Below are 225,394 nucleotides of genomic sequence, written 5' to 3'. Positions count from 1 at the left end.
CGACCATGGCCGGGGGCAACCTCAGCTCGCTGGCCGTCAAGACGGACGGCACCACCTGGGCCTGGGGCGCGAACAGCACCGGTCAGCTCGGTCTGGGCGATACGGCGGGACGGACCACGCCGACCCAGGTGACGGCGCTGAAGGATGCCGGGATCCGCCAGGTGTCCAGTGGCTTCGGCTCCTCCTACGCCATCGGGCGTGACGGCACCGTGTGGGCCTTCGGCGGCAACGCGTCCGGAGAGCTCGGTGACGGCACCACCACGCAGCGCACCAGCCCGGTCAAGGTCACGACACTCGGTCCTGGCACGGCCGCCGGCCCGGTCCGCCAGGTCGTCGGCGCCAACAAGAGCGCGATCGCTCTGCTGCGCGACGGCACGGTCCGCGTGTGGGGCATCAACAACGCCGGGCAGTCGGGCGGCGGATCGGCCGCGGCTACCGTATCGACACCCACACAGGTGCCGAACCTCACCGGCCAGGTCGCGGTGGCGGGCGGCTGGTCGACGATCGCGACCGCCGACCAGGCCGGCCGGATCCGGGTCTGGGGATCGACCGCGAACAACCAGCGTGCCGACGACACCAACCCGGCCACCACCGCGACCCCCGCACCGGCCGGGATCGACATCTCGCCGTACCGCTCCGCGCTCTGGGGCGTCCAGGGAAGCCGCGACGCCACGGGGAATCTGGTCACGACCACGATGGACCGCCTCGGCCAGCCGCGCCGGGTCCGCTCCGGTCGCGGCAACGACGTGCTGACCTCCGCCTACGACCGGATGACCGGCTACGACGCCGCCGGCCGGCCGGTCTCGTCCAGCGGAGCCCAGCACCGCTCTCCGGGGACGGTCGCGCGGACGACGTACGACCCGTTCGGCAACCCGGTCAAGACGATCGACGCGCGCGGTGTCGCCGCGCGGGCGACCTTCGATGCGCTGAATCGGCAGCTCACCAGCCAGGTGACCCGGACCCCGGATGCCGTCGCTCCGGGATCCTGCCCGGGCACCGCCGCGGCCGCGGAGTGGACCAGCGCGCAGAACGACCACCGGGTCTGCGTGACATCGACGACCTACGACGGCGTCGGCCGGGTGCTCACCACGACGGATGCGAACAGCCAGGTCACCACGACCCACTCCGACGCCGCGGGTCGCCAGCGCCGGGTCGACACGCCGCGCACCGAGGGCGGCACCGAGATGCTCACGTCGCGCTGGAACTACGACCGCGAGGGACGGGTGCTCGACGCCTGCTCACCGCGACAGTTCGTGGAGGCAGAGGACGGCGATACGCCGAACACGGCGGCCGGCTGCGCCAGCACCGGGGTCCACGCCACCCACTTCGCCTACGACGCGGCCGGCAACACCACGAAGGAGATCCGGTACCGCTTCGGTGCGACCAACCCCGAGCTGACGGCGGACTACGGCTACGACGCCGACGGCAACACGACCGCGGTCACCGACCCCAACGGCAACCGCACCACGACGACGTACGACTGGCAGGGCCGGCGTACCTCGATGGAGGTGCCGCGACGCGGGACGAAGACGAACACGACCAGATGGCGCTACGACCCCAACGGCAACGTCACGGCCGTGCTGGCGCCCGGGTCGATCAACACCGGGTCGGGGGCCGACGGACCTCTCGTCGTCGACGGCACCACCCCCTCGGAGTCGACGGACGGCATCGCGCACGGCGCGGGCAACCCGTTCCAGATCCCCGACGGTGCGCAGTACCGCGACGTGACCCTTCAGAACGGCGCCCACGTGACGTCGGCCGCGGCCAACGGGCTCCTCTTCTACGCCAGCGGCACCGTGACGGTCTGCGCCACCTGCTCGATCACCGTCGCCGGCAAGGGCTACCAAGGCGGCGCCGCCGGCAGCGGCGGCAACGGTCACGCCGGCGACGCCGCCAACCCCAACCCCGGCAACGGAGGCAAGGGCGGCCGGGGCGGCCTGCTCGGCCTGTCGCCGTCCGGCGGTGGCGGTGGCGGTCACAAGACCGACGGTGGCGCTGCCGGTACCGGTGGCAGCGGTCCCGGCCTACCCGGCCTGGCCTCGGGCACCCCGGACTTCGCCACGGTGGGGATCGACTACCTCCTGGGCTCCGGCGGCGGTGGCGGTGGTGGCGGCAAGGCCCTCACCGGCGCCGGGGGCACCGGCGGCAACGGCGGTGGCTATCTCCGTCTGACGGCCGGACGGATCGTGGTCAACGGCACCATCGACGCGTCCGGGGCCGACGGCGGCTCCGGAACGGGCCAGTCCGCCGGTGCCGGTGGCGGCGCGGGCGGCGGGATCTGGCTGGCCGCGCCCACCATCGAGCTCGCCTCCCCGTCGGTCCTCGATGTGACGGGTGGGGCCGGCGGCGCGGGTGTCAGCAACCGGAACGGTGGCAACGGCGCGGTCGGCTATATCCGGATCGATGGCGAGGACGTGACGAACGCGCCGGCGGGCGTGGAGGTGACGCGTGGCGACATGATCACCGCGGTGTCGTACGACGCCGCGAACCGGCCGGTCGACACGATCGAGGGTGCGCAGACGGTGCAGGCCGATCCGGCTCTCGATGCCAGTGCGCATGCGGCGCCGGACGCGAACGGGTTCGAGAACACCCGGTCGCGCACGGCGTACGACGCTGATGGTCGGGTGGTGGCGTTGTTGCCGCCGCAGGCGTTCAGTGATGTCGCGTCGTTGACGGCGCCGAATCTGAACACGGCTCGGCGTCTGGACTATGACCTGGATGGTCGGCCGGTGGCGGCGTACAGCCCGCGCTATGACAACGCGTCGGGGAGTCCGACTGCGTCGGTCGGTTCGGGCAACGACGGTGGCGGGAGCGTCGACCAGCAGGTCACGCAGTGCGCGACGGGGCGGGTGCTGGACCTGGCGTTGACGGGCCTGACCGGGGCGGGTGCCGCGTTGCCGTCGGCGTACGGCGCGCAGGTGGGTGTGTGTAGGACGCGGACGGTCTACGACCCGGTGGGCAATGTCGCGCGGGCGTGGCTGCCCAGCTCGAGCGGTGGGGCGAGTGCGGGGGACGAGGGCTATCTCGACTACACGTACACCGACGACGGTCTGGTGCAGCAGGTCGATGGGCCTGACCCGGCGTCCGGGGCCCGGGTCATCGCGGCGACGAATGTGTATGACGGTGTGGGTCGGTTGGTGTCGGTGACGGATGCGAAGGGGAGTGTGACGCGGACGTCGTACTTCGCTGATGGTCTGGTGGAGGAGACCGAGGGGCAGGCTTATGACCCGGATGGTGCTGTGGGTCCGTTGCCGTCGCAGGACGAGAAGACGCAGTACGTCTACGACGGGGCGGGGAATCTGGTCTCGACGGTCAACCCGGAGGGGAAGACCACGTCGCAGGTGTGGACGAGTGACAACCTGTTGGCTCAGATCGAGGCTCCGGGCCCGGGTGGGGGTCAGGGCACGGCGAAGACGAGGTACGGCTACGACGCGGTCGGGAACGCGACCGAGGTGTGGCAGCCCGAGGCGGTGCGTCATGACCGGCCGCCGATCTTCAACGAGTTCACGAAGGACAATCTGCTTGCGGCGACGCATACGCCGGTGGGGTTGACCGAGCCGACGCCGCCTGCGGCTCCGGTGAGGGTCTATCGATCGGTGCGTTATGACTATGCGCCGGCGGGGATGAAGACGGTCACCCAGACCGCCCGGTGTGAGTCGGACGTGCCGACGGCGTGCGTGCCGAGCAACGACGATGATTACAAAGGTGCCGGTTTCGTCAAGCTGAACTATGGCGCGAACGGGCGTCTGAGTTCGCAGATGGGCAGGGACCGGAAGTTTGACGAGACGCCGACGAAGTCGATCACGACGACGTATGCGCAGCATGGTGGTCCGGCTCAGATCAAGGACGAGTCGAGTGGGATCACGGTCAATGTGGGCTACTACCTCGACGGGACCCAGCGTCGGGTTGCGGAGTCGGGTGTGGGTGGTGGTGTGGGGAACACCAACACGTATGCGTACAACGGTTCTGGTGCGGTGTCGGTGCGTACGGACACGACGGAGTCGTCGGGTGTGACCGGGGGGAGCACGAAGGTCACGTCGTATCGGTACAACGCTGCGGGTCTTGCGGCGGGGATGGATTCCGATGTGCTGGGTGCGTCCACGTCCTTTGGGTGGGACAAGGCGGGTCGGTTGAGGTCGGCGACGACGGGTGGTCATGTCTCGGAGTGGTCGTGGCAGCCCAATGGTGTGTTGGCGGGGGCTGAGACCAAGGCTGGTGGCACGGTTATGGGTTCGTACACGTACTTGTACGACAAGAACCGGAACCTGATCAAGCAGACCGTGAGCAGCGACAGTGGCGGTGTCGGTGGGTATGTCAACGAGTTCGAGTACGCGCCGAGCGAGCAGGTGTTGAAGTGGAGTCACCAGCCTGCGAGTGGTGGTGGGAGTGGTGGGGGGACGGCTCGGGTTGTCGACTATGAGTGGGACAAGAACAGCAACCGGACCAGAGTGGACGACAGTGTCGACGGGGTGACCTCGACGAGCTATCGGTGGGACAACTCGGTCAAGGTCGTTGATGGTCCGGGTGACAACGGTGTGCCGGCGACGAACGACCGGTTTGTGTACGAGTACAACGCGGTGGGTCTGCTCACCGAGGACGGGTGCAACACCTATCGATATGACGCGTTCGACCGGGTGGAGCGGCAGACCAGGGCCGGCACGGATGTGTGTGACAACGATCCGCGGGTCACGGACTTCTCGTACGACGGGTTGGACCGGCAGCGGGTCAGCGAGGTGTCGGGGTCGGCGAAGCCGGGGGCGAACCGGATCACTCGAAGTGTGTTCGACGGTTTGTCGGTCGATGTGGTGGGTCAGACCGGGGCGGTCAACGGTGATGCGAACGGCCCGACGGTGCTCTACCAGCTCGATCCCGGCGGTAAGGCGATGGGCTACAAGCAGGCGGGGTCGTCCGGTGCCGGGACGGCGTTCTTGGATGACGACGGGCACGGCAACGTCACGTCGGTGACGACGTCGGGTCATGTGGTGGCGTGCGCGGTGCGTTATGACGCGTTCGGTGGGCCGGTGGATGCGGAGCCGAGTGGTTCGCCGGGCAGTGATGATCCTGGTGATGGCAACGGTATGTGTCGCACGGACTCGGCCGAGGCTGAGGCGACGGGCAACACGTATTGGTATCGGGGTCAGGTCCGTGATGGTGGGACGGGGAACTACCAGCTCGGGGTCCGGACCTATGACCCGGGCAAGGCGGCGTTCACTACGCCGGACTCGTATCGGGTGTCGTCCTCGGCCACGGATCTGAGTGTTGGTGTCGACCCGTTGACGTCGAACACGTACACCTACGTCAACGGCAACCCGGTGAACCTGATCGATGAGGACGGGCACCGCCCGGCCTGTGTTGATCTTGGCGGATGTACGGATCTCGTGAGACCGGAAGCCGAGCACAAGGGAGCGTGGATCTCCCATGTGGGTGAGCCGTCGCCTGGGTACGACCCGTGGGGTGAAGTGAAATCTGTTGTCCCAAATCCAGTCGCGATGGTGCGTGGAGCGGTCGGCTTCATTGGAGGTTCCGTCGTCGGAATTGGTGAGCCTGTCAATCGCATGACCGGGCAGGCGATCGCGCCGGTCGTTGATCACGAGGAGATCGAAGCTGCTCGTGCGGCCTTCATGGGTGAGATCACCAAGACAGTGTTCCTCGCGGCCACGTTCGTGCCTGGTGGGCAGGTCGCAGCACCGATCAGAGCAACTGTCGCGGCAGTCAGCAAGTCCCGAGTCATCGCACCAGTCATCGAGCGCGTCGCGGCAGCGACCGCGAAGGTCGTTCATCCGCGTGTCGCCCCGAACACATCGATGGACTCGCTCTTGGCGAGCGGTGCGACAGTGCGGCACTCAAGAACGGCGACCGCGATCGGTGACGACGGCGCAACACGGGCCAACTTCGACCGTTCCGTCGGAGCGAACGGTCGTCACGATGTGATCGTTCACGGAAACGCTGCCGGCGAACCGATCGTCAACGGTTTGGTCACTCATCCCCAGCAGATCGCCGACGCGATACTCGAGAACCCCGCCTACGGCGGCTGTGCTATTACGCTCGTCATGTGCCATGGGGGTCGAGGCACCGCGCAGGAGTTGTCGAGGATTCTGGGAGTGGATGTGCACAGCACCACCCGGAAGGCGCAGCTCGATCCAGTCACCGGTGGTCTCGTACAAGGAGGATTCAGATGAACCGTCCGCCGATGCCTCGCCCTCTCGGAGGGCTTGCGCCGCTTCCAGGCAAGGCATGGCCCTCTCCGGACCTTGCACGATCTGTAGGCGCCCTTCCTCATTGCCTGCGATCGCCAGTTGCCGGCTATCTCTCAACATCACCGATCATCCTGGCCTGGATGGAGCACACCAGAGATGTTCTCGGAGACCGCTTCGGGGTGGACGGCGGGAGCGGCATCGCGACTGACGGTCAGTTTTATTGGCGTGTTGATGCGTCTGCATACGTCCTTGAATACGGAATTGCGATCCCGTCTGACGCATTGGATCATATGCGATCGCGGAGCTGGGAACCACCCGAGTTGAGTCGAGATCAGTATCTGGATCTCTATCACATGCTCATGGACGAGCTCGAATCAAATGCATGAAGGTCTTTCAGTGCGGCAGGGCCTGACCCGGCTGGTCGGGTCGAGCATGCGTATCTGGCAAAGGAGGAGCGTGCCGCTCGAGCGGGGCTCGGGCTCCGGGGCAATCCGAGATCGTTCGTCGGGTGCTTTGCGGAGTGTCAATTCGCAAGGCATTGGCGGCGCCTTCTACCTGAAGTAGAGCGGGAGAGTCCCAGATTCTCTCGCGCGGCCGCCATGAACTGCGCGCCCCCCCGACACCGCCTGCGTCGTACCGCCGGTTCGGGTTGCTGAGGGCTGCTGCTGAGTATTGGTGCTGCTGTCACACCCCTACGGACCGGACCGGTGCTGCTGGTGTCGCGGGTGACGAGACGTTGACGACGTCGTATGGGGCTGCTGCACCGATCTGTGACAGTCGGTTAGGCGGCCTGTTCGGCCAGCGTGGTCATGATGGCTTCGTACTCGATGGGGGTCAATCGGCCGAGTCGAGCTTGGCGTCGTCGGCGGTGGTAGGTCCGCTCGATCCAGGTCACGATCGCGATGCGGAGCTCCTCGCGGTTGGTCCACTTCTGCCGGTCGAGGACGTTGCGTTGGAGCAGGCTGAAGAAGCTCTCCATGGCTGCGTTGTCGCCCGCCGAGCCGACCTGGCCCATGGAGCCGAGCATCTGATGGCGCCACAACGACTGCTGCAGCTTCCGACTCCGAAACTGGCCGCCCCTGTCTGAGTGCAGCTTGCAGCCGGCCACCGATCCACCCCGAGCAGCGCGCCTGGCGACGGCGGACTCGAGTGCGTCGACCGCGAGCTGGGAGGTCATCCGGGAGTCGATGGAGTAGCCCACGATCCGGTTGGACCACACGTCCTTGACCGCGTAGAGGTAGAGCTTCCCGACCGTCGGTGGGGTGCTCGGAGATGTCGGTGAGCCAGAGCTGGTTCGGACCGGGTGCGGTGAACTCGCGGCGGACCAGGTCGTCGTGAGCGGGCGCACCCGGGCATGCCCTTCTTCCCGCGGCCCTTCTTCCCGCGGCGCTTCTTGCCGAAGACGCACCACCACTCGTTGCTTGAGCAGATCTTCGACACCGTCCGCTCGGACACCTGGTAGCCGGCGTCGGTGACCTCGTCGAACAACAGCCGGTAGCCGAACTCGGGGTCCTCGCGGTGGGCGTCGAAGATCGCGTTCGCGAGGTAGGCCTCCTCGAGCTCGCTGTCGGTGACCGGGCAGGCAAGCCAGGCGTAGTAGTGCTGGCGGTGCAGAAAAGTGGAGCTTGAGCACCCGGCACGCCACCGCGACCGGCACCCGGAGCGGGGCTCCGGCGGCGGCGAGCTCTCTCACGAGCGGGTAGAGCCTTTTCCCGGTAGCTGGGCCTGCGACAGGTAAGCCGCAGCCCGACGCAGCACCTCGTTCTCCTGCTCCAGGAGCCGGTTGCGGCGCTTCAACTCACGCAGTTCGCGGGACTCGTCGGTGGTGACGCCGGGCTTCGCGCCGTCCTCGACATCAGCCTGACGAAGCCACTTCGAGAGGACCACGATTACGGGCGACCCGGACGACGTCCTCACCGAACTCGCGGGGGTAGGGCTTGGGCACAGCAACATCCTTCCAGCCTGACAACTCATCAAGCGATCTCAGATGTCGCAGATCCGTTCATCAGCCCCGTAGTGCCGAATCCGGTGAAGTTGGCCAAGGGGCTGACTACTTGGCTGGGAGGGTAGTTCCTCGGCATCGATGAGCCGATCAACCACGTGACGGGGCAGCCGATCGCGCCGGTGGTTGATCACGAGGAGATCGAAGCTGCTCGTGCGGCCTTCATGGGGGAGGTCACCAAGACAGCGCTCCTCGCAGCCACGTTCGTGCCCGGTGGGCAGGTCGCAGCACCGATCAGAGCGACTGTCGCGGCAGTCAGCAAGCCCCGAGTCATCGCACCGGTCGTCGAGCGTGTCGCGGCGACGGCCGCGAAGATCGTCCGCCCCGGTGCGCCCGCAAGCAATGTAACCGTGTATAGAGTGGAAGGTGCGGCGAATGCGCGGCTGACGATCGCCGACTCTGGTGATGTCACTATTCACGGAGATGCCATGCTTTATCTAAATTTCGGGGACGAGGCGCGGGCGCTTGAGTATCTGGCGCAGAAGCAGGCTCAGCCTGGCATGACTGACGTTGGCCTGAAGTCATTTGAGGTTTCCCAGTCGTATGCGGATTCCCTTTTCGATCGTGCTGTCCCTCAGCGTGGCGGTGCCGAAGCTCCGATCCAACAAGTGGACATCACGAGAACGGACAGATCGCTCGGCCTGGCGTCGTCTGAGTTCGCGGAGTTGGCTTGCGCGATCCTCCCTCGGAGCGGTCGATGCTGATGGGAAGTGACGAGTTGGAGCAGCTACGCTCAGGAATTAGTATCCCAAGTCCGGTGGCTTCAGGGCTACTTCAGGGCTTGACTGTGGAGGCCGACAGTCCGGACGAGGTGGTGCGACGGGCGCGCGCAGTGCTGGGGGCCGTGATCGAAGGTGGCGAGGACGGCCTTGCGCCCGACAACCGGGCGTGGCTACAGAGGCTGCCTGGCTGGTTCACGGCTGCATGCTCGCCTATGCAGACTGTGGAGGAGCGAGAGAGATGGCTTGCTCGTTGGCGAACGCTCGACCGCGAGGGGAAAGCAGCTGCCGAGGCCGAGCTGGGATGGACGCTCGTGGATTGGCTGGGTGCCGTCGATTCGCAGACGCGGTCGTGGCGGTGGTGGGCCTACGACGGAAAGACAGTGTGGGTTCTTGTCGACGGTTGGCCTGCCCCGTTGGAGCCCCTGGTCTGGCTGCTGACAGTCGCTGGAGCTCGGTCTGTCGAGGATGTTGTCGACGCATGACCAGGCAGTTCATGCTGACGCGCCGATGATCCGAGCGAGATGGGGTGGCAGCGGGTACGGACGCTCCGAGGGAAGCAAGGCTTGACACGTGTCGATTTGCCCGGCGGCGATCTGCGTTTGGATACCGCGGACCTGTGGAGTGATGTCGTCGATCGGGACTGCTGCACGGACGGGTGACACCTGCGCTGCACTGATGCGTGTCGACACGAGATCGACGTGCACCCTGGCGGATGCGTTGGCGGTCTGCGTGGACAGGCCGGGCCGATCCCGCCCCTTCGGCGTGAGCGAGCCCATCCAGTCCGCAGAGCCCCGACCTATCGGGGCAGCGCCCGTCGACTGCCGACCACCCCGACCGCCACGAGCACGGCCAGCCCGAGGATCACCCAGCGCGCGGCGTCGACCGCCTCCGAGCCGAGGGCGAGCAGGTTGCCGGCGACCGCCGAGGTGAGCGTGTAGGCGATGAGCTGGGTGGTGCTGACGGCGGCAGCCGCCCGGGCGCCCTCGCCGGAGTCGGGGGTGCTGCTCATGGCAGCGACGGTCAGGTGGGGGAAGGCGATGCCGACGCCGATCCCGGCGAGGAGGAGGAAGCCGGCCCACAGCGCGATGGAGCCGGCGCCCGCGCCCGCGGTCTGCAGCAGTCCATAGCCGGCGAGGCCGGCGGCGACCAGCCAGGGGGAGAACAGGACCAGGCGGCGGGCGGTGGCGGGGCCGGCGCCGGCGCTGAAGACCTGGGCGGCGGACCAGCCGATCGACATCACGGCGCCGAGGAAGCCCGCCCAGACGGGGGTCATGCCGGCCAGCTGCTGGCCGAAGAGCGGGACGAAGTTCTCGACCATGACGCCGGCGCTCAGCGCGGCGACGGTGAGGTAGACCCACTTGAGCCGTCCGCCGGCCAGGTAGGTGATCCGCGGCAGGACGCTGTGGGTGGCGCGTGCGTCGATGACGAGGAAGGCGACGAGCGTGGCCAGGCCCGCCACGACCAGGACGACGGCCCGCACGCCTTCGGTGGTCGAGCTGATGCTCAGCAGGGCGGCGGCGAGGGTGAGCGCGACGAACGAGCGGAGGGGGAGCGGGTCGCCGCGTCGCGGGCTCGCCGTGTGGGCCGGCAGGGCCCGGGTGGCGATCAGGGCGAGGAGCGCGGAGACCACCGCGAGCACGACGTACGACGCCCGCCACAGATCGAGCTCGGCGAAGATGCCGCCGAGCGCCGGGCCGACGAGGGCACCGAGGGCGAACATCGCCGAGACCAGGCTCGAGGCCTGGGTCCACGTGTGCGCAGGCAGGGTGGTCCGGATGACGGCGTACCCGAGGCCGATCAGCAGACCCGCACCGGCGCCCTGGAGCCCGCGGCCGGCGACGAAGACGACCATGCTCGGGCTCGCGGCGCTGGCGACCGTGCCGAGCCCGAAGAGGACGAAGCCGGCGAGGTAGGAGCGGCGGGCGCCGAACCGGTCGAGGGTACGACCGACCAGCATGGTGGCGACGACGGCGACGACGAGATAGCCGGTCGCTGCCCACGCGAAGTACTCCGCGCCGCCGATGCTGGCGACGACCGACGGCATCAGGGCAGCCGTGAAGTAGAGGTTCATGGCGTAGAGGGCCACGCCGCCGGAGAGCACGAGGACGGCGGGCAGCAGGTCGCGATGGAGCAGCGCGGCCCACCCGGTGGCGGCCGGAGCGGTCTGCCCGGAGTCGAGGTCGAGGCGTTCGTCGGTCATGCCGAGGACGCTAAAAGTTGAAGTAGACTTCAAGTCAAATGAGCCGCGAGCACCTCACGCCGACCCAGCTCCTCACCATCGGGGAGGTGGCGCAGCGCGCCGGGATCGCGACCAGCGCGGTCCGGTTCTACGAGAAGCAGGGCCTGATCTCCTCGGTGCGTACGGCCGGCAACCAGCGGCGCTACCCGCGCTACGTGCTGCGTCGGATCGGCATCATCCTCGCCGCGCGTCGCTTCGGGATCCCGCTCGAGGAGGTCGCCGAGATCTTCGGTGGCCTGCCGGAGGACCGGATGCCCAACAAGCGCGACTGGACGGCCATCTCACGCCGCTGGCACGCGCGCCTCGCGGCGCGTCGTCATGAGATCGAGCGCTTGGAGGCCGAGCTGAACGGCTGCATCGGATGCGGCTGCCTGTCCCTCAACACCTGCCGCCTCTTCAACCCCGAGGACCAGCTCGCCGCCGAGGGGCCGGGGCCGCGGCGGCTCCCGTGGGACGGACCCTAGTGGTCCTCGCGACGCCGTCAGGCGCTGAACAGCAGGAACAGCCCGCCGGCCGTGAACCCGACCATCACGACCAGCAGCGGGAGCTGCCCGGTGATCTGGTCGCGCGGCGGAAGCAGGCTCAGCGCCCGGTCGTGCGCAGCGACGGCCGCCACGACGTGCCCGACCACGACGGCGAGCACCTTGATCGTCGCGAGGACCTCCGGGTGATACGAGAACCAGTACGACGGCTCGAGTGCCGCCGTGCCGAGGATGTCCCACCCCTTGCCCAGCGGGTCGCTGGCCCGCGCGAGGGTCTGTGTCCCGACGTCGATGAACAGGGTCAGGTAGTGGGCCACGATGTAGCCGAGGATGATCGGCACGATCGAGTGGGCGTAGCGGCGCGGTAGGTCGCGTCGCGACAGTCCCTCGCGCGACGGGGTGAGCGCGCTGCCGATGCTGAACAGCAGGCCGGCCACCACGCAGAACACCACGAGCGCCACGTTGTCGAGCAGGAACTTGCTCACCGACGCGTTCTGGTAGGTCTTGACCCAGAAGGACGACTCCGCGAACGAGTCGAAGGCGGTGCTGCCGAAGAGGACGCCGACGACGCCGATCAGGCCGGGCGTCGACGGGATCGTCGCCAGGTTGGCCAGCGGGCTGCGGAGGACCAGGCGCCCGTCCACCCGCGCCCACGGCGACAGCTTCGCGATGAGCGACGAGTAGACCTCGAACGGATCGGCGCTCTCGTAGAAGCGGTTGCCGAAGACCGCGCCGCCGATGAGCATCGCGCCGACGTAGATCGCGCACCACAGGCGCACCGAGCCCAGCTCGGTCGGGGTCCTGGATGCCAGCTCCAGCCAGACGAACGCGAAGAGTCCGAGCGCCGCCGGCCAGTACCCGAGCCAAGAGGGGTAGTCGACCAGGCCCTCGTCGGGGTCGCTGCCCGAGAGCCGCGCGATGCCCGCGTTGATCGTCCGGACCGGGCTGATCGCCCGCCACACCGGGCCGAACACGGCCGAGGCGAAGATCAGGCCGACCCACCACCAGACGTAGACGATCCCGAAGAACGGGTTCGTCAGGCTGTCCTGGCCGAAGACCGCGGTGAACACGGCGAACAGGGCGATCACCATGCCGATCACGCGCAGCGCGATCCGGAAGGCGGGAGAGGCGGTGACGACGTCGAGGAGACGCGGCGCCGGACGGCCGGGGAACGCACCGCCGTCGTACCGCGGCCGTCGCCAGGCCACGGCCAGGACGGTGAACGAGACGACGAGGGCGGCGACCGCGCCGGACACGGCGAGCTCGAGGGAGATCGGCAGGTCGGCCTGACCGCCGATGCCGTGCGCCTCGACGGTGCCGGAGGCGGGGGTCATCGGACTTCGAGCTGCACGATGATCTGCGCCGGATCGTGCGACTCCACCTCGATCACGCCGGGCCGGTCGATCGAGATCGGGAACGTCTTCGTCCCCACGTCGTAGGCGAACTCCTGCTCCGGATCGGAGTGCATGTGCAGCGAGCCGGCGGCGTCGGCGGTCACCACGAGGTCGATCGGCTGCCCGGCGGAGACCTTGACCCGGTCGCCCTTCGGCGTGATCTCGCCGTCCTTGACGGTGATGTCGACGACGACCTTCTCGTCGGTGCTCGCCTCGTCCCCGGAGCCGCACGCGGTGGCGGTCCCGAGGAGCATGAACCCGGCGAGCGCCGCGCCGACGATGCGCAGCCGCTGCATGCTTCCTCCTCATCGCAGAACACCCGCGGACGAATCCGCGGATGATCGGTGTCGTCTGCCAGAATCTCATGTGATCCCAAGGCGACCCGATGGGGCCGGTCGCCGATCGTCCGGGGATCGGTCCAGAGGCGGGAGTACGACGTGGTCGATCGGGTGCGTCCACGCGATCTGACGTTCCTCGAGCAGGAGTCGCCGCAGACGCCGCAGCACAACGCGACGATCGAGATCTTCGACCCCGGCGAGGGGCCCGACGCGTTCGACCACGCCCGCCTGGTCGCACTGATCCGCGACCGGATCGCGTTCGTGCCGCGCTACCGGCAGCGGCTGCAGGCGATCCCCGGCCACCTGGCCAACCCGGTCTGGGTCGATGACGAGAAGTTCGACCTCGGCTTCCACGTACGCCGCTCCGCGCTCCCGCGCCCCGGCACGTCCGCCCAGCTCCTCGAGCTGGTCGCACGGATCGTGTCCCGCCCGCTCGACCGCAGCCGCCCGCTGTGGGAGATCTACTTCGTCGAGGGCCTGGAGGGCGGCCGGGTCGCGCTGCTCTCCAAGGCGCACCAGGCGCTCGTCGACGGCATCCACACCGTCGACCTCGGTCAGCTGCTGCTCGATCTCCAGCCCGACGCTCGTGCCCTCGATCCCGACGACTGGGCGCCGCGGCGCCCGCTCAACCCGGCCCACCTGCTCGCGGACGCGGTGCGCGACAACCTGACCGATGCCGGCGAGCTGATCGACACCGTGCGCACCGGCTCCCGGGCCCTGGCCCGCACCGCCGACCGACGCAGCGAGCGGGCCCGCTCCTTCCTCGCCGCGGCGACCGGCCGCCGGCCCAAGACCGGCGGTGTCATCAACGGACCGCTCTCCCAGCAGCGCCGGATCGTGACCGTCGAGACCCGCCTCGCCGACTACCGCCGGATCCGCGAGGCCCACGGCGGCACTGTCAACGACGTCATCCTGGCCACCGTCACCGGCGCCCTGCGGGCCTGGCTGATGACCCGCGCGGAGTCGCTCGGCGGCCTGCGTCAGGTGCGCGCCGTGGTGCCGGTGTCCGTCATCGACGAGGAGCTCGAGGCCACCTCCCTCGGCAGTCAGATCGCCGCGCACTTCGTCGACCTGCCGGTGGGGGAGCCGAGTCCGGTGGTGCGCCTGCACCAGGTCTCCTACTCCTTCCAGGCCCACAAGGACACCGGCCGCAGCGTCGCCGCCAACCGGCTCGCCGGGATCGCGGGCTTCGCGCCGACCACCTTCCACGCGATCGGGTCGCGGGTCGCGGCGAGTGAGCTGCGCCGCGGCTACCAGCTCTCGGTCACCAACGTCCCCGGCCCGCAGGCCCCGCTGTACGCCGCCGGCGCGCGGATGCTCGCCAGCTACCCGGTCCCGCCGCTGACCCCCGGCCACCCGCTGGCGATCGGCGTGACGTCGTACGACGGCGGGGTGTTCTACGGCATCACGGCCGACCGCGACTGGATCCCCGACGCCGAGCTCCTGGGCGCCTGCGTGCGCGAGGCGCTGGACGAGCTGATCGACCTCTCCTCGGCCACCCGGCAGCGCGCACCGCGCGGGCGCCGCACGGCCAGGAAGGGCCCGGCGAAGGACGAGTCATGATCGCCCTGCATCTCGGTGCCCTGCATCCCGTCGAGCAGATCGCGACGATCGTGCTCGCCTTCGGTCCGTTCGTGGTCCTGGGGATCGTGATCTTCTTCCGCCGCCGCGCCGAGGGACGGGACGGCGAGCACCACGACGGACGCTAGCGGCTGAGCCACTCCTTGCCGGTGCGCTCCTCGGCGCGCAGTGCGCTGCCGAGCAGCTTGGCCAGCAGCTCCTCGATCTTGCCCGCGACGAGCGGGATCTTCACCTTGATCTCCAGCTCGACGGTCTCCGTGGTGACGCCGGCGGACTCGTCGAGCCGCACGGTGCCGTTGATCTCGCCGGGCTTGCCGGGGATGCCCACGGTGATCGTCGCCGCGTGGGGGCTCGACCAGGTCTCGGTCTGCACGATCGTCGTGGTCGCGCCGATGAACTTCTTCGCGAACGCCGGCACCTTGTCGGTGGGCTGCTCCATCTCGATCCGCACGGCCTTCGCGTCGACGTTGCCCTCGATCTCGACGGCGTACGACGTCGCGCGCTGGTTGCGGCACACCGTCTCCCGGAAGACCGGGTCGGTGAGCATCGCCGCGACCTCGATCACGGGGGCGTCGTAGGTCATCTCGTGCACCAGTCGGGTCGCCATCTCAGCGCTCTCCCTTCAGCCAGGCCACGCCCACCGCGTGCTCCACGGTGAGACCGGCGTCGATGTTGTCGGCCATCAGCTTCTCGAGCTTGCCGGCCACCAGCGGGACCTTGACGGTGACCTCGAGCTCCTGGACGTAGGTCGTACCCGCTCCGGTCGGCGTGAGTCGGATGGTGCCGACGGCCCGGGTCGGCTTGCCGGGAGCGGTGATCTCGATCGTGCCGGAGCAGGCGTCGGCCCACTCCTCGCGGACCACCGCGCGGGTCGTGTCGCCGGCGATCTTCTTCGCGATGGCGGGCAGTCCGGCCGTGTTCTGCACCTGGTCGCTGACCAGGGTGAAGCCGGAGCCGGCCGGGGTCACGGTCACGTCGATCGAGACGACCTCCTGGGCGGCTCCGACCTTCTCCCGGAAGGCTGGGTCCGCGAGCATCGCGAACACCTCCTCCGGCGCGGCGTCGTAGGGGAGCTCTCGACTGTGTCGCATGCGAGACATCATGGCGCATGACCCGGTTGTGAGCGGTGATGACCAGGTCCTAGGGTCGAGGTGTGTCAATGACGACGCCGCCGCCCTCGGCACAGGGGGCAGACCGTGACCGCATCTTCGAGCAGGCCGCCGCCGCGGCCGGACCGGCCAAGGGGCCCGGGGCGCCGCCCCGTGATGCGCTCCCCGCGCTGCTGCCGGCCTACTACCGGCATGTCGCGACCGAGGAGCTCGCCAGCCGCAGCGATCTCGACGTCTACGGCGCCTTCGCCTCCCATTTCCATCTCGCGCTCGAGCGGGCCGCGGGCCAGGTCAAGGTCCGGGTGCACACCCCCACGGTGGCCGAGAACGGCTGGTCGGCCGGGGGCCACTCCGTGGTGGAGGTGGTCGTCGAGGACATGCCCTTCCTCGTCGACTCGCTGACCATGGAGCTCTCGCGGGGGCTCCACGAGGTGCGCACCGTGGTCCACCCGACCTTCGACGTACGCCGCGACGACGCGGGTCGCCTGCTGGCGGCCGAGCCGGTCGCCTCCGGGTCGACCGCGCCTGCCGAGGGCCTGGTCCGTGAGTCCTGGATGCACGTCGAGATCGGCCGACTCAGCGGCGAGGGCGACGACACCCCCGAGCAGGTCGCGGCCGACTGCCGCCGGGTGCTCGGCGACGTGCGCGCGTCGGTCGATGACTGGCCGGCCATGCAGGAGCGGGTCGCCGAGGTCGTCGCCGGCCTGGCCTCCGACCCGCCGCCGCTCGATGCCGACGAGGTCCGGCAGGCCGCCGAGCTGCTCGGCTGGCTCGCCGACGAGCACTTCACCTTCCTGGGCTACCGCGAGTACCTCCTCGACCGGGTCCCTGTGGAGGGCGGAGCCGAGGGGCAGCCCGAGGGCCTCGTCGACGATGTCCTGCGCCCCGTCCCCGGCACCGGCCTCGGCATCCTGCGCGAGAGCCCTGCGGAGGGCGACACCTCGATCGCGTTCAGCCGGCTCCCCGAGGCGGTGAAGGCCAAGGCGCGCGAGAAGCGGCTGCTCGTCCTGGCCAAGGCCAACTCCCGCTCGACCGTGCACCGCCCGGCGTACCTCGACTACGTCGGCGTGAAGACCTTCGGTCCCGACGGCGAGGTCGTGGGGGAGCGCCGGTTCCTCGGCCTGCTCTCCAGCGCCGCCTACACCGAGTCGCTGCTGCGCATCCCGCTGCTGCGCGAGAAGGTCGACGAGGTCCTCGCCCGCGGCGGGTACGACGCCCGCAGCCACGACGGCGCCGCGCTCCTCGACACCCTCGAGACCTATCCCCGCGACGAGCTCTTCCACACGCCGGTCGACGAGCTGGCCCCGATCGTCGAGGCGGCGATGCGGGCCCGCGAGCGCCGTGCCGTGCGCCTGTTCATCCGCCGCGACACCTACGCGCGCTATCTCTCGGTCCTCGTCTACCTGCCGCGCGACCGCTACAACACCGGCGTGCGGCATCGGTTCGTGCAGATCCTCACCGAGCAGATCGGCAAGGGCCGGATCGGCCCCGACGCGGTCGAGTTCAACGTCAGCATCAACGAGTCGACGACCGCGCGGGTGCACTTCGTCGTGCACCTGCCCAAGGGCGAGCTGATCCCCGACGACATCGACACCGCCGACCTCGAGCGCCGCCTGATCGAGGCGTCGCGCTCGTGGCAGGAGGACTTCCTGCAGGCCGTCATCGCCGAGTACGGCGAGGAGGCCGGTGCGCTGCTCGGCCGCCGCTACCTCGACGCCTTCCCCGAGGCCTACAAGGAGGACTTCACCCCGCGCACCGCCGCGGTCGACCTCGGCCGGATCGAGGGCATCCAGGGCGACGAGGGCCGCGACCAGTCGCTGTACGCCGAGGTCGACGCCGCCGACGGCGAGGCCCGACTCAAGATGTTCCGGATCGGCGATCCGCTCTCCCTCAGCGCGGTGCTGCCGATGCTGTCCTCGATGGGCGTCGAGGTGGTCGACGAGCGGCCGTACGCCCTGGCCGGCCTGGAGCGGCGTACCCACATCTACGACTTCGGCCTGCGCTACGACGAGGCGCTGCCCGACCACGCCCGCGAGCTGTTCTCCGCCGCCATGCGCGCCATGTGGGACGGCCACACGGAGACCGACGGCTTCAACCGGCTGGTGCTGCGCGCCCAGCTGACCTGGCGGCAGGCGATGCTGCTGCGCGCCTACGCGAAGTACATGAAGCAGGGCAGCAGCCCGTTCGCCCTCGACTCGATCGAGCAGGCACTGGTCGACAACGTCGACCTCGCCCAGCTGCTGGTGGCGCTCTTCGAGGTGCGCTTCGATCCCGCCGCCGAGGACGAGCGCACCGCACGCGAGGAGGCCCTCGTCGAGAAGATCCGCGGCGCCCTCGACGACGTGGTCAGCCTCGACCACGACCGGATCCTGCGCTCCTACCTGACCCACATCCGCAGCACCCTGCGGACCAACTACTTCCAGACCGACGACGGCGCCCCGAAGCCCTATCTCTCGCTCAAGCTGGAGCCGTCGGCGATCCCGGACCTGCCCGAGCCGCGGCCGAGGTTCGAGATCTTCGTCTACAGCCCTCGGGTCGAGGGCGTGCACCTGCGCTTCGGCGCGGTGGCGCGCGGCGGCCTGCGCTGGTCGGATCGGCGGGACGACTTCCGCACCGAGATCCTCGGCCTGGTCAAGGCGCAGATGGTCAAGAACACGGTGATCGTGCCGGTGGGGGCCAAGGGCGGGTTCTACGCCAAGCAGCTGCCCGACAGCTCCAACCGGGAGGCATGGCTGGCCGAGGGAGTGGCCTGCTACACGACCTTCATCCGCGGCCTGCTCGACGTGACCGACAACCTCGTCGGCGGTGAGACGATGCCGCCGCCCGACGTCGTGCGCCACGACGCCGACGACTCCTACCTCGTCGTCGCCGCCGACAAGGGCACCGCCACCTTCTCCGACATCGCCAACGGCGTCTCGGCCGACTATCGCTTCTGGCTGGGCGACGCCTTCGCCAGCGGCGGGTCGGTCGGCTACGACCACAAGGCGATGGGCATCACCGCCAAGGGCGCCTGGGTGTCCGTGCGCCGCCACTTCCGCGAGATGGGCATCGACTGCCAGAACGAGGACATCACCGTCGTCGGCATCGGCGACATGTCCGGCGACGTGTTCGGCAACGGCATGCTCTGCTCCGAGCACATCCGCCTGGTCGCCGCCTTCGACCACCGCGACATCTTCCTCGACCCCCGGCCCGACGCCGCCGCGTCGTACGCCGAGCGACGGCGGCTCTTCGAGCTGCCCCGGTCGAGCTGGCAGGACTACGACAAGGCGCTCATCTCCGCCGGCGGCGGGGTCTACCCGCGCAGCGCCAAGTCGATCCCGATCAGCCCCGAGGTCCGCACCGCGCTCGGTCTCGCCGACGGGGTGCGGCAGCTGACGCCGGCCGAGCTGATGCGGGCCATCCTGCTGGCACCGGTCGACCTGCTCTGGAACGGCGGCATCGGCACCTACGTGAAGGCGGCGGGGGAGACCGACGCCGACGCCGGCGACAAGTCCAACGACGCCATCCGCGTCGACGGCGGCGAGCTGCGGGTGCGGTGCGTCGGCGAGGGCGGCAACCTCGGCTTCACCCAGCGCGGCCGGATCGAGTACGCCGTGGCCGGCGGCCGGATCAACACCGACTTCATCGACAACTCGGCGGGTGTCGACACCTCCGACCACGAGGTCAACCTGAAGATCCTGCTCGACCGGGTGGTCGCCGACGGCGACCTGACCGGCAAGCAGCGCAACGAGCTGCTGGCATCGATGACCGACGAGGTCGCCACCCTCGTGCTGCGCGACAACTACGACCAGAACCTCGCGCTCGCCAATGCCGCCAAGAACGCCGTCTCCCTGCTGCACGTCCACGAGCAGTGGATGCGCGACCTGGAGGCGCAGGGTCTCCTCGACCGGGAGCTCGAGGCGCTGCCGGCCAAGCGCGAGGTGCAGCGCCGGATCGAGGCCGGGGGCGTGCTCAGCCAGCCCGAGCTCGCGGTGCTGATGGCCTACACGAAGATCGTCCTGGCCGAGGAGCTGCTCGCCTCCGACCTCCCGGAGGACCCCTATCTCGCCCTCGATCTCCGCTCCTACTTCCCGGAGCCGGTCCAGGCGGGCTTCCTCGACCAGATCGGCCAGCACCCGCTGCGCCGCGAGATCATCGTGACCCAGGTCGTCAACGACCTGGTCAACGGCGCCGGCATGACCTACTGGCCACGCCTGGCGGGCGAGACCGGCGCCAGCGCCGCCGAGCTGACCCGCGCCAACTTCGTGGCCCGTGAGATCTTCGGCTCGCTCGCCCTGCGCCGTGAGCTCGAGCAGTACGACAACGTGCTCGACGCGGCGGTGCAGACCCGGATGCGGGTCGAGATGCGCACCCTCGTCGAGCGGGCCTCCCGCTGGCTGGTCACCAACCGGCGGCCCCCGCTCGACAGTCAGAGCAATGTCGAGTTCTTCGCCGGTCCCGTGCAGGAGACCATGCTGGAGCTGCCCCGGCTGCTGACCGGCGCCGAGCTCGCGTCGTACGAGGCCCGGCGGACGCTGCTCGTCGAGCAGGACGTGCCGGAGGATCTCGCGGCCCGGGTCGCCTCCTTCGACGTCGCCTACACGCTGCTCAACGTCGTCGAGATCGCCGACAGCCACGACCTCACCCCGGCCGAGGTGGCGCGGGTCCATTTCGCGTTGGGCGAGCGGCTCGGGCTGACCGTGCTGCAGCGCCGGATCGTCGACCTGCCGCGGGCCGACCAGTGGCAGACGATGGCCCGGGCGGCGCTCCGCGATGACCTGTACACCGTGCACGCCCAGCTCACCGCGCAGGTCCTCGCGGCCACCCGCGACGTCGGTGGCGCGGACGACCCGCTGGAGGCGGCCGCCCGCCGGGTGTCCACCTGGGAGACCGAGGCCGGCGGCGTCGTCGACAAGGCGATCGGCGCGTTGGCGGCGGTGTGCTCCGACGAGCCGACCGACATCGCCAAGGTCTCGGTCGGCCTGCGCGTGGTGCGGGGTTTGCTGGCCTGAGCCGCGGATAGGGTCGGTCACGATGACTACCGCCATCCATGTGACCGGACTGACCAAGAGGTACGGCGACCTGGTCGCCGTCGACGACGTGAGCCTCGACGTGGCCGAGGGCGAGTTCGTGGGCGTCCTCGGGCCCAACGGCGCGGGCAAGACCACGCTGCTGGAGATGGTCGAGGGCCTGCGCCGGCCCGACGCCGGCGGCGTGGAGGTGCTGGGCGAGGCGGTGTGGCCGCGCAACCCGCGGCTCCAGCCCCGGATCGGCGTCCAGCTCCAGGCCTCGTCCTTCTTCGAGCGACTGACGGCGCGCGAGCAGATCCGCACCTTCGCCAGCCTGTACGGCGTCGGGCAGGCCACCGCTGACGACTGGGTCGAGCGGGTCGGGCTCACCGACAAGGCCGACACCCGCGTCGAGGACCTCTCCGGCGGCCAGGCCCAGCGCCTGTCCATCGCGTGCGCCCTGGTCCACGACCCGGAGCTGGTGTTCCTCGACGAGCCGACCGCGGCGCTGGACCCCCAGGCGCGACGCAACCTGTGGGACCTGCTCTCCTCCATCAACGACAGCGGCCGCACCGTCGTGCTCACCACGCACTACATGGACGAGGCCGAGGTGCTCTGCGACCGGGTCGCGGTCATGGACCACGGCCGGATCCTCCAGTTCGACAGCCCGGCCGCGCTGGTCCGCGGTCTTGACGCACCGGCCCGGATCCGGGTCGCCCCCGGCTCGCTGACCGTCGAGCAGGCGGGAGCCATCGCGGGCGTGATCGAGACCCGCGACGACGCCGACGGGGTCGTGCTCGTGACCCGCGACCCGGCCGGCGTCATCGGCGTCCTCGCCGCGGGCAATCACCTGGACGGGGTGACGGTCCAGACGGGCACCCTGGAGGACGTCTTCCTCTCCCTCACCGGACGGGAGTACCGCGCATGAACCGCCAGTCGCCGTTCTGGGCCCTCTCGGTCGCCATCCTGCGCGGCTTCCTGCGCGACCGGGCGTCGGTCTTCTTCGCGGTGATCTTCCCGCTGATGTTCCTCGTCCTCTTCGGGGGGCTGTTCTCCAGCCAGGACCAGTCGAAGGTCGACATGATCCAGGTCGGCAGCGTGCCGCTGATCGAGCAGCTGCCGAAGGGCGCCGACGAGGCGTTCGCGGACACCTTCGAGGTCACGCACAGCGATGACCTGGACGACGCCCTCGAGCAGGTGCGCAAGGGCGACGCCGACGTGGCGCTGGAGCAGCGCGGCGACGAGATCATCGCCCACTACACCCAGACCGAGCAGGTCAAGGCGGCCGTCACCCAGGGCACGCTCCGTGCCTTCGTCGACGGCACGAACGTCGCGCTCAGCGGCGCTCCGCCGAAGTTCAGTCTGGTCACCGAGCAGGTCGAGGACGACTCCCTGACGACCATCCAGTTCGTCACGCCGGGGCTGTTGGGTTGGGCGATCGCGATGAGCGCCGCCTTCGGCGCCGCCGCGACGCTGCAGGGCTGGCGGCAGTCCAAGCTGCTGCGTCGCCTCCAGCTCGCCCCGGTCGGCACCGGCACGGTGGTCGCCGCCCGGATCACCGTCACCCTGGCGGTCGCGCTCATGCAGTTCGCGCTCTTCATCGGCCTGGGCGCGGCCGCGTTCGGGCTCCAGCTGTCCGGCTCGTGGTGGATGGCGCTGCCGCTGATCATCGTCGGGACGCTGTGCTTCATGGCGCTGGGCCTGTTCGCGGGCGCGGTGGCGAAGACTGTGGAGGGCGCGGTCAATCTGGCCAACTTCCTGGTCCTGCCGATGGCCTTCCTCAGCGGGTCGTTCTTCCCGCTCGACGCCTCGCCGACCTGGTTGCAGCGGTTCTCGGACATCCTGCCGCTCAAGCACCTCAACGAGGGCATGCTCGACGTGATGGTGCGGGGGCAGGGGCCGGGCGCGGCGGTGATGCCGTTGCTCATCCTGGCCGCCTTCGCCACCGTGATCACCCTGCTCGCCGCCAAGCTGTTCCGCTGGGAGACCACGTGAGCACTGCCGGGCCCGGGCCGGGTGAGCTGCACGACGCCCTGCGTGCGCTCGTCGACGAGCACGGGCCCGGCATCCTCGACGACGCGGGCGGGTTCCGGGGGATCCTCGACGACGTCCTCACCGAGGAGCAGGCGAGCACAGGCGACATCAACCTCCTCGTCGACGCCGTGCGCTTCGGCGTCCTGCAGCCGCTCGGCGAGCTGATCGACGGGGGCGCCGACCCGGCCCGGGCCGTCGAGGAGGCGGGCGCCCGGCTGGCCCGCGACCGCGGGGGCGACGACCTGACCGCCTCGAGTTGGGCGGCCGCCGTGCTCGGGTACGCCGTCGGCCGGGTGCCCGTCGGCGTGGTCGTGCGGCACCGGTCCAGCCGTCCCGCGACGGGTCCACTGCCGCCGCCCACCGCCTGGCCGCCCCCGCCCGCCGCGCCGTCCGCCGCGGCTCCCGGCCCGGCGCCGTACCCGACCCCCGCGCCCTACCCGCCCGGCGGTTACGCGTCACCGCCGCCCGGTGCCGGCGCCCCGCCACCCCCTCGGCGTGGCGCGGTGCCGTGGGTCGCGGCGGCCGTCGCCGGCGTCGTCCTGGTCGGCGGGGGCGTCGCCGCGATCGTCGCCCTCTCCGGTGGCGACGACGACCCCGACCCGCGGACGCGGACGTCCGGTGGCCACCGGACGCCCGCGGTCGACGTCGACCTCGGGGCCCTCGACGACCGCTACGGTGCGCTGTCGAGCCGGATCACGGCGGGAGCCACCGACTGCGTGGCCGGTGATCCCGGTGGGGGCGAGGTCGAGGTCGTGCGATGCACGGTCAGCACCGGCACCCTGCGCCTGGTCACCTACGCCGACGAGGGCGCGCTCGTCGCCGCCCGCACCGCCCGCCTCGACTACCGTGCCGGCACCATGACCGCTGACAACGACGCGACGGCCCTCTACGAGTTCGATCCCGAACGGGGCGGCACCACGGATCCGGCCGTCGTCTACTGGGACAGCCGCAGCGCCCTGCAGTCTGCTCAGTTGGAGGGCGAGGGCACGGCCACCATCGACGCGGTCGTCGGCGACTTCACGGCCACCGCGCCCCGGGTGGCGGAGCCGACCGCGCCGGCCCATCCCGTGCTGCGCGAGTTCATCGACATCAACCTGGACGTCGCGACCTGCACGCGCCAGCGCACCTACTTCACCGGAGAGACCGAGGAGAGCACCTGCGAGGCCGACGTCGACGACATCGTCGTCACCGTCGGCCGCTACTCCACCCGCAAGCAGCTGAAGGCCGACCGCCGCTACTACAAGGAGCAGTACGACGACGCGACGACCCAGGGCAACGGCGGCACCTGGCGCTTCGGCAAGGGCGAGCCCGAGGGCGGCTACTACGCCTACCTCGACAGCTCCGGCGAGACCGCCACGCTCTACTGGGACTGGAACTCCCAGGACTGTCATTGCTACGGCGTCGCCTGGAGCTTCGAAGGCGACCTCGGCAAGCTCGAGTCGTGGTGGCCCTCGGACGACTGAGACCGTCGCCGGCCGGGCCGGGCCGGGCCGGGTCAGGGTGTCGGCACCGTGTCGATCAGGTCGGGACGTACGCCGCTCGCCACGCCCGCACCGCGCACCAGCAGCGCCATGGTCGTGTCGTCGCCGCCGACGAGGGCGGGCTCGGCCAGCCACTCGGGCAGCTGCTCGCGCACCCAGTCCAGGCCCCGGGTCCGGGAGAACTCCAGCAGCTGCTCGCCGGTCCGGCGCCACCAGCCGTCGGCGTCGACGCGGGAGCGGCCGAAGCCGTCGGTGCACAGGAACACCAGCGCGACCCGGTCGGCGTGGGTGTCCACGACCGCGGTGCGCAGTGCGTCCACCGGCCGGGGCTGGCACAGCGAGCTGGTGTGCAGGCCGTCGAGGTCCGGGTCCTCCGGGAGCGGGCGGGAGGCCACGCCGTCGGCGGTCACGAGGACGGTGTCGCCGTCGCCGATCTGCAGGTGTACCAGCACGTCACCGGTGACGGCCGTCGCCAGGATCGTGGTTCCGTACGCGCGCAGCGGGTCGGCCGACGCGCCGAGCTCGTCCTCGGCGGGGGAGTAGGGGTTGGCCGCGAGGTGGTGCCGGACCTTCGCGGCCCAGGTGGCGACGATCGCGGCGCCCGCGTGCTCGAGGCGGTTGCGGGCATCGGCGTCGGCGGCCCGCAGGTCGGGAAGGATGCGGCGCAGCTCCTCGACCGCGCTGACGACGGCGAGCGCGGCGCCGGTGTCGCTGCGGAAGTGGAGGCGGTGTCCGTGGCCGTCGGCGACCGCCAGCACGGCCTGGCCCTGGGCGGCGTCGCTCCAGGTGAGCACCGCGTCCTGGATCGGCAGCCGGTCCCGGACGTGGACCGAGCCGATCGTCGTACCGGACAGGGTCGTCCACGCCGGATCGGACTCCGGCCGGTCCGTCATCCCAGCGTGCTCCAGATCGGGTCGCCGATCGGGCTCGGCGGTACGGCGGTCACGCCCGAGCCGGGGCCGACGACGGGTCGCGAGGCGACCTTGCTGGCGGCCTTCGACGCCCAGACGATGTACTCGACGAGCTGCTCGGGGTTGTCGGCCCGCAGCAGCGGGACGTCCTCGTCGCCGATGAAGCGGCGCAGCGAGTGCATGTCGGCGTCGCGGCCCACGCCCAGCGCGAGCCGGACGGCGGTGGCGCCCCAGCGGTTGTTGAGCAGTGCCTGCAGGCCCTCGGCGAAGGTCACGCCGCTGCTCTGCGTGGGCCGGCCGTCGGAGACCAGGATGATCGCCGGCGGGAAGGCGCTGTGACTCTCGTCGAGGTGGTCGAGAGCCCCGGCCAGGTTCTGGAGGGCGCTGCCGAGCTCGGTGAAGCCGCGCGGGACCGCCTCGAGCCGCTTCCAGTGGATCGCCTCGACCGGGGTCGGCTCCTCGATGATCCACTGCGGCTCGTTGGCGAAGGCGAGCACCCGCACCAGCAGCTCGGCGTGCGGGTTGGCGCGCGCCTCGTCCCTCAGGTGGGGGAGGACCTCGGTGATGGCGTTGTTGAGGGCCTGGATGCGGCCACCGCGCAGCATCGATCCCGACACGTCCAGCACGAAGATGAAATGCAGCGGCTTGCGCGCCAGCGCGCCTCCGAGCCGGTCGCTCATCGCGGCCTCCTTCCAACGGTCAGCCGGGCCCCCGGGTTTCAACTCTGCCCGAACCGCTCAGGTTATAGCCTGTCACGGGTCATCGAACACGAGGAAGACGAGTACGGAGGTCGGGCACAGCCATGGTGCTGGCAGAGGGCGTCGAGGTCGACCTCGGGCCGTTGGGGCGGGCCTGGGTGACCTCGTTGCTCGGTCAGGGCGGTCAGGGCTACGTCTTCGAGGTGCGCCGCGACGCCGGCGAGCCGCTCGCCCTGAAGTGGTACAAGCCGGAGAGCGCCACCGCCCGCCAGTACGACGAGATGCAGCAACTCGTCGAGATCGGCTCCCCACACCAGCGGTTCCTGTGGCCCCTGAGCATGGCGCGGGTCGGCACCGAGCCCAGCTTCGGGTACGTCATGCACCTGCGCCACCCGCGCTTCCTCGAGCTCAGCTACCTGCTCCTCAACGCCGATCGCGACGGCAAGGCGCTGGACGTCTCCTTCGCCTCGATCATCGAGCTGTGCCGCCAGCTCAGCTACAGCTTCCTCCGGTTGCACGCGCGGGGCCTGTGCTACCGCGACATCTCCTTCGGCAACGTCTTCTTCGACCCGGGCAACGGCGACGTGCTGATCTGCGACAACGACAACGTCGGGATCGACAACGGGACCGGCCGGGTGCTGGGCACGCCGTACTTCATGGCGCCCGAGGTGGTCCGCGACACGACCTACCGCACGCTGCCCAACACCGACACCGACCGGCACTCGCTGGCCGTCCTGCTCTTCTACGCGCTCTTCCTGGGACATCCGCTCGAGGGCGAGCGCACCGACGCGGGCATGCGCGATGCCGACTGGCTGATGACCCACTTCGGCAGCGATCCGCTGTTCTGCATGCACCCGACCCGCGCCGAGAACCGGCCAGCGCGGATCGTGCAGCAGTACTGGAGCATCTACCCGCAGTTCCTGCGCGATCTGTTCGTCCAGGCGTTCGTCGACGGCATGGACAACCCGGGCGCCCGGGTCACCGAGGGCCAGTGGATCAAGGCGCTCGACCGGCTGCGCGACGGGATGCTGTCGTGCCCGACCTGCGGCACCACCAACTTCTGGAGCGCGGCCGACGACGGCGTGACCTGCTGGAAGGACGGCACCCGGGTGCGCCCGCCGTACCTGCTCCACCTGGGCCGGCGCACCGTCGCGGTCGGCCCGCAGACCACACTGCGCTCCGACCACCTGACCTCCGGCGTCGACCACCCGCAGGTGCTCGCGCAGGTCCGTCGCCACCCCGACGCACCCGACCGGTGGGGTCTGCACAACGCCTCCGACTTCTCCTGGCCGGTCGCCTATCCCGGTGGCCAGAACTTCCTGCTGGAGCCCGATCGCACCATCGAGCTCGTGGACGGTGCCCGGATCCAGATCCGCAACGCCGCCGTGCAGGTACGCCGCCCCGAGCCGGGCGGACCGGAGTGAGTCGCGCGGACGGCCTCGTCGTCGAGGTCGAGGGCCGGGTGGTGCGCCTCGGCGGCAAGCAGGTCTACCGGATCGGACGTGCGGTCGAGGCCGACGTCGTGCTGACCGCGGGCTCGGTCTCGCGTCAGCACGCCGAGCTCCAGGCCACGACGTACGGCTGGGTGCTGGTCGACGAGGGCAGCCAGTTCGGCACCTACGTCGAGGACGAGCGGGTCACCGAGTACCCCATCGAGCGGCGGACCCTGGTCCGCTGCGGACCGCCCTCCTCCGGCGCGACCCTGGTCGTCGTTCCCGCCGAGGAGTACGACGTCGTGGCGGCCACGCCGTCCCCGCGGCCGGTCCCCGAGGCCCGGCCGGTCCCCGAGGCCGGGCCGGCGCCGCAGGACGGGGCGGCGATCCCGGGCGACGACGCCACCCAGGTCCTCGCGCTGCCGGGCGTGCCGTCCGCGCCGCGGACGGGTCCGGACCTGATGCTGGTCGCCGAGGGGCGCGAGCACCGGTTCCGGCACCCGGTCGAGATCACCGTGGGCCGGCGCAGCGACTGCACGGTGGTGCTCGCCGATCCGGCCTGCTCCCGGCTGCACGGCCGGATCGATCCGGTCCCGGGCGGCTGGACCTACACCAACCTCTCCGACGCGGCCACCTTCCACGACGGGCGCCGGATCGCGAGCCGGACCTTCGACGAGCGGATCGTGCTGCGCCTCGGGCATCCCGTCGCGGGTCCCGAGCTCACCCTCGTCCCCCTCCTGTCAGCGGCCGAGGAGGAGCGGCGGATCGCCCGACGACGCCTCGGCCGGCGGCTCGCGGTGGCCGGCGGCATCGCCGTGGCCCTGGCTCTGGTCGCCGGCGTCGTCGGTCTGGCACTCGTCGCCGGCCGCGACGACCCGGTCCGGCCCTCGGGCGGCGGCACCGACGTCCTGGAGCGGGCGAAGGCGGCCACGGTCAAGATCACCGCCGAGAGCCACCGGCTCGGTGCGCCCGCGAGCACCGGGACCTACCACGGCTCGGGCTCGATCATCCGCTCCGACGGCCTGATCCTCACCAATGCCCACGTCGCGGCTCCCGAGGCGCCCGGTCTGGCGGAGAAGTACGGCGACGACCTCCGCCTCGCAGACCCCGACTACCTGCTCGTCTCCTTGACCGACGGGCGGACCGACACGAACGCCCCTGCCGGGTACCGTGCACGCGTGGTCGAGGCGGACGGCGAGCTCGACATCGCCGTGGTCCAGATCTACGCCACCGCCGACGGCGAGAAGCTCGAGGGCGAGCTGAACTTCCCGACGGTCCCGGTCGGCAGCTCCGGTGACCTGCGCGCGGGGGACCGGATCACCGTGCTCGGCTTCCCGGCGGTCGCGGGCGACGGCGAGTCGATCACCGTCACCACCGGCGTCGTCTCGACGGTCCTCAACGACCCCGACCTCGGCCCCCGCTCCGAGCTCGACACGGACGCCCGGATCGCACCCGGCAACTCCGGCGGCATGGCGATCGACGAGGACGGCGAGCTGATCGGCATTCCGACCTCGCTCTTCGCGGCGGAGGGCTCCGCGGTCACCAGCGGCCGGATCCGAGCCATCGACGTGGTCAAGGACCTGATCGCGAAGGCTGAGGACGCCATCGACTGAGCATGCCGATGCCCCCGCAGAATGCTGTCTCTGCGGGGTGTGGGGCGGGGTGGCTAGTTGTCGGGTGGGTCGGAGTCGCTCGCCCGCTCTGTGGTGGTGCGGATGGGGTGGGTGCCGCGGTGGTCGACCCGGAACCGATGCCCGTTCGGGCTGGTCCACACATACGTGCCGGGCGTGACGGTGTCGTAGCGCCAGGTGGAGTGGGTCTTCGCGCGGTGGTGCCGCCGGCACAACGCGACCTCGTTGCACGGACAGGTGGGACCACCCTCGCCATATGGGCGGGTGTGGTCGAGGTCGCAGGCTTGGGCGGGTCGGGTGCAGTGCGGGAACCGGCAGGTGTGGTCCCGCAGGACCACCCGGGTGCGGTGGCGGTCGGGGATCTCATAGGAACCGACGGGGAGATGGTCGGCCAGGTCGATCACGGGTCGCACGATCACCGTGGTGTGCCGGGCGCGGAGCCATTCCCGGATCTGGGCGGAGGTGATCGGGCAGCGGCCCTCGTCCCACCGGCCGACCGGGTTCGCGAACGGGTTCTGGCCGGTCAGGGTGGTGTCGGTGACGTGGACGTTGAGGACGACCTTGCGTCCCGGAACGGTGTCCACGACTTCTCCGGTGTCGGGGTCGGGGATGAGCAGGTCGAGGGCGAGGTCCTGCCTCGCGAGCTCGGCGGCGGCCTTCGACCGCCGCACGTCCAGCGACGACTCGTCGCCCAGCCGCCCGAGGACCTCGGCCCGTCGAGACACCGCCAGGTTCAGGTCGTGCCCGTCGGCGGCGTCGAGGAGGCCGTCTAGGTGGACCAGCCCGTGCTCGTCGGTCTCGCTGATGTCGAACCGACGAGCGTCGGCGGCCTTGCGTCGTTCGGTCTCTGCACGTTCGGGGTCGAACCGCAGCACGGCCTCGGCGACCAACCTCTCGAGTTGGGCCCACCCGACGCCGGAGGCATCCCAGAGCTGCCGGTCGACGTACGCGGCTGCCTCAGCCGAGAGGGGGTGGGTGAGGTCGGCGATCCGTTCGGCCCGCCACGGCGCCAACCGGCCCGAGGTGACGGCGTCATAGACGTTCGGGAGTCGCCACGCGCACTCGATCACCCGCCCGACATACGCCCGACCACCGTCGGGGGACCTGCCGAGGACCGCGACGAGTTCCATCAACCCGAACTCCGACACCAACGGGGCACCGTCACCGGCGATCGGGACCCCGGTGTCGAGGTAGCCCTCGGTGATGGTCGCGACCCCCTCAGGGCCGGCGATCACATGCTCACTGGCCCAGGCGGTGATGTCCTCCCACTCCTCGACGATCAACGTCTGTCGGGACCGGATCCGCTCACCGACGCGCGACAGCAGCGAGGCTGTCGAACGAGTGCGGGTGGCGAGATCCATGACTGGATTCTCCCACTCACCCACGACACTTCAAAGTGTCGCAAACCCGCCTGTGGACAGGCGACACCCGATCCCGGGGGTGTGGAGAATCAACGTCACGGTCTGTGACAGAAGTGCCCGACCAGCCGACCCGCGAACCGCAGCCCGACCGCCGAACCCAACCCCGCGCCCGCGTTCTCGTCGCTGCGCTCTTGAAAACGCAAACGACTACGCGGCCGAAGCCCGCCGGCACGTTTCGGCAGTACCACCGGGGTGCTGCGCGACCCGACGACAGAGGTCAGCTGGCCTTCTTGGCTGCCGCCTTCTTCGCGGTCTTCTTGGCCGCTGTCTTCTTGGCGGTGGCCTTCTTCGCCGGCGTCTTGGCCGTCTTCTTCGCCGCCGTCTTCTTGGCGGCGCTCTTCTTGCCGGCGGTCTTCGCGGCCGGCCTCTCGTCCGTCTCGCCGCGCGAGGTCTTGGCCGCCTCGACCGAGCGCTGCAGCGCGGCGAGCAGGTCGACCACCTCGCCGCCGGTCTTCGCCGACGTCTCGGTGCGCTGCACCTCGCCGCCCTCGATCTTGGCCTTCACGACGGCCTGCACCGCGTCGGCGTAGTCGTCCTCGAACTCGGCGGGGTCGAAGTCGCCGGACAGTGTCTCGACGAGCATGTGGGCCATCTTGACCTCGGCGTCCTTGACCTCGCCGGTCTCGACGCTGAAGTCGGGCGTGCGGATCTCGTCGGGCCACATCATCGTCTGCAGCACGATCACGTCGTCGCGCACCCGGAGCACCGCGGTGGTCACCCGCTGCCGCAGCGCGACCGTCACCACGGCCATCCGGTCGGCGTCGAGGAGTGCCTGGCGCAGCAGCGCGTACGGCTTGGCGCCGGTGCCCTCCGGCTCGAGGTAGTAGGACTTCTCGAACAGCAGCGGGTCGATCTGATCGCTCGGCACGAACTTCTCGACCGCGATCTCCCGCGACGAGGTCGTCGGCAGGTTGGCCATGTCCTCCTCGGTGAGGATCACCATCTCGCCGTCCTCGGTCTCGTACCCCTTCGCGATGTCGGAGTACGGCACCTCCTCGCCGTCGATCGCGCAGATCCGCTGGTACTTGATCCGCCCGCCGTCCTTGGCGTGCACCTGCCGGAACGAGACGTCGTGGCTCTCGGTCGCGCTGTAGAGCTTGACCGGCACGCTGACGAGGCCGAACGAGACGGCACCCTTCCAGATCGCACGCATGGGACGAGCCTACGCGCTGGCGGTGCGGTCCGGGCGGCATGATGGGGCCGTGCTCGACCTCCGATCGGTGCGCCCGATGCTCGCCACGCCCGGCACCCACGTGCCGCGGGGCGAGGAATGGTGCCACGAGGTCAAGTGGGACGGCGTGCGTGCGATCGGCGCCCTCACGGCGGGCGCCGTCATCCTGACCAGCCGCAATGGCAACCGGATCAGCGAGGCCTGGCCCGAGCTGGTCACCCCGCCCGCGGGCGTCCGCGACCTGGTGGTCGACGGTGAGATCATCGCGCTCAACGACCGCGGCGTGCCCGACTTCCGGGTCGTCGCCGAGCGGATGCACGTCCGCAATGCCGCGACCGTCGCCCGCCTGGCCGCGCGGATCCCGGTGACCTACATGGTCTTCGACCTGCTCCATCTCGACGGCGAGGACCTGTGCGGTCTGCCGCTTCACGAGCGTCGCCGCAGGCTCACCGCCCTGGACCTGTCCCGTGCGGGCTGGCAGGTCCCGGTCGAGTACGACGACGGCGAGATGCTCCACGAGGCCACCCGGGTCCAGGGGCTGGAGGGCATCGTCAGCAAGCGACGCGACTCGACGTACCGGCCGGGTGAGCGCAGCCCGCACTGGCTGAAGCTCCCGCACCGCTACCGCGGCTCGTTCGTGGTGGGCGGCTGGCGGCCGCAGGTCGGCACCAGCGACCGGCTCGCCGCGCTGCTGGTGGGGGAGCCGACGGCCGCCGGACTGGCGTTCCGCGGGCGGGTCGGCAGCGGCATCGGCCCGAAGCAGTCCCGGGTCCTGGCCGAGCTGCTCGCACCGCTGGCGCGCGCTGCCAGCCCGTTCGGCGACGAGGTGCCGCGGGTCGACGCGGACGGCACGCGGTGGGTGGAGCCGGTCGTGGTGGTCGACGTCGACACCCACGGGGTCGGCTACGAACGGCTGCGGCAGCCGTCGTACCGCGGCGTGCGCACCGACCTGACCCCGGACGACCTCGTCCCGGAGGAGGGCTGATGCCGAAGCAGGGCGAGCACCCGCAGACCGAGGTCCACGTCGACGTCGAGGGCCGCACGCTGCGGCTCACCAACCTGGAGAAGGTGCTCTACCCGAGCACCGGCACCACCAAGGGCGAGGTGCTCGACTACTACGTCCGGGTCGCGCCGGCCCTCCTGCCGCATCTCGCCGGGCGGCCGGTGACCCGGATCCGCTGGCCGCACGGTGTCGGCGACCTCAGCTTCTTCGAGAAGAACGCCCCCCGGGGCACGCCCAGCTGGGTGCGGACCGCGGAGGTCCCCACGACCGGCAGCCGGGGGCCGAGCCGGCACGGTGACACCCTGGTCTTCCCGATCATCGAGGACCTCCCGACCCTGGTCTGGGCGGTCAACCTCGCCGCCCTCGAGCTCCACGTCCACCAGTGGACCGTCGATGCGGACGACGAGCCGGTCGGCGCCGACCGGCTGGTCATCGACCTCGACCCGGGTGAGCCCGCGGGCCTGCACGAGTGCTGCCAGGTCGCGCTGCACGTGCAGGAGGCGCTCGCCGCGCACGACCTCGACGCGGTCGCGGTCACCAGCGGGAGCAAGGGGCTCCATCTGTACGCGCCGCTGCCCGAGCCGCTGCCCTCCACCGAGACCAGCGAGCTCGCCAAGCAGATCGCCGAGGAGCTCCAGGCCGCTCATCCGCAGCTCGTGACTGCCACCATGACCAAGGCGCGGCGGCGCGGGAAGGTCTTCCTGGACTGGTCGCAGAACGCCGGATCCAAGACCACCGTCGCGCCGTACTCCCTGCGCGGCACGCCGCGACCGCAGGTCGCCACCCCCGTCGGTTGGGACGAGGTGGCCGAGGGTGCCGAGGACCCGCTCGGCCTCGACCAGTTCACGCCGGCTCAGGTCCTCGAGCGCGTCGAGGAGTACGGAGACCTGTTCGCGGTCTGATGGCGCGAGCGCGTCGCAGTTTTGATGGCGCGAGCGCGTCGCAGTTTGATGGCGCGAGCGCGTCGCAGGTCGTGCTCGCCGCCCGGGCGCTCGCTCCGCTCGGCCCGCGGGCTTCGCACGACGCGCTGCGCGCGTGCGCCGCGCTGCCGCGCCCGCGGTTGGCTTCGGTGGGTCCAGCCTCGGCCTGGCGGCAAGACTGCTGGAGGGGCGTTGCGCGCGTGCGCCGCGCTGCCGCGCCCGCGGTTGGCTTCCGTGGGTCCAGCCTCGGCCTGGCGGCAAGACTGCTGGAGGGGCGTTGCGCGCGTGCGCCGCGCTGCCGCGCCCGCGCGTGGCTTCGGTGGGTCCAGCCTCGGCCTGGCGGCAAGACTGCTGGAGGCGCGCTGCGCGCGTGTGCCGCGCCCCGACCGTCAGTCCAGGCGTCGCCGCATGGGGTAGACGTCGAACTGGGTCACGGCGCCCGCCGGGTCGCCGCCGGAGCCGACCGCATGCGCCACCTCGTCGGGCGAGACCGCATGGTCGGCCTCGTCGAGCGTGGCATCGATGAGCATCTGGAACTCCGGTGCGGGGTGGTCCACCCGCTGTGCGGTCATGTCGATGCGCCAGCCCGCCCGGCCCAGCTCGTTGAACAGGCCCATGAGGGTCGTGTTCTTCTCGGCAGCGATGCCCTCGAAGCCGTCGGCGGCCTCGATGAGGTAGACCGGCCGGGTCACCGTGAGCGCGGCGGCGTCGTACAACGGCACCCACAGGCGCGCGTACTCGTACGACCGCTTCGCGCTCACCCGTCCAGTGTAGGACCGGAACGGGGGTCAGGCCGAGCGCAACGGGCGGACGGCCGCCGGGTCGACCACGTTGACCAGGGCCGCCGCGGCGCCCAGGACCCTCCCGTTGGCGGCGATCGCCGGTGCGTCGACCACGTCGGCGACGATCGCCGTGACGTTGTCGCGGCTGCCGCCGTCGAGCGCGGCCAGGACCAGCCGGTCGACCGCCATCGAGCGGCTGTCGAGGCCGAGCCCGCGCGCGATCGTCGCGGCGGAGAGGACGTCGCTGAGGCCGTCGCTGCACAGCAGCAGCCGGTCGCCGGGGCGCAGGTCAAGCAGCAGCAGGTCCGGGTCGGGCAGGTGCTCGCCGTCGACGGCCTGCAGCACGACGTTGCGGTACGGCGACGCGGCGGCCTGCTCCGCGCTCAGCTGCCCGCTGTCGACCATCGACTGCACCAGGGTCTGGTCGTGGGAGAGCTGGCTCAGCTCGCCGGCGCGCAGGAGATAGGCCCGGGAGTCGCCCACCTGGGCCAGCGCGGTGTGGATGCCGTCGGTGAGGACCGCGGTGAGCGTGGTCGCCATCCCGGCGCGCCGGGGGTCCGCCGCGATCCCGGCCGCGAGCTGGCCGTGCGCCTCCCGGGTCGCCGCGCCGAGCAGGCGCGACGGCTCGTGACCGGGATGCGCGAGCGCACGGGCACTGACGACGTACGCCGTCGTGGCGGCGGCCACCTCACCGGCCTCGGCACCGCCGACCCCGTCGGCGACGCAGAGGAGGTAGGGCCCGGCGAACCCGGCGTCCTCGTTGTTCGTGCGCACCCGGCCGGTCTCGCTGCGCGCGGCGAAGCGGAACTGCAGCATGGGCGCTCACCTCCCGGGTCGTACCTGGTCAACGTCCGGGACGGGTGCCGGAGTTCCCGGCGGGGCTCAGCCTGCTCAGCTCCGGAAGCCGACCTGGCCGCTGGTGCTGCGGCCGATCTCGACGTAGGCGAGCTTGGCGGTCGGGACGACGGTGACCTTGCCCTTGGTGTCGGTCAGGGTGATCACGCCGTCGGCGGCGGCGATCGCGTCGGCGACCTGCTTCGCGACGGCGTCGTGGGACTCGTCGGTCTCGATCACGAGCTCACGGGCGGTGTTCTGCACACCGATCTTGACCTCGACGGTCATGGGCACACTCCTCGTTCGTGGGGATGACGCAAGCCTAGTCAGGCCCGCCTCAGGCCTCGGGGTGGTCCTCCGTGAGCGGGTACCCGCGGATGCCGCGCCAGGCCAGGCCCGCCACCAGGGCGGTGGCGTCGTCGCGACTCAGGCCCGCCATGGCGCCGTCGGTCTCGGTCAGCCAGAACCGGGCGCTGACCTGTGCCATTCCCACGAGCGAGACGGCGAGCAGCTGCGAGGCCGCGGCCGGCAGGGCGGTGTCGTCCTCGATGACGGCGGCGATCATCGCCGCGCACTCGGTCGTCACGCGGTCGACGTGGCCGCGCACGGCCGGCTCGTTGGTGAGATCGGACTCGAAGACGAGCCGGAAGGCGCCGGTGTCGTGGCCGACGTACGCGTAGAAGGCGTCGATCGCCGCCGCCACCCGCTGCTTGTTGTCCTGCGTCGACTCCAGGGCGCGGCGGCAGTTGGCGATGATGGAGTCGCAGGCGACGTCGAGGATCGCGAGGTAGAGCTCGAGCTTGCCCGGGAAGTGCTGGTAGAGCACGGGCTTGGACACCCCGGCCCGCTCGGCGATGTCGTCCATCGCGGCGGCGTGATAGCCCTGCGCGACGAAGACCTCGAGGGCAGCGGCGAGCAGTTGTGCGCGCCGTTCGCGCCGCGGGAGTCGTACGCCGCGCGGTCGGGGCTCGTCGAGGTTGAACTGCTCGGTCACCACAGCACGAAGCCTACTCGTTGGTAGCCGGGGTCCGGATGCCGGGACGTGGCGTGGCTCCCTTGGCGTCGGCAGGGACCATGGAAGGGCCGAGGGAACAGCCGGGGTCACCACTGCGTTGGCCCTGGACAGCCCCCATCCGATCTGCAGTACCCGAGGAGTTACGCCGTGAGCTTTCCCGCGCTGGTCGAGCCGGCCGCCGAGCTGACCATCGACGAGGTCCGCCGCTACAGCCGCCACCTGATCATCCCCGACGTCGCGATGGACGGCCAGAAGCGCCTCAAGAACGCCAAGGTGCTGGTCATCGGCGCCGGCGGTCTCGGCAGCCCGGCGCTGCTCTACCTCGCCGCCGCCGGCGTCGGCACCCTCGGCATCGCCGAGTTCGACGAGGTCGACGAGTCGAACCTGCAGCGCCAGGTCATCCACGGCATGTCCGACCTCGGGAAGTCGAAGGGCCTGTCGGCCAAGGAGTCGATCCACGAGATCAACCCGCTGGTCGACGTGATCCTCCACGAGACCCGCCTCGACAACGACAACGTCATGGACGTCTTCCGGGGCTACGACCTGATCGTCGACGGCACCGACAACTTCGCCACGCGCTACATGGTCAACGACGCGGCGTACTTCCTCGGCATCCCCTACGTGTGGGGCTCGATCTACCGCTTCGACGGCCAGGCCTCGGTCTTCGCCCCCACGATGGCCGACGACGCCCCGTGCTACCGCTGCCTCTACCCCGAGCCCCCGCCGCCGGGCATGGTCCCCTCGTGCGCCGAGGGCGGCGTGCTGGGCGTCCTGTGCGCCAGCATCGGCTCGATCCAGGTCAACGAGGCCATCAAGCTGCTGATCGGCGCCGGTGAGCCGGCCGTCGGCAAGCTCGTCATCTACGACGCCCTCGAGCTCGAGTGGCGCAAGCTCAAGGTGCGCAAGGACCCCAACTGCGCGCTGTGCGGCGAGAACCCGACCGTCACCGGGCTGATCGACTACGAGGCATTCTGCGGTGCGATCTCCGAGGAGGCCGCCGACGCCGCCGTCGACGCGACCATCTCGGTCACCCAGCTGGCCTCGATGATCAAGGAGAAGGAGGAGGGCAGCCGCGACTTCGTCCTGATCGACGTGCGCGAGCCCGCCGAGGCCGAGATCAACCACATCCCCGGCGCCGTCCTCATCCCCAAGGGCGACTTCCTCAACGGCACCGCCCTCGGCCAGCTGCCGCCCGTCGACTCCGGCAAGCAGGTCGTCCTGCACTGCAAGAGCGGCGTCCGCTCGGCCGAGTGCCTGGCGATCGTCAAGGGCGCCGGCTACGACGACGCGGTCCACGTCGGCGGCGGCGTCGTGGCCTGGGTCAACCAGATCGACCCGAGCCAGCCCAGCTACTGAGTTCGATGGCGCGAGCGCGTTCGTAACCGCGACGCGGCGTCGTCGTTGGTCCGGGCACGCGGTCACGCAGCCGCGTCGCACCAATCGGAGGGCGCTCGGTCACGTCGGTCGAGTCGCACCGAGGGAGCATCGGGAGCCCCGTCCGGCCGGACGGGGCTCTCGGCTCGTCCGGGCCGCACGGCATGATCGCCTCGTGGACGAGGGGTACGTCGAGCGGGTGCTCGACCTGGTCGAGCAGGTGCCGCCGGGGCGCGTCACGACCTATGGCGCGGTGGCGGCCGTCGTCGGCGGGGGACCCCGCCAGGTGGGCTCGGTGATGGCACGCTACGGCGGCCCGGTGCCGTGGTGGCGGGTCGTGCGCGCCGACGGCACGCTCCCGCCGAGCCACGACGAGCGGGCCCGCACGGCCTACCTCGCCGAGGAGACCCCGCTGCGCGACAGCAGCGGGGCCCTCGACATGCGCCGGGCCTTCTGGGACCCGGCGACGGGGGACTAGCGGTCGATCAGCCGGTCGATCAGCCGGTCGATCAGCCGAGCGCCGCGATGGCGGCGTCGTAGTCGGGCTCGGTCGCGATCTCGGGGACCAGCTGGGAGTGCAGCACGGTCCTGTCGGCGTCGAGCACGACGATCGAGCGCGCGAACAGGCCCTCGAGCTTGCCGTCGGACATCTTCACGCCGTAGTCCTCGCCGAACGACGACCGGAACGCCGAGCCGACCTGGACCTTGTCGATGCCCTCGGCGCCGCAGAAGCGACCCAGCGCGGGCGGGAGGTCCTGGGAGACGTTGATGACCGTGGTGTTGTCGAGGCCGGCGGCGAGCTCGTTGAACTTCCGCACGCTCGCGGCGCACACGCCGGTGTCGATGCTGGGGAAGATGTTGAGGACCGTGCGCTGGCCCTCCGGGAGGGTGACGGAGCCGAAGTCGGCGCCGACCAGCGAGACCGACGGGGCGGCGGCGCCGACAGCGGGGAGCTCGCCGACGGTCTGGACGGGGTTCCCCCCGAGTGCAGTGGTAGCCATGTGCTCTGTCTAGCAGGTCACCGCGAGCGCCCGGTCACCGGAGGCGGCCGAGGAGACCGACGGCCCGCCGCACGTCGAGCAGCCGCCGCTCCCAGGTGATCCCGACGACCGTCAGCAGCGCACCGGCCAGGCCGATCCAGACCCACTTGGGGAACTCGCCCGCGTAGGGGCCGAGCTCGCGCAGCACCACGGTGGCGCCGATGCCCGCGCCCACGATCAGCGGAGCGCTCCAGCGCAGGGCCGCGCCGGCGACCGTCAGGGCCAGGCAGGCGCCGCCGAGCACCAGTGCCCGCAGCGACACGGGGTCGCCGAGCACCCAGATCAGGGACGGGACGGTCGCGAGCAGCAGGCCCGGCAGCAGCGCCTCCAGGGTGCCGACCGCCGCCGAGCGCCGGAGCCGCCACAGGCCGAAGGCGAGGAGCGCGGCCGCGAGCGGCAGGGTGTACGGCTCCGGCTCGGTGACGTCGAGGTCCGCCAGCCGCACCCAACTGGCCAGCAGCAGGAGGGCACCGCCCACGAACGCGCAGCCGCGGCGCGAGTCGTGCAGCAGCGCCGTGCCGGACGCCAGGAAGCCCGCGACGGTCAACCACAGTGCCGCGTAGCCACCGACGTCGCCGGTCGCCGACAGCGAGGCGGGCAGGGCGACGAGCGCGACCACGACGGCCGCGCTCTCGACGTCGATGCGCGGCACGGCGAGGGCGAGCACTCCGACGACGAGCAGGACGGGGATCGACACCCAGGCGGCGTCGTCGCCGATCACCAGGACGGCCGCAGCCGTCGCCAGTCCGAGCGCGGCCGGCGCGGCGAGGCCCGCCACGACCCGGGTCGCCTGCTGCCGGCCGAGGACGGCGACGGCGACCAGCGCGACCGCGATCGGGGCGAGCTCGGCCAGGAGCAGGCCGTCACTGGGCAGGGCGCCGATCGCGACCGCGGTCCCGGCGGTCACGGCGACCAGCGCCCAGATCGCGGCCTCCGCACCCGTGGTCCCCAGCGCGAGGGCCGTCGCCCCGAGCGCCACGAGCACCAGGACGGTGAGCGGCACGGCCAGCGGCACGTCGTACGACGCGAGGGTGATGGCGAGCCCGACGCCGATCACCAGGCCGGCGATGCGGCCCCAGGCGGGCAGCGTGCGCCGGGTGCGATCGCGGTCGAGGAGGGCGATGCAGGCGAGCACGGTCAGCAGCGACGGGACCAGCACGGCGGGCTCGGCGACCGGGTCGGGCGTGGTCAGCCGGACGCCGAACGAGCGGTCGAAGACGTCGGCGATCCGCGACCAGCGGTCGAGCACGTCGGCCGTGGCCTGCAGAGCGAGGCCGACGAGCACGAGACTGCCGGTGGCGGCCGGGGCCATGGCGATGATCCGGGACCCCCGCGGGAGCACGCCGAGGGCGAGCACCCAGGCCGCCGTCGTACCGAGGGCGACGAGCCCGACGGTGCGGGCGTCGGTGTCGACGGACGGCAGCGTGAGCACGACGGTCGCGAGCATCGCGGCGCCGCTCGCGCCGGCGAGCAGCAGGTCGCGGTGCCGGACGACGGCGCCCGGCACCAGCAGCACGGCCGCGCTGACGAGCAGCGACCAGCCGGTGCCGTCGACCCAGAGCTGGCGCAGGTCGGGGGTCACGAGGGACTCGACGAACGCGGCGCCGGCGGTGCAGACCCAGGTGAGGCCGGCCGCGGCGGCGGCGCTCCACAGGAGGGCCGAGGCACCGGTACGCCGGCCGAGCAGCACGGTGCCGAGCGCGAGCGCGGTGACGACGTGACCGGCGATCAGCCAGTGGCCGGTGGCGCCGGCCGCGCCGACGTACCCGATGAACAGGCCGATGCCGGCGATCACCTGCGGCGCCACCAGCCGCGGCTGGCCGCCCACCCGGAGTAGACCGAGCCCGGCACCGGCGAGGGCGACGACCAGGCCGGCGGCGCAGGCGATCGCACCGTCGGGTCCGTCGCCGAACCAGCCGGCCGCACCGGCACCCACGACGTCGAGCGCGAGCAGTCCGAGCGCCACGACGACGAGCGACTCGCCGGCGATGCGGAGCCCGACGCGGTGCAGCAGCAGGGCGGAGGCGCCGGCCGTCAGGGTGAGAGCGGCGAGCACCGCGGTGCGGCCGCCGACGCCCAGCGTCGACCACGACACGGCCAGGAAGATCACCGCGGCCACGAGCAGGCAGAACGCCCCGAGCCCGAGCAGGATCTTCGGGACCGAGGCGAACGAGACCCCGCCGGGGGACGGGGGGACGGGAGCGGCCGGGCGCAGGGACGGCGCGGGTGGTGCGGGCGGCGGCGGGATCGGGCCGGGGTACGACGGCAGGCCGGTCGTCGTCGCGCGCTTCGGCGGCATCGGCGCGGCCGGGGGCACGAGCGGACCGCCGAGGCCGCCGGGTGCGGCCACCGCGGCGGGCCGGTCGTGGAAGGCGTCGCTGGCGGAGCGCAGCCGGGTGAGCAGTCCGTCGGCGCGCTGGAGAGCGCCGAAGAGGTCGACGGCGACCGGGTGACGGACGAGCAGGTCGCAGGTCGGGCAGACCGAGGCTCCGGCCGGGAGGGCGGAGCGACAGTCGGGGCAGAGCGACGGGTCGGCGTAGCGCATGAGTACATTCCCCCATCTGTGCTCGCCGACCGCCAGCGGGGGACCACTCAGACCCGACTGAGCACGGGTACTCAGCCCGTACTCCGCCCGCGATTCCTCCACAGGGGCGGCCGCTTCCTGGGGATGGGCTGGGGATGGTGGGCGTCGCTCTGTGGACAAGATCGGGCGTTCCTGTGGACGACACGCCGAGGTCCGGTGGATGACGGAAAACCCTTGAAAAACCTGGCAGGAACCCCTTGCCACCTGCGGGTGGACGGGCGTAGAACTTCTCCCACGCACTCCTCCGGGAGAGCGGGATCAGCCGGAAGGCGACGATCCGACCGGCCGGCCGAGACCTTCGGGTCGAGGCGAGGCGGCCCCTCACGGGGACGCCGGCCGCGTGAGCCGGGTGACGAGGCTCGCGGGATCGCAGCAGCCGGATGGTCGACCGGGAGCGTCACCAGTACCGGTCACCAGAAGGGCCCCTTGCGACTCATACTCGCGAGGGGCCCTTCGTCCATTTCTGTCGGGCGGGGGTGGTTAGGTGGCGCCCGTGGACTCCTCGACCGCCGCGACCGGCTACCGCTTCGCCCCGCCCCCCGCGGTCGCGACGGTGCCCGTGCTCGACGAGCACCAGCGCCGGGTGGTCGATCACCCGGGCGGTCCGCTGCTGGTGTTGGCGGGCCCGGGCACGGGGAAGACGACCACCCTGGTCGAGGCCATCGTCGAGCGGATCGAGCAGCGTGGCGCGCGACCCGACCAGGTGCTCGCGCTGACCTTCTCCCGCAAGGCCGCCGACCAGCTCCGCGACCGGGTGACCGCCCGTCTGGGCCGCACCACCGGCACCCAGCTGAGCTCGACCTTCCACTCCTTCGCCTACGCCCTGGTCCGCCGCTACGCGCCGGCCGGTCTCTACGAGGCGCCGCTGCGCCTGCTGTCCGCGCCCGAGCAGGACGTCGTCCTGCGCGAGCTCCTCGCCGACCATCCCGAGTCGGTGCGCTGGCCCGAGCGGTTCCGGCAGGCGATGGCCACCCGCGGCTTCGCGCGCGAGGTCCATGCCGTGCTCGGTCGGGCCCGTGAGAAGGGCCTCGACGGCGAGGCGCTGCGCCGGCTCGGCGAGAGCGAGGGCATCGAGGAGTACGTCGCCGCCGGCCTCTTCCTCGAGCAGTACCTCGACTCCCTCGACTCGCTCGGCGCGACCGACTACGCCGACCTGATCCGGCGGGCGCGGATCGAGGCGGAGGTCCACCGCGCCGAGCTGCGCGAGCAGTTCCGCCACGTCTTCGTCGACGAGTACCAGGACACCGATCCCGGGCAGGTGGCGCTGCTGCAGGCGCTCGCCGGCGACGGCCGCGACCTGGTGGCCGTCGGCGACCCGCACCAGTCGATCTACGGCTTCCGGGGTGCCGAGGTGCGCGGCATCCTGGAGTTCCCGACCCAGTTCCCGCGCGCCGACGGAGGATCCGCCGACGTCGTGGCGCTGCGCACGGTGCGGCGGTTCGGGCCCGGCATCCTCGCGCCGGCCCAGCGGGTCGCCGGTCGGATCGGGCTACGGGGGACCATCCCCGCCGAGGCGCGCGAGCGGTTCCTCGCGCCGCGGGCCGACGGGGCGGCGTACGGGCCGGGGCGGGTCCAGGTCCGCACCTTCGACACCGAGCGGGCCGAGGCCGAGCACCTCGCCGACCTGCTCCGTCGTGCCCATCTCGAGGACGGCGTGCCGTGGGACGAGATGGCCGTGCTCGTGCGGTCCGGTCGCGCGAGCATCGGCCCGCTGCGCCGGGCGTTGGGTGCCGCCGGAGTGCCGGTCGAGGTGGCGCGAGACGAGGTGCCGCTGGTCCGCGACCCTGCGGTGCTCCCGCTGCTCGAGGGCCTGCGCGCCGTCGTCAACCTCCACAACGACGATCCCGAGCACGTCGAGCACGTCGACGCCGCGCGGGCCGAGGCGCTGCTGACCGGACCGCTCGGCGGGCTCGACGCCGGCGACGTCCGGCGGCTGGCCCGGCTGCTGCGCCGGCGCGAGAAGGACCGGTGCCAGGAGACCGGCGGGACGCCCCGCAGCTCGCGCGAGCTGGTGCGTCTCGCCGTCCTCGACGCGTCCCAGCTCGCCGCGATCGACGCGGCGGAGGCGGAGCGGGCCCGCGGACTGGCGGAGCTCCTGGGCCGGGCGCGCGCCGATCTCGAGGCCGGCGCGAGTGCGGAGGAGCTGCTGTGGACCCTGTGGTCCGGCACCTCGTGGCCGCAGCGGCTGCGACGCTCGGTCGAGACCGGGGGTGCCGCGGCGCGCTGGGCGCACCGCGACCTCGACTCGATCTGCGCCCTCTTCGACGTCGCCGTCCGCGCCGGGGAGCGCCGCGAGCACCTGGCGGTCGCGCCCTTCCTGGAGGGCCTGGTCCAGCAGGAGATCCCGGCCGACACCCTCGCGGACCGAGGGGCGCGTGGGGCCGCCGTACGCCTGCTGACCGCGCACCGCAGCAAGGGCCTCGAATGGCGCCTGGTCGTCCTCGCCCACGTGCAGGCGGAGGGATGGCCCGATCTCCGGCGCCGCTCCACGCTGCTCCAGGCCGACCGGATCGGTCCCACGACCGAGGGCGGCCTGGTCGGCTCGGTGGTCCCGCCGCTCACCGCCCGCGAGCTGCTGATGGAGGAGCGCCGGCTCTTCTACGTCGGGTGCACCCGGGCCCGCGAGCGGCTGGTCGTGACCGCCGTCCGGTCGGCGGAGGACGAGGGCGAGCAGCCCTCACGTTTCCTCGACGAGCTGGGCTCCACCGTCGAGCACGTCGTCGGCCGGCCGCCGCGGCCGCTGTCGCTCGACGGGCTCGTGGCCGAGCTGCGGCGCACCCTCGCCGATCCCGACGCCGACCCCGCGCTCCAGGACGCTGCGGCCCGGCGCCTGGCCCGGCTCGCCGGCGAGCGGGTCGGTCGGCGCCCAGCCGTGCCGGCCGCCGATCCGGCCACCTGGTGGGGCACCCGCGCGCCCAGCCGGTCCGCGGAGCCGATCCGCGACGAGGACCGGCCGGTCCCGGTGTCGGCGAGCATGCTCGACTCGCTGGCCGTCTGCCCGACCCAGTGGTTCCTGACCCGGGAGGCGGGCGGCGTCGGACGGGCCCACCAGTCGGCCAACCTCGGCGAGCTGGTGCATGCCCTGGCCGAGCGGGTGGCCGCCGGCGACGCGCCACCCGATCCCGACGCTCTGATGGCCTATGTCGACGAGGTGTGGGACCGCCTCGACTTCCGCACCCCGTGGTCCAAGCAGCGCGAGCACGACCGGGTCCGCGCGGCGCTGGAGCGCTTCGTCGACTGGCACGAGGCCAACCCGCGCGCGCTGATCGGTCGCGAGGAGCGGTTCTCGACCGTGGTCGAGGTCGGCGGCGAGCAGGTCCAGGTGACGGGATATGCCGACCGCGTCGAGCTCGACACCGACGGGCGGGTCGTCGTGGTCGACCTGAAGACCGGCCGCTCGAAGCCCAGCGACGTGTCCGTCAAGACCCACGTCCAGCTCGCGCTCTACCAGTACGCCGTCGACCACGGTGCGCTCGACCCGCCGCCGGGGGAGCCCGACGCCGCACCGCGCCGGGCCGGTGGCGCCGAGCTGGTCCAGCTCGGACTGACCGACGGCGGACCCGACGCGACCGTCCAGCGCCAGCCGCTCCACGCCGACGACGGACCGGAGCGCGACGAGCTGCGCGCCCGGCTGACCCACGCCGCGTCGCTGATCCGCACGGAGCGGTTCCCGGCGGTCGCCGGCCAGCAGTGCCGCACCTGCACGTTCGTGTCGCTGTGCCCGGCCAAGAGCGCGGGAGCGGTGGTGACCCAGTGACCGCCGCGACCGCCGCCCGGATCCCGATGGCGATCGAGACCCCCGCCGACCTGCAGCGGGCGATGAAGGCGCCCTTCCCGCCGAGCGAGGAGCAGTGGGCCGCGATCAGTGCGCCGCTGCGCCCCGCCGTCGTCATCGCCGGGGCGGGGTCGGGCAAGACCACGCTGATGGCCGCCCGGGTCGTCTACCTCGTGCTCACCGGCCAGGTCCGGCCCGAGGAGGTGCTCGGCCTGACCTTCACGACCAAGGCCGCCGCCGAGCTGCGGCAGCGGATCCGGACGGCGCTGCGCGACGCCGGCGCGCTCGACGAGGTCGGTGCTCCCGGCGGTCCTGGCGGGCCCGGCGCCGGCGACGAGACCGACGAGGTGCTCGAGCCGACCGTCGCGACCTACAACGCCTACGCCTCCGGTCTGCTCACCGACCACGGCCTGCGGATCGGGCACGAGCCCGACACCCGGGTGATCACCGACGCCGCGCGCTACCAGCTCGGCGCGCGGGCCGTCGACCGGTTCACCGGTCAGATCGACCTGCTGACCGACCACCCGGAGACCGCGATCCAGAACCTGCTCGCCCTCGACGCGGCGATGAGCGAGCACCTGGTCACCCCCGAGCGGGTGCTCGAGCACGACGCCGCGGCACGGCGCGGCTTCGAGCGGGCGCGTGAGGAGGAGTTGGCCGGCAAGGCGCGCAAGACCTACGTCGATGCCGGCGACAAGGCGATCAACGCGATCGATCGGCGTGCCGAGCTGCTGCAGCTCGTGGCGGCGTACCGACGGCTCAAGCGCGACCTGGGCCTGATGGACTTCTCCGACCAGATCGAGCTCGGCGCCCGGCTCGCCGCCGAGCGGCCCGAGGTCGGCGCCGTCGAGCGCGGGAGGTTCAAGGTGGTGCTGCTCGACGAATACCAGGACACCTCCGTCGCCCAGGCGATCATGCTCTCCCGGCTGTTCTCCGGCCCCGATCCCGACACCGGGCTCGGCCACGCGGTGACGGCGGTCGGCGACCCCAACCAGGCGATCTACGGCTGGCGCGGCGCGTCGGTCGCCAACATCCTCAACTTCGCCACCACCTTCCCGGCGGTCGACGGCACCTCCACGACCTACGCGCTGACCGTCAACCGGCGCTCCGACCGCCGGATCCTCGCGGTCGCCAGCCGGCTCGCCGAGCCGCTCTACGACGCCCTGGAGCTGCGTGGCGCGGGTGTGGCGCGGCTGCGGGCGCCCGACGGCGCGACCGCCGGCGTGGTCGAGGCACTCACCTTCGAGACACAGCGCGACGAGCTCGCCTGGTTGGCCGAGGCGGTGCGCGGGGCCTACGGCGGCGACCCGGGCGACTGGGCCGGCATCGGCGTGCTCACCCGCGACAACGCGCACGCCGAGCTGGTCTTCGACGCGCTGACCACGGCAGGCATCCCCGTCGAGATCGTCGGCCTCTCCGGGCTGCTGCGGCTGCCCGAGATCGCCGAGATCGTGGCAGTGCTGCGGCTGTTGCACGACGTCACCGACAACGCCGCCCTGCTGACCCTGCTCGCCGGGCCACGCTGGGCGATCGGGCCGCGCGACCTGCGTCTGCTCGGTCAACGTGCCGGCGAGCTGGCGGGCCGCCGCGGCCGGGCGGTCGAGCAGGTGTCCGTGGCCGAGCAGCTCGTCGCGATCGCCGACGGCATCGACCCTGCCGAGATCCCGTGCCTCGACGACGCGCTGGCCGATCCGGGGGAGGCGGCCTACTCCGACGAGGCCCGGTCGCGGTTCGGGCTGCTGCGCGACGAGCTGCGCCTGCTGCGCTCGGCCGTGGGGGAGCCGCTGCTCGACCTGGTCCGCCGGATCGTCGACGTCACCGGTGCCGACGTGGAGCTCGCCTCGGCGGTGAGCCCGGCCGCCGCTGCCCGCCGCGACAACCTCGACCTGTTCGTCAAGGCGGTCGCCGACTTCCAGGCCGTCGACGGCGACGTCTCCCTGCCGGCCCTGCTCGCCTATCTCACCGCCGAGGACGACCAGGGCAACGGCCTCGACGTCGCGACGCCGACCGAGGCCGACTCCGTCAAGCTGCTCACCGTGCACCGCTCCAAGGGGCTGGAGTGGGACACCGTGTTCTGTGTCGGAGTCTGCGAGTCCCGCTTCCCCTCCGCGCAGGGACGGACGCTGTGGATGTCGTCCCCGGCGGTGCTGCCGGCGCCGCTGCGCGGCGACGCGGGCGACCTCCCCCAGCTCGAGGGCTTCGACAAGGCCGCGCTCGACGACTACCGGCGGCGTTCGAAGGCGCACGAGGCCGACGAGGAACTGCGGCTCGGCTACGTCGCCTTCACCCGCGCGGCCCACCGGCTCACGGTGTCGTCCTACCAGTGGGGACCGAGGAAGACGCCCTACGGTCCCTCGTCCTTCCAGGAGTCGGTGCGCGAGACGCTCACCTCCTGGGACCTGGCCCCCGAGCCGTGGCTCACCCGGCCTGAGAAGGGAGCGGCCAACCCCTATGACGCCGAGGACCCGTCGCGGCCCTGGCCGGTCGATGGCATGGGAGAGGAGGCGCGGCGCCGCCTCGACGCGGCGGCCCGGGTGGCTGCGGCCGACCCGTCCGCGCCCGATCCCGGACTCGACATCGTCACGGCGGCCCGGGTCGCGGAGTGGGATGCCGAGATCGAGCAGCTCCTCGCCGAGGCCCGTCTCGCGTCGACGGCCGGCAGTGAGGTCGTCGTCCCGCTTCCGTCGTCGCTCTCGGCCACCGCGCTGAGCCGGTTGCGCGATGACCCGGAGGCCTTCGCCCGTGAGCTGGCGCGGCCGATGCCGCGCCCGCCCGCTCCGGCCGCGCGGTTCGGGACCCGCTTCCACGCGTGGGTCGAGGCCCGGTTCGGCCAGCAGGGCCTCTTCGACCCCGACGAGCTCGCCGGCCGCGCCGACGCCGGCATCGACGACGAGGCGGACCTCAAGGAGCTGGTGGCCCGCTTCGAGGAGGGGCCCTTCGGCAGCCGCGAGCCGCACGCGGTCGAGGCCCCGTTCGCCCTCGTCCTCGGCACGGACGGCGGCGCACGTCAGGTCGTTCGAGGGCGGATCGACGCTGTCTACGCCGAGCCCGACGGCTCCTTCCTCGTGGTCGACTGGAAGACCGGGGCCCGGCACGGCGCCGATCCGCTGCAGCTCGCGCTCTACCGGCTGGCGTGGGCGGAGCTCGAGGGCATCGATCCCGATCGGGTTCGGGCGGGCTTCTTCTACGTCCGCACCGGCGAGCTCGTGGAGCCCGACGGACTGCCGGGCCGCGAGGAGGTGGAGGCCCTGCTGCGCTGAGGGACGATGCCGCCGTCGTGGCCCGGGTCAGATGCGCACGACCCGGATCTCCGGTGGCTGGGCCAGGCTGCGCCCGACCACGCAGTAGCGCTCGGTGGCGGTCGCGAGGCGGTCCAGCGCGGCGTCGTCCGCGTCGGTGTCGACAGCGAGGGTGACCACGATGTCCTGGACACCGACGGGTGCGGCGCGGTCGATCCCGAGCGTGCCACGGGCGTCCCACCAGCCGTCGGCGCGGAGCCGTGCGGTGCGGATCTCGACGCCCATGGCGATGGCGACGGCCCGCAGGGTCACGCCGGCGCAGGCGAGGACGGCCTGGAGCAGGAGGTCGGCCGAGCAGGCGTCGCTGCCGTCGCCCCCGGTGGCGGTGTGGAGTCCGGCGCGGACCGGGCCGGCGAAGCCGCCGATCGTGGCGGTGACGTCCGGTGCCCGGTAGTCGCCGGTGGCGGCGGTGGTCGTGCGTGCCGTCGCGGGGTCGGCGCGGTAGCGCTCCTTCAACGGTGCCTGCGCGGCTCGGAGGGTGCTGGCGTCCATGACCCAGATTAGCCCCGACTAGTCTCGTGGCGTGACGTTTCCGCACCTGTCCCTGGTCGCCGATCCGCACGACCGACTCGGACTGCTCCGGACCGACGAGGCGTGGCTGGCGGAGCGGTGGGCCGATCCGACCGGGCAGGTGCTGGTGATCGCCGGCACCCGGGTCCGCCCCGGCCCCGACGGGCTGGAGTGGGTCTCGACGGCGGACGCGCCGGACGGCGTACGGGTGCTGTTGGGCGCGCGCGGCGACGTGACCTGGTGGGCAGTGATCGTGCCGGGCGAGGTCGCGAAGGCCGAGCCGGAGCGCTGGCTGCCGCTGCGCGGGCTGCTCCCGTTCCTCGGGGGCGGCGCGGCGGACGGGCCGGGGGTCGCGCCCCTGGTGTTCCACGCGATCGGGCTGGCCGAGTGGCACTGGGCGCACCGGTTCTGCCCCCGCTGCGGCGGGGCGCTCGTCGCGCGGGCGGCCGGGCACGAGCTGGTGTGCACCGGCTGCGGGAAGCCGCAGTTCCCGCGCTCGGACCCGGCGGTGATCATGCTGATCGCGGCGGGCGAGCCGGGAGCGCCGGACGAGCGATGCCTGCTCGGACGCAACCGGACCTGGCCGGAGGGACGGTTCTCGACGCTGGCCGGGTTCTGCGAGCCGGGGGAGTCGTTGGAGGACGCCGTACGCCGCGAGGTGCTGGAGGAGACCGGGGTCGCGGTCGGCGAGGTGAGCTACTTCGGCAACCAGCCCTGGCCGCTGCCGTCGAGCCTGATGCTGGGCTTCCACGGCCGGGCGGTGTCCGAGCAGATCCGGTTGGACGACGACGAGGTCGAGGACGCGCGATGGTTCACCCGCGAGGAGATGCGGGAGCAGGCCCACGCGGGAACGCTGGTGCTGCCCGGTGGGGTCTCGATCAGCCGCTCGCTCGTCGAGGACTGGTACGGCGCTCCGCTCCCGGGCAGCTGGTGAGCCGCCCTCGGCTCAGGCTCCGATCTGCTCCAGCTCGTCGAGCTTGGCCTTGACCTGGGCGACGCTGGGGTTGGTCTGCGCGGTGCCGTCGGTGTAGACCAGGGTCGGCACGGTCTGGTTGCCGTTGTTGGCCGACTCGACGATCGCGGCGGCCTCGGGCTGCTGCTCGATGTCGACGATGTCGTAGGCGATGCCCTCCCGGTCGAGCTGGCTCTTGAGCCGCTTGCAGTAGCCGCACCAGGGAGTGGTGTACATCGTGAACGAGCTCATCGTTGTGTCGCCTCCGCCGTCTAGGGTCTGTGCGTCCACCCAACCATGCCCGTGAAGGAGATGTTCCCCCGCCATGTCCGAGTCCATCGAACGACTCCTCTCCGCGCTCGACCCGGAGCAGCGACAGGTGGCCGAGACGCTGCGGGGGCCGGTGCGGGTCCTGGCGGGCGCGGGGACGGGCAAGACGCGGGCGATCACCCACCGGATCGCCCACGGGGTGATGACGGGGGTCTATGCGCCGACCGAGGTGTTGGCGGTCACCTTCACCACGCGGGCCGCCGGTGAGCTGCGGCAGCGGCTGCGCCAGCTCGGCGCCCCGGGGGTGCAGGCACGGACCTTCCACAGCGCGGCGCTGCGCCAGCTGCGCTACTTCTGGCCGCACGTGCACGGCACCGAGCTGCCGACCCTCACCGAGTCCAAGATCCCGATGCTGGCCGCGGCGTGCCGCACGCTGGGCCTGCGCGCCGAGCAGGCGCTGCTGCGCGACCTGGCCTCCGAGATCGAGTGGGCCAAGGTCAGCAATGTCGGCGCCGACGACTACCCGCGGATCGCGCCGGCCAAGGGACGCTCGGTCGCCGACCAGACGCCGGAGACGATCGGGCGGGTGATCGCGGCCTACGAGCAGGTCAAGCGCGACCAGGGCCGGATGGACATGGAGGACGTCCTGCTGCTGACCGCGGGCGTGCTGGCCTCCGACGAACGGGTCGCGGCGCAGGTGCGGCGGCAGTACAAATGGTTCGTCGTCGACGAGTTCCAGGACGTCTCGCCCCTGCAGTCCGCGCTGCTCGACCTGTGGCTGGGCGGGCGCGACGAGTTGTGCGTGGTCGGCGACCCGGCCCAGACGATCTACAGCTTCGCGGGCGCCGACGCGAACTACCTCCGCGACTTCCCGAAGCGCTACCCGGGCACGACCTCGATCGAGCTGGTGCGCAACTACCGCTCGACGCCGGAGGTGGTCGCGACCGCCAACACCCTGCTGGCGGGGACGTCGAGTGCGGGCGTGGACCTGCGCTCGCAGCAGGGGTCCGGCTCGGCGGTCCGGTTCGTGGGCGAGCCCGACGAGGTCGCCGAGGCCCGCGGTGTGGCCGACCGGATCCTGCGGCTGCAGCGCGCCGGGACGACGTACGGCGAGATGGCGGTGCTGTTTCGCATCAACGCCCAGTCCGAGACCTTCGAGGACGCCCTGGCCGACCGCGGGATCCCCTATGTCGTCCGCGGCGCGGCCCGGTTCTTCGAGCGGCGCGAGGTGCTGGAGGCCGTCACCCGGCTGCGGGGGGCCGCACGCTCGGGCGAGGGCGACGACAGCCCGTGGCTCGAGGTCGTCAAGGGGGTGCTCGGCGGCATGGGGTGGACGGCCGAGCCGCCGACCTCCCGGGGACAGGTCCGCGATCGGTGGGAGTCCTTCCAGGCACTGGCCGACCAGGCCGAGGAGTTCGCCACCGAGCACGGCATCGAGGCCTCGGTCGCGAGCTTCGTGCAGGAGCTCGACCGGCGTGCGACCGAGCAGCACGCGCCGAGCGCCGACGGCGTCACCCTGGCGACCTTCCACGCCGCCAAGGGCCTGGAGTGGGACGCCGTGTTCTGCTGCGGCGTCCAGGACGGCACGGTGCCGATCGTCTACGCCGAGCAGGGCGGCGCCCGGCCCGACGCGGTCGAGGAGGAGCGGCGCCTGCTCTACGTCGGCGTCACCCGGGCTCGGCGCGAGCTGAGTGTGTCGTGGTCGGCCGCCCGCAACCCCGGGCAGGCGCCGCGGCGGCAGCCCTCGCGGTTCATCGTCCCGATGCTCCCGGCCGGCCAGCAGCCTCAGCAGACCCGCGGCCGGACCAAGGTCGCCCGCTGCCGTGATTGCCTCCAGCCGCTGTCGAGCGCGGCGGAGAAGAAGCGCGGCCGCTGCGCCCACCACCCGGTGCGCTACGACGAGGCGCTGTTCGAGCGGCTCAAGGCCTGGCGCCTGGAGATCGCGCGAGAGGGCGGCGAGGACGGCAAGCCGCTGCCGGCGTACGTCGTGTTCACCGACGCGACCCTCGAGCTGATCGCCGAGCACAAGCCGGCCTCGATCGCCGCGTTGGCGAAGGTCAACGGGGTGGGTCCCCACAAGATCGAGCGGTACGGCGAGGCGGTGCTCGCGCTCGTCGCCGAGGGCGGCTGAGGAGGCTCCCGACGCCGGGTTTGAAAAAACCTCGAAAAATCCCGATAAATGATTTGCGCGTCCTGATGACGGGCCATTACGGTCGTCAGGCAAGTTCCACTGCGCATCACAGCCCTGGCACGGCTGGCGCCCGTACGCACCGAAGGAGGTGGCCCTGATGGAGAACATGACGATGAACCCGGTCTTCCCGGTGATGACGTCCGCCTGGCAGCCCACGCTGTCCGCGACCCTCGGTTGTGCCACCGCTGCCCTTGCGACCCTCGAGGTCCAGGGCATCGCCGCGCGTCCGGCCACGGTTCCGACCACCGTTGCGCCGTTTGCGGGTGCGCCGTTCGCCGTCGTGGCCATCGATGCCAAGCGGGAGCGCGCCATCGCCGGCACGGACCACCGTGGCAGCAATGCCGCCACCGTCCCGGGTCTCCTCGCCTGGAGCCCACCGATCTGACGACTGATCAGCTCGGCAGCCTCCAGGCCGCGGAACCCGAATAGACCGGGATCCGCGGCCTTCGTACTTCTCAGACCGAGAACCGCGAAGTCCTCCCGGATCCCACGGAAATGACAACGCGATCAGGTGCATTGAGTTGAGGAGGTGAAGAAGCAGATGACGACCAGTGTTCTCGAGCCGACGCTGGACGAGCTGCTGCCGTGCCGGCTGAACGACGCGGAGCTGTGGTTCGCCGAGTCCCCGTCGGACGTCGAGGCCGCGAAGGCGCTGTGCCTGGACTGCCCGGTCCAGAGCATGTGTCTCTCGGGCGCCCTCGAACGGCGTGAGCCGTGGGGTGTCTGGGGCGGCGAGCTGTTCCTGGCCGGCGTGGTGATCCCGCGCAAGCGGCCCCGGGGCCGCCCGCGCAAGGACGCCGCGGCGTAGTCCACCCGAATCCCGAACGAACCTTCCCGAACGACCATTGGAGCTTGAGATGTCCCACCTGATGAACGAAGAGCTGGCGCGTGCGCAGATGGCCATGCGCCTGGGAGAGGCGCAGCAGCTGCGCGCGGCCAGCAGGATGGCCCGCGCTCGCCGCTTGAGCCGCAAGGCCGAGCGTGCTGCGCAGCAGGCTCGTCTCGCCCTCGCTCGCGCACTCTGAGTCCGCACCACGGACCAGCGAGACCGGATTTCTTCGAGGCCTCCTCGGAGGGCACCTGATCGCGGGTGAGTAGGAAGGGCCGGACCGACCGATCGTCGGGCCGGCCCTTCCGGCATTTTTCCGCAGGACCTCGACCTACCCTGGGTGCGTGGCGGTGACCTGCGACTTCTGCGGCCGGGCGGCCGACGGCGACACCCTTCCTCTGACCTGGAGCACGTCGGTCGAACGCGGCCAGACCCGCTGCTACTGCGACACCTGCTCGCGCGCCCACCTGCGGGCCATGGAGGCCAAGCTCGACAGCGACTGGTGGTGAGCCTCCGGCCCGGGATCAGGGCAGGTCGAGGAAGCCGTCCCAGGCGCAGCCGCAGTAGGGGTGGCGCCCCCACCGGATGACCTCGGGCGCACCGGCCGGACCGAGGTCGACCGTCGTGGACCAGGTGCTGGGCTCCTCGCCCTCGAGGTAGCGCGCGAGATCGCGGGTCGCCCAGGCGAGGGCGAGGTGGTCGAGGACGGGATCGCGCGGCGGTGGTCGCTCGGCACACTGCGCGGCCGCCTGGGCCATCAACAGCGGGAGCCGCTGGTCGTGCAGCGACTCGTGGGCATCGACGCAGCGCAGGCAGGCGGTCCGGCCCGGCTGCACGAACGGCCCGACCCGGACGGCGGTCGCGTCGCCGGTGACGAGCAGGTGGGGCAGCGAGGAGCGGACCAGCGGGTCGAGGCGGTCGCGGACCACCGGCCCGTCGGTGACGACGAGGCGGACTCGGACCTCGTCGGACCGGGCGGCCGGGCGCAGGCCCGCGGCGGCGAGGAGGGGATCGAGGGTGGTCCGCAGCCGGTCGGGTATCTCGACGGCCAGGCCGGGGACGGCGCGGGCCGCATGCCGGCGCACGCCGTCGGCACCGGCCTGCGCGAGCAGCGTGGTCAGCTCGGGGTCGTGCGGCGGGTCCGCGGCGGGGACGACGAGCCCGGCGCCGTGCAACCGGTCCAGTGCGTCGGCCGCGGCCGGGGAGAGATCGGCCGGACCGGGAGTGCCCCGGCCGCCCGGGGCACGATCGCCGGGGCCGCCGAGGTCGGTCAGCAGGCGCCGGATCTCGGGGAGGTCGGGCAGCCGCAGGCTCGGCCCCGACAACCCGACCTGGAGCACGCCCGGGGACCGGGCCAGGACGGGCGTGCCGGGCCGCAGCAGGGGGAGCCGGGTCCGGGACGCCATGGCGGCAGCGTCGCACGGACGCCGCGCATCATGCCGCCGTTCTCCACAGGGGGAGCTCGATACGCGCGTCCTCCCGGGCCGGCGAAAACGCGCCACGGGCGGCTCCGCCGCAGCGGGGCCGCCCGTGACAGTCGGCTCAATGCCGGCTGAGCGTGGGGGTGCTCAGGCCTTGCCGAGAATGCGGTTGAGGTTCGTGCCGCAGACCGGGCAGACGGCCTTGGCCATCCGGGTGCCCTTCTCGTTGACCTTGACCTCGCCCTCGGCCTCGCGCTTCTCCTTGCACTTGACGCAGTAGAACTCGCCGCTCCAGGTCTCCGCCATGACGGCCTCCTTGCTCATCTTGTTCGTTCGGTCGTCGCGACGGGGACATGGGGGGAAGCCCGCCGGGGTCCGGAGGAGCACTCCGAACCTCCCCGACCCTACGGCACACGGCCACGGAGTCGCAGTAGCGTGCCCCGCATGTCTGAAACCGCTGTGAACGCCCCTGAACCGCCGTCCCTGACGCATCTGCGCCTCGAGCGGCCCTCCGCGGGGGTCGCGCTGCTGGTCCTGGACCAGCCGGACCTGCGCAACGCGATGAGCGACGAGATGACCGAGTCGTGGGTCCGGGCGGTCGACCACCTCGCCGGTGACGCCTCCGTGCGGGTGGTGGTGGTGACCGGCGAGGGCAGCGCGTTCTGCTCCGGCGGCAACCTGTCCTGGCTGGCCTCCGAGCCGGACGCGAGCGTGGACGACCTGCGTGCCCGGATGCTGCCGTTCTACCGCGCCTGGCTGTCGATCCGGCGCCTGGAGGTGCCCACGATCGCCGCGATCAACGGTGCGGCGATCGGTGCGGGGCTCTGCATGGCGCTGGCCTGCGACCTCCGCTACGCCGCCCGCGGGGCCCGGATGGGCGTGCCGTTCACCCGGCTGGGGATCCACCCGGGCATGGCCGGCACCCACCTCCTCCCCGGGGTGGTCGGGGCCGCCGCGGCCCGCGACCTGTTCCTGACCGGTCGCCTGGTCGACGCCGACGAGGCGCTCGGGCTCGGCCTGGTCTCCCGCGTCTGGGAGCCCGCCGACTTCCGTGCGGGCGTGCTGGAGGCGGCCGCCGACGTCGCGGCGGCGGCGCCGATCGCCACGCGCCTCACCAAGCGCGCGCTGCAGCACGGGCACGCGAGCATCGAGAGCGCACTGGAGTGGGAGGGCCTGGCCCAGCCGGTCACGCTCGCGACCGCGGATCTGCTCGAGGGGATCCGGGCGGCCCAGGAGAAGCGCCCGCCGGTGTTCACCGGCCGCTGAGCCCCACGCCGGGACCGCGGGAGGGCCACCGGACGAGAAGAGACCCCCGGTGCCGCGGCGCCTCGCTTGCCTTCCCCTTGCGAGCGAGGAGCTGCGGCCCCAGGGGCCTCGTCGGGGACGACGCTAGGCACCCCGGCGGGCGTGGTCAATCCGAGCGCGCCGCCGGCTGTGGACAGAGCTGTGGAGAAAGCTGTGGAAGACGAGCAGGACCCGTGGATGGCCGGGGGAGAACCGGGACTCGCCTGTGGAGGAGTCGTGGCGCAGCCCCACCCCGCGGACGCCGTACCGACGGGTGACCAGCGAGGATGGTCTCCCCAAGGTCATCCACGGGCTGTGGACAGACAATTCCAGAGGACGGTGAGGACGTGACCGAGCACGGGTACGACGGCACGCCGGTCGCGGCGCTGCGCCGGATCGCGTTCCTGCTGGAGCGCGGCCGTGCCGACAGCTACAAGGTCAAGGCCTACCGCGGCGCGGCGTCGGCGGTGCTGCCGCTGCCGCCCGACGAGGTCGCCGCCCGGGCCGCCGCCGGCACGCTGACCGAGCTGCCCGGCGTCGGCGCCAGCACCGCCCGGGTGATCGCCGCGGCGGTGGCGGGCCGGATGCCGGAGAAGCTGGCCGAGGTCGAGGAGCAGTACGGCGCGCCGCTCACCGCCGACGGGGTCGGCACCGCGCTGCGGGCGCGCCTGCGGGGCGACCTGCACTCCCACTCCGACTGGTCCGACGGCGGATCGCCCATCGAGGAGATGGCGATGACGGCCATGGAGCTGGGCCACGAGTACCTCGTGCTCACCGACCACTCACCGCGGCTCAAGGTCGCCCGGGGACTGTCGGCGGAGCGGCTCACCCGACAGCTGGGCGTCGTGGAGGCCGTCAACGACCATCTCGCTGATGGTGGCTTCCGGCTGCTCAAGGGGATCGAGGTCGACATCCTCGACGACGGCGCACTCGACCAGACCGAGGAGATGCTCGGCCGGCTGGAGGTCCGGGTCGCCAGCGTGCACTCCAAGCTCGCGATGGACCCCGAGCCGCTGACCCGGCGGATGGTGGCGGCGGTGCGCAACCCCTTCACCAACGTGCTCGGCCACTGCACCGGGCGACTGGTCACCGGCAACCGCGGGACCCGGGCCGAGTCCCGGTTCGACGCGCGCGCGGTGTTCGAGGCCTGCGCCGAGGAGGGAGTCGCGGTCGAGATCAACTCCCGGCCCGAGCGCCGCGATCCGCCCACCCGGCTGCTGGAGCTGGCGCGGGACGTCGGTTGCCTCTTCTCGATCGACAGCGACGCCCACGCGCCCGGGCAGCTCGACTACCCGCTGCTCGGCTGCGAGCGTGCGGAGGCGGCCGGCATCGACGCGGACCGGATCGTCAACACCTGGCCCGTGGAGCGGCTGCTGGAGTGGGCCGCCCCCTGACCGGCGACGTCCCACCACACGGGCCGGGGGAGCCGTAGGGTCGGGACATGCCCACGCCCCGTGTGGAGGTACGACGGTCGCAGCGCCGCCGGCGTACGGTCACGGCCTACCGCGAGGGCGAGACCATCGTCGTCCTGATGCCGGACAACCTCACGGTGACCGAGGAGCGGGCCTGGGTCTCGAAGATGGTCGCCCGGGTCGAGCGCAAGGAGCGGCGGGCGGCGACCCCGCGGCGCTGGGACGACGAGGACCTGATGCAGCGCGCGCAGGAGCTGAGCGACGAGTACCTCGGCGGCCTCGCGGTGCCGGAGTCGGTCCGCTGGGTCGGCAACCAGCGGGCGCGGTGGGGGTCGTGCACGCCCCGGGACCGCACGATCCGGCTCTCCGAGCGGCTGCAGCGGATGCCGGAGTGGGTGATCGACTATGTGATCGTGCACGAGCTGGCCCACCTGATCGAGCCGCACCACGACGAGCGCTTCTGGGGTTGGGTCGCCCACTACCCGGCCGCCGAGAAGGCCAAGGGCTATCTCGCCGGCTGGTCCGATGCCGCCCGGATCGACCGGCCGCCGTCGGAGCAGGTGGTGCCGGGCGAGGACGTCGACTGACGGGTCCCCGGGCGTAGCGTCATACGTTCTGTGGGCTCAAGCCCACAGAACGTATGACGCTACGACGCGACAAGCACCGCGCGGGCGCGAGCGATGAGGGTGTGCATGGCCGGTTCGAGCTCGGGCAGGTCGTCGAGGGGCCACCAGCGCAGGGCGAGGGACTCGTCGCTGACCGCCTCCCGGGCGCCGGGGCGGGCGCGGGCGGCGTAGCGGACGTCGAGGTGGCTCACCCCGCCGCGCGGGTCGCAGAACGGCACGACATGGACGTCGAGCTGGAGCGGCTCGGGGTGGAAGTCCAGCTCGGCCAGTCCGCTCTCCTCGTGCGCCTCGCGCAGCGCGACGGAGGCGAGGGTCGGGTCGCCCTCCTCGGCATGACCGCCGAAGTGGAACCACCGGCCGGCCTTGCGGTGCAGGTTGAGCAGCACCCGCTCGCCGGTGGCGTCGAGGACGAGGGTGCCGGCGGTCAGGTGGTCGGGGTACGCCGACCGCCACATGCCGTCCGGACGCGCCCGTAGGTGTGCGACATACCGCACCCGGAGGGCCTCCTCGGCGGCGTCGGGCGCGCGCCAGTGCGTCAGGACGCCGAGGGCGTCCGCATGGAGCGTCACTCGGCCTCGGGGGAGGGCGAGTCGGAGGAGTCGGGGCCGTCGAGCAGCTTGCGCAGCTCGGCGTCGAACTCGTCCTCGCTCAGCGCCGCGGGCCGGGTGGCCTCGTCGCGGAAGGACAGCGGGTCGTCGAGGTCGGCGGCGGTGGGGAGCAGGTCGGGGTGCATCCACACGCCGTCGCGCGCCTCCTGGCCGGACCGGGTGCGCAGGCCGCCCCACAGGGTCGAGGCGTCGCGCAGGCGGCGCGGGCGCAGCTCGAGGCCCACGAGGGCCGCGAAGGTCTGCTCCGCCGGGCCCCCGGCCGCACGGCGGCGGCGGACCGCCTCGCGCAGCTTGGCCGCCGCGGGCATCCGCTCGGCGGTGGCCTGGCCGACGACCTCGTCGACCCAGCCCTCGACCAGCGCCAGCGCGATCTCGAGCCGGGACAGGGCGGCGGTCTGGGCCTCGGTCTGCGGCGGGTCGAACATGCCGCCCTCGAGCAGGCCCTGCATCGCCTCCAGGTTGGTGGGGTCGATGCCGCGCAACTGCTCCTGGACCCGATCCTGGATCTGCTGGGCGTTGACCTCCAGGCCGCGGGCGTAGTCGGTCACCGCGCCGATGAGGTGCTCGCGCAGCCACGGCACGTGGGCGAACAGCCGCTGGTGGGCGGCCTCGCGCAGCGAGAGGTAGAGCACCACATCGTCCTCGGTGACGTCGAGGCCCTCGGCGAACGCGCGCACATTGCTCATCACCAGCGCCGCCTTGCCGGGGGCGCCGAGGGGGAGGCCGATGTCGGAGGCGGTGAGGACCTCGCCGGCCAGCGCGCCGAGGCCCTGGCCGATCTGCATCGCCATCATCCCGCCGACCGCCTGGCCGATGATGCCGACCAGCGGTCCGGCGGCCGCCTTCATCTCCTCGGGCAGGCCGCTGGACAGGCCGGTCACGGAGCGCGCCGCGACGGGCTCGACGAGCACCTGCCACACCGGCTGGGTCTCGACCAGCCACTCGGCGCGGCTCCAGGCGGCCGTCGTACCGACGCCGGAGGGGAAGCCGGTGGCCGTGTCGAGCCAGTGGTCGGCCAGGCGCACGGCGTCGGCGACCCGGTCCTGGTCGCGCCCGGTGGGGGACGGGTCCGGCTCCTGGGCGATCGCCTGTCGGGCCATGTCGGTGGCGGCGGTCCAGTTGAGCGGGCCGTCGTGCGGCTGCATGAGCGACTGCAGCTGCTGGAAGAACGCCATGCCGCCGCCGGGACCGCCGGCCGGGCCTCCACCGCCCAGCGCGCCGCCGAGGGCACCGAAGATCTGCTCGAACGGCGTGCCCTTGAACGGGTTCGGCTGGTCGTCGCCCGGGGTTCCCGGATCGTTGGTCATGACCCAAAACTACGCCCGATCGCCAACCGGCGGTGTCGGGGACAGCCCTGACCGGACCCCGGGGTGCCTCCTAGAGTGAGCCGCATGACGAACCCCGCTGTGCGCCTCGTCGCGATCTCCGACCAGCCGCTCTCCGTCAGCGCGGTGCTCGACGTTCTCGACGACGCCGCGTCCGGTGGCCTGGTGCTCTTCGTCGGCCGGGTCCGCGACCACGACCACGGCCAGGGTGTCACCGGGCTGTCCTACTCCGCCCACCCCTCCGCCCTCGACCGGCTGCGGGAGGTCTGCGACCGGATCGCCGAGGAGTACGACGTCACGGCGCTCGCCGCCGTGCATCGGGTGGGCGACCTCGAGATCGGCGACCTCGCTGTGGTGGTGGCGACCACCGCCGGTCACCGCGGCTCCTCCTTCGAGGCCAGCCGGGCGCTCATCGACACCCTCAAGGCGGAGGTGCCGATCTGGAAGCACCAGCGGTTCACCGACGGCTCCGACGAGTGGGTCGGCTCACCCTGAGTGCCCACGCCTCGCGTGTCCTGACCGGACCGTGACCGGGCCCGACCTACGCTCGGGGAGTGGAGATCCTGTTCTGGCTGCTGCCGGCCGCCGTGCTCACCCTCGCCTCGATGGCGTGGGTCGCGTGGTGGGGCCGTGAGGGCCGGGGCGAGGTCGACCGCGAGACGGCCGCCCGGCGCCTCGGCGAGGCGCTGACCCGGGAGCAGCGCTCGCGACCCGGGTATGCCGCGCCCGAGCGGGAGCCGGACCGGCACACCGGCGTCGCCCTGCGGGCCCCGCGCAGCCGGCCGGTGGTGCTCCCCGATCGGGAGGAGGAGGGCGCGGTCGTGCAGGAGGAGCCTGTGACGGACGACCGGCGCGCATCCTGATTGGACGCATCTGACAAGGTAGGCGCCATGAGCCAGCGCCTGATCGCCGCGTGCGTCGCGGCGCCGTTGGTGCTGATCCTGGGCGGCATCGCGCTCGTGGTGCCGCTGCCGTACGCGTCGTACAGCCCCGGGCCGACGTACGACATCCTGGGCAAGGACGCCGACGAGGCCGAGGTCATCCAGGTCGACGGGCACGACGCCTACTACGACGACGGCCAGATCCGGTTCACCACGGTGGTGGCGTCGTCGTACGGCCAGAAGCTGTCGTTGGGCGAGGCGCTGTCGCGCTGGCTCGACCCGGACAAGGCGATCCTGCCCTACGACGTGGTGCACCCGCCGGACACGACGCAGGCCGACGAGAAGGCCGAGGGCGCCGTCCAGATGACGACCTCGCAGGACGTCGCCAAGGCGGTCGCCCTGACCGAGCTCGGCTACCAGGTGCCGACCGCCGTGCAGGTCGCCAGGGTCGACGAGGAGGGCCCGGCCCAGGACAAGCTGCTCGTGCGCGACGTCTTCAAGGAGGTCGACGGGGAGCCGGTCACCGACGCCGACCAGGTCGTCAAGGCGGTCCGCAAGCACGACGACGGCTCGCTGGTCGAGTTCCGGATCCTGCGCGACACGAAGGAGCTCACCGTCCGGATCAAGCCCGAGCAGGTCGAGGGCAAGCCCCGCGTCGGCGTCTCGCTGGGTCTGGGCTACGAGTTCCCGTTCACGATCAACCTGCGCGTCGACCCGACGGTGGGCGGCCCCAGCGCGGGCCTGATGTTCTCCCTGGCCATCTACGACACCCTCACCCCCGGCTCGCTGACCGGCGGCGCGACGGTCGCCGGCACGGGCGAGCTGGCCACCGACGGCAAGGTCGGCCCCATCGGCGGCATCGAGCAGAAGATCGCGGGCGCCCAGGCCGCCGGCGCGAAGCTGTTCTTCGTCCCGAAGGACAACTGCACCGACGTCAAGGGCCTCGACCCCGACCTGCGCCTGGTGAAGGCGACCACGATGCACGAGGCGCGGGTCGCGTTGGAGACGTGGGTCGACGACCCCGACGCCGCCCTGCCCAGCTGCTGACGAAGCAAGGACCACCGATGGACTACGAACTGGACGTCGACCCGGCCCTGGCCGCCGCCGTACTCGAGCTCGAGGGCCACCACGCCAGCGCGGGCTGGGATCGTCCGGCGCGCCTGTACGCCCTCGTCGACACCGCGCGCCTGGTCGCCCAGGAGCCGGCACTGGCCGCGCAGCTCGGCCTGGACGCCCCCGCCGAGCGCGGGTCGCTGACGCCGGTCGAGCAGGAGGACCTACCGCCCGGCCGAGAGCTGGAGGAGGTGCTTCCCGGCATCCAGTGGCCCGACGTCGTCGCGGGCTGCGCCGCCGTGGTCGAGCGCCTGGTGCTGCCGCCGGCCGCCGACGGTCAGGTCCCCGAGGACCCGGTCGCCGCGGCGGAGTTCGCGCGCGAGCACCCCGACGCCGAGGAGGTCCGCATCGTCGCCGGGGTCACCCGGTACGGCGCGAGCTACTGCGCCTTGCGGATGCGCAGCCACGACGAGGACAGTGCCGTCATGGGCGGCAACGACCTGGTGCCGGGGCTCATCGAGCTGCTCCGGGCCACCCTGCTGGAGGACGAGACCGATGAGTGAGCTGTTCGACGAGGAGCCGGAGCGCCCCGCACCTGAGCGGCCGGGACGCCGTACCCGCGCCCTGGTCATCACCGGGGTGGTGCTGATCATCGGCTTCTTCCTGCTCAGCGCCTTCGCGGGCATCTACACCGACCGCCTCTGGTACGCCGAGGTCGGCTTCGGCGACGTGTTCAGCACGATGCTGTGGACCCGGGTCGGGCTGTTCCTCGCGTTCGGTGCGCTGATGGGCGGCATCGTCGCGCTGAACATGTACCTCGCGTTCCGGTTCCGGCCGATGTTCGTCATGGCCGGTCCCGACGGGGTCGACCGCTACCGCGACGCCGTCACCCCGATCCGCGGCTGGCTGCTGGCGGGCGTCGGCGTCGTGGTCGGCATCTTCGCCGGCACCTCGGCGATCGGGCAGTGGCGCACCTTCCTGCTGTGGCGCAACGGCGAGGGCTGGGGGAGCGAGGACGCGTACTTCAAGAAGGACATCGGCTTCTACGTCTTCGACCTGCCCTGGTGGAACTTCGTCGTCGACTTCGTGATGGCCGTCGCCATCGTGTCGCTGATCGCCACGGCCGTCGTCCACTACCTCTACGGCGGTATCCGGCTCCAGGTCTCCCACGACCGGTTCTCCGCGGCCGCCCAGGTCCAGATCTCGGTGTTGCTCGGCGTGTTCGTGCTGGCGAAGTCGGTCGACTACTTCCTCGACCGCTACGACCTCGTCACCGACGACCACCGCCTCTTCACGGGCATGAACTACACCGCCGAGAACGCCATGCTTCCGGCGCGCAACATCCTCGTCGGTGTCGCGCTGATCTGCGCCGTGCTGTTCTTCCTCAACGTGTGGCGCAAGACCTGGCAGCTGCCGTCGGTCGGCCTCGCGCTGCTCGCGCTCTCCGCGGTGCTGCTCGGCATGATCTGGCCGGCGATCGTGCAGAACTTCCAGGTGAAGCCGTCGGAGGCGGACAAGGAGAACACCTACATCAAGGCCAATATCGACGCCACCCGGGAGGCCTACGGGCTCAGCGGCGTCGAGAGCGAGCGCTACGAGGGCACGCCGGTCAACGACACCACCGCCCCCGAGGCGAACACCGTGCTGGGGCAGCTGTCGACCACGCCGGTGGTCGACCCGCAGCAGGTGCGCGACACCTTCCAGCAGCGCCAGCAGGTCCGGGCCTACTACTCGGTGGCCTCGGTCCTCGACGTCGACCGCTACACCATCGACGGCCAGGAGGTGCCGCTGGTCCTCGGCGTGCGCGAGCTCGACCAGTCGGGCATCAACTCCTCGGACCAGAACTGGTCCAACCTGCACACCGTCTACACCCACGGCGAGGGCCTGATCGCCGCCTACGCCAACCGGATCTCCGACAGCGAGGTCAACGGCCGGATCGTGTGGGCCGAGGGCATCAGCGGCGCGGGCACCAGCGGTGCCAGTGACCTGACCAAGAGCGAGGAGTTCGAGCAGCGGATCTACTTCGGCGAGCAGAGCCCGTCGTACTCCGTGGTCGGCAAGGCCAGCAAGGACGCCTCGAGTGTGGAGCTCGGCCTCGCCAACACCGACGCCGACGAGGGCGACCAGCGCACGACGTACGACGGCAAGGGCGGTGTGTCGGTCGGCAGCACCTTCAACCAGCTGATGTACGCCATCAAGTTCGGCGAGCCGAACTTCCTGCTCTCCGGGCGGGTCAACGGCAACTCGAAGGTGCTCTACAACCGCACGCCCACCGAGCGGGTCGAGAAGGTCGCGCCCTGGCTGACCGTCGACGGCGACCCGTACCCGGCGGTGGTCGACGGCAAGATCGTGTGGATCCTCGACGGCTACACGACCACGGACCGCTACCCCAACGCGCAGCGCGAGTCCTTCGACGCGATGATCGACGACTCGCAGCAGCAGGACACCGGGCTGCAGACCATCCCCACCGACGAGATCAACTACATGCGCTCGGCCGTGAAGGCGACCGTCGACGCGTACGACGGCACGGTCACCCTCTACGAGTGGGACACCAGCGACCCGATCCTCAAGACGTGGATGAAGGTGTTCCCGGAGTCGGTCACCCCCAACACGGAGATCCCGGCCGAGCTGAAGAGCCACCTGCGCTATCCGGAGGACCTGTTCAAGGTCCAGCGCTACCAGCTCGCGAGGTACCACGTCACCGATGCCGGCGAGTTCTACTCGGCCAACAACCGCTGGGAGGTCCCCGAGGACCCGAACGCGCAGCGCCAGGTGTTCCAGCCGCCGTACCGGCTGTTCTCGACCGGGGTCGACGGCACCAACGACTGGTCGCTCACCTCGGTGTTCGTGCCGCGCGGCAAGGGCACCCTGGCGTCGTACGTCCAGGTGAACTCGGATGCGAACTCGCCGAACTTCGGCAAGCTGCGGCTGCTCGAGATGACCGACGCCAACACGCCCGGTCCCGGGCAGGTCGCCAACCAGATGCAGCAGGAGAAGGACGTCGTCGACGCGCTGACGCCGTACCGCGTCCAGGGTGCGACGCCACCGCGCTTCGGCAACCTGCTGACCCTGCCGGTGCAGGGCGGCCTGATCTACATCCAGCCGGTGTACGCCGTACGGACGACCGGGGCGTCGGCGTTCCCGATCCTCCAGTTCGTCATCGTGAAGTACGGCGAGCAGGTCGGGATCGGCCAGAACCTGGCCGAGGCGCTGGGCGATGCGCTCGATGTCGATCTCGGGACGGGGGAGCCGACTCCGCCGCCGGTCGAGCCGGGTACGCCCGGCGAGCCTGGGGAGCCTGGCGGGGAGACGCCGCCGGAGCCGAGCGGCACCCTGGACGAGCAGATCGCGGCGGCGCTGCGCGAGGCCGACGAGGCGTTCAAGGCGGCGACCGACGCACAGGCCAAGAACGACACGGCCGAGTGGGCCAAGCAGCTCGACCTCGCGCAGAAGGCGGTCGAGGAGGCCGTCAAGCTGGCGAACGAGCGCGACAACCAGTAGCGGCTCGGTTCCCCCCGGAACAGCAGCATGCGGCATCATCGCCGCATGCTGCTGACCCTCGATCTGCTGGGGATCTTCGTCTTCGCGATCTCCGGCGGACTGGTGGCCGTGCGCAACCAGCTCGACATCGTCGGGGTCATCGTGCTGGCGATGGCGACCGGGCTCGGTGGTGGTGTGATCCGCGACGTCGTGATCGGCGCCGTCCCGCCGCCCGCCGTCGCCGACTGGCGCTACCTGCTCGTCCCGGTCGTCGGCGGCCTGGTCACCTTCTGGCTCCATCCCGCTGTCGGCCGCCTCGAGCGGGTGATCACGGTCTTCGACGCCTTCGGCCTCGGGCTGTTCTGCGTCGCGGGCGCGCTGAAGGCCCAGGAGTACGGCCTCGGTCCCGCGCCCTCCGCCGCGCTCGGGATGGTCACCGGTGTGGGCGGCGGCATCATCCGCGACCTCCTCGCCGGCCGGGTCCCCGTGATCTTCCGGTTCGGCGAGCTCTACGCCATCCCGGCTCTCGCCGGCGCCGCCATCGCGGCCACCGGCGCGGAGCTCGGCGTCGACCACGGCCTGATGGCCGCGCCCGCCGCGGGGGTCACGATCGGTTGGCGGCTGCTCGCCGTCCACCGCGGCTGGCAGGCGCCCGTACCCCGCCTGGGACCGCCCCCGCCCCCGTCCTGAACGCCCCGATTTGGTGCGGTTTGGGTCCATGCCCTAACGTTGGGTTCACCGACGCGGGGTGGAGCAGCTCGGTAGCTCGCTGGGCTCATAACCCAGAGGTCGCAGGTTCAAATCCTGCCCCCGCTACCAATGTGATGTCGCAGGACATCGCGAACACCCGGACCTACAGAAACGTAGGTCCGGGTGTTCTTCATTTCGGGTTTCGTGGCTGGTAGTCCTTGTTGGGATCGATGGTGAGATCGCGGCACGCAGAAATCCAAGTTCCAGCAAACGACGGAACGCTGCCCTCCGCCGCATCTATGATCCCGCCCATGCGTATCCCCCTGCTTGCTGCCGCGGCGGCCGCAACGTTGCTCTTGAACGCGTGCGGTGCAAGCGACACCGACTCTCACGAAGCCGGCTCCGACAGTGGGGACAAGATCTCGTCCACGAAGAAGGAGTCCGAGGAGCCGGAAGAGACAGGGCCCGACGCGGAGATCGTCGACCACGCGTTCGTCCAGGACGGCGAGTACGGCAAGGGCATCGTTCTGGTTCGCGCGAACAACGCTGACGCGGTCGGGAAGTTCGTGACTGTTTCCTACAACGTTCTCGACGCCGGGGGGAAGATCCTCACGAGCGAAGAACAGATCGAGACGTTCAGTTGGGTCGGGCAGGAGATCGGTTACCCGATCTTCGCGCCGCTCGACGCCACTCCCGGTGCAAACGCAACGAGCATCGATCCGGTCGTGACTATTGGCGACGAGTCCTTTGGTGAGGAGTACTCCGCGCCTCTTCCTGTACTTGAGGCCCAATCAGTCGCAAAGGATCAGTACGGCAACGGGTACACCGTCTCATTCGGCTTCACGAACGAAACCGACGCCGAGCTTGAAGGATTGCGCGTCGCTGCCGTCTGCTTTGACGCAGCCGGCAAGGTCATCGGGGGAGACTCCACCTACCCAGACGCGCTCCCTGGCCGCGCCATCCGGATCGATGTCGAGTACCTACGCACCGTCGACGACCAGCAGCCCGCATCCTGCAAGGGGTATGTGAACTACCCCGCCTGACGCCGGCGTGTCGAGACATCCGGGTGATGGAGCCAGAATGCGAACTCCTGTGCTCATGACTTCGGTTGCTGATATCTGGTTCCACAAGTGACGGTCGGCGGAACTCCGCGTCCATGATCTTCCACGCGACCGACGATGTCGATCTGGCTGAGCTGAGTCGTACCGCGAGAGCCGCGGCAGCCCGAAGCAGAGGCTGGACGCAACGCTGCGTACCTCGCCGCCGGACCTCGTCCAAGAGGCCGGGGCTCGCGCATGATGAAGCGGGGCGAGGCGGCCCACCGGTTGCCCGACGAACCGCAACTTCATCATCCACCAGTCCGACGAGATCAACCGCGCTTCCGGTCGGAGGCAGCGGCTTGGACGAAGACGTGAGTCGCTGACCCGCCACGCCCCCTCGGCGCCGCGGGGTCGGACCAGCCCTATGCGGCGAGCAATGCCTGGGTCAGGCGTGCGACGAGGTCAGCGATCTTCCTCGCGGAGTCGGCTTCGCTCGCCGCCAACGCCTGTGTGATCTGGCTGTCCGTCCGACCCTCGATGAGGAGATCGAGAATTCGGCGTTCGGTGTCGGTCGCCGACGGTGTCAGGCTCTCGGTGATCGACTCGAGCAGTCGCGAGGCGCGCTCGATGCTGTCGGGATCCATCAGGGTGTTGCCCGGTTGCAGTCGTCGGACTGTGTTCATGATGTTGCTGCTGCGGCTCACCTTGATGACGTATCCCGCGGCTCCGGCGAGGACAGCGGCCGCCAGGGCCTCGTCGTCTCCGGCCGCTGTGAGGAGAAGCCCCGCGATCGCGGGATTCTCCGATCGTACGGCGCGACATATCTCGATGCCCGTGCCATCTTGCAGATGGAGGTCGAGGAGCATGACGTCCGGCCCGAGCCGAAGGATCTCCGGCACAGCCTCCCGTGCCGAGCCAGAGTCACCGACGACCTGAAGATCCCGGGCAGGGACGAGCAGGTCGCGGACTCCACGTCGGACGATGTCGTGGTCGTCGACCAGATACACCCGTCGGAGATGAGAGAGATAGCCCTCCATTCACCCGTTGTACTCCCGCCGTGGTCGTTGTGCCAGCCCTGCGCAGCGCCGCGCGGCCGGTCATCGAGGACTCGGCCGTCGGTCCGGGCGCCCTGCGGCAGTCGGCATCTGTCCCCGGCCACTGGTCCTGCGTCGACCAGCCGAACCACGGCGGGGCCCGGTGCCAGCTGGGCATCGATCGAGTCGAGCTCCTGTCCACGATGCCCGGAGGGCGACTCCCGCTCAGGATCTGTGGTGCTGATCGGCGAGGAAGGCCGCGCCGATCGTCTGGCCCCAGTGCTCGGCGCGCTCCTCCTCGCCCGCGGACAGCGGACCTCGCACGCCGTCGACGAGGAACGCCTCCGGCTTGCGCAGGAGATGGAAGCCGCGGCGGCGCAGGAGCCGGCCCGCGGTCCTGCCCGCTGCCAACGGCCAGCGGCGTACCTTCGCCACCCGGGTATCGAAGACGACGACCACGCTGGTCCCGAACCGGTCGGGGCTGACACTGCGGATCCACTCCCGGGCGCCGGACTCCGCCCGGTCCGGCGGTGCGCCCTGACGGACGGCGTCGGACCGGCTTCGGGGGCGGCTGAGTGAGAAGGCGTGCGTCGGGGCGCCGAGCATCAGCAGGTCGATGTCGCCTGACCCTGTCGACTCCAGAGAACTCACCGGCGCCCGGTGGGCGTCGAGGCCCGCTGCGCGCAGACCCCGCACGATCGCCCGCGCGACCAGCGCTGTGTTGCCGAACAGCGACTCGTAGACGACGAGGGCGCTGGGCGTCTGCTGACTCATGACGGCAGGACGACGGTCGGCTCGGGTATGACGGCCACGGTCGTACGTGCTCGCTCGACGACGGCGGTCGCGATCGAACCGGTGACTATGCGGCCGACGGTGTCGGGCGGATGACGGCCGACGACCACGAGGTCCCAGGCGGCCGTGTGGCTGCCGAGTACCTCGTCGACCAGCCCGTGGGTCACACGGAGGGTGACGGGGACATCGGGGTATTTCTCGGCGTAGCCGGCGACAGTCTCGGCGAGCAGCAGGTGTGCCTCGTCCTCGGGGCCGAGGTCGACGTCCTTCACGCGCACATCGCGGAGACCCGCGACGGCCGCGATGACGTCCCACACGCAGTGCACCACCGTGAGCGGCTGGTGGCGCAGAGATGCGTGGGCGAACGCGAAGTCGAGAACGGCGATCGAGGACTCGGTGCCGTCGACGCCGACGAGTACGCCCTTGCCCTGGTGAACCTCGGCACGGGGGCGGCACACGACGACGGGGCAGGAGGAGAGTCGGCTGACGGTCGCGCTCACCGAGCCCAGCAGCATGCTGCGCACGGCGCCGCGTCCGCGCGAGCCGACGACGAGCAGGTGCGCATCGTGGGAGAGCTCGACGAGGAGGCCCCGCGGGTCGTCGCTGGCAGCCAGGCCGATCACGTCGATGTCCGGGGCGATCTCTCGGGCCAATTGCACGGCCTCGGTGTTGTGGCGGCGGGCGGCACCCTCGTCGACGGTGAGGACGACGAGCTGCCGTCGCTCGAGGGCGGCCTGTTGCGCAGCCCAGGCGATCGCACGGGCCGCGTGTTTCGACCCGTCGGCACCGACGACGATGCTGGCCGGCCGAATTGTGGTGGTCTTCATGGTCGCCACCTCAGCTCTCGACGCGTGGGTCGGCCTGCGGTACGACGGCAACGGTGGTGTGCGATCGCTCCACCACGGTGGTGGCGACGGCCCCGGTGACCAGCCGCAGCAGGGAGTCGACCGGGTGCCGCCCGACGACGATCAGGTTCCACAGCGCGCCGGTGTCGCTCAGGCAGTCCTCGGCCATCCCGCGGGCGAGACGGAGGTCGACGCGGACCTCGGGGTACTTCGACGTGATTCCGGCGACGCTCTCGCCGAGGAGGACGCGGTACTGGTCGAGGCCGGTCTCGCGCGGCGAGACCATCACGGGACCGTGCACGGCTCCGACCTCGTCCCACACGGCGTGCACGACCGTCAGCGGCAGGTTCAGCAGCGACGCCTGCTGGAAGGCGAACTCGACGACGGGGAGCGACTCGGGTGTGCCGTCGGCACCGACGAGGACGCCCTGCCGAGCCCGTTCGTCCTGATGCTGGGGGCGGCACACGACGACCGGGCAGCCGGCGTCCCGGCTCACCGCGGCGCTGACCGACCCGAGCAGCTTGCTACGCAGTGGACCCCGACCGCGGGATCCGAGGACGAGGAGCGGCACGTCGCGGGAGATCTCGACCAGGACGTGGCGCGGGTCCCCGATCCGGGCCACGACCGTCACATCCAGCCCAGGGTGCACGTGGAGTGCCACGTCGGCGGCCTCCTGGGCCATCGCGCGGGCGTCGAGCAGCGCCTGTCCGGGATCCCAGGAGTACATGGCGCTCGTGGCGCTCCAGGCGGCGGTCGGCACCTCGGGGCCGTGCGCCGCCGTGACGACGGTCAGCGGCCGGCGTTCCAGAAAGGCCTGTTCGGCGGCCCAACCGACAGCGCGGTCGGCGTCGTCGGAGCCGTCGGTGGCGACGACGATGCTGTTCGGGGGGACGGGATCGATGGAGTCAACGGGCATGCATCCAGCGTCGTCCGGCGCCGTTCGCGCCGGTACGGGCCGATGCCCCGGACCTGGTGGGACCTTCGACCCGCGGCACCATCGAGATGATGCGGTCGAGAGCTCGGACCCCGCGGAGCGGTGGGGGCTTCAGAGGCCGATCGTTTCCGCCACCGGGCGGGCGCCCACCTCGGTCGGGCCTCATCGCAGGAGGACGTCCTGCAGCGGGCGACGGGGCGTGCGGGGGAGGTCTCGTCGCCCGATCGCCTGCCAGCCGACGCGGAGGAGGAGGTGTGGCTCGAACCCGGACCCGAGCACCGTCCTGGCGATCTCCTGCCGCGTGCTCTCCACCTCGACGGGCTGGGTCATCGGGATGACAGACATGCCGGCGCGCGTGGCCTCGAGCCAGACATCGCTCATCGCCTCACCGCTACGCAGCCAGCTCCCCACGTCGTCGTCGTCGCCACCGAGGGCGATCACACGCTCTCCGCCGTGGATGACGAGCCGGGTGTCCTCCAGGACCCCCGGCTGGAAGCGGGAGCGGGCTTGGAGCGGGTCCGGGTCCTCCGGCAGCAGCTCCAGCGGGATGCCGTCGGGACCGTCGCGGTCGATCCACAGGTCCTGCTCGAGCAGGCGGCGTCCCTCGACCTCGACGAGACTGATGGCCCGGTTCGCCAGGAGCTCGAGTCGGAACCGTGCGGCATCGCTCGTGACCGCCTCCGCGCGTGCGCCCCACAGACCGGCACGACGACATAGTTCGTCCAGCCGGTCGGGCGGAACAGGCCACACCGTGAACCGGCGCCGGTCCGTGCAGCGGACGCGCAGCAGGTCGATGTCGCCGCCGGTCACGGTGCGGTGGACGGTGCGGGACACCACGGTCCGAGCCAGAACGGTGTCGGGAGCACCCGTGGGCAGCCGATCGACGGCTGTCTCCCAACCCAGGGCGCGCGCCGCGAACTGCAGGTGATGCAACGCAGCGCCGCAACTGAGGGTGAGGTTGCGACCGCGAGGGTCCTCGGCCGGCAACCTGCGCCGGAGGTCGGCACGCAGTTCCAGCACGCCGCCGTCGTAGCGCCACAGCCAGGGCTGGGTGTTGTGGACGCTGGGCGCCAGGCACGCCAGCGACACCAGGCGCTCGATGACAGCGCCGGGCGCCACCTCCGTGCGCTTCCCGAGCCGGTTCGTCATGCGGGGTCCCCCTCGTCCTCCGTGAACCTCCACGCTGCCGGACCCGGGACGGTCGCAGCAGGGCACAAGGTCCTCACGTCGTGGGAGCGGAGTCCCGTCTGTGAGCGGTCGAGCGCAGCCTCCGTGAGCCGGACGGACGAGTCGGCGGGTCAGGAACGCCGGGGCTGACGAGCGGGCCCCGCGCCCGTCCTGGCCGCACCGTCCTCGCTCGACAAGAGGCTGGGGTCGCTGACGGAGCGGAACACGGGCCGATGTCGACGCGGTCGACATCGGCGGACAGGCGCACGGGTCCGGCCGATCCGGGGCCCTTCGGCTGCGTTGCGGAGTAGCGTCTGACTCGTGGAGGCAGCGCAGCCTGAGCAGCAGGTCGACCTGAGCCAGGTGGAGTTCGAGGAACTGGTCCGGGAGGTCCGGGACCGGATGCACGGCGCCCTCGACCAGCAGGCGAGGCTGCAGCTCCTGCTGGACGCGGTCGTCACCATCTCGGCCGACCTGAGCCTCGACGGCGTGCTGTCCCGGATCGTCGCCATCGCGAGCCGTCTGGTCGATGCGCAGTACGCCGCCCTCGGGGTGCTGAGTGCGGGTCGCCAGCGCCGGTTGCGGACCTTCATCCACCACGGCATCTCGGGTGAGCTCGCCGCGGAGATCGGTGACCTGCCCACCGGACACGGCCTTCTCGGCCTGATCATCGACCGTCCCGAGCCGCTTCGACTGCACGACATCGCCGAGCACTCCGCGTCGTACGGATTCCCCGAGCATCACCCGCCGATGAGCTCCTTCCTCGGTGTCCCGGTCCGCATCCGCGACCGTGTCTTCGGCAACCTCTACCTGACTGAGAAGGTGGGTGGCGGCGACTTCACGATCCAGGACGAGGAGGTCGTCGTCGCCCTGGCGGCTGCTGCGGGTGTCGCGATCGAGAACGCCCGGCTCTACGAGGAGACCACGACCCGCGAGACGTGGGCACTGGCGACCGCAGCCCTCGGACCCGCGCTGGCGGACCCGGACCCGGCGGAGGACCCGGTGGCCGACCTCGTGGCGCAGGCGCGCGATCTCGCCGGGGCCGATGCGGCCTGGGTCGAGGCCAGCTCCGAGGACGGGCAGCAACTGCGGCTCGCCCACAGTGGGGCCGAAGGTGCCGGCGGCGAGGGGCCGGTGCTCACCGTCCCGTTCACCCCGTCGGCCGAGACGAGCGGCACGTTGTCGCTGGCGTGGTCACCGCAGCATGAGGACCGCTACTACGCCCTCGACGAGAAGCTCGTCGCGGCCTTCGCCGAGCAGGCCGCACTGTCTCTGCAGCTTGCCGAGGCTCGGGAGGACCAGCGGCGACTAGCGGTGTTCGAGGACCGCGACCGGATCGGCCGTGACCTGCACGACCTGGTCATCCAGCGCCTCTTCGCCGTCGGGCTGGGGCTCGAGGGTGCGACTCGCCTGGTTCAGCGTCCGGAGGTCGCGGCACGGATCGAGCAGGCGGTCGACGACCTCGACTCCACCATCAAGGACATCCGCCGCGCGATCTTCGGCCTCAGCTCGCTCGAGTCGGCCGGCGACGTCCAGGCCGAGGTCACGCGGCTGGTGGACCGCGCCGCGGCCACCTTGAAGTTCCGGCCGTCGCTCAGTTTCGAGGGCCCGGTGCGCACACTCGTCCCGGATGAGGTGGTCCCGGACCTGCTCGCGGTCCTGGCTGAGGGGCTCTCCAACGCGAGTCGGCATGCCGAGGCGACGGCGGTGCAGGTGGTGCTCGAGGCCGGCGACCAGGTCGTGCTCACGGTGCGTGACAACGGCCGGGGCATGTCCGGTGCAGTGGCCGAGAGCGGGCTGGCCAACATCCGGACCCGTGCGGTGCAGCGGGGCGGGGCTCTGACCGTGGATTCCGGTGTGGCGGGCGGCACGGCACTGATCTGGTCCGTTCCGACGCGCGGGAACGTCGGTCGGCCCTGACAGTGCGTGCCCCGCTCCCGGAGTCCGCACGCTCGGTCGGGCCACGCCAGCGCGGCCCGGGACACATGATGGTGAGCGGCCCAGGACGGTCTCCCTCCCTTCAGGACAGCACGGCACCCAGCGCGAGTGCGGCGGTACCCAACACGAGCAGGATCCCGACCAGGGGGAGGACGAACCGCAGGTACTGGTCGTAGCGAACCTTCGCTAGTGCGAGGCCGCCCATCACGACCGCAGAGGTCGGAGTGATCAGGTTGACCAGGCCCGAGGCGGACTGGAACGCGGTCACGACGATCGATCGCTGCACCCCGGCGAAGTCCGCGAGCGGAGCGAGGATCGGCATCGCCAGGGCGGCGTGACCGGACGTGGACGGCACCAGGAAGGCGAGCGGCACGTTGATCAGGAACATGACAGCGCCGAAGACACCCGACGAGGTCCCGCTGACGGTGTTCTCCATCGCATGCAGCACCGTGCCGGTGATCTCGGTGTTGTTCATGATCACGGTGACGCCGCGAGCCAGGACGATGATCAGGCCGACCCCGACGAAGTCGCCGGCGCCGCGGGTGAGGGCCTCGCTGACGCCGTGCTCACCGAGGCCGCCGACGATCCCGACCACGAGGGACATGACGAGGAACAGGGCGGCGAGTTCGGGGAAGTACCAGTCGAGCTGCCAGGCGAAACTGGATGCGTCCGGGCCGTGGATCACCTGTGCCCACGGCACGATCGCGAAGATCATGAAGGCGAACGTCGCCGCGACGATGAGGAGCACCAGCTTCTGGCGTGCGGTCAGGCGCGGGACGTCCCGTAGGCCGTGTCCGCGGAGCTCGTCGTCGCCGGCCACCGGACCGACGAGCGAGCGTGAGGCGTCCGCCTTGACCCGCCGCGCGTAGCGGGTCACCCACCAGATCGCGATCGGGACCAGGACCAGGTACATCAGGAACCGGAATCCGATCCCGTCGCCGATCGAGATGTCCGCCGCGTCGGAAGCGACACCGGTGGCGAACGGGTTGACGGTCGAGGCGAGCACGCCGATGCCGGCGCCGACGAGGATGGTCGCTGCGGCGACCATCCGGTCGTAGCCGAGGGCCAGCATCAAGGGAATCAGGAGCGCGTAGAAGCCGAGGGTCTCCTCGGCCATGCCCTCGGTGGTGCCGCCGATCGAGAACAGGATCATGAGCACTGCGATGAGCGCGGTTCCTCGCCCGCTCATGCGCTGAGCGACCCGGGCGACACCGTCGTCGATCGCGCCGGTGCGCATGGCCATGGTGATGAACACGCCGATCGCCAGCACGAAGAGGAAGACGCCAGCGGCGCCGTACAGCTCACCGGACTCGTAGGGCCCGATCTTCCCGTCGGAGTTGAGGATGCCGTACAGCCCGTTGACCGGGGCCATGAAGAGGTCCATGAGCCGATCGCCGAAGGACAGGCCGCTGTCGGAGGTGGCGTAGCTGCCGGGGATCGGTCGCCCGCTGCCGGAGTCCGTCTGATACGTGCCGGACGGGATCACGAAGGCGAGCAGCCACACCGCGATCGTGACGCCGAAGAGAACGGCGAAGGCGCTGGGGAAGTGGAAGCTGCGACGTGTCGGCGCGGCGTCGCCGTCGGGTGGTGGAGCGGTCGGTCGCTCCGCACGATGGGTAGTGCTCATGGCGGGTACCTCCTGTGAGATCCGTGTCCGCACCACGGAAGCACCGCAGCAACATCACCGTGATCGGTCGATGTGCCCGCGACATCGGGACCTAGGACCCCTCCGCCCCGGGGGCCGAACCACGAAGGATCGGGCCAGGAGACGAGAGAGGAATCCCCCCATGAACCTGCACGTCGATTCCGAGGTGGGCACGCTGCGCCAGGCGATCTTGCACCGGCCGGGGCTGGAGTTGATGCGCCTGACTCCCACCAACAAGGACGCCTACCTGTTCGACGACGTGCTGTGGGTCAAGCACGCCAAGCAGGAGCACGACGCGTTCGCCGAGGTGCTGCGCGACCAGGGCGTCGCGGTGCACCTGCTCGACCGGCTGCTCGCCGAGACCATGGAGATCCCGGAGGCGCGGCGACACGTGCTCGACCAGACGTTCGACGAGCGATCCTACGGACCTGTTGCGGCCGACGCGCTGCACCATCTCGGTTCCGCGCTTCCGGCCACGGAACTGGCCACGCTGCTCATCGGCGGTCTCACCAAGCGGGAACTGCTCGAGCACATCGAGGAGCCGCGATCGGTCGCGGTGCAGACGATGGCCGCGGATGACTTCGTCATCGCGCCTCTGCCCAACCACTTGTTCACCCGCGACACCTCGGCGTGGGTGTACGACGGCGTCTCGGTCAATGCGATGCGCAAGCGTGCCCGCGCTCGCGAGACGGTCCACTACGAGGCGATCTACCGTTGGCACCCGGAGTTCGCCGAGACCGGCTTTCGGTGGTGGGCCGACGGCTCGGCCGGAGCTCCGGCCACGACCGAGGGCGGCGACGTCCTGGTGCTGGGCCGCGGCTCGGTCCTGGTCGGGATGAGCGAGCGGACGACACCGCAGGGCGTCGAGCGGATGGCCCGCCGGATCTTCGACGCCGGCCGGGCGGAGCGCATCGTGGCACTCGTGATGCCGCAGAAGCGGGCATTCATGCACCTGGACACGGTGATGACGATGGTCGACGAGGAGACCTTCACCCAGTACGCGGGGCTCGGCTCGCTGCCGGCGTACACGATCGAGCCGGGTGACACCGAGAAGGAGCTCACGGTGACCGCGCACGCTCCCGAGGAGATGCACTCCGCCATCGCCGCGGCGCTCGGGCTCGACCGGATCCGTGTGCTCACACCGAGCCAGGACGTGCGCTCGGCGGAGCGGGAGCAGTGGGACGACGGGTGCAACGTGCTCGCGGTCCGGCCCGGTGTGGTGGTCGCCTATGAGCGCAACGTCACCACGAACACCCACCTGCGCAAGAACGGTATCGAGGTGATCACGATCGAGGGCAACGAGCTGGGCCGCGGTCGCGGCGGACCGCGGTGCATGACCTGTCCGATCGAGCGCGAGGGGATCTGAGCGTGATGGCGTCGCCGTTGCGCAATCGGTCGTTCGTCAAGGAGCTCGACCACACCCCCGAGGAGTGGCGCTACCTCCTCGACCTGGCCGCGACCTTGAAGGCGGCCAAACGGGCAGGGACGGAGCGGCCGCGCCTGGGGGGCAAGAACATCGCGTTGATCTTCGAGAAGACCTCGACCCGAACCCGGTGCGCGTTCGAGGTGGCCGCCCGCGACCAGGGCGCCGGCGTGACCTACCTGGATCCGACCGGCTCACAGATCGGCCACAAGGAGTCGATGGCCGACACCGCGCGCGTCCTGGGCCGGATGTACGACGGCATCGAGTACCGCGGGTCACGCCAGGCCGACATCGAGGTCCTTGCCGACCGGTCCGGCGTCCCGGTCTGGAACGGGCTCACCGACGAGTGGCACCCGACCCAGGCGCTGTGCGACATGCTGACGATGCGTGAGCACGGTCGGAAGCCGGACCAGGAGATGGCCTTCGCCTACCTCGGCGATGCCCGCAACAACGTGGGGAACTCTCTGCTCGTCGCGGGGGCGATGATGGGGATGGACGTCCGCATCATCGCGCCACGCGCCCTGTGGCCCTCTGACGACGTCGTGGCGCAGGCGCGCAGCCTCGCCGGGGGGACAGGCGCGCGGCTGCGTCTGACTGAGGACGTCGGCGAGGGCGTCGTCGGCGTCGACTTCCTCTACACCGACGTCTGGCTCTCCATGGGAGAGTCGAAGGAGCGCTGGCCCGAGCGGATAGCGCTGCTGCGCGACTACCGGGTCGACGCCGAGGTCGTGGCGGCAACGGGCAACCCGACCGTGCGGTTCATGCACTGCCTGCCTGCGTTCCATGACCGGCACACGCGTGTCGGTGAGGAGATCTACCAGCAGACCGGACTGACCGCGCTCGAGGTCACCGACGATGTCTTCGAGTCACGCCACTCCATCGTGTTCGACCAGGCAGAGAACCGGATGCACACCATCAAGGCCGTCCTGGTCGCGACGCTGGGGGACTGAGATGCGCATCGTCGTCGCCCTCGGTGGCAATGCCCTGCTGAAGCGGGGCGAGCGGCCCGACGCCGACATCCAGGAGGCCAACGTACGTCGGGCGGTGGCTGCCCTGGCCCCCCTCGCGGCCCAGCACGAACTGGTGATCACCCACGGCAACGGTCCACAGGTCGGGGTGCTCGCCCTGCAGAGCGCCTCGGACCCGAGGCTGACCACGCCGTACCCGTTCGACGTGCTGGGTGCACAGACCCAGGGGATGATCGGCTACTGGCTGCTCCAGGCGCTGCAGAACCGGCTGCCGGGCCGTCCCGTGGCCGCCATCGTGAACCAGACCCTCGTCTCCGCTGTCGACCCGGCCTTCGGGAACCCGACGAAGTTCGTCGGCGAGGTCTACGACGAGGCCGAGGCGCGGCGCCTGGCGACCGAGCGCGGCTGGACCGTCCGCCCGGATGTCGGCGGGTGGCGGCGGGTGGTCGGCTCACCGCGCCCGGAGCGAGTCGTGGAGACGCCGGTCATCCGGTCGCTGCTGCAGCTCGGCGTCGTGGTCGTCTGCGCGGGCGGTGGCGGGGTTCCCGTCGTCCGAGACGAGGTCGGCCAGCTCCAGGGGGTCGAGGCCGTCGTCGACAAGGACCTCACCAGTGCCGTACTCGCCGAGGCCCTGGACGCCGACGCCTTGCTGGTCCTCACCGACGTGCCTGCTGTCATGCGCGGGTTCGGATCGCCGGACCAGACTGCCATCCACCGGGAGACCCCGGCCGGGCTTCGTGCGCTCGCCCTTCCTGCGGGGTCGATGGGGCCCAAAGTCGAGGCCGTGTGCCGCTTCGTCGAGCTCACCGGGGGTGTGGCCGCGATCGGTGCGCTCGAGAACGTGGCGGCGATCCTTGCCGGAACGTCGGGCACGGTCGTCACGCCGTCGGGCCGCTATGACGGGACCGCGGCGCCGGGAGTGACACCGTGACCGGCACGGTGCGCGCGCCGACGACGGGCGACCTCGCGACCGGCCTCGACGATCGACAGGTCGAGGAGAGCCGCCGCGTCCACGGCGCGAACGTCGTGCCCCCTCCCCGACGCAGCCCTGCGTGGCGGCTGCTGGCCGACCAGATGACTCATCTCCTCGCGGTCCTCCTCTGGGTCGCGGCCGGCCTCGCGGTGATCGCGGGAATGCCCGAACTGGGCGTGGCGATCTCCCTGATCGTCGTGCTGAACGCGCTGTTCGCGTTCTGGCAGGAGTTCCACGCCGACCGCTCCACCGAGCGTCTGCGCGCGCTGCTGCCCGCCCGCGCGCTGGTCGTCCGCTCGGGCCGCCAGACCTCGGTCGACGTCGCCGACCTCGTGGTCGACGACATCGTCCTGGTGGAGGCCGGCGACCGGGTCGGAGCCGACCTGCAGGTGCTCTCCGCGGAAGGACTCACCCTCGACGAGTCCCTGATGACGGGAGAGAGCGCCGCGGTCCCGCACGATCTCGGGGACAGGCTCATGTCCGGCACCTTCGTCACGCAGGGACGCGCCCGGGCCCGGGTGGTGGCCGTCGGTCCCGCCACCACGCTCGCCGGGATCTCGCGGCTCTCGGAGACCGCCCGTCGTCCTCCCAGTCCGCTCACGGTGCAGCTGCGGAAGGTCGTTCGGGTGGTGGCGGTCATCGCGTTCGCCGTCGGCCTCAGCCTCGGTCTCGGCTCGCTCGCTCTCGGACTGGACGCGACCCAGGCATTCCTCTTCGGTGTGGGCGTCTCCGTGGCGCTGGTGCCGGAGGGGCTGCTGCCGACGGTCACCCTCTCGCTCGCGCGCGGTGCCCAGCGGATGGCCGGCGAGCAAGCCCTGGTGCGACGCCTCGACGCCGTGGAGACGCTGGGAGCCACCACCTTCATCTGCACCGACAAGACCGGCACCATCACCCAGAATCGCATGAACGTCGTTACGGTCGTCACGCCGTCCGGACGACATGACATCGCGGGCGACGGCTACGCGCCCACCGCGGCGGTGACCGGTACCGGCGATCCGACCGCCTTGCGCCGGGCAGCCCTGACCGCCCTGCGCTGCGTCACGGGGCGCGTCAGGGAGCGAGGCGGTGTCTGGTCGCCCGTCGGTGACCCGATGGAAGCCGCGCTGCACGCTCTGGCCCTGCGCGTCGGCGCGCCTGTCGAGAGCGTGGTTGCCCGGCGGCCCTACACGGCCGAGCGGATGGTGAGCTCGGCGTGGTACGACGGTCAGGTCGCCGTCCTGGGGGCGCCCGAGGCGGTGCTCACCCGCTGCCAGGGCGTCCCCGACGGCATCCGCGCCGCGCTGGCCGAGCTCACCGACATCGGCCTGCGTGTCGTCGCCGTCGCCGGCCGTCCCGGGAGCGAGGACGCGGGAGAAGCGAATGAGCATGAGCTGACCTTCGTCGGGTTGCTCGGCCTCCAGGACCCACCGCGTCTCGACGTCGCAGAGGCTCTGGGGCAGTGCCGCCGGGCCGGGATCCGGGTCGCCATGCTCACGGGCGACCATCCACGTACGGCCCAGGCCATCGCGCGCCAGGTCGGTCTGCTGCGGGACGGGGGCGTGGTCGTCGAGGGCAGGGACCTGCCTCAGGACGACCGGGAGCTCGCGGTCCTGCTCGATGTGGAGCCGGGTGCCGTCGTCGCCCGGGTGGCGCCTGCCGACAAGCTCAGGATCGCCCGGGTGTTGCGGGAGCAGGGACACGTGGTCGCGATGACCGGAGACGGCGTGAACGACGCGCCGGCGCTGCGCACCGCGGACGTCGGCGTCGCGATGGGAGCCAGCGGCAGCGACGTGGCGCGGGAGGCATCCGACCTGGTCCTCCTCGACGACCACTTCGCGACCATCGTCACCGCCGTCGAGCTGGGCCGGGCGACGACGCAGAACGTCCGCCGCTTCCTCACTTTCCACCTCACCGACAACGTCGCCGAGTTGGCTCCGTTCGCCGCTTGGGCGCTCAGCGGCGGCACCTTCCCGCTTGCGATCGGCGTGCTCCAGGTACTGGCTCTCGACATCGGTACCGACATGCTTCCGGCCCTGGCCCTCGGCGCCGAACCGGGGCGGGCCGATGTGATGCGTGGACGGCGCAGGCGCACCCTGATCGACCGCGCCCTCGCCGTCCGGGCGTTCCTCGTGCTCGGTCTGACGGAGGCGGCCCTGACGCTCGCCGCCTTCACCACCGTGCTGCTGACGCACGGCTGGCGGTGGGGAGACGCCCCCGAAGCGCCGACGCTCGCCCTCGCGTCCGGCACCGCCTTCGCCGTGATCGCCGGCACCCAGGTGGCCAACGCCTTCGCCTGCCGCAGCACCCGCCTCCCCGTCTGGAGCATCGACCTACGGGGGAACCGGCTGGTGCTCGCGGCTGTCGGCGCCGAGGTGCTCCTTCTGCTGGCCTTCCTCGGGGTGCCGCCGGTCGCCGACCTGCTCGGCGGCAGCTTCCCCGATGTCGGAGGCTGGGGCCTCGTCCTCGCGTCGGCGGGTGTGCTGCTCCTGGTCGACGGTCTGGCCAAGACGCCGCGCAGGACCAAGGTCCCCGCGGCCACAGGCGTGAGGACCCTGCTCGTGACGGGTCCCGACGGTGAGGCTCGAAGTGACCCTGAGGAGGAACCATGACCACCAGCTCGCCACGCCCGGTCGTCGTCGGGCACGACGGCACCTACGGCAGCAGCGGGGCCCTGCGCTTCGCAGTCGCGGAGGCGCGCAGCAGCGCGGCCTCCCTGCGCATCGTGCATGCCATGCCGCTGCAGACCTCGGCGTTCCTGGACCTCCCCGTCCTCCCCGAGGAGCTGGAGGCCGAGCGTGAGCAGGTCGAAGCGACGCTGCGTGCCGAGGTCTCGCGGCTGGTCGACGACATCGAGGTGCAGGTCGTGTCCTGCCATGGCGCTCCGGCCTCGGTGCTGCTGGACGCGGCCCAGGACGCGCGGCTCCTCGTCATCGGCCGAGAGCACCGGACCGGACTGCGCCGATTCCTCGGCGGCGCCACCACGGAAGACGTCGCGGCGCACGCCGCGGCGCCCGTGGCGGTCGTACCCGAGGGCTGGCGAGGCGATCACGCGACTCGGCAGCGGGTCGTGGTCGCGCTGAAGGCGCCTGCCCACAGCACCGAGCTCCTCGGCGCGGCCTTCCGGCGTGCCGAGCAGTCGGCGGCCTCCCTACGCGTCGTGCACGCCTGGGAGCCGGACGACCGGATCGCCGGCAGTCGCCCCGACGGCTGGACTCCCCGCTCCCTGCTGGTGGAACGGGCCGTGGCGTCGATCGAGGAGCTGCTCCGGCCTTGGCGGCGGGCCTATCCCAACGTGGCCGTGAACGTCGAGGTGCACGTGGGCGACCCGCGCACCGACCTCCTCGAGGAGTCCGCTGCTGCCGATCTGATGGTCCTGCTCCGAGGCGAGGCGCCGGTCTTCGGGCCCCACCTGGGCGGTGTACTGCGTCCCGTGCTCCACGCCGCGGACTGTCCGGTCCTCCTGGTGCCCGCCACGGACGGGGAGTTGCCACCTCTCGACCTCGAGCTGGAGCGCGCCGGCACCCTGCTGCGATGACCGAGCCGGTCGATCGGTTCTTCGAAGGGGACCGGACGGCGCGCCGTATCCACGACCGCCTGTACCCTGAGCTCACCGCGGTCGATGGCGTCGAGGTACGGGTCAGCCGTTCCCAGGTCGCCTACCGGCTCGGACGGACGTTCGCGATCGAGTGGCGCCCCAGCCGCTCTCTGCGTTCCGACGTGCCACTGGTGCTCTCGCTGCCGCTTCGGGAGCGGCTGGCGTCGCCACGCTTCAAGCAGGTCGTTCAGGTCGCTCCCGGCTCCTGGATGCACCACCTCGAGCTTCGTTCACCGGCCGAGGCCGACGACGAGGTCGAGCGTTGGATCGGTCTCGCCAGGGACCAGGCTCAGGACCGGCGGCGCTGACGGCGCCCGAGATCCCGTCGGGCTAGGGGCACGAGCACCGCGAGCGCGGGGACGACCCAGAACAGGAAGCCCCAACCGAACAGCACCAGGAGCAGCTGGAAGGCGATCACGCCCGCCCAACCCACGCGGGCAGCGCGACCTCCGACGAGCAGGCACACGCCGAGGACGATCTCGCCTGCCATGAGAAGCAGCCCGTAGAGCTCGGGGTGAACCATCACGACGTCGGCCCAACCGTCGCGGACGAACGGCAGGAACGCACCGTCGGCGAACGGACGGTAGAACTCCGGATCGGCGACGACGATGCCGAGGTGGACGCCGCCCGTCACCAGGAAGAAGGCACCGACGGCGGATCGTCCCAGCGACCCCGTCCGTCGGTCACGGAGCGCCTGCCTCATGACCCTGCCTGGCCCTCGCGAAGGATGCGCCGGCTGGCGCGCACGGCGGGCACGGCGAACGCGACGCTCGCGATGCTGGTGATCGCCAGCGTCGCCACCGAGGCGTTCGGGTCGCGACGGACGATCATCACCGCGGCCATCGCGGCGACTGCGATGGAGACCAGGGTGAACCAGGACACGACACTGATCCAGGCGGGCCCAGCCGACGGCCGGCCCAGGCCCACGGCGACGGCTGCTGCCACGGTGGCCGGAACGACGACGCCCAGGTCCAGGAGCACGATCGTCCAGTAGAACGCGGGCGCCTCGGCGTATTCGGCCGGGATCGACCTCCCGCTGACCGCGCCAGCGAGAACCGGCAGGTAGCGGGTGACGACGAAGGCCGCCAGGACGAGCAGCCAGGCAATCCGCGCGGGCTGGATGCGGCCGGCGCTCCACGGAGGCGTGACCGCGACCGCGCGACGCCAGGACCACACGCACGTGGCGCCGGCGAGGGTCGCGATCGTCAGGTGCAGCAGGATCGTCGGCGAGTAAGTGAGTCGCGCCGGCCCGACCACGTACTGCACGAACATGTAGGCGGTGCAGCCGGTCGGCCCGACGGCGAGGGCCGGCGCCCCGGGTCGGGCGTGGAGGGAAAGCACAGCGGCCGTGACGATCGCCGGCACGACGAGCAGCAGGGTCACCAACTCAAGACCGAGCAGTTGGTTGAGCAGCGAGTCCGACAGCGGATATGCGAGCACGTCGATCCCCAGCGGGCCGAGCGCGCTATTGGTGACGAGGGCGGCGGCGAGCACCAGGAGAGAGAGGCCGAGGGCCCGGCCGGAGCGGCGATCCGCCGGGTGCGGTGGCGACGCGGGCACAGCGAGGCGCCGGACGCTGTTCATGCCTCCGCTCCTTCGCTCGTCCTCACCTCAGGGTCGAGCAGCCGGCGGTGCAGCTCCTGCGTCAGCACGTGGATCTCTCGGGTGAGCTCGGTGTTGGTCTTCAGCTCGAGTTCCTGCTCGACGAAGTCGTGGTCCGCCTTCGCCTGCTGGACCTCGGCCTGACGGTTCTGACCGATCATCACGAAGGTCGACAAGAAGATGGCCTCGAGCGAGACCACCAGTGTGAGAGTCGGCCAGGGGCTGTGCTCGACGGCCAACATCCAGACGGCGAACACCACCGTGTGGATCCACACGAACGGCATCGACCCGGCGAGCGCGGTGATCGCGTCCGCCAGCCGTGCCTGCCAGTCCTCTGCCCGGCGCTGGAAGTAGCGCTCGACACCGGGATGGCGCGCGATGCCGGGGCCGCGGTGGACCGGGGCGGAAGGTCGGTGCATGCCTCCGACGCTAGGAGGCTGTCGTCGTGACGGGCAGGGACCGAGTATTCCCTGCCGGCGGGCATTTGGTCCTGGCGGACGGGGCGGTTCGCCCCTCACCTGGACCGGTTGTCGGGGGGATGGTCGGAACGTCAGGACCGCCACGACGAGAAGGAGCACGGCGATGATGTGGGACGACGGGCACTACTACTTCGGCTGGCCCGGGATGCTGCTGGTGATGGTGGTGTCCTGGGGCCTGGTGGGCGCCGCGGTCTACCTCGGCGCCCGGTGGCTCGGGCGGGACCGGGCGTCCTCCGATCCGCTAGCGATCCTCGACGAGCGCCTCGCTCGTGGTGAGATCGACGTCGAGGAGTACACCCGGCTCTGGGAGGCGATCACGGACCGCCGTCCGGTGGTGCGGCCCCGATGACCTGCTGGTCTGGGGACCTTCGGCCCTGCACCGCGCCTGGTCGGTCCGGCGACGATCCTCGCGTGAACAGTTACGTGTACTCGTTCGACGCACCCGGCAACCCCGATCGTGACCTGCTGGGCGGCAAGGGGGCCGAGTTGGCCCGCTTGGTGCAGCTCGGTCTGCCGGTCCCGCCGGGCTTCACCGTCACCACTGCCGCCTGCCGGCAGGTGCTCGAGCAGGGATGCCGACCGGCCGGGATGGCGGGCGACCTCGCGCACCACCTCGCCCTCCTCGAGGAGCGGACCGGACTCGCCCTCGGAGGCGTGGAACGCCCCCTGCTGCTCGCGGTCCGCTCGGGGCCAGCCAGCTCGATGCCGGGCCTGATGGACACGGTCCTCGACATCGGCCTCAACGACGAGACCGTCGTGGCGCTGGCGCGCGTCTCCGGGGACGAGCGGTTCGCGTGGGACTGCTACCGGCGGCTCGTGCAGATGTTCGGGGAGACCGTGCTCGGCGTTCCGGCCGCGAGCTTCGCCGAGCTCACCGAGACCTTGCTGGCCGACCGCGGCGCCACGGGTATCCCCGCACTGGGCGCCGAGGGGCTCCGCGAGCTCGTCGAGCGCGGCAAGACGCTGTGCGAGGTGGTTGCTGGCCGTAGCCTTCCCCAGGACCCGCGCAAGCAGCTGGACCTCGCCATCGACGCCGTGTTCGCCTCCTGGCAGGGCGAACGCGCCCGCCTCTACCGCCGCAGGTTCGGCATCCCGGAGCACCTCGGGACCGCCGTCAACGTCCAGGCCATGGTGTTCGGCAATCGGGGCGCCACCTCGGGCAGCGGTGTGGCCTTCACCCGGGACCCTGTCACGGGCGAGCTCGGTGACTACGGCGAGTACCTCACGGACGCCCAGGGCGAGGATGTCGTCTCCGGCGCTCGGACCGCGGTGCCGCTCGCGCGGCTCAGGGACATCGACCTGCCGTCGTACCGGCAGCTCCGGTCGATCATGTGCGCCCTCGAACATCACTACCGCGACCTGTGTGACATCGAGTTCACCATCGAGGACGGCCGACTCTGGATCCTGCAGACCAGGGTCGGCAAGCGCAGCCCTGCCGCGGCCTTCCGGATCGCGGCCGATCTGGTCGAGGAGGGGATGATCACCGAGGACGAGGCACTCGTGCGCGTCACCGGTGACCAGCTCACGCAGCTGATGTTCCCCCAGCTCGACGAGAGATCGGCCGGACGGGCGGTCGCGGTCGGGCTCGCGGCCTCGCCGGGAGCGGCAGTCGGCAGAGTCGTCCTCGACGGCGCCACCGCGGTCGCCCTCGCCACACGTGGCGAGGACGTGGTCCTGGTCCGCCCCGAGACGCGCGCTGACGACGTGCCGGGCATGGTCGCCGCCCGGGCGGTGATCACGGCCCGCGGCGGTCGGACCTCCCACGCCGCCATCGTCGCGCGCGGCATGGGTCTTCCCGCCGTATGTGGTGTGGAGGGCCTCGGGATCGACATGGACACCCGCCGGGTGAGCCTGAACGGCCAGCGGTTGTTCGCCGAGGGTGATGTGATCACGGTGGACGGCGGGAGTGGAAAGGTCCACCACGGACACCACCGCACCGTGCCGTCGGACGTGACCCGGTGGCTCGACGGGGAGGCCGTCGAGTCTCCGCTCGTGGCGTCCGTGTCCCGGCTCCTGGCGCATGCCGATCGGACCCGTCGGGTCGGAGTCCGCGCCAACGCTGACTCGGGACGCGACATCGCCCGGGCCCTGCGCTACGGCGCCGAGGGCGTGGGCCTGGTCCGCACCGAGCGGATGTTCCTCGGCGATCGCAGGACCTACGTCGAGCGCGTCCTGATCGACAGTGACAGTGAGCGGGAGGCGGCGCTTCGCGAGCTGACCGCGCTCCAGCGCGAGAGTTTCGCCGTGCTCCTCGCCGCGGCCGACGGTCGCCCCGTGACGATCCGCCTGCTGGATGCTCCGGCGCACGAGTTCCTGCCGGACCTCACCGACCTCGCGGTGCGGGCCGAGAGTGCTGCCGCCCGCGGCTGCCCGGACGAGTCACTGCAGGCCAGACTGGCCGCCGTACGACGCCACCACGAAGCGAACCCGATGACCGGGTTGCGCGGCGTCCGGTTGGCGATCGTGCGGCCCGAGCTGGTCGTCGCCCAGGCGACGGCAGCATTCGAGGCTGCGGCGGAACTGCGTGAGCGCGGCCGGCCGTTCGACCTCGAGCTGATGGTGCCGATGGTGAGCTCCGCGGCGGAGCTCTCCGTGGTCGCCGCCTCGGTCGCGCGGGCCGCAGAGGACGTCGCGGCTCGCCGCGACCGCGTCCCCTATCGCCTCGGTGCCATGGTCGAGACCCCGCGGGCCGCGGTCACGGCCGCCCGGATCGCCGAGGTGTCCGACTTCCTGTCGCTGGGCACGAACGACCTGACCCAGCTGACCTGGGGACTGTCGCGCGATGACGCCGAGCGCTCGATCCTCCCGCGCTACCTCGACGAGGGACTGTTGCGGGTCTCGCCGTTCGCCACCATCGACCAGGAGGGTGTCGGCGATCTGGCCGCATGCGCGGTCGACGGTGCCAGGAGCACTCGCCCGAGCATCCCGGTCGGCGTCTGCGGGGAGCACGCCGGAGACCCGGCCTCGATCGGGTTCCTCGCCGGTATCGGCGCGACCTACCTGTCGTGCTCGCCGTTCCGCGTGCCCGTCGCCCGCTTGGAGGCCGGCCGCGCGGCGGTCCTGGCGGAGGGGTGTCCACCGGACCGGTTCGACGAGCTGGACCTCCCGTTCCTGGCGGCGGTCGGGTGATCGCGGTGCTGGTGAAGGACATCATGAACGCGCAACCGGTCACGGTGCGCGCCGATCAGCCGATCAGCGCCGCGGCACGCGTCCTTGCGCGCCACGCCGTCACCGCACTGCCCGTGGTCGATGGCGACGCGCGGATCGTCGGGGTGATCAGCGAGGCCGATGTGATCGCCCGGACCTGCCTGACGGACCCGGTCGGCGATGCGATGAGCCGGGTCGTCGCGCTTGTGCACCCGGAGACGGACGTCACCGAGCTGCGGGCCGTCCTGACCCGCACCGCGGTGAAGAGCCTGCCGGTCGTGGACGCCGCCGATCAGGTCGTCGGCGTCGTGAGCCGCAGCGACCTGGTCCGCGCCTTCGCGCACGACGACGAGAGGCTCGAGGAGGACGTCGCCGACGCCCTCGCGCACGCCCGGGTGCCGGGGTGCCGCGTGAGCGTCCGCAACGGCATCGTGTACCTCACCGGCCCCGTCGCCGCCGACGCACCCCTCCTGGCAGCCGCACTCGACGCGGTCGCGGCCACCCCGGGCGTGGTCGCCGTGCGGAGGGGGTGAGGACGATGACCCGTCTCGAGGAGCTGGACGTCGCGGTGTGCGAGCGGCTACTGCGCCGCGGCGTGTTCGGCCGGATCGTGCTCGTGGCGAACGGTCGACCCGAGATCATTCCGGTCAACTACACCACCCATGACGACGCGGCCTGGATCCGCACCTCGCCAGGTTCGCTCCTGGATCGGTACGCCGACGGGAAGCCGCTGCTTCTGGAGGTGGACCATGTCGACCACGAGCGCAGTCACGGCTGGTCGGTGATCGCACGCGGTCGCGGCGAGCGCGTGCCCGAGCTCGAGCGCACGGACGCGGAACGACGGATCCCGGGCCCACCGCGCTGGGTGCGACGCGAGGACGAGTTGTGGATCCAGCTGCGCTGGGAGGAGCTCACCGGGCGTCGTACCGGACCGGGCTGGGACCTGACCGCAGGACTCCCCGTGGACAGGATCGGGCGATGACCTCGGCCGAGGTCCTGCTCAGCGACGGCGGCCTGGCACAGATCCGGCCGCTGGAGAGCCGGGACGGACCGGGTGTGCACGCGCTCCATGAGCGTGCGTCCGACGACGCACTGCGGCTGCGGTTCTTCAGCGGCGGCTCGCGGACAGCCCGGATCTACGTCGACAGGGTTCTCGACTCACCGGACACGATGGCTCTCGTCGCACTCATGGGCGAGCGAGTGGTCGCTCTCGCGACCGCCGAACCCGTCGACACCGAGACCTGCGAGGTAGCCTTCCTGGTCGCCGACGATCTCGCCGGGCACGGCCTCGGCACCCTCCTCCTCGAGCACCTGGCGGCACGCGCTCGGGATCAAGGGATCCGGCGATTCACCGCCCTCGTGCTCTCGGACAACCACCGGATGCTCGATGTCTTCGCCCGTGCCGGGTTCCTGGTCTCGCGCACCAGCAGGCGGGGAGAGTGCGAGCTCAGCATGGATACTGCTGTCACTCCGGAGGTTCAGGAGGCCGTCGACCTGCGTGAGTTCCTCTCGGAGGCCCGCTCGCTGCACCCCTTGCTGGCGCCACGCTCGGTCGCCGTCTACGGTGTTCGGCGCGACGGCACCGGCATCGGCGCGGCCGTCCTGGCCGCGGTCCGCCGGGACGGATTCACCGGTGACGTCGTGGCGATCCACCCTCGCGCCGAGGCGATCGGCGAGGTGCCGGCCCGCCGCCGCCTGGGCGAGGGCGCGCCGGTGGATCTCGCGGTCATCGCAGTGCCGGTCGCGGACGTCCTCGATGCGCTCGAGGACGCGATCGCCGGTGGAGCACGCGGCGCCGTGGTCATCTCGGCGGGGTTCGGCGAGATGGGCACCGAGGGGGCGCGCCTCCAGCGGGAACTGGGACGCACCGCCCGCCGCCACGGCGTCCGGCTCGTCGGCCCCAACTGTCTCGGCGTGCTCGACAACGCGACCGACGTGCGGCTCAACGCGACCTTCGGCCTGCGGGCGCCACAGCCGGGCAGCCTGGCGGTCGCCAGCCAGTCCGGTGGCGTCGGCATCGCCCTCATGGACCTGCTCGCCCGCGAAGGTGTCGGTGTCCGCGCCTTCATCTCGCTCGGCAACAAGGTCGACGTGTCGGGCAACGACCTTCTCGCGGCCTGGTACGACGACCCCGAGGTCACCTGTGCGGCGCTCTACCTCGAGTCCTTCGGGAACGCACGCAAGTTCGCGCGCTTCGCGCGACGCTTCTCGCAACGCAAGCCGCTGGTCGCCGTAGTCGGCGGCCGGTCCGCCGGTGGTCGTCGGGCAGGCTCCTCACACACCGCGGCAGCCGCGACTCCTGTGGTCGGCGTGGCGGCGCTCCTCGCGCAGAGCGGGGTGATCGCGTGCCGCGACGCCGAGGAGTTGGCCGACACCGTGACGGTGCTGACCCGCGAGCCGCTCCCGGGCGGCAACCGGCTCGGGGTGCTGAGCAACGCCGGCGGACTGGGTGTCCTGGCGGCCGACGCGGCGCAGGACGCCGGGCTCGAGGTCGCTGCGTTCTCTCCGTCCCTGCGAGCGGAGGTCGGCGCGTTGGTCTCGCAGACCGCCGGGTCGACGAACCCCGTCGACGCCGGAGCCGGCGCGGATGCCGGCCGGCTGGCTGCGATCGCCGACGTCGTCTTGGCCTCGGACGAGGTCGATGCGCTGCTCGTGGTCCTGGTCGCGACCGACACGAACGACGTGACGGGAGCCCTCGACGCACTCGCCGACGTACGACGCCGGTACCCGGAGCGATCGGTGGTCGCGGTCGGGCTCGGGGCGGGCGAGGACGGACCGCGCTCCGGGATCACAACGCTGCGGTCGAGCGCCGCAGCCGTCGCCGCCCTCGGCCGGGCTTCGTCCTACGCGGCGTGGCGACGTGCCGTCGTCCCACCGCCGCCCGTCCCGGACCCGGTTCGTGCGCGGCAGGCGCGGGACGAGGCGATCTACCTGCTCGCGCGGACCGGTCCCGAGGGTTGGGTCGTCCCGGGCGATGCGGCGGCGCTGCTGCACCGCTACGGCCTCGAGTCCGTGGGTCTCGTCGCGGCGGTCGCGGACGCACCGCGGGCCGCCGAGCGGATCGGCTTCCCGGTCGCGGTCAAGGTCGCGAGCGCCGACGTGGTCCACCGCACCGAACGGAGGCTGGTGGCCACGGGACTGACGTCCGCGCCGGACGTGGCCCTCGCCGCCAGCGACCTGGAACGTCGCGTGGGCCGACCTTGTGCGGTGTTGGTGCAGCCGATGGTGTCCGGGGTCGAGATGGCGCTCGGCATGGTTCGCGACCCCGTCCTCGGGCCTCTCGTGATGGTGGCACCGGGAGGTGTCGCCACAGACCTGGCCGACGATCGCGCGTTCCTGCTCCCGCCGTTCGGCTCCGGCGAGTTCCAGCGGGTCCTCCACACCCTGCGCACGTGGCCTCTCCTCGACGGCTTCCGGGGCGCGGCGCGGGTGGATGTCGAGGCGTTCGCAGATGCCGCGTCGGCAGTCGGGCAGCTCGCTGTCGACGTGCCCGAGATCGCGGAGCTGGACCTCAACCCGGTGGTGGTCGCCGAGGACGGGATCCACCTCGTCGACGTCAAGATGCGCCTGGCGGCGGGAGAGTCGCTGGACGAGCCGCGCCAGCTGCGCCGGACGTGACGGCACGATGACCTCCGCCTCGGGGACCAAGGTCCCTGTCGAGGCGTCGGCGGTGCTCCTAGCGTCGGGGGGAAGATCATCGCCTCGCAGAGCAGGAGGGTCGTCGCGATGCCGACCACACGGACGCTGACATCCACCCGCCATGCGGTCGAGCCGCGTGGCGAGGAGCGCCACCTCGAGCACCAGCTGGCCGCGTGGACCGCGGCAGGGCTGATCACACCTGACCAGGCACGACGGCTGAGGGACGCCGAGAGGGACGCCCGCGACGCCCGGGACCGGTCCCGCGCGTCGCTGGTTCCGGAGGCACTCGGCTATCTCGGCGGCGTCGTCGTCCTGGTCGGTGCGGCACTGCTGGCCGACCAGTTCTGGAGCGACCTCGCCACTGCCTGGCGAATGGTCGTGGTCGGCCTGGCCGCGGCGGCGCTGGTCACGGCGGGCGCCGTTGTGCCTCCTGCCGCCGGACCCGCGGGGGTTCGCCTCCGCGCTGTGCTCTGGGCCGCCGCGGTCGCGCTGGCCGCCGTGTTCCTGGCCGTGCTCACCGGCCAGGCGTTGGACCTCACGGAGCGACCGGCCGCTGTCGCCACCGGCGCTGGAACGACCGCCGTCGCCGTGGCCCTGTGGCGCGCGCGTCCCACGATCCTCCAGCAGGCGGCCGCCCTGGCGGCCTTGGCCGCGACGGCTGCGTCGCTGGTCATCCTGGCCGATGAGGACAGCAGGGTCGCCGGTCTGGGGCCGTGGACGGTCGGCGTGGTCTGGTTGCTGCTGGCCCGCGGCGGGGTGCTTCGATCGGCGCGCACCGCCTTCTCGCTGGGTGGGGTGACAGCGGTCGTGGGTGGCATCGTAGCCGCAGGGACGGACGCCGGCACGGCGACGGCCCTGGCCACAGCCGGTGCGCTGGTGCTGCTTGCCCTCCGCCTCCGGGACGTGCTGCTGCTCGGGATCGGCGCTGCCGGAGTGCTGCTCGTGCTGCCGATGGCGGTCCAGGACTGGTTCGGTGGATCGCTCGCCGCGCCACTCGTGCTCCTCGTCTCCGGCGGCGGGCTCATCGGTGCGGGTGTGTGGATCGCGCGCACGGGACGTGACGAGCGAGCTCGACACCGCAGGTACGACGAAGGGGATCCGCACCTCGCGGTCCTGATGTCCGCGGTGGTCGTCGTCGCCGTCGCTCTCGTCGTCGGGACGACCCGATGAGCGCGCCCGTGGCCGACGGGCCCGCGGCCCCTCCGGACGCCGGTCCGGCCGCTGGTCCGGCCGCTGGTCCGGCCGCTGGTCCGGCCAGCCCGATCCTGACCTTCCTGGGCGCCGCCGGGACGGTCACGGGCAGCTGCTTCCTGCTGGAACACGACCGGAGCCGGGTCCTCGTCGACGCCGGCCTCTACCAGGGGCCTTCGGAGCTGCGGCGCAGGAACTGGGAACCGCTCCCGATCGATCCGGTGACGCTGGACGCCGTCCTGCTCACGCACGCGCACCTGGACCACTGCGGCCAGCTTCCGCGCCTGGTGAAGGAAGGCTTCAGGGGGCCGATCCACTGCAGCAAGGAGACGGCCGCGCTGGTCGCGATCGTGCTGCGGGACAGCGCCCATCTGCTCGAGGAGGAGGCGCGCTATGCGAACGAGTCCGGCTGGTCGCGGCACCGTCCGGCGCTTCCGCTGTACACCGCCGAGGACGTCGAGCGGACGCTGCGTCAGCTCGCGCCCCTGCCGTACGACGAGCACCACACAGTGGCCGCATCCGTGGGCGTCCGTCTGCACCCGGCCGGTCACATCCTCGGCTCGGCGACACTCGAGGTCGACGTCGCCGGCGATGTCGTTGTGTTCAGCGGCGACCTCGGACGCGACGGGCACCCGCTCCTCGAGCCACCGCCTCCGCCTGCAGCCGCGACCGCGCTGGTGCTCGAGTCCACCTACGGTGACCGAGTGCACCCCGAGCCCGCGCCCGGTGTGCTCGCCGGCGCCATCCGGCGCACCATCGGTCGCGGCGGCACGGTGCTGATCCCGGCGTTCGCGGTGGACCGCACCGAGCTGGTGCTGCTCGAGCTCGAGCGCCTCGAGCGTGCCGGGCTGATCCCGAGGGTGCCGGTCCACGTGGACAGCCCGATGGCGCTCGAGGCGCTGGGGGTCTACTCCGGGCCCTGCACGAGGGATCAGCGCAGCTCAGGGCGGACCGGGCGGAGGCGCTGGAGAGGCTGCGCGCCCTCGATCTCCATGCGGTGCGCGATGCGTCCGGGTCGCGCCGCCTCAACGACCCCGACCGGGCGTGCATCATCGTCTCGGCGTCGGGGATGGCGACCGGCGGTCGGGTCGTGCACCACCTCGCCCACCAGCTGCCCGACCCGCGCAACTGTGTGGTCCTCACGGGCTACCAGGCGCCCGGCACCCGCGGGCGCCAGCTGCAGGACGGTGCGCGACACCTGAAGATCCACGGGCGCTACGTCCCGGTGCGAGCCGAGGTCGTCGACGTGCCGGACTTCTCGGTACACGCCGACGCCGACGACCTGGTGGCCTGGGTGGCGTCGGCCGCCGCGCCACCGACGACCGTGTACGTCGTGCATGGCGAGCCGCACTCCTCAGCGGCGCTTGCCGGGAGGATCGAGGACGAGCTCGGTATCTGCGCCGTCGCCCCCGTGCTCGGTGAGCGCGTGCGCGTCGACTGAGGGGCCTCGGCGAGATGCCCGGCCGGGTCAGGACGCGACGACGAGGCGGGAGCTGCGACGCCCCGCCGTGGTCTCGACCAGGCGGTGCCGCACGAGCTCCTCGCACAGCGTCATGCGCCTGGCCTCATCCGGGTGGTACGCCTGCAACAGCTGCTCGGCACGCAGCACGGCGGCCAGCACCTGACCGGCGGGGACCGCGCCCGCGTACTCGAGGATCAACCGGTCAGCGAGGTGCTGGCGGGCCTGGCGGCGCGCTCGTGGGTCCGACATGGGCATCTCCTTGCACTCACCGACCACCCTGCACCGGACCTCGCCTCGGGGGCAGGGCCGAAGGTCCCGAGTCCTGTGGGCGGCCGGCCGAGCACGGGTCATCCTCCGGAGGCTGTCGGCTGCTCGCGACGGGAGTGGGGGACCACGGCCACGGGGCACGCCCCGCGCACGAGGAGGCGGCGCGCGACCGAGCCGATCGTACGCTCGGTGAGCAGTCCGTGCCTCGTCCCGCCGACCACGACCAGCACCGCGTCGTTGCCCAGGTCGCCGAGGACGTCCTCAGGCAGACCGCGCTCGATCCTGACCCCGACGGCGACCTCGGGGTACCCCGTGCGAAGGCCGGCCAGCGTCTCGGCGACCAGCAACCGCTCGCCGGCGAGGTCCGAGTGGGGCGGCGAGACGAGCGCGTGCCCGGACATCTGCTCGGCCTCCTGATAGCAGTGGACGACGGTCAGGCTCTCGCCCAGCCACGAAGCCGTGCGGAAGGCGAAATCGAGGGTGGCGACCGAACCGGGGTCCCCTCCGACGCCGACCACCACCCCGCGCCCGGGAGCGGGCCGGTCGGGAACGACGACCACTGGGCACCTGCTCCGTCGCACGACGACGGCGCGCGTTCCGTGCCGTCCGGCGTCGATGACCAGGAGGTGGGCGCGTGCGGACAGGCTGTCCAGCGCCCGCGCCGGGAGCCGGGACCGCGTCACCACGAGGGGGCGACGCTCCTTCGTCGCCGCCGCGGTCGCCCATGCCCGAGCGGCGGCCGCCGGGCGGCCGCCGTCGACCGCCACCACCACGGCGCCGTGGGGGACCTCCGCCGGGCTCACGACGGGGGACGCGCACCGACCGGCAGCGCAGGGGGCGGGGAGTCGGGGCGGACCAGGTGACACGCCTGGTCGGTGGAAGCGGCCAGGTCGGTGCCGGTGTCGACCCGGTCGCTGGTCGGCCAGGGGTCTGCATCGGCGCGCATCCGTGCTGCGACGTGCTCGTCGGCGTCGGAGATGGAGTCGCGGGTGACGAGGCGTCGCCGGGCGGTCGCCTCGTCGATCTCGCACCGCAGCTCGACGAGGTCGGCCGCGCTTCGTGCGGCCAGTTCGGCGGCTCCTGCGCGCTGCGCGGCGCGGGCCCAGGTGCCGTCGAGGACCACCGACTCACCGCGCGCGAGGAGTCGTTCGGCCCGGTCGAGCATTGCGTCGTACGTCGCTCGCGTGTGCTCCGCTGTGTAGATCCCCGAGCCGAACGAGGCGGGGGCGTGGGTCGCGGGGTCGAGTCCGGCGATCTCCTTGCGGATGCGGTCGGTCGACAACACCGCCATGCCGAGCCGGTCGGCGACGGACCCGGCCAGCGTGGACTTGCCGGACGCAGGGGGGCCGCCCAGGAGGACGAGCTTCACCGCACCGGCCCGTAGGTGGGTGAGCGCGGTGGCGAGGTAGGACTCGACGTCGGCCCCGTGCTGTGCTCCGCGCAGGGCACCGACCTCGGCGCGGACGAAGGCGCGGTAGGCGATGAAGTGGTGGAGGAGAGAAGGAGGCGCGGGATCGTCGAGGGCCGCCGCCCAGGTGTCGACGAGCAGCCGGGCGGCGTCGGGGGCGCCGAGCTCGTCCAGCCCCATGGCGAGGAACGCGATGTCGTCGAGCCGGTCGACGTAGCGGAGTCGGTCGTCGAACTCGAGGCAGTCGAGGAGCCGCGGGCCGTCGTCGAGGCAGAAGACGTCGTCGGCGGTGAGGTCGCCGTGCCCGTCGACCACGGCACCTCGCCGCAGGCGGTCGGCGAACAGGTCCGCGCGGCCCGCGAGGAAGCGGCTGACCAGGACCGAGAGCTCCGCCAGCGATGTCGCCGACAGCGCCGGGTGTCCGGTGGCGCCGGCGCGGGCGATGTTGGCTTCCCAACGGCCGCTGAGAGCCTCCCGGGTCCCTTCGCGCGCGATCTCGGGCCCGGTCCGGGCGCGGGCATGGAAGGCGGCGACCTGATGGGCGATCGCCCGCACCTCGTCGCCCACGTCCTGGCCACTTCTCACCAGATGCCCGAGGCGGCGCTCCTCGGGCAGCCGGCGCATCACCACGGCCGGCTCGGCACCCTCGCCGGGGGCGGACAGCGAGCCCACACCGAGATACACGTCGGGCGACAGACGGCGGTTCAACTCGACCTCACGCTCGCAGATCCGCTGCCGGCTCTCCCGGTCGCCGAAGTCGAGGAAGTCGAGCCGCACCGGTTTTTTGACCTTGAACGCGAGGTCGCCGAGGAGGACCACAGCACCGGAATGGGTCTCCTTCGCGGCACACCATGGCTCCCACACCCTGGGGGATCCGGCAGTCGGTACCGCCGCGGCGGCCATCGCCTCCTCCGCGTCGTGGACGCCCCGGAGCATCGGCAGCAGGCTGTCGGGGCTGAGGCTGATCGAGTCGATCCCGGCACGGACCAGGCGGGCCGCCAGGTCGGGGTGGTCGGACGGAGCCTGGCCGCAGATCCCGGAGTGGATGCCGTTGCGGCGGCACCCGTCGACGGCCAGCTCGATCATCCGCAGCACGCCGGGGTCCCGCTCGTCGTAGTCGAAGGCGACCACGTCGCTGTCCCGGTCCACGCCGAGGGTGAGCTGGGTCAGGTCGTTGGAGCCGATCGACAGACCGTCGAAGCGGCGGGCGAAGTCGTCGACGAGCACCACGTTGTTGGGGATCTCGCACATCGCGTAGACCTCGAGCCCGTTGCGTCCCCGCGCCAGCCCGAGTTCGGCCATCCGCGAGAGGACGAGGTCCGCCTCGGCCAGCCGCCGCACGAACGGGAGCATCAGGACGACGTTCGTCAGGCCCATCTCGTCGCGGACCCGCCGCATCGCCTCGCACTCGAGCGCGAAGCCCTCGGCGTAGGCCGGGTGGGCGTAGCGGGACGCGCCGCGGAACCCGAGCATGGGGTTCTCCTCACTGGGCTCGAAGTCCGCGCCGCCGAGCAGGTCTGCGTACTCGTTGGTCTTGAAGTCCGAGAGACGTACGACGACCGGTCGCGGGTGGAAGGCGGCGGCGATCATGCCCACCCCCTCCGCGAGGCGTTGAACGACGTACGACCCACCGTCAGGCCCCACCAGCTCCTCGACCCGCGCCCGTTCGTCGTGGTCGGTCACCCGCTCCGGGTGCAGCGCGGCGAGCGGGTGCACCCGTACCGATGTGCTGAAGATGAACTCGGTCCGGGCGAGGCCGACGCCGTCGCACGGCAGCAGCGAGGTCGCGAGGGCGAGTGACGGGTTGCCCAGGTTCACCATCATCCGGGTGCGGGGGTGTGGCAGCTCGTCGAGGCGCACGTGCTCGATCCGGACGTCGGCGGCGCCCTCGAGGACCTGGCCGGTCTCACCACCGGCACAGGACACGGTGACCTCGTCGCCGTCGCGGAGGAGAGCGCTCGCCTCACCGCACCCGACCACGGCAGGGAGGCCGAGCTCACGCGCGATGATGGCCGCGTGGCAGGTCCGTCCGCCGCGGTCGGTGACCACGGCGGCGGCGGTCTTCATCACCGGTTCCCAGTCGGGTGTGGTCGTGCCGGCGACCAGGACCTCGCCCGGACGGAAGGCGGCCAGGTCGTCGGTGGAGCGGACGATTCGGACCCGGCCCGTCGCGACCCGGCTCCCGACCGCTCGCCCGGAGACGAGGACGGGCCCGGGGGAGAGCACCTCGAAGCGCTCGAGGACCGCCTGGTCGCGAGAGGCCGTGCCCGTGGCAGGTCGGGCCTGGACGACGTACATCTGCCGGTGGGCCTCGTCCCTGGCCCACTCGACGTCCATCGGGCGACCGACGTGCCGCTCGATGGCGAGAGCGGCACCAGCGAGGTCGAGGACGTCCTCGTCGGCCAGACTGAACCGTCGACGGTCCGGCTCGGGGGTGTGCTCGTCGTGCAGCCCGTTCGGACCGACGACCGTGCGTATCTCCTTGCCACCGAGCCTGCGGTGCAGCACGGACCGGAAGCCGGCCTCGTAGCTCGCCTTGTGGACGTGGAACTCGTCGGGGTCCACCCTGCCCTGGACGACGTTCTCGCCGATGCCCCACGACGAGGAGACCAGGACGACTCCTCGGTGCCCGGAGTCGGGATCGAGGGTGAAGGCGACGCCCGAGGACTCGGAGTCGATCATCGTCATGACGCCGACGGAGAGTGCGACGTCGAGCTGGCCGTAGCCGTGTCGAGCGCGGTAGTGGACCCCGCGTGCGGTGAACGCGCTGGCGAAGCAGCGTCGTACTGCGGCGATGACCTCGGCCGAGCCGGTCACCTGGAGGTACGAGTCATGCTGACCTGCGAAGCTCGCCTCGGGGAGGTCCTCCGCCGTGGCGCTGCTGCGGACCGCGACAGCGACACCGGGGCCGTGGAGCTCCTCCAGCTCCCGGTAGGCGGTCCGGATCTGCTGGAGGAGGTCGTCGGGCAGGTCGGCCCCGCCGACGAGGCCCCGCGCACGCTCCGCACGGCGTGCGAGGTCGTCGGGGGTGTCGAGGTCGAGGTCCGCGAAGATGTCCGAGAGGGGCTGCCACAGCCCGGCGCGCGTCAGTGTGTGGCGGTAGGCATCGGCAGTCACGGCGAAGCCGTCCGGGACCCGCACCGTGGTGTCGACCAGGATCCGGTGCAGTTCGCCGATGCCGGCGTTCTTGCCACCGACCTCGGCGATGTCGGACAGGCAGATGTCGGTGAACGGGCGGACGAAACTGGTCGCCTTGGTGGCCGTGGTCCTTGTGCTCATCGTCCTCTCCACCGTCGTGCGGTGTCGCCCCGGGCCCACTCGGACTCCCCGGCGCGGTAGCGAGCGCGGTCGAGTGCCCAGCGCAGCGCGCGGAGCAGCGCCAGGCTCAGGGCGGCCGGTACCAGGACGGTGGTCTCCACCCGCTGGCCCGGTCCGCTCGTCCGGACGACCCGCGTCGCCGTCTGGTGTGCTGCGACCGCGGTCGTGTGCTCCGGTGCCAGTGTGCCGGTGCTGACGGAGACGGGCACGGCGAAGGCGCGCAGAGGCGCGGCCGCTACTGGGGCGCCGGCCCCGGGGAGGTCGCGGTGTCGTCGCAGTGGGTCGCGCTCGAGCCCGAGCCTGCGGGCCAGTCTCTCCGCCGTCGTTCGGTGGCGCATCGCCCTGAACCTCTCCTTCGCGTCGCTGTGCGGCTGCCTGTCTCGATCCCACTCCCGAGGGCCTCGCGCCGGCAGAGGCGAGGGGACGGGATCCGCCGGGACCAAGGTCACGAAGGGTGTCGTGCGGCCATGGGCTCGTCGTCGTCGGCATAACTCGGGTCGTTCGTCCGCACGGGCGGGGACCAAAGGCCGCTCTGCGTCGCCGTGCGGCGCTCCACGATGGAGGCACGCCCCGCCTCCCGAGCGGGGGATCCAGAGAAAGGACATGGAGACGATGACCCAACTCGCTCGCAGGGGAACCTTCACCCCTCTCACGGACGTGTTCGACTGGCTGGAGACGACAGGCCCGTTCCGTGCGGTCTGGAACGACAGCTACATCCCGGTGGAGGAGTACGTCGCCGACGGGCGCTACGTCGTGCGCGCTGACCTGCCCGGCATCGACCCCGACAAGGACGTCGAGGTGAGCATCGCGGACGACTCGCTGACGATCCACGGTGAGCGGCACGGCGAGGAGCACGACAAGTACCGCTCGGAGATGCACTACGGCTCGTTCACCCGCCGTCTGCGACTGCCCCACGGATGCCGCGCCGAGGACGTCACGGCGTCCTACGACGCCGGTGTGCTGACCGTGTCGATGCCGATGGCCGAGCCGGAGACCGCACCCGTCCACATCGCGATCACCCGCGGAACGCAGGACGCGCCGTTCGCATCCTGAAGGTCGCGGCTGCGGCTCCCTCCTGCCCGAGCAGGAGGGAGCCGCAGCCGCGTGATGCTGCCGGCTTCAACGACGGAGGCGGGTGGCGAGGACCGCGGCCTGGGTGCGTCGTTCGAGCCCCAGCTTGCCCAGCAGGGTCGAGACGTAGTTCTTGACGGTCTTCTCGGCGAGGCACAGCCTCTCGCCGATCTGCCGGTTGGTCAGGCCGTCCGCGATGAGCTCGAGGATGTCCTGCTCCCGGTCGGTGATGCCGGCCAGCGTGTCGCGCTCGTGGCCGGGTCTGCGCACGCGGTCGAGCACGCGCGCGGTCAGCGCCGGGTCGATCAGGCACCGGCCGCCGGCGACGAGCCGTACCGCGTCGACCAGAGCGTCGCTGGACGCCTGTTTGAGGACGTAGCCGGCTGCGCCCGCGAGGATCGCGGTGAAAAGGGCGTCATCGTCGTCGTAGGAGGTGAGGATCAGCGCCTGGATGGTGGGGTCGACGGACCTCACGTCGCGGCAGACCTCCATCCCGGTGCCGTCGGGAAGACGCCCGTCGAGCACGGCGACGTCGGGACGCAACGCCGGGATGATCGAGGTCGCCCGGGCGGCCGTGCCGCTCTCGCCGACGATCTCGAACTCTCCGGTGGCCTCGAGCAGGTCGCGCAGCCCGCGACGTACCACCTCGTGGTCGTCGACGAGGAAGACGCGGATCGGTGATGGTTCCTCATTCTCCTCGCCGGGCCCGACGTCGGGAACCGTCGACTGCGTGAAGCGGTCGGAGCCCGTCTCTGGTGCCATGCCCCGAGGGTCCGTCATCAGTGCGGGTACGGACAGGGCCGAAGGTCCCGGTGGCACGGGCTACGCGTCCTGATCCGGCTCGCCGACCTCTTCAGCGATGCGCGCCGATGTCCCGCCGTGCCCAGAGGGGGAGGGCAAGTACGACCAGGCCGACCGACGCCAGCACGAGCGACAGGAAGGACGCGGGGAAGGCGCTGGCGAGTGGACCTGCGTGCAGCGCCTGGTGGAAGGGGGAGATGACACGGACATCGGACAGCCCGTCGACGAAGAGTCCGCCCACGTACAAGACGTACGCCGCCAGCGCGGCCGTCGTCGCCACGCCGATGGCGGCCCCCCTCCGGCCCAGCATCGCGCCGGCCGTCAGGGCCAGGAGACCGTGCACCAGCCCCAGCAACGTGCACGCGCTCGCGCCCGCGACGGCCGAGCGCGCCGGGATTCCCAGGTCGAACAGAGCGCTGCCGGCCAGGGTGCCGCCGACCGTGGCGACGCCGAGCGCCACCACCGCCACGGTGAGGGCGAGGGCCTCGCCGAGAAGCAGCCGCGTGGTGGACAGGGGTGTCACCAGCAGCAGGTCGAGCGTGCCGGCCTCCTCCTCGCCGGCGATGCCGCGCGCACCGCGCAGGATCCCGAAGATCACGAACAACAGGGGCAGCATCAAGGAGAACAGCTCGGCGTTGAGGAAGCCGGTGCCGGTCGACATCTGGTCGATCGCGAACATGTCCTTGAGCGCGTCGGGGAACTCGGTCAGGTAGGCGTCGAGGGAGGACATCGACGAGATCGACGGCCACATCGCCGCTTCGAGGACGATCGAGAGGACGAGGCCACTAGCCCAGGCGGGCAGCGTGCGTCGCTGGTCCCACAGCGCCTTGCGGCAGATCGTGAGCACGAGGGGCCTCCTTCGTGTAGTAGCCGAGGAAGACATCGGCAAGGTCCGTGTCGTGGATGTGCACGTCGCGCAGATCGTGGGGCAGGACGGCCCGGAGCAGTCCGGCCGCCTCTCCGGCGAGGTCGAGCCGTGCGGTCGGACCACGTACGTCCAGGTTGCGGACGCCGGCGACCTGCCGGATCGTGGTCGCAGGAACGTCGTCAGCGAACCGGAGATCGACCCGTCGGGTCAGACCGGAGCGCAGCTCCGCCATCGAGCGCAGGTCGAGCAGTGTGCCCTCGCGGAGGATGGCGACGTCGTCGGCGACCTCGGCGACCTCGGAGAGCACGTGCGAACTCAACAGCGCCGTCTGGCCGCGGTCCCTCGCCTCGCGGAGCAGCAGGTGGAACTCCCGCTGCATCAGCGGGTCCAGGCCGCTCGTCGGCTCGTCGAGCAGGAGCAGGGGGGCCTGATGCATGAAGGCCTGGATGATGCCGATCTTCTGGCGATTGCCCCGGGAGAGCGTGCCGATCCGACGGTCGAGGTCGACCTCGAGCCGCGCGGCGAGCTCGGCGACGAACGACGGGTCGACCCCGCCGCGCAGGTCCGTGACGAGGCGCAGGAAGCGGCGACCGGACTGGTCGGCGTACCCGGTGAAGTCGCCGGGCAGGTAGCCGATCGAGGCCTGCACCCGGTCGCGGGCCCGGGACACGTCCTGCCCGAGGACCTCGACGGTACCGGCCGTGGGCCGGTAGAGCCCGGCGAGCAGCTTGATGGCGGTGGTCTTGCCGGCACCGTTGGGTCCGAGGAAGCCGCAGATCGTGCCCGCCGCGACGGTGAGGTCGAGACGGGCCAGGGCGACGTTCCTCCCGAACCGCTTGCTCAGGCCGCACGTCCGGACGGCGACACGTCCCGATCCCATGGCGGGTCTCCCTTCGTCCTGCTCTCGGTGCTCCATCGTCGCGGTCCCCGGCAGGCCCGGATCAGGGGCGAACTGCCGCCCGGAGCGGGACCTTGGACCCCTGCCATCGGGCCCTGACCACGACACGATGGCTCCCGAACCACTGTGGGTGGAGGAAGCATGAGCGTCGAGAGCCACGTCCTGGAGATCGAGTCGAAGTTCGACGTCGCAGTCGACACGCCGCTGCCGGATCTGGCCGGCCTGCCCCACGTGAGCGCGGTCGGAGTCTCGCGGGAGATAAACCTCGAGGCCTCCTACTACGACTCGCCCGGTCTCGACCTGGTGGCGCTGGGGATCACCCTGCGTCGTCGCCGTGGGGGCGACGACGCAGGGTGGCACCTGAAGCTGCCGGGAGACTCCGGGCGTCACGAGCTGCGGGTACCGCTGGGTGACGACGAGCGGGTTCCTCGGTGCTTCGAGGATCTGCTGAGCGGCACGACCCGGCGCGCTGCCCTGGAACGAGTCGGCACGATCCGCACGCGACGCACGGTGATTCCCCTCGTCGATGCGGCGGGCCGCGTGGTGGCCGAGGTCTGCGACGACCGTGTCGTCGGGGAGCGGTGGCACGATGGGCGGGGGACGCGGCTGGTGTGGCGAGAGTGGGAGATCGAGCTCGTCCGGCAGGACCGCGAGCTGGCCCACGCTGCCGCGGCACGTCTCCGGAGCGCGGGTGCAACACCGGCGACGTACGCCTCCAAGCTTGCCCACGTGCTGGACGTCCTGCCTGACAGGTCGGCGCTCGGGCAGGGACGGAGCCGCCCGAGCGTTCGTGATGTGCTCGCCCCTTACCTCGGCGCGCAGGTGCGTCGGTTGCGCCAGCTCGACCCCCAGGTGCGCGCCGACCTGCCCGATGCGGTGCACCAGATGCGCGTCACCTGCCGGCGGATCCGGGCCGCCCTGGCCTGTTACCGCCGTGACTTCGACCGCCGGGCTGCCCGGGAGATCCGCAAGGAGCTGGGTTGGTTGGTCGACGTCCTGGGGCGGGAGCGGGACCTGGAGGTGCTGCGCGACCATCTCGGGGCACTGGTCGCCCGCCATGAGGCTCCCGATGCGGCGCAGGAGGGGTGGATCGACGAGTCCCTGTCCGAAGACCTGGACGCTGCGCGTGGCGCGGCGCGCGTCGCGCTGGACAGTGAGCGGTACGACGCGCTGGTGCTGGCTCTCGCCGCGGCCGGGTGGCCACCGTGGTCGTCCAGGGCAGAGCGACACGCACGCGGTGAGCTTCGTCGGGGCCTGCGCGCGGAGTGGGAACGCCTCCAGGCCGCGGCGACCGCAGCCGAGCACGCCCCGGCGGGCCGCCGCGATGAGGCGCTGCACGAGGTGCGGAAGGTGGCCAAGCGGTTGCGCTACGCGGCGGAGGCCGCCGAGCCGTGTCTCGGTGATCGTGCGAGAGACCTCGCTGACGCGATGTCCGCGCTGCAGGACTCACTCGGGCTGCACCACGACGAGGCCGTCGCCAGAGCAGCCGTCGCCCGACTCGGACAGGAGTGGCCCCGGGCTGCCGGCGTGTCCAGGATCATCGGCGAGTTGGAGGACCAGCAGGCCGTGGAGAGCGCGATCTACCGCGAGGGATGGTGGCAGGTCCGGCACTCGACCAGCGCGCGCTGGCTCGTGTGAGGGCGATCGTCGAGGCCGGTCAGGCCTGTCGAGACCGGCTGGTCAAGGGAGCGAGGAAGCCGCCGCCGCCGACGACGACGCCGCCGCGGGGGACTACCAACGTGTATCCGGGCCCGGTGTCCTCGAGCTCCCGTCCGAACAGGTCCGCGTAGAAGGCTCGCATGCGCGCGGCATCCCGGGTGCCGATCTCCCAGTGGATGACTCCGCGGCCCGGAATGGGCTCGCCGCAGCCGCTCATCGACACACCAGCCTGACCAGGTCGGCGAGCCGACTGACGTAGCCCCACTCGTTGTCGTACCAGCCGAAGACCTTCACCAGCTGCCCGGAGGCCTGGGTGAGGGTGCTGTCGAACACGCACGACGACGGGTCCCGGACGACGTCGGAGGAGACCAGCGGCTCGTCCTCGTAGGAGAGCAGACCGGCCAGCGGTCCCTTCCTCGCCGCCACTGAGAAGGCCGCATTGACCTCGGACGCCGTGGCGTTGCGGTCGAGGACGACGCTGAGGTCGACGATCGAACCGTCGACGACCGGGACCCGCAGCGCCCGTCCGTCGAGGAGACCCGCCACTGCAGGGATCACCTCACCCACCGCCCTGGCTGCTCCCGTCGAGGTCGGGATGATGTTGACCGCTCCGGCGCGGGCCCGCCGGGGATCCTGGTGAGGGGCATCGAGCAGGTTCTGGTCGTTCGTGTAGGCGTGGACCGTCGTCATCAGTCCGTGCTGGATCCCGAACACATCGTGGAGCACCTTGACCATCGGTGCGGCGCAGTTGGTCGTGCAGGAGGCGTTCGAGACGACGTGGTGTCGATCCCGGTCGTACGTGTCGTCGTTGACGCCCATCACGATCGTGGCGTCGACGCCTTGACCGGGCGAGGAGATAACCACCTTTCGCGCTCCTGCAGCGAGGTGGACCTGCGCGAGCTGTCTGCTGCGGAATCGGCCGGTGCTCTCGAGCACCACGTCGACGTCGTATGCCGACCAGTCGATGCCTCCGGGGTCGGCGTTCCGGGTCACCGCGACCTTGCGGTCGCCCACCACCAGGAGGTCGTCGCCGCCGACCTCGAGAGGGGCGGGGAACGGGCCGAAGGTGCTGTCCCTGCGTAACAGGTGGCGCAGGGTGGTGACCTCGATGAGGTCGTTGACCGCCACGACCTCGAGATCGGACTCTGTGGCGGCCAGCCTCAGGAACGCCCTGCCGATGCGTCCTGTCCCGTTGATACCGATCCGGACCATCGTCGTCTCCTCGCTCAGATGGGTGGGTGCGTGCCGGTGCGCCAGGTACCGGCACGCCAGGTGCCAGCCTTGCCGGGTGCGGGCGGCGGGGCCGGAGGCGTCCGGCACGAGGTCGCGGGACCAAAGGCCCCTGGCGGCCGGGCGGCGGACCCTGCAACGCGGGCCCTCGGGTCGACACGATCAACAGTGACCCACTCGCGATCCCAGGAGGCTGAGCCATGATGGACGACCAGCACGCCCCGGTCGTCGTTGCGACCGACGGCACCCAGCGCAGTGCCGGCGCCCTGCGCTACGGCATCAACGAGGCCCGACGTCGCTCGGTGCTCCTCAGGCTCGTCCACGTCGCGCCGGCGGGGGCGCTCACTGAGCCGATGCTCAGCGTCGCGCCGGAGACCGAGCCGGAGATCGCGCAGGGTCTGCAGGCCCAGGGACGCACGATCTTGGCTGAGGCCGAGTCCACTGCACGCGCGCTCGAGCCGGGCCTTCGCGTCGAGACCGTCCTCGTCGCCGGGTCACGGGTCGACGAGATCGTGGAGGCCGCGTGCGCAGGGCAGATGATCGTCCTGGGCCGAGAGGCGAGAACCGGCCTGCAGCGACTGCTGACCGGTGCGACGACGGCTGCGGTGGCGGGGCGCGCGCCGGTCCCGACGGTCGTCGCACCCGGCGACTGGGACCTGGTCGAGCAGGGGCGAATGGTGGTCGGCATCGAGTCCGAGGGGTGCGCTCGCCCCCTGCTCAGCCGCGCCTTCGAGCGCGCGGCCCAGCGCGGCGCCCGGCTCACAGTGATCCACGCGGGGGACCTGCCGGTGCCGAACAGCGACGTGATCGACCCCCACCGGTACATCATGGAGTGGCGCGCGGCCGCAGTACACCTGCTGTCCACCCTCCTGGACGAGTGGCGGCGTGCCTACCCCGGTGTGGGTGTCGAGACCGTGGTCGTGCACGGTCAGGCGGCCCACGCGCTGGTGGCAGCAGCGGAGGCCAGTGATCTCCTCATCATCGGCCGGCGGCCGCACGGTCCGCTGCACTGGGCGCATCTCGGTGCGACGGCCCGGGCGGTGCTGCGGTCGTCGCACGTGCCCGTGGAAGTCGTTCCGCTCGCCACGAGTGTCGACGGATGACGGCGATCGGCCCATCGGTCCACGACGACCGCGGCCTGACCTCGGGCGAGGCCGCCCGGCGGCTCGAGCGGGACGGCGAGAACGTGGTTCCCCGCGCCGCCCCCCGTAGCCTGCTCGGCAGGGCGGCACGCCAACTGGCCGATCCGATGATCGTCCTGCTGTGTGCGGCGCTGGCCGTCGTGCTGGCCCTGGGGGATCGGGTCGACGCGACCATCATCGGCGCGGTCGTGGTCCTCAACACGATCATCGGTGTCGTCCAGGAGGTGCGTGCCGAGCACGCGGTCGCGGTGCTGGACGAGCTCGCCTCTCCGGAGGTCCGGGTACTCCGAGACGGCCAGATCGTCGTGTTGCCCGCGGCCAGGCTGGTGGTCGGTGACGAGGTACGGCTGGAGGCCGGGGACGTGGTTCCTGCCGACCTCGCGTTGACGGAGGCCGTCGCGCTGGAGATCGACGAAGCGGCGATGACGGGCGAGTCGGTGCCCGTGCGTCGTCGTAGCGGTGAGGAGGTGCTCTCGGGGACGGTCGTCACCCGTGGTCGAGCCGTGGCCGAGGTGGTGCGTACCGGCGCGGCCAGCGGCCTGGGCCGGATCGCCGGCCTGATCGCGGCCACCGGACTGCGTCCCACGCCCCTGCAGCGTCGTCTCTCCCGCCTGTCCCGGCAACTGGTGTGGCTGACGGCAGGACTCGCCGTCCTGGTGCTCGTGCTGGCGGTGCTCCGGGGGGCGGCCCTGGCGGACTCCCTCATCCTCGCCGTGAGCCTCGCTGTCGCGGCGATCCCCGAGTCCCTCCCGGCCGTGGTCTCGGTGGCACTCGCGCTCGGTGCGCTCCGGATGGCACGGCGATCGGCGATCGTCCGCTGGCTGCCGGCCGTGGAGACCCTGGGGTCGGTCTCGGTCCTCGCCTCCGACAAGACGGGCACCCTGACTGAGGGCCGGATGACGGTGCGTCGTACCTGGACGGTCGAGGGCGCCTGCGACGTGGACGGGTCGGCGTACGGACGCGGCGGTGCGGTGCGGGGGACCAGCGCGCAAGGGTCGGCGCTGGAGCGGCTGCTGCGCGACGTGGTCCTGTGCAACGACGCCCGGTTGACGCCCGTGGACGACCTGTGGTCCGGGATCGGCGACCCGCTGGAGGTCGCGTTGCTGATCGCCGCGGCCCGGCTGGACGAGACCCTCCTGGACGCTCCGCTCGAGTGGCGCCGGGTCGACGAGACCCCGTTCGACAGCGAGAGCCGGTCGATGACGACGGTGCACGAGAACGGCGCGGGAGTACGCCTGACGGTGGTCAAGGGCGCTCCCGAGGTGGTCCTGAACCGGCTCGGTGACGCGGGCGGAGCGGATCTGGCGCGTGCCGAGGCGAACGCTCTGGCCCGGGCGGGATTCCGAGTGCTGGCGGTCATCGAGGTGCCCGATCGCGGTGCGGCCGAGCTCGTGGGTCTCGTCGGCATGATCGACCCGCCCCGAGACGACGCGGCGGCCGTGATCAGTGCCTGCCGTGCTGCCGGGATCCGGCCGCTCCTGATCACGGGCGACCACGCCGAGACCGCGCTGGCCGTCGCCCGGGCGGTGGGAATCGCGGGACCAGGCGGCGAGGTCGTCGAGGGCGACGCCGTCGCGCGGGGGGAGCACGTCGCCCGGGTGGAGCACATCGACGTGTACGCACGCACGCATCCCGAGCAGAAGGTCGACATCGTCGACGCCTGGCAGGCGCAGGGGCACGTCGTCGCGATGACCGGTGACGGGGTGAACGACGCACCCGCACTCCGGCGCGCTGACATCGGGGTCGCGATGGGACGGCACGGGACCGAGGTGGCCCGCCAGGCGGCAGACCTCGTGCTGGCCGACGACGACCTGCGCACCGTCGTCACGGCCGTGGCCGAGGGACGTCGGATCTACGCCAACATCCGGACGTTCCTCCGCTACGGACTCTCCGGAGGTCTGGCGGAGGTGCTGGTCATCCTGCTCGCGCCGTTCGTCGGGATCGCAACGCCGCTGCTGCCGGGGCAGATCCTGTGGATCAACATGCTGACGCACGGCATCCCCGGAGTGGCGTTCGGCGGCGAACCGCTGGATCCCGGCCTCATGCAGCGGCCGTCGCCGTCGCCGGAGCGATCGGTACTCGGGGATGGCCTGGTCCGGCGGATCCTCGCCGGAGGAGTCCTGATCGCGATCGTCAGCATCACCGCCGGCCTGCTGGCGTCCGCCTACTCGTGGCACACCACCACCGTCGTGTTCCTGACACTGGGGCTCGCGCAGCTCGCCCTCGCCATCGCCCTTCGCGCACCGCGAACGACCCGCGGGCTGGCCGAGCGGGCGCTCGAGCTGTCGGTGGCCGCGGCCGTCGGCCTACAGGTACTCGCCGCCTCGTGGGCGCCGTTGCAGGACCTGCTCGGGACCCGGACGGTCGAACCGGCGGCCTGGGGCACCGTGCTCGTCCTCGCGGCGCTCCCGGCGGCGGTCGTCAAGGTGAGCGCCGCTCGGCACCGAGTGGCTCAGCCCGCGTCGTCGCCGGAATCGGGCGCCAGGCCGGGCGCGAAGTGGTGGACCTCGGCATCGGGGCCGGGGAAGAAGACCGACTCGTGACCGTTGTCCGACCAGCGCACGACGTACGGCGGACTGCCGTCGGCGTGCCGGACCTGGAGGATCTCGCCGTCGCGGACCGGGCCGCCGACGCGGTTGCTGCGGACGATCAGGCGATCGCCGACGGATGCGTACATGCCGTGCTCCTCTGCTCGGGACGCGGACGCGTCCGTCATCTCGACTCTCGGACGTGGCGGGACCGGCCGACAGTGCCAGAGGTCCTCGCGCGCAGGTGACGTGTGTCCCTGCCGCTCTCTGAGTGGCCCGCGCACGATGGGAGGGTGCGCGCATGGGAGGTGTCGGGGATGCCTGGCCGGATCGGGCGGCTGCGGCCGGTGGACCGGCCGGTGCCGCTCCCCGGGGACGACGAGCTGCTGGTGCGGGTGACGTCCTGCGGCGTGTGTCGAACCGATCTGCACCTCGCCGATCTCGAGCTCCCGCCGCGGCGCCCGGGCGTCGTACCGGGCCACGAGGTGGTCGGAGTCGTGGTCGGAGCGGGTGCGGCTGCCACGCGGCTCGGTGCCGGTGCGCGGGTCGGCGTGGCCTAGTTGCGTTCGACCTGCGGGCTCTGCGCGTCGTGTCGCCGCGGTGCCGAGAACCTGTGTGTCCGCGCGGCCTTCACCGGCTGGGACGCCGACGGCGGGTTCGCCGAGTACGCCGTGGTGCCGGAAGCGTTCGCCTACGAGCTGCCGGCGGCCTTCTCCGACGAGGAGGCGGCGCCGCTGCTGTGCTCGGGAATCATCGGCTACCGCGCGTTGCGTCGCGCCCAGCTGCCTGCGGGAGGCCGGCTCGGGATCTACGGGTTCGGCGCCAGCGCCCACCTGACCGCGCAGATCGCGATTCGGCAGGGAGCCGAGGTCCACGTGCTGACCCGCGACGCCGGCACGGGAGCTTGCACTCGCTCTGGGTGCGACGTCCGTGGGTCCCGCTGACGGGCGCCCGCCTTGCCCACTCGACAGCGCGATCCTGTTCGCGCCGGCGGGCGAGCTGGTCCCGGTCGCTCTCGAAGCGCTCGACCAGGGCGGCACCCTCGCCGTTGCGGGGATCCACCTCAGCGACATTCCAGCACTGGACTACCAGCGGCACCTCTTCCGCGAACGCACGCTGACCTCGGTCACCGCCAACACCCGAGCGGACGGCGAGGAACTGCTGCGGCTCGCCGCCGAGCTCGAGGTGCGGCCCTCGGTCACGACCTACCCGTTCTCCGCGGTCGATCGCGCGCTGGAGGACCTGGCGCGGGGCAGGTTCGCGGGTGCCGCGGTGGTCACCGCACCGGCAGGACCTTAGGTCCCGCCAGCCATGACCTTCGGTCCTGCCGTGACCTGCCGGGGAAGAGCATGATCGGAGATGCGGCAGACCCCGGTCCTTCGACCGGTCGAACCCGCAAGTGCCGGCCCGCCGGCAGCCGCGAAGTGATGGTGGTCACCGACCACAGATCCGCCGTCGTCATGACGGATGCAGCGACCGCGTCGACGGGCCGGCCACCCTGTGCAGGAACGGTCACCGAGGAGGGGAGCGCCATGGCGGCGCTGGCGGAACAGTTCGTCGCAGGATCGGGCTCGCGCCGGCGGCCTCGGATCGCCTCGGCGGAGGAGTTCCCCTGGCCGGAGGACGGCGTGCACGTCGTGCCCGATGACGAGATCGACGCGGCCGTCCCCCTCGCTCTCGCCCTCATCCCTGCCAAGGGCGTCGAATGATGCAGGACGCGCGGGGGCCTCGGTCACATCGTGAAGCTCGGCCTCGACGTGCCGGGGCTTCGCGTGCCTCCCGCTCTCTTCGGTCGTCATGGTGACGAGATGATGGGCGGCTCACCGGACGATGGCCACCGGGCACTGGGCGTGGGTCAGGACGTGCTGGCTGACCGAGCCGAGCAGCATCTCCGAGAACGCGTCGCGGCCGCGTGACCCGACGACGACCAGCGACGCGGCCCGACTCGCGTCGACGAGCACCGGCCCGGCCCGCACGGGGATCGCCTCCGAGACGATCTCGACGTCGGGGAACTGGGCGGTGCACTCGCGGCACAGGTCCTTGACCAGCTCCTCCGCGGCGGCCAGCCGGCGGTCGGCGACCTCCGACTCGGCGCCGTCGAAGGTCAGCACGTGGGCGAGCACCGAGAAGTAGCCGTGGATAGCGGTGAGGCCCTCGCCGGTACGCCGGGCTCGCTCGCAGGCGAACCGCAACGCGCGTGCGGACGCCGCAGAATCATCGACGCCGACCACGATCCGGTCCACGACCTTCGAGTGCCGGGGACGCACGACGACGACGGGACACGGTGCGTGTCGTGCGACGTGCTGGCTGACCGATCCGGTCAATGTGCCCGCTGTCAGCCCGTGTCCGGTGCTCCCGACGACCACCAGGTCGGCCCTCTCGGCGGCACGGAGCAGCTCGGGGACGACTGGTCCCGGGCGGACCTCCACGATGGCTTCGAGGAGTCCGAGCACCTGCAGCTGCTCCTCGGCCGCTTCGCGCCAGCCCTGGACCGCCCTGTCCATCTCGTCGCGGTAGTGGCCGACGACCGGGTCCATCGCGGTGCCGACGAGCACCACGTGGACGTCGGACTGTGGGGCGGCGTTCTCGGCAGCCCAGGTGAGGGCGGCGGCCGCGCCGGAGGATCCGTCGAACCCGACGACGATGCGGGGAGGGCTGTCCGTCATGGCGTCAGCCTGCGCCGTCACGAACGCGACCAGTAGGGCCAAAGGGCACTACCGGTGAGTGCCGGAAGGCCGTGGAGCGGGTCGCGCGGCGGCTCTGGACTGGATGGAGGTCAACCGACGGAAAGGACGGACGATGGTCACGTTGAGCACCATCAAGGCCGACACCGGGGGCTGGGTGGGACACAGCGCCGTGCATGGCGAGCAGATGGAGGAGGCGCGAAGGCGTGTGGTCCGGGCCCGCGAGACGGGTCTGCTGATCGACGGCTACGTCAGCGCCTGCGGCGACGACCTGGCCCTGATCATGACCGTGCGTCGCTGCGACACCGGGGCCGGCCCCGGGCCGAGGGACGGTGCTGGCCCCGCAGTGTGCCCGGGCGGGTGGTGCTGGTCCGGACCGATCCCCTTGGTCGTCAGGGGAGTTGCACGTAACCGTGCTCCATCTTCCAGAGGAAGTACTTCTCGAAAGCCAGCTTCATCAGGTGGGCCTGGGGGCCGGGGACGAGCACGCCGTGCTTGCGGGGCGGCAGCATCTTGTCCGCCAGGATCACGACACCGTTGTTCCCGGCGTCCATCACACAGACCGCCTTGATGTCGCCGAACGGGCGTTCCTCCGTGGGTGCCTCGCCGCGCACCTGGTGCGCGATGTTGCGGGCCGCGACGTGCGCCTGCTGCTCGGTCGGGAACCCGGTCTTGGGCACCCCGACGGGCACCGACGTCGTCCACGGCACTTCGACAGCAGCGGCCACACCTACGGCGTAGACCTCGTCGTGCTTCTCGCTCTGGTACGTCGGCCGCACCGGCACGAAGCCCTTGACGTCGGCCAGCCGCGACGCGCGCAGGAAGTCCTGCCCGAGGAAGGGAGGCACGACCATGCTGAACGAGAAGGGGAGTCGTTCCCCGTTCGCGAGGACGATCGCATCCTCCTCTGCTCGCTCGAGCGCGATCCCGACGCGGGACTCGATGCCCTGCTTCTTCAAGAACATGCCGAGGAGCTGCTCGCCGTGGGGCAGGCCACCGATGCCGAAGTGGCCCAGGAAGGGCTCGGCGGTGACGTAGGTCAGCCGGGTCTGCTCGCGCAGGCCGGCCTTCTTGAGCTGGTGGGCGGTGTTGAAGAGGAACTCGTAGGCGGCCCCGAAGCACCCCGCCCCCTGCGTTGCCGCGATGATCACGTCTCCCGGCTGCGCCAGGAACCGCCGCCACGCTGCGCCCGTCTCGATCGCCCGGTCCAACGTGGTGATGGTGGAGGTGTTCTCCAGGCCGGGGACGACGTCTTCGTCGTTGCGGTAGCCGGTGGCGACCACGAGGTAGTCGTAGACGCGGACCGCGCCGTCGTCGGTCGTGACGGTGCGGGCGGTCGGGTCGACGGCGGTGGCTGCCGCGTGCACGAACTCGATGCCCGCATGCTCCAGCGTCGGAGCAACCGGGAAGGTGATGTCTGACGGCATCCGCTTGCCGAAGGGCAGCCAGATCAGGCTCGGGGTGAACAGGAACCGGTCGCTGGGGGAGACGACCATGACGTCGACGTCCCCCGCGAGTTCGTGCTGCACCGCCAGTGCGGCCGTCAGGCCGCCGAAGTTCGATCCCAGGACGACGACCCGTGGACGCATCTCGTTCTCCTTCGCGCTGGCTGGATGGTTGGAATGCCTCCATTCAGCCGCGTCCGGGCCCCCGTGGGTGGAGGCCTACGGCCCGCCGGAGCGGGCCGTAGGTCCTCCCGGGCGTCAAGAGGCGTCGGCGACGTCGTCGAGGGCGAGGTTCCGTACGGCGCCGATCAGCTGCTCGAGGCCCGCCGCCGGCAGGGCGCCGGCCTGGCGGAAGACCAGCCGACCGTCCTTGAAGGCCATCAGGGTCGGGATGGACGTGATCTGGGCCGCCGCGGCGAGGTCGCGCTCGGCCTCCGTGTCGACCTTCGCGAAGACGACGTCGGAGTGGACGACGGCCGCGCGCTCGAAGACGGGGGCGAACATCCGGCACGGGCCGCACCAGGAGGCCCAGAAGTCCACGAGGACGATCGGGCTGTCCTGCACGGTGGTTTCGAAGGTGGCGGCGGTGAGGTCGACGGTGGTCATGGGCTGTCCTTCCCTGCGAGTGTGCGTACGAACCAAATAACCCCCTGGGGGGATGCAATGTTCCTCCGCCGCCAGAAGTCCTCGGCTGTCGGGACCTTGCGCCCTGCGGCGGGCGGGCATGCAGTGCGAGCGTGGGTCCCATCCCGAGCCAGGAGGTCTCATGTCCCCGTCCGAGGTGCTCGCGTCCGAGTTGATGTCGTGGCCGGTCGCGACCGTCGACCACTCCTGCACACTGCAGGAGGCGATCGAGGTCCTCGGTGCCGAGGAGGTCGGTGCCGTGGTGGTGACCCGGCACGGCCACCCGGTTGGAGTGCTGTCCGAACGCGATGTCGTCTCGCACCTCGCGCAGGCCGCCGATCCGGAGCACGTCACGGCGGGCGAGGCGATGACCGATGACGTCGTGACCGCGCCGGAGACGATCACCGTCCGCGACGCCACACGGCTCCTGGCCGCTGCGGACGTCCGCCACCTGCCCCTGACCCGGGGCGAAGCGATCGTCGGCATGCTCTCGTGCCGTGATGTCGTCGAAGCACTGGCCGGCGACTGACGCTCGGCAGGGGAGGAGGTCATCGGCACACCCAGGACCGGTGACGTCGTGCGCCGGGTCGATGGGACGTCCGCCTGGGATCGCACTCATTGCCGTGTGCCGGCGACGGGTGTCCTCGCGGCATGCTGACCCGGGCCGTTACAGGCACTCCGAGCGCGCATCTCGCGCGGGGCGGCCTGGTGCAGGCCCTCATGGGCGCCCATGGCACAGCCTCTCCGCTCAGGCCAGCAGACGCCCACCGTCGACGACGATCTGCGCTCCGGTGATGTACGAGGCGAGGTCGCTGGCGAGGAACAGGGCGGCGCGGGCGATGTCGTCCGGTGCGCCCATCCGTCGCATCGGAACCTGGGCGAGGAAGGCAGCGAGGACCGCCTTCGGGTCGACGCCGGACCCTCCCGCCGTCTGCAGGGCGGCGACGCCGGGAGTCGCGATCGCACCGGGCGCGATGGCGTTGACCCAGATGCCGTGCGGGGCGAGCTCGAGCGCGAGATTCTTGGTGAATCCCCAGACGCCGTGCTTGGAGGCGTCGTAGTGCGCCAGACCCACGCTGGAGGGGTGCAGTGCGTCGATCGAGGTCACGTTGATGATCCGGCCGCCGGTCTCCTGGTGGCGCATCCGCAGCGCGGCCTCGCGCGAGCACAGGAAGACGCCGCGGAGATTGGTGCGGATGACGCGGTCGAAGTCGTCGGGCGTCATGTCGAGCACTGGGACGCTGGGGAAGATCCCTGCGTCGTTGACCAGGACATCGACCCGGCCGCGCCAGCCGATGGTGTCGGCCACCAGGCGGTGCACGTCGTCGCTGTCACCGACGTCGGCGTACATCGCCATCGCCGATCTCCCGTGTGCGACGAGATCCTCGGCGGTCGCCTCCGCGGCCTCGAGATCGGCATCGGCGACGACGACGGACGCACCGGCTTCGGCGAGCCGCTCGACGATGCCGCGGCCGATGCCCATGGCGCCGCCGGTGACGATCGCCGTACGTCCGCTCAGATCGATGAGATCGGCGATGCTGGGTGGGCTGATGCTCATGACTGGTCCTCTCGTGGTCCGTTCGACACGAACAGCGTGCGCGCGTGTTGCCGGCGCGGACAGGGTCCAAAGACCCGCTGCGGCCCGGCACCTTGGCGCCCCGGTGATCCGAGATCGGTCCAGCCAGGTCACTCGGCGCTGACGGCGGACGTCACCTGGTCGCCCCACGCGGCACGGGCACCGGAGTCGCCGACCCGGTAGACCTGGACACCGGCGGCCAGCGCGGCGACGACAGTGCCGGTGGCCAGGATCCGAACGGCGCCGCGGGCGCGGGGAGGCCGGTGGTCGGCCCAGATGAGTCCGGCCACCAGGAGCAGCAGAGGGAGAGCGAACCAGATCAGCTGGTCGCCCAGCTGTGCATGGCTGCCCGGGTCCCCTACGCGCTTCTCCAGCGCCTCACCACTCGACGTGGCCACCGGCACGAGGGCCGTGCCCACGAGCAGGATCCCTAGGACCAGAAGGCCGTAGCGATGGCGCCACGTCGGACGGGCCACGATCGCCACGCTGCCGAGGATCGCCATCGGCAGCAGGACGACGACCGCGTGGACGACGAGGGGGTGAAGAGGCAGGCCGTTGACCAGGTCGAACATGTGAGCCCTCCGTCGGGTTGGGTAACGAGGCGCTGCGAGCCTCCCGCACGGCCTGTCATGGTCAGTGCAAGGCAACCTCAAATCCACGTCAAAGAACGGCGGTCGCGAGGCGCACGCGCATACGGTTCACCTCATGGCACGGGTCTTGCTGGTCGAGGACGACGACGCCATCCGCGCCGGACTCGTCCGCGGATTGGGCGGCCGCGGGCATGCTGTCACCAGCGTGGCGACCGGTGGCGCCGCGATGACCGAGCTCAGCTCGGATCCACCCCGATGTCGTGGTCCTGGAGCTCGGGCTGCCCGACGTGGATGGTGTCGGGGTGCTCGAGGTGAGTGTTGCCCTGAAGGCGGCCCCGGTGATCGTCGCACCAGCACGCGACGACGAGTCCAGCTGCTCGCGGATGTCTGGCAGCAGCCGTGGGTGGTGCGGACCAGACCGTCGATCTGCACCTGTCGTGGCTGCGGCGCAAGCTCGGCGAGTCGGCGGCGCAACCTCGCTACGTGGTGAGCTACGCGGCGTCGGCGTCGAGCTCATGGAGCCGCCGCCGATCCGCGTCGTCGCAGATCGACCCTGGTGCGGTACCCGGCTACCCCGGACCCTGGCCGGTCTCCGGGTGGACGAGGTCCCCGACCCGCACCGGGCCCGGGGTGACGACGGTGGCGTACACCCCCGCGCACGTGTCGCGCTCGGCGGCGAGGGTGCGCAGGAGTCCCGGGGTCCGGCGTCCTGACCCGGGGTCGACGTCGATGACCACGCAGCGCGAGATGGGCCGGTCCATGCGCAGCCGGGCGGCTCCGATCCGGACCGTGCGTCCGACCCAGCCCTCCTCGACGAACGGGACTCGCGTCTCCACCAGCAGGTTGGCACGCAATCTGGCGGGAGTCGGGTCCACGCCGGCGCGGGAACAGATCTCGGCCACCGTCGCCGTGCCGATCAACGACACCGGCATCGAGTCGAACGTGCCCCGATGCAGGCGCATCAGGCGGAGGCCTGCGCCGAGTCGGTCGGGCAGCGCGGGATCCGTCAGGGCGAGTTCCTCGCCCTCGGGAGTGCGTACGTCGACGGCGGACGCGTCGGGTCGCTCCGGGTCCCGCAGCCGCGGGGCGAAGAGCACCATCCGCGGCTCCTGCCGCGGTGTGTGCCACGGGAACCCGTGCGCCTCGTGGTCGGGACGGACGAACGCCCAGCGCCGGTCGCCGGCGAGCCCGTGCCAGCCGAGTTCGGCGTCGGCGAGCGATTCGCCAGCCATCGACTTCACGGGATAGCGGAACAGGGCACGCACACGTTCGGCGGCGTGGGTCATGGCGATGTCTCCTTGTCGGACACGGACGCGCTGGAGGGAACCCAGCCTGGCGGAGCCGTGCTCAGATCCCGTCGATGATCCGGATCTCGCGCGTGGCGGCGTCGCCGAGGACGGCGAGCGCCTCGCGGTACTGCGGCGACTCGTAGGCGTCGCGGGCCGCCTCCACGCTGGGGAACTCGATGAGTGTGGTGCGCAGCGGGGTGGCGTCCTCGAACACGAAGGCCGGGTTGCCGCGGGCGAGGAACCGGCCTCCGGCGGCGACCATGGCGGGCGCGGCGATCGCTGCGTAGCGCTCGAGGCGCTCGTGGTCGCGGATCTCGGTGAAGGTGTTGATCCAGTACGCGGACATGGGTCCGTCCTCTCCGGGGTTCGACAGGGGGGTCATGCACCGGGCCGGGCGGCGGCTCCGGGGCCGGGCCGCGCGCACATCGCCCACACGAGGCAGGCGGCCAGGATCACGATCGTCCCTCCCACCATGCCCGATCGGGCGTAGCCCGCGATGGCGGCGGCCAGGGGCTCGGCGCCGCGGGTGAGCTCGGCGTGGGTGGTGGTGGTCATGACCGAGGTGAGGAGCGCGGTGCCGAGTCCGGCGCCGACCTGCTGGGCGGAGTTGACCATCGACCCCGCCACCCCGCTGTCTTCTCCGGCATCGGCGGTGGCCAGGTCCGCCGCGGTGACCATCACGATGGTGCCGCCCACACCGAGCAGGACCATCGCGGGCAGGACGCCGGTCACGTAGGTCGACCGGGCCGAGAGCAGCGCGAGCGTCAGGACGGCGCCGCCGGCTGCCGTCAGTCCCAGTGCGAGGACGGAGCCCGGGGTGAAGGTGGCGCGCAGCGCGGGCAGCGTCCAGGTGATACCGACCGCGCCGAGCATGAAGGGGGCGAACGCGATGCCGATCTCGGTGGGCGAGCGAGCCAGGGCCACCTGGAGGAAGACCGTCAGCACGAACATCCCGGCGAACATCGCCACGCCCACGAAGAACGCGGCCACATAGCCCAGGCTCCGGGTCCGGCGCCGCAGCAGGTACGGCGGGACCAGCGGGTGGGTCGCCCGGCGCAGAGCGAGTGCGAAGGCGGTCAGCCCGGCAGCGCCGCCGAGCAGGAGGCCCAGGGTGCGTGCGTCCGACCAGCCCCACGCGGTCGCCCGGTCGAGACCACCCGCCACCGCGGCCAGGCCGAGGACGGCCAGGACAGCCCCGGCGACGTCGACGCGCGACCCCGGCCGCCGATCGCCCGGCGGCGCGAAGAGTCGTACGCCGACCGCGGCGAGCAGCGCGAGCGGGACGTTGACCAGCAGGCACCAGCGCCACGACAGCAGGTCGACGAGAAGGCCCCCGAGGAGCAGGGAGCCGGGGGTGCCCACGCCCATGACGATGCCGAGGACCGCGAACGCCAGGGCGCGCTCGCGGCCGGTCGGGAAGGCGACCGACATCAGGCTCACGGCGGTGGCCGCGACCAGGGCGCCCGCGCCGCCCTGGAGCCCCCGGGCGAGCAGCAGGAGCTCGGCGTTCGTGGCGAGCCCGCCGAGCACGGAGGCCGCGCTGAAGCCCACCAGGCCGGCGACCAGGCAGGAGCGCAGGCCGAGGACGTCGCCGAGCCGCCCGCCCAGCAGGATGAGCATGCCGAAGACGAGCGAGTAGAGCGTGACCACCCATCGGGCGGCGCCGGCGGAGAGTGACAGGTCCGTACGGAGGTCAGGCAGGGCGACGTTCATGATCGTCACGGACGCGAAGACCAGCACGTTGGCGCCCGTCAGGGCGGCCAGCGCCCACCACCGGCCGGTGCCCGACCCGGTCATGCCGCCCGGTCCGCCCGCGCGCCGACCAGGGTGTCGGCCAGGGCCGCGAGCCGCCGGCCCTGGTGCCGGGCCCAGGCCAGGACGTGCTCGTCCGGAGGCCCGTCCCCACCGATGCTGCTGACGCCGTAGGGGTTGCCGCCGGCGGCGTGGGCCGCGTCGTAGTCGACATAGCCCGTCGGTACGACGATCGACCCCCAGTGACAGAAGGTGTGGTAGAGCGCGAGCAGGGTCGACTCGTGACCGCCGTGGCGCTCGAAGGCGCTGGTGAAGCCGGTCGCGGGCTTGTCGGCCAGGTGTCCGGCCTGCCAGGCCGCGCTCGTCGAGTCCAGCAGCTGCTTGAGCTGGGCGGCGGGCTGTCCGAAGCGGGTGGGGGTGCCGAGGGCGAAGCCGTCGGCCCAGACCAGGTCCTCGACCGTCGCCTCCGGGATGTGGGCGGTGGCGGCGAGGTGGTCGCGCCAGGCGCTGTTCCTCTCGATCACGGTGGCGGGGACGAGCTCGGCGGCGCGACGCAGGCGGACGTCGGCACCGGCCTCTCGGGCACCGCCCGCGTACGCCTCGGCCAGGGCGTGCACCGAGCCGGTGGAGGAGTAGTAGATGACGGCGATACGGGGCATCGAATTATCCTAACGAGATTCCAGAATGACATTCTGAAATGTATCTGGAAGACTGCCTGCGGGCAAGCGAGAGGGGCGGCCGGTGGCGGCGCGACGGGGTAGGCCGCGGGACGACGCGGCGCGACAGCGGATCGTGCGAGCCGCGTCCGCGCTGTTCGAGCAACGCGGCTACGTGGGGACGACGATCGTCGACATCGCCGCGGAGGCGGGGGTGGCCGTGCAGACGATCTACCAGGCCTACGGATCCAAGGTCGGACTGCTCGGCGCGGCTCACGACGTGGCGCTGGCCGGTGACGACGACCCGGCCGCCCTTGCCGAGCGCGCCTGGTTCCTCGCGCTTCGTGACGCGCCCTCGCCGGCCGCGGCCTGGCGGGAGGCGCTGGCCGCCCTGTATCTCGGCACCGCGCGGGTGGCCCCGCTCTATGCGGCGATGCTGGCCGCGGAGGCCGATCCGGATGTCTCCGGGCTGTTGACCACGATGCGTGCCCAGCGCGCGGAGTTCAGCCGGCTGCTGGCCGAGCAGTTCGCGGCCTGTCCGGGAGGCGAGGGGCTCGACCGGGCCCGCCTGGCCGACGTCATCTACGCGGTCGAGTCGGTGGAGAGCCACGCCCTGCTGGTGACCCAGTGCGGTTGGAGTGTCGACGACTGGCGCGCCTGGGTGGACGACGTGGTGCAGCGGGAGATCTCGGCGCGCGACGCGACGGACTGACCGCGCCGCGCGCCGGGACGCGACCGTCAGTCGCGTACGGCGACCGCGTCGACCTCGAACAGCATGCCGGGCAGGGCGAGGGCGGCGACGCCGATCATCGTCTGCGCCGGTGGCTGGTCGCCCCAGATCCGGGCCAGGGCCGCGCCGATGACGTGGAGCCGCTCCTCGGAGTGCCCGACGACATAGGTGCCGAGCCGGGCGACCTGGGTGGCGTCGAGGCCGGCGGCCTGCAGGGCCGTGACGAGATGGGCGAAGGCGAGCTCGACCTGGGTCTCGAAGTCGTCGGAGGTGACCTGGCCGTCGGGGCCCGATCCGTACTGGCCCGCGATGAAGACGGTCCCTCCGCCCGTGTCCGCGATGTGGCTGTAGCCGAACCGCACGGGGTCGTGGAGTCCCTCGGGGTTGGTCCTGGTGACGGTCATGGGGAGTTCCTTCCGGTCGCGATGGCACCCGGGTGGGGCCTCTGGGTCGGTGTCCGCGTCCGCGGGGCTGCGTAGACCGTCCGTATAACAGGACAATACATATCCAGGATTGATCGGGGCGAGCCGGGTGCCGGCTCCCACGCAAAGCCCCCGGCGACTCAGCCGTCGTACGCCGCCACGAGCGGCGTGTCGACGCCGATCGCGCCGTAGCGTCCCGCGCCGCCCGGGGTGCCGACCGGTTCGGCGCGGCCGGGCAGCACCTCGGTGAAGAAGACTCGCGCGTCGTCGAGGTGCACGGCCTGCTCCGGGACGGTGCGGGCGAGCCGGTCGACGACGATCGCGGAGACCGGGCACTCCACCTCGCAGGCGCCGCAGTCGATGCACTCGCCGGGATGGATGTAGCTCTTGCGGTCGCCCTCGTAGATGCAGTCGACGGGGCACACGTCGATGCACGAGCGGTCCAGCTCGTCGATGCAGTCGGCGCCGATCACGTAGGTCATGGGATCTCCTCGAGGGTCAGGGTCCGTCGGTCGAGTGACCGGGGAAGAGGGTGAGGGTGGGGTCGAGGTCGACCGCGACGTGGTTGACCGCCGTCGCGACCTCGCCGAAGCCGACTGACATCAACCGCACCTTGCCGACATGGCCGGTGAGGTCGCCGGCGGCGAGGACGCGGGGGAGGCTGGTGCGCTGCGCGCGGTCGACGACGACCGAGCGGGCGTCCAGCTCCAGGCCCCAGTCGCGCAGCGGCCCGAGGTCGCTGACGAAGCCGAGCGCGGCGATCACGTGGTCCGCGGGGATGACCGTCTCGGTGCCGTCCTTCGCCCGCAGGGTCGCCTTCTCCAGCCGGCCCGCGGCCAGGTCGCCGTCGAGCGCGACGACCTCGGTGTCGGTGTGCAGCGCGGCCGGACCGGCCAGCACCCGCTGCAGCGTCGCCGCGTGGCCCCGGAACGCCGCCCTCCGGTGCACCAGCGTCACCGACCGCGCGATCGGCTCCAGGGCCACGGCCCAGTCGAGCGCGCTGTCGCCGCCGCCGACGATCACGACGTCCTGGTCGGCATGGGTCGCGGGGTCGAGGACGAAGTACGACAGACCGCGTCCCCGCCAGGGCGCGCCGCACGGCAGCGGCCGCGGCGTCGGGGTGCCGATGCCCGCGGTCAGGATCACTGCCCGGGCCGCCACGACGCTCCCGTCGTCGAGGGTGACCAGCGCGCGCTCGGCGTCGTACCCGAGGGAGACGGCCTGGCGCCCCAGGAGGTACGACGGCCCGTAGGCGTCGGCCTGCGCGACCAGCGCGGCAACGAAGTCTCGTCCCCGGATCGCCGGGATCCCGGCGACATCGCGGATCTCCTTCTCCGGGTAGAGCGCACTCACCTGGCCGCCGGGCTGCGCCAGCACGTCGACGACGACGGTCGACAGGCCGCGGAAGCCGGCGCAGTAGGCGCCGTACAGGCCGGTCGGCCCGGCGCCGACGATGAGCACGTCGGTGGTGATCCGGTGCGGTGCATCCATGGGGGAGGTCTCCTCGGTCGGGGTGGACGCCGACGAGGATGCCGCCCGGACCGGCCGGTGTCGCGGCTCGTGGATCGCTGAGCGGACCACTTCCCTTGTCGGGCCCCACGCGGCGATGGTCGGCTGCCGCCATGACCGAGAACGTCACACTCACCGCGCCTCCGGGCGCAGCGGCGAAGGCCCGTCGCCCCCGCCCGCCCCGGCACCGCGAGGGCCGGCTGCCCGGGCGGCAGGACTGGTCGACCTGGCCGCACTACCAGGCCGCGGCCGCCGGCTTCCGGGGTTACTGGTACCCCGTCTGCTTCGCCGACCAGGTCGGCGCTCGGCCGCACCGGGTCACCCTGCTCGGCGAGGACCTCTTCGTGATCCGTGACAAGGGCAGGCTCTACGGGATGAGGAACCGGTGCCCGCATCGCGGGGTACCGCTGAGCAACGGCAACCAGCAGTTCCCCGGCTCGATCTCCTGCGTCTACCACGGCTGGACCTTCGACCTGGAGACCGGCGACCTGGTCGCCGCGATCACCGACGGCCCGCAGTCGCCCATCTGCGGCAAGGTCACCCAGCCGACGTACGACGTCGAGGAGCGCCTCGGCATGGTGTGGGTCTACGTCGGCGACGGCGAGAAGCCGCACCCGATCGACGAGCAGCTGCCCGAGGAGCTGGTGTCGAACCCGGCCGTGCTGGGGCAGCGGATTCAGGCGCGCGAGGGCAACTGGCGCTTCGCGGTCGAGAACGGCTACGACGAGGGTCACGCGAAGTACCTGCACCGGACGGCCCTGTGGCGGATGTTCAAGCCGATGCCGGTCTGGAACACCACGCGGATCGTCAAGCGGGACCGCTGGATCTACCGGGTCCAGGAGGAGCAGCACTGGACCGCCGACTTCCCCGGCCTGGGCCGCTGGACCGGCCTCGCCTGGTACAAGGCCAAGCCTCCGCAGCAGGCCAGCAATATCGGCAACACCAGCAGTCACCGCGAGATCGATCCGGTCATCGCCGCTCAGGAGTTCCCGGGCTTCGCCTCGGTGAGCATGCCCGGTGTGCTGCGGATCGCCTATCCCACGTTCATCCACTACGAGTTCTACGTGCCGATCGACGCCGACCGCCACCTGTACGTCGGCGTGCTGGCCGACTTCCGCGCGGGCCTGCGCACGCTGCCCTTCTACGCCAAGTACCTCGGCGCCGTGCGCTGGCTCTTCCACGGCCAGTTCTCCGGACAGGACAAGTGGATGGTCGAGATCACCGACGCCCCGCCGGAGAAGCTCTACCGCCCCGACGACTCGCTGCTGCAGTGGCGCCGGCTCGCCGAGGACGTCACCGAGGAGCGCCTCGCCGCGCTGCGGGAGCAGGGCCTCGCCGACACCCGGGAGGAGGGCTGATGTCCTCGATCGTCCTCGGTGTCGGCGCCTCCCACTCGACGCTGATGAACACGCACGCGGACCAGGTCGTGCACACCGACCGGGCCGAGGCGTTCCGCGCCGGCCTCGCCGCCGCCCGCGACCGGCTGGCCGCGGCCCGGCCGGACGTGGTCGTGCTGGCCGGCTCCAACCACTTCCGCGGGTTCTGGCTCGACCTCATCCCGTCGTTCACGCTCGGTGTGGGGGAGGTGATCGCGGCGGGTGAGGCGGGCACTCCGAAGGGGCCGCAGCACGTGGACCCGGCCTTCGCGCAGGAGCTCGCAGCCGAGCTCGTCGGCGCCGGGATCGACGTCGCGATCTCGGCCCGGCTGCAGATCGACCACGGTCAGTCGCACGCGATCCAGTACCTGCTGGACGGGATCGAGGTGCCCGTCGTACCCCTCGTGGTCAACGTCTTCGCGACCCCGCTGCCCACCCCGGCCCGCTGCGCCGGGGTGGGGGAGGCGATCGCCGCAGCCGTGGCGCGGATCGGCGGCGACCGTCGGGTCGCCGTGGTCGCGTCGGGCGGGCTGTCGCACCAGCTGCCGTGGCCCTCCGACTGGACGGACCCCGAGGGCGCGGACGAGGAGTTCCTCGTCGACGCCTGGCTCAACGGCCGCGGGGAGTGGGAGCGTTACGACCAGCGCCGCCGCGAGATCATCGTGGCCGCGCAGCCGTGCATCTTCCGCGACTTCGACGAGCACTTCCTCGCCGACCTGGAGCGCGGCGAGCTGCGCAGGTACGCCGAGCTGAGCAGCGAGCAGATCGCCGAACGGGCAGGCAACGGCGGCCAGGAGCTCCGCACCTGGCTGGTGATGGCCGCCGCGCTCGGCTTCCGCGCCGGTCGGGCGCTCGCCTACGCCGAGATGCCCGAGTGGCTCACCGGCATGGGCGTCGCCGTCATCGACGGGATGGGGGCGGCAGCATGAGCCCGACCTCGCCCGCCGCCGGCCCCCGCCCCGAGAGCCGGTACGCCGACGCGGACGGCGTGCGGTTCCACTACGTCGAGGCCGGCACCGGCCCGGACACGCTCTTCCTGCACGGCGGCGGCCCCGGCTGCACCGGCTGGAGCGACTTCGGTCCCGTCGTCCCGCTGTTCGCCGCCGACCGCCGCTGCGTCGTCCCGGACCTGCTCCAGTACGGCCGGTCCGAGAAGTGCCGGATCACCGGGCCGATGTGGGACTTCCACGCCGCGAAGACGGTCGCGCTGCTGGACGAGCTGGAGATGCCCCGTGCCGACATCGTCTGCAACTCGTGGGGCGGCACGATCGCGCTCTGCCTCGCGGCGACGTACCCGGAGCGGGTCCGTTCGCTCGTGATCACCGGCAGCATGCCGGTCTTCTACGGCCCCCTCGCGCCCCTGCCGGAGAACGGGCACCGCGGCCGCAACGCCCGCGACGTCTACTACGGCGGCGAGGGGCCCACCCGCGAGAAGATGCGCGCGCTGATCACCCGCCTGGAGTGGTACGACGGCGCCCGGCTGCCGGACGAGACGGTCGAGCTGCGCTGGCGGCAGAGCCTCGACCCCGGCGAGCGCGCGCTCGCCGCGAGATCGGACTCGCCGCGCGGCGACTGGCAGGACCTCACTGCCGAGCTCGGCCGGGTCGAGGCGCCCACCCTCTTCCTGTGGGGCCGCGAGGACGCCTTCCTCACCCCCGACTACCCGATGATGCTCGCCCGGATGGTGCCGCGCGGCAGCCTGCACGTGATGGACCACGTCTCGCACCACCTGCAGGAGGAGCGCCCGGGCGCCTATCACGCCGTCGTCGACGGCTTCCTGCGCGCGATCGACCATCCCTGAGCCGAAAGGACCCCCGATGAAGCCGTTCCTCGCACTCGGCGCGCTCGTCGCCGGACTCGCCTGCCTACGGGTGGCCAGCCGCAGGCTCGCGTCGCATCAGACGGTGCTACCCGCGATCAGCACCAGGATCAACACCCGGGTCACCCGGATCAACCAGCCCTGACCTCGCCGAGACCCGGCACCCGACAGAGAGACCACCATGACCACCACCATCTGGACCGAGCTCGCCGGCACCGACTTCACGATGACGACCGTCGACGCCGGCGGCGTACCGACCCGTGCCCTGCAGGCCGGTAGCGGGGACGAGCACGTGATCTTCCTGCACGGCACCTCCGGTCACCTCGAGGCGTTCGCGCGCACCATCCCGGCGCACGCCGAGAGCTACCGCTGCCACGCGATCGACATGCTGGGGCACGGCTTCACCGGCAGGCCGGACGTCCCCTACGAGATCCCGCGCTACCGCGACCACCTGCTCGCCTACCTGGACGCGCAGGGCATCGAGAGGGCCCACCTGGTGGGGGAGTCGTTGGGCGGGTGGGTGTCCGGACGGCTCGCGATCGACGACCCGGGCCGGGTCGCCTCGATCCAACTGTTGTGCGCCGGCGGCACCGTCGCCAACCCCGAGGTGATGGAGCGGATCCGCACCAGCACCCGGCTCGCCGTCGAGACCGACGACATCGAGCTCACCCGGAGGCGGATGCGGCTGCTCATGGCCGACCCGGCCGACGCGACCGAGGAGCTGGTCGCGATCCGGCACCTGATCTACCACCGGCCCGAGTTCGCCGCGAACCTCGACAACCTGTTGTGCCTGCAGGACCTCGACACGCGGTTGCGCAACATCCTGCGTCCTGAGGACCTGGCGGAGATCACCGTGCCGACGCTCATCGTCTGGGGGCGGGACAACCCCTTCGGCGAGGTTCCGGAGGCGGCGGCGATGCACGCCCACATCCCCGGCTCCGAGCTGGTCCTCCTCGACGACTGCGGGCACTGGCCGCAGCACGAGCAGGCCGAGCGCTACAACCCGATCAGCCTGGCGTTCCTGGCCAAGCACCCGGTGGGATGAGCATCGAGCGCGAGGTGGCCGCGGTCCTGGGACACGTGTCCCGGGACCGGCTGCTCGGCGCGGTGGCGGGCGTCGTCGACATCGCCAGCCCGACGGGGGGTGAGGGCGTCCTGGCCCGCTGGCTGGTCGACCGGATGGGCACCGCCGGCCTCCGCGCCGTCGAGCAGCGCATCGACGGGCGGCAGTCGAACGCCGTCGGCGTGCTGGCGGGCGGCAAGGGCCCGTCGGTGCTGCTCTACGCGCCGATCGACACCTTCACGACCGGGGACTCGGCGTACGACGTGCCGGGGGCGGCGGCCCTGCTCACCCCGGACATGCTGCCGCGGGCCACCGTGCACGGCGATCTGGTCGAGGGGTTGGGGGCCGGCAATCCCAAGGGCCATGCGGCCTGCGTGCTGGTCGCGGTCGAGGCCCTCGCGGCCGCGGGCGTCGAGCTGGCCGGCGACGTGGTGGCCGGCTTCGGTGCGGGCGGCATGCCCGCCTTCGCCCACGACGACCGCGCTGGTCGGTCGAACACCGGCCACGGCGTGGGCGCGACCTTCCTCGTGGAGCGCGGCTTCACCACCGACCACGCGGTGATCGCCAAGCCCGGCTGGCAGGTCTCGCACGAGGAGGTCGGCCTGGTCTGGCTCGACGTCGTGGTGCCGGGCATCCACACCTACGTCGGCAGCCGGCATCGGCTGCCGTACCGCAACGCCGTGGCGCTCGCCGGCGAGGTGGCGATCCGGTTGGAGCGCTGGTTCGAGGAGTACGCGGAGCGCCACGAGACCGGCACCCTGCGCCCCCAGGGCATCGTCTCCTCGGTGCGCGGCGGACTCGACCACCTCGCCGCCGCGACCCCGGCCGAGGTGCGGCTGCGGCTCGACGTACGGCTCACGCCCGAGCAGACCCCGGCCACGGTCACGCGCGCGGTCCGAACCTTCCTCGACGGGGTCGGTCGCGAGCTCGACACGAGCCTGACCGTCACCCAGGTGGCCGCCGTCCCCGCGAGCCGCACCGCCCCGGGCGCGGACGTCGTGCGGGCGACGATCGCGGCATGGGAGGCGGTGGCCGGGGAGACGCACCGGCCGGCCACCGGCAACAGCGGCGCGACGGACGCCAACATCCTGCGCCTGCGCGGCCTGCCGACCGCCCGGGTGGGGATGCCCAAGGTCGCCGTCGGACCGGACGGCAGGCCACCCGACTTCACCCGGGGCATGAACCTCGTCGACCTGCGCGAGGCACGACGCCTCGTGGAGGTCCTGGTGCGCACCGTGCTCCTCCTGCAGCGGTCGGCTCCGGGTGGTGGTGCCGGGGCCCCCGACGGTCCCGCCCGCGCACCGGCTGCCCGGCAGTGACACCCTGGGTCGGGTGACCGCACCGACCGTCGCGTCCCTGTGCTCCGGCCTCGGGCACCACCTGGTGCCCGCAGCGGGCTTCGACGTGCCCCGCACCGAGGTCACCGCGGTCCACATCAGCGAGCTGACGGAGCCCGAGGCGTACCTGAGCGGGGGAGAGCTGCTGCTGACCACCGGCCTGGCGCTCCCGGTGGACGAGGCGGGCTGCGCGGCGTACGTCGACCGGGTGCGGGGGGCCGGCGTCAGCGCGCTCGCGCTGGGGCTCGGTCCGGTCCACCAGGAGCCGCCGGAGGCACTGGTCACGGCCTGCCGGGCGGCCGGCCTGCCCCTGCTCCTGGTGCCGCCCGCGACCCCCTTCCTGACCGTGACGCGGGCCTACTGGACCGCGCAGTCCCGCTCGACCGAGCAGCGGCTCAACGACGTCGTCGCCGCGCACCGGGCGTTGGTGGAGGCGGCGGTCGCGCCGGATCCCGCGGGATCGGTGCTCGGCTGCCTGGCCCGGTGGCTGCCGGGCTGGGCCGTGCTGCTCCACCCCGACGGCTCGGTCGATCTGACCCACCCGCCGGCGCTCGACGCCGAGCTCCGGGGTCTCCAGGAGGAGGTCGCGCGCCTCGGCGTGGCCGGGATCCACTCCTCGGCGGCGTTCCCGGTGGGCGACGACGTCGCCGTCGTCTTCCCGTTGGCGGTCGGCGACCAGGTCGTCGGCTACCTGGCCGCGGGCTCGGCGCGCCAGCTCGACGCGGCCCGGCGGCGGGTGGTGCTGACGGCCGCGACCCTGCTCAGCCTCGACGCGGTACGACGGCGGCAGGTCGAGTCGGCGCGGGGAGCGACCCGGCGGTGCGTCGCCGTCCTGGTCGATCTCGGCATGGTCGACGCCGCGCGCCGGCTCGCGGCGGCGAGCGGGTGCCCGTCACCGACGGGGGAGGCGGCGGTGCTGGTCGTGCGGGGACGCGACAGCGAGCTCTTCGTCCAGGCTGTCGAACGGTGGTGTCCCGCCGCCCTGGCGGTGGCCGTCGACCGGACGACGGCGTGGTTCCTGCTGCCCGACGATCACGGGACGCTCGACGACCTGCGCCGGCGTCTGGTCGACCCGACCGCTTCGGTCGTCCTCTCCGACCTCGTCTCCCTCGCCGCCGTCGGGAGGGTCCGGGCCCGGCTCCAGCGGGAGTCGGCGGCAGGGGAGCCCGGAGCGACGATCGCGCCCCGGCGCGGCACCCGGCAGGAGGTGATCCGCGCCGTGGACGGGTTCGTCGCGACCGCGGGCGTCGACCTGCGGGCGGCGCTCGTGGCCTATCTGCGCCACCGCGGCCAGTGGGAGGCGGCGTCGACGGCGCTCGGCCTGCACCGCAACACGCTGCGCTACCGGGTGGGGCGGGCGATGGAGGAGCTCGGGCTCGACCTCGACGACCCGGACGTCGCGGCCGAGGCATGGCTGGCGCTGCGGGATCGCGGCATCGGCTGACGGCCCGGCGGCTGAGCGATCTGACGATTCGGGCGGAGAAATTGTCCGGATCGTCCAAAGACGCCACGCCGCGTCCTCCCTACGGTCGTGCCATCAGGCAGGAGCACCCCCCCGACGGAGGACACCCCCATGACCCCCACGACGTTGCCGGAGCAGCGCCGGATCCTGGCCACAGCCCTTCCCGGGCCGCGGTCGGTGGAGCGGCAGGCGCGGCGCGCCGCCGAGCTCGCCCACGGTCTCGGCACCACGATGCCGGTCTTCATCGACCGGGCCGGCGGCGGCATCCTCGTCGACATCGACGGCAACCACATCATCGACCTGGCCTCCGGGATCGCCGTGACGAGCGTCGGCGCGGCCCACCCCGCGGTCACCCGCCGGATCGCGGAGCAGGCGGAGCGGTTCACGCACACCTGCTTCCTGGTCACCGAGTACGACGGCTTCGTCGAGGTCGCCGCCGCCCTGAACCGGCTGACGCCCGGCGACCACCCGAAGAAGACCGCGCTGTTCAGCACCGGCTCGGAGGCGGTCGAGAACGCGATCAAGATCGCGCGCACCGCCACCGGCCGCTCCGCCGTCGTGGTGCTCGGTCACGCCTACCACGGGCGGACCCTGCTCACGATGTCGATGACGGCGAAGAACGTCCCCTACAAGCAGGGCTTCGGCCCGTTCGCCCCGGAGGTCTACCGGGTGCCCTCGCCGTACCCCTACCGCTGGCCGACAGGCCCGGAGAACGCCGCGGCGGAGGCCTTCGCCGCGCTCGAGGAGATCGTCACCACCCAGATCGGAGCGGCCAATGTCGCCGCCATCGTCGCCGAGCCCATCCAGGGCGAGGGCGGCTTCATCGTCCCGCCGCCGGGCTACCTGCGGGCGGTCCAGGAGTTCGCCGCCGAGCACGGCATCGTGTTCGTCGCCGACGAGATCCAGACCGGACTGGCCCGCACCGGAGCCCTGTTCGCGTGCGAGCACGAGGGCGTCGTACCGGACCTGATCACGACGGCCAAGGCGCTCGCCGGCGGCATGCCGCTGGCCGCGGTCACCGGCCGGGCCGAGATCATGGACGCAGTCCCGGCCGGGGGCCTCGGCGGCACGTACGCCGGCAACCCGGTCGCCTGCGCCGCCGCGCTCGGCGCGCTGGAGGCGATCGAGTCGGAGGGCCTGGTCGCACGGGCCCGGGAGATCGAGCAGCGGGTGCGTCCGCGCCTCGAGGAGCTGGTCACCCCCGGCTCGGTCGTCGGCGAGGTGCGTGGCCGGGGCGCGATGCTGGCGCTGGAGTTCGTCCGGCCCGGGACGTCCGAGCCGGCGCCGGAGATCGCCCGGGCGGTGGTCGAGCACTGCCACCAGGAGGGTGTGCTGACCCTGCTGTGCGGGACCTTCGGCAACGTCATCCGCCTGCTGCCCCCGCTGGTCATCCCGATGGACCTGCTGGACGAGGCCATCGACGTGCTCGTCGCCGCCGTGGGAAGCGCCCGATGAGCACGGCGTCCTACGACCCCCGCACCGGCGGCGTCGTCGCCACCGTCGCCGACACCACGCCCGACGAGCTGCGCCGGGTCGTCGGCGCCGCCGCGGCCGCGGCGCCGGTCCTGGCCGCGACCAGCCCCGCCGAGCGCCGTCGCTGGCTGGTTGCGGTGGCCGACGCGCTCGAGTCGCACCGCGACGAGCTCGCCCGCCTGGCCGACCGGGAGACCGCGTTGGGCCTGGAGCGGCTCGCCGGTGAGGTGACCCGCGCGGCCGGGCAGCTCCGGTTCTACGGCGAGGTGGCCGCCGAGGGCTCCTACCTCGGCGTCACCGTCGACGAGGCGACGGCCACGACCCCCGGGCTGGTCCGGGTCCACCGGCCGCTCGGACCGGTCGCGGTGTTCGGCGCCAGCAACTTCCCGTTCGCGTTCAGCATCCTGGGCAACGACACCGGCGCCGCGCTCGCGGCCGGGTGCCCGGTGGTCGCGAAGGCGCATCCGGCCCATGCCGGGCTGTCGCTGCGCCAGGCGGAGATCGCCCGGCAGGCGTTGGCAGACGCCGGGGCGCCGACCGGGACCTTCGCCGTCGTCTCGGGACATCAGGTCGGCGTCGACCTGGTCCAGGCCCCCGAGATCACCGCCGTCGCCTTCACCGGCTCCCAGGCCGGGGGCCTCGCCCTGTGGCGGATCGCCAACGAGCGCGACGTGGTCATCCCGGTCTATGCCGAGATGGGGACGGTCAACCCGGTCGTGGTGACCGCTGCAGGCGCCCGCGACATGGACACGGTCGCCCGGGGGCTGGTCGGGTCGTTCACGCTCGGCAGCGGACAGTTCTGCACCAAGCCCGGCCTGCTCCTCGCACCGGCGGGCAGCGGTGCCGCCGCCGCGGTCGCGCGCGCCCTGCACGAGGCGGGGCCGGCCCCGGTCATGCTGACCGAGGCCATCGCGGCCGGCGTCACCGCCGGGATCGACGCGATGGTCGCCGCCGGCGCCGAGGTCGTGGGCGAGGTGCCCGCGAGCGAGCCCGGCTGGGCCGCACCGGCGGCGGTGCTGACCGCGTCCGCTGAGGCACTGGTCCCCGGCAGCCGCCTGCTGGAGGAGACCTTCGGTGCCGTCGCCCTCGTCGTCGAGTACGACGACGCGGAGCAGCTCGCCGAGCTCGTCGGCCGCCTCCAGTCCTCGCTCGCCGCCAGCGTCTTCACCGGCGCAGCCGACGACCCGCAGGCAGCGGACACGATCGCCCTGCTCAGCGGCAAGGTCGGCCGGGTGGCCGTCGACGAGTGGCCGACGGGTGTCGCGTTCACCTGGGCCCAGCAGCACGGCGGCCCGTGGCCCGCGACCTCCGCCCCCGCCGCGACGTCGGTCGGCGCCCACGGGTTGAATCGGTTCGTGCGTCCCGTGGCCTACCAGTCCGCCCACGACTCCTGGCTGCCGCCCGAGGCGCGGGCGGCGAACCCGTGGAGGCTGCCGCGGCGGCTGAACGGCGTGCTGTCGTGACCCTTCCCCTCGACGGCGTCCTGGTCGCCGACTTCAGCCGGGTCCTCGCCGGTCCGCTCGCGGCCGCGACGCTGGCCGACCTCGGGGCCGAGGTGATCAAGGTCGAGCGCCCGGGCGTCGGGGACGACACCCGGCACTGGGGTCCGCCCTGGGCGCCCGGGGCCGAGGATGCCTCCAGCTCCTACTTCGAGTCCGCCAACCGCTCGAAGAAGTCGATCGAGCTCGACCTCGCGGACCCCGCCGACCGGGCGGTGGCCCAGGAGCTCGCCGCGCGGTGCGACGTCCTCGTCGAGAACTTCAGGACCGGCGCACTCGACCGCCATGGGCTCGGGTACGACGCGGTCGCGGCACGCAACCCCGGCGTCGTCTACGCCTCGGTCACCGGCTTCGGCAGCGGCGAGGGGGCCGCGCTGGCGGGCTACGACTTCCTCGTCCAGGCCGTCGGTGGCCTGATGAGCATCACCGGCCGGCCGGAGGAGCCGATGAAGGTGGGCGTCGCGCTGGTCGACGTCCTCACCTCGAAGGACGCCGTCGTCGGCATCCTCGCGGCGCTGCGGGCCCGCGAGCAGCGGGGCGGTCGCGGCCAACGGGTGGAGGTCAACCTGCTCTCCAGCCTGCTCGGCTCGCTCGCCAACCAGGCGTCGTCCTATCTCGCCACGGGGCAGGCCCCAGCCGCGATGGGCAACCGGCACCCGTCGATCGCGCCCTACGAGGCGCTGCGCGCGAAGGACGGCCAGGTCGCGCTCTGCTGCGGCAACGACGGGCAGTTCGCCCGGCTGGCCGCCGAGGTCGGCCGGCCGGGACTCGCGGTCGACGCCCGCTTCGCCACCAACGCCGACCGGGTCGCCCACCGCGACGCCCTCGTCGCCCAGCTCGAGGAGGCCCTCGCCGCCGACACCGTCGACAGCTGGGTCGCGCGGCTCTCCGCGGTGGGGCTGCCGGTGGGCAGGGTCGGCACCGTCGCCGACGGATTCGAGCTCGCCGCGCGGCTCGGACTCGACCCGACCGTCGACCTCGGGGACGGCGCGTCGCCGCAGGTCCGCAGCCCGATCAGGCTCTCGGCCACGCCGGTGAGCAGCTACGGCGCCCCGCCCCGCCTGGGGGAGCACAACGACGACATACGACAGATGCTGAGCACCTCTCAGAACGATCAGGAGACCCCGCGATGAGCACCCCGACCACCCCGCAGAGCCTGCCCCCCTTCGCCCCGCTCGACCCGGCGGGCATCGACGACCTGCTCACCGACGACGAGAAGGCGGTCCGCACCTCGGTCCGCCAGCTGTGCGCCGAGCGGATCGACCCGTACGTCGCCGAGTGGTTCGAGCAGGGCGCCCTGGCCGACGTCCGGGGGCTCGCCAAGGAGCTCGGCTCCCTCGGCCTGCTCGGCATGCACCTGGAGGGCTACGGCTGCGCGGGCATGTCCGCGACCGACTACGGCCTCGCGTGCCTGGAGCTCGAGGCCACCGACTCCGGCATCCGCTCGCTGGTCTCCGTGCAGGGCTCGCTCGCGATGTTCGCGATCTGGCGCTGGGGCTCGGAGGAGCAGAAGAGCGAGTGGCTGCCGCGGATGGCCGCCGGCGACGCCATCGGCTGCTTCGGGCTCACCGAGCCGGACGTCGGCTCCGACCCGGGCGACCTGCGCACCCGCGCCCGCCGGGTCGCCGGGGCCGGCTCCGACTGGGTCCTCGACGGCCGCAAGATGTGGATCACCAACGGCACCGTGGCTGACGTCGCCGTCGTCTGGGCCCAGACGGACGAGGGGATCCGCGGCTTCGTCGTACCCACCGACACGCCGGGCTTCTCGGCACCCGAGATCAAGCACAAGCAGTCGCTGCGCGCCTCCGTCACCAGCGAGCTGGTGCTCGACGGTGTCCGCCTCCCCGACGCGGCCGCCTTCCCGGAGGTCCGCGGCCTGAAGGGCCCACTGTCCTGCCTCAACGAGGCCCGCTACGGCATCGTCTGGGGCGCGATGGGGGCCGCCCGCTCGTCGCTGGAGACCGCGCTCGACTACGCCACCAGCCGGATCCAGTTCGGCAGGCCGATCGCGGCGTTCCAGCTGACCCAGCAGAAGCTCGTCGACATGAACCTGGAGTACACCAAGGGCCTGCTGCTCGCGCTCCACCTCGGCCGCCGCAAGGACGCCGGCCGGCTGCGTCCCGAGCAGGTCAGCCTCGGCAAGCTCAACAACGTCCGCGAGGCACTGGAGATCTGCCGCACGGCGCGCACGGTGCTCGGCGCCAACGGGATCTCCCTGGAGTACCCGGTGATCCGGCACATGAACAACCTGGAGTCCGTGCTCACCTACGAGGGGACCGTCGAGATGCACACGCTGGTCCTGGGGCAGGCGATGACGGGACAGGCCGCGTTCCGCTGAGCCGGGGGGACGCCGGCCGGGGCGCGCGGGGCCGCAGCGCCAGGTAGACCGCGGAGCCCGCGAGCACGCCCCAGAACGCGCTGCCGACGTTGAGCAGGACCACGCCGCTCATCGTGACGGCCAGGGTGGTGAGTGCGGCGACCGCGCTGTGCGGTGCGCCGCTCGTCGCGCCGCTCATGGCGCCGCTCAGCGCGGTGAGGGTCGAGGCGAGCAGGGCGACCGCGGCCAGCGCGGTGATGGTCTCGGCCGGGATCGAGCGGAAGCCCGCGACCAGGAATCCGCCGAAGACCCCGACCAGCAGGTAGACCGTGCCGGCGGAGAGCCCGGCGATCCAGCGCCGGTCCCGGTCCGGGTGCGACTCGGGGCCGGTGGCGATGGCCGCGGTGATCGCGGCGATGTTGATGCCGTGGTTGCCGAAGGGGGTCAGCACCGCCGAGGCCGTGGAGATCGAGCCGACCAGCAGTCGGTCGTCGGGGCGGTAGCCCTCCGAGCGGAGGAGGGCGAGGCCGGGAGCGTTCTGCGAGGCCATCGTGACGATGAAGAGCGGCAGCCCGATGCTGACCAGCGCGGCCGGGTCGAAGGTCGGCACGGTGAGCACCGGGACCGTGACCGAGAAGCCGCCCGTCACCGGCTCGAAGGCGCCGGCGAGGGCCGCCACGACGATGCCGACGACCAGGGCGACGGGGACGGCGTACCGGTCGACGAGGCGCTTGCCCACGAAGAAGGCGACGATCACGCTGCCGGCCAGCAGCGGGGCCGAGGCGAAGGCGTCGGTCGCGGTCACGACGAAGGGCAGCAGGACCCCGGCCAGCAGGGCCTGGAGCACGGGCGCGGGCACGTGGTCCAGCAGCCAGCCGAACCACCCGGTCCAGCCGGCGATCGCCGCGGCGACCGAGGCGACCAGGAAGGCGCCCACCGCGTCGGAGAAGGCGAACCCGCCGAGCGAGGCGATGAGCAGGGCCGCGCCGGGTGTCGACCACGCGACGATGACCGGGATCCGGGTGAACGCACTGAGCGCGATGCTGCACACCCCGTTGCCGATCGACACCGCCCACACCCAGGACGCGGTGTGCGCCTCGTCCAGCCCGGCGGCACGGGTCGCGGCGAGCACGATCAGGAAGGGTCCGGAGTAGTTCACCAGAGCCGAGATGATGCCGGCGACGACGGCGGAGAGGGATGCGTCCCGCGCCACGACCTGTAACGCCTTGCGGAGAGCGTAAGTAACGTTATCTACTGCTTTCATGAATGACGATAACAGAGCGGCCGCTATCGCAGAGATCCTGCGTCATCGCACCGAGACGATGGCGGTCGGTGACCGACTGCCCGGGGTCCGGCAGCTCTCGCGGGAGTTCGCAGCGAGCGCCGCGACCGTCTCCGCCGCCCTCGCCCGGCTCGCCGCGCTCGGTCTGCTCCGTGCCGAGCCGGGCCGGGGCACCTTCGTCGCGGGCCGCCGGGCCCGGCCCGATCCGGACTACAGCTGGCAGTCCCCGGCCCTCGGGCGCACCCGGGTCGACCCCCGGCGCGCGGCCCGGCTGGGTGCCCACGGTGATGCGGAGGACATCCAGCTCTCCTGGGGCTACACCGCGGCCGAGCTGCAGCCGACGGAGGCGCTGCGGGCCCAGGCGGCGCGGGCCGCCCGGGGGACCCGCGCCTGGTCGATGGTGCCCGTCGTCGGCCTGCCCGACCTGCGCCGCGTGCTCGCCGCGGAGTACGGCGCCGAGCCCGGCGACGTCCTCGTCGTGCCAGGAGGTCAGCAGGCGCTGGTGTTCGTGCTGCGGACCCTGGCCGAGCCGGGCGACACGGTGATCACGGAGAGCCCGACCTACCCGGGCATGGTCCTCGCCGCCCAGGCCGCCGGACTCGAGCTCACCGCGGTGCCGGCCGACCTCGACGGGATCCGTCCGGACCTGCTCGCCGACGCGCTGGAGCGGACCCGGGCCCGGGTCGTCTACCTCCAGCCCGGCTGCGCGAACCCCACGGGCGCGGTGCTCGGTGCGGAGCGGCGGGCGCAGGTGCTGGCCCTCGCCGCCGAGCACGGCGCCTTCGTCGTCGAGGACGACTGGGCCCGGCATCTCGGGCTCGACGGCCCGCCCCCGCCGCCGCTGCTCACCGAGGACGCGCACGGGCACGTCGTCGCGATCGCCACGCTGACCAAGGTCGTCGCCCCCGGCCTGCGGATCGCCGCCGTCGTGGCCCGCGGCCCGGCGGGGGAGCGGTTGCGGACCGCCCGGATCGCGGAGGACATGTGCGTGCCGGCGCTCCTCCAGGAGACCGCGCTCGGCCTGCTCACCTCGCCCGCCTGGCCGCGCCACCTCAAGCTGCTGCGCTCCCGGCTGGCCGAGCGCCGCGACGCCATGGTCGCCCACCTGCACGCCCACGGCGCGCACCTGGGTCCGACCCGGCCGCCGCGCAGCGGCATCCACCTGTGGGTGCGGCTCCCCGAGGGTGTCGACACCGGCGGGCTCGCGGCCGCCGCCCAGGCGGCCGGGGTGCTCGTCGGCGACGGCGCGCACTACTTCGTCGACGAGCCGCCGGCGCCGTACGTCCGGCTGTCCTACAGCGCGGCGTCCGAGCCCCAGATCGCCGAAGGGGTACGCCGGCTGGCGGGCCTGGTCGCGGACCGCTCGACGTCGTCCCCATAGGCCGCCCAGGTCGCGGCGAGCCGAGCGAGCCCCTCGGTCAGCGCGGGCGCCGGCTGCACGAAGCCGATCCGCAGGTGGTCGCGGTGCGACCCGTTGCCGGTGAAGGTCTCGCCGGTCGCCACCGCGACGCCGCCGCCGACCGCCTGGGCGGCGAAGCGCGCGGCATCGCTGCCGGCGGGCAGCTCCACCCACAGCGACCGCCCGCCGTGCGGCTGCTGCCAGCTCCACTCCGGCATCCGCTCGCGGAGCAGCGAGGTGGTGAGCTCGAGCTTCGTGCGCGCCTCGTCCACCCGGCGTGCGGCGATCTCGTCGGCCCGCTGCAGCAGCTCGAGGGCGACCAGCTGGGAGATGACCGAGGTGCCGAGGTCGTAGGCGCTCTTCATCCGCACCAGGCTCTGGATCAGGGACTGCGGCGCGCGCAGCCAGCCGACCCGCAGCCCGTCCCAGAGCAGCTTGCTCGTGCCGCCGACGGTGATCACCCGCCGCTCGTCGAGGAAGGCGGCCAGCGGCGGCGCGGTCGCGGGCTCGAAGAGCTGGTCGGCCAGGATGTCGTCGTCGACCACGAGGCCGCCGCTGTCGTGCACCAGCCGGGCCAGCAGCTCGCGGTCGCCGGCGGGCATCGAGTGCCCGGTCACGGTGTGGCAGGTCGTCATCACGTAGAACAGCGGCTGGGTCTGGCCGGCGACGTGCTCGGCGGCGGCCGCGATGCGCGGGGGATCGGTCAGGGCGGGCACGCTGAGCAGCCGCGCGCGGCGCATCCGGGCCAGGTCGAGCAGGCCGAGGTAGGTCGGCGCCTCGACCACGAACGGCGCGGTCCGGCGACGCAGCAGCTGGGTGCTCATCGCCAGCCCCTGCTGGGCCCCGGCGGTGATCAGGACCTGCGAGGGGTCGGTCGGCAGGCCGCGCCGGGTGTACCAGGCGGCGACCCAGGCGCGCAGCTCCGGCTCGCCCTCGGTGTGCTGGGTCGCGAGCATGGCGCGGGCGAAGACCTCGTCGGCGGTCGCGCGGATCGCCTCGCGCATCTCGCCCAGCACGGCCGGCGTGCTGATCGAGAGGTTGATCAGGCCCCGGCTGTGCGCCGGCTCGCGGTCGGTGGTGCCCTCGGTGAGGTCCATCATCCGCGGCAGCGAGGCGGTGCCCGGCGTCGAGGTCACGTAGCTGCCGCTGCCGACCCGGCGGTCGAGGACGGCGATCGCCTCCAGGCTCGCGTAGGCGCGGACCACGGTCGTGCGCGAGACGCCCAGCGCGGTGGCGAGCCGACGCTCGGCGGGGAGCCGCTGCCCGGCCGCGATCCGGCCGTCGCGGATCAGCTCGAGCAGGGTGTCGCTGACGATCCGGTGCCGCTCCCCGTCCTGGCGCAGGCGGCTGCTCAGCTCGGCGGTCAGTGCCGCGGACAGATCCATCATGTGACGTCCATTACCTCGAATTGGCCTCTTGCATGACCCCCGTCACATCGCAACGATACCGACACCTCGGGCCAATCGGACAGGTGATGGAGGTGCCAAAATGGACTGGTCTGGCCGGATCCTCGTGATCCACCACGACCCGGCGGTGCCGGCGGGTGCGTACGGCGACGTGCTGGCCACGTGCGGTGCGCCGGTCGAGCACGTCGAGCTGCACGCGGGCGTCCCGCTGCCGGCCCTCGCCGGCTGCCGGGCGATCGTGGCGCTGGGCGGGCCGATGGGCGCGCTCGACGACCACGTGCTGCCGGCGCTGGCGCAGGAGCGCCGGCTGCTCGCCGCGGCGGTCGCGGCCGGCGTACCCGTGTGGGGGGTGTGCCTGGGCGCCCAGCTGCTCGCGGCCGCGCTCGGCGGTGACGTCCGGCGCGGCGACCGGCCCGAGCTCGGCATGCACGACCTCGTCCGGGCCGCGGGTGCCGAGGACGACCCGGTCGGCGCGATGCTGCCCGTGCGGATGCCCGTCCTGCAGTGGCACCGGGACACGTTCACGCTCCCGGAGGGGGCGCGTCGGCTGGCCGGCTCCGACCTCTACGAGAACCAGGCGTTCGCCGTCGGCTCGGCCTACGGCGTCCAGTTCCACGCCGAGGTCGGGCTCGATGCGGTGCGCACCTGGGCCGGGCATCCCTCGTTCGCCACCGAGTTGCGGGCCCGGCACGGGGCCGGCTTCGTCGACGCGATCCTCGCCCCGACCGCCGCCCATGCGCCCGCCGGCAACCTGCTGGCGCGCGCCCTCCTCACGACGTGGCTCGGCACGTTCGTCCTCCCTCAGCACGATCATCAAGGAGTTTCGCTATGAGTAGCCTGGCCCTCTTCTTCGTGGGTTCCGTCCTGCTGTGCAACGGCCTCGGGTTGTTGGGGCGGCTCAGCCCCAAGGACACCGCGCCGATCAACCTCTTCATCGGCCTCACCCTGGTCGCGACCGTCGGCGTCACCGCCCTGCCTGTCGCGGGCGGCAGCGAGGCGGAGCTGTCGACCGTCCTGGGCAGCGCGGGCTTCCTGCTGTTCGCCTTCACCTACCTCTACGTCGCCCTCAACAACTTCCGCGACCTGCCGGGCCAGGGCCTGGGGTGGTACTGCGGCTGGGCGGTGCTGGTCTCGCTGATGCTGGCCTGGGTCAACGTCGACAGGTTCGACGACCCGAAGTTTGGCGCGATCTGGCTGTCGTGGGCCGTGCTCTTCTCCGCGTTCTTCCTGGTCCTGGCCGCCGGTCTCGACAACCTGACCGTGGCGACCGGCTGGCTCACCGTGCTCCAGGCCTTCACGACCACGACCCTCCCCGGCGCTCTCATGCTGACCGGCCGCTGGGACGACGTGCCGACGGGCGTGGTCGTGGCCGTCCAGGTCGCGGTGGTCGTGGTCTTCGTCGCCGTGGCGACCGTCCGCCGGCCGGTCGCGACGCTGGAGGTCGCGAGCGCATGAACCGTCTCGCAGCCGCGGAGCGGGCAACGGGAGCCGAGCTGGCCTTCCGCTCGGTCGACGAGCTCCTCGCCGGCTTCCGCTCGCGGGAGTTCTCGCCCTCGGAGGTCCTCGAGGAGGTGCTCGCCCGGGCCGAGCGCTTCGCGGGCCTCAAGCCCTTCCTCACCGTCGACCCGGACGGCGCCCGGGCCGCCGCGCGGGTCGCCGACGACGGCTACGCCCGCGGCGCGCAGGAGCCGGCCCGGCCGCTGCTCGGGGTGCCGGTGACGATCAAGGACCTGCTGCGGACCGAGGGGCTGCGCACCACCCGTGGCTCGCTGCTGACCGCCGACCAGGTGCCCGACGAGGACGCGCCGGCCGTCGCCCGGCTGCGCGCCGCCGGCGCCGTGGTGGTCGGCAAGACCAACACGAGCGAGGGCGGCTGGAAGGGCGATGCCGGCAACCGGCTGATCGGTCCGAGCGCGAACCCCTGGGACCCGCGGTTCACCTCGGGCGGCTCCAGCGGCGGGGCCGGGGTGGCGGCAGCGCTCGGGCTCGGCCCGATCGCCGTGGGCACCGACGGCGGCGGCAGCGTCCGGATCCCGGCGGCCTACTGCGGTGTCGTCGGCTACAAGCCGACCTTCGGCCGGATCCCGTACCACCCGCCGTCGCCGGAGGGCCTCTCGCACGTCGGCCCGCTGACCCGCACCGTCGCCGACGCGGCGACCGCGGCGCGCCACATGGCGGGCTATGACCCGCGGGACCCGACGAGCGTGCCGGGCCGGGGCGCCGCCGTACCGGCACCGCGACGGCCGCTGCGGATCCGGATGGCGACCTCGCTCGGCTTCGCGAGCGCGGGCCCCGAGGCCTGCGCGGCGACCCGCTCCGCGGCCGCCGTGCTCGCGCGGGCCGGCCACGACGTCGTCGAGCTCGACCTCGACCTCCCCGACCAGCTGGGCACGATGATGACCCTCTGGGCCGGTCACGAGTCGGTGTCGTACGGCGCCGACCTCGACCGGGTCGCGGACCGCCTCGATCCCGGGCTGCTCGCGCTGATCCGGTACGGCCGCACCCTCTCGGCCTACGACCTGGCGGCCGCCCACGCGGGCCGCGCCGAGCTCCGCCAGCGGATGCGGTCGGAGATGGGGGCCTTCGACGTGCTGCTCACCCCGACCATGCCGGGCACGGCGTTCGCGCTGGGGCTCGACGCCCCGCCGGAGGAGGCGGGGGCCGACGTGGTGGGACTCGGCTGGACGCCGTTCACCTACCTCTTCAACCTGACCGGACAGCCCGCCGTCTCGGTCCCGGCCGGACTCAGCCGCGCGGGCCTCCCGCTCGGCGTCCAGCTGGTGGGGCTGCTGCACCGCGACGGCGACGTGCTCGCCACGGCCTCCGACTTCGAGGCCAACCGGCCGTGGCGTCCCGACTATCCCGGCCTCGACCCGCACATCGACCACCCAACCGAAGGAGACGAAGGCCGATGAACCAACGAACCAACCCCCGTCTGGAGGACCTGGCCACAGGCCGCGTGGGCTTCATCGCCGACCACGGGCTGTGGTCGGCGGACCAGCAGCGCAGGGCCGACGAGGTGCTGGCCGCCGTCGACGAGCAGGGCCTCGACGTGATCCGGGTCGTGTACGTCGACCCGCATGGGCTGACCCGCAGCAAGTCGCTGTCGCCGGCGGCCTTCCGGTCCACGATGCGCAACGGCATCGACACCAGCCCCGGCGGTGTCATCTTCGACACCGGGCTGGACCTGGTGTTCAACCCGTTCGAGGAGGGCGGCGGCCTCGGCAACGAGGGGATGACCGGCGCGGCCGACTTCCTGCTCGTGCCGGATCCGGACACCTTCCAGGTGCTGCCGTGGTGCGCGGGCACCGGCTGGATCCTGGCCGACGAGTACCTGAAGTCCGCCACCCCGCTGCCGTACTCCTCGCGGCTGCTGCTCAAGCAGGCACTCGCCCGGCTGGCCGAGCGCGGCCTGCAGATGGTCGTCGGGCTGGAGGTCGAGTGGTACCTCACCCACCTCGTCGACCGCCGCTACGAGGTCGACGCCATCGGCGGCTTCGGCAGCCCGGGGGAGGCGCCGGTCGTCGCACCGCTCAACCTCGGCTACCAGTTCATGAGCGAGAACCTCTGCGACGAGGCCGAGGAGCACATCCGCGAGCTGCGCCGCGCGATCACGGCCTTCGGCCTCCCGCTGCGCACCACCGAGCACGAGTCGGGGCCGGGGCAGATGGAGTTCACCTTCGCCCCGATGGACGCACTCGCGGCCGCCGACGCGATGGTCCTCTTCCGGACGGCGGCCAAGCAGATCAGCGCGCGGCAGGGACTGCACGCGAGCTTCATGTGCGCGCCCAAGCTGTCCGGCTTCGACGCCAGTGGCTGGCACCTGCACCAGTCGATCTTCGACACCGCGAACGCGACCAACGCGTTCATGGCGACCAGCGGCGACACGATCGTCTCGGACCTCGCCCGCGCGTACGCCGGCGGGCTGCTCGCCCACGCACCGGCGACGACGATCTTCGCCGCGCCCACCGTCAACGGCTACAAGCGGCTGAGCGAGCGGTTCTCGCTCTCGCCGGACCGGGCCACCTGGTCGGCCGACAACCGCGGCACCTACCTGCGGGTGCTGGGCGAGGTCGGCGACCCGGCGTCGCACTTCGAGAACAGGGTGGGAGAGCCGGCGGCCAACCCCTATCTCTACATCGCCTCGCAGTTGGTGGCCGGGCTCAACGGGATCGACGAGGCCATCGACCCGGGCCCGATGTCGGTCGACCCGCACGACACCAGCCTGCCGCGCCTGCCCGGCAGCCTGGCCGAGGCGGCCGACGAGCTCGACCAGAGCGCGCTGTTCCGCAAGGAGTTCGGCGACGAGTTCGTCGACTACTACCTGCGGCTCAAGCGCAACGAGTGGCGCCGCTACACCGAGGCCCTCGCTGCCGACGGCCTCGCGGACGACCAGGACGAGGTCACCGACTGGGAGCAGCGCGAGTACTTCCGGATGTACTGACCCGCCCCGGCCGGTAGAAGCGGCCGGAGCGACCCGAACCGCCCCGGAGCACACGGGTGGCTCACGAACGGTAGAAGCATTCGTGAGCCACCCGCCCGGACTCTAACAATCCCGCCCGGCCCGCTCGCGGGAGCAGGCCGGCGCCCCTTTGAGAAGACGGAGAAGATGAACCCGACCCAGCGCTCCACCGTCCTGGTGCTGCAGCACATCAGCTGCGAGCCGCCCGCCACCTACGAGGAGATCCTCGACGCGCACGGGTACCGGGTGCACCGCGTCGAGCTCGACGAGGGCCAGCCGCTGCCGGACCACCACGACTTCGCGGCGGTGATCGTGATGGGCGGCCCGATGGGCGCCCTGGACGACGTCGCACATCCGTGGCTGGCCGCGGAGCGCGCCTATATCGCGCGTGCGGTCGCCGCCGGCGTGCCGTACTGGGGGGTGTGCCTGGGCGCCCAGCTGCTCGCGGCCGCCCTCGGTGCCCGCGTCTACACCGGCTCGTCCCCGGAGGTCGGCACCTACGACGTCGAGCTGACCGAGGACGCGGCCGGCGACCCGGTGTTCGGCCTGCTGCCCGACCGGTTCTCGGTCTTCCAATGGCACAGCGACACCTTCGACCTGCCGGCGGGGGCGCGGCGTCTGGCGGCCTCCGCGGCGTACGACAACCAGGTGTTCGCGGTCGGCTCGGCCTACGGCGTGCAGTTCCACGTCGAGGTCGGCGCCGGGCTCGCCGCGGAGTGGGCGGTCGTCGACTCCTACCGCAGCGCGCTCGAGCGGCTCTACGGCGCGGCGGGCACGCAGCGGGTCCTCGACGAGCTGACCGACACCGCCGAGGCGAACCGCAAGGTGGCCAGCACCGTCTTCGAGGCCTGGCTCGAGACCTTCGTGCTGCCGGGCCGCTGACGGCCGTCCCGGCCGTCCCCGGCGCCCGGGTGGAATGGCCGGGGCGCCGCGTCCGTTCCTCCAGGACACTGTTGTCGAGACGACAGGAGACGAGGACATGACGTACGACGACCCGGCCGTTCCCCACCTCGACGCGCAGCAGCGGGTGCTCCTGGCGCTGCCGCTCAACGCCCCCTTCGGCCAGGGACCCGCGGCCGAGACGCTGGCCCGCGCTGCCGAGCAGGCCGGCTTCGACCTGTTCTCCCTCACCGACCACCCCTACGGCGCCCGTTCCTTCGAGGCCTACGGGCTGGTGGGCTACCTGCTCGGCCGCACCTCCCGGATCGGGGGCTACGTCGGTGTGAGCAACCTGCCCCTGCGGCCCGCGCCGATGCTCGCCCGCACCGTGGCCACCCTGTCGTCGGTCAGCGGCGGCCGGCTCGTCCTCGCCCTGGGCGCCGGCGGCTTCTGGGAGCACATCGCGCGGATGGGCGTCGACCCGCTCACGCCGGGAGAGGCGGTCGCGGCGCTGGCGGAGGGGATCGAGGTGATCCGCGGACTGACCGGGAGCCGCGGTGGGGCGTTCGACTTCGCCGGCGAGCACTACCGGGTCGACCACCTCGCGCCGAGCGCCGTGCCGACCCCGCCGATCTGGACCGGGGCCGGCGGCCCGAAGTCGTTGGCGCTGACCGGGCGGCGGGCCGACGGCTGGATCCCGCAGTCCGGCGCCGACTGGCTCAGCACGACGTACCGGGAGGGCCGCCCGCGCATTGACGACGCCGCGCGCTCGGTGGGCCGCTCGCCCGACGAGATCCGCACGGTCTTCAACATCGGTGGCGTGCTCGCCCGGCAGGACCTGCCCGCGACCCGCGGGGACGACGGGCGCCTGGTCGGCGGATCGGCGCGGCAGTGGGTCGACGAGCTCGCCGTCGCCGTCCTCGACCATGGCGCGGGCGGCTTCAACGTCGGCATCGCCGACGAGAGCGGCGCCCGCACCGCCGAGGTGGTGCGCCGGTTCGGCGACGAGGTCGTGGCGCCGCTGCGGGAGCGCCTGGGCTGAACCCGGGCTGATCCCGTAAACCCGTTGCGGGGCCGGGCAGGATGGCGAGGTGCTGTTGACCATCTCGACGACCCACCGACCCGCGACGGACCTGGGCTACCTGCTGCACAAGCACCCCGACCGGGTCCAGGAGTTCGCGCAGTCCTTCGGGACCGCGACGGTGCTCTACCCGGAGGCCGGCGAGGACCGGTGCACGGCGGCGCTGCTGCTGGAGGTCGATCCGGTGCGGCTGGCCCGGCGGCTGGGTCGGAGCACGCCCGACTTCAGCCTGGCGCAGTACGTCAACGACCGCTCCTACGCCGCCTCCTCACTGCTCGGCGTCGCGCTGGCCGACGTGTTCAGCACCGCGCGCAGCGGCATCTGCAAGGCGCGACCGGAGCTGGTCGAGCGGGCGCTCCCGCTGGAGATCACGGTCCCCGTGCTGCCCTGCCGCGGAGGCGCGGAGATCGCGCACCGCCTGTTCGAGCCGCTCGGCTGGCGGGTCGCGGCCACGCCGATCGCCCTCGACGAGCGCTTCCCGGAGTGGGGCGACTCGCGCTACGTGCGTCTGGTGCTGACCGGCGACGTACGGCTGGCCGACGCGCTCGCTCAGCTGCACGTGCTGCTGCCCGTGCTCGACGAGTCCAAGCACTACTGGCAGGGACCCGACGAGGTCGACAAGCTGCTCCGCTCGGGCGGCGACTGGCTCGCGGCGCATCCGGAGCGGACCCTGATCACCCGGCGCTATCTGGGCCGCCGCGGCCGGCTGGCCCAGGTGGCGCTCGCGCGGCTGGCCGAGCTCGACGGGCAGGTGGCCGACGGGGCGGCCGACGCGGAGCGCGCGGCGGAGGAGGCACGCCAGCCCGAGGAGCGGCGGCTGCCGCTCAACGCCCAGCGTCACGACGCCGTCCTGCAGGTGCTGGCGGAGCTCGGCGCGCGGTCGGTCATCGACCTCGGCTGCGGGCCTGGCCAGCTCCTCGACCGGCTGCTCCAGGTCCCCACCATCGAGCGGGTCGCGGGCTGCGACGTCTCGGCCCGCTCGCTCCAGCAGGCGGCCCGCCGGCTGCACGTCGACCGGATGACCGAGCGCCAGGCCGGCCGGCTGGAGCTCTTCCAGGGCGCACTCACCTACGAGGATCCGCGGTTCGCCGGGTACGACGCCGCGGTGCTCATGGAGGTCGTCGAGCATGTCGATCCACCCCGGCTCGCCGCGCTGGAGCACGTGGTGCTCGGTGTCGCGCGCCCGGGAGCGGTCGTGGTGACCACGCCGAACCGGGAGTACAACGTGCTCTACGAGGGGCTGAGCGGGATGCGGCATCCCGACCACCGCTTCGAGTGGGACCGCGCGGAGTTCGCCGCGTGGTGCGCGCGGGTCGGCGCGGCGTACGGCTATGCCGTGGAGCTGCGGGGCGTCGGCGAGGTCGACGACACCCACGGCGCGCCGACCCAGCTGGCGATCCTGACGAGGAAGGAGGCGACGACCGATGAGTGAGCTGCGTGTCCCGGCCCTGGGCCTGGTCGTGCTGGTCGGTGTCTCCGGCAGCGGCAAGTCGAGCTTCGCCCGGCAGCACTTCGCGCCGACCGAGGTGATCTCCAGCGACTTCTGCCGCGGGCTGGTCGCCGACGACGAGAACGACCAGTCGGCCACCCGTGACGCCTTCGACGTCCTGCACTACATCGTCGGCACTCGGCTGCGACGCGGCCTGCTCACGGTCGTCGACGCGACCAACGTCCAGCAGGCGGCGCGGGCGTCCCTGGTCCGGCTCGCCAAGAGCCACGACGTGATGGTCGACGCGATCGTGCTCGACGTGCCCGAGGCGACGGCGGTCGCACGCAACGCGAGCCGGCCCGACCGTGCCTTCGGCAAGCACGTCGTCACCCGCCAGCACCGCGACCTGCGACGGTCGCTCAGCCGGCTCCGCAAGGAGGGCTTCCGCCGCGTCCACGTGCTGCGCGGCGCCGACGAGATCGCCGCGGCCACGATCACCCGTGAGCCGTCGTGGAGCGACCGGCGCGAGACGACCGGCCCGTTCGACCTGGTCGGCGACGTCCACGGCTGCGCCGCCGAGCTGCGGACCCTGCTCGGCGAGCTCGGCTGGCGCCTGGAGTACGACGCCGCGGGCGCGGCCGTCGGAGCGAGCCATCCGGAGGGCCGGCAGGCGGTCTTCGTCGGGGACCTCGTGGACCGTGGACCGGACACACCCGGAGTGCTCCGCCTGGTGATGGGCATGGTCGCGGACGGCACCGGGCTGTGCGTCTCGGGCAACCACGAGGCCAAGCTGGTCCGGGCATTGAAGGGCGCGAACGTCACGGTCGCGCACGGTCTGGCCGAGTCGCTCGACCAGCTCGCCGCCGAGCCCGAGGACTTCCGGGCGCAGACGCTGGCGTTCATGGACGGTCTGATCAGCCACTACGTCCTCGACCAGGGCCGACTGGTCGTGGCGCACGCCGGCCTCAAGGAGGCCTACCACGGGCGCGCCTCGGGGCGGGTGCGTGCCTTCGCGCTCTACGGCGACACGACCGGCGAGACGGATGCCTACGGCCTGCCCGTGCGCTATCCCTGGGCCCAGGAGTACCGCGGCGACGCGATGGTGGTCTACGGACACACGCCCGTCCCGGTGCCCGAGTGGGTCAACAACACGATCTGCCTCGACACCGGCGTCGTCTTCGGCGGTGCGCTCACCGCCCTGCGCTACCCGGAGCGGGAGATCGTCTCGGTCCCCGCCGAGCAGCAGTGGTACGAGCCGGTCCGGCCACTCGCTCCCGCCGGCGACGACCGGGAGCCGTCGGCGCTCGCCATCGGCGATGTCGCGGGCACCCGCTGGATCGACTCGCCGCACGCCGGCAAGGTGAAGGTGCCCGAGGAGAACGCCGCCGCCGCGCTGGAGGTGATGAGCCGGTTCGCGGTCGATCCGCGCTGGCTGGTCCACCTCCCGCCGACCATGTCGCCGGTCGCCACCGCATCGGAGGCGGGCTTCCTGGAGCACCCCGCCCAGGCGTTCGACGAGTACGCCGGCTGGGGTGTCACCCGGGTCGTGTGCGAGGAGAAGCACATGGGCTCGCGGGCGATCGCCCTGATCGCACGCGACGCCGGCGTCGCGCAGCGTCGGTTCGGTGTCGCCGACGGATCGTCCGGGACCGTCCACACCCGCACCGGCCGCCCGTTCTTCGCCGACCCGGCCGTCACCGGTGCGCTGGTCGACCGGCTGCGGAGTGCCGTCGTGCCGCTGTTCACGTCGCTCGACACCGACTGGCTGGCGCTCGACTGCGAGCTGCTGCCCTGGTCGGCCAAGGCCCTGGACCTGATCAAGGACCAGTACGCCGCCGTCGGGGCCGCCGCCCGCGCCGCGCTCCCCGAGGCCGCGGACGTGCTCGCCCGGGCCGCGGCCCGGGGACTCGACGTCGCGGCACCGGCCGGCCGCGTGGCGCAGCGGCAGGTCGACGCGACAGCGTTCCGCGACGCCTACGCGGCGTACTGCCGGCCGACCGACGGCCTCGACGGGGTCACCGTCGCCCCCTTCCAGGTGCTGGCCGCCGAGGGCCGGGTGCTCGCGCACACCGAGCCGCATCCGTGGCACCTCGGGCAGTTCGCCACGCTGGACGACGACCTGATCACGCCGACCCGGCACCGCCTCATCGACCTGTCCTCGCCGGCCGACCGCGAGGCGGCGACCCGCTGGTGGCTCGACCTCACCGCCGCCGGTGGTGAGGGCATGGTGGTCAAGCCGGCCCATCTCGTCGACGCGCGTGTGCAGCCGGGCCTGAAGGTGCGCGGTCGGGAGTACCTGCGGATCATCTACGGTCCCGACTACACCGGCTCCCTCGACGTACTGCGGCAGCGGCACCTCGGCAAGAAGCGGCAGCTCGCGCTGCGCGAGCACGGCCTGGGCCTCGACGCGCTCACGGCGTTCGTGGGCCGGCAGCCGCTGTGGAAGGTGCACCAGGCGGTGTTCGCCGTGCTGGCGCTGGAGTCGGAGCCGGTCGACCCGCGGCTGTGAGCCGCACCCTCTCCGGTCCCCGTCAGCTGATCTCGGGCAGCTCCTGGGCCGCGCCGATCAGCGCCTGGAACGGGTCACCGCGCTCGGCCAGGCGGTCCAGCACGGTGCGGATCGTCCAGCGGTCCGGGCGCAGGTCCGGATCGTCGAGCTCGCCCCAGCCGATCGGCACCGAGACCGGGGCGCCGGCCGCGGGGCGGGGGGAGTACGGCGCGACGAGCGTCTTGTTGATCGCGTTCTGGGTGTAGTCCAGCCGGGCCCGGCCGCCGCGCGCCTTCACCTCCCACTTCCAGCTGACCAGGTCCGGGAGGACCTTGCCGACCGTGCGCGAGAGCCGCTCGACCCAGCCGCGGGTGTCCTCGAAGGTGTAGCCCGCCACGACGGGGACCCAGATCTGGATGCCGCGTCGTCCGGTCACCTTCGCCCGCGCGGTCACCCCGAGATGGTCGAGCGCGGTGCGGTGCAGACGGGCGAGGGCGAGCACCTCCGCCCAGGTGGTGCGCTCGCCGGGGTCGATGTCGACGAGTGCGTAGGTCGGTTCGTAGGGGTCCTGGACTCGCGACGTCCAGGGGTGCCACTCGAGGGCGCCGAAGTTGGCGGCCCAGACGAGGGCCGCCGGCTCGTCGGCGACGACATAGGTCGTCGTCTCGCCGGGGTCGGCGTCGGGGTTGTCCCAGGCGCCGAGCCACTCGGGCGCGTGCTCGGGGCGCTGCTTGTGCCAGAAGCCCTGCCCGCCGACGCCGTCGGGATAGCGGTGCAGGTTGAGCGCGCGGTCGCGGACGTAGGGCGTCACGACCGGCGCGATCCGTGCGGTGTAGGCGAGAAGCTCGCGCTTGGTGACCGGCGGGTCGCCCGGGAAGAGCACCTTGTCGAGGTTGGTCACCTTCAGCCGCCGGCCGAACAGCTCCCAGGTGCCCTGCTTCCCGAGGGAGGCGAGCTCGTCGACGGCAGCGTCGGGAAGCGGCTCGGGCAGCAGGGTCTCTGCCGCGTCGGCGGCCGGTGCGTCCGAGCGCCAGCGCCGATCGGGATCCGCGGCGACGTCGTCGTTGGTGCGCCCGCTGAGCACGGACCGCGGATGGTCCTCGGGATCCCAGCCCACGACGGCCCGGTCGTCCCGCTTGTGCAGCAACATCCACGCCTCGCGGTCGCCCTCGGCGCCGGTGCGCACGAGCACCAGCCGGCCGCGCAGCTTGTGCCCGTGCATCTCGGCGTGCAGCTCGCCGTCGCGGACCGCGGCGCGCGGGTCGTCGGTCCTCACCGGCTCCCAGGTGCCGGTGTCCCACACGATCACGTCGCCGCCGCCGTACTCGCCGGAGGGGATGACGCCCTCGAAGTGGAGGTACTCGATCGGGTGGTCCTCGACGTGCACGGCCAGCCGCCGGATGCCGGGATCGAGGGTGGGCCCCTTCGGCACCGCCCAGCTGACCAGCACGCCGTCGATCTCGAACCTCAGGTCGTAGTGGAGCCGGCTCGCCCGGTGCCGCTGCACGACGAACCGGGCGCCGCCGTCCGGGGACGGCGGCGCACCGGCCGGCTCCGAGGTGCGCGTGAAGTCGCGCTTGCGCCGGTAGGTCGCCAACAGATCTCCCATGGAGGACCGGTGCCCGCGACCGCCCCTGCCATGCGGTCGACCCAGATGCGACTCAGATGTCGTTGGCCAGGATGTGGTCGATGTTCCGCTCGGCCAGCGCGGTGATCGTGACGAACGGGTTGACCGTGGTGTTGCCCGGGATCAGCGCCCCGTCGATGACATAGAGGCCGTCGTACCCGTGCAGGCGACCGTGGTTGTCGGTGGCCTTGTCGAGCACCGCGCCGCCCAGGGGGTGGTAGGTCAGGCCGTCCTGCCAGACCTTGTAGACGCCGAACAGGTCGGTGCGGTAGATCGTGCCCTCCTTCTTGTTGATCTTGTCGAAGATCGTCTTGGCCATGGTGATCGAGTCCTGCTTCCAGGCGGTCTGCCAGGAGAGGTCGACCCGGTCGGCGGCGGCGTTCCAGGTGAACTCCGCGCGCCGGGTGGTGTTGGTGATCGACAGGTAGAGCGAGGCGTAGGTCTCGATCCCCGTCGGGAGCGGAGCGACCTCGGCGAACGCGCCTCCGGCGTCCCAGTTGTCGATGCCCGAGCAGGGGATCGTCGACTGCAGCGAGCCGGTCGGGTCCCACATGTGGTTGGCCCGGCCGCACATGACGTTGCCGTTGTCGCCCCAGCCCTTGCCGATCTCGTTGTTGAGCGCTGGCAGGACGCCGGTCGCCTTGAGCTTGGTCAGCAGCTTGCTGGTGCCCACGCTCCCGGCGGCGAAGAACACCTTGGCGGCGGTGACCGTCTTGGTGGCGACCACGGTGCCGGAGGTGTCGATCTGCTCGATGGCGACGGTGTAGCCGCTGCCGCCGGCCGGGGCCACCGAGGTCACCCGGTGCAGGGGGGACACGTTGACCCGGCCGGTCGCCAGCGCCTGCGCGAGATAGGTCTGCACGAGCGATTTCTTGCCGTGGTCGTTGCCGTACATGACCTGGCCGTCGAGCGCCGAGCGGGGCACCGTGCCGGCCTGCTCGGCCTTCATGTAGTTCCAGTCGTAGACGTCCGGAACGAACGTCCACGCGAAGCCCGAGCGCTGCGCGTGCTTGCGCCCGACCCGGGCGTACTTGTAGCACTCGGCCGTCTCGAACCAGGCCGGGTCGATCGAGCCGACGCCCAGGGCGGCGTTGGCACGCGGGTAGTAGGTGGCGTACATCTCCGCGGCGTCGACCGAGGGCAGGATCGAGCTGAACCGCGACTGCTTCGGCGTGACCGCCATGCCGCCGTTGACGAGCGAGCCGCCGCCCACGCCGCGGCCCTGGTAGACGGTGATGCCCGCGAACTCCTCGGCGTCGAGGATGCCTGTGTACGTCGTGATGCTCGCGTCGATGGGGAAGCCGAAGAAGTTGCTCACCGGCGCCTTGGTCTTGGTGCGCAGCCAGTACGCGCGCTTGTCGGGCGAGGTGACCTTCGGGAAGATCCTGCCGTCGGACCCGGGGGTGTCCCACGACATGCCCATCTCGACCATCTCGACCGGGACACCGGCCTGGGCCAGCCGGAGCGCGGCCACCGCGCCGCCGTACCCGGTGCCGATGACGAGCACGGGGACCTGGGCGCCGTTGCCGATGGCGGCGGAGGCGGGGCTCGCCAGCGCCGGCAGGCCGAGGGATGCGGCACCGAGTGCCGCTCCGGTGCCGGTGATGAACCCGCGTCGGGTGAGCCGAGACGACGCGGGGTGGGGGCTGTGCGACATGTGACCTCCATCACAGTAGGAAGAATCAGAACGTGTTCTACCTGTTGTGGCGAGGGTTCGTCACTACCTACCGGCGAGTAGTTCCGTGCCGGCGCGTCCGCCCGGGCTCGATCTCGATCCGCGCGACGGCCACGCGGGCGGTGCCGCCGAGCACGAGCGGCTCGTCCCCGATCGCGATGTCGCCGGCCCCGAGGGTCGCGCCGCCGGTCGCGAGCGTCACGCTCCCGTCGAGCACGACGAGCACGACCGGATCCGCGGCCGGTACGGCGAGCGGCTCCTCGTCCGCGGTGAGCCGGTGCGCGTCCAGGCGGGCTCGGGCGGCACCCCGGCGGGTCATCACGTTGAGGTCGCGGGTGGGCCGGTCGACCTCGCAGCGCACCGGCGCCCCGCCGTCGAAGCCGAACGGCACGTCCGGTCGCAGGACGCGGGTCCGGCCGGGCAGGTGCAGGGTCATCGAGCCGCCCTCGACCAGCATGATGATCCGGTCGACGCCGGGGAACGGGGAGAAGTCGCTGTTGCGCGCCACCTCGGCGAGACTCACCCGCCACGCGAAGTCGTCCGGCGGGCCCGCGAGGGCGATCTCGGTGGTCCGGCCCTGCCCGTTGCGCCAGGGGGTCGACGGCAGGTCGGCGGCGCGCGTGATCGTCGTGGTCATCGCGGTCCAGTCCACCGGACGCCGGCCGCCGCCGTGGGCCGGGCGCCCGTTCGCCGTCTGGGATCCGAGACCTTGGGTCTGGGGCGCCCGGCTCAGCGATCGGCGCGGGCGGCGCCCTCGGCGAGCAGCAGCTGCGCGCCGGTGTAGGTCGCCATCACGACCGACTCCAGCCGCTGCGGCGCGCCGGGCAGCAGGAAGGTCCGGGTGCCGAGGACCGCGTCGGAGGTGAGGAAGAGCGCGCCGCCGGCTGCCGTCAGCAGGCGCGCATCGCGCGGCAGTGCCGGGTCGAGATGTGCGGCACCCGCCGCCATCGTGGCGAGCAGGGCGGAGTAGCCGAGCAGCACGCCGCCCAAGCGCCGGTCCTGGCGGGCGGCCGCCGCGGCCACGACCGGGCCGCTCGTCGCCCACAGGCCGGCGATCAGCCGGGTGGTGCGCGCCCGGCTGCTCGGCGTACGCCGGTCGCGGTGGCGCCGGAACCCCGCCAGGTAGGCCAGGTGGCCCAGGCCGAAGGAGCCCGCCCCGGCCGCGAACATCCGCTCCCCGTGCCCCAGCAGGAGGACGTCGCCGCCCCAGCCGCCGGCCTGCGCGACCAGCGTCGTCGTCCGCAGCGGCGATCCGGCGGCCCGGACGTCACCGGCCAGGGCCGCGCCCAGGGTGGGCAGCAGCAGCGGCTTGGTGAGGAAGCGGGCCCGATGCGCCCACGGACGCGGCGAGCCGGCCAGCGCGGTGTCGGCGGCGGCGAGGGCGCCGTAGGCGAGCTTGAGCTTCGTGGACCTGCGCACGCCCGAACTGTAGGGCGTCTCGTCCCTCAGGCGGCGGCGAGCTGCGCGCGGGTCGGGACGAACGGCACGGCGAGCAGACGCATCCCGGCCTCGGGCGGGGTCCGGTTGGCCTTGCGCCCGTTGCACGGCCCGCAGGCGGCGACGGTGTTGAGCCAGGTCCACCCGCCGCCGCGGCTCTGCGGGAGCAGGTGGTCGATGGTCGAGGCGTGCCGGCCGCAGTAGGCGCAGCGGTGGCGGTCGCGCTTGAGCACGTTGCTCCGGGAGTACGCCGCCGGCCGGTACATCCACTTGGCCGCGACGTACCGCACCAGCCGGATCACCCGGGGCCACGGGTGCGGGCCGATCATCCGGTCCTCGTGCGCCTCCTCGACGGTGGCGACCTCGCGGAACAGCATCCGCACGGCGTGCTGGAAGGTCACCGTCCCGAGGGGCTCGTAGGAGGCGTTGAGCAGCATCACGGTGGTCATGGCCGCCTCCTCCTTCGGGTCGTCTCGGTCGTGCGGCACCTGTCGGATTCCTACAAGGTCCGCATTTCCGTTCGGCCACGAAGGCGTGAAGGGCAGAAGACCTCTGCGCGAGGTCCGACGATCGAATGTACGTCGGCGCGGGCCGCCGTCTCCACCGAATTGGAGACTCAGCCGGCGGACGTGAGATACGGCGCCAGCTCCAGGGCGAGGTGCAGACGGAGCCGGTCGGTGCCGCGGGCGAGGTCGTAGCCGGTGGCCTGCTCGACCTGCCCGAGCCGGTGGTAGACGGTCTGCCGGTGCACCGCGAGCAGGGCCGCCGTACGCGAGGCGCTGCCGGCCTCGTGGAGCCAGACCCGTGCCGTGTGCAGGACGTCGGGTGCGGCGGTGTCGAGGAAGGCCCGCACCGGCGGGTCGATCACCGCCACCGCGAGGTCGTCGTCGCGGCTGACGCCGAGGAGGGCGAGCGGCCCCAGGGACTCCCAGCGCACGACCGCGCCCGGCTCGGCGGTCCGGGCGACGCGGAGGCTGACCTGGGCTCCGCGATGGGAGGCGGCCAGCGCGTCGATGCCGGGGACCGTGGGACCGGTCGCCGCGCGGGTGAGCCGGTCCAGGCTGTCGAGCCGGCGGCCGAGCCCGAGGGAGCCGAGCAGTGCGGTGAGGTCGCCGGCGTGGTCGGCGAGCTCGGCGCGGGCGACGGCGCAGGCGACGCGCGGGCTCGAGCGCACCCACACGACCCCCGGCCGGGAGGGCCTGCTGGCGACCTGGTCGAGCAGCTCGGGGCGCTCCAGCAGCACGCAGGTCACCGGCTCCCGGAGGTCGAGGCCGCCGGCCTGGGCGAGGTCGACCGCCGACTCCCGGGCGGCCAGCCGGCCGCCCTCGACCAGCTCGCGGAAGAGGGCGTCGCGGTGGGCCTGGCGCCGCTCGGCCACATGGAGCAGCCGGGCCGCGGACTCGGCGATCCGGGCCGCCTCGGGCCAGGTGGCGGACGGGATCCGGCCGTCGGGGTCGATCAGCCAGAAGTACCCGTGCACCCGGTCCAGGTGGCGGGCGGGGATGCAGAGGCGGCCCACGATCCCGAGGTCCGCGTCGGCGGGCGTGCGCAGCGGGCCGGGCGAGTCCTCGATGCCCTGGGCGCGGAACCAGGACCGCACCTCGTCGCTCGAGCGGCGCTGCAGGATCGAGCGCTGCCGGATCGAGTCGACGACGTCGTCACCGCGGTGGTCGGAGAAGCCGATCAGCCGGAAGTAGGGGTCCTCGAGGGTGCAGGGCGCGTCGGTCAGGCGGGCCATGTCCTCCACGAGGTCGTCGAGCGAGCTCATCTGACAAGTGTCTCACTGAGGTGCCGGGATCCTGTGACAGATGTCCGTTCCCTGTGGCGGGTGACGCTCCTACCGTGAAGACATGCTCGACCAGGTCCTGAGCCAGACCCTGAACCGTGCCGCGCGCAGCTCCCGCGCCCGCCACGCCGTGGAGTCGTTCCCGGTGACCCGCCGGGTCGTGGACCGGTTCGTGCCCGGGGAGACGGTCGCCGACGCGGTCGCGGCGACCCGCGGTCTGGTCGCCGCCGGGCGTGCGGTCACCCTCGACGTGCTGGGCGAGGACGTCCTCGACCTGGCCGGCGCCCGCGCCATGCGCGACGCCTATCTCGCGCTGCTCGCCGCCCTCGCCGAGGCCGGCTGCGCGGCGGGGGGCGACCTCTCCCTCAAGCTCTCCGCGATGGGCCAGGCGCTGCCCGACGGTACGGCGGTCGCGACCGAGCACGCCGCCGAGATCGCTGCCGCGGCCGCCGCGCTCGACTGCACGGTCACGCTCGACATGGAGGACCACACCACGGTCGACTCGACCCTCGCGATCGGCGGGGCCCTGCGCGCGTCGTACCCCTTCGTGGGCAATGTGCTGCAGACCAACCTGCGGCGCACCCCCGGCGACATCGCGGACCTCGACGGCACCGGTGCCCGGATCCGGCTGGTGAAGGGCGCCTACCGCGAGCCCGCCTCGGTCGCGCTGCAGCGCAAGGCCGAGGTCGACCACGCCTATGAGCGGGCGATCGACGCGCTGATGAGCTCGGACTGCTATCCGATGATCGCCACCCACGACCCGGCGATGCTCGACCGGGCGCGCGCCGGCGCGGCTGCCGCTGAGCGCGGCACCGACCGGTGGGAGGCGCAGATGCTCTACGGCGTGCGCCCCGAGCTCGAGCAGCGGATGGTCGACGACGGCGTGACGATGCGCGTCTACGTCCCGTTCGGCACCGACTGGTACGGGTACTTCATGCGACGGCTGGCCGAGCGCCCCGCCAACGTCGCCTTCTTCCTGCGCGCCCTGGCGCACCGCTGATCTCCCGCATCCCGCCGCTTCCCGAGAGGACCTGAGATGGACGCCATCACCACCCCGCCGGCCCCGGTCAACGAGCCGAACCTCACCTACGCCCCGGGCAGCCCGGAGCGCGACGCGCTCGTCGCGCAGCTCGACGCGCTCGGCGGCACGACGCGCCAGCTCGACGCGCACATCGGCGGAGAGTCGGTCGCCGGTGGCGGCGAGGAGATCGCCGTCGTCCAGCCGCACGCGCACCAGAAGGTCCTGGGGGTGCTGCGCAACAGCACCGCCGATGACGCCAAGTCCGCCATCGCCGCGGCCCGCGAGGCCGCCCCGGGCTGGCAGGCGCTGCCCTTCGACGAGCGCGCCGCGGTCATTCTCCGGGCCGCGGAGCTGCTGGCCGGCCCCTGGCGGCAGCGGCTCAACGCCGCCACCGTGCTCGGCCAGTCGAAGACCTCCTTCCAGGCCGAGATCGACGCCGCCTGCGAGCTGATCGACTTCTGGCGCTTCAACGTCCACTTCGCCCGCCAGATCCTCGGCGAGCAGCCGATCGCCCATGCGCCGGGCATCTGGAACCGCACCGACCACCGCCCGCTCGAGGGCTTCGTCTACGCGATCACGCCCTTCAACTTCACCGCGATCGCGGGCAACCTGCCGACCGCGCCGGCCCTCATGGGCAACACCGTGATCTGGAAGCCCTCGCCCACCCAGCAGCTCGCCGCGTCGCTGACCATGGAGCTGCTCGAGGAGGCCGGCCTGCCGCCGGGCGTGATCAACATGCTCCCCGGCGACGGGCTCGCGGTCTCCGAGGTCGCCCTCGCGCATCCCGATCTGGCGGGCATCCACTTCACCGGCTCCACGCCGACCTTCCAGCGGCTGTGGGCGAGCGTCGGGAGCAACCTGGCGTCGTACCGGACCTATCCGCGGCTGGTCGGCGAGACCGGCGGCAAGGACTTCGTCATCGCCCACCCCTCGGCCGACCCCGACGTGCTGCGCACCGCGCTGATCCGCGGCGCCTTCGAGTTCTCCGGACAGAAGTGCTCGGCGGCCTCGCGTGCCTACGTCCCCGCCTCGCTGTGGGCGCGGATGGGTGCCGACCTGGCCTCCCAGACCGACGCCCTGCCGGTGGGCGACCCGACCGACTTCGCGAACTTCACCGGCGCTGTCATCGACGCCCGCGCGTTCGCGAAGCACCAGGCGGCCCTGGAGCGGGCCGCCGCCACGCCCGGCCTGCAGATCGTCGCCGGCGGCACGGTCGACGACAGCGTGGGCTGGTTCGTGCGCCCGACCGTCGTGGTCGCCGAGGACCCGGCCGACGAGATGTTCTCGACCGAGTACTTCGGCCCGATCCTCGTCGTCCACGTGTACGACGACAGCCGGCCCGGTGCCTTCGAGGACGTCGTGCGGCAGGCCGAGTCGGCGGCGCCGTACGCGCTGACGGGCTCGGTCCTCGGCACCGACCGCGCCGCCATCGACTGGGCGAGCAGCCACCTGCGCTTCGCGGCCGGCAACTTCTACGTCAACGACAAGCCCACCGGCGCCGTCGTCGGTCAGCAGCCCTTCGGTGGCAGCCGGGCGTCGGGCACCAACGACAAGGCCGGCTCGGCGCTCAACCTGCTGCGCTGGACCTCGCCCCGCTCGATCAAGGAGACCCTCGTCCCGCCGACGGACCACCGCTACCCGCACATGGGCTGAGCCCGGCCGCGCGGCCGTTCAGGAGACGAAGACCTGGCGGAACACGGCCGCGAGGTGGTCGGCGAGCTCGGTCTCGGTCCAGTCGCGCTCGTCGAGCAGGATGCCCACCACGTCGAACGAGCTCAGCGCGACGAGCATGTCCGTTGCGGTCGTCGTCGTCCATCGCGGGGCCAGGCGACCCTCGCCGGCCAGGCGCTCGATGATCTGTCGGCATCCCTCGTAGCGGACCCGGCTGGCCAGCTCCCAGTGCCGCGCGGCGTCGGGGTCGTGGCGGGCCGCCTGCTGGAGCGCGCGTGCGGTCGGCATGATCCGCGGGATGAAGCCGGCCACCACCTGGGCCCGAGCGTCCAGCGCGGCGACTCCGTCCGCCGCCTCCCACATGGGCAGGAAGGCGGCATCGCGGTCCTCGACGTCGTTGAGGTAGTCGTAGAGCGCCGCCAGCAGCTCGCCGCGGGAGGTGAAGTGCAGGTAGATCGCGCGCCGGGAGACCCCGGCCCGCTCCGCCACCGCGGCCATCGTGACCTCCGCGAGGCCCTCCTGCTCGATCAGCTCCCTGGCGGCCTTGAGCAGTGACTGCGCGGTGCGGCGGCTGCGGGCGTTCCGCGGGGTCTCGATGCTGGCCATGGCATCAGGCTAGCCATATCTGCACATGGTATGTACTTTAAAAAGTGCACACCATGTGAAGCAAGGAGGCTCTGACATGCCGGTCGGCTACCTGATCCCCGTGCTGTTCGTCGGCTCGGTCACGCTGCTGGCGATCCGTCCGGTGCGCCGGCCGGAATCGCTGGGTCTGGTCAGCTTCCTGCTGACGCTGCTCATCAACGAGGTGCCGATCGTGGGGCTCTACCTCCTGCTGCCGGCGACGGCGCTGGCGTTCGCCCAGGGCGACATCGGCACACCGGGCGGCCGGGCGGTCCTCGGGCTCGCCGTGCTGGTCGTGGTCGGGCTCGCGACCATCGCCCGGCGGGCGATGCTGGCCGGACCGGTCGTCGAGCGAGCCCTTGCCGAAGGCCTGGGCGCCGGCTGGCGCAGCGAGACGGACCCGGCGCTGAGCGCCGGACTGCGCCGGGGTCTTCCGCTCGGCCGCATCGTGTTCCTGCCGTTCCTCACCCGTCGCCGCGACGTCACCCACGTGAAGAACCTCAGCTACGGCGACGCCGGCAAGCGGAACCTGCTCGACCTGTACTGCCACCGCTCCCGCCCGTCCGGCGCCCCGATCCTGATCCACCTGCACGGAGGCCACTACTCGATGGGCCGCAAGGACAGCCAGGCGCTGCCCTTGATCTACCGGTTGGCGAGCCAGGGCTGGGTCTGCATCAGCGCGAACTACCGGCTCCGGCCGGCGGTCCAGCATCCCGAGCACCTCATCGACTACAAGCGGGTGATCGCCTGGGCCCGCGAGCACGCCGAGGAGTACGGCGCCGACCCGGCGATGATCTTCGCGTCGGGCACCTCGGCCGGCGGCCACATGGCCTCGATCGCCGGCCTGACCGCGGACGACCCGGATCTCCAGCCCGGCTTCGAGGATGTCGACACCTCGGTTGCGGGCGTCATCATCCTGAACGGCTACCTGGGTCGGTACTTCGGCCAGGGCCCCGAGTCGTCGCCGCTGGGGCACGTCCGGCCCGACGCCCCGCCGTACCTGATCGCCCACGGCGACCACGACACCCTCGTCCCCCCGGAGGTGAACCGTCCCTTCGTCGAAGGCCTCCGCCGGGTCTCGCGCAATCCTGTCGTGTACGCCGAGCTCCCCGGGGCCCAGCACGGCTTCGACCTCTACCACTCCGTGCGCTTCGAGACCCTCATCAACGGCATCGAGGCCTTCGCCGCCTGGGTCCGCACCGGCAGCGCGGGCCGCACCGGCTCGCGGCCGGGCGGGAGTGGCTCCTCGGCGGGCCCCGAGGTCAGCCGCCGTAGGGGACCGTGATGATCTCCAGGTTGTGGCCGTCGGGGTCGGACCAGTACAGGCCGCGGCCGCCGTCGTTGCGGTTGATGACGCCCGCCTGGCGGTGGAACGGGTCGGCCCAGAAGGTCAGGCCTCGCTCGATGATGCGGGCGTGGATCGCGTCGAACTCCTCGTCGGCCACGAGGAACGCGTAGTGCTGGACGGTGACCGGGCCGGGGGAGTCGACGATGTCGAGGCTGACGCCGTTGGCCAGCTCGACGATCCGGAACGGCCCGTAGGTCGGAGCGTCCGGGGGCCCGAGCAGGTCGGTCAGGAAGGTGGCGGTGGCATCGTGATCGGTGGCGTGGACGATCGTGTGGTTGAGCTCGATGGTCATCGGTCCGCTCCTTCGGGTGCGGCGTCAGTGCGCGATGCCGGCAGCAGGACCGCCGGCGCGAGGGCCAGGACGGCGACCGCGAGCGGCCACCAGAAGGTCGTACCGAAAGCATCCCCCGGTGCCGCGCTGCCGTCGAGCCGGTGCTGCAGGACGGTGGCGAAGACCGCGGTGGCGACGACACCGCCGGTGCGCTGGGCGATGCTCATCGTCGTGGTGGCGCGGGGGATGGCGGCGTGGTCGAGGGCCGCGTACGCCGCCGCGCTGGTCGGCGCGAAGATGCAGCCGGCGCCCAGTCCGATCGCGAACAGCGCGATCCCGAGGTACACCTGGCCCGGGTCGCTCCCGACGGCGGTGTAGCCGAGGAAGCCCGCGACCAGCAGCCCGACACCCGTGAGCACGACTGCCCGGCCTCGGCCGCCGTCGACCAGGCGGCCGGTCAGTGCCATCGCCACCGCGGCGCCGACGCCCTGGGGCACCAGCAGGAGCCCGGTCTGCAGCTCGGTCTCGCCGCGTGCGAGGAGGTGGTAGAGCGGGAGCAGGAAGCCGGCGCCGGTGAGCACGCCGACCGCGAGGAACTGCACGGCGGTCGCGGTCGCGAAGCCGCGGGTGGCGAAGTGGCGCAGCTCGACCAGCGGCCGCTCGGTGCGCAGGGCGTGGGCCACGAAGGCGACCAGCAGCACCGCGCCACCGGCGATCCCGGCCGTCGCCCCGGCCGATGATCCGGTGGGGCCGGCGAGTGCGGTCACGCCGTAGGCCAGGGCGACCAGGCCGGGGGAGAGCAGGGCGAGGCCGAGCACGTCGAGCCGCTCACGGCCGGCCCCCCGTGAGTCCGCGAGGGCGCGGACCGACCAGGCCAGGCAGGCGAGGCCGACCGGGATGTTGACCAGGAAGATCCAGCGCCAGTCGACGCTGTCGATGAGGACGCCGCCCACCACCGGGCCGAGGATCGGGCCGAGCATCATCGGGATGCCGACGACGGCCATCGCGCGGCCCATCCGCTGCGGGCCGACCGCGCGGGCGACCATGGCGATGCCGACCGGGCCGACCAGGCCGGCGCCGGCGCCCTGCAGGACCCGGAACCCGATGAGGGACGGCGCCGACCACGCGGCACCGCACAGCAGCGAGCCGACGGTGAAGACGCCGACGGCGAGCAGCCAGACCCGGCGGGCGCCGTACCGGTCCATCGCCCAGCCGGCGAGCGGGATGGTCGCGGTGAAAGCCAGCAGGTAGCCGGTCATCACCCACTGGATCGTGGTGAGAGGGACGGTGAACTCCGCCGCGAGGCGGTCGGTGGCCACGCTGACGATGGTCGCGTCGAGGACGGTGGTGATCATGCCGAGCACGACCACGGCGATGACCGTGCGGGCCGTCCGGTCGAGCGGTGGCGCGGTCGCGGCGGCGGGAGTGGCGGTCTGGATCATGGCTGCCTTCTCTTGTTGGGGTGAATATAAAGTTATAGCGACTCTAAATTTGGAGTCGGACAAAGTCAAGGTAGAGTGCGGCCATGCCTGAGCCGGGACTACGTGAGCGCAAGAAGCAGGAGACGCGCCGGCGGATCACCGCGGCCGCGATCGAGCTGTTCGCCGAGCGCGGCTTCGAGCAGGTGCCGGTCGCCGACATCGCCGTCGCCGCGGACGTCTCCACCGCCACGGTGTTCAACTACTTCCCGGCCAAGGAGGACCTGATCTACGACGGGATGGCCGCGTTCAACGAGCACCTGCTCGCCGCTGTCCGCGACCGGCCCGCGGGCCAGCGGGTCGTCAGCGCGTTCCGCGCGTACGTCGTCCAGCCCCGCGGCGTCCTCGCCGACCCGGGCTCCCCGGTGCTGGCCGGCCTGTCCCGGATCGCGAGGATCGTGCAGGACAGTCCGAGCCTCCGGGCCCGCGAGCGACTCGAGGCCGACATCGCCGTCGCCACCCTGCGTGACCTGTTGGCCGACGAGCTCGGCGACGACCTGCGCTCCTGGACCGTCGCCTCCGCGCTCGTCGGCACCACCCGCGGGATGACCCGCGAGGTGCAGCGGGCCGCCGCCGAGGGCACGCTCGACGCCCGGATGGCGAAGCGACTCCTCGCCTCCGCCGCCGCGGCGATCGACCTCGTCGAGGCAGGCCTCGCCCCCTCCTGACCGTTGAGTTGCCCCGAACTCACCGTTGAGTTGCCCCGGACTCACCGTTGAGTTGCTCCGAACCCACCGTTGAGATCGACACTCGACGGCGAGGTTGCGGCAACTCAACGGTCAGGATGGGGCAACTCAACAGGGCAGGCGACGAGGGCGCGATGTCCTTCAGCTACTGAGCCGCGTCCGGTCGCTCAGGCCCAGACGGCTCCCGGGCGCCCGCCGTCGGCGGTGACCACGGCGCCGTTGGCGACGCGGCCGCGGGGGGACGCCAGGAAGGTGACGACGTCGGCGACCTCGGCCGCGGTGACGGGGCGACCGAGGGCGTTCGCGGAGGCCGCCGCGGCGTACTCCGGGTCGCCCTCGGTGCGCTCGGTGACGGTGAGCCCGGGGTGCACGCAGCTGACCGCGATGCCGGCGGGGCCGAGCTCGTCGGCGAGGTTCTTGCTCAGGGCGACGACCGCGATATTGCGCACCGAGCCGGCGATATTGCCCGTCGAGCGGGCGTTCATCCCGCTGATGTTGACGATCGCGCCGCCCCGGAGGCGCAGGTACGGCGCCGCCGCGCGGGCGGTGCGGAGGTAGCCCAGCGCCTTGGTGTCGACGTTGCGCAGGAAGTCGGCCTCGTCGAGGCCGGCCAGTCCCGGCGGCGCTGCCCGGTCCGCCCGGGGCGCGGCGCAGTTGACCAGGACGTCGAGCCCTCCGAGCAGCCGGACCGCCTCGTCGACCGCGGATGCCACGGCGACGTCGTCGGTCGTGTCGGCGACGACGTGTCCGGCCGCGCCGATCTCCGCGGCGGCGGCGGCGAGAGCGACCGCGTCGCGTGCGAGGAGCACGACCCGGGCCCCCTCGCGGACCAGTGCCGCGGCCGTGGCTCGGCCGATGCCACGGTTGCCGCCGGTGACCAGTGCCGCGGCGCCGGCGAGTCCGAGATCCATCAGGCGCTCCTGTCCGTCGTCGCGGCCAGTTCGGGGATCGGGGTGCGCAGGGTGCCGTCGGTGAGCCAGGAGGCGAGGTTGTCGAGGGTGAGCGCACGCATCGCCGCCCGGGTGGGGTGGGTGCCGGATGCGAGGTGGGGGAGCAGGACCACGTTGTCCATCGTGGTCAGCTCCGCGGGCACCCGCGGCTCGTCGGCGTAGACGTCGAGGCCGGCGCCGCCCAGGCGGCCGTCGCGGAGTGCGGCGACGAGGGCGGGCTCGTCGACGACGGAGCCGCGCGCGATGTTGATCAGCACCCCGGTCGGGCCGAGGGCGTCGAGGACCGCGCGGTCGACCAGCGCGGCGGTACCCGCGCCGCCGGGCACGACCGCGACCAGGCTGTCGACACCCGCCGCCAGCTCGACGGGCGAGGCGGCGTAGGCGTACGACACGTCCGGGAGCCGGTGGCGGTTGTGGTAGCTCACCGTGCAGCCGAAGGCCTCCAGCCGGGTCGCGACGGCCTGCCCGATCCGCCCCAGGCCCAGGATGCCGACCCGGCTGCCCGCGACCTGGTCGGTCAGCGGGAAGGCGCCGTCGGGCCACCTCCCGTCGCGGACGAAGCGGTCGGCGAGGACCACCCGGCGCCGGACGGCGAGCAACAGGGCGAGCGCGGTCTCGGCGACCGCGTCGTCGAGGACGTCGGGGGTGTTGCTCACCGCGATGCCACGCGCCCGGGCAGCGGGGACGTCGATGTTGTCGTAGCCGACGCCGTGGTTGGCGATCACGCCCAGCCGGGGGAGGGCGGCGATCAGGTCGGCGTCCACCGCGCCGGCGTTGCTGCACACGATGGCGACGATGTCGGCACCGTGCTCGGCGAGGAAGTCGTCGCGGCCGGCCTCGGGCAGGTCGAGCGCGGCATACCTCTCGCCGACGGCGTCGTGCAGCTGCGGGCTGATCGGGGGCACGCGGAGGACGGTCGCTCGGCTCACCCCTCCAACATAGAGGCGCGGCTAGGACCGCGTGGCCAGGATCGAGTCCTCGAGGCGCTGCAGTAGCGCGGCCAGTCGCTCGGCGTCGGCGTCGTCGATCCCGGCGAGCAGCCGGTGCTCGTTGTCGAGGTGCGCCGCGATGGCCTCGTCGATGAGAGCCAGGCCCTCGGCGGTGAGCTGGGAGTGGACCACGCGGCGGTCCTGGGTGTCGCGGATCCGCGTGATCAGTCCCGCCTGCTCGAGCTTGTCGAGGCGGAAGGTGATGCCGGCCGACGAGAGCAGCGACTCCGCCGCCAGCTCGGTGCCGGTCATCCGGTACGGCGCGCCCGCCCGGCGCAGCGCCGCGAGCACGTCGAAGGACGCCGGGTTGAGACCGAAGTCCTCGAAGCACTTCGTGATGACCGCCTGGTAGCGCAGGTAGACGCGGTGCACACGGCCGAAGAGCGCGATCGGCGAAGGGTCGAGATCGGGCCGCTGCTCCCGCCACTGCTGGACGAACCGGTCGACGTCGGAGACGCCGGAGCCACCCGACCTGCCGGATCGGTCGGCACGGTCAGCGTCCTGGGCGGCGTCCTGGTGGGCCATGGCCCGGATGCTAGCGACGTTCCGGGGACTTCTTCCAGTTAACATGCTTGACAGTAAGTATCTCATCACTTAGAAATTAAGACCTGAGAGAAAGGGGCGACATGGAACAGCCCGTCGTACGACTGCACTCCCTGCGGTCGGTCCAGCTCGGTGTCCCGGACGTGACCGCGTGCAGCGACTTCTATGCCGAGGTCTGGGGCCTGTCGGTGGTGGAGCGGGACACCGACCACACCTGGCTGCGCGGCACCGGGCCCGATCACCACGTGCTCCAGCTCAGCCGCTCCGAGCGCAACGCGCTCGGCCGGATCAGCTTCGCGGTCCGCACCCCCGCGGAGGTCGACGCGGCGGCCCGGCGGCTCGTCGCCCAGGGCGTGCCGCTGCTGCGCGAGCCCGGCCCACTCGACGACGCGGGCGCGGGGTACGGACTGGTCCTCGTCGATCCCGAGGGGCGCCGGATCGAGCTCAGCTGCGACCTCCACTCCGTGACGCCGCGCAGTCGGGACCTGCCGGTGCCCGTCGGCGTGACCCATGTCGTGCTCAACACCGTCGACATCGATCGCGCGGTGGCCTTCTACACGCAGGTCCTGGGCATGCGGGTCTCCGACTGGTCGGAGCACCAGATGGCGTTCCTGCGGTGCAACACCGATCACCACAGCATCGCGTTCAACCAGGCCGCCTGGACCTCCGTGAACCACGTCGCCTACGAGATGGCCTCGATGGACCACTTCATGCGCGGCATCGGCTCGCTGAGACACCACGGCATCACGCCGCTGTGGGGTCCGGGCCGGCACGGGCCGGGCAACAACACCTTCTCCTACTTCGCCGACCCCGCCGGGCTGGTGTGCGAGTACACCTCGGACGTCGCCCAGGTCGTCGAGGACCAGTGGCTGTGCCGGGTCTGGCGCCGGGTGCCCGAGTTGTCCGACCTGTGGGGCACCGCGGGCCCGCCCTCCTCCGACGTGCGGACGCACATGGCGGGCGTCGAGGACCGGGGCGCGCTCGACGCGACCGCCGCGGTGGGTACGCCGTGAGCCGGACCCGTCCGGATCCGGTGCGGGCCGTCGTCATCGGCGGCGGAGCGATCGGCGCGAGCGTCGTCGCCGCCCTGCTGCGCGGCGTCGTCCCGGACGTCGTCCCCGTCGCGGTCGTCGACCCGCGGCCGGTCGGGGACCTGGGCGTGCCCCAGTTGCGGCTGGAGGCCGCGCTCGAGCAGGCCGACGTGGTCGTCGAGTGCGCGGGCCAGGCGGTCGTCGTCCAACGGGCCGTCGACATCCTCGAGCGCGGCATCGACCTGCTCATCACCTCGGTCGGTGCGCTGGCTGACCCGGAGCTGGCCGCCGCGGTCCGCGCGGCCGGTCCGGGCCGCTTCCTGCTCACCGCGGGAGCGATCGGCGGGCTCGACATCCTCTCCTCGGCCGCCGCCCAGGGCCCGTTGACCCGGGTCGAGGTCACCACGACCAAGCTGCCGGCCACGCTGGTCCAGCCGTGGATGGACGACCCCGCCGCCGAGCGGTTGCGGGCGACGACCGCGGCCGTCGAGGTCTTCCGCGGCAACGCCCGCGAGGCGACCCGGCTGTTCCCGCGCTCCCTCAACGTCGCGGCGACCGTGGGCTGGGTGGTCGGCGACTTCGACCTCGTCGACGTCCGCCTGGTCGCCGACCCGGCCGCCGAGCTGACCTGCCACCGGGTCGTCGCGGAGGGGATGGCCGGGCGCTACGCGTTCGAGATCGAGAACCTGCCCTCGCCGCAGAACCCGCGCACCAGTGGCGTCGTACCGCATGCGGTGCTGCGGTCCCTGGCCGCGCTGACCGGCCGTCCCAGCGGGGTGATCTAGGTGGTGCTGGCGTTCCGCGCGGCCGGAACCGGCGCGCCGACACTGATGCTGCACGGCATCGGGTCCTCCTCCCTCGCCTTCGGTCACCAGCTCTCCGCGCTCGCCGACGAGCTGGCGATGGTGGCCTGGGACGCCCCCGGGTACGCCGCGTCCTCCGACCCGGACGTCCTGCTCGACCTCGACGGGTACGTCGACCGCGCGGCGGCGCTCGCCCGCGACCGGTTCGGCGACCGGCCGGTGCACCTCGTCGGGGTGTCCTGGGGCGGCGTCCTCGCCCTGCGGACCGCGGCGTCGCACCCGGAGCTCGTCCGGAGCCTCACGGTGATCGGAGCGAGCCTCGGCTCGGGCGTCGACGCGGCGCGCGCCGCCGCGATGCGGGAGCGGTCCGGCGAGCTGCTCCGACTGGGGGCCGCCGCCTTCGCGCGGCAGCGCGGGCCGCGACTGCTCTCGCCCGACGCCGACGCCGCGCTCGTCGAGCACGTCGTCGCCACGATGGCCGCCGCCGTCCGCCCGCCCGGCTACGCCCGCGCCGCGGAGGCGATGGCCGCGGCAGACCTGTCCGCGGACCTGGGCCGGATCACGGCACCCACGCTGGTGCTGGCGGGCGCCGAGGACCGGGTGACCGGCCCGGACCGCGCCCGGGAGATCGCGGCGCTCGTTCCCGGCTCGGCGCTCGTGCTGATCCCGGGAGCCGGTCATCTCGCCAACCAGGAGCGCCCCGCCCTGGTCGACGCCTGGCTGCGCGGATTCACCCGCGCCGCCGACCTCCTGGCCGCGGCCCGGACCGCGGCCGACCTCCACGAAAGGAAGATCCCATGACCCTCCAGTACGACACCGCCGAGGACCTCGCCGCGTTCACCGACTCGCTGATCCTCACCCGCGCCACCCGGCACGAGGACTGGGACACCCTGGGCTTCCAGGCCAAGGCCGGCGACCAGTTCAGGCGTGCCCAGATCCGCTACGTCGGCTCCGGCGCGACCGGCGACCACGAGAACGACCGCCGGACCATCGCCTCGCAGGGCTTCACCTTCTCCAACATGCTGCTCCCGCCGGGTGCGGAGGGCCCCGAGCACACCCACCACGACGCGGAGGAGGCATTCTTCGTGCTCGAGGGAGAGGTCGAGGTCGGCGTCCACCGGGACGGGGAGGTCGTCAAGCGGACCCTGGGCTATCGCGACATGATCGTCGTGCCGGCCGGCGTACCGCGCAGCCTGAAGAACAACGGCGACACCGACGCGCTCTTCTGCGTGATCATCGGCGCCCGCAAGCCGCAGGTGCCGACCTACCCCGCGACGTCGGCGATGCACGGCGTGACCCGGGACTGAGACGTGGACCTGGACCTGCGCGACCGCACCTACCTCGTCACCGGGGGGAGCTCGGGGGTCGGCCTGGCCACCGTCGAGCTGCTCCTCGCCGAGGGTGCGCGTGTCGTCACCTGCGGGCGCCGGGCCGCTGCGCTCGACCGGGCGGCGGAGGGGCTGGCCGCGTCGCTCGGGTCCGCGGCGCTGCCGGGCCGGCTGCTCGCCCGGGTGTGCGACGTCCGTGACGCCGCCGGGGTCGCTGCCCTCGTCGCTGACGGCGGCGAGGTCTTCGGCGGCATCGACGGTGTCGTCAACAACGCCGGTCAGTCCCGGATGGCCGGCCTCGCCGAGGTCCGCACCGCCGACTTCCTCGACGAGCTGGACCTGAAGTTCAGCAGCGTCCTCAACGTGCTCGACGCGACCCTGCCCTGGCTCGAGCGGTCGCCGGCCGCCGCGGTCGTCAACGTCAACGCGGTGCTCGCCAAGCAGCCGGAGCCACGGCTGGTGACGACCTCCGCGGCCCGGGCCGGACTGCTCAACCTCACCAAGTCGATGTCGGTGGAGTACGCCCCCCGCGGGGTCCGGGTGAACTCGGTCTGCCTGGGCCTCGTCGACACCGGCCAGTGGCGCCGGCGGTACGACGGCTCCGGGGACGACCGCGACTACGCCGCCTGGGAACAGGAGATCGCGACCGACCGCGGCATCGCGCTCGGTCGTTTCGGCCGGGCGGAGGAGGTCGCCGCGGCGATCGCGTTCCTGCTGTCCCCGCGCTCGTCGTATGTCACCGGCGCGGCGCTCGACGTGTGCGGCGGGGTCTCCCGCGGCCTGTTCTGACCCATTCCCCCAACGAGGAGAGAACATGACCAGCCCGGACCGCACCGGTGGCGACCTGCTCGTCGACCTGCTGCGCCGGTACGACGTCGACACCGTCTTCGGTGTCGTCAGCGTCCACAACCTGCCCCTGGTCGAGGCCGTCGCCCGGGACCTGCGGTTCGTGCCGGTGCGGCACGAGGCGACGGCGGTCAACGCCGCCGACGGCTACGCCCGTGCTCGCGGCGGGCTGGGCTGCGCGCTCACCAGTACGGGCACCGGCGCCGGCAACGCCGCCGGCTCGCTCGTCGAGTCGCTCAGCGCGGGCACCTCGGTGCTGCACGTGACCGGGCAGGTGGACACGCCGTACCTCGGCTCCGGGCGCGGCTTCATCCACGAGACCAAGGACCAGCTCGGCATGCTGACCGCGGTCTCGAAGCACGCCGTCGCCGTTCCCGACGCCGCGTCCGCCGGCGCGGTCCTGCAGGAGGCGGCCGAGCGGGCGCTGACCGCCCCCGGCGGGCCGGCCAGCGTGGAGTGGCCGATCGACCTGCAGTACGCCGTCCCGGGTGCGCTGCCCGCTGCGCCGGAGCCGGCCGCGCCGGCACCCGCCGACCCGGTCCGGGTCGCGGAGGTGGTCAGCCTGCTGCGCGCCGGCGAGCGCCCGGCGATCTGGGCCGGCGGCGGCGTCGCCCGGGCCGGTGCGCAGCTGCGCCGCCTGGTCGAGCTGACCGGCGCCGCGCTGTTCACCAGCAACTCCGGCCGGGGCGCCGTCCCCGAGGACCACGAGCTGTGCGTGGGCAACTACGCCACCGCGCCGGCCGGGCGCGCGCTGCTTGCCGACGCCGACCTGCTGCTCAGCATCGGCACGCACTTCCGGTCCAACGAGACCGGCGACTACGCCCTCGACGTCCCGGCCCGGCACGTGCAGGTCGACGTCGACCCCGCCGCGATCGGCCGGGTGTTCCCGGCCGAGCTCGGCGTCGTCGCCGACGCCGCGACCTTCCTGGACGCCGTCCTCGACGCCCTGGTCGCCGCAGCGATGCCGCACCGGTCGGCGTGGGCCGAGCGGGTCCGGGTCACCCGGGCCGCGGTGCGCGAGACCCAGCGGGCCGGGCTCGGCGAGCACGCGCTGTTCGCCGACGCGCTGCGCAAGGTGCTGCCGCGCGACGCCGTCGTCGCGCGCGATGTCACCATCGCGTCGAGCGCGTGGGGCAACCGGCTGCTCGAGATGCACGACCCGCGCAGCAACGTCTTCCCGCGCGGTGGCGGCATCGGTCAGGGGCTCGGCATGGCGATCGGCGCGGCGCTCGCCCGCCCGGCGGCCCCGAGCGTCGGCATCGTCGGCGACGGCGGGCTCGCCGTCCACCTGGGCGAGCTGACGACGATGGCGCAGGAGAGGCCATGGCTCGTGCTCGTCGTGTTCAACGACGGCGGCTACGGCGTGCTGCGCAACATGCAGGAGTCGCTGGGCCGGCCGCGCTCCGGCGTCGACCTGCTGACCCCCGACTACGCCGCGCTCTGCGGCTCGATGGGTCTGACCCATCTGCGGATCACCGAGCCCGGCGCCGTCGCCGGGACCTTCGAGCAGGCCGTCGCGGACGGCGGCCCGGTCGTCGTCGAGGTCGACCTGACGTCGTACCCGGTCATGCCGCGGCCGTTCACCCCACCCGTCCACGTCCCAGGAGCAGCATCATGACCGGTCGTCTCGCCCCGGAGGGGCGGATCCTCGTCGGCGGCGAGTGGGTGGTCGGCTCGGGCGCCGACCTGGTCGCCACCGACCCCGCCGACGGCACCACCGTCGCCACCCTGGCCGGCGCCACGCCCGCCGACGTCGACACCGCCGTCCGTCGTGGTGACGCGGCTCGGTCGGCCGCCGCCTGGCGCACGATGCTCCCGCACCAGCGGGCGCGCTACCTGGCGCGGACCGCGGACCTCATCGAGGCCCGCAGCGAGCAGCTCGCCGTGCTCCAGAGCCGGGACAACGGTAAGCCGCTGACCGAGACCCGGGCGCTGGTCGCGAGTGCCGCCGGCACGTTCCGCTACGTCGCGGCCGTGCTCGAGACCGAGGAGGGGGCGATCCCGCCCTCGCGCGGCGACTACCTCGCGTTCTCGGTGCACGAGCCGATCGGCGTGGTCGGCGCGATCACCCCGTGGAACAGCCCGATCGCCTCGGACGCCCAGAAGGTCGCCCCGGCGCTCGCCGCGGGCAACGCCGTCGTCCTCAAGCCCGCGGCCTGGACACCGCTGCTCGCCCTCGAGCTCGGTGCCCTGCTGTTGGAGGCGGGACTGCCCGAGGGCCTGATCAGCGTGCTGCCGGGGCCCGGGCGCACCGTCGGGCAGGCGCTCGTCGAGCATCCCGGGGTTGGCCACCTCTCCTTCACCGGCGGCACCGACACCGGCCGGGAGCTCGCTGCCACCGCCGCGCGGCTGCTGAAGACGACCTCCCTGGAGCTCGGTGGGAAGTCGCCCACCATCGTGCTCCCCGACGCCGACCTCGACCTCGCTGTCAACGGCATCCTGTACGGCATCTTCAGCTCCCAGGGTCAGTCCTGCATCGCCGGGTCGCGGCTCTTCGTCCACGACAGCGTGTACGACGAGGTGGTGGGTCGGGTCGCCGCGCGCGCCGATGCGCTCCGGGTCGGGCACCCCCGGGCCGAGGGCACCCAGCTCGGGCCGCTCATCACCTCCGCGCACCGTGACTCCGTCGAGCGGTATGTCGCCGGCGGGCTGGCCGCGGGCGGCACCCTGCGGGCCGGAGGCGTACGGCCGGACGACCCCGCTCTGGCGGCGGGCAGCTACCTGCGCCCGACCGTGATCGACGGTCTCCCGGCCGACGCGGCGATCGTGCGCGAGGAGATCTTCGGGCCGGTCCTGGTCGCGCTGCGGTTCCGCGACGAGGCGGAGCTGGTCGCCGCGGCCAACGACACGGCCTACGGGCTGGCGTGCGGCATCTGGACCCGCGACTTCGCCCGGGCCTGGCGGATCGCCCGCCTGGTCGAGGCCGGCACGGTGTGGGTCAACACCTACAAGCAGCTGTCGATCGCGACGCCGTTCGGCGGGGTGAAGGACAGCGGCTCCTCCCGCGAGAAGGGGCTCGGCGCGATCCGCGCCTACCAACGCCAGAAGAGCATCTACCTGGGCACGTCCGGCCCGATCGCCTGGGCCGACTGAGCTGCCCGAGCTGACCGAGCTGACCGAGCTGATCGAGAGAGGCGAAGAAGAGAATGAGCGTGCATGTCGGCATCGTCGGAGGGGGCATCGGCGGACTCGCCGCCGCCATCGGCCTCCGCGCGCAGGGGATCGGGGTGACCGTCTTCGAGCAGGCGCCCGAGTTCGGCCGGGTCGGCGCGGACATCAACCTGACGCCCAACGCGGTCCGGGCCATCGACGGCCTGGGCGGTGGCGTCGGTGCGGCCATCCGGGACTCGGCGGCGCGGCCGTCGTACCGGATCAGCCGGACCTGGGACACGGGCGAGGAGACGTCGCGGCTGGAGATGGGCGCCGCGGCCGAGCGGAAGTACGCCGCGCCGCAGCTGACGATCCATCGCGCCGACCTCCTGACGGCGCTCGAGGACGCGCTGCCGGGGGACGTGATCCGGCTCGGGCGCCGGCTGACGTCGCTCGAGCAGCCGGCCGGTGGGCCGGTACGACTCGGGTTCGACGACGGGACGACGGCGGAGATCGACGTCGCGGTCGGGGCGGACGGCATCCACTCCAGCGTCCGCTCGGAGCTCTTCGGTGCGGAGAGACCGGAGTTCACCGGCGTCGTCGCCTTCCGTGCGGTCGTCCCGACGGACCGGCTCGACGTCCCCAGCCTCGACGCGTTCACCAAGTGGTGGGGGCCCGACCCGGAGACCCAGATCGTCACCTTCCCGCTCAATCGGGGCCGGGACACCTTCATCTTCGCGACCACGCCGCAGGAGTCGTGGACCGAGGAGTCCTGGACCACACCGGGCGACGTGGCCGAGCTGCGCGCGATGTACGAGTCCTTCCACCCCGAGGCCCGCGCGCTGCTGGCGGCCTGCGACACGGTGCTCAAGTCGGCGCTGTACGTCCGGGACCCGCTGCCGCGCTGGTCCGTGGGCCGGGCCACCCTGCTCGGCGACGCGGCCCACCCGATGATGCCGTTCATGGCGCAGGGCGCCGCGATGTCCGTCGAGGACGCGGTCGTGCTCACCCGGGCACTCGCGGGCGGCGGGTCCGATGTCGGCCGGGCGCTCGCGGTCTACGAGGCCGCGCGGCTGCCCCGGGCCGGCCGGATCCAGGTCGGCTCACGGGGCAACACCTGGCTGAAGTCGAGCGCCGACGCCGACTGGGTCTACGCCTACGACGCCTGGACCACCGACCTGGCCTGAATCCGGATCCGGTCTCCGACGCCCCGTCCTCCCCAGGGAGGGCGGGGCGTCGTGGCGTGCGCGTGCTGCGGCGGCGAGACCGGTGTCACCCTCCGACGGGATCGTTGCAGTACTAAGATACTTGCAACCAAAGTATCTCGCGCGACTCGGTGTCGCCGTGTGAAGGAGCGCCCGCGATGTCAGACCAGAGCAGTCCGCGTCGGCGGCATGCCGCGGCAGCCGAACCGGACGAGGTCGACGAGATCCTCGCGCAGTGGGCGGTCCAACGGCCCGCACTGGAGGCATCCCCGATCGGGGTCTTCGGCCGGATCAGCCGGATCAACACGGTGCAGCGCTCGATCCTGCGCGAGGTCGACGACCGCTACGGCCTGACGCTCGCGTCCTTCGACGTGCTGGCCAATCTCCGGCGCTCGGGTCCGCCGCACCGCAAGACCGCCGGCCAGCTGGCGGAGTCGTCGCTCCTGACGACGGGGGGCATCACCCTGCGCCTCGACAAGGCCGAGGCCGACGGGCTGGTGCGCCGGGTGCGCTCCGAGGAGGACCGCCGGGTGGTGCATGCCGAGCTCACCGACCGTGGGCGCGAGTTGATCGACAAGGTCGTCGATGCCCACGTGACCACGGAGCGGGAGATGCTCGCCGAGCTCAGCGACGACGAGATCGAGGTGCTGTGCGACCTGCTGCGCACCCTGGGACGCTCGCTGCAGGCACACACGCAGCGAGCCGGCCGGTCACCCGAGTGACCGACCGGCTCGACGCTGCTGCCCGCGGTGGCGTCCCGTCGTGGCTCAGTCCTGCGGGACGTGCGCGTTGGTGAAGAAGGTGCCGACGTCCTTGCCCGCGGGGACGTCGGCGTGGGTGACGAGGAAGTCGTAGCCGCTGCGGAAGAGGTCCTCGGAGATGGTGCCGACCGGCGCGCCGTCCGCGGGCTCGGCGAACAGCTCGTCGACCAGGGCGAACTCCTTCTCCGCGCCGCTGGCCGGATAGGCGGAGTTGGCCTTGGTGAAGGCCGCCACCGCGGCGTCCGGGTCCGCCATGGCGGCCTCCTTGGCGCAGGCCGTCGCCGCGACGAACCGGTCGACGAGGTCGGGGTCCTTCTCGATCAGCGCGTCGCTGGTGATGATGACGTCGCCGGGCAGGGTCACCCCGTGGTCGGCATACAGCAGCGGCTCGGACTCCAGGCCCTTCTCCGACAGGTTGGCGGCCATGAAGCTGAGGCCCAGCATCGCGTCGACCTTGCGCTGGAGGATGGCGGTCATCTTCACCTGGATGTTCATGTTGACCATCTCGACCCGGTCCTGGGCGAGGCCGTTGACCTCGGCCAGCGCGGGGAAGAGGGTGCTGGGGGAGTCGCCCGCGGTGAAGGCGAGCTTCTTCCCCTCCAGGTCGGCCAGGTCGGTGATGTCGCTGTCGCTGGGAACCAGGACCGACAGCGGGCTGATGTCGAGGTACGACAGCACCGCCTTGACCTTCGCTCCCTTGGCCGCGAGTCCGATCATCGTGGACGGGTCGGCCTGGCCGAACTCGTCGGCACCGCTGGCCACGGTCTGGACGGTCGAGCTGGACCCCTTGCCCTCAGCGATGTCGACGTCGATGTCCCGGTCCGCGAAGCAGCCGCGCTCGATGCCGAGGAAGTAGGGCGCCTCCTTCGCGGTCAGGATGGCGCCGAGGCGCAGGGTCACCTTGTCGGTCGAGGAATCGGTGCTGTCGCCGGAGGCCCCACCGCATGCGCTGAGGGCGCAGGTGAGGACGGCGGCGCCCGCGACGGCGGCGATCGTACGTGTCATGAGTGTCGTGCCTTTCGTGTGAGACGTGCCCGGGGGTGCGAGGCGTCAGTGGGGTTGCCGCTGGGAGGAGTGCCAGGGGACGACGAGCCGCTCGACGGCGGCCACGAGATAGAAGAAGGCGGTCGCGACCGCGGACAGCAGGATCATCACGGCGAAGATCAGCGCCGTGTCGAGCTGGCCGCCGGCAGAGACCAGCACATATCCCCAGCCGCGGTCGGAGGCGATGAACTCGCTCACGAGCGCGCCGATGACGGCGAGGCTGGTCGCGACCTTGAGGCCGGCGAAGATGCTGGGCAGCGCGTGCGGGAGGCGCACCTTCAAGAACAGGCGCAGCCGGGTCGCCGCCATGACCCGCGCGAGGTGGATCATCTCGGCGTCGACGCTGCGCAGCCCCATCACCGTGTTGACCAGCAGCGGGAAGAAGGTCACCAGCGCGGTCATCGCGATGGTCGGCGCCATGCCGAAGCCGAACCACACGACGAAGAGCGGGGCCAGGCCGACCTTGGGCACGCTGTTGAGGGCGACGATCGGCGGGTAGAGCAGCCGCTCCAGCAGGCGCGAGGTCACGATGACCATCCCGAGCGGGATCGCGATCAGCGCGCTGAGAGCGAAGCCGCCGAGGATCTCCAGGATCGTCCACCGGCCGTGGGTCATCAGCAGGTCGCGGGTCTCCCAGCCGCGCTCGACCACCTGGCTCACCGACGGGAGCATGTAGTCGGGCACGCTGCCGAGCCGGGCGACCAGCTCCCACGCGAGCAGGATCGCGCCGAACGAGATGAGCGGCCACAGGGCACCGCCGAGCGCGCGGCGTACCGCCTCAGTCCTCATGGATGACCCCCAGCGCCTCGAACTGCTCGCGGATGGTCCGGACGTAGCCCAGGAACTCCGGTGTCTCCTTGACCTCCAGGCGCCGCGGGAAGGGCAGCTCGATCGGGATGTCGGCGTGGATCCGGCCCGGCCGCGGCGTCATCACGATCACCCGCTGGGCGAGGAAGACCGCCTCCTCGATGTCATGGGTGACGAGCACGGCCGTCTTGCGGTCGCGGGACCAGATCCGCTGGATGTCGATGCGCAGCTGGTCACGGGTCAGCGCGTCGAGGGCGCCGAGCGGCTCGTCGAGGAGCAGCAGCGGCGGGTCGTGGACCAGCGCGCGGCAGATCGCCACCCGCTGGCGCATGCCGCCCGAGAGCTCGTGGGGGAGTCGTCGCTCCATGCCCTCCAGGCCGACGGAGCGGAGCAGCCCGAGCGCGGTCTCGCGGTGCCGGTCGGTGCGCTCGCCCCGCATCTCGAACTGGACGAGCACATTGGACAGGACGTCGCGCCAGGGCAGCAGCAGGTCCTTCTGGAAGACGAAGCCCAGGTCGGTCAGGGGCGCCGCGACGGCCCGGCCGTCGACGACGACGTCGCCCGTGGTCGCCGGCGTGAGGCCGGCGATCATCGAGAGCAGCGTGCTCTTGCCGCATCCGCTCGGGCCCAGGAGCGCGACGAACTCGCCCTTCTCGATGGTCAGGTCGACCGGGTCGACGGCATGCACCGTGTCGCGGCCCCGCACGCCGAACACCTTCGTGGCCGCGCGGACGGCGATGGCGGGTGGCACGTCCGCGCCCGTGGCCGGAGCCATCGGCTCAACCTCCGTGCTGGACATGGGGACTCACCTCGTTGAGCTCGCGGCAACCGCCGCCCGTGGCCACGACGACACCGCCGACCAGTGCCCAGTGCCGGCCGAGACGGGCATCGGGCTGGAGCGAGAAGGTCATCCCCTCCTGGATCTCGAAGTCGAAGAGCGCGTTCTCGGCGTCGACGTGCGGGAAGCGCTCGGCGAACCCCGGGACCTGGCGGTCGATGCCGACGTCCAGGCCGCCGCCGGCCAGCAGCGGGTTGAGGGCGGCCACGTGGGGAGTGATGTGCCAGGCTCCGGCCTCGGCGAGCGGCTCCTCCATCGCCTCGGCCACCTCGCGGAAGGAGCGTCCGGGGGCCAGCAGGTCGCGGCCCACCTCGTAGGCGGTCCGGGCGATCTCGGCGCACCGCAGGGTCGCGGCCGGCGGCTCTCCCACGAGCACCGAGCCGTTGATGTGCGTGTTGAGCTCGGCGAAGGTCGGGAACATCTCGAACCCGACGATGTCCTGGTCCTCGAGGACGCGCGATGGCTCCTCGCGGATGAGCCAGGAGGGCTCGCCCCAGGCGTAGTTGTCGATGCCGGACTGCATCAGCATCCAGGTCACGCGCATGCCGTCGGACAGCATCGACGCGTAGGCGGCGGCGTACAGCTCGCGCTCGGAGACGCCGGGCTTGGCCAGCTCGCGCACCACGCGCACCGCCTGGTCGCCGGCCGCGGCGGCGCGCGCCAGCCGCTCCTGGTCGCGCTCGCTGCGACAGGCCATGAGCAGCCCGAAGTCGGCGGTGACGTCGACGAACTCGGTGCCCTCGAGACGTGCGGAGATGGCCTCCCAGGTCGGCTTCGGGACCCATCCGCCCGCGGCGAAGGGCGAGCCCCAGCCCAGTCCGATGACGCCGAGCCGCCGACCGGCCAGGCCGAGCTCCTCGACCACCTGGGGCATCAGCACGGTGTGTCGGCCGATGCGCAGGTCGTCGATCCAGCTGTCGAGCTCCCGCTCCTTGCTGAGCATGTTCTGCGCAGCGACCTGGGCGGAGAACCCGATCATCACCGGGTCGCCGTCGCGCGGGACGACGAGGTGCTGGTAGCGGCGGTCGTTCCCCAGGTACTGCCCTGCGTCGTAGCGATCGCTGCGGTCGCTCCCGAAGACGAGGAGGCCGTCGAGGCCCCGGTCGTCCATGAAGGCGTGCGTGCGGGTCCACCGGTAGCTGCGCTCGGACTGCGCGGTTGTCACGTCGTTCTCCTCCGCCCGGCCGCCGTCTCCGGAGGCCCGTCGATTTGCCTTAGTGATGATTAGCTTATCACTAAGATACTTTGAGCGGAAGGGATGTGCCGCGCCGTCGCGCCGCGGGCGGGCCGCAAAAATGCACGTGGCCCCTCCCGGTGGGAGGGGCCACGTCGCGGCGGGGGTCGGTCGGCTCAGGGCCGGGCGGCACCCAGCATCCCGGCGCGGGTCGCCACCTTCACCCGGACCCGGCCCTCGGCCTCGCCCAGCGTGATCTCGTGGGCGTCGATCCGCTCCCAGGCGGTGTGGGTGACGACCTCGACGTCGCGCTCGGCGAGGTAGGCGTCGACGTCCTCGGGCCGGCGCGCGGTGGCGGTCGCCCGGGTCTCGGCCAGAAGGTGGCCGACGGTCTCGGCGGCGTCGCTCTTGGTGTGCCCGATCAGACCGACCGGGCCGCGCTTGATCCAGCCGGTGACATAGGTGCCGGGGATCGGGGTGCCGTCGAGGTCGAGCACCCGGCCGCCGTCGTTGGGGATCACGGCCGCACGCTCGTCGAACGGCAGGCCGGGCAGCGCGCTGCTGCGGTAGCCGATCGCACGATAGACCTGCTGCACCTCCCAGTCGGTGATCTCGCCGGTGCCCTCGACCCGGCCGTCGGCGTTCGGAGAGTGGGTGCGCTCGGTACGCAGCGTGGTCACCTGGCCCGCCTCGTCCGTGACGATCTCCACGGGTGCCTCGGCGAAGTGCAGATGGATCCGGTGCGGCTTGCCGACGGGGTCGGCGCCGACCCAGCTGGTGAGCGTGTTGAGCACCATCTTCTGCGACTTGTGCTCGGCGATGTGGGCCATGCCGTGCTCGTCGACGTCGAAGCCCTCGGGGTGCACGATCACCTCGACGTTGGGCGAGTGGTTGAGCTCGCGCAGCTCCAGCGGCGAGAACTTCGCGTACGCCGGGCCGCGGCGCGCGAACACGTGCACATCGGTGATCGTCTTCGCCCTCAGGCCGGCGTGGACGTGGGGCGGGATGTCGGTCACGAGCATCTCGTCACCGGTCTTGGCGAGCACGCGGGCGACGTCGAGGGCGACATTGCCGACGCCGAGGACGGCGACGCTGGTCGCGTCGAGCGGCCATTCCTGCGGGACATCGGGGTGCGCGTCGTACCAGGAGACGAAGTCGGCGGCGCCGAGCGAGTGCTCCTCGCCGGGGATGCCGAGGTCGCGGTCGGCCATGGCGCCGGTGGAGACGACAACGGCGTCGTAGAACTCGCGCAGATCCTCGAGCTTCACGTCGACGCCGTACTCGACGTTGCCGAGGAAGCGGACCTCGGGCTTGGCGATCACCCGCTGGAGCGCCTTGATGATCTCCTTGATCCGGGGGTGGTCCGGCGCGACGCCGTACCGGACCAGGCCGAAGGGCGCGGGCAGCCGCTCGAGGATGTCGACGGAGACCGGGGTCTCGGACTTGGTGAGGATGTCGGCGGCGTAGATGCCGGCCGGGCCGCCGCCCACGATCGCTACGCGGAGAGTCATGCCGACGAGTCTGGTCGTTCGCGCTGTCTCACAGAACGAGGTTGTGGTTGGGTGCTCACAAGGTTATGTTGTGAGAGTGCTGGCCCCTCACGTCCCCGATCTCCGGGCGCTGGAGCTGCTCGTCGTGGTCGCACGGACCGGCAGTCTGGGCACGGCCGCCGCCGAGCTGGGGATCAGCCAGCAGGCCGCGTCCTCGCGGGTGCGCACCATGGAGGCCCTCGTCGGCGAGCCCCTGGTCGCCCGCAGCAAGCGGGGCTCCGAGCTCACACCGACCGGCGAGCTGGTGGTCCAGTGGGCCGACCGGGTGCTCGATGCGGCCCAGGCGCTCGACGCCGGCATCGCCGCGCTGCGGGCCGACCGGCGCGGCCATCTGGACATCGCGGCCAGTCTCACCATCGCCGAGCACCTGCTGCCCGGCTGGCTGGTGGGCCTGCGCGGCCAGCAGGTCCAGCGCGGTCAGCAGCCGACCGAGGTCACCATGACGGCGACCAACACCGCGCGGGTCGCCGAGCTCGTGGAGGCGGGTGAGGTCGCGCTCGGCTTCGTCGAGGGGCCGGAGGCGCCCCGCGGGCTGCGGCGACGGCTGGTCGGCACCGACGAGCTCGTGGTCGTCGTCGGCCCCCAGCACTCCTGGGCGCTGCGCTCCCGCCGCCGCGTGAGCGCCGAGACGCTCGCGGCCACGCCGCTCGTCGTACGGGAGGCGGGGTCGGGGACCCGGACCGTGCTGGAGCGGGCGCTGGCCGACCGGCCGCGCGCCACGCCGGCGCTGGAGCTGTCGAGTACGGCGGCGGTCCGGGCCGCCGTGGCCGCCGGCGCCGGTCCCGCGGCGGTCGGCGCGCACGCCGTCCGCGACGACCTGGCCACCGGGCGGCTGGTGCGGATCACCGTGACCGGCCTCGACCTCACCCGCCGCCTCCACGCGGTGTGGAAGGGCGGTCCGCACCCGCCCGAGGGGCCCGCCCGCGAGCTGGTCGCCTGGGCCGCGCGCCGTCCCTGACGCATCGCACCGGACGCGACTGTCCCCGATCCGGCCGATTCGCGACCCGGATGTCCGGTGCGACGGGGGATCGGTCAGGCGTGCGCCGGGGTGCGGGCGAGGATCGCGGCGATCGAGTCGTCGGTGCAGTCCGCCCAGAACCCGCCGACGACGTCCTCGAGCTGCGTGAACGACTCCGCGACGTAGAGGACGTCCTGGTAGTCGGTGATGTCGTAGAGCTGGGTGCCCATGGTGGCGATCTCGAGCGGGCGGATGGTCATCCCGCGGAACGCCTCGATCTCGCCGGGGGAGGAGAGGATGCCGGCGCCGTACGCCTTGAGCTCCCCGGCCTCCCACAGCACGCCGAACTCCAGGGTGAACCAGAAGACCTTGCTCACGAACTCCAGCGCCTCGGTGGTCCGCACCCGGCGCGAGGCCCGGCCGGCGAGCTCGTAGAGGTCGGTGAAGCGCGGGTTGGCCAGGGTGTTGCCGTGGCCGACGACCTCGTGCAGCACGTCGGGCTCGGGGGTGTAGAGCGGCACCGAGTGATGGCGGACGTACTGGGTCGACCAGAAGGCCTTGTCGGCGAGGGAGCCGTAGAACTCCCGCAGGGGGACCAGGCCGGCGGCCGGGCGGTAGCTGAACCCGGTCAGCGGCGCAAGCCACTCGCTCACCTCGGCCAGCTGGGGGATCCGGTCGATCGGCAGGCCGAGCGACTCCTTGCCGTCGAGGAACTCGCGGCAGCCGTACGCGCGGTGCTTGGTCACCAGCGCCTCGCTGACCACGCGCCACACCTCGTGCTCCTCCTCGGTGTACGCCGCCGTGGGGCAGGGCTCGCCGGGACGCCAGTTGCTGGCGAGGGTGGCGAGGGCGTCGCGGCGGGCGCGGTACTCGCTGTCGGCGAAGCCGGGGTGGTCGGCACCGAGGTGGACCTTGAGCGAACCGTCCTCGTCGGCGGTCACCGGGGCGAAGTACTGGGCTTCCTCGAACATGTCTGCAGTCTGTGACGAGGTCCACGCAATTGCGAGTCAGGTCAGACGTTCTGCTGCCAACGAGGCCACATCGTGGCAATATGTCTGCCATGGATCGGGTCGATCGTGGAATTCTGGACATCCTGCGTGCCGACTCCCGGACCTCGATCCGGGAGGTCGCCGAACGCCTGGGGATCAGTCGGGCCAGCGCCTACGCACGGGTCAAACGCCTGGTCGACACCCGGGTCATCCGCGGCTTCACCATCGACGTCGACCATACGGCGCTGGGGCTCGGCCTGCCGGCGTACATCCACGTCCGGATCAAGCAGAACACCTGGAAGTCCTTCCGGAAGAAGGCGTGGGCCCTGGAGGAGGCAGCCCACGTCGCGCTGGTCGCCGGCGACTTCGACTGCGTGATCCTGGTCCGCGCCCGCGACGCCGAGCATCTGCGTGAGCTGGTGCTGGAGCGGATCCAGGCGCTGCCCGAGGTGGTCGCGACCCAGACGGTGCTGGTCTTCGAGGAGCACGTCGGGCAGGCCTGAGCCGCTCTGGTGGCTCAGCCGCCCAGCACCGCGATCGCCTCGATCTCCACGAGCAGGCCCTCGGCGGCCAGGTGGACGCCGTACGCCGAGCGGGCCGGCATCGGCTCCGCGAAGAATGCGCGGTAGACCTTGTTCATCGCCGCCCAGTCGCGGTCCGGGTCGGCGAGCAGGACGGTCACCTTGGCGATGTCGGCGCGATCGCCGCCGTGGGTGCGCAGCTCCTCGTCGAGTCGGCGCAGGACGTGCTCGGTCTGCTCCTCGATGCCCTCCCCGGCCAGCGTCCCGTCCGGCCGGATCGGCACGGCCCCGGAGAGGAAGACAAGGTCTCCTCGCCGGATGCTCCTCGACAGCGGGGCCGTCCCGGCACCGGTCACCTGGTCACTCATCGTCGTTCCTCCACTCGTTGATCGTGTTGCACAGCACGCCGACACCGTCGACCTCGACCTCCACGACGTCTCCCGGACGCAGATAGGGGTGGCCCGCGTCCGCCGCGGTCCCGGCCGGGCAGCCGCAGGCGATCACGTCGCCGGGCCGGATCGTCAAGAAGCGCGACAGGTAGGCGATCGCGACTTGTGGCTCTTGGACGAGGACGTCGCCCGCCGAGTCCTGGCGCCGCTCGCCGTTGACGCGACCGCGGACCCGGGGCGGTGGTCCGGTCCGGTCGCCGAGCACCGCCCACGGCCCCAGCACCTTGCCGGACTCGAAATTCTTCACGAGCGACCAGGACAGCGGGCCCTGGTCCAGCGACAGACCCGATCCCTCGAACTTGTCGCGCAGTGTGAAGTCGCTGTAGCCGGTGACGCCGGAGAAGCGGACGTCGTCGGGGGAGAGGTCGCGGCCCGTCGAGGCGACGATCAGCGCGGCCTCGGCCTCGTAGTCCAGGTGGAGCGCGCCGCGCGGCGGCACCACCGGCTCGCCCGATCCGGTGAGGGTGCCGGGCGCCACGAGATAGCCCCAAGGGTCGCCCGCCCGGCCCCCGTCGAGGACCTCCTGCACGGTCCGTCGTCGGGGGGAGCGCGACGTCATCTGGGCCATGTGGTGGGCATAGTTGCCGCCCATCGCGAAGACGCGGGACGTCGGCGTGGGCAGCGCGGCCGCCAACGGGCCGAGGTCCTCGGCGCGACCGAGTCCGGTCGTACCCGAAGCGGCCAGGTCGCAGGCGAGCCGGGCGAGCGCCGTTGTGGTGTCGTCCGAGAGCACCAGCCAGCTCTCGGTGTCGATCAGCTGGTCGAGCTCCGCACGCGCGGGCTCGGGCAGCCGGGCGTCGCGGGCTACCGAGGAGATCGGGTGCAGGTGGGTGTCCCGGCCCTGCCCGGCGACCAGCACGCTCTCGCCTGTCAAGAGGCGAGCCAGGCGCGGACCTGAGGAAGGCGCGGAGGAGGTGGGATTCACTGGCGCCGGCTCCCCTCGTCCCAGAAGACCAGCCTGCGCTGGGCGTAGGACACCAGGCCGAAGAGCAGCACCCCCAGCAGGCTGAGGTAGAAGATCAGCCCGAAGACCCGGTCGATGGCCAGCTGGCTCGACGAGATGCGGATCTGCTCGCCGAAGCCGCTGCCGCCGCCGATGAACTCGGCCGCGATGACGCCGGTCACCGACGACACGACGGCGATCTTCAGCCCGGCGAACACGAAGGGAAGTGAGCGCGGCACGTGGAGCATCAGGACCCGCCGCCACGCCGGGGTGCGGAGTGAGGAGAACAACCGCCGTTCGGCCTCCGACACGGCGGCAAGGCCCGCCGCGGTGCCGACGACGACGGGGAAGAAGGAGAGGAAAGCGGCCATCGCGACCTTCGACGTCATGCCGAAGCCGAACCAGGCGACGAACATGGGCACGAAGGCAATCTTCGGAGTCGCCTCGACCAGGACGAACAGCGGCATGACGGCTCGCCTGCCGATGTCGGTGAGCCCCACGAGGGCGCCCAGGAGGACGCCGGCAGTGCTGGCGAGGGCGAACCCGAGCAGGATCTCCTGCACGGTGATGCTGAGCGCCTCGAGGAAGAAGCCGCCCTCGGCCAGGCTCCGGCCGACCTCGACGATCGACTCGCCGACGGCCCGAGGCGACGGGAACACGATCGGGGAGATGTCGCCGAAGCGCACGACGAGGTCCCAGACCACCAGCGGCAGTGCGACGACGAGCAGCATCGCGATCGGCGTCGGGACGCGTCGCCGCCGGCGACCTGCGCGTCCGTCGCAGTCGCGGGTCGCGCGCCGGCCGCGCGTCGCGGAGGGGGGACAGGTCTGCTCAGCCACGGCGGGCACCTCCCATCAGGGCCTCGCGGACCTGGGTCACCGCCCGGCCGAACGCCGGCTCGACGAGTGTCTCGCGCGTGCGCACGCGGCCGAGTGGAATATCGATCACCCGCGCCACGCAGCCAGGCCGGGCTGACATCACCACGACCTGGTCGGCCAGCAGGACGGCCTCCGGGATGGAGTGGGTCACCATGATGACGGTGGCGTCGGTGGCCCGGCTGATCCGGTGCAGCTCGATGTCCATCGCCTCCCGCGACATCTCGTCGAGGGCACCGAACGGCTCGTCGAGCAGGAGTGCCCGGGGCTCGGTGATGAGCATGCGGCAGATCGCCGTGCGCTGGGCCATGCCCCCGGAGATCTCGTGCGGGTAGCTGGTCTCGAACTCACCGAGCCCCACGGACGTGAGCAGCTCGCGGGCCCGGTCGCGGTGGGCCCGGGCGGCCCGGCGGCCCTGCTGCGCCTGGATCGGCACGAGGACGTTCTCGAGCACGGTGCGCCAGGGCAGGAGCGTCGGCTGCTGGAACATGAACCCCACCTCGTCGGGAGGACCGGCCACCGGCCGGCCGTAGACGTCGACCGCGCCCGAGGTCGGCTCGGCCAGCCCGGAGAGGATGTTGAGCAGGGTCGACTTCCCGCAGCCACTGGGACCGATGAGGGCGGCGAAGGATCCGGCGGGGACGCGGAGATCCACGTCCTGGAGGGCTGTCACGCCGGTCCGCGGGAACTCCTTGCAGACCCCGCGGACATCGAAGGCGGCGACCGAGGGAGGCGCTCCCGCGGCCGAGAGGGTCGTGCTGCTCACCGGTTGATCGCCTCCAGGAGATCGGTGCGGAAGACCCCGTCAGGAGTGACGGTGCCGGGTGCCAGGCCGAGCTGCCTCTCGGTCTCGGCGAGGAAGGTGGTGATGCCGGATTCGCGCCAGGAACCCCAGGCGTCGTCGTCGATGGGGGTCATCGACTCGGCGGCCGCCGCGAGGAGCGCCTCGGCGTAGGCGCGGTCCTCCACCTCCTGGGGGCTCGTCTCGCGGCAGGCGTCGAGGACGGCGTCGACGTCATCGCTCGCGTACGCGGCCGCCTGCCGGAACGCGCGGCCCACCGCCTCGGCGGTGTCCCGGTTCTCGTCCAGCCAGGAGTTCTTGGCGGCGAGTCCGTTGCCGAACCCGCTGTCGCTCGGCGGCGGCGACAGGTCGACCGTGTCGACGCCGGCGGCGCGGATCGTGGCGGCCGCGCCGTTGGAGGCGGCGTAGGCGTCGATGTCGCTGCGTTCGAAGCCGGCGACGGCCGAGCCGCCGTCACCGACGACCTTGACCTCGTAGTCCTTGCCTGCGGTCATGCCCGCCCCCGCCATCGTGGCGTGGAGGTAGGCAGTCTCGCCGCCGTCGGATGCCTCGACGCCGATCACCTTGCCGCGGAGGTCGTCGAGATCGCCGGCCCCGGAGTCGAGGGCGATGATCCGGAAGGAGCCCCGTGCATAGACGTTCGCGAACAGGGAGACGTCCGCGCCGTTGGCCTGCGCGGCGACGACGGGCTGGGGAGCGGGCAGGCCGATGTCGCCCTTGCCGGAGACGAGGGCCTGGAGGACGCCCGGCGAGCCCTGCACGACCTGCACGGTGAGGTCGATGCCCACGTCCTCGAAGATCCCCTCGGCGATCCCGGTACGCAGCGGGTAGAGGTTCAGGCAGCTCGGGCCCGGGACCACGAGGGTCACCGGGGTCGCGTCGCTCTCCGCGCCACCACCGCCGCAGGCGGCGAGGGGAAGGGTGAGGGCAACGGCGGCGACGCAGCGGGTCAGTGTCTTCATGAGGGGGTCCCTTCGAGGGTGTCGGAACTGCTGGGGAGAGATGGCGTGGAGCGTCCGCCGGGCTCCGGGGAGGCGCCGGACGACGGGATCGTGGTGTCGAGGGCGGCGAGGCGGCGCAGGCCCGGGACGTCGATGCGCATGCCGTCCTCGGCGACGATCACCGGCCCGGCGAAGTCGGCCGTCGCGGCCAGCCCGAACTCGGCTGCCTCGACCGAGCCGTCGGCCGGGTACAAATGGTGCAGCACCAGCGCCCCGGCGCCGGCGGCCGAGGCGACCTCGCCGACCCCGGGTGTCGTCGATCCGTCGCGATGGCGGTAGCGACGCGAGGGCGTGTGCGCGGTCAGGAACTGCCGGGCCATGGTCTCCGCCAGGGGGGTGTCCGTGAAGGCTCCCACGGACTCGTCGACCGCGTTGACCTCGTGCACGAGGACGTCGCTGCCCTGGGCGAGCCGCACGAGGTTGCGGCTGACGGTGGTGTCGCCGCTGAAGCTCACGGCGCCGTGCGCGGTGTCGAAGCGGAACCCGTACGCCGGGAAGACGGGTGGGTGGTCGACCAGGGTCGCCGAGACCCGCACGTTCTCGTCCTCGTAGATCGTCTGCGGCGCCATCGGCGGGGCGTAGTCGGCCACGCTCGCCCCGGCCGGCACCGGGAGCTCGTGCACGTCGTACATCGGCGGGTGAAGCGCACCGGTGAAGTCCAGCGGTACGTCGTTGCGCCGGCGGGTCGAGCGCAGCCGCTGGTTGATGTCATAGGCGTTCGCGGCGACCTGGTTCCGGAGGAACTCGACGATGCCCGGGGTGGGGCACTCGGGGACGACGACGGACTCGTCCGTGCCGGGAAGGCCGGGATGGCGGGCGTCCTCGGGCCCGGACGCGCCGGCCGCGGCGGGCCCGTGGATGGCGATCCGCTGGCGATCGACGTCCCACCACGGCCAGTTCGAGGACAGGAAGTGGAAGAGGTCCGAGACATGGTCGGAGTGGAGATGGGTCAGGAAGATCGCGCGGACGCGGCGGAAGTCGAGACCGGCCCGCCAGAACTGCGTGGTCAGCCCCATGCCTGCGTCGATGATGTAGATGTCGCCGTCGACGACGAGGGCGCTCGACGTCTGCAGCCGCGCGGTCGCCATCGGTCCGGCGGCGGTGCCGAACAGCACCAGCTCGAGCTGCTCAGACAGCACGGCGTCCTGCTCGTCGGGCGAAGAGGTGAAGCACGGGGACTCGCGCAGATACGGCATTCGGGTGGGCTCCTGAGACGGGGGATGTGGTGCGCCCCACATTCTTCGGAGACCGCGCGGGCCCGGTCCAATGCCGGGATCGGGTCAGGTCATCCAGGATCCGGAGGACCGTGCTCGGCGCCCGCGGCCGCGGTGGCCCGCAGTGCCGACCGCACCGCCGCGGCGGCGGGAGTGGGGCCGGGCTCGGTGCGATAGGCCAGGCCGACCTGCTGGGTCAGACCGAGCAGGTCGCGGCCCAGCGGCTCGACATCCGGCATCAGCTCGGCGACGGAACGCGCCACCACGCCCAGGGCGCCGCAGGCGACCACGAGGTCCCGTACCAGCGAGGGCTGGTTGCACTCGAGCAGGTTCTCGGGGAGCTCGACCCCCCTGCGCCGGAAGGCGTCGTCGATGTCGTGACGCAACGCCGTCTGCGGCAGCGGCAGCACCCAGGGGGCGTCGCGCAGCTGCGCGAGATCGGGAGCCTCGTGGCGGAGCGCCGGGTCTCCGGCGGCCGCCACGACGACGATCGGCTCGCGGTGGAGCACCTCGGTGGTCAGTCCCGCCGACCTGCCGAGGTACGACTCGATGCGACCGATGGCGAGGTCGACCTCGCCCGACTGGAGGGCGGGGATCAGGATGTCCGGCGTCGCATCGCGGAGCCGGATCTGCATGCGGGGTGCGACCGCCTTGACCCGCGCGATCGCGGCGGGCAGCAGGTCGCTCGAGCCGACGGCGTAGGCGCCGACGGTCACGAGGCCAGCACTGCCGTCGACGTACGACGCCATCCGCTTGTCGGTCGTCGCCAGAGTGGCGACGATCGCCGCGGCGTGGCGCAGGAACTCCTCGCCGGCAGGCGTCGGAGCGGTCCCCGTGGCCGTCCGGTCGAAAAGCTGGGTGCCGAAGACCGCCTCGAGATCGTGCACGAGTCGGGTCAGCGACGGCTGACTGACGTGGAGCACCTGCGCGGCCCTTCCGAGCGAGCCCGTCTCGGCCACGGCCAAGGCGATCACGAAGTGCCGCAGCTTCAACCGGCCGTCGATGAGCTTCGCGTACGCCATGGCCGCACCATAGGTGGTCGGCCCGGCACACGCACCCACGCTCTATGGTGAAATCATGTCGATCTTTGGAAAAGTGTCATACGCCGGAGCGGGGCGTCCCCGCTTCCCGCGGACGCTGTACGGCGAGGGGAGCGAGCCCGACCCACGGTTCACGATGGCCAACGAGCGCACCTTCCTGGCCTGGATCCGCACCGCGCTGGCCCTTCTCGCGGCCGGGGTGACGCTCGCGGTCGTCGACCTGGGCCTGCAGGAGGAGCTGCGGATCGGCGCGGCGACGGTGTTCCTGGTGGGGGGCGTGGCCGTCCCCGGACAGGCATGGTGTGGCTGGCTGCGGACCGAGCGCGCGCTGCGCCGCGACCTGCCGTTGCACCCGACGCGGATGATGCTCTCGACCGTCGTCGCGGTGACGGTGGGCGGCGCACTCGCCGGTCTCGCAGCGCTCGTGGGTTGACGAGATGCCGGTCGAATCCCCCTCGGGTGCGAGGGATCCGGGACTTCAGGCCGAGCGGACGCTGCTGAGCTGGCGGCGTACCTCGCTCGCGATCGGGGTTGCCTCGTTGGTCGGCTGGCGGCTCGGATCCAGCGCGCGGAGCGAGATCGTCGCTGGCCTCGGGCTGGCGGCCCTGGCCACAGCCGTCGTGGTCGCCGTGATGGCGGAGGCGCGCCATGCCACCCGGTGCGCGCCTCCGGAGGAGATGCGCCGCGTGCCTTCGGGGCGGCTGCTCCTGGTCGTCGCCTTCGCGGTGCAGGTCCTCGGCGTCGGCGGAGTGCTGATCCTGGTGTCCGGGAGGCGCTGACCCCCGATCTCGCCGGGTGACTGTTCGGCTGGTGCGGGGCTGACGGCCGGCGCCGGTTCCTCGATGCGGCACGCTTGCGGGCATGTCCCGCCCGCAGCGCCCGGCCCCTGTACGCACCGCCCTGGTCTTCGGCGGCTCCCAGGGGATCGGCCTCGCGGTGGCCGAGCGGCTGGTCGCCGGTGGTGCGCGGGTCGTCGTCCTGTCGCGCTCGGAGAACAAGCTCGCGGCGGCCCTCGCCCGCCTCGGACCCGGTGCGAGCGCCCGGCCGGTGGACGTGACCGATCCGGTCGCCGTCACGGCCGCGGTCGATGCGGCGGTCGCAGAGGTCGGCATGCCCGACCTCGTGGTGACGACCGCCGGCTACGCGCGGCCGGGCTATCTCGACGAGCTGCCCCCCGACGACATCACCGGCATGGTCGCCACCAACCTGCTCGGCACCGTCCACGTCTGCCGCGCCGTCCTCCCGCACCTGCGGGCCGCCGGCGGCGGGACGATCGTGACCACGTCCTCGATGGCTGGACTGGCGGGGGTGTTCGGCTACACCGTCTACAGCGCCACCAAGTTCGGGGTGATCGGCTTCTCCGAGGCGCTGCGTCGCGAGGTGCGGCCCTACGGCATCACGGTCCGGGTGCTCTGCCCGCCCAACACGCTGACGCCCGGCTTCGCCGAGGAGAACCGCCACAAGCCGGCCGAGGTGCTGGCCGCCGAGGAGAGCGTCGCGACGCTCACGCCGCAGGCCGTCGCCGACGCGCTGCTGCGGGCGCTGCGCCGGCGGCGGGGATTCCTCGTCGTGCCTGGCCGGGACAGCCGCCTCGCCGCGGTCGCGATCCGGCATCTGCCCGTCGTCGTCGACCGGGCGCTGCGCCGGCCCGGACCCAGCACATGAACGGTGGCTGCGCAGGGTCGATTGGCGAGATTTCCCCAATATTTGGGGTGTTTCGGCCCCTGCGGTAAAGAAAACCGGATTGTCGTGACGCGGGGTCGGGGGAGGCGTTTCCTAGTCACAGCGCTCGGGGGCTGCTCCTCACTTTCCATCACCCCTCTCTCCTTCCGGAGGCTTTGGCATGCGCCGATTCACTGATCGCCTCACCGAGGCGCGCCGCGACGACCGCGGCTTCACGCTCATTGAACTGCTGATCGTCATCATCATCCTCGGCGTCCTCGCCGCCATCGTCGTGTTCTCCGTGCGGGGCATCACGAACAACAGCGAGACGACTGCTTGCAAGACCGAGATCCGTACCGTTGAGACGGCCGTCGAAGCGGCCTATGCCGAGACCGGTTCGTATCCGGCCGATGTCGACGCCCTCGTCGCTGGCGGATTCCTCCGTGCGGCGCCCGAGGGACCGCCCAACGGCCCGTCGTCGATCAGTGGAGCCACGGCGATCACCGCGACGGGTGCGCTGGACCCGGCGCCCGCTGGTTGCTGATCGACCTCGGACCTTCTCGCTGGGGTGGGCCGTTGCTCGGGCGACGGTCCTCCTCAGCCGACCATCGGAATCCAGTTGAGGAGCACCCGTGTTCCACCACCCGCACCGCATCGGTGACCGCGTCGACCGGCTCCTGGGCGCCCTCTGGGACGCCGGGGGGACCGACCTGATGCTGACCGCGGGCCTACCGCCGATGATCCGGGTCGACGGCACCCTGGCCCCGGTCCCCGACCGACCGGCGCTGACCGACGACGACACCGAGACGCTGCTGGCCGAGGTGCTGACGCCCGAGCAGCGCGAGGCATGGGAGTCGCGCCACGAGTACGACTTCTCCTTCTCCTGGCGCGAGCACGCCCGGATCCGCGGCAACGCGTTCACCCAGCGGGGACTGACGGCCGTCGCACTGCGGATGATCCCGCGCACCGTGCCGACCCCCGACGACCTCGGGCTGCCACCGGTGCTGCGTGAGCTCGCGATGCGGCACCAGGGACTCGTCCTGATGACCGGGCCCACCGGGTCCGGCAAGTCGACCACGCTGGCCTCGCTCGTCGACCTGATCAACGGCAACCGGGGCTGCCACATCATCACCGTCGAGGACCCGATCGAGTACGTGCACGACCACAAACTGGCCGCGGTCAACCAGCGCGAGGTCGGCACGGACACGGCGAGCTTCTCCGACGCGCTCCGTTCGGTACTCCGCGAGGACCCGGACGTGCTCCTGGTCGGCGAGATGCGCGACCTCGAGTCGATCCAGTTCGCCCTCACCGTCGCCGAGACCGGACACCTGGTCTTCGCGACCCTGCACACCAACGACACCGCCCAGTCCCTCGGCAGGATGATCGACGTCTTCCCGGCCGAGCAGCAGGCCCAGATCCGGGTCCAGCTCGCCGCCGCGCTGTCGTGCGTCGTCTACCAGCGGTTGGTCCCCCGCGTGGGTGGCGGGATGGTCGCGGCGTACGAGGTGCTGGTCGCGACGCCGGCCGTGCGCAACCTGATCAAGGAGGGCAAGACCCACCAGTTGCGCAACTCCCTGGTCACCGGCGCGCAGGACGGCATGATCACGCTCGAACGGTCGCTGTCGCACCTGATCCAGGAGGGCATCGTGCTGGAGGAGGAGGCTGTCGCGCGCAGCCTCTATCCCAAGGACATCGAGACCCGGCCGCGGTACGCCGCCGGCGCGGTCCGGTGACGGAGGGACGCGATGAGACTGAAGGGCAGGCACACCCGGGCAGAGACGCCCGTCGCTGTCCCGCGCACCGACGCCGACGACGAGCGGCTCGGCCGGATCCTGGTGGCGGCCGGCCGCGTGCAGCCGTACCAGCTGGACGCGGTCCGCGGTGACGACGGTGGCGGTGACGACGGTGGTGGCGACGGTGGTGGCGGCGGCGACCTGGGGCAGCGGCTGGTGGCTGCCGGCGCCATCACCGACGAGACGCTGGCCCGGACCCTCGCCGAGCATCACGGCGTCGCGCTGGCCGACTTCCGTGACCTGACGCCCACCGGCGAAGCACTCGCCCTGCTGGCCCGGGACCAGGCGGTACTGCTCGATGCGCTGCCGATCTCGCTGGACGACGAAGGGGTCGTGGTCGCGGTGCTGGACCCTGCCCCGGAGCGGGTGGCGGCGCTGGTCGCCGTGCTCGGCCGGCCGGTCCGGCCGCTGGTCGCGACGCGTCGCGACCTCGACCGCGGACTGGCCCGGTCCTATCGGGCCACCCAGGACGTCGGCGGACAGATCCAGGCGTTCGAGGCGCGCGACGTGCTGCGCCGGGAGGCGGCGGGGCTCGACGACGTCAGCGTCAACGAGGAGGCGCCCGTCGTCCGGGTGGTGCAGTCGGTCATCACCCAGGCTCTGCGGGACCGGGCCTCCGACATCCACGTCGAGCCGACGGGGGAGCGGGTCCGGGTGCGCTACCGCATCGACGGCGCGCTCACCGAGGTGCTGGACCTGCCGGCGTCGATCGGGCCCGCGATCGTCAGCCGCGTCAAGATCCTCGGCGGCATGAACATCGTCGAGCGGCGGCGCCCCCAGGACGGCCAGATCTCCCTGGAGATCGACGGGCGCGAGGTCGACATCCGGGTCTCGACCACGGCCGTCGTCGGCGGGGAGAAGGTCGTGATGCGGGTCCTCGACAAGAGCCGCCCGCTCTTCGCCCTGGAGCAGCTGGGCATGCCCGCCGACACCGCCGCCCGCTACACCCGGTTGATCCACTCGCCGTTCGGCATGGTCATCTGCGCCGGACCCACGGGCGGTGGCAAGACCACCACGCTCTACGCGTCTCTGGGCGAGCTGAACAGCCCCGAGAAGAACCTGATGACGATCGAGGACCCGGTCGAGTACACCTTCGACTCGATCAACCAGATCCAGATCAACGAGCAGGCCGGGATTACCTTCGCCGGCGGGCTGAAGTCCATCCTCCGTCAGGACCCCGACGTGATCCTCGTCGGCGAGATCCGGGACGTGGACACCGCCCGGATCGCCGTCCAGTCGGCGCTGACCGGGCACTTCGTGCTGTCGTCGCTCCACGCCACGGAGGCCGTCTCCGCGCTCTACCGCCTGCTCGACATGGGCATCGAGGCATTCCTCATCGCGTCGTCGGTGACCGCCGTCATCGCCCAGCGACTGGTCCGGCGCAGCTGCACGTCCTGCCTCGCGTCGTACCGCCCCGCACCGGACGAGCTGGCCTTCGTCCAGCAGTTCGGCGGCGAGGAGCCGCCCGGCGGCTGGCAGCACGGCACCGGCTGCCACTTCTGCGCGCACACCGGCTACCTGGAGCGGATCGGCGTCTACGAGATGCTGGTGGTGACCGACGAGGTACGCGAGCTGATCGTCGACCGAGCGCCGCACGACCAGATGCGGAAGCTCGCCCGGAGCCAGGGGATGCGCACCCTGCAGGAGCAGGCGGTCCGCCTGGTCGGCGACGGTACGACGACCGCCGCCGAGGTCATGCGCTCGATCTACGTCGCGGGGGTCTGAGATGCCGAAGTACGCCTTCGCCGGAGTCGACCTGGAGGGCCGGCGGGTCAGGGGCACGCAGAAGGCCGCCAGTCGCGGGGACGCGGAGATCGCGCTCTTCCAGCGCGATCTTCGCGACCTGCGGGTCACCGAGAAGCGAAGCATCCTCCAGTACGAGATCTCCGGGCCGCGGATCAAGAAGGAGGAGGTCATGCATCTCTCCCGGCAGATCGCGGCCTTCCTCCGTGCCGGTCTGCCGATCCTCGACGCGGTCCACTCGATCGGTGCCGAGAGCGAGAACTCCTCGGTGCGCCGGATGATGCACGACATCGAGGACGGGCTGCGGACCGGCGAGCGGTTCTCCGACACGCTGGAGCGCTACCCCAAGGTGTTCCCCGAGTTCTACCGCGGCATTGTCCGGTCCGCCGAGCTGACCGGCGAGCTCGACATCGTGTTGTCGCGCCTCGCGATCTACCTGGAGCGTGATCTCGAGGCGCGTCGGAAGATCAAGTCGGCGATGATGTACCCGATGGCCGTCGCGGCCATGTCGGTGGTCACCGTCCTGGTGCTGGCGATCTATGTGCTCCCGAAGTTCGAGGACTTCTTCGCCGAGCTCGACGCCGATCTCCCGCTGCCCACGCGGATGCTGCTGTCCTTCACCGACTTCCTCGGCCACTGGTGGTGGGCGATCGTCGCCGGCCTCGTCGCCTGGGCGCTGCTGTTCCTGCTGTCGCAGCGGTTCGAGCGCGGCAGATACGTCTGGCACGCCTTCCTGCTCCGGGTCCCGGTGCTCGGCGAGACGATCCAGTACGCGCTCGTCGAGCGCTTCTGCCGGGTGATGGCCTCGATGGTGGCCGCCGGGGTCAACCTGCCCGAGGCGATCCGGGTCGCCACCGAATCGCTGCGCAACCGGGTCTTCGTCAAGCGGCTCAACGGCGTCACGGAGCAGATGCTGGAGGGGCAGGGGCTCGCCGGCCCGCTGGCCCGGACCCGCCTGTTCCCCGGTACGGCGACCGCCATGCTCCGCGTCGGTGAGGAGACCGGCTCGATGGACACCCAGCTCGAGGTGACGGCGGAGTACTACGAGGACGAGCTCGACTACAAGATCAACAAGCTCACGGCGCTCTTCGAGCCCATCGTCATCATCGTGATGGGCGGTATCGTCGGGTTCGTCGCCGTGGCGCTGGTGTCCGCGATGTACGGCATCTTCCAGCAGGTCGAGATCTGATGGACCTGCCCGGCCGGCCTTCGCGCGAGCGCTCCGACGCGGGAGCGACGCTCATCGAGGTGCTGGTCGCGCTGTCCATCCTGAGCATCGCCGCGGTCGCGATCCTGGCCGGGGTCGAGATGAGCATCAAGACGTCCGACATGCATCGCAAGCAGAGCACGGGCGGCGCGTACGTGCGCAACTACGCCGAGGCCGTCCAGTCCTATGTGGCCGACGACAACTACGTGCCCTGCGCCGACGCCGGTGCGTACGCCGCGGCCGTGATCGGCTTCGACGTACCGTCCGGCTACACGGCCACCCAGGAGGCGTCGGTGCCGTTGCGAGGCGACGGCTCCGCGAACGGCTGCCCGGGCGGAGACACCGGGGTGCAGCGGGTGACGCTGCAGGTGCGCAGCGACGACGGTCGCTCCACCGAGGAGCTCACCATCGTCCTGCGCGAGCCCTGCGCGCCGGGGGACACGTCGTGCTGAGGCGCGCGCGGGGGGACGCCGGCTTCACCCTGGTCGAGGTCATGGTGACCGTCGCCATCATGGGCGTCATCGTCACCGGGCTCACCGGGGTGGTGATCAGCTATCTGCGGACGACCACGGACACCCGGTCCCGGATGACCGAGTCCCTGGACCTGCAGTTCGTGACGGCGTACTGGCAGCGGGACGTGTCCAGCATCGGGGTCCGCAGCAAGGACTACGACGACGCCGAGGACGTCCACTCGTACCCGACGAAGCAGTCGGTCGGCCTGGAGAGATGCGCGGGCGCCGGCGAGCCGGTCGTGACCCTGGCCTGGAGCGAGTACTCCTCGACGGTCTCGGAGAAGGAGCCCGACCTGGTGAAGGTCACCTACGCGGTCCGCGACAACGGCGGTGGCCACAAGGACCTGGTGCGGATCCGCTGCGGCCCGGCGCCGTCGACCACGGTCGTGGCGACGAACCTCACCGTCGTACCGGACGTCGACTGCACGGGCGGCGGGGTCACCGACTGCGCTGACGACAGCGGCCGGGTGCCGACGCGGATCACGATGACGCTGACGATCAGCGACTCCGAGGGACACGGCCGGACCACGATCAGCGAGACCATCGCCGGCGAGCGGAGGCAGACATGAGACGACGGTTCCTCAGGCGTCTCGGGCTGGCGCGCGACGCCGGTGACCGCGGCGCGATCCTCGTGATCGCGCTGATCGTCATCACCGTGGTCGCGGTGGTCACCGGGCTGGTCCTCACCCGCGGCGACGGCAGCCTGCGCGCCACGGTGGCGCTGCGCACCGTGGCCGGCTCGACGTACGCCGCCGACGCCGCTGCCCAGGTCGTCCTCAACGGCCTCCGCACCGGCTATTGGGACACCTCCGACGACGACGCGTCGGTCGTGCCCCCGGCCGACTGGCGGTTCAACAACGAGCTGAGCGACGGCTGCTTCGGCTACGACAGCGCCGACGTGGTGAGCGAGGACGACGCCCTGCTGCTGCCCGACCTCTACCCGCCGCCCAAGGCGACGGGTGAGGCCTGGACGTCGGCGTTCGTGACCTGCGAGCCCGAGGACGCCACCGGCGCGCAGGGGACCGCGCGGCACGTGACCAATGCGAACAGCCCCGGCGACGCCATCATCATGCTCGGCAACGATGCCGGCGAGACCGGCCTGTACAACTTCAACAAGGTCCTCTCGGTCCGCGGCGGGATCCGCGTGAACTCGACGATCGATGCGAAGGGGACGATCAGGGTCAACGATGCGAACGTCTGGGCACGGGGGCAGTCCTGCACCAACATCACGCTGAGCTCGAGCACGACCGCGAACTACACCAAGAACTGCGGCACCGGCACCGGGCCGTCGGATCCGAACTATCCGTCGGACCTCACGTCGATCCCGCCGTGGCGTCCCGTCCCTGCCTGCCCGGCGGGCGGCGCCTACGTCGAGTTCCAGCCCGGCTACTACGACGACGTGAAAGCGCTGAGCGACCTCACGACGAGCTGCAACAAGATCCTGTGGTTCCGGACCGGGACGTACTACTTCGACTTCCACAACCGGTCGAGCAACGGCGACCCGCTCTACGAGAGCGCGGTCGTCCCGCCGTCCGACGCCGGCACGAACGTCTGGGCCATCGGGAACCGGAAGGTGATCGGGGGCGAGCTGGCCGGCGGTGGCACCCCGACGGCGGCCACGCCGATCCCCGGCGCCTGCGAGAACCCGATCGACAACGCCACCTCGCACGGTGTGCAGTTCGTCTTCGGCGGTGACAGCTCGATCTACTTCGACAGCGACACCAAGGCCGAGCTGTGCGCCACCTATCGCACCGATCGCGCCCCGATCGTCGTCTACGGGTTGAAGAACGACAACGGCCAGGGCGCCAACCCGTCGCTCAGCACCCTCGCGGGAGCGAGCGGCGCGCTGGTGCCGACGGCCGTGCCGACCGTCGCCGGGACGGGGAGCGATCCCGCGACCTTCGCGCCACTGACCGCGGAGGTGCTGCGGGACCAGGGCAACGGCGTGGCGACCTGGACCCGTCAGGGCGCCGGCGACAACGGAAACGAGACCCGCACCATCACCGTCGGCGGCTTCGCGCCTCCGGCCGAGATCCCCCGAGGCGCGGTGCTCAAGGCCGCGCGGCTCCTCGTGCGCCACAAGGCGGCGTCCGGAGCGAACGGCTTCCCGGCGTCCACCGTGACGATCACTCCCACCGCGCCCGGCAGCACCGCGCTCCCTGCCGTCACGCTGAGCAAGCCGACCTCGCTGACCTCGCAGACGATCGACCTCGAGACCGACCAGACCGCGGTCTACGACGCGCTGGCCAGATCGGTCCACGACCGGGGCTACACGGGTGCGACCGTCGCCTTCACCGCGACGGCCAACCGCAACCAGTCGGTCCAGCTCGACCACCTCCGGCTGGAGCTCGAGTACTACGTGCCGAAGCTGCGCGGGCCGGCCACGATCCCGACCAACTGCGTGACGACGATCGGCAGCGGCTGCTACCTCATCAACACCCACAAGAAGTCGGAGGTCTACCTCCAGGGGACGACCTACGTCCCGCTCGGGCGGATCTACCTCGAGGTCGCCAACACGGACTTCCAGGTCTTCCGGTGGGGCGTCATCGCCCGCTCGCTCTACGCCAACCTCAACGGCGCCTACAAAGAGACGGGGGCGTTGATCGAGCTGCCCGACAACACGCCCGGGATGGGGATCAACGGGACCCTCGTCCAGCTGAAGGTCTACGTGTGCCGGGTCAGCGCGACGTGCTCCGACGACCCCGACCGGCTCGCTCTCAAGGTCCGCGCCCAGATCTGGGACAAGGACGGCGACCCGGCCACCAGTGCCGATCGCGAGGTCACCATCCTGAGCTGGAGCCACCAGCGCTGAGCGAGCACGCCTTCCTCGACCTCGCCGTCCCGGCGATCGCCGGCCTCCTCGGGACGGCGATCGGCTCGTTCCTCAACGTCGTGGCGCACCGGGTCCCGGCGGGAGGATCCGTCGTGCGGCCGCCGTCGGCGTGCCCGGCCTGTGGACACCCGATCCGCGCCCGGCACAACGTCCCGGTCCTGGGCTGGGTGATGGTGCGCGGGCGGTGCTTCGACTGCGGTGCTCCGATCAGTGCCCGCTACCCACTGGTCGAGGCGGGCACCGGGCTGGCGTTCGCGCTGGTGGTCGTGCGCCTCGGCGCCGACCCGGACGGCCTGCGGCTGCTCCCCGCCTATCTCACCTTCGCGGCCGTGGCGATCGCGCTCGCCCTCATCGACCTCGACGTGCACCGGCTGCCGGACGCGATCGTGCTGCCGTCGTACCCCGTGCTCGCCGTGCTGCTGGCGCTCGGCGGCGATGGCCCCGCGCTGCTGCGGGCCGCGACGGGCGCGGTGGTGCTCGGTCTGTTCTTCCTCGTCGTCTGGTACGTCGCGCCGGGCGGGATGGGGTTCGGCGACGTGAAGCTGTCCGGGCTGGTGGGCGCGATGACGGCGTACCTGACCTGGGGCACCTTCCTGGTCGGCGCCTTCCTCGGCTTCGTGCTGGGTGCCGTGGCCGGGGTGCTGCTGATGGCGGCCGGTCGCGCCGGGCGGCGGACGGCTCTGCCGTTCGGGCCGTTCCTCGTGCTGGGAGCCTGGAGCGCGATCCTCGGGGCCGGCGACCTCGGCGACCTCTACCTGGCGTCGCTCGGCTTCTGACCGCGGTCCGCCGGTCTGACCACAGGCCGGAGATTCGGCCGCACCGATGTGTCGGCCCTCCGTGGTCGCATGGAGGCATCAGATCAGGCACTCCCGGGAGTGCTCATATGTCGGTCGCCACGCTCGCGCCACCGCACTCGATCGTGGGGTGCGCTGCCGAGGTCCGGAGCGTGCCGCCGCGGGCCGCCGCGGGCGTCATCGCCGGCGACGGCGAAGAAGCGATCTCCGCTACCGATGCCCGCCGGCTCGCCTGCCAGGCCACCATCATCCCCGCCGTGCTCGGCACCACCAGCGAGGTCCTCGACCTCGGCCGCCGCACCCGACTCTTCACCCGCGCCCAACGCCGCGCCCTCCGCCTGCGCGACCGACACTGCCGCGCCGAAGGCTGCACCATCCCCGCCACCTGGACCGAGGCCCACCACCACACCCCCTGGTCCCACGGCGGCAGCACCGACCTCGCCGACGCGATCAGCCTGTGCAACCACCATCACCACCGCATCCACGACCGCGCCTTCACCCACGACCGCCTCCCCAACGGCGACATCCGCTTCCACCGACGCACCTAGACCGACGGGTGTGCGCCGGGCGAGGTCAGGGCTGCTCGAGGAACCAACGATGACCGAACGGGTCGCGGAACGAGGCGACCCGCCCGGCCGGGGGTGCGTCCTCGGGGCCGCGGTCGAGGGAGGTCCCCGCGGCGACGATCCGCGTGCAGAGCCCGTCGACGTCGGGCACCGTGAGATGCAGCGTGACCGGGAGGCCGCGGTCGCCGCGAGGCGCCTCGGCATGCAGCTCCGGGAACTCGTCCGACATCATCCACCGGGCGCCGCCGACGGCGAGCTCGACATGACCCAGCCGGCCGTCGGGCATCTCGATCGGGGCGTCCACGATCGCGGCGCCGAGGACGTCGACGTACCAGGCGATCGCCGCCCGGCCGTCACGGACGTGGAGGTACGGCGTCAGCTCACTGGCCATGTCTCATGGTGCACCCTCAGGGCCGGCGGTCGTCGTGGTGGACGATCCGGTCGCGGCGCCAGGGCGGCGCGACGACGAGCGAGAGGACGATCGCCAGCGCGCCGGCGATGATCAGGATGGTGCCCAACAGGTCGTCGTTGACGTAGTCGATGTCGACGGTGATCACGTCCAGGGCGAGGATCAGGCCCAGGACGAGCAGGATGATGCCGAGTCCGATGTACATGCACCTGTAGTGCCCGGTGCCGGCGCGGTGATACGCCTCGACCGAAGGCCGAGCGCCGTCCTCAGCGCTGGGTGAAGCAGACCAGGCAGGTGCGTGGCGCGTGGTCGAGATTGCGCTGATGCAGTCGTGAGGCGCGGCGCAGGACGTCGTCGAGCGCCCGCTCGGACGCGGCGATCTCGAGCAGTGCGTGCTCCAGGTCGGGGGACGGGCGCGGGCCGGCCGCCACTGCGGGGGCGGGCTCGACCGGGCTGGCTGCGACGGCGCTCATGGGTTCCTCCGGGACTCGGGGCCGGACCGTTCTCCTCCCGAGGATCGGGTCCCGCGACGTGTCGGGCAACGGGTCCGTGGCAGGTCAGGCCCTTCGGTCAGACCGCCCCCGCCCGAACGGACCATCCGGCCGGGACCAGGGGCCCGCCGCTACTGGAGGGCCGCGGTCAGCCGGGCCACGTTGTCGACGTACTTCGCGCCGGGGGACCGTTCGCCCCAGGCCGCCAGGGTCAGCTCCTTCGACAGGGCTCGGTAGGTGTCCTCGACGCGGCGCATCTTCGCGACCACGGCGGGGTCCGGCATCATCAGCGACACCTCGTAGTTGAGGGCGAACGAGCGCATGTCCATATTGCTGGAGCCGACCACCGCGACCTGGTCGTCGATCGTGAAGTGCTTGGAGTGCAGGATGTACGGCGCCGGGTACTGGTAGATCCGCACGCCGGCCTCGAGCAGCGCCTTGTAGTACGACGCCTGCGCGTGCCCGACGAGGAACTGGTCGGACACCTCGCTGACGAACAGCTCGACGTCGACGCCGCGCTCGGCGGCGGTCGTGACGGCGTAGAGCAGCGACTCGTCGGGGACGAAGTACGGCGAGGTCAGCGAGATCCGCTCGGTCGCGGCGTACAGCAGGGTGGTGAACATCCGCAGGTTGTTCTCGGCCACGATGCCCGGTCCGCTCGGCACCACCTGGCACGGGACGTCGAAGACCTCCTCGGGCCGGCGGTCCGGTTGGCCGTGGACGGCGACCAGGTCGACGACCTGGCCCGTCTCGACGTACCAGTCGGAGGCGAAGACGGCGTTGAGCGCGCCGACGACCGGGCCCTCCAGGCGCACCATCAGCTCGACCCACTCGCGGCCCAGCCGGTGGTTGGCGGGCTTGTTGTAGCCGGGCTCGGTGAGGTTGAGCGAGCCGGTGAAGCCGACGCTGCCGTCGATCACCAGGATCTTGCGGTGGTTGCGCAGGTCGGGGCGGCGGAACCGGCCTCGCAGCGGCTTGATCGGCAGCATCGGGTGCCAGGCGATCCGGGTGCCGCGCAGGCGCCTGACCATCGCACGGTAGCCGGGGATCCGGCGTGAGCCGATGTGGTCGAAGAGCAGGCGCACGTCGACGCCGCGCTCCGTGGCGCGGATCATCGCCTGGAAGACCGGGTCGGTCACGTCGTCCCACGCGGTGATGTAGAACTCGACATGGACATGGCTGCGGGCCCGGTCGATCTCACGGGCCATCTCGGTCATCAGGCCGCGGTAGTCCGGCCAGAGCTCCACCTCGTTGCCGCCGGTGAGCGGCAGGGCGCCGAGGTGCCGGTTGAGCGCGGCCACTCCCGCCATCGCCGGGGGGAGGCGGCTCGCGTCGAAGGACAGCGGCAGTGCCTCGCTGCGCTCGCGGATCGCGGCGATCGCCGTGCGCTGGCGGGTGATCCGCCGGTTGCCGAGCTTGATCCGGCCGAACAGCAGGAAGATCGCGAACCCGATGATCGGCTCGATCAGGATCAGCAGCAGCCACGCCATTCCGGTCGACGGCTTGCGGTTGCCGGGGATGATGCCCAGCGCGGCGAGCCGCAGTGCCATGTCGAGTCCGAAGACGATCCAGCCGAGTGTCGACGTCGGAACGAGCCAATTCATGGGTGAACCCTATGGAATCCTGAGCTCATGACGCCCCCAGAGCCCGGTTTGTTCAGCCGTGTCGCCGGCGTGGTCACCGGCAAGGTGGTGGATGCGATGCCGGTCGAGGAGATCCTCGAGCACGTCGACATCGACGCGGTGCTCGACCAGGTGGACGTCAACCACCTGCTGGAGCGCGTCGACGTGAACCGATTGCTGGACCGGGTCGACGTCGACCGGCTCCTCGCGCGCGCCGACGTCGAGGCGCTCGTCCAGCGCGCCGGGATCTCCGACATCGTCGCCGAGACGACGGGCGACCTCGCCGGCCGCACCCTCGATGTCGCGCGCAGCCAGGTGGTCGGCCTGGACCGGGTCGTCAGCGGTTTCGTCGACCGCCTGCTGCGCCGGCACGGCCCCGCGCCTCTCGGTCCCGTCCTCCTGGTGGGCGAGCGGGGCGAGGGATGAGCCGCGCGACGGTCACCGGTCGGTACGCCGGGCCGGTGAGTCGGGCCGCGGCCGTGGCGATCGACGTCGGCGTGGTGCTGGCGTCGTACTCGATCGGGGTGGGGATCCTCGGCTTCCTCCTCCAGGCGCTTCTCGACGTCTCGATCGAGGAGGGCACCGGCGCCGTCGCGACCGTCGCACTGCTGACGTGGGCGGCGGTGTACGTGGTCGGCAGCACGGCCGTGAGCGGGCGGACCGTGGGCAAGGCGATCGTCGGTCTCAAGATCGTGTCCCGCGCGGGGCGGCCGGTGGGTCCGGTCGCCTGCCTGGTGCGGACCCTGCTCTTCCCGCTGAGCACGTCCTTCTTCGGCATCGGCGCCCTGCTGATCGTGCTGCGCCGCGACCACCGCGCACTGCACGATCTGCTCGCCCGGACCGCCGTGGTCTACGACTGGGGCGACCGCCCGGCACAGCTGCCGGGCCCGCTGGCGGCGTACCTGCGGGCGCACGACGCTGCCTGACCCGAGGCAGATCGGCGCCGGGCACGTAGGTTGAGTCCATGAGCGGGCGGAGCGAGGCGGCGCAGTCCCGCCGCGAGGGCGATGGCCGGGGGCGTTTCGAGCGGTTCGTCGAGGTCGTCCATCGGCTGGTGAGCGCGGCTCCGTTCTTCTACGTGATCGTCGGGGTGCTCGTCGTCTGGGTGGCGAGCCTGCCGTTGTGGTCGAGCGCGACGAAGTGGGAGCTCGCCCTGCACACGGGCTCGTCGGTGCTGTCGCTGCTCCTGTTGGTGCTGCTCCAGAACGCCGGCCGGCGCTCGGAGGAGGCCTCGCACGAGAAGCTGAACGTGATCGCCGAGGCGCTCTCTGACCTGATGGCCTCCCGCGCCCGGGACGACGAGGACCTGGAGGAGTCGGTGCGCAAGCTTCGTCAGGCCGTGGGTCTGGAAGGACGCCATTGACGCGGTGCCGTCCTGCGCGCTTCAGCCCAGTGAGCGACCGATGCCCCGAGCCGCGACCTGGAGGCCGGCGACGAGCCGGGCCCGGTCCCGCTTGAGCGACGGGACGACGACGCCGAGCGCGGCGACGACGTGGCCGCCGGCCGGCACGGGCACGGCGACCGAGCAGGCGCCGAGGGTCATCTCCTCGACGGTGGTGGCGTAGCCGTCGCGGCGCACCCGGTCGAGCTGATCGAGCAGCCGGGCCGGCTGGGTGATCGTGTACGGCGTGACCCGGGTCAGGCGGGCCAGCGCGTCGGTCGCGATGTCGTCGGGGGCGTGGGCGAGCAGCACCTTGCCGACGCCGGTGGCGTGCAGGGGGAGCCGGGAGCCGACGGTGCTGACGACGGGCACGGACGCGCGACCCGAGAGGCGCTCGAGGTAGAGCACCTCGGTGCCCTCGCGGACGGCGAGGTGGACGGTCGCGCGGGTGGTGGCGTGCAGGTCGTTCATGAAGGGCGCGGCGATCTCGCGCAGCCCCGTCTCGACGGGAGCGAGCAGGCCGACCTGCCACAGCCGGCGCGCGACGACGTAGGCGCCGTCGGCGCGCCGCACGAGGGCACCCCCGGCGACCAGCTCGCCGACCAGCCGGTGCGCGGTGGGGAGCGGCAGGCCGGCGCGGCGGGCCAGCTCGGAGAGGGTGAGGCGGCGGTGGGCGTCGTCGAAGGCGAAGAGCAGGGCCAGGCTGCGCGACACGACGGTCGCGCCGGGGACGGAGGTGTTGCCGGCCATGCCGCTCCTTTCGCTCAGTGGAAGCACGCTATCGCGTGGGGCCGACCCGCGCACCTAGCGTGGGAACGTGTCCACGACCACCGACGCCCGCAGCGCCGCCGCCCCGCCGGCCCCCGACTCGCAGGAGGGGATCACCGCCGAGATCACCGAGGCGCACGCCGCCACCGCACCGGGCGCCGCGCAGCCGCGGATCGACTTCCCGCCGTACCGCAGCTCGGCGCTGCGCCACCCCACCAAGGACCCGCGCCATGCCGACCCCGAGGGGATCGAGCTGGTCGCGCCGGTCTTCGGGCACTCCGACGTCGACCCCGTCGAGGCCGACCTCACCATCCAGCACGGCGGCGAGCCGATCGGTGAGCGGATGCTGCTCACCGGCCGGGTCCTCGACGGCGACGGCCGGCCGGTGCGGTACCAGCTGGTCGAGATCTGGCAGGCGAACGCGGGCGGTCGCTACATCCACAAGCGCGACCAGCACCCGGCGGCGATCGACCCGAACTTCACCGGCGTCGGGCGCTGCCTGACCGACGGCGACGGCACCTACCGGTTCACCACGATCAAGCCGGGGCCCTACCCGTGGCGCAACCACCTCAACGCCTGGCGGCCCGCGCACATCCACTTCTCGCTGTTCGGCACCGAGTTCACCCAGCGGCTGATCACCCAGATGTACTTCCCGGGCGACCCGCTCTTCGCGCTCGACCCGATCTACCAGTCGATCACCGACCAGGCCGCGCGCGACCGGCTCGTCGCGACCTACGACCACGACCTCACCACCCACGAGTGGGCGACCGGCTACCGCTGGGACATCGTGCTGACCGGCACCCACGCGACGCCCCTGGAGCGTGACGAGCAGTGACCACCCCGAGCGAGACCCTCGCACCCACGCCCGGGCAGACGATCGGCCCGTTCTTCCACGACGCGCTGCCCTACGCCGGCGACAGCCTCCTCGTCCCCGCCGGCTCGGTGGGAGCAGTCCGCCTCCACGGCACCGTGTACGACGGCAGCGGGGCACCCGTGCCCGACGCGCTCCTGGAGATCCGGCAGGCCGACCCCACCGGCCGGGCGCCGCGGGTCGAGGGCTCGCTGCACCGCGACGGCCGGTTCACCGGCTGGGGCCGGGCGGCGACCGATGCGTCGGGACGCTACGCGTTCACCACCGTCGTACCCGGTGGCGGCGGGGGAGCCGCGTTCTTCTCGGTCGTCGTCTTCGCGCGTGGCCTGCTCGACCGACTGTTCACCCGCGCCTACCTGCCCGGCGAGTCCGACACCTTCCTCGCGGGCCTCCCCGCGGCCGACGCCGCGACGCTGCGGGCCGAGCGCGAGGCCGACGGCAGCCTCCGCTTCGACGTCCACCTGCAGGGCGAGCGGGAGACGGTCTTCCTGCGCTACCGGCGGCACGAGAGATGAGCGGCCTGCTGCGTCCCGGCGCGCACCGGGCGGCGGGGGTCGCCGACGACGCGGCGGTCCTGGCGGCACTGCTCCGGGTGGAGTCGGCCTGGGCGCGCGCGCTCGTCGCCGCGGGCATCGCGACCGAGGCGGAGGCGGCGCAGGTCGCCGCGGCGGCCGCGGGGGTCGACGTCGACCTACCGGCGCTCGCCGTCGCGTCCGAGGCGGCGGGCAATCCCGTCGTACCGCTGGTCGCGCTGCTCCGTGACGCCGCCGGCGACGCGGGCGGAGCCGTGCACCGCGGCCTCACCAGCCAGGACGTCCTCGACACCGCGCTCGTCCTGCTCGCCCGCGACGCCGTCGCCCGGGTCCGTGCCGACCTGGTCGTCGCCGGGGACGCCCTCGCGGTTCTCGCCCGCACCCATCGCGACGACGTCGCCGTCGCGCGAACCCTCACCCAGTGGGCCGTCCCGACCACCTTCGGCCTGCGGGCCGCGCAGTGGCTGGCGGGCGTGGGCGACGCCGTCGCCCGGCTCGACGGGCTGACCTTCCCGGTCCAGTACGGCGGCGCCGCCGGCACCCGCGCGCTGCTCGCCGATCTCGCCGGGCCGGACGCCGGCCACTCCGACCGGGCCGCGCCCGCCCTCGCCGACGCGCTCGGCCTGACCGCCACCGACCTGCCGTGGCACACCCGCCGGGCCGCGCTGACCGGCATCGGCGACGCGCTCACGACCGCGACCGACGCGCTGGGGGTGATCGCTGCCGACGTACTGCTGCTCGGCCGGCCCGAGGTCGCCGAGGTCCGCGAGGGCGCGGTCGCGGGGCGGGGCGGGTCCTCGACCATGCCGCACAAGCAGAACCCGGTGCTCTCGGTGCTCGTCGGTGCGGCCGCGCGGCAGGCTCCCGCGCTCGCCGGCCAGCTGCACCTGGCCGCGGCGGGTGCCGTCGACGAACGCCCGGACGGGGCGTGGCACGCCGAATGGCCCGCCCTGGCGCGGCTCTTGGAGCTCGCCGTCACCACGGCGAGCCAGGCGGCCGAGCTGGTCGCGGGCCTCCAGGTCGACCCCGTCGCGATGGCGTCCCGGGTCGACGCGGCCACGGCGAGCGGCGCCCTCGACACCCGCGGCGCGACCGGAGAGGCCGGCCGTCTCGTCGACCTCGCGACCACCTGCTGGGAGGAGACCCGTGGTTGACCTGACGTTCACCCGGATCGCCGGCGGTGAGCGGGGACCGGGCCCGGACCGGGTCCTCGTCGTCGGCCCGTCGCTCGGCACGGGCGTCGCCGACCTCTGGACCCGTTGCGCCGCGCTGCTCCCGCCGACCTGGCTGGTCGTCGGCTGGGACCTCCCCGGCCACGGTGCCGGTGCCCCCGCGACGACGCCGCTCACGATCGAGGAGCTGGCGGGCGCCGTGCGCGACCGCGCGGCCGGGATCACCGCCGGGTGTCCGGTGTCCTATGCCGGGGTCTCGCTCGGCGGGGCGGTCGGCTTCGCGATCGCGGTCGAGCCCGGACCGTTCGACGCGGTGGTCGCGCTGGCGTCCGCACCGAGGATCGGTACGCCGGCGGACTGGCGCGAGCGCGCGGCGTACGTCCGCAGGGCCGGCACCGCCGCCATGGTCGAGGGCTCGGCGGCCCGTTGGTTCGCGCCCGGCTTTCTCGACCGCGACCCGGCGACCGGCAGCGGCCTGCTGCTCGCGCTGCAGTCGGTCGACGACGAGTCGTATGCCCTGGCGTGCGAGGCGCTGGCGGGCCACGACCTGCGGGACCGGGTCGCGTCCGCATCGGTGCCCCTGCTGGTGGCCGGGGGCGAGCACGACGTCGTCGTGACCGCCGACCAGGTCGAGGTCGCGCTCGCCGGCGTCGCCCACCTGCCGCCCGCCGAGGACCCCGCCGCGACCGCCGACCTGATCGTCACCTTCCTGGAGGCCGACCGATGACCTACGACGACCCCTTCGACGCCGGCATGACGGTGCGCCGTGAGGTGCTCGGCGACGCGCACGTCGACCGGGCCGAGGCCGCGACGACCCCGTTCACGCGGGACTTCCAGGAGCTGATCACCCGCTACGCGTGGGGGAGCGTCTGGACGCGGCCCGGCCTGGACCGGCGCTCGCGCTCGGTCGCGGTACTGACGGCGACGATCGCGCTCGGGCACTGGGAGGAGTTCGCGATGCACGTGCGCGCCGCGCGCACCAACGGGCTGAGCGACGACGAGATCGTCGAGGTGATCCTGCAGGCCGCCATCTACTGCGGCGTCCCCGCCGCCAACCACGCCTTCGCCGTCGCGAAGGGCGTCCTCGAGGAGCTGGACCGGTGAGCCCCACGACCAGCACCACCGATGTCGCCATCGTCGGTGCCGGCCCCGCCGGACTCATGCTCGCGCACCTGCTGCAGCGCGCCGGCATCGACTCGGTCGCGATCGACCTCCGTGGCCGGGAGGAGATCGAGAACACCCACCGGGCAGGGATCCTGGAGCAGGACAGCGTCCGGCTGCTGGTCGACGCCGGCGTCTCCGAGCGGGTGCTGCGCGACGGCTACCGCCATGCCGGCATCGACCTCGCCTTCGGTGGCGGTGGGCACCGGATCGACTTCGAGGCCCTGGTGGGCGCCTCGGTGCAGCTCTACCCGCAGACCGACGTCTTCATCGATCTCGCCGATGCCCGCGAGCGCGACGGCGGCGACGTGCGCTTCGGCGTGAGCGAGGTGTCGGTCGCCGACATCGCCGGCGACCGGCCGCTGATGAGGTTCACCGACACGCACGGCGTACGCCACGAGGTCGCGGCCCGGATCCTGGTCGGCTCCGACGGCTCGCGCAGCATCTGCCGCCACGAGTTCCCGGAGTCGCTGCGCCGCCAGTTCTTCCGCGAGTACCCCTTCGCGTGGTTCGGCATCCTCTGCGAGGCGCCGCCCAGCAGCGAGGAGCTGATCTACAGCCACTCCGAGCACGGCTTCGCGCTGATCAGCCAGCGCACCGAGACCCTGCAGCGGATGTACTTCCAGTGCGACCCCGCCGAGGACGTCGCCCGCTGGCCCGACGACCGGATCTGGGAGGAGCTGCAGGCCCGGGTCGGCGCCAACGGCTACGCCCTGAAGGAGGGGCCGATCACCTCGAAGGTGGTGCTGCCGTTCCGCAGCTTCGTGCAGGAGCCGATGCGCCACGGCAACCTCGTCCTCGCCGGCGACGCCGCCCATACCGTGCCGCCGACCGGTGCCAAGGGCCTCAACCTGGCCCTGGCCGACGTCCGGGTGCTCGCCGAGGAGCTCGAGCGTCACCTCCGTGGCGACGACGCGGCGCTGGACCGGTATGCCGAGCGGGCGCTGCGGCGGGTCTGGAAGGCCCAGCACTTCTCCTACTGGATGACCACGATGCTGCACCGGCTGCCCGAGGCGAGCGACTTCGACGTACGCCGCCAGGTGGGGGAGCTGACCTCGCTGGTCACCTCGACGGCCGGGTCGACGTACCTCGCGGAGGGCTACACCGGCTGGCCCTCCTGAGGCTGCTCCCCGTCCGCCCGGTCCGGGCGTCGTACCCGGCAATCAGGTCATGGATCCGGCGGATCGAGAACCCGGATGCCGGGTACGACGGGCAACACGGTTCAGCGCACGGGACGGCACACGGCTCAGGCCTCCTGCGGCTCGGCGGCCGCGTCGGCGAACGAGCAGAAGGCGTCGTACGCGCGGGCGCCGTGGATGGTCGCGGGGCCGCCGTGCATCAAGAAGGTGACGCCGATCGCCTCGGCCGCCTCCTGCCTCGTGGCGCCGGCGCGGACCGCCGCCTGGGCGTGGGAGGCGATGCAGCCGTCGCAGCCCTCGACGACGCCGATCGCCAGCGCGACCAGCTCCTTGGTGCGCTTGTCGAGCGCGCCGTCGGCGAAGGCGGCCTGTGACAGGGCGCCGAAGCCGGTGTAGACGTCGGGAATCGCGCGGCGCAACTGGCGGTGCAACGGGGACAGCTCGTCGAGGACGGGCTTGCCGTGGAGTGATGCGGACATGGTGTTTCCTCTCGGTTCGTCGGGATGGATCAGTCGTGGGCGAAGGTGATGGTGGGCAGGATCCGGCGCAGCCAGGTGGGTGTCGCCCAAGCGGCGCGGCCGGAGAGCCGGAGCAGGACGGGCAGCAGGACCAGGCGCACCAGGAAGGCGTCGAGCAGGACGGCGACGCCGAGGATCACGCCCATCTCCTTGGGCGGCAGCGGCCCCGACAGGGCGAAGGTGAAGAACACCGCGACCATCACGCCGCCGGCCGCGAAGATCACCCGACCGGAGTGGGCGACCGCGCCGACCATGGCCTCGCGGGCGTCGCCCGACTTCTCCCAGTGCTCCTTGGCCGAGGCCAGCAGGAATACCGTGTAGTCCATCGCGATCGCGAAGATCATCGCGAAGAAGAACACCGGCGCCCACGCATCCAGGAAGCCCTGGTGCTCGAAGCCGAGCAGGCCCGAACCGTGGCCGTCCTGGAACAGCAGTCGCGCGACACCGAACGCCGCGGCTGTGGACAGCAGGCTGGCCAGGGTGCCGAGCAGCGAGATCAGCGGCGCCTGCAGGGCGACCAGCAGGAGAAGGAAGCCGAGCAGCAGCACGACGCCGATCACCAGCGGGGTGGACCGCTGCAGCTGAGCGGTCAGGTCGATGTTCTCGACCGCGGCCCCGCCGACGAGGGCGGACGACGGCAGATCGGCGCGCAACCGGTCGATCGTCGCCGGCAGGGCCGGGTCGGACGGATCGACGGTCGGCATCGCCTGGATCATCGCGAGCTCGCTGCCGTCGGTGGCGGGCGTCGGCGGGAGGACGGCCTGGATGCCGGCGTCGTCGGTCAGCACGGCGGCCGCCGCACCCGCGTCGGCGGTGTCGACGACGACCTGCAGCATCCCTGGGGCTCCGGGGCCGAAGGCGTCCTTGACCTGGGCGTAGCCCACCCGCGCGCTGGCCTCCTCGGGCAGCACCTTGATCGACGGCATGCCCGTCTTCAGGCCGACGATCGGGGCGGCCAGGGCGAGCAGGACGACGGTCGCGCCGAGTCCCCAGGCGACCGGACGGCGCCACAGGTGCGCGCCCCAGCGGGCGAAGACGGGGGAGCGGTGCTCGCCGACCTTCACCCAGGGCAGGGCGAACCGGTTGATCCGGTCGTCGAGCTTGAAGAGCACCAGCGGCAGCAGCGTCAGTGTCGCGGCGAGGACGAAGACGACGGAGATCATGATCCCGCCGGCCATCGAGCGGAACGACGGTGACGGTACGAGCAGCACCGCGGAGAGGGAGACGAGCACGGTCGCGCCCGAGAGCAGGACCGCCTTCCCGGCCGTGTCCATGGTCTCGGCGATGGCCTGCCGGACGGAGCCGTGCTGGCCCATCCGGGCCGCGCGGTAGCGGACGACGAGGAAGAGGGCGTAGTCGATGCCCAGGGCCAGGGCGAACATCATCGCGAAGTTCATCGCCCAGATGGAGACCGGAACGAGCTCGTTGATCAACACCAGGGAGCCGGCCGAGGCGACGAGCCCGGCGAGGGTCAGCAGCAACGGCAGGCCGGCGGCCACGAGGGCACCGAATGCCAGTACCAGGATCGCCAGGGTCACCGGCCAGGACACCATCTCGGACGTCAGCATCGCCTCGAGGTTGGCCTCGTTGAAGTCCGACCAGAGCAGCGACGAGCCGGTCGGGTTCACCTGCACGGTGTCCGTCGACAGGTGCTGCAACTCCTCCTTGAGGTCGGTCGCGACCCGGACCATCTCGTTGGTGTCGGCGCCCGCGCCGCCCAGCACGACGGCCGTGCGACCGTCAGGGGAGAGGCTGGCACCGGGCATCGGCGCGATCACCTCGGCGATCCGCGGCTCGCCCGCGAGCGTCTGCGTCACCTCGGCGAGCACCCGCGCGCCGTCGCCCGCGGCGAGCGGCCCGTCGGTGCTGTGCACGACCACCTGGATCGCGTGGCTGGCGTTGCCGCCGAAGTGCTCCTGCGCGAGGTCGCGCACGGCGACCGACTCCGAGCCGTCGGCCTGCCAGCCCGCACCGGACAGGTTCTTCTCGACCGCCGGTGCGAAGATCCCGAGCCCGATCACGAGCGCGACCCACGCGATGCCGACGGTACGACGGTGCTCGGTCACCCAGACCCCGAGCCGGCCGAGCGGCCCCGGCCGCCAGGTGTGCTGCGCCACGGTGGCGCCTCCTTTCGCTTTTATCCCCCCGGGGGGATACGATCAGACCGTAACAGATCCCCCTGGGGGGATGGCTAGTCCGCGAAGGAGAGACCGATGGAGCTGAGCGAGTTCACGATGAGCGTGACCCTCGAGGCGTCGTACGAGGACACGGTGGGGCGGGTGCGGACGCTGCTCGCCGACGCCGGGTTCGGCGTCCTCACCGAGATCGACATCCGCGCCACCCTCAAGGCGAAGCTCGACGTGGACGTCCCGGCGCAGCTGATCCTCGGCGCCTGCCGCCCCCAGCTCGCGCATCGCGCGCTGCAGGTCGAGCCGAGGGTCGCGGCCCTGATGCCGTGCAACGTGGTGGTCGCCGACGCGGGGGGCGGGCGCACCCGCGTCGACGTGATGGACCCGGCGCTGCTCGCCTCGTTGGCGCCCGACCCGGAGCTCGCCGAGGTGGCCACCGACGGCCGCGCCCGCCTCACCGGGATGATGGAGGCACTGACCGCGACGACCGGACCGACGGGAGCGACCGCATGAAGCTGGAGCCTGAGGAGATCAAGGCGATCATCACCCGCCTCAAGCGGGCCAACGGCCACCTCGCGTCGGTGATCCGGATGCTCGAGGAGGGCGCCGAGTGCGAGGACGCCCTGATGCAGCTCGCGGCCGTCAACAAGGCCGTCGGCCGGGGCGGCTACGCGCTGGTCGCCACCGGCCTGCAGAAGTGCCTCGTCGAGGGCGGTCCCGACAGCGTCGACGCCAAGAAGATGGAGAAGCTGTTCCTGGCGCTGGCCTGAGGTGGCTGCGGTTCAACTACCGATTTCGTCGCCGATCGTCGGGATGGCGACAATTTTGGTAGTTGAACCGCACCTTCAGACCAGCACCTCGCGAACCCCCGCGGCGGCGTAGGCGTTCCACAGCGGGACCCGCCGCAGCAGGTAGTGGCCGACCGCACCCATGTCGGTGAACTCCGCGTCGGCGACGTTCGCGGCTCGGGCGACGTAGGCGCGGGTGGCGCGCGGGGAGGTGATCCGGTCGAGCCGGCCGTGCGCGGCGCGCAGGACCTTGCCGGTGAGCGGGACGACCGGGTCGTCCGGGGGCAGCCAGGGGGCGAGGGCGACGACGCCGCGCACGGACGGGTGGTCGGCCACGGCCACCCCGGTGCGCGCGCCCATCGAGTGCCCGAGGACCGCGACCGGGAGACCGTGGGTGCGGGCGATCTCGTCGAGGGCCCAGCGGGCGTCGACGATGGGGGCGGGGAGCTCGCCGTCGGCGGCGTTCCAGCCCTTGACGCGGTAGCGGAGGAGCAGCACGCCGACGTCGTCGTGGGTCACGACCGCCGCGAGCTGACGGGCCAGCGCCCGGCCGCGCCGCCAGGACAGGCTGCGGGCGTCGACCGGGTCGGTGCCCTGCTCGGCTCCGCCGTGCAGCACGAGCGCGATCGCCCGTGGTCGGGCGGGGATCCAGCTGTCCGTGAACGACGCAGCGGTCATCGGCCGTGCCTCCTGAGCAGCTGGTAGGCCTCCAGCGTCGCCGCGCGCTGCTCGGCGTGGTCGACGATCGGCTCGGGATAGTCGCCGCGGGCCGGATCGGCGAGCTCGGGCACCCAGCGGCGCACGTACGCGCCGTCCGGATCGAACCTCTTCCCCTGCGTGGTCGGGTTGAAGATCCGGAAGTACGGCGCCGCGTCGGTGCCGCAGCCCGCGACCCACTGCCAGTTGTGCTGGTTGCTCGCGAGATCGCCGTCGACGAGGTGGGCCATGAAGTGCCGCGCGCCGTGCTGCCACTCGACGTGCAGGTCCTTGACCAGGAAGGACGCCACGATCATCCGCACCCGGTTGTGCATCCAGCCCTCCGCGAGCAGCTGCCGCATCCCGGCGTCGACGATGGGGTAGCCGGTGCGGCCCCGCCTCCAGGCGTCCAGGCGGCGGTCCAGCTCGACGCCCGCGACATACGGCAGCTCGCGCAGCTCGGGCCGGAAGTAGTCGCGGGCCGAGGCCGGCCAGTGGTGCAGGACGTGGGCGTAGAACTCCCGCCACGCCAGCTCCTTGCGGAAGGTGGCGGCGTGGGGGCTTCGCGCGTCCAGGCCGGCCAGGACGGTCCTCGGGTGGATCGACCCCCAGCGCAGGTCGGGGGACAGGCGTGAGGTCGCGTCGAGGTCGGGGCGGTCCCGCACGTCGTCGTACGGCGTCCCGCGCCAGGCCTCCCAGCGCGCGAGTGCCGCCGCCTCGCCGGCCTCCGGGAGGTCGACCGCCGACAGGTCCGGCTCCGCCGGCAGGTCCTCGCTCGGCGCGCCCACCCAGTCCACGGCGGCAGGGTCCGAGTCGGCCGGGGCGCGCCAGCCGTGGTCGACCCACGCACGGTGGAAGGGCGTGAACACCTGGTACGGCCGTCCGTCGCGGGTCAGCACCCGCCCCGGCGCGACGGCGTACGGCGACCCGGTGCGCACCAGCGGCACCTCGCCGAGCGCCTCCTCGACCCGGGCGTCCCGGGCCGCACCGTACGGGGCGAAGTCGGCGCTGACGTGCACGGCCCGCGCACCGACCTCCGCGACCACCGCGGGCACGACCGACTCCGGCCGGCCCGACCGGACCACCAGGCCGCGGCCGTGGCCGTGGCGCCGCAGGTCGGCGTCCAGGGCACGCAGGGTCCGCAGCAGGTAGCCCCGTCGGACGTCCCCGGCCGGCCGCCACAGCGCGGGGTCGAGCACGAACAGCGGCAGCACGGCTCCGTCCGCGGCGGCGGCCAGCAGCGCCGGGTGGTCGCCGAGTCGCAGGTCCCGCCGGAACCAGAGGATGCTCGGTCTCACCCCGCCATGCTGGCAGGTCCCTGGGCACAGCGAGCTGACCCCGGGCGATGGTCCGCCGGGTCGTCGGCCTGCTGCTCGGTCGCAGCAAGGGCGACGATGCGTGGCGCGCCACCGCGCTGACCTACCTGCGCGCCGGCCAGAACGTCGACGCCACCGCCGAGCGGCGCTACGTCCACCCCGACACGGTCCGCCACCGGATCACCCGGGATGCCGCCGTCCTGGTGGCATGCCTGGCCCGGCTCGAGGCGTACGGCGCGGACGGGCTGGGCTCTCAGGGCCGCAGACCGAGGTCCCGGATGGCGAGCTGTGCCGCCCGGTAGCCGGCCATGCCGTGGGCCCCGGGGCCGGGAGGGGTGGCGGCCGAGCACAGGTAGACCCCGCGGGCGCCGGTCCGGTAGGGGTTGCGGCCGGGGCGCGGCCCGAGCAGGAGCGCGGCGGGGGACTTGGCTCCGGTGAGGATGTCGCCGCCGACGTAGTTGGCGTTCCCCGCGGTGAAGCCGGCGGGCCGGGTCACCCGCAGGCCGACGATCCGCTCTCGGAAGCCGGGGGCGAAGCGCTCGATCTGCGCGACGATCGCGTCGGTGGCGTCGCCGTCGTAGCCGCTGGGGACGTGGGCGTAGCTGTAGACCGGGTGGATGTCGCCGCGGGAGCGGGACGGGTCGGCGAGGTACTGCTGGCCGAGGAGCACGAACGGGCGCTCCGGCATCCGGCCGGAAGCGACGGCGCGCTCGTTGGCGACGATCTCGGCCGCTCCGCCGCCGAGGTGCAGGGTGCCGGCGCGGCCGAGCTCGGTGTCGCGCCAGGGCACGCCCTGCTCGACGGCGAAGTCGACCTTGTAGGCGGCCGGACCGGGGCGGTGGCGGCGGTAGGCGCGACGGGTGCCCGCGGGCAGGCGGTCGCCGTACAGGCGCAGGGCGGCCGAGGGCGCGAGGTTGAGCAGGACGGCGTCGGCTGGCGGCAGCTGGTCGAGTGCCGTGACCGGTACGCCGGTCTCGATCTTGCCGCCGAGATCGGCCAGCGCCTTGGCCATGGCGTCGGTGAGGGCCTGGGTGCCGCCGACGACGACCGGCCAGCCGTCGTGGTGGCCCGCGGTGAGGATGCCCATGCCGATGGCGGAGGAGACGATCTCGGTGAGCGGGCGCATGGCGTGCGCGGTCGTGCCGAGAAGGAGGGCGCGGGCCTGCTCGGTCCGGAAGAGACGGGCCAGGAGCGCGGCCGGCAGCACGGTCGGGGCGCCGAAGCGGCCCAGCAGGAACGGGTGCCGCGGCAGGTGGACGACTGGGCCGAGGATGTCCGCGGCGAGCCGGTCGTAGGCCCGCGAGGGCCCGCCGAAGAGCATCCGCCAGCGCCGGGCGTCGACACCCAGACCGGCCGCGGTCGCCTCGACCGAGCGGTGCAGCAGGGCGGGGGCCGCGCCGTCGAGCGGATGGGCGGCGTCGATCTCGGGCCACGCCCACCGCAGGCCGTAGCGGTCGAGCCCGGCGAGCGCGGGGGACTGCAGCGCCATCGGGTGGATGGCGGCGCAGTGGTCGACCAGGATCCCCTCGCCGAACGGCTGGACGGTGCGGGTGCCGCCACCGATCTCGTCCTGGGCCTCGAGCACCGTCACCTGGGCACCGGCGCGGGCGAGGGTCAGCGCGGCGGCCAGGCCGTTGGGCCCGCTGCCGATCACGAGGACGTCGGTCATGGTTCGACGGTACGGCGTCCGCGGGGCGGATCCCCAGGGCCCGGGAGGATGGACTTGCCCGGGCGCTTTGGTCCCGGTGCACAAGCGCCCCGGTCGCCGGCGCGCGGGGAGGGTCAGGCGGCGCCGACCAGCACCGCGCGGCCCATGACGGGGCTGTGCGTGGCTACGGTGGGTGCCATGCGGGTCCCCGAGTTCTCCGACGAGCAGATCGCCGCCGATCTCGCCGCCGCGGCCGCCGAGTTGGGCGAGCCGCTGACGGCATCGGCGTACGACGGCTGGCAGCGCCCGCGCGCCGCCGCGTCCCCGGCCCTGCTGATCCGCCGGTTCGGTTCCTGGAACGCCGCCTGCGCGCACGCCGGCGTCGCGACGAACAAGACGCGGTCGACCACCCGCCGGTGGAGCGACGACGACGTCGTGGCGATCGTGGCGCGCTATCTCGCCGCGCCCGGCAGTTCCGGGGCCTTCGCGGACTACGCGGCCTGGGCCAAGGAGCAGGACGGCGTGCCCAGCGGGGCGACCCTGCGCCAGCGGTTCCCGTGGGCCGAGGTCAAGCGCCGGGCCCTGGAGCGGTCGTGAGGCCGGCGTGAGCCCGGCGCTCGATCCCCGCGCGGCGACGGCGCTGCGCGACCACGCCGCCGGGCTGCGGGCGCGCCTGGGGCTGGCGGAGGCGCCGATCCTGTCGGCCACCGGTCTGTGGCTGCTGTTGGGCGCGGTGGCCGAGTCGGTCGAGGACGACCGGGAGCAGGCCGCCCTGGAAGCGGTGCTGGGCGTGCCGGCCGCAGAGGCGTCGGCGGTCGTGTCCGCGCTGCTGGCCGACCCCCATCCGGCCGTCGGTGCCGCGCTCGGCGGCTGGGTGCGGCCCGATCTCACGCTGCGCGCCCCGGTCCCCGGCCCGGTGCCGATCGCCCCGCTGCCCGGCCAGGCCGCGCTCGACGCCTGGGTCCGGGCCCACACCCGCGACCTGATCGGCTCGTTCCCGGTCCGGCCCGACGACCGCAGCCTGCTGCTCCTCGCCTCGGCGCTGGTGACCGAGCCGCGGTGGCGCACCCGGCTGGCGACCGGTCGCGACGGGCGGCTGGTGCTCGACGGCGAGCTGCAGGCGATCGTGGCGACCGAGGCCGCGGGCCCGGTCGGCGTCGCCTGTCCGCCCAGCGACGACGGCATCGACGTGATCAGCGTGATCGCCGCACCCGGCGCCGGCGCGGACGACGTGTGGCGCGCCGTCGACGAGGTCGTCACCCGCCGCCTCGGCGGGATCCTCGGGCACGGCGACCGGCCGTCCGGGCTGTGGGGCGACGGGCACGCGTGGCGGGTGCGCGAGGGCATCGAGTCGTTCGCCGCCCGGCAGGCTCCCGCCGACGGCGCCGAGCTGTGGACCAGCTGGCTGCCGGCCTGGCACGCCGAGGCGCGCCACGAGCTCACCGGTGCCCCCGGCGTCCTCGAGGTGGGGCGGGGTCTGGGCCGGCTGCTCCCGCCCGAGGCGCTGGCCGACGGGCTCGACCTGCGCTGCGTGCAGGCCGCCACCGCGACCTACGACGCCGACGGCTTCCGGGCCGCCGCCGTCACCGCGATCGAGGTGCGCGCGGCCGGCCTGCCGGCGTACGTCGATCGGAGGGTGCGACGCGTCGAGCTCGTCTTCGACCGGCCGCACGCCGTCGTCGCGGTGGCCCGCGGCGGTGCCTGGGACGGCGTGCCGCTGTTCCACGCCTGGGTCACGCCGACGGGTAGGGCGCGGACCTGAGCAGTGCGGCGAGGTGGGCCGCGTTGGCCGCCAGCGTCGCCGTCGTCGCGGCCGTCTTCTCCGGCTCGGGGTCGAGGTCCTGGTAGTCGGTGGACTGCATCGCCTCGCCGACCCAGTAGGTCACGCCGTTCGCGGGGATCGTGAAGCCCACGTCGCTGAGCGCCTGGTAGACCTCCGCGGAGACGTGGTGGGCGCCGTCCTCGTTGCCCACCACGGCCACGCCGGCCACCTTGCCCGAGGTGAGCATTCGGCCCTCGTCGTCGGTCTCGCCGAGCTCGGCGTCGAGCCGTTCGAGCACCAGCTTGCAGACCGACGACGGCTGGCCCATCCAGATCGGCGTGGCGAGCACCAGGATGTCGGCGTCCAGCATCTGGCGCCGGATGCCCGGCCACGCGTCGCCGTCACCCTCGTCGGTGCTCACCCCGAAGGAGACCTGCTGGTCGACGATGCGCACCAACTCACCAGCGACGTCGTGGCCGCGCAATGCCTCCAGGACGCGCATGCCGAGCAGCTCGGAGCTGGATCGGGACGGCGAGGGCTTCAGGGTGCAGCAGAGTACGAGGGCGCGGAGCTGGTCGGTCGATGTCTCGTCCATGCGCCGGGCGGTACCCGGCTCGGCCGGGGACCACCCGGGTCGGTGCACGATCGCGCGCGGGACCGGTCCGACGGCGACCCCGGAGCCGGGCCGCGGAGCACCAGCGCGGTGGTGCTCCGCGGCCGGATCGTCAGACCAGACCCTCCTTCTCGAGCCAGTCCTTGGCGATCGTCGCGGCGGGCAGCTGCTCGTCGACGCTGCGGGCGTCCAGGTCGACCAGGTCCTCCGGCGACATCGCGGCGCTCACCTTGTTGATGATCCCGGCCGCCTCGTCGCTGAGGTCCTCGCTGGCGAGGGGGACGACGTGCGAGGCGAGGAACAGGCCCTTGGTGTCCTCGAGGGTCACCAGGTCGTTCTTCTTGATGGACGGGTCGCCGGTGTAGATGATCGCCAGCTGGATGTCGTCGTCCTTGAGGGCCTTGACCGTGAGGGGACCGCCGCCGTCCTCGATCGGCGTGAAGGACACGTCGACGCCGTAGGTGTCCTTGAGGCCCTGCGGTCCGTTGGGCCGGCTCTCGGCCTCGGAGTTGGCGCCGAAGACCATCGGGTCGGTCACCTTGGTGAGGTCGTCGATCGTCTCGAGCCCCCACTTCTCGGCGAAGGTGCGGGTCACGACATAGGAGTCCTGGTCGGTCGCGGGGGACTGGTCGAGGACCTGCAGGCCCTTGGCCTCGGCGGCCGTCACGAGGTCGGCGTAGACGTCGTCGGCGAGGCGGGCCTCGGTGTCGGGCTCCCAGACCTGGAGCAGCGGGCCGGTGTACTCCGGGAAGAGGTTGATCGAACCGCTCTCGATCTCGGGCAGGTAGGCCTCGCGCTGGCCGATCTTGAAGTCCCGCTGGACCTCGATGTCGGCGGCCTCCAGGGCCTGGGCATAGGCCTCGGCGATGATCTCGTTGGAGTAGTAGTCCTGGGAGCCGATGACGATCGTGCTGCCGCCCCCCTGGTCGCCGTCGTCGGAGCTGAGCGGGTCGGAGTCGCCGCCGCAGGCGGTGAGGGCGAGCGACGCGACGGTGACCAGTGCGAGGCCGATCTGCGTCGACCGGAGCTGCCCGAGTCGGGAGAAGCGGGTCATGACGGAACCTTTCCTAGGGTGGGTCGGCTGGCCCGCTGGAGGGCAGCCAGGGCGAGATCGAGCACGAGGGCCAGCGCGGCGACGAGCAGGGCGCCGGCGAGCATCTCGTCGTACTGGCGGGACTTGAGGCCGGCGAAGAGGTAGCGGCCGAGTCCGGTGTCGGAGATGTACGCCGCGAGGGTGGCGGTGGCGACGACCTGCAGGGTCGCGGCCCGGATGCCGCCGAGGATGACGTCGGCGCCCAGCGGGATCTCGACGCGGGTGACGAGCTGCCACTCGCTCATGCCGACGGCGCGCGCCGCGTCGACGGCGCCGCGGTCGGCGGCCTCGACGCCGGCGTAGGCGCCGGCCAGCAGCGAGGGGAACGCCAGCGCGACGAGGGCCAGCAGGGGGGCCTCGATGCCGATGCCGAGGGCCAGGCCGAGCAGGGTGAGCAGCCCGAGCGTCGGCACCGCCCGCACCGCACCGGCGAGCGCGACCACGACGAGACGGCCGCGGCCGGTATGCCCGATGAGGACGCCGAGGGGGAGCGCGACCACGGCCGCGAGCGCGACCGCGGCGAAGGTCACCAGCAGGTGCTGGAGGATGCGGTGGTCGATGCCGCTCGGCCCGCCCCAGTGGGCGCCGTCGGTGATCCAGGACAGGGCGTCGCCGAACAGGCTCATGTCGCGGCCGCCTTCGGCAGGCTCGCGCGCCAGGGCGTCGCGAGGCGGCCCAGCCCGACGAGCAGTACGTCGAGCGCGATCGCCAGCACCATGGTGCCGACGACGCCGATGACGATCTCGGCGCGGATGTCGCGCTGGAAGCCGTCGGTGAGCAGGTTGCCGAGGCTCGGGATGCCGACCAGGGCGCCGATGGTGACCAGGCTGACCGTGCTGACCGTGATCACCCGGATCCCCGACAGCAGCACGGGTACGGCGAGCGGCAGGTCGACCTTCCAGAACAGCCCGGTCCGCGAGTACCCCATCGCCTCGGCCGCCTCCCGCACCCGCGCGTCGACCGAGCGGAAGGCGTCGGCGGCGGTGCCCGCGAGCAGGGCGGTGCCGTAGACCGCGAGCGCGACGACCAGGGTCAGTCCGGAGCGCAGCGGGATGCCGAGCAGGACCGGGATCACGATGAGCAGCGGCAGGGCGGGCACGGAGTAGAGCAGGCTCGCCGTACCGAGGACGACGGTGCCGGCGCGCGGCCAACGCCAGGCGATCCGGCCCAGGACGACCGCGACGAGGACGCTGACGACGATGGCGGGCACGGCCAGCCGGACGTGCTGCAGCAGCATGTCGAGGACGTAGTCGCGGTTGGTGTCGAGCCAGGTCATCGGGCGCTCACTCGAGGACTCCCACCGGCCGGCCGTCGCCGTCGACCACGACGCTGCGCCCGTCGAGCTCGACGGTGCGCAGCGAGCGCTCCGCCCGGTCGGCACCGATGAAGTCGCGCACGAAGTCGTCGGCGGGCGCGGCCACGATCTCCTTAGGGGTGCCCGTCTGCGCGACGATGCCGCCGGTGCGCAGGATGACGACCTCGTCGCCGAGCCGGAAGGCCTCGTCGATGTCGTGGGTGACCAGCACGATCGTCTTGCCGAGCTCGGCCTGGAGCTGCAGGAGCTGGTCCTGCAGCCCACGACGCACGATCGGGTCGACGGCCCCGAACGGCTCGTCCATGAGCAGGATGTTGGGCTCGGCGGCGAGGGCTCGGGCCACGGCGACGCGCTGCTGCTGGCCGCCGGAGAGCTGGGCGGGATAGCGCCGGCCGAGCGCGGGGTCGAGACCGACCAGCTCGAGCAGCGCGCGGGCCGCCTCGCGAGCGGCGCGCTTCGGGGTGCCGGTGAGCACCGGGACGGTCGCGACGTTGTCGACGACGCGTCGGTGGGGGAGCAGACCGCCGGCCTGGGGGACGTAGCCGATCGATCGGCGCAGCTCGACCTTGTCGAGCTCGTGGACGTCGCGCTCGTCGATCAGGACCGACCCGGTGGTCGGCTCGACCATCCGGTTGACCATGCGCATCAGCGTGGTCTTGCCGGAGCCGGAGGTGCCGACCAGGGCGAGGGTGCGGTGGGAAGGGACGGTGCACGAGAAGCCCGTCACGGCGACGGTGCCGTCGGGATAGGTCTTGCCGACGTCGCGGAACTCGATCCCCATGCGTGGCACCCTACGGGGCGGCACGGACAACCGGGCGCAACCGCGTGCCAGCAGGGGCCGGGCACGGTGCCAGGGACGAGGGGCCCGGTTCCCCCGGCCGGGGCGGGGTACCGCGGGGTGAACCGACGAGAGGAGCACGAACCATGAGCACGATCGAGAAGTCCGTGACCGTCGACGTCCCGGTCCGCACGGCCTACGACCAGTGGACCCAGTTCGAGACCTTCCCGTCCTTCATGGAGGGCGTCGAGGAGGTGCGTCAGCTCGACCCCACGCACCTGCACTGGCGCGCGGAGATCGGCGGGGTCCGACGGGAGTGGGACGCCGAGATCGTCGACCAGACCCCTGACGAGCGGATCACCTGGCGCGCGCTCGACGGCACCAGGAACGACGGCACCGTCTCCTTCGCGCCCGACGAGCTCGGGAGTTCGACCCGGGTGACCCTGCGGATGGAGTTCGAGCCGGAGGGGATCGTGGAGAAGGCCGGCGACGTCCTGAACATCGTGGACCGGCGCACCGCGGGCGACCTCGAGCGGTTCAAGTCGTTCATCGAGGCGCGCGGCACCGAGACCGGCGGCTGGCGGGGCGAGGTGCGGCCGGGGGACGCCGACAACCCGGCGCTCTGACCCCGGGGGCGGATGCCGGCGCTCGGCCCCGGGCTCAGGCTCAGGTCTGGTCGGTCGCCATCGCGACGATCCGGTCGAACCGGGCGCCCATCTGCTCGGCCAGCGCCTGCGCGGCCCGGAGCGGGCGTACCATCACCGTGAAGTCGGTGATCAGCCCGTCCGCGTCCAGCACCAGGAAGTCACAGCCCGAGAGCTGCAGGCCGTCGACGGTCGCCTCGAAGACCAGGGCATGACCGTCGGCGTCCTGCAGTTCGCGCACGTAGCGGAAGTCCTCGAAGACCTCGATGACGTGGGCGAGGATGGCGCTGGTGATCGCCTTGCCGGCGTAGGGCTGGTGGGCGACCGGGCTGCGGAAGACGACGTCCTCGGCCAGGCAGGCGCGCATCGCCGCCACATCGCGGGCCTCGACGGCCGCCCGGAACGACGGGGCGCTCGGAACCGGGGCGCTCATAGTGCCGCCGCCAGCTCGGTGCCCTGCTTGATCGCCCGCTTGGCGTCCAGCTCCGCCGCGACGTCGGCGCCGCCGATCAGGTGGACCCGACCGGGGAAGGACGCCGCCAGCAGGGCGTCGTACAGGCCGCGGACCGACTCCTGCCCGGCGCACACGACCACGTGGTCGACGTCCAGCACCTGCGGGGTCCCGTCGACGGTGACGTGCAGGCCGGCGTCGTCGATCCGGTCGTAGGCGACGCCGTTGAGCTGGTGGACGCCGAGATCCTTGACCACCGCACGGTGCACCCAGCCCGAGGTCTTGCCGAGACCCCTGCCCTGCGGGGTCTCCTTGCGCTGCAGCAGCCAGACCTCCCGCGCGGGGTCGCGGGGCGTCTTGTCCGTCACGCCGCCGCGGACGACCGCCGGGTCGGCGACCCCCCAGTGGGCCTTCCACTCCGCCACGGTCTCCGGCCGGTGGGCCAGCAGCTCGGTCACGTCGAAGCCGATCCCCCCGGCGCCCATCACGGCGACCTTCGCGCCGACCGCGACCCGGCCGGTGATCGCGTCGGGGTACGAGACGACCTTCGGGTGCTCGATGCCGGGGATCGCCGGCGTGCGCGGCTCGACGCCGGTGGCGACCACGACGTCGTCGTACCCGGCGAGCAGGTCGGGCGTGGCACGCGTGCCGAGCTTCACGTTGACGCCGAGCACCTCCATCCGGCGACGGTAGTAGCGCAGCGTCTCGGCGAACTCCTCCTTGCCGGGGATCTGCATCGCCAGCCGGAACTGGCCGCCCAGCTCGTCGGCGGCTTCGAACAGCGTCACGTCGTGAACGCGCTCGGCGGCGCTGACCGCCGTGGCGAGGCCGGCCGGGCCGCCGCCGACGATCGCGACCCGCCGCGCGCGCCGGGTCGGGCTGAGCACCAGGGTGGTCTCGTGACAGGCGCGCGGGTTGACCAGGCAGGAGGCCCGCCTGGCCTGGAAGGTGTGGTCGAGGCAGGCCTGGTTGCAGCCGATGCACGTGTTGATCTCGTCGGCGCGGCCGTCGCGGGCCTTGGCGACCAGGTCGGGGTCGGCGAGGAAGGGCCGGGCCATCGAGACCAGGTCGACGCCCTGCTCCAGCACGGACTCCGCGACGTCGGGGGTGTTGATCCGGTTGCTCGCGCAGACCGGGATCGTCAGCTCCTGCTTGATCCGCAGGGTGCTGTCGACCCAGGCGCCGCGCGGGACGCTGGTGACGATCGTGGGGACGCGCGCCTCGTGCCAGCCGATGCCGGTGTTGATGACGCTCGCGCCGGCCTCCTCGATCTGGTGCGCCAGGTCGACGGTCTCGGCCCAGGTCTGGCCGTCGGGGACCAGGTCGAGCAGGGACATCCGGTACATCACGAAGAAGTCGGGCAGCTCCTGGCGGATCCGCCGCACGATCTCGACCGGGAAGCGCATCCGCTTCTCGGCCGATCCGCCCCACTCGTCGGTACGACGGTTGGTGCGGGCCGCGAGGAACTGGTTGATGAGGTAGCCCTCGGAGCCCATGATCTCGATGCCGTCGTACCCGGCCTTGCGGGCGAGGCGCGCGCTCGCGACGAAGTCGTCGATCGTCCTGTCGACGGCCCTCGTCGACAGCGCGGACGCCTTGAACGGCGTGATCGGCGACTTGGTGGCGCTGGCCGAGACGCTGAACGGCGTGTAGCCGTAGCGGCCCGCGTGCAGGATCTGGAGCGCGATCCTGCCGCCGTTCTCGTGCACCGCCTCGGTGACCCGCTGGTGGCGATGGGCGTTGAGGCGGGTGGTCATCTGCGAGCCGAAGGGCAGCAGCCAGCCCCGGATGTTGGGGGAGTAGCCGCCGGTGACGATGAGGCCCACTCCGCCGCGCGCGCGCTCGGCGAAGTACGCCGCCAGCTCGTCGACGTGCCAGGGCCGGTCCTCGAGGCCGGTGTGCATGGAGCCCATCACCGCGCGGGACTGGAGGTCGAGGCCGCCGACCGTCGCCGGCGTCGTCAGCAGGGGAAAGGCGGTCATCGGGGCTCCTTGGTGGTGTGCGCGTTGCTGGTGTGCGCGTCGAGGTACTCGGTCAGCCAGCGGATCCAGAACTCCTCCATGAGGAGGCCGCCGCGCAGCACGAGATAGATGTCGAGATCGGCCCCGGCCAGCACGCCGGGCTCCGGGAAGTCGCGGGCCGCCAGGTACTCGTAGAGCGAGAGCCGCTTGGTGTGCTCGTCCAGCTGCCGGCGCAGGTCGTCGAGCAGCGCCGCCCGGTCGCCGTACGACGCCCCGCGCATCTTGACGCTGACGCTGCTGCGCATGGCGTCCGGTGTCGTCGGCTCGCCGATCCAGCGGGCCAGCTCCGCGCGGCCGGCGTCGGTCACGTCGTAGAGCTTCTTTCGCTGGCCGTTCCTGGCGGGGTGGCCGGGCTGCGCGACCGTCTCGGACGAGATCCAGCCGTCGCCCTCCATCCGGCCCAGCACGCGGTAGATCTGCTGGTGGGTCGCGGACCAGAAGAAGCCGATGGACGCGTCGAAGCGCCGCACCAGGTCGGAGCCCGAGGCGGCGCGTTCGCTCAGCGACA

The 225,394-nt window shown here is 72.2% G+C and carries 214 protein-coding genes, 1 tRNA gene and 4 pseudogenes (2 of these 219 only partly in view); 121 read left to right on the top strand and 98 right to left on the bottom strand.

Features of this window, described 5'->3' with window-relative positions:
* A protein-coding gene (locus tag QJ852_18620; protein WGX95164.1) for an RHS repeat-associated core domain-containing protein crosses the window boundary here: on the top strand, positions 1 to 6,179 show its 3' portion. The gene continues 745 nt to the left of window position 1, outside the view; 6,179 of the gene's 6,924 nt are visible here — the last part of the coding sequence; its start codon lies beyond the left edge, outside the window; its stop codon occupies positions 6,177 to 6,179.
* Positions 6,180 to 6,978: 799 nt separating this feature from the next.
* Here the strand turns inward: QJ852_18620 and QJ852_18615 are convergent.
* A pseudogene (locus QJ852_18615) lies at positions 6,979 to 8,078 on the bottom strand (IS3 family transposase).
* 219 nt (positions 8,079 to 8,297) lie between these two features.
* Between QJ852_18615 and QJ852_18610 the strand changes: the two are divergent.
* Positions 8,298 to 8,903, top strand: a complete 606-nt coding sequence (locus QJ852_18610) for a hypothetical protein (protein WGX95163.1) — start codon at positions 8,298 to 8,300, stop codon at positions 8,901 to 8,903.
* A gap of 814 nt (positions 8,904 to 9,717) precedes the next feature.
* On the opposite strand, the gene QJ852_18605 is transcribed toward QJ852_18610, so the two are convergent.
* Positions 9,718 to 11,121 carry an MFS transporter gene (locus QJ852_18605; protein ID WGX95162.1) on the bottom strand — a complete coding sequence of 468 codons (1,404 nt, stop codon included), beginning with the start codon at positions 11,119 to 11,121 and terminating at the stop codon, positions 9,718 to 9,720.
* A gap of 38 nt (positions 11,122 to 11,159) precedes the next feature.
* Here QJ852_18605 and soxR point away from each other — a divergent pair, with 38 nt between their 5' ends.
* Complete coding sequence (soxR, locus tag QJ852_18600; GenBank protein ID WGX95161.1) at positions 11,160 to 11,624, top strand: redox-sensitive transcriptional activator SoxR; 465 nt, start codon at positions 11,160 to 11,162, stop codon at positions 11,622 to 11,624.
* 17 nt (positions 11,625 to 11,641) lie between these two features.
* Here the strand turns inward: soxR and QJ852_18595 are convergent, their stop codons facing one another.
* Together QJ852_18595 and QJ852_18590 are read right to left on the bottom strand one after the other, a co-directional pair.
* Positions 11,642 to 12,976: a hypothetical protein gene (locus tag QJ852_18595; GenBank protein WGX95160.1), complete on the bottom strand. Its 1,335-nt coding sequence runs from the start codon at positions 12,974 to 12,976 to the stop codon at positions 11,642 to 11,644.
* On the bottom strand, positions 12,973 to 13,332 hold the full coding sequence (locus QJ852_18590) for a hypothetical protein (protein ID WGX95159.1): 360 nt from the start codon (positions 13,330 to 13,332) through the stop codon (positions 12,973 to 12,975). The genes QJ852_18595 and QJ852_18590 overlap by 4 nt, the downstream gene beginning before the upstream one ends.
* Before the next feature lie 141 nt (positions 13,333 to 13,473).
* Between QJ852_18590 and QJ852_18585 the strand changes: the two genes are divergently transcribed.
* Together QJ852_18585 and QJ852_18580 are read left to right on the top strand one after the other, a co-directional pair.
* Complete coding sequence (locus QJ852_18585) at positions 13,474 to 14,937, top strand: wax ester/triacylglycerol synthase family O-acyltransferase (GenBank protein WGX95158.1); 1,464 nt, start codon at positions 13,474 to 13,476, stop codon at positions 14,935 to 14,937.
* Positions 14,934 to 15,083, top strand: a complete 150-nt coding sequence (locus QJ852_18580) for a hypothetical protein (GenBank protein WGX95157.1) — start codon at positions 14,934 to 14,936, stop codon at positions 15,081 to 15,083. The genes QJ852_18585 and QJ852_18580 overlap by 4 nt, the downstream gene beginning before the upstream one ends.
* Here the strand turns inward: QJ852_18580 and QJ852_18575 are convergent.
* Positions 15,080 to 15,562, bottom strand: coding sequence for a DUF2505 domain-containing protein (locus tag QJ852_18575; protein WGX95156.1), 483 nt, complete (start codon positions 15,560 to 15,562; stop codon positions 15,080 to 15,082). The genes QJ852_18580 and QJ852_18575 overlap by 4 nt on opposite strands.
* Position 15,563: 1 nt before the next feature.
* Positions 15,564 to 16,046: a DUF2505 domain-containing protein gene (locus QJ852_18570; protein WGX95155.1), complete on the bottom strand. Its 483-nt coding sequence runs from the start codon at positions 16,044 to 16,046 to the stop codon at positions 15,564 to 15,566.
* Positions 16,047 to 16,114: 68 nt separating this feature from the next.
* Between QJ852_18570 and QJ852_18565 the strand changes: the two genes are divergently transcribed.
* From QJ852_18565 to QJ852_18550, 4 genes are read left to right on the top strand one after another with little or no spacing between them, the layout of a single operon-like run.
* Complete coding sequence (locus QJ852_18565) at positions 16,115 to 21,055, top strand: NAD-glutamate dehydrogenase (GenBank protein WGX95154.1); 4,941 nt, start codon at positions 16,115 to 16,117, stop codon at positions 21,053 to 21,055.
* Positions 21,056 to 21,077: 22 nt separating this feature from the next.
* Positions 21,078 to 21,980 (top strand): ABC transporter ATP-binding protein, encoded by a 903-nt coding sequence (locus QJ852_18560; protein WGX95153.1) that lies wholly within the window; start codon positions 21,078 to 21,080, stop codon positions 21,978 to 21,980.
* Positions 21,977 to 23,047, top strand: a complete 1,071-nt coding sequence (locus QJ852_18555) for an ABC transporter permease (GenBank protein ID WGX95152.1) — start codon at positions 21,977 to 21,979, stop codon at positions 23,045 to 23,047. Before QJ852_18560 ends, QJ852_18555 begins: the two co-directional genes overlap by 4 nt.
* Complete coding sequence (locus QJ852_18550) at positions 23,044 to 24,549, top strand: hypothetical protein (protein WGX95151.1); 1,506 nt, start codon at positions 23,044 to 23,046, stop codon at positions 24,547 to 24,549. Before QJ852_18555 ends, QJ852_18550 begins: the two co-directional genes overlap by 4 nt.
* 32 nt (positions 24,550 to 24,581) lie before the next feature.
* On the opposite strand, the gene QJ852_18545 is transcribed toward QJ852_18550, so the two are convergent.
* Together QJ852_18545 and QJ852_18540 are read right to left on the bottom strand one after the other, a co-directional pair.
* A complete protein-coding gene (locus QJ852_18545) occupies positions 24,582 to 25,460 on the bottom strand; it encodes a protein phosphatase 2C domain-containing protein (GenBank protein WGX95150.1) in 879 nt (292 codons plus the stop codon).
* Complete coding sequence (locus QJ852_18540; GenBank protein ID WGX95149.1) at positions 25,457 to 26,158, bottom strand: VWA domain-containing protein; 702 nt, start codon at positions 26,156 to 26,158, stop codon at positions 25,457 to 25,459. Before QJ852_18540 ends, QJ852_18545 begins: the two co-directional genes overlap by 4 nt.
* Before the next feature lie 122 nt (positions 26,159 to 26,280).
* On the opposite strand from QJ852_18540, the gene QJ852_18535 reads away from it, so the two are divergent.
* Positions 26,281 to 27,600, top strand: a complete 1,320-nt coding sequence (locus QJ852_18535; protein ID WGX95148.1) for a hypothetical protein — start codon at positions 26,281 to 26,283, stop codon at positions 27,598 to 27,600.
* A complete protein-coding gene (locus QJ852_18530) occupies positions 27,597 to 29,222 on the top strand; it encodes a trypsin-like peptidase domain-containing protein (protein ID WGX95147.1) in 1,626 nt (541 codons plus the stop codon). The genes QJ852_18535 and QJ852_18530 overlap by 4 nt, the downstream gene beginning before the upstream one ends.
* Positions 29,223 to 29,275: 53 nt before the next feature.
* Here QJ852_18530 and QJ852_18525 read toward each other — a convergent pair whose 3' ends face one another.
* Both QJ852_18525 and QJ852_18520 read right to left on the bottom strand, forming a co-directional pair.
* The gene (locus QJ852_18525; protein ID WGX95146.1) at positions 29,276 to 30,601 is read right to left on the bottom strand and encodes an HNH endonuclease; all 1,326 of its coding nucleotides are present in this window, start codon (positions 30,599 to 30,601) and stop codon (positions 29,276 to 29,278) included.
* Positions 30,602 to 30,878: 277 nt separating this feature from the next.
* Entirely contained in the window at positions 30,879 to 31,814 is a 936-nt protein-coding gene (locus QJ852_18520; GenBank protein ID WGX95145.1) for a Ku protein, read from the bottom strand.
* A gap of 49 nt (positions 31,815 to 31,863) precedes the next feature.
* Between QJ852_18520 and ligD (QJ852_18515) the strand changes: the two genes are divergently transcribed.
* Together ligD (QJ852_18515) and ligD (QJ852_18510) are read left to right on the top strand one after the other, a co-directional pair.
* On the top strand, positions 31,864 to 32,817 hold the full coding sequence (gene ligD, locus QJ852_18515) for a non-homologous end-joining DNA ligase (protein WGX95144.1): 954 nt from the start codon (positions 31,864 to 31,866) through the stop codon (positions 32,815 to 32,817).
* Entirely contained in the window at positions 32,817 to 33,737 is a 921-nt protein-coding gene (gene ligD, locus QJ852_18510) for a non-homologous end-joining DNA ligase (protein WGX95143.1), read from the top strand. Before ligD (QJ852_18515) ends, ligD (QJ852_18510) begins: the two co-directional genes overlap by 1 nt.
* 407 nt (positions 33,738 to 34,144) lie before the next feature.
* On the opposite strand, the gene QJ852_18505 is transcribed toward ligD (QJ852_18510), so the two are convergent.
* The 4 genes from QJ852_18505 to QJ852_18490 all read right to left on the bottom strand — a co-directional run bounded on the left by QJ852_18505 (position 34,145) and on the right by QJ852_18490 (position 36,368).
* On the bottom strand, positions 34,145 to 34,516 hold the full coding sequence (locus tag QJ852_18505) for a hypothetical protein (protein ID WGX95142.1): 372 nt from the start codon (positions 34,514 to 34,516) through the stop codon (positions 34,145 to 34,147).
* A 27-nt stretch (positions 34,517 to 34,543) separates the two neighbouring features.
* Positions 34,544 to 35,353, bottom strand: a complete 810-nt coding sequence (locus QJ852_18500; GenBank protein WGX95141.1) for a protein phosphatase 2C domain-containing protein — start codon at positions 35,351 to 35,353, stop codon at positions 34,544 to 34,546.
* A gap of 75 nt (positions 35,354 to 35,428) precedes the next feature.
* Complete coding sequence (locus tag QJ852_18495) at positions 35,429 to 35,659, bottom strand: DUF3107 domain-containing protein (GenBank protein ID WGX95140.1); 231 nt, start codon at positions 35,657 to 35,659, stop codon at positions 35,429 to 35,431.
* Positions 35,660 to 35,708: 49 nt separating this feature from the next.
* Entirely contained in the window at positions 35,709 to 36,368 is a 660-nt protein-coding gene (locus tag QJ852_18490) for a TetR/AcrR family transcriptional regulator (protein WGX95139.1), read from the bottom strand.
* Between the two features lie 165 nt (positions 36,369 to 36,533).
* Here QJ852_18490 and moeZ point away from each other — a divergent pair, with 165 nt between their 5' ends.
* On the top strand, positions 36,534 to 37,742 hold the full coding sequence (moeZ, locus tag QJ852_18485; protein ID WGX95138.1) for an adenylyltransferase/sulfurtransferase MoeZ: 1,209 nt from the start codon (positions 36,534 to 36,536) through the stop codon (positions 37,740 to 37,742).
* A gap of 193 nt (positions 37,743 to 37,935) precedes the next feature.
* The gene (locus QJ852_18480) at positions 37,936 to 38,238 is read left to right on the top strand and encodes an MGMT family protein (GenBank protein WGX95137.1); all 303 of its coding nucleotides are present in this window, start codon (positions 37,936 to 37,938) and stop codon (positions 38,236 to 38,238) included.
* A 31-nt stretch (positions 38,239 to 38,269) separates the two neighbouring features.
* Here the strand turns inward: QJ852_18480 and tpx are convergent, their stop codons facing one another.
* Both tpx and QJ852_18470 read right to left on the bottom strand, forming a co-directional pair.
* Complete coding sequence (gene tpx / locus QJ852_18475; GenBank protein ID WGX95136.1) at positions 38,270 to 38,761, bottom strand: thiol peroxidase; 492 nt, start codon at positions 38,759 to 38,761, stop codon at positions 38,270 to 38,272.
* A 34-nt stretch (positions 38,762 to 38,795) separates the two neighbouring features.
* Positions 38,796 to 41,345 carry a hypothetical protein gene (locus QJ852_18470; GenBank protein WGX95135.1) on the bottom strand — a complete coding sequence of 850 codons (2,550 nt, stop codon included), beginning with the start codon at positions 41,343 to 41,345 and terminating at the stop codon, positions 38,796 to 38,798.
* A 532-nt stretch (positions 41,346 to 41,877) separates the two neighbouring features.
* Here QJ852_18470 and QJ852_18465 point away from each other — a divergent pair.
* Both QJ852_18465 and QJ852_18460 read left to right on the top strand, forming a co-directional pair.
* Positions 41,878 to 45,141, top strand: coding sequence for an ATP-dependent DNA helicase (locus QJ852_18465; protein WGX95134.1), 3,264 nt, complete (start codon positions 41,878 to 41,880; stop codon positions 45,139 to 45,141).
* Positions 45,138 to 48,419: an ATP-dependent DNA helicase gene (locus QJ852_18460; GenBank protein WGX95133.1), complete on the top strand. Its 3,282-nt coding sequence runs from the start codon at positions 45,138 to 45,140 to the stop codon at positions 48,417 to 48,419. The genes QJ852_18465 and QJ852_18460 overlap by 4 nt, the downstream gene beginning before the upstream one ends.
* Positions 48,420 to 48,446: 27 nt before the next feature.
* Here QJ852_18460 and QJ852_18455 read toward each other — a convergent pair whose 3' ends face one another.
* On the bottom strand, positions 48,447 to 48,950 hold the full coding sequence (locus QJ852_18455; GenBank protein ID WGX95132.1) for an OsmC family protein: 504 nt from the start codon (positions 48,948 to 48,950) through the stop codon (positions 48,447 to 48,449).
* A gap of 31 nt (positions 48,951 to 48,981) precedes the next feature.
* Here QJ852_18455 and nudC point away from each other — a divergent pair, with 31 nt between their 5' ends.
* Positions 48,982 to 49,902, top strand: a complete 921-nt coding sequence (nudC, locus tag QJ852_18450; GenBank protein ID WGX95131.1) for an NAD(+) diphosphatase — start codon at positions 48,982 to 48,984, stop codon at positions 49,900 to 49,902.
* Positions 49,903 to 49,914: 12 nt separating this feature from the next.
* Here the strand turns inward: nudC and QJ852_18445 are convergent, their stop codons facing one another.
* Positions 49,915 to 50,172 (bottom strand): mycoredoxin, encoded by a 258-nt coding sequence (locus QJ852_18445; GenBank protein ID WGX95130.1) that lies wholly within the window; start codon positions 50,170 to 50,172, stop codon positions 49,915 to 49,917.
* Positions 50,173 to 50,245: 73 nt separating this feature from the next.
* Here QJ852_18445 and QJ852_18440 point away from each other — a divergent pair, with 73 nt between their 5' ends.
* The 5 genes from QJ852_18440 to QJ852_18420 all read left to right on the top strand — a co-directional run bounded on the left by QJ852_18440 (position 50,246) and on the right by QJ852_18420 (position 53,719).
* A complete protein-coding gene (locus QJ852_18440; GenBank protein WGX95129.1) occupies positions 50,246 to 52,321 on the top strand; it encodes an ATP-dependent DNA helicase UvrD2 in 2,076 nt (691 codons plus the stop codon).
* A gap of 157 nt (positions 52,322 to 52,478) precedes the next feature.
* Positions 52,479 to 52,766: a hypothetical protein gene (locus QJ852_18435; GenBank protein WGX95128.1), complete on the top strand. Its 288-nt coding sequence runs from the start codon at positions 52,479 to 52,481 to the stop codon at positions 52,764 to 52,766.
* 156 nt (positions 52,767 to 52,922) lie between these two features.
* The gene (locus tag QJ852_18430; protein ID WGX99478.1) at positions 52,923 to 53,189 is read left to right on the top strand and encodes a WhiB family transcriptional regulator; all 267 of its coding nucleotides are present in this window, start codon (positions 52,923 to 52,925) and stop codon (positions 53,187 to 53,189) included.
* Between the two features lie 49 nt (positions 53,190 to 53,238).
* The gene (locus QJ852_18425) at positions 53,239 to 53,406 is read left to right on the top strand and encodes a hypothetical protein (protein ID WGX95127.1); all 168 of its coding nucleotides are present in this window, start codon (positions 53,239 to 53,241) and stop codon (positions 53,404 to 53,406) included.
* Between the two features lie 148 nt (positions 53,407 to 53,554).
* Entirely contained in the window at positions 53,555 to 53,719 is a 165-nt protein-coding gene (locus QJ852_18420; GenBank protein ID WGX95126.1) for a hypothetical protein, read from the top strand.
* Between the two features lie 15 nt (positions 53,720 to 53,734).
* On the opposite strand, the gene QJ852_18415 is transcribed toward QJ852_18420, so the two are convergent.
* Together QJ852_18415 and QJ852_18410 are read right to left on the bottom strand one after the other, a co-directional pair.
* A complete protein-coding gene (locus QJ852_18415; GenBank protein WGX95125.1) occupies positions 53,735 to 54,616 on the bottom strand; it encodes a hypothetical protein in 882 nt (293 codons plus the stop codon).
* A 162-nt stretch (positions 54,617 to 54,778) separates the two neighbouring features.
* Positions 54,779 to 54,937, bottom strand: a complete 159-nt coding sequence (locus QJ852_18410) for a DUF5679 domain-containing protein (protein ID WGX95124.1) — start codon at positions 54,935 to 54,937, stop codon at positions 54,779 to 54,781.
* 138 nt (positions 54,938 to 55,075) lie between these two features.
* Between QJ852_18410 and QJ852_18405 the strand changes: the two genes are divergently transcribed.
* From QJ852_18405 to QJ852_18395, 3 genes are all read left to right on the top strand, one after another.
* Positions 55,076 to 55,897 carry an enoyl-CoA hydratase-related protein gene (locus tag QJ852_18405; protein WGX95123.1) on the top strand — a complete coding sequence of 274 codons (822 nt, stop codon included), beginning with the start codon at positions 55,076 to 55,078 and terminating at the stop codon, positions 55,895 to 55,897.
* A 365-nt stretch (positions 55,898 to 56,262) separates the two neighbouring features.
* On the top strand, positions 56,263 to 57,309 hold the full coding sequence (locus QJ852_18400; protein ID WGX95122.1) for a PHP domain-containing protein: 1,047 nt from the start codon (positions 56,263 to 56,265) through the stop codon (positions 57,307 to 57,309).
* A gap of 47 nt (positions 57,310 to 57,356) precedes the next feature.
* The gene (locus QJ852_18395; GenBank protein WGX95121.1) at positions 57,357 to 57,914 is read left to right on the top strand and encodes a M48 family metallopeptidase; all 558 of its coding nucleotides are present in this window, start codon (positions 57,357 to 57,359) and stop codon (positions 57,912 to 57,914) included.
* A gap of 59 nt (positions 57,915 to 57,973) precedes the next feature.
* Here the strand turns inward: QJ852_18395 and QJ852_18390 are convergent, their stop codons facing one another.
* Complete coding sequence (locus QJ852_18390) at positions 57,974 to 58,522, bottom strand: NUDIX domain-containing protein (protein ID WGX95120.1); 549 nt, start codon at positions 58,520 to 58,522, stop codon at positions 57,974 to 57,976.
* Positions 58,519 to 59,868 (bottom strand): zinc-dependent metalloprotease, encoded by a 1,350-nt coding sequence (locus tag QJ852_18385; protein WGX95119.1) that lies wholly within the window; start codon positions 59,866 to 59,868, stop codon positions 58,519 to 58,521. The genes QJ852_18390 and QJ852_18385 overlap by 4 nt, the downstream gene beginning before the upstream one ends.
* 84 nt (positions 59,869 to 59,952) lie before the next feature.
* Between QJ852_18385 and QJ852_18380 the strand changes: the two genes are divergently transcribed.
* From QJ852_18380 to QJ852_18345, 8 genes are all read left to right on the top strand, one after another.
* Entirely contained in the window at positions 59,953 to 60,381 is a 429-nt protein-coding gene (locus QJ852_18380; GenBank protein WGX95118.1) for a molybdenum cofactor biosynthesis protein MoaE, read from the top strand.
* Positions 60,382 to 60,440: 59 nt separating this feature from the next.
* Positions 60,441 to 60,749, top strand: a complete 309-nt coding sequence (locus QJ852_18375; protein WGX95117.1) for a hypothetical protein — start codon at positions 60,441 to 60,443, stop codon at positions 60,747 to 60,749.
* A 27-nt stretch (positions 60,750 to 60,776) separates the two neighbouring features.
* Positions 60,777 to 61,814: a PDZ domain-containing protein gene (locus tag QJ852_18370; GenBank protein WGX95116.1), complete on the top strand. Its 1,038-nt coding sequence runs from the start codon at positions 60,777 to 60,779 to the stop codon at positions 61,812 to 61,814.
* A 17-nt stretch (positions 61,815 to 61,831) separates the two neighbouring features.
* Positions 61,832 to 62,383, top strand: a complete 552-nt coding sequence (locus QJ852_18365) for a PPA1309 family protein (protein ID WGX95115.1) — start codon at positions 61,832 to 61,834, stop codon at positions 62,381 to 62,383.
* Positions 62,376 to 65,321, top strand: a complete 2,946-nt coding sequence (locus QJ852_18360) for a UPF0182 family protein (GenBank protein WGX95114.1) — start codon at positions 62,376 to 62,378, stop codon at positions 65,319 to 65,321. Before QJ852_18365 ends, QJ852_18360 begins: the two co-directional genes overlap by 8 nt.
* Before the next feature lie 45 nt (positions 65,322 to 65,366).
* The gene (locus QJ852_18355) at positions 65,367 to 65,990 is read left to right on the top strand and encodes a trimeric intracellular cation channel family protein (GenBank protein ID WGX95113.1); all 624 of its coding nucleotides are present in this window, start codon (positions 65,367 to 65,369) and stop codon (positions 65,988 to 65,990) included.
* Positions 65,991 to 66,042: 52 nt separating this feature from the next.
* Positions 66,043 to 66,119 (top strand) — tRNA-Met (locus tag QJ852_18350).
* A 182-nt stretch (positions 66,120 to 66,301) separates the two neighbouring features.
* Positions 66,302 to 67,033 (top strand): hypothetical protein, encoded by a 732-nt coding sequence (locus QJ852_18345; GenBank protein ID WGX95112.1) that lies wholly within the window; start codon positions 66,302 to 66,304, stop codon positions 67,031 to 67,033.
* A 419-nt stretch (positions 67,034 to 67,452) separates the two neighbouring features.
* On the opposite strand, the gene QJ852_18340 is transcribed toward QJ852_18345, so the two are convergent.
* The 5 genes from QJ852_18340 to QJ852_18320 form a co-directional block, all read right to left on the bottom strand.
* Positions 67,453 to 68,067 carry a response regulator transcription factor gene (locus QJ852_18340; protein WGX95111.1) on the bottom strand — a complete coding sequence of 205 codons (615 nt, stop codon included), beginning with the start codon at positions 68,065 to 68,067 and terminating at the stop codon, positions 67,453 to 67,455.
* Between the two features lie 222 nt (positions 68,068 to 68,289).
* On the bottom strand, positions 68,290 to 68,838 hold the full coding sequence (locus QJ852_18335) for a hypothetical protein (GenBank protein ID WGX95110.1): 549 nt from the start codon (positions 68,836 to 68,838) through the stop codon (positions 68,290 to 68,292).
* Positions 68,835 to 69,683: a universal stress protein gene (locus tag QJ852_18330; GenBank protein WGX95109.1), complete on the bottom strand. Its 849-nt coding sequence runs from the start codon at positions 69,681 to 69,683 to the stop codon at positions 68,835 to 68,837. Before QJ852_18330 ends, QJ852_18335 begins: the two co-directional genes overlap by 4 nt.
* Positions 69,684 to 69,693: 10 nt before the next feature.
* Positions 69,694 to 70,617 (bottom strand): universal stress protein, encoded by a 924-nt coding sequence (locus QJ852_18325; protein ID WGX95108.1) that lies wholly within the window; start codon positions 70,615 to 70,617, stop codon positions 69,694 to 69,696.
* Positions 70,618 to 70,797: 180 nt separating this feature from the next.
* Positions 70,798 to 71,784 (bottom strand): hypothetical protein, encoded by a 987-nt coding sequence (locus tag QJ852_18320; GenBank protein WGX95107.1) that lies wholly within the window; start codon positions 71,782 to 71,784, stop codon positions 70,798 to 70,800.
* Positions 71,785 to 72,123: 339 nt separating this feature from the next.
* Here QJ852_18320 and QJ852_18315 point away from each other — a divergent pair, with 339 nt between their 5' ends.
* Positions 72,124 to 73,722: a GAF domain-containing protein gene (locus tag QJ852_18315; protein WGX95106.1), complete on the top strand. Its 1,599-nt coding sequence runs from the start codon at positions 72,124 to 72,126 to the stop codon at positions 73,720 to 73,722.
* A 100-nt stretch (positions 73,723 to 73,822) separates the two neighbouring features.
* On the opposite strand, the gene QJ852_18310 is transcribed toward QJ852_18315, so the two are convergent.
* Entirely contained in the window at positions 73,823 to 75,367 is a 1,545-nt protein-coding gene (locus QJ852_18310) for a YfcC family protein (GenBank protein ID WGX95105.1), read from the bottom strand.
* A gap of 160 nt (positions 75,368 to 75,527) precedes the next feature.
* On the opposite strand from QJ852_18310, the gene QJ852_18305 reads away from it, so the two are divergent.
* From QJ852_18305 to QJ852_18280, 6 genes are read left to right on the top strand one after another with little or no spacing between them, the layout of a single operon-like run.
* Positions 75,528 to 76,751, top strand: coding sequence for an arginine deiminase (locus tag QJ852_18305; GenBank protein ID WGX95104.1), 1,224 nt, complete (start codon positions 75,528 to 75,530; stop codon positions 76,749 to 76,751).
* Between the two features lie 5 nt (positions 76,752 to 76,756).
* Positions 76,757 to 77,758: an ornithine carbamoyltransferase gene (gene argF, locus QJ852_18300; protein WGX95103.1), complete on the top strand. Its 1,002-nt coding sequence runs from the start codon at positions 76,757 to 76,759 to the stop codon at positions 77,756 to 77,758.
* A gap of 1 nt (position 77,759) precedes the next feature.
* Positions 77,760 to 78,707 carry a carbamate kinase gene (locus tag QJ852_18295; protein ID WGX95102.1) on the top strand — a complete coding sequence of 316 codons (948 nt, stop codon included), beginning with the start codon at positions 77,760 to 77,762 and terminating at the stop codon, positions 78,705 to 78,707.
* Complete coding sequence (locus QJ852_18290) at positions 78,704 to 81,337, top strand: cation-transporting P-type ATPase (protein ID WGX95101.1); 2,634 nt, start codon at positions 78,704 to 78,706, stop codon at positions 81,335 to 81,337. Before QJ852_18295 ends, QJ852_18290 begins: the two co-directional genes overlap by 4 nt.
* A complete protein-coding gene (locus tag QJ852_18285; protein WGX95100.1) occupies positions 81,334 to 82,263 on the top strand; it encodes a universal stress protein in 930 nt (309 codons plus the stop codon). The genes QJ852_18290 and QJ852_18285 overlap by 4 nt, the downstream gene beginning before the upstream one ends.
* Positions 82,260 to 82,631 carry a DUF5655 domain-containing protein gene (locus tag QJ852_18280; protein WGX95099.1) on the top strand — a complete coding sequence of 124 codons (372 nt, stop codon included), beginning with the start codon at positions 82,260 to 82,262 and terminating at the stop codon, positions 82,629 to 82,631. The genes QJ852_18285 and QJ852_18280 overlap by 4 nt, the downstream gene beginning before the upstream one ends.
* Here the strand turns inward: QJ852_18280 and QJ852_18275 are convergent.
* The 3 genes from QJ852_18275 to QJ852_18265 are packed head-to-tail and all read right to left on the bottom strand — an operon-like array spanning position 82,613 to position 84,344.
* A complete protein-coding gene (locus QJ852_18275) occupies positions 82,613 to 83,026 on the bottom strand; it encodes a hypothetical protein (GenBank protein WGX95098.1) in 414 nt (137 codons plus the stop codon). The two genes, QJ852_18280 and QJ852_18275, sit on opposite strands and share 19 nt — an antisense overlap.
* Positions 83,023 to 83,907, bottom strand: coding sequence for a hypothetical protein (locus QJ852_18270; protein ID WGX95097.1), 885 nt, complete (start codon positions 83,905 to 83,907; stop codon positions 83,023 to 83,025). The genes QJ852_18275 and QJ852_18270 overlap by 4 nt, the downstream gene beginning before the upstream one ends.
* Positions 83,904 to 84,344 carry a DUF1003 domain-containing protein gene (locus QJ852_18265; GenBank protein ID WGX95096.1) on the bottom strand — a complete coding sequence of 147 codons (441 nt, stop codon included), beginning with the start codon at positions 84,342 to 84,344 and terminating at the stop codon, positions 83,904 to 83,906. The genes QJ852_18270 and QJ852_18265 overlap by 4 nt, the downstream gene beginning before the upstream one ends.
* Positions 84,345 to 84,507: 163 nt before the next feature.
* On the opposite strand from QJ852_18265, the gene QJ852_18260 reads away from it, so the two are divergent.
* The 9 genes and pseudogenes from QJ852_18260 to QJ852_18220 all read left to right on the top strand — a co-directional run bounded on the left by QJ852_18260 (position 84,508) and on the right by QJ852_18220 (position 93,822).
* The gene (locus tag QJ852_18260) at positions 84,508 to 84,753 is read left to right on the top strand and encodes an SHOCT domain-containing protein (GenBank protein WGX95095.1); all 246 of its coding nucleotides are present in this window, start codon (positions 84,508 to 84,510) and stop codon (positions 84,751 to 84,753) included.
* A gap of 62 nt (positions 84,754 to 84,815) precedes the next feature.
* Positions 84,816 to 87,533, top strand: coding sequence for a pyruvate, phosphate dikinase (gene ppdK / locus QJ852_18255; GenBank protein WGX95094.1), 2,718 nt, complete (start codon positions 84,816 to 84,818; stop codon positions 87,531 to 87,533).
* 23 nt (positions 87,534 to 87,556) lie between these two features.
* Positions 87,557 to 88,084: a CBS domain-containing protein gene (locus tag QJ852_18250; GenBank protein ID WGX95093.1), complete on the top strand. Its 528-nt coding sequence runs from the start codon at positions 87,557 to 87,559 to the stop codon at positions 88,082 to 88,084.
* A 5-nt stretch (positions 88,085 to 88,089) separates the two neighbouring features.
* On the top strand, positions 88,090 to 88,533 hold the full coding sequence (locus tag QJ852_18245; GenBank protein ID WGX95092.1) for a pyridoxamine 5'-phosphate oxidase family protein: 444 nt from the start codon (positions 88,090 to 88,092) through the stop codon (positions 88,531 to 88,533).
* Positions 88,530 to 91,169 (top strand): GNAT family N-acetyltransferase, encoded by a 2,640-nt coding sequence (locus QJ852_18240; protein WGX95091.1) that lies wholly within the window; start codon positions 88,530 to 88,532, stop codon positions 91,167 to 91,169. Before QJ852_18245 ends, QJ852_18240 begins: the two co-directional genes overlap by 4 nt.
* Positions 91,170 to 91,277: 108 nt before the next feature.
* Positions 91,278 to 92,360 (top strand): DUF2157 domain-containing protein, encoded by a 1,083-nt coding sequence (locus tag QJ852_18235; protein WGX95090.1) that lies wholly within the window; start codon positions 91,278 to 91,280, stop codon positions 92,358 to 92,360.
* A pseudogene (locus QJ852_18230) lies at positions 92,357 to 92,992 on the top strand (MBL fold metallo-hydrolase). The gene QJ852_18235 and the pseudogene QJ852_18230 overlap by 4 nt, the downstream one beginning before the upstream one ends.
* A gap of 386 nt (positions 92,993 to 93,378) precedes the next feature.
* Positions 93,379 to 93,501: pseudogene (locus QJ852_18225) on the top strand (hypothetical protein).
* Positions 93,502 to 93,606: 105 nt separating this feature from the next.
* A complete protein-coding gene (locus tag QJ852_18220; GenBank protein ID WGX99477.1) occupies positions 93,607 to 93,822 on the top strand; it encodes an MBL fold metallo-hydrolase RNA specificity domain-containing protein in 216 nt (71 codons plus the stop codon).
* Between the two features lie 27 nt (positions 93,823 to 93,849).
* On the opposite strand, the gene QJ852_18215 is transcribed toward QJ852_18220, so the two are convergent.
* From QJ852_18215 to QJ852_18200, 4 genes are all read right to left on the bottom strand, one after another.
* Entirely contained in the window at positions 93,850 to 94,092 is a 243-nt protein-coding gene (locus tag QJ852_18215; GenBank protein ID WGX95089.1) for a hypothetical protein, read from the bottom strand.
* Between the two features lie 98 nt (positions 94,093 to 94,190).
* Entirely contained in the window at positions 94,191 to 94,913 is a 723-nt protein-coding gene (locus QJ852_18210) for a universal stress protein (GenBank protein WGX95088.1), read from the bottom strand.
* Positions 94,910 to 98,797: a phosphoenolpyruvate synthase gene (gene ppsA, locus QJ852_18205; GenBank protein WGX95087.1), complete on the bottom strand. Its 3,888-nt coding sequence runs from the start codon at positions 98,795 to 98,797 to the stop codon at positions 94,910 to 94,912. Before ppsA ends, QJ852_18210 begins: the two co-directional genes overlap by 4 nt.
* Entirely contained in the window at positions 98,794 to 99,045 is a 252-nt protein-coding gene (locus QJ852_18200) for a hypothetical protein (protein ID WGX95086.1), read from the bottom strand. Before QJ852_18200 ends, ppsA begins: the two co-directional genes overlap by 4 nt.
* A gap of 403 nt (positions 99,046 to 99,448) precedes the next feature.
* Here QJ852_18200 and QJ852_18195 point away from each other — a divergent pair, with 403 nt between their 5' ends.
* A complete protein-coding gene (locus QJ852_18195) occupies positions 99,449 to 99,889 on the top strand; it encodes an Hsp20/alpha crystallin family protein (protein WGX95085.1) in 441 nt (146 codons plus the stop codon).
* 66 nt (positions 99,890 to 99,955) lie between these two features.
* Here QJ852_18195 and QJ852_18190 read toward each other — a convergent pair whose 3' ends face one another.
* The 3 genes from QJ852_18190 to QJ852_18180 all read right to left on the bottom strand — a co-directional run bounded on the left by QJ852_18190 (position 99,956) and on the right by QJ852_18180 (position 102,456).
* Positions 99,956 to 100,669 carry a response regulator transcription factor gene (locus QJ852_18190; protein ID WGX95084.1) on the bottom strand — a complete coding sequence of 238 codons (714 nt, stop codon included), beginning with the start codon at positions 100,667 to 100,669 and terminating at the stop codon, positions 99,956 to 99,958.
* 91 nt (positions 100,670 to 100,760) lie between these two features.
* Positions 100,761 to 101,555 (bottom strand): ABC transporter permease subunit, encoded by a 795-nt coding sequence (locus tag QJ852_18185; GenBank protein WGX95083.1) that lies wholly within the window; start codon positions 101,553 to 101,555, stop codon positions 100,761 to 100,763.
* On the bottom strand, positions 101,494 to 102,456 hold the full coding sequence (locus QJ852_18180; protein ID WGX95082.1) for an ABC transporter ATP-binding protein: 963 nt from the start codon (positions 102,454 to 102,456) through the stop codon (positions 101,494 to 101,496). The genes QJ852_18185 and QJ852_18180 overlap by 62 nt, the downstream gene beginning before the upstream one ends.
* A 159-nt stretch (positions 102,457 to 102,615) precedes the next feature.
* Here QJ852_18180 and QJ852_18175 point away from each other — a divergent pair, with 159 nt between their 5' ends.
* Entirely contained in the window at positions 102,616 to 104,112 is a 1,497-nt protein-coding gene (locus tag QJ852_18175) for a CYTH and CHAD domain-containing protein (protein ID WGX95081.1), read from the top strand.
* Positions 104,113 to 104,131: 19 nt separating this feature from the next.
* On the opposite strand, the gene QJ852_18170 is transcribed toward QJ852_18175, so the two are convergent.
* A complete protein-coding gene (locus tag QJ852_18170; protein WGX95080.1) occupies positions 104,132 to 104,275 on the bottom strand; it encodes a hypothetical protein in 144 nt (47 codons plus the stop codon).
* A 71-nt stretch (positions 104,276 to 104,346) separates the two neighbouring features.
* Positions 104,347 to 105,345, bottom strand: a complete 999-nt coding sequence (gene gap, locus QJ852_18165; GenBank protein ID WGX95079.1) for a type I glyceraldehyde-3-phosphate dehydrogenase — start codon at positions 105,343 to 105,345, stop codon at positions 104,347 to 104,349.
* Positions 105,346 to 105,563: 218 nt separating this feature from the next.
* Here gap and QJ852_18160 point away from each other — a divergent pair, with 218 nt between their 5' ends.
* Together QJ852_18160 and QJ852_18155 are read left to right on the top strand one after the other, a co-directional pair.
* Positions 105,564 to 106,466: a universal stress protein gene (locus tag QJ852_18160; protein ID WGX95078.1), complete on the top strand. Its 903-nt coding sequence runs from the start codon at positions 105,564 to 105,566 to the stop codon at positions 106,464 to 106,466.
* A complete protein-coding gene (locus QJ852_18155) occupies positions 106,463 to 109,048 on the top strand; it encodes a cation-transporting P-type ATPase (GenBank protein ID WGX95077.1) in 2,586 nt (861 codons plus the stop codon). The genes QJ852_18160 and QJ852_18155 overlap by 4 nt, the downstream gene beginning before the upstream one ends.
* On the opposite strand, the gene QJ852_18150 is transcribed toward QJ852_18155, so the two are convergent.
* Positions 108,958 to 109,182 (bottom strand): DUF1918 domain-containing protein, encoded by a 225-nt coding sequence (locus tag QJ852_18150; protein ID WGX95076.1) that lies wholly within the window; start codon positions 109,180 to 109,182, stop codon positions 108,958 to 108,960. The genes QJ852_18155 and QJ852_18150 overlap by 91 nt on opposite strands.
* A gap of 168 nt (positions 109,183 to 109,350) precedes the next feature.
* On the opposite strand from QJ852_18150, the pseudogene QJ852_18145 reads away from it, so the two are divergent.
* From QJ852_18145 to QJ852_18135, 3 genes and pseudogenes are all read left to right on the top strand, one after another.
* A pseudogene (locus tag QJ852_18145) lies at positions 109,351 to 109,977 on the top strand (zinc-binding alcohol dehydrogenase family protein).
* Positions 109,964 to 110,332, top strand: coding sequence for a zinc-binding dehydrogenase (locus QJ852_18140; protein WGX95075.1), 369 nt, complete (start codon positions 109,964 to 109,966; stop codon positions 110,330 to 110,332). The pseudogene QJ852_18145 and the gene QJ852_18140 overlap by 14 nt, the downstream one beginning before the upstream one ends.
* 233 nt (positions 110,333 to 110,565) lie before the next feature.
* Entirely contained in the window at positions 110,566 to 110,742 is a 177-nt protein-coding gene (locus tag QJ852_18135; GenBank protein WGX95074.1) for a hypothetical protein, read from the top strand.
* A gap of 111 nt (positions 110,743 to 110,853) precedes the next feature.
* On the opposite strand, the gene QJ852_18130 is transcribed toward QJ852_18135, so the two are convergent.
* From QJ852_18130 to trxA, 3 genes are all read right to left on the bottom strand, one after another.
* On the bottom strand, positions 110,854 to 111,699 hold the full coding sequence (locus QJ852_18130; protein WGX95073.1) for a universal stress protein: 846 nt from the start codon (positions 111,697 to 111,699) through the stop codon (positions 110,854 to 110,856).
* 410 nt (positions 111,700 to 112,109) lie between these two features.
* Positions 112,110 to 113,306 (bottom strand): FAD-dependent oxidoreductase, encoded by a 1,197-nt coding sequence (locus QJ852_18125; protein ID WGX95072.1) that lies wholly within the window; start codon positions 113,304 to 113,306, stop codon positions 112,110 to 112,112.
* A 114-nt stretch (positions 113,307 to 113,420) separates the two neighbouring features.
* Positions 113,421 to 113,768 carry a thioredoxin gene (trxA, locus tag QJ852_18120; GenBank protein WGX95071.1) on the bottom strand — a complete coding sequence of 116 codons (348 nt, stop codon included), beginning with the start codon at positions 113,766 to 113,768 and terminating at the stop codon, positions 113,421 to 113,423.
* Positions 113,769 to 113,928: 160 nt separating this feature from the next.
* Between trxA and QJ852_18115 the strand changes: the two genes are divergently transcribed.
* Positions 113,929 to 114,315 carry a CBS domain-containing protein gene (locus QJ852_18115; GenBank protein WGX95070.1) on the top strand — a complete coding sequence of 129 codons (387 nt, stop codon included), beginning with the start codon at positions 113,929 to 113,931 and terminating at the stop codon, positions 114,313 to 114,315.
* A gap of 219 nt (positions 114,316 to 114,534) precedes the next feature.
* On the opposite strand, the gene QJ852_18110 is transcribed toward QJ852_18115, so the two are convergent.
* From QJ852_18110 to wrbA, 6 genes are all read right to left on the bottom strand, one after another.
* The gene (locus QJ852_18110) at positions 114,535 to 115,344 is read right to left on the bottom strand and encodes an SDR family NAD(P)-dependent oxidoreductase (GenBank protein ID WGX95069.1); all 810 of its coding nucleotides are present in this window, start codon (positions 115,342 to 115,344) and stop codon (positions 114,535 to 114,537) included.
* A 128-nt stretch (positions 115,345 to 115,472) separates the two neighbouring features.
* Entirely contained in the window at positions 115,473 to 115,934 is a 462-nt protein-coding gene (locus QJ852_18105; protein ID WGX95068.1) for a hypothetical protein, read from the bottom strand.
* Between the two features lie 587 nt (positions 115,935 to 116,521).
* A complete protein-coding gene (locus tag QJ852_18100; GenBank protein WGX95067.1) occupies positions 116,522 to 117,238 on the bottom strand; it encodes an MOSC domain-containing protein in 717 nt (238 codons plus the stop codon).
* 61 nt (positions 117,239 to 117,299) lie between these two features.
* The gene (locus tag QJ852_18095; protein WGX95066.1) at positions 117,300 to 117,587 is read right to left on the bottom strand and encodes a DUF1330 domain-containing protein; all 288 of its coding nucleotides are present in this window, start codon (positions 117,585 to 117,587) and stop codon (positions 117,300 to 117,302) included.
* A gap of 32 nt (positions 117,588 to 117,619) precedes the next feature.
* Positions 117,620 to 119,038 carry an MFS transporter gene (locus tag QJ852_18090; GenBank protein ID WGX95065.1) on the bottom strand — a complete coding sequence of 473 codons (1,419 nt, stop codon included), beginning with the start codon at positions 119,036 to 119,038 and terminating at the stop codon, positions 117,620 to 117,622.
* On the bottom strand, positions 119,035 to 119,652 hold the full coding sequence (wrbA, locus tag QJ852_18085; protein WGX95064.1) for an NAD(P)H:quinone oxidoreductase: 618 nt from the start codon (positions 119,650 to 119,652) through the stop codon (positions 119,035 to 119,037). Before wrbA ends, QJ852_18090 begins: the two co-directional genes overlap by 4 nt.
* Before the next feature lie 133 nt (positions 119,653 to 119,785).
* On the opposite strand from wrbA, the gene QJ852_18080 reads away from it, so the two are divergent.
* On the top strand, positions 119,786 to 120,361 hold the full coding sequence (locus QJ852_18080) for a helix-turn-helix domain-containing protein (GenBank protein WGX95063.1): 576 nt from the start codon (positions 119,786 to 119,788) through the stop codon (positions 120,359 to 120,361).
* A gap of 26 nt (positions 120,362 to 120,387) precedes the next feature.
* Here the strand turns inward: QJ852_18080 and QJ852_18075 are convergent, their stop codons facing one another.
* The 3 genes from QJ852_18075 to QJ852_18065 form a co-directional block, all read right to left on the bottom strand.
* Positions 120,388 to 120,783 (bottom strand): Rid family hydrolase, encoded by a 396-nt coding sequence (locus tag QJ852_18075; GenBank protein ID WGX95062.1) that lies wholly within the window; start codon positions 120,781 to 120,783, stop codon positions 120,388 to 120,390.
* Positions 120,784 to 120,941: 158 nt separating this feature from the next.
* On the bottom strand, positions 120,942 to 121,283 hold the full coding sequence (locus QJ852_18070; protein WGX95061.1) for a ferredoxin family protein: 342 nt from the start codon (positions 121,281 to 121,283) through the stop codon (positions 120,942 to 120,944).
* A gap of 16 nt (positions 121,284 to 121,299) precedes the next feature.
* A complete protein-coding gene (locus QJ852_18065; GenBank protein ID WGX95060.1) occupies positions 121,300 to 122,292 on the bottom strand; it encodes an NAD(P)/FAD-dependent oxidoreductase in 993 nt (330 codons plus the stop codon).
* Positions 122,293 to 122,423: 131 nt separating this feature from the next.
* Between QJ852_18065 and QJ852_18060 the strand changes: the two genes are divergently transcribed.
* The 11 genes from QJ852_18060 to QJ852_18010 all read left to right on the top strand — a co-directional run bounded on the left by QJ852_18060 (position 122,424) and on the right by QJ852_18010 (position 134,677).
* Positions 122,424 to 123,668, top strand: a complete 1,245-nt coding sequence (locus tag QJ852_18060; protein WGX95059.1) for a Rieske 2Fe-2S domain-containing protein — start codon at positions 122,424 to 122,426, stop codon at positions 123,666 to 123,668.
* On the top strand, positions 123,668 to 124,615 hold the full coding sequence (locus QJ852_18055) for a hypothetical protein (GenBank protein ID WGX95058.1): 948 nt from the start codon (positions 123,668 to 123,670) through the stop codon (positions 124,613 to 124,615). Before QJ852_18060 ends, QJ852_18055 begins: the two co-directional genes overlap by 1 nt.
* Complete coding sequence (locus QJ852_18050; protein ID WGX95057.1) at positions 124,612 to 125,487, top strand: alpha/beta hydrolase; 876 nt, start codon at positions 124,612 to 124,614, stop codon at positions 125,485 to 125,487. Before QJ852_18055 ends, QJ852_18050 begins: the two co-directional genes overlap by 4 nt.
* A gap of 16 nt (positions 125,488 to 125,503) precedes the next feature.
* Positions 125,504 to 125,650 carry a hypothetical protein gene (locus tag QJ852_18045; GenBank protein WGX95056.1) on the top strand — a complete coding sequence of 49 codons (147 nt, stop codon included), beginning with the start codon at positions 125,504 to 125,506 and terminating at the stop codon, positions 125,648 to 125,650.
* A gap of 36 nt (positions 125,651 to 125,686) precedes the next feature.
* On the top strand, positions 125,687 to 126,550 hold the full coding sequence (locus QJ852_18040) for an alpha/beta hydrolase (protein WGX95055.1): 864 nt from the start codon (positions 125,687 to 125,689) through the stop codon (positions 126,548 to 126,550).
* A complete protein-coding gene (locus tag QJ852_18035; protein ID WGX95054.1) occupies positions 126,547 to 127,887 on the top strand; it encodes a M20/M25/M40 family metallo-hydrolase in 1,341 nt (446 codons plus the stop codon). Before QJ852_18040 ends, QJ852_18035 begins: the two co-directional genes overlap by 4 nt.
* 13 nt (positions 127,888 to 127,900) lie before the next feature.
* The gene (locus QJ852_18030; protein WGX95053.1) at positions 127,901 to 129,349 is read left to right on the top strand and encodes a PucR family transcriptional regulator; all 1,449 of its coding nucleotides are present in this window, start codon (positions 127,901 to 127,903) and stop codon (positions 129,347 to 129,349) included.
* A 129-nt stretch (positions 129,350 to 129,478) separates the two neighbouring features.
* Positions 129,479 to 130,822: a 4-aminobutyrate--2-oxoglutarate transaminase gene (gene gabT / locus QJ852_18025; protein WGX95052.1), complete on the top strand. Its 1,344-nt coding sequence runs from the start codon at positions 129,479 to 129,481 to the stop codon at positions 130,820 to 130,822.
* Positions 130,819 to 132,303 (top strand): aldehyde dehydrogenase family protein, encoded by a 1,485-nt coding sequence (locus QJ852_18020; protein WGX95051.1) that lies wholly within the window; start codon positions 130,819 to 130,821, stop codon positions 132,301 to 132,303. The genes gabT and QJ852_18020 overlap by 4 nt, the downstream gene beginning before the upstream one ends.
* Positions 132,300 to 133,472 carry a CoA transferase gene (locus QJ852_18015; GenBank protein WGX95050.1) on the top strand — a complete coding sequence of 391 codons (1,173 nt, stop codon included), beginning with the start codon at positions 132,300 to 132,302 and terminating at the stop codon, positions 133,470 to 133,472. Before QJ852_18020 ends, QJ852_18015 begins: the two co-directional genes overlap by 4 nt.
* On the top strand, positions 133,469 to 134,677 hold the full coding sequence (locus tag QJ852_18010; GenBank protein ID WGX95049.1) for an acyl-CoA dehydrogenase family protein: 1,209 nt from the start codon (positions 133,469 to 133,471) through the stop codon (positions 134,675 to 134,677). The genes QJ852_18015 and QJ852_18010 overlap by 4 nt, the downstream gene beginning before the upstream one ends.
* Here the strand turns inward: QJ852_18010 and QJ852_18005 are convergent.
* Positions 134,601 to 135,869 carry a benzoate/H(+) symporter BenE family transporter gene (locus QJ852_18005; GenBank protein WGX95048.1) on the bottom strand — a complete coding sequence of 423 codons (1,269 nt, stop codon included), beginning with the start codon at positions 135,867 to 135,869 and terminating at the stop codon, positions 134,601 to 134,603. The genes QJ852_18010 and QJ852_18005 overlap by 77 nt on opposite strands.
* Before the next feature lie 49 nt (positions 135,870 to 135,918).
* Between QJ852_18005 and QJ852_18000 the strand changes: the two genes are divergently transcribed.
* Positions 135,919 to 137,319 (top strand): PLP-dependent aminotransferase family protein, encoded by a 1,401-nt coding sequence (locus QJ852_18000; GenBank protein ID WGX95047.1) that lies wholly within the window; start codon positions 135,919 to 135,921, stop codon positions 137,317 to 137,319.
* Here the strand turns inward: QJ852_18000 and QJ852_17995 are convergent.
* On the bottom strand, positions 137,232 to 138,725 hold the full coding sequence (locus QJ852_17995; protein ID WGX95046.1) for a PLP-dependent aminotransferase family protein: 1,494 nt from the start codon (positions 138,723 to 138,725) through the stop codon (positions 137,232 to 137,234). The genes QJ852_18000 and QJ852_17995 overlap by 88 nt on opposite strands.
* 100 nt (positions 138,726 to 138,825) lie before the next feature.
* Here QJ852_17995 and QJ852_17990 point away from each other — a divergent pair, with 100 nt between their 5' ends.
* From QJ852_17990 to QJ852_17955, 8 genes are all read left to right on the top strand, one after another.
* Positions 138,826 to 139,575 (top strand): gamma-glutamyl-gamma-aminobutyrate hydrolase family protein, encoded by a 750-nt coding sequence (locus tag QJ852_17990; GenBank protein ID WGX95045.1) that lies wholly within the window; start codon positions 138,826 to 138,828, stop codon positions 139,573 to 139,575.
* The gene (locus QJ852_17985) at positions 139,572 to 140,198 is read left to right on the top strand and encodes an AmiS/UreI family transporter (protein WGX95044.1); all 627 of its coding nucleotides are present in this window, start codon (positions 139,572 to 139,574) and stop codon (positions 140,196 to 140,198) included. Before QJ852_17990 ends, QJ852_17985 begins: the two co-directional genes overlap by 4 nt.
* Positions 140,195 to 141,658 carry an amidase family protein gene (locus QJ852_17980; protein ID WGX95043.1) on the top strand — a complete coding sequence of 488 codons (1,464 nt, stop codon included), beginning with the start codon at positions 140,195 to 140,197 and terminating at the stop codon, positions 141,656 to 141,658. Before QJ852_17985 ends, QJ852_17980 begins: the two co-directional genes overlap by 4 nt.
* The gene (locus QJ852_17975) at positions 141,655 to 143,187 is read left to right on the top strand and encodes a glutamine synthetase family protein (protein WGX95042.1); all 1,533 of its coding nucleotides are present in this window, start codon (positions 141,655 to 141,657) and stop codon (positions 143,185 to 143,187) included. The genes QJ852_17980 and QJ852_17975 overlap by 4 nt, the downstream gene beginning before the upstream one ends.
* A gap of 165 nt (positions 143,188 to 143,352) precedes the next feature.
* Positions 143,353 to 144,087, top strand: coding sequence for a type 1 glutamine amidotransferase (locus tag QJ852_17970; protein ID WGX95041.1), 735 nt, complete (start codon positions 143,353 to 143,355; stop codon positions 144,085 to 144,087).
* 97 nt (positions 144,088 to 144,184) lie between these two features.
* Positions 144,185 to 145,126 (top strand): LLM class flavin-dependent oxidoreductase, encoded by a 942-nt coding sequence (locus tag QJ852_17965; protein ID WGX95040.1) that lies wholly within the window; start codon positions 144,185 to 144,187, stop codon positions 145,124 to 145,126.
* A gap of 49 nt (positions 145,127 to 145,175) precedes the next feature.
* Entirely contained in the window at positions 145,176 to 146,597 is a 1,422-nt protein-coding gene (locus QJ852_17960) for a 3' terminal RNA ribose 2'-O-methyltransferase Hen1 (protein ID WGX95039.1), read from the top strand.
* Complete coding sequence (locus tag QJ852_17955; protein ID WGX95038.1) at positions 146,590 to 149,103, top strand: polynucleotide kinase-phosphatase; 2,514 nt, start codon at positions 146,590 to 146,592, stop codon at positions 149,101 to 149,103. The genes QJ852_17960 and QJ852_17955 overlap by 8 nt, the downstream gene beginning before the upstream one ends.
* 22 nt (positions 149,104 to 149,125) lie before the next feature.
* On the opposite strand, the gene QJ852_17950 is transcribed toward QJ852_17955, so the two are convergent.
* The 6 genes from QJ852_17950 to QJ852_17925 form a co-directional block, all read right to left on the bottom strand.
* On the bottom strand, positions 149,126 to 150,691 hold the full coding sequence (locus QJ852_17950; protein ID WGX95037.1) for a DNA polymerase ligase N-terminal domain-containing protein: 1,566 nt from the start codon (positions 150,689 to 150,691) through the stop codon (positions 149,126 to 149,128).
* A 52-nt stretch (positions 150,692 to 150,743) separates the two neighbouring features.
* Positions 150,744 to 152,366, bottom strand: a complete 1,623-nt coding sequence (locus QJ852_17945; GenBank protein WGX95036.1) for a GMC oxidoreductase — start codon at positions 152,364 to 152,366, stop codon at positions 150,744 to 150,746.
* 67 nt (positions 152,367 to 152,433) lie between these two features.
* On the bottom strand, positions 152,434 to 153,021 hold the full coding sequence (locus QJ852_17940; GenBank protein WGX95035.1) for a HutD family protein: 588 nt from the start codon (positions 153,019 to 153,021) through the stop codon (positions 152,434 to 152,436).
* 92 nt (positions 153,022 to 153,113) lie between these two features.
* A complete protein-coding gene (locus QJ852_17935) occupies positions 153,114 to 153,803 on the bottom strand; it encodes a lysoplasmalogenase (GenBank protein ID WGX95034.1) in 690 nt (229 codons plus the stop codon).
* Positions 153,804 to 153,829: 26 nt separating this feature from the next.
* Positions 153,830 to 154,270 (bottom strand): HNH endonuclease, encoded by a 441-nt coding sequence (locus tag QJ852_17930; protein WGX95033.1) that lies wholly within the window; start codon positions 154,268 to 154,270, stop codon positions 153,830 to 153,832.
* A gap of 167 nt (positions 154,271 to 154,437) precedes the next feature.
* Positions 154,438 to 155,589 carry a helix-turn-helix domain-containing protein gene (locus QJ852_17925; protein WGX95032.1) on the bottom strand — a complete coding sequence of 384 codons (1,152 nt, stop codon included), beginning with the start codon at positions 155,587 to 155,589 and terminating at the stop codon, positions 154,438 to 154,440.
* Positions 155,590 to 155,671: 82 nt separating this feature from the next.
* Between QJ852_17925 and QJ852_17920 the strand changes: the two genes are divergently transcribed.
* Both QJ852_17920 and pruA read left to right on the top strand, forming a co-directional pair.
* Positions 155,672 to 156,607 (top strand): proline dehydrogenase family protein, encoded by a 936-nt coding sequence (locus QJ852_17920; GenBank protein WGX95031.1) that lies wholly within the window; start codon positions 155,672 to 155,674, stop codon positions 156,605 to 156,607.
* Positions 156,608 to 156,643: 36 nt separating this feature from the next.
* A complete protein-coding gene (gene pruA / locus QJ852_17915) occupies positions 156,644 to 158,281 on the top strand; it encodes an L-glutamate gamma-semialdehyde dehydrogenase (GenBank protein ID WGX95030.1) in 1,638 nt (545 codons plus the stop codon).
* 18 nt (positions 158,282 to 158,299) lie between these two features.
* On the opposite strand, the gene QJ852_17910 is transcribed toward pruA, so the two are convergent.
* Positions 158,300 to 158,905 (bottom strand): helix-turn-helix domain-containing protein, encoded by a 606-nt coding sequence (locus QJ852_17910; protein WGX95029.1) that lies wholly within the window; start codon positions 158,903 to 158,905, stop codon positions 158,300 to 158,302.
* 76 nt (positions 158,906 to 158,981) lie between these two features.
* Here QJ852_17910 and QJ852_17905 point away from each other — a divergent pair, with 76 nt between their 5' ends.
* Positions 158,982 to 160,208, top strand: a complete 1,227-nt coding sequence (locus tag QJ852_17905; protein ID WGX95028.1) for an alpha/beta hydrolase — start codon at positions 158,982 to 158,984, stop codon at positions 160,206 to 160,208.
* On the opposite strand, the gene QJ852_17900 is transcribed toward QJ852_17905, so the two are convergent.
* Together QJ852_17900 and QJ852_17895 are read right to left on the bottom strand one after the other, a co-directional pair.
* Entirely contained in the window at positions 160,186 to 160,563 is a 378-nt protein-coding gene (locus QJ852_17900; protein WGX95027.1) for a VOC family protein, read from the bottom strand. The two genes, QJ852_17905 and QJ852_17900, sit on opposite strands and share 23 nt — an antisense overlap.
* A complete protein-coding gene (locus tag QJ852_17895; GenBank protein WGX95026.1) occupies positions 160,560 to 161,984 on the bottom strand; it encodes a DHA2 family efflux MFS transporter permease subunit in 1,425 nt (474 codons plus the stop codon). Before QJ852_17895 ends, QJ852_17900 begins: the two co-directional genes overlap by 4 nt.
* Before the next feature lie 83 nt (positions 161,985 to 162,067).
* On the opposite strand from QJ852_17895, the gene QJ852_17890 reads away from it, so the two are divergent.
* Complete coding sequence (locus tag QJ852_17890) at positions 162,068 to 162,688, top strand: TetR family transcriptional regulator (GenBank protein WGX95025.1); 621 nt, start codon at positions 162,068 to 162,070, stop codon at positions 162,686 to 162,688.
* Positions 162,689 to 162,873: 185 nt separating this feature from the next.
* Here the strand turns inward: QJ852_17890 and QJ852_17885 are convergent, their stop codons facing one another.
* From QJ852_17885 to QJ852_17875, 3 genes are read right to left on the bottom strand one after another with little or no spacing between them, the layout of a single operon-like run.
* Positions 162,874 to 163,617 (bottom strand): SDR family oxidoreductase, encoded by a 744-nt coding sequence (locus QJ852_17885; protein WGX95024.1) that lies wholly within the window; start codon positions 163,615 to 163,617, stop codon positions 162,874 to 162,876.
* Positions 163,617 to 164,585 carry a 2-hydroxyacid dehydrogenase gene (locus tag QJ852_17880; protein ID WGX95023.1) on the bottom strand — a complete coding sequence of 323 codons (969 nt, stop codon included), beginning with the start codon at positions 164,583 to 164,585 and terminating at the stop codon, positions 163,617 to 163,619. Before QJ852_17880 ends, QJ852_17885 begins: the two co-directional genes overlap by 1 nt.
* Positions 164,586 to 164,606: 21 nt before the next feature.
* Positions 164,607 to 165,170, bottom strand: a complete 564-nt coding sequence (locus QJ852_17875) for a MarR family transcriptional regulator (GenBank protein WGX95022.1) — start codon at positions 165,168 to 165,170, stop codon at positions 164,607 to 164,609.
* A 101-nt stretch (positions 165,171 to 165,271) separates the two neighbouring features.
* On the opposite strand from QJ852_17875, the gene QJ852_17870 reads away from it, so the two are divergent.
* The 9 genes from QJ852_17870 to QJ852_17830 all read left to right on the top strand — a co-directional run bounded on the left by QJ852_17870 (position 165,272) and on the right by QJ852_17830 (position 174,213).
* Positions 165,272 to 166,201: a VOC family protein gene (locus QJ852_17870; protein ID WGX95021.1), complete on the top strand. Its 930-nt coding sequence runs from the start codon at positions 165,272 to 165,274 to the stop codon at positions 166,199 to 166,201.
* Positions 166,198 to 167,004 carry a DUF108 domain-containing protein gene (locus QJ852_17865; GenBank protein WGX95020.1) on the top strand — a complete coding sequence of 269 codons (807 nt, stop codon included), beginning with the start codon at positions 166,198 to 166,200 and terminating at the stop codon, positions 167,002 to 167,004. The genes QJ852_17870 and QJ852_17865 overlap by 4 nt, the downstream gene beginning before the upstream one ends.
* Positions 167,005 to 167,823, top strand: a complete 819-nt coding sequence (locus QJ852_17860; GenBank protein ID WGX95019.1) for an alpha/beta fold hydrolase — start codon at positions 167,005 to 167,007, stop codon at positions 167,821 to 167,823.
* Positions 167,820 to 168,329 (top strand): cupin domain-containing protein, encoded by a 510-nt coding sequence (locus QJ852_17855; GenBank protein ID WGX95018.1) that lies wholly within the window; start codon positions 167,820 to 167,822, stop codon positions 168,327 to 168,329. Before QJ852_17860 ends, QJ852_17855 begins: the two co-directional genes overlap by 4 nt.
* A gap of 3 nt (positions 168,330 to 168,332) precedes the next feature.
* The gene (locus QJ852_17850) at positions 168,333 to 169,139 is read left to right on the top strand and encodes an SDR family oxidoreductase (GenBank protein ID WGX95017.1); all 807 of its coding nucleotides are present in this window, start codon (positions 168,333 to 168,335) and stop codon (positions 169,137 to 169,139) included.
* 25 nt (positions 169,140 to 169,164) lie between these two features.
* On the top strand, positions 169,165 to 170,814 hold the full coding sequence (locus QJ852_17845; GenBank protein WGX95016.1) for a thiamine pyrophosphate-binding protein: 1,650 nt from the start codon (positions 169,165 to 169,167) through the stop codon (positions 170,812 to 170,814).
* Positions 170,811 to 172,289: an aldehyde dehydrogenase gene (locus QJ852_17840; GenBank protein WGX95015.1), complete on the top strand. Its 1,479-nt coding sequence runs from the start codon at positions 170,811 to 170,813 to the stop codon at positions 172,287 to 172,289. Before QJ852_17845 ends, QJ852_17840 begins: the two co-directional genes overlap by 4 nt.
* 53 nt (positions 172,290 to 172,342) lie before the next feature.
* Positions 172,343 to 173,473: an FAD-dependent monooxygenase gene (locus QJ852_17835; GenBank protein WGX95014.1), complete on the top strand. Its 1,131-nt coding sequence runs from the start codon at positions 172,343 to 172,345 to the stop codon at positions 173,471 to 173,473.
* A gap of 176 nt (positions 173,474 to 173,649) precedes the next feature.
* On the top strand, positions 173,650 to 174,213 hold the full coding sequence (locus QJ852_17830; GenBank protein WGX95013.1) for a MarR family transcriptional regulator: 564 nt from the start codon (positions 173,650 to 173,652) through the stop codon (positions 174,211 to 174,213).
* Positions 174,214 to 174,258: 45 nt separating this feature from the next.
* Here the strand turns inward: QJ852_17830 and QJ852_17825 are convergent, their stop codons facing one another.
* The 5 genes from QJ852_17825 to QJ852_17805 all read right to left on the bottom strand — a co-directional run bounded on the left by QJ852_17825 (position 174,259) and on the right by QJ852_17805 (position 179,626).
* On the bottom strand, positions 174,259 to 175,257 hold the full coding sequence (locus QJ852_17825; GenBank protein WGX95012.1) for an ABC transporter substrate-binding protein: 999 nt from the start codon (positions 175,255 to 175,257) through the stop codon (positions 174,259 to 174,261).
* A gap of 45 nt (positions 175,258 to 175,302) precedes the next feature.
* On the bottom strand, positions 175,303 to 176,085 hold the full coding sequence (locus QJ852_17820; protein ID WGX95011.1) for an ABC transporter permease: 783 nt from the start codon (positions 176,083 to 176,085) through the stop codon (positions 175,303 to 175,305).
* A complete protein-coding gene (locus tag QJ852_17815) occupies positions 176,075 to 176,878 on the bottom strand; it encodes an ABC transporter ATP-binding protein (GenBank protein WGX95010.1) in 804 nt (267 codons plus the stop codon). Before QJ852_17815 ends, QJ852_17820 begins: the two co-directional genes overlap by 11 nt.
* Positions 176,879 to 176,882: 4 nt before the next feature.
* Entirely contained in the window at positions 176,883 to 178,106 is a 1,224-nt protein-coding gene (locus tag QJ852_17810) for a M24 family metallopeptidase (GenBank protein ID WGX95009.1), read from the bottom strand.
* Positions 178,107 to 178,291: 185 nt separating this feature from the next.
* Positions 178,292 to 179,626 carry an FAD-dependent oxidoreductase gene (locus QJ852_17805; protein ID WGX95008.1) on the bottom strand — a complete coding sequence of 445 codons (1,335 nt, stop codon included), beginning with the start codon at positions 179,624 to 179,626 and terminating at the stop codon, positions 178,292 to 178,294.
* 76 nt (positions 179,627 to 179,702) lie between these two features.
* Here QJ852_17805 and QJ852_17800 point away from each other — a divergent pair, with 76 nt between their 5' ends.
* A complete protein-coding gene (locus QJ852_17800) occupies positions 179,703 to 180,623 on the top strand; it encodes a LysR family transcriptional regulator (GenBank protein ID WGX95007.1) in 921 nt (306 codons plus the stop codon).
* A 74-nt stretch (positions 180,624 to 180,697) separates the two neighbouring features.
* Here QJ852_17800 and QJ852_17795 read toward each other — a convergent pair whose 3' ends face one another.
* Positions 180,698 to 181,594, bottom strand: coding sequence for a phenylalanine 4-monooxygenase (locus QJ852_17795; GenBank protein ID WGX95006.1), 897 nt, complete (start codon positions 181,592 to 181,594; stop codon positions 180,698 to 180,700).
* 89 nt (positions 181,595 to 181,683) lie between these two features.
* Here QJ852_17795 and QJ852_17790 point away from each other — a divergent pair, with 89 nt between their 5' ends.
* A complete protein-coding gene (locus QJ852_17790) occupies positions 181,684 to 182,115 on the top strand; it encodes an Lrp/AsnC family transcriptional regulator (protein WGX95005.1) in 432 nt (143 codons plus the stop codon).
* A 14-nt stretch (positions 182,116 to 182,129) separates the two neighbouring features.
* On the opposite strand, the gene QJ852_17785 is transcribed toward QJ852_17790, so the two are convergent.
* From QJ852_17785 to QJ852_17755, 7 genes are all read right to left on the bottom strand, one after another.
* Positions 182,130 to 182,501, bottom strand: coding sequence for a RidA family protein (locus QJ852_17785; protein ID WGX95004.1), 372 nt, complete (start codon positions 182,499 to 182,501; stop codon positions 182,130 to 182,132).
* Positions 182,494 to 183,456 (bottom strand): fumarylacetoacetate hydrolase family protein, encoded by a 963-nt coding sequence (locus QJ852_17780; protein ID WGX95003.1) that lies wholly within the window; start codon positions 183,454 to 183,456, stop codon positions 182,494 to 182,496. Before QJ852_17780 ends, QJ852_17785 begins: the two co-directional genes overlap by 8 nt.
* Before the next feature lie 47 nt (positions 183,457 to 183,503).
* Positions 183,504 to 184,364 carry an ABC transporter permease gene (locus QJ852_17775; GenBank protein ID WGX95002.1) on the bottom strand — a complete coding sequence of 287 codons (861 nt, stop codon included), beginning with the start codon at positions 184,362 to 184,364 and terminating at the stop codon, positions 183,504 to 183,506.
* Positions 184,357 to 185,166, bottom strand: coding sequence for an ABC transporter ATP-binding protein (locus tag QJ852_17770; GenBank protein WGX95001.1), 810 nt, complete (start codon positions 185,164 to 185,166; stop codon positions 184,357 to 184,359). The genes QJ852_17775 and QJ852_17770 overlap by 8 nt, the downstream gene beginning before the upstream one ends.
* Complete coding sequence (locus QJ852_17765) at positions 185,163 to 186,164, bottom strand: ABC transporter substrate-binding protein (GenBank protein ID WGX95000.1); 1,002 nt, start codon at positions 186,162 to 186,164, stop codon at positions 185,163 to 185,165. Before QJ852_17765 ends, QJ852_17770 begins: the two co-directional genes overlap by 4 nt.
* Positions 186,161 to 187,342: an MBL fold metallo-hydrolase gene (locus QJ852_17760; GenBank protein WGX94999.1), complete on the bottom strand. Its 1,182-nt coding sequence runs from the start codon at positions 187,340 to 187,342 to the stop codon at positions 186,161 to 186,163. Before QJ852_17760 ends, QJ852_17765 begins: the two co-directional genes overlap by 4 nt.
* Positions 187,343 to 187,488: 146 nt before the next feature.
* Entirely contained in the window at positions 187,489 to 188,439 is a 951-nt protein-coding gene (locus QJ852_17755; protein WGX94998.1) for a LysR substrate-binding domain-containing protein, read from the bottom strand.
* Positions 188,440 to 188,512: 73 nt separating this feature from the next.
* On the opposite strand from QJ852_17755, the gene QJ852_17750 reads away from it, so the two are divergent.
* The 12 genes from QJ852_17750 to QJ852_17695 all read left to right on the top strand — a co-directional run bounded on the left by QJ852_17750 (position 188,513) and on the right by QJ852_17695 (position 199,549).
* Positions 188,513 to 188,890 carry a DUF202 domain-containing protein gene (locus tag QJ852_17750; GenBank protein WGX94997.1) on the top strand — a complete coding sequence of 126 codons (378 nt, stop codon included), beginning with the start codon at positions 188,513 to 188,515 and terminating at the stop codon, positions 188,888 to 188,890.
* A 4-nt stretch (positions 188,891 to 188,894) separates the two neighbouring features.
* Positions 188,895 to 189,236 (top strand): DUF202 domain-containing protein, encoded by a 342-nt coding sequence (locus QJ852_17745; GenBank protein ID WGX94996.1) that lies wholly within the window; start codon positions 188,895 to 188,897, stop codon positions 189,234 to 189,236.
* Between the two features lie 82 nt (positions 189,237 to 189,318).
* Complete coding sequence (locus tag QJ852_17740; protein WGX94995.1) at positions 189,319 to 190,122, top strand: SDR family NAD(P)-dependent oxidoreductase; 804 nt, start codon at positions 189,319 to 189,321, stop codon at positions 190,120 to 190,122.
* A gap of 178 nt (positions 190,123 to 190,300) precedes the next feature.
* Positions 190,301 to 190,663, top strand: a complete 363-nt coding sequence (locus QJ852_17735) for a prepilin-type N-terminal cleavage/methylation domain-containing protein (GenBank protein WGX94994.1) — start codon at positions 190,301 to 190,303, stop codon at positions 190,661 to 190,663.
* Positions 190,664 to 190,751: 88 nt separating this feature from the next.
* Complete coding sequence (locus tag QJ852_17730) at positions 190,752 to 191,852, top strand: type IV pilus twitching motility protein PilT (GenBank protein ID WGX94993.1); 1,101 nt, start codon at positions 190,752 to 190,754, stop codon at positions 191,850 to 191,852.
* A gap of 12 nt (positions 191,853 to 191,864) precedes the next feature.
* Entirely contained in the window at positions 191,865 to 193,637 is a 1,773-nt protein-coding gene (locus QJ852_17725) for an ATPase, T2SS/T4P/T4SS family (protein WGX94992.1), read from the top strand.
* Between the two features lies 1 nt (position 193,638).
* Complete coding sequence (locus tag QJ852_17720; GenBank protein ID WGX94991.1) at positions 193,639 to 194,844, top strand: type II secretion system F family protein; 1,206 nt, start codon at positions 193,639 to 193,641, stop codon at positions 194,842 to 194,844.
* Complete coding sequence (locus QJ852_17715) at positions 194,844 to 195,314, top strand: prepilin-type N-terminal cleavage/methylation domain-containing protein (protein ID WGX94990.1); 471 nt, start codon at positions 194,844 to 194,846, stop codon at positions 195,312 to 195,314. Before QJ852_17720 ends, QJ852_17715 begins: the two co-directional genes overlap by 1 nt.
* Positions 195,308 to 195,943: a prepilin-type N-terminal cleavage/methylation domain-containing protein gene (locus QJ852_17710; GenBank protein WGX94989.1), complete on the top strand. Its 636-nt coding sequence runs from the start codon at positions 195,308 to 195,310 to the stop codon at positions 195,941 to 195,943. The genes QJ852_17715 and QJ852_17710 overlap by 7 nt, the downstream gene beginning before the upstream one ends.
* Complete coding sequence (locus QJ852_17705) at positions 195,940 to 198,186, top strand: hypothetical protein (GenBank protein ID WGX94988.1); 2,247 nt, start codon at positions 195,940 to 195,942, stop codon at positions 198,184 to 198,186. Before QJ852_17710 ends, QJ852_17705 begins: the two co-directional genes overlap by 4 nt.
* A complete protein-coding gene (locus QJ852_17700) occupies positions 198,111 to 198,983 on the top strand; it encodes a prepilin peptidase (protein ID WGX99476.1) in 873 nt (290 codons plus the stop codon). The genes QJ852_17705 and QJ852_17700 overlap by 76 nt, the downstream gene beginning before the upstream one ends.
* Positions 198,984 to 199,090: 107 nt before the next feature.
* The gene (locus tag QJ852_17695) at positions 199,091 to 199,549 is read left to right on the top strand and encodes an HNH endonuclease signature motif containing protein (protein WGX94987.1); all 459 of its coding nucleotides are present in this window, start codon (positions 199,091 to 199,093) and stop codon (positions 199,547 to 199,549) included.
* A 25-nt stretch (positions 199,550 to 199,574) separates the two neighbouring features.
* On the opposite strand, the gene QJ852_17690 is transcribed toward QJ852_17695, so the two are convergent.
* The 4 genes from QJ852_17690 to cls form a co-directional block, all read right to left on the bottom strand.
* Positions 199,575 to 199,958 (bottom strand): VOC family protein, encoded by a 384-nt coding sequence (locus QJ852_17690; protein ID WGX94986.1) that lies wholly within the window; start codon positions 199,956 to 199,958, stop codon positions 199,575 to 199,577.
* 16 nt (positions 199,959 to 199,974) lie between these two features.
* Positions 199,975 to 200,181 (bottom strand): DUF6458 family protein, encoded by a 207-nt coding sequence (locus QJ852_17685; protein ID WGX94985.1) that lies wholly within the window; start codon positions 200,179 to 200,181, stop codon positions 199,975 to 199,977.
* Between the two features lie 61 nt (positions 200,182 to 200,242).
* The gene (locus QJ852_17680; GenBank protein ID WGX94984.1) at positions 200,243 to 200,449 is read right to left on the bottom strand and encodes a hypothetical protein; all 207 of its coding nucleotides are present in this window, start codon (positions 200,447 to 200,449) and stop codon (positions 200,243 to 200,245) included.
* 149 nt (positions 200,450 to 200,598) lie between these two features.
* On the bottom strand, positions 200,599 to 202,071 hold the full coding sequence (gene cls, locus QJ852_17675; GenBank protein WGX94983.1) for a cardiolipin synthase: 1,473 nt from the start codon (positions 202,069 to 202,071) through the stop codon (positions 200,599 to 200,601).
* Positions 202,072 to 202,098: 27 nt separating this feature from the next.
* Between cls and QJ852_17670 the strand changes: the two genes are divergently transcribed.
* From QJ852_17670 to QJ852_17660, 3 genes are read left to right on the top strand one after another with little or no spacing between them, the layout of a single operon-like run.
* Complete coding sequence (locus QJ852_17670; protein ID WGX94982.1) at positions 202,099 to 202,515, top strand: hypothetical protein; 417 nt, start codon at positions 202,099 to 202,101, stop codon at positions 202,513 to 202,515.
* Entirely contained in the window at positions 202,512 to 203,015 is a 504-nt protein-coding gene (locus tag QJ852_17665) for an RDD family protein (GenBank protein ID WGX94981.1), read from the top strand. The genes QJ852_17670 and QJ852_17665 overlap by 4 nt, the downstream gene beginning before the upstream one ends.
* A gap of 38 nt (positions 203,016 to 203,053) precedes the next feature.
* Positions 203,054 to 203,452, top strand: coding sequence for a low affinity iron permease family protein (locus tag QJ852_17660; GenBank protein ID WGX94980.1), 399 nt, complete (start codon positions 203,054 to 203,056; stop codon positions 203,450 to 203,452).
* Between the two features lie 21 nt (positions 203,453 to 203,473).
* Here QJ852_17660 and QJ852_17655 read toward each other — a convergent pair whose 3' ends face one another.
* On the bottom strand, positions 203,474 to 204,220 hold the full coding sequence (locus tag QJ852_17655; GenBank protein ID WGX94979.1) for an IclR family transcriptional regulator: 747 nt from the start codon (positions 204,218 to 204,220) through the stop codon (positions 203,474 to 203,476).
* 67 nt (positions 204,221 to 204,287) lie between these two features.
* Here QJ852_17655 and pcaH point away from each other — a divergent pair, with 67 nt between their 5' ends.
* The 6 genes from pcaH to QJ852_17625 are packed head-to-tail and all read left to right on the top strand — an operon-like array spanning position 204,288 to position 209,096.
* Complete coding sequence (pcaH, locus tag QJ852_17650; protein ID WGX94978.1) at positions 204,288 to 205,073, top strand: protocatechuate 3,4-dioxygenase subunit beta; 786 nt, start codon at positions 204,288 to 204,290, stop codon at positions 205,071 to 205,073.
* Positions 205,070 to 205,624 (top strand): protocatechuate 3,4-dioxygenase subunit alpha, encoded by a 555-nt coding sequence (pcaG, locus tag QJ852_17645; protein ID WGX94977.1) that lies wholly within the window; start codon positions 205,070 to 205,072, stop codon positions 205,622 to 205,624. The genes pcaH and pcaG overlap by 4 nt, the downstream gene beginning before the upstream one ends.
* Positions 205,621 to 206,796, top strand: a complete 1,176-nt coding sequence (locus QJ852_17640; protein ID WGX94976.1) for a lyase family protein — start codon at positions 205,621 to 205,623, stop codon at positions 206,794 to 206,796. Before pcaG ends, QJ852_17640 begins: the two co-directional genes overlap by 4 nt.
* A complete protein-coding gene (locus QJ852_17635; GenBank protein WGX94975.1) occupies positions 206,789 to 207,541 on the top strand; it encodes an alpha/beta hydrolase in 753 nt (250 codons plus the stop codon). The genes QJ852_17640 and QJ852_17635 overlap by 8 nt, the downstream gene beginning before the upstream one ends.
* Positions 207,538 to 207,918, top strand: coding sequence for a 4-carboxymuconolactone decarboxylase (gene pcaC / locus QJ852_17630; protein ID WGX94974.1), 381 nt, complete (start codon positions 207,538 to 207,540; stop codon positions 207,916 to 207,918). The genes QJ852_17635 and pcaC overlap by 4 nt, the downstream gene beginning before the upstream one ends.
* Positions 207,915 to 209,096, top strand: coding sequence for a 4-hydroxybenzoate 3-monooxygenase (locus QJ852_17625; GenBank protein WGX94973.1), 1,182 nt, complete (start codon positions 207,915 to 207,917; stop codon positions 209,094 to 209,096). Before pcaC ends, QJ852_17625 begins: the two co-directional genes overlap by 4 nt.
* A 125-nt stretch (positions 209,097 to 209,221) precedes the next feature.
* Here the strand turns inward: QJ852_17625 and QJ852_17620 are convergent, their stop codons facing one another.
* Both QJ852_17620 and QJ852_17615 read right to left on the bottom strand, forming a co-directional pair.
* Positions 209,222 to 209,593, bottom strand: a complete 372-nt coding sequence (locus tag QJ852_17620; GenBank protein ID WGX94972.1) for a carboxymuconolactone decarboxylase family protein — start codon at positions 209,591 to 209,593, stop codon at positions 209,222 to 209,224.
* Between the two features lie 29 nt (positions 209,594 to 209,622).
* Positions 209,623 to 211,749 (bottom strand): MMPL family transporter, encoded by a 2,127-nt coding sequence (locus QJ852_17615; GenBank protein WGX94971.1) that lies wholly within the window; start codon positions 211,747 to 211,749, stop codon positions 209,623 to 209,625.
* Positions 211,750 to 211,845: 96 nt separating this feature from the next.
* Here QJ852_17615 and QJ852_17610 point away from each other — a divergent pair, with 96 nt between their 5' ends.
* Both QJ852_17610 and QJ852_17605 read left to right on the top strand, forming a co-directional pair.
* The gene (locus QJ852_17610) at positions 211,846 to 212,274 is read left to right on the top strand and encodes a DUF302 domain-containing protein (GenBank protein ID WGX94970.1); all 429 of its coding nucleotides are present in this window, start codon (positions 211,846 to 211,848) and stop codon (positions 212,272 to 212,274) included.
* The gene (locus tag QJ852_17605) at positions 212,271 to 212,531 is read left to right on the top strand and encodes a metal-sensitive transcriptional regulator (protein WGX94969.1); all 261 of its coding nucleotides are present in this window, start codon (positions 212,271 to 212,273) and stop codon (positions 212,529 to 212,531) included. The genes QJ852_17610 and QJ852_17605 overlap by 4 nt, the downstream gene beginning before the upstream one ends.
* 75 nt (positions 212,532 to 212,606) lie before the next feature.
* Here the strand turns inward: QJ852_17605 and QJ852_17600 are convergent, their stop codons facing one another.
* Together QJ852_17600 and QJ852_17595 are read right to left on the bottom strand one after the other, a co-directional pair.
* A complete protein-coding gene (locus QJ852_17600) occupies positions 212,607 to 213,227 on the bottom strand; it encodes an alpha/beta fold hydrolase (protein ID WGX94968.1) in 621 nt (206 codons plus the stop codon).
* Complete coding sequence (locus QJ852_17595) at positions 213,224 to 214,543, bottom strand: deoxyribodipyrimidine photo-lyase (protein WGX94967.1); 1,320 nt, start codon at positions 214,541 to 214,543, stop codon at positions 213,224 to 213,226. The genes QJ852_17600 and QJ852_17595 overlap by 4 nt, the downstream gene beginning before the upstream one ends.
* A 47-nt stretch (positions 214,544 to 214,590) precedes the next feature.
* Here QJ852_17595 and QJ852_17590 point away from each other — a divergent pair, with 47 nt between their 5' ends.
* Positions 214,591 to 214,863 (top strand): helix-turn-helix domain-containing protein, encoded by a 273-nt coding sequence (locus QJ852_17590; GenBank protein ID WGX94966.1) that lies wholly within the window; start codon positions 214,591 to 214,593, stop codon positions 214,861 to 214,863.
* Here QJ852_17590 and QJ852_17585 read toward each other — a convergent pair.
* On the bottom strand, positions 214,815 to 216,230 hold the full coding sequence (locus QJ852_17585) for an NAD(P)/FAD-dependent oxidoreductase (protein ID WGX94965.1): 1,416 nt from the start codon (positions 216,228 to 216,230) through the stop codon (positions 214,815 to 214,817). The two genes, QJ852_17590 and QJ852_17585, sit on opposite strands and share 49 nt — an antisense overlap.
* A gap of 177 nt (positions 216,231 to 216,407) precedes the next feature.
* Here QJ852_17585 and QJ852_17580 point away from each other — a divergent pair, with 177 nt between their 5' ends.
* Positions 216,408 to 216,806: a hypothetical protein gene (locus QJ852_17580; protein ID WGX94964.1), complete on the top strand. Its 399-nt coding sequence runs from the start codon at positions 216,408 to 216,410 to the stop codon at positions 216,804 to 216,806.
* A gap of 7 nt (positions 216,807 to 216,813) precedes the next feature.
* Positions 216,814 to 217,971, top strand: a complete 1,158-nt coding sequence (locus tag QJ852_17575; GenBank protein ID WGX94963.1) for a hypothetical protein — start codon at positions 216,814 to 216,816, stop codon at positions 217,969 to 217,971.
* On the opposite strand, the gene QJ852_17570 is transcribed toward QJ852_17575, so the two are convergent.
* The 5 genes from QJ852_17570 to QJ852_17550 form a co-directional block, all read right to left on the bottom strand.
* The gene (locus QJ852_17570) at positions 217,943 to 218,566 is read right to left on the bottom strand and encodes an NAD(P)H-dependent oxidoreductase (protein ID WGX94962.1); all 624 of its coding nucleotides are present in this window, start codon (positions 218,564 to 218,566) and stop codon (positions 217,943 to 217,945) included. The genes QJ852_17575 and QJ852_17570 overlap by 29 nt on opposite strands.
* Positions 218,567 to 218,696: 130 nt before the next feature.
* Positions 218,697 to 219,638, bottom strand: coding sequence for an ABC transporter substrate-binding protein (locus QJ852_17565; protein ID WGX94961.1), 942 nt, complete (start codon positions 219,636 to 219,638; stop codon positions 218,697 to 218,699).
* Positions 219,635 to 220,303, bottom strand: coding sequence for an ABC transporter permease subunit (locus QJ852_17560; protein ID WGX94960.1), 669 nt, complete (start codon positions 220,301 to 220,303; stop codon positions 219,635 to 219,637). The genes QJ852_17565 and QJ852_17560 overlap by 4 nt, the downstream gene beginning before the upstream one ends.
* The gene (locus tag QJ852_17555) at positions 220,300 to 220,953 is read right to left on the bottom strand and encodes an ABC transporter permease subunit (GenBank protein ID WGX94959.1); all 654 of its coding nucleotides are present in this window, start codon (positions 220,951 to 220,953) and stop codon (positions 220,300 to 220,302) included. The genes QJ852_17560 and QJ852_17555 overlap by 4 nt, the downstream gene beginning before the upstream one ends.
* A gap of 7 nt (positions 220,954 to 220,960) precedes the next feature.
* Positions 220,961 to 221,773, bottom strand: a complete 813-nt coding sequence (locus tag QJ852_17550) for an ATP-binding cassette domain-containing protein (GenBank protein ID WGX94958.1) — start codon at positions 221,771 to 221,773, stop codon at positions 220,961 to 220,963.
* Between the two features lie 143 nt (positions 221,774 to 221,916).
* Between QJ852_17550 and QJ852_17545 the strand changes: the two genes are divergently transcribed.
* The gene (locus QJ852_17545) at positions 221,917 to 222,396 is read left to right on the top strand and encodes an SRPBCC family protein (protein ID WGX94957.1); all 480 of its coding nucleotides are present in this window, start codon (positions 221,917 to 221,919) and stop codon (positions 222,394 to 222,396) included.
* Positions 222,397 to 222,436: 40 nt separating this feature from the next.
* On the opposite strand, the gene QJ852_17540 is transcribed toward QJ852_17545, so the two are convergent.
* The 3 genes in view from QJ852_17540 to QJ852_17530 are tightly spaced (each overlapping or abutting the next) and all read right to left on the bottom strand, a layout consistent with a single transcriptional unit that may run on beyond the window.
* Positions 222,437 to 222,847, bottom strand: coding sequence for a nuclear transport factor 2 family protein (locus tag QJ852_17540; protein WGX94956.1), 411 nt, complete (start codon positions 222,845 to 222,847; stop codon positions 222,437 to 222,439).
* Positions 222,844 to 224,847, bottom strand: coding sequence for an NADPH-dependent 2,4-dienoyl-CoA reductase (locus tag QJ852_17535; protein ID WGX94955.1), 2,004 nt, complete (start codon positions 224,845 to 224,847; stop codon positions 222,844 to 222,846). Before QJ852_17535 ends, QJ852_17540 begins: the two co-directional genes overlap by 4 nt.
* Positions 224,844 to 225,394: the 3' portion of a PadR family transcriptional regulator gene (locus QJ852_17530; GenBank protein ID WGX94954.1), read on the bottom strand. Its footprint extends 25 nt past the window's final position; 551 of the gene's 576 nt are visible here — the last part of the coding sequence; its start codon lies off the right edge, out of view; the stop codon is at positions 224,844 to 224,846. Before QJ852_17530 ends, QJ852_17535 begins: the two co-directional genes overlap by 4 nt.

It is taken from the genome of Nocardioides sp. L-11A, assembly GCA_029961745.1.
Classification (GTDB): Bacteria; Actinomycetota; Actinomycetes; order Propionibacteriales; family Nocardioidaceae; genus Nocardioides.
This window is presented reverse-complemented; position numbering and strand designations above follow the sequence as displayed.

Coding starts and splice junctions, on each gene's coding strand:
- QJ852_17610 (WGX94970.1), top strand. CDS start 211,846: ATGGAGCTGAGCGAGTTCACGATGAGCGTGACCCTCGAGGCGTCGTAC.
- QJ852_18360 (WGX95114.1), top strand. CDS start 62,376: ATGAGTGAGCTGTTCGACGAGGAGCCGGAGCGCCCCGCACCTGAGCGG.
- QJ852_18340 (WGX95111.1), bottom strand. CDS start 68,067: ATGGAGGGCTATCTCTCTCATCTCCGACGGGTGTATCTGGTCGACGAC.
- QJ852_17695 (WGX94987.1), top strand. CDS start 199,091: ATGTCGGTCGCCACGCTCGCGCCACCGCACTCGATCGTGGGGTGCGCT.
- QJ852_18520 (WGX95145.1), bottom strand. CDS start 31,814: ATGCGTGCGATCTGGAAGGGTGCCGTCTCGTTCGGCCTCGTCAGCGTG.
- QJ852_17945 (WGX95036.1), bottom strand. CDS start 152,366: ATGTCGCACAGCCCCCACCCCGCGTCGTCTCGGCTCACCCGACGCGGG.
- QJ852_18035 (WGX95054.1), top strand. CDS start 126,547: ATGAGCATCGAGCGCGAGGTGGCCGCGGTCCTGGGACACGTGTCCCGG.
- QJ852_17905 (WGX95028.1), top strand. CDS start 158,982: ATGCCGGTCGGCTACCTGATCCCCGTGCTGTTCGTCGGCTCGGTCACG.
- QJ852_18345 (WGX95112.1), top strand. CDS start 66,302: ATGCGTATCCCCCTGCTTGCTGCCGCGGCGGCCGCAACGTTGCTCTTG.
- QJ852_18280 (WGX95099.1), top strand. CDS start 82,260: ATGACCGAGCCGGTCGATCGGTTCTTCGAAGGGGACCGGACGGCGCGC.
- QJ852_17735 (WGX94994.1), top strand. CDS start 190,301: ATGCGCCGATTCACTGATCGCCTCACCGAGGCGCGCCGCGACGACCGC.
- QJ852_18435 (WGX95128.1), top strand. CDS start 52,479: ATGGAGAACATGACGATGAACCCGGTCTTCCCGGTGATGACGTCCGCC.
- QJ852_17560 (WGX94960.1), bottom strand. CDS start 220,303: ATGAGCCTGTTCGGCGACGCCCTGTCCTGGATCACCGACGGCGCCCAC.
- QJ852_17550 (WGX94958.1), bottom strand. CDS start 221,773: ATGGGGATCGAGTTCCGCGACGTCGGCAAGACCTATCCCGACGGCACC.
- QJ852_18380 (WGX95118.1), top strand. CDS start 59,953: ATGACGAACCCCGCTGTGCGCCTCGTCGCGATCTCCGACCAGCCGCTC.
- QJ852_17740 (WGX94995.1), top strand. CDS start 189,319: ATGTCCCGCCCGCAGCGCCCGGCCCCTGTACGCACCGCCCTGGTCTTC.
- QJ852_17600 (WGX94968.1), bottom strand. CDS start 213,227: ATGACCGCTGCGTCGTTCACGGACAGCTGGATCCCCGCCCGACCACGG.
- QJ852_18565 (WGX95154.1), top strand. CDS start 16,115: ATGACGACGCCGCCGCCCTCGGCACAGGGGGCAGACCGTGACCGCATC.
- argF (WGX95103.1), top strand. CDS start 76,757: ATGGCGTCGCCGTTGCGCAATCGGTCGTTCGTCAAGGAGCTCGACCAC.
- QJ852_18160 (WGX95078.1), top strand. CDS start 105,564: ATGATGGACGACCAGCACGCCCCGGTCGTCGTTGCGACCGACGGCACC.
- ppsA (WGX95087.1), bottom strand. CDS start 98,797: ATGAGCACAAGGACCACGGCCACCAAGGCGACCAGTTTCGTCCGCCCG.
- QJ852_17900 (WGX95027.1), bottom strand. CDS start 160,563: ATGACCATCGAGCTCAACCACACGATCGTCCACGCCACCGATCACGAT.
- QJ852_18410 (WGX95124.1), bottom strand. CDS start 54,937: ATGGCGGAGACCTGGAGCGGCGAGTTCTACTGCGTCAAGTGCAAGGAG.
- QJ852_17605 (WGX94969.1), top strand. CDS start 212,271: ATGAAGCTGGAGCCTGAGGAGATCAAGGCGATCATCACCCGCCTCAAG.
- QJ852_18055 (WGX95058.1), top strand. CDS start 123,668: ATGTCCTCGATCGTCCTCGGTGTCGGCGCCTCCCACTCGACGCTGATG.
- QJ852_18445 (WGX95130.1), bottom strand. CDS start 50,172: ATGAGCTCGTTCACGATGTACACCACTCCCTGGTGCGGCTACTGCAAG.
- QJ852_18075 (WGX95062.1), bottom strand. CDS start 120,783: ATGACCGTCACCAGGACCAACCCCGAGGGACTCCACGACCCCGTGCGG.
- QJ852_18335 (WGX95110.1), bottom strand. CDS start 68,838: ATGAGTCAGCAGACGCCCAGCGCCCTCGTCGTCTACGAGTCGCTGTTC.
- QJ852_18240 (WGX95091.1), top strand. CDS start 88,530: ATGACCTCGGCCGAGGTCCTGCTCAGCGACGGCGGCCTGGCACAGATC.
- QJ852_18100 (WGX95067.1), bottom strand. CDS start 117,238: ATGACCCACGCCGCCGAACGTGTGCGTGCCCTGTTCCGCTATCCCGTG.
- QJ852_17925 (WGX95032.1), bottom strand. CDS start 155,589: ATGAGCTCGCTCGACGACCTCGTGGAGGACATGGCCCGCCTGACCGAC.
- QJ852_17940 (WGX95035.1), bottom strand. CDS start 153,021: ATGACCACGACGATCACGCGCGCCGCCGACCTGCCGTCGACCCCCTGG.
- QJ852_17955 (WGX95038.1), top strand. CDS start 146,590: ATGAGTGAGCTGCGTGTCCCGGCCCTGGGCCTGGTCGTGCTGGTCGGT.
- QJ852_18330 (WGX95109.1), bottom strand. CDS start 69,683: ATGAAGACCACCACAATTCGGCCGGCCAGCATCGTCGTCGGTGCCGAC.
- QJ852_18310 (WGX95105.1), bottom strand. CDS start 75,367: ATGAGCACTACCCATCGTGCGGAGCGACCGACCGCTCCACCACCCGAC.
- ligD (WGX95143.1), top strand. CDS start 32,817: ATGCCGAAGCAGGGCGAGCACCCGCAGACCGAGGTCCACGTCGACGTC.
- QJ852_17875 (WGX95022.1), bottom strand. CDS start 165,170: ATGGCCCACCAGGACGCCGCCCAGGACGCTGACCGTGCCGACCGATCC.
- QJ852_18295 (WGX95102.1), top strand. CDS start 77,760: ATGCGCATCGTCGTCGCCCTCGGTGGCAATGCCCTGCTGAAGCGGGGC.
- QJ852_18405 (WGX95123.1), top strand. CDS start 55,076: ATGTCTGAAACCGCTGTGAACGCCCCTGAACCGCCGTCCCTGACGCAT.
- QJ852_18455 (WGX95132.1), bottom strand. CDS start 48,950: ATGGACGCCAGCACCCTCCGAGCCGCGCAGGCACCGTTGAAGGAGCGC.
- QJ852_17790 (WGX95005.1), top strand. CDS start 181,684: ATGGATCGGGTCGATCGTGGAATTCTGGACATCCTGCGTGCCGACTCC.
- QJ852_18040 (WGX95055.1), top strand. CDS start 125,687: ATGACCACCACCATCTGGACCGAGCTCGCCGGCACCGACTTCACGATG.
- QJ852_17910 (WGX95029.1), bottom strand. CDS start 158,905: ATGGCCAGCATCGAGACCCCGCGGAACGCCCGCAGCCGCCGCACCGCG.
- QJ852_18235 (WGX95090.1), top strand. CDS start 91,278: ATGCCGACCACACGGACGCTGACATCCACCCGCCATGCGGTCGAGCCG.
- QJ852_18060 (WGX95059.1), top strand. CDS start 122,424: ATGACCGAGAACGTCACACTCACCGCGCCTCCGGGCGCAGCGGCGAAG.
- QJ852_17950 (WGX95037.1), bottom strand. CDS start 150,691: ATGGGAGATCTGTTGGCGACCTACCGGCGCAAGCGCGACTTCACGCGC.
- QJ852_17835 (WGX95014.1), top strand. CDS start 172,343: ATGAGCGTGCATGTCGGCATCGTCGGAGGGGGCATCGGCGGACTCGCC.
- QJ852_17980 (WGX95043.1), top strand. CDS start 140,195: ATGAACCGTCTCGCAGCCGCGGAGCGGGCAACGGGAGCCGAGCTGGCC.
- QJ852_18170 (WGX95080.1), bottom strand. CDS start 104,275: ATGCGAGCCTTCTACGCGGACCTGTTCGGACGGGAGCTCGAGGACACC.
- tpx (WGX95136.1), bottom strand. CDS start 38,761: ATGGCTACCACTGCACTCGGGGGGAACCCCGTCCAGACCGTCGGCGAG.
- QJ852_17640 (WGX94976.1), top strand. CDS start 205,621: ATGAGCGGCCTGCTGCGTCCCGGCGCGCACCGGGCGGCGGGGGTCGCC.
- QJ852_17990 (WGX95045.1), top strand. CDS start 138,826: ATGGACTGGTCTGGCCGGATCCTCGTGATCCACCACGACCCGGCGGTG.
- QJ852_17825 (WGX95012.1), bottom strand. CDS start 175,257: ATGACACGTACGATCGCCGCCGTCGCGGGCGCCGCCGTCCTCACCTGC.
- QJ852_17545 (WGX94957.1), top strand. CDS start 221,917: ATGAGCACGATCGAGAAGTCCGTGACCGTCGACGTCCCGGTCCGCACG.
- QJ852_18215 (WGX95089.1), bottom strand. CDS start 94,092: ATGTCGGACCCACGAGCGCGCCGCCAGGCCCGCCAGCACCTCGCTGAC.
- QJ852_17555 (WGX94959.1), bottom strand. CDS start 220,953: ATGACCTGGCTCGACACCAACCGCGACTACGTCCTCGACATGCTGCTG.
- QJ852_18135 (WGX95074.1), top strand. CDS start 110,566: ATGGCGGCGCTGGCGGAACAGTTCGTCGCAGGATCGGGCTCGCGCCGG.
- QJ852_18125 (WGX95072.1), bottom strand. CDS start 113,306: ATGCGTCCACGGGTCGTCGTCCTGGGATCGAACTTCGGCGGCCTGACG.
- QJ852_18155 (WGX95077.1), top strand. CDS start 106,463: ATGACGGCGATCGGCCCATCGGTCCACGACGACCGCGGCCTGACCTCG.
- QJ852_18270 (WGX95097.1), bottom strand. CDS start 83,907: ATGAACAGCGTCCGGCGCCTCGCTGTGCCCGCGTCGCCACCGCACCCG.
- QJ852_17665 (WGX94981.1), top strand. CDS start 202,512: ATGAGCCGCGCGACGGTCACCGGTCGGTACGCCGGGCCGGTGAGTCGG.
- QJ852_17765 (WGX95000.1), bottom strand. CDS start 186,164: ATGAAGACACTGACCCGCTGCGTCGCCGCCGTTGCCCTCACCCTTCCC.
- QJ852_17985 (WGX95044.1), top strand. CDS start 139,572: ATGAGTAGCCTGGCCCTCTTCTTCGTGGGTTCCGTCCTGCTGTGCAAC.
- QJ852_17815 (WGX95010.1), bottom strand. CDS start 176,878: ATGGCTCCGGCCACGGGCGCGGACGTGCCACCCGCCATCGCCGTCCGC.
- QJ852_18545 (WGX95150.1), bottom strand. CDS start 25,460: ATGACGGACCGGCCGGAGTCCGATCCGGCGTGGACGACCCTGTCCGGT.
- QJ852_18275 (WGX95098.1), bottom strand. CDS start 83,026: ATGAGGCAGGCGCTCCGTGACCGACGGACGGGGTCGCTGGGACGATCC.
- QJ852_17540 (WGX94956.1), bottom strand. CDS start 222,847: ATGAGCGCCCCGGTTCCGAGCGCCCCGTCGTTCCGGGCGGCCGTCGAG.
- QJ852_17660 (WGX94980.1), top strand. CDS start 203,054: ATGAGCGGGCGGAGCGAGGCGGCGCAGTCCCGCCGCGAGGGCGATGGC.
- QJ852_18265 (WGX95096.1), bottom strand. CDS start 84,344: ATGCACCGACCTTCCGCCCCGGTCCACCGCGGCCCCGGCATCGCGCGC.
- pruA (WGX95030.1), top strand. CDS start 156,644: ATGGACGCCATCACCACCCCGCCGGCCCCGGTCAACGAGCCGAACCTC.
- QJ852_17830 (WGX95013.1), top strand. CDS start 173,650: ATGTCAGACCAGAGCAGTCCGCGTCGGCGGCATGCCGCGGCAGCCGAA.
- QJ852_17920 (WGX95031.1), top strand. CDS start 155,672: ATGCTCGACCAGGTCCTGAGCCAGACCCTGAACCGTGCCGCGCGCAGC.
- QJ852_18020 (WGX95051.1), top strand. CDS start 130,819: ATGAGCACGGCGTCCTACGACCCCCGCACCGGCGGCGTCGTCGCCACC.
- QJ852_18580 (WGX95157.1), top strand. CDS start 14,934: ATGATCGCCCTGCATCTCGGTGCCCTGCATCCCGTCGAGCAGATCGCG.
- pcaC (WGX94974.1), top strand. CDS start 207,538: ATGACCTACGACGACCCCTTCGACGCCGGCATGACGGTGCGCCGTGAG.
- QJ852_17795 (WGX95006.1), bottom strand. CDS start 181,594: ATGTTCGAGGAAGCCCAGTACTTCGCCCCGGTGACCGCCGACGAGGAC.
- QJ852_18000 (WGX95047.1), top strand. CDS start 135,919: ATGAATGACGATAACAGAGCGGCCGCTATCGCAGAGATCCTGCGTCAT.
- QJ852_17855 (WGX95018.1), top strand. CDS start 167,820: ATGACCCTCCAGTACGACACCGCCGAGGACCTCGCCGCGTTCACCGAC.
- QJ852_17585 (WGX94965.1), bottom strand. CDS start 216,230: ATGACCGACGTCCTCGTGATCGGCAGCGGGCCCAACGGCCTGGCCGCC.
- QJ852_18605 (WGX95162.1), bottom strand. CDS start 11,121: ATGACCGACGAACGCCTCGACCTCGACTCCGGGCAGACCGCTCCGGCC.
- QJ852_17715 (WGX94990.1), top strand. CDS start 194,844: ATGGACCTGCCCGGCCGGCCTTCGCGCGAGCGCTCCGACGCGGGAGCG.
- QJ852_18540 (WGX95149.1), bottom strand. CDS start 26,158: ATGAGCGACCGGCTCGGAGGCGCGCTGGCGCGCAAGCCGCTGCATTTC.
- QJ852_18050 (WGX95057.1), top strand. CDS start 124,612: ATGAGCCCGACCTCGCCCGCCGCCGGCCCCCGCCCCGAGAGCCGGTAC.
- QJ852_17930 (WGX95033.1), bottom strand. CDS start 154,270: ATGACCACCGTGATGCTGCTCAACGCCTCCTACGAGCCCCTCGGGACG.
- QJ852_17995 (WGX95046.1), bottom strand. CDS start 138,725: ATGATGGATCTGTCCGCGGCACTGACCGCCGAGCTGAGCAGCCGCCTG.
- QJ852_18250 (WGX95093.1), top strand. CDS start 87,557: ATGAACGCGCAACCGGTCACGGTGCGCGCCGATCAGCCGATCAGCGCC.
- gap (WGX95079.1), bottom strand. CDS start 105,345: ATGGTCCGGATCGGTATCAACGGGACAGGACGCATCGGCAGGGCGTTC.
- QJ852_18590 (WGX95159.1), bottom strand. CDS start 13,332: ATGCAGCGGCTGCGCATCGTCGGCGCGGCGCTCGCCGGGTTCATGCTC.
- QJ852_18370 (WGX95116.1), top strand. CDS start 60,777: ATGAGCCAGCGCCTGATCGCCGCGTGCGTCGCGGCGCCGTTGGTGCTG.
- QJ852_17755 (WGX94998.1), bottom strand. CDS start 188,439: ATGGCGTACGCGAAGCTCATCGACGGCCGGTTGAAGCTGCGGCACTTC.
- QJ852_18500 (WGX95141.1), bottom strand. CDS start 35,353: ATGCTGCAGTTCCGCTTCGCCGCGCGCAGCGAGACCGGCCGGGTGCGC.
- QJ852_18105 (WGX95068.1), bottom strand. CDS start 115,934: ATGTTCGACCTGGTCAACGGCCTGCCTCTTCACCCCCTCGTCGTCCAC.
- cls (WGX94983.1), bottom strand. CDS start 202,071: ATGAATTGGCTCGTTCCGACGTCGACACTCGGCTGGATCGTCTTCGGA.
- QJ852_18385 (WGX95119.1), bottom strand. CDS start 59,868: ATGACCAACGATCCGGGAACCCCGGGCGACGACCAGCCGAACCCGTTC.
- QJ852_18555 (WGX95152.1), top strand. CDS start 21,977: ATGAACCGCCAGTCGCCGTTCTGGGCCCTCTCGGTCGCCATCCTGCGC.
- QJ852_17805 (WGX95008.1), bottom strand. CDS start 179,626: ATGACTCTCCGCGTAGCGATCGTGGGCGGCGGCCCGGCCGGCATCTAC.
- QJ852_18365 (WGX95115.1), top strand. CDS start 61,832: ATGGACTACGAACTGGACGTCGACCCGGCCCTGGCCGCCGCCGTACTC.
- QJ852_17965 (WGX95040.1), top strand. CDS start 144,185: ATGACGTACGACGACCCGGCCGTTCCCCACCTCGACGCGCAGCAGCGG.
- gabT (WGX95052.1), top strand. CDS start 129,479: ATGACCCCCACGACGTTGCCGGAGCAGCGCCGGATCCTGGCCACAGCC.
- QJ852_18495 (WGX95140.1), bottom strand. CDS start 35,659: ATGACCGTCGAGGTCAAGATCGGTGTGCAGAACACCGCCCGTGAGCTC.
- QJ852_18150 (WGX95076.1), bottom strand. CDS start 109,182: ATGTACGCATCCGTCGGCGATCGCCTGATCGTCCGCAGCAACCGCGTC.
- QJ852_18425 (WGX95127.1), top strand. CDS start 53,239: ATGTCCCACCTGATGAACGAAGAGCTGGCGCGTGCGCAGATGGCCATG.
- QJ852_17580 (WGX94964.1), top strand. CDS start 216,408: ATGCGGGTCCCCGAGTTCTCCGACGAGCAGATCGCCGCCGATCTCGCC.
- QJ852_17840 (WGX95015.1), top strand. CDS start 170,811: ATGACCGGTCGTCTCGCCCCGGAGGGGCGGATCCTCGTCGGCGGCGAG.
- QJ852_18045 (WGX95056.1), top strand. CDS start 125,504: ATGAAGCCGTTCCTCGCACTCGGCGCGCTCGTCGCCGGACTCGCCTGC.
- QJ852_17570 (WGX94962.1), bottom strand. CDS start 218,566: ATGGACGAGACATCGACCGACCAGCTCCGCGCCCTCGTACTCTGCTGC.
- QJ852_18065 (WGX95060.1), bottom strand. CDS start 122,292: ATGGATGCACCGCACCGGATCACCACCGACGTGCTCATCGTCGGCGCC.
- QJ852_17885 (WGX95024.1), bottom strand. CDS start 163,617: ATGGATCTCGGACTCGCCGGCGCCGCGGCACTGGTCACCGGCGGCAAC.
- QJ852_17655 (WGX94979.1), bottom strand. CDS start 204,220: ATGGCCGGCAACACCTCCGTCCCCGGCGCGACCGTCGTGTCGCGCAGC.
- QJ852_17690 (WGX94986.1), bottom strand. CDS start 199,958: ATGGCCAGTGAGCTGACGCCGTACCTCCACGTCCGTGACGGCCGGGCG.
- QJ852_17720 (WGX94991.1), top strand. CDS start 193,639: ATGCCGAAGTACGCCTTCGCCGGAGTCGACCTGGAGGGCCGGCGGGTC.
- QJ852_18575 (WGX95156.1), bottom strand. CDS start 15,562: ATGGCGACCCGACTGGTGCACGAGATGACCTACGACGCCCCCGTGATC.
- QJ852_17845 (WGX95016.1), top strand. CDS start 169,165: ATGACCAGCCCGGACCGCACCGGTGGCGACCTGCTCGTCGACCTGCTG.
- QJ852_18430 (WGX99478.1), top strand. CDS start 52,923: ATGACGACCAGTGTTCTCGAGCCGACGCTGGACGAGCTGCTGCCGTGC.
- QJ852_18190 (WGX95084.1), bottom strand. CDS start 100,669: ATGGCACCAGAGACGGGCTCCGACCGCTTCACGCAGTCGACGGTTCCC.
- QJ852_17565 (WGX94961.1), bottom strand. CDS start 219,638: ATGACCCGCTTCTCCCGACTCGGGCAGCTCCGGTCGACGCAGATCGGC.
- QJ852_17590 (WGX94966.1), top strand. CDS start 214,591: ATGGTCCGCCGGGTCGTCGGCCTGCTGCTCGGTCGCAGCAAGGGCGAC.
- QJ852_18285 (WGX95100.1), top strand. CDS start 81,334: ATGACCACCAGCTCGCCACGCCCGGTCGTCGTCGGGCACGACGGCACC.
- QJ852_18595 (WGX95160.1), bottom strand. CDS start 12,976: ATGACCCCCGCCTCCGGCACCGTCGAGGCGCACGGCATCGGCGGTCAG.
- QJ852_18195 (WGX95085.1), top strand. CDS start 99,449: ATGACCCAACTCGCTCGCAGGGGAACCTTCACCCCTCTCACGGACGTG.
- QJ852_18010 (WGX95049.1), top strand. CDS start 133,469: ATGAGCACCCCGACCACCCCGCAGAGCCTGCCCCCCTTCGCCCCGCTC.
- QJ852_18245 (WGX95092.1), top strand. CDS start 88,090: ATGACCCGTCTCGAGGAGCTGGACGTCGCGGTGTGCGAGCGGCTACTG.
- QJ852_17725 (WGX94992.1), top strand. CDS start 191,865: ATGAGACTGAAGGGCAGGCACACCCGGGCAGAGACGCCCGTCGCTGTC.
- QJ852_18525 (WGX95146.1), bottom strand. CDS start 30,601: ATGGATCTCGCCACCCGCACTCGTTCGACAGCCTCGCTGCTGTCGCGC.
- soxR (WGX95161.1), top strand. CDS start 11,160: ATGAGCCGCGAGCACCTCACGCCGACCCAGCTCCTCACCATCGGGGAG.
- QJ852_18260 (WGX95095.1), top strand. CDS start 84,508: ATGATGTGGGACGACGGGCACTACTACTTCGGCTGGCCCGGGATGCTG.
- wrbA (WGX95064.1), bottom strand. CDS start 119,652: ATGCCCCGTATCGCCGTCATCTACTACTCCTCCACCGGCTCGGTGCAC.
- QJ852_18180 (WGX95082.1), bottom strand. CDS start 102,456: ATGGGATCGGGACGTGTCGCCGTCCGGACGTGCGGCCTGAGCAAGCGG.
- QJ852_18090 (WGX95065.1), bottom strand. CDS start 119,038: ATGACCGGGTCGGGCACCGGCCGGTGGTGGGCGCTGGCCGCCCTGACG.
- QJ852_17535 (WGX94955.1), bottom strand. CDS start 224,847: ATGACCGCCTTTCCCCTGCTGACGACGCCGGCGACGGTCGGCGGCCTC.
- QJ852_17975 (WGX95042.1), top strand. CDS start 141,655: ATGAACCAACGAACCAACCCCCGTCTGGAGGACCTGGCCACAGGCCGC.
- QJ852_17895 (WGX95026.1), bottom strand. CDS start 161,984: ATGATCCAGACCGCCACTCCCGCCGCCGCGACCGCGCCACCGCTCGAC.
- QJ852_18415 (WGX95125.1), bottom strand. CDS start 54,616: ATGGCGTCCCGGACCCGGCTCCCCCTGCTGCGGCCCGGCACGCCCGTC.
- QJ852_18130 (WGX95073.1), bottom strand. CDS start 111,699: ATGACGGACAGCCCTCCCCGCATCGTCGTCGGGTTCGACGGATCCTCC.
- QJ852_18070 (WGX95061.1), bottom strand. CDS start 121,283: ATGACCTACGTGATCGGCGCCGACTGCATCGACGAGCTGGACCGCTCG.
- QJ852_18175 (WGX95081.1), top strand. CDS start 102,616: ATGAGCGTCGAGAGCCACGTCCTGGAGATCGAGTCGAAGTTCGACGTC.
- QJ852_17670 (WGX94982.1), top strand. CDS start 202,099: ATGACGCCCCCAGAGCCCGGTTTGTTCAGCCGTGTCGCCGGCGTGGTC.
- QJ852_18570 (WGX95155.1), bottom strand. CDS start 16,046: ATGCGACACAGTCGAGAGCTCCCCTACGACGCCGCGCCGGAGGAGGTG.
- QJ852_17705 (WGX94988.1), top strand. CDS start 195,940: ATGAGACGACGGTTCCTCAGGCGTCTCGGGCTGGCGCGCGACGCCGGT.
- trxA (WGX95071.1), bottom strand. CDS start 113,768: ATGACCACCGTCGACCTCACCGCCGCCACCTTCGAAACCACCGTGCAG.
- QJ852_17745 (WGX94996.1), top strand. CDS start 188,895: ATGCCGGTCGAATCCCCCTCGGGTGCGAGGGATCCGGGACTTCAGGCC.
- QJ852_18395 (WGX95121.1), top strand. CDS start 57,357: ATGCCCACGCCCCGTGTGGAGGTACGACGGTCGCAGCGCCGCCGGCGT.
- QJ852_18305 (WGX95104.1), top strand. CDS start 75,528: ATGAACCTGCACGTCGATTCCGAGGTGGGCACGCTGCGCCAGGCGATC.
- QJ852_17785 (WGX95004.1), bottom strand. CDS start 182,501: ATGAGTGACCAGGTGACCGGTGCCGGGACGGCCCCGCTGTCGAGGAGC.
- QJ852_17680 (WGX94984.1), bottom strand. CDS start 200,449: ATGAGCGCCGTCGCAGCCAGCCCGGTCGAGCCCGCCCCCGCAGTGGCG.
- QJ852_17820 (WGX95011.1), bottom strand. CDS start 176,085: ATGAGGACTGAGGCGGTACGCCGCGCGCTCGGCGGTGCCCTGTGGCCG.
- QJ852_18095 (WGX95066.1), bottom strand. CDS start 117,587: ATGTCCGCGTACTGGATCAACACCTTCACCGAGATCCGCGACCACGAG.
- QJ852_18355 (WGX95113.1), top strand. CDS start 65,367: ATGCTGCTGACCCTCGATCTGCTGGGGATCTTCGTCTTCGCGATCTCC.
- QJ852_17890 (WGX95025.1), top strand. CDS start 162,068: ATGCCTGAGCCGGGACTACGTGAGCGCAAGAAGCAGGAGACGCGCCGG.
- QJ852_17970 (WGX95041.1), top strand. CDS start 143,353: ATGAACCCGACCCAGCGCTCCACCGTCCTGGTGCTGCAGCACATCAGC.
- QJ852_18470 (WGX95135.1), bottom strand. CDS start 41,345: ATGCGCTACGCCGACCCGTCGCTCTGCCCCGACTGTCGCTCCGCCCTC.
- QJ852_18325 (WGX95108.1), bottom strand. CDS start 70,617: ATGCCCGTTGACTCCATCGATCCCGTCCCCCCGAACAGCATCGTCGTC.
- QJ852_18560 (WGX95153.1), top strand. CDS start 21,078: ATGACTACCGCCATCCATGTGACCGGACTGACCAAGAGGTACGGCGAC.
- QJ852_17870 (WGX95021.1), top strand. CDS start 165,272: ATGGAACAGCCCGTCGTACGACTGCACTCCCTGCGGTCGGTCCAGCTC.
- QJ852_17685 (WGX94985.1), bottom strand. CDS start 200,181: ATGTACATCGGACTCGGCATCATCCTGCTCGTCCTGGGCCTGATCCTC.
- QJ852_18320 (WGX95107.1), bottom strand. CDS start 71,784: ATGACGAACCGGCTCGGGAAGCGCACGGAGGTGGCGCCCGGCGCTGTC.
- QJ852_18535 (WGX95148.1), top strand. CDS start 26,281: ATGGTGCTGGCAGAGGGCGTCGAGGTCGACCTCGGGCCGTTGGGGCGG.
- QJ852_18440 (WGX95129.1), top strand. CDS start 50,246: ATGTCCGAGTCCATCGAACGACTCCTCTCCGCGCTCGACCCGGAGCAG.
- QJ852_18110 (WGX95069.1), bottom strand. CDS start 115,344: ATGAGCATCAGCCCACCCAGCATCGCCGATCTCATCGATCTGAGCGGA.
- QJ852_17620 (WGX94972.1), bottom strand. CDS start 209,593: ATGTCCGCATCACTCCACGGCAAGCCCGTCCTCGACGAGCTGTCCCCG.
- QJ852_18115 (WGX95070.1), top strand. CDS start 113,929: ATGTCCCCGTCCGAGGTGCTCGCGTCCGAGTTGATGTCGTGGCCGGTC.